General features: G+C 62.0%; 217 protein-coding genes, 1 tRNA gene and 7 pseudogenes (1 of these 225 cut by a window edge). 121 read left to right on the plus strand and 104 right to left on the minus strand.

Translation table 11 applies throughout. The features are described from left to right. Positions 1-586 precede the first annotated feature (586 nt). The 8 genes and pseudogenes from DMO26_RS17440 to DMO26_RS17475 form a co-directional block, all read right to left on the minus strand. On the minus strand, positions 587-1339 hold the full coding sequence (locus DMO26_RS17440) for a DUF6683 family protein (protein WP_117193440.1): 753 nt from the start codon (positions 1337-1339) through the stop codon (positions 587-589). A gap of 97 nt (positions 1340-1436) precedes the next feature. After that, complete coding sequence (locus tag DMO26_RS17445; protein ID WP_117193441.1) at positions 1437-1814, minus strand: hypothetical protein; 378 nt, start codon at positions 1812-1814, stop codon at positions 1437-1439. Between the two features lie 159 nt (positions 1815-1973). Then, positions 1974-2333, minus strand: a complete 360-nt coding sequence (locus DMO26_RS17450) for a hypothetical protein (RefSeq protein ID WP_117193442.1) — start codon at positions 2331-2333, stop codon at positions 1974-1976. A gap of 7 nt (positions 2334-2340) precedes the next feature. Next, positions 2341-3834: a HAMP domain-containing sensor histidine kinase gene (locus DMO26_RS17455; RefSeq protein WP_117193443.1), complete on the minus strand. Its 1494-nt coding sequence runs from the start codon at positions 3832-3834 to the stop codon at positions 2341-2343. Further along, positions 3831-4553: a response regulator gene (locus DMO26_RS17460; RefSeq protein WP_117193741.1), complete on the minus strand. Its 723-nt coding sequence runs from the start codon at positions 4551-4553 to the stop codon at positions 3831-3833. The genes DMO26_RS17455 and DMO26_RS17460 overlap by 4 nt, the downstream gene beginning before the upstream one ends. A gap of 189 nt (positions 4554-4742) precedes the next feature. Further along, on the minus strand, positions 4743-5009 hold the full coding sequence (locus DMO26_RS17465; RefSeq protein WP_117193444.1) for a hypothetical protein: 267 nt from the start codon (positions 5007-5009) through the stop codon (positions 4743-4745). An 82-nt stretch (positions 5010-5091) separates the two neighbouring features. Continuing rightward, on the minus strand, positions 5092-5322 hold the full coding sequence (locus DMO26_RS17470; protein ID WP_117193445.1) for a hypothetical protein: 231 nt from the start codon (positions 5320-5322) through the stop codon (positions 5092-5094). Between the two features lie 157 nt (positions 5323-5479). Continuing rightward, positions 5480-6154 (minus strand): annotated as a pseudogene (locus DMO26_RS17475) (IS256 family transposase); the annotation flags it as partial. Between the two features lie 33 nt (positions 6155-6187). Between DMO26_RS17475 and DMO26_RS34165 the strand changes: the two are divergent. From DMO26_RS34165 to soxA, 9 genes and pseudogenes are all read left to right on the plus strand, one after another. After that, positions 6188-6505 (plus strand): annotated as a pseudogene (locus DMO26_RS34165) (IS701 family transposase); the annotation flags it as partial. A gap of 383 nt (positions 6506-6888) precedes the next feature. Further along, a complete protein-coding gene (locus DMO26_RS17485) occupies positions 6889-7347 on the plus strand; it encodes a (2Fe-2S)-binding protein (RefSeq protein WP_117193447.1) in 459 nt (152 codons plus the stop codon). Between the two features lie 11 nt (positions 7348-7358). Next, positions 7359-9539 carry a xanthine dehydrogenase family protein molybdopterin-binding subunit gene (locus DMO26_RS17490; RefSeq protein ID WP_117193448.1) on the plus strand — a complete coding sequence of 727 codons (2181 nt, stop codon included), beginning with the start codon at positions 7359-7361 and terminating at the stop codon, positions 9537-9539. Between the two features lie 102 nt (positions 9540-9641). Then, positions 9642-9893 (plus strand): c-type cytochrome, encoded by a 252-nt coding sequence (locus DMO26_RS35100; protein WP_404947066.1) that lies wholly within the window; start codon positions 9642-9644, stop codon positions 9891-9893. After that, positions 9890-11158 (plus strand): NAD(P)/FAD-dependent oxidoreductase, encoded by a 1269-nt coding sequence (locus DMO26_RS17500; RefSeq protein ID WP_117193450.1) that lies wholly within the window; start codon positions 9890-9892, stop codon positions 11156-11158. Before DMO26_RS35100 ends, DMO26_RS17500 begins: the two co-directional genes overlap by 4 nt. Next, positions 11142-11594, plus strand: coding sequence for a sulfur oxidation c-type cytochrome SoxX (gene soxX, locus DMO26_RS17505; RefSeq protein ID WP_117193451.1), 453 nt, complete (start codon positions 11142-11144; stop codon positions 11592-11594). The genes DMO26_RS17500 and soxX overlap by 17 nt, the downstream gene beginning before the upstream one ends. Continuing rightward, positions 11591-12049: a SoxY-related AACIE arm protein gene (locus tag DMO26_RS17510; RefSeq protein WP_117193452.1), complete on the plus strand. Its 459-nt coding sequence runs from the start codon at positions 11591-11593 to the stop codon at positions 12047-12049. The genes soxX and DMO26_RS17510 overlap by 4 nt, the downstream gene beginning before the upstream one ends. A gap of 1 nt (position 12050) precedes the next feature. Further along, complete coding sequence (soxZ, locus tag DMO26_RS17515) at positions 12051-12368, plus strand: thiosulfate oxidation carrier complex protein SoxZ (RefSeq protein WP_117193453.1); 318 nt, start codon at positions 12051-12053, stop codon at positions 12366-12368. Next, positions 12365-13147, plus strand: a complete 783-nt coding sequence (soxA, locus tag DMO26_RS17520; RefSeq protein ID WP_319025404.1) for a sulfur oxidation c-type cytochrome SoxA — start codon at positions 12365-12367, stop codon at positions 13145-13147. Before soxZ ends, soxA begins: the two co-directional genes overlap by 4 nt. A 69-nt stretch (positions 13148-13216) precedes the next feature. Here soxA and DMO26_RS17525 read toward each other — a convergent pair whose 3' ends face one another. Both DMO26_RS17525 and DMO26_RS17530 read right to left on the minus strand, forming a co-directional pair. Further along, positions 13217-13738 (minus strand): c-type cytochrome, encoded by a 522-nt coding sequence (locus DMO26_RS17525; RefSeq protein ID WP_117193454.1) that lies wholly within the window; start codon positions 13736-13738, stop codon positions 13217-13219. 291 nt (positions 13739-14029) lie between these two features. Beyond that, a complete protein-coding gene (locus DMO26_RS17530; RefSeq protein WP_117193455.1) occupies positions 14030-14764 on the minus strand; it encodes a GntR family transcriptional regulator in 735 nt (244 codons plus the stop codon). 294 nt (positions 14765-15058) lie between these two features. Here DMO26_RS17530 and DMO26_RS17535 point away from each other — a divergent pair, with 294 nt between their 5' ends. From DMO26_RS17535 to DMO26_RS17575, 9 genes are all read left to right on the plus strand, one after another. Next, a complete protein-coding gene (locus tag DMO26_RS17535) occupies positions 15059-16291 on the plus strand; it encodes a branched-chain amino acid ABC transporter substrate-binding protein (RefSeq protein WP_205421233.1) in 1233 nt (410 codons plus the stop codon). Positions 16292-16365: 74 nt separating this feature from the next. After that, positions 16366-17307, plus strand: a complete 942-nt coding sequence (locus tag DMO26_RS17540) for a branched-chain amino acid ABC transporter permease (RefSeq protein ID WP_117193456.1) — start codon at positions 16366-16368, stop codon at positions 17305-17307. A gap of 1 nt (position 17308) precedes the next feature. Continuing rightward, a complete protein-coding gene (locus DMO26_RS17545) occupies positions 17309-18595 on the plus strand; it encodes a branched-chain amino acid ABC transporter permease (protein ID WP_117193457.1) in 1287 nt (428 codons plus the stop codon). After that, the gene (locus DMO26_RS17550) at positions 18592-19359 is read left to right on the plus strand and encodes an ABC transporter ATP-binding protein (RefSeq protein ID WP_205421241.1); all 768 of its coding nucleotides are present in this window, start codon (positions 18592-18594) and stop codon (positions 19357-19359) included. The genes DMO26_RS17545 and DMO26_RS17550 overlap by 4 nt, the downstream gene beginning before the upstream one ends. Then, positions 19356-20066 (plus strand): ABC transporter ATP-binding protein, encoded by a 711-nt coding sequence (locus tag DMO26_RS17555; RefSeq protein ID WP_117193459.1) that lies wholly within the window; start codon positions 19356-19358, stop codon positions 20064-20066. Before DMO26_RS17550 ends, DMO26_RS17555 begins: the two co-directional genes overlap by 4 nt. Before the next feature lie 37 nt (positions 20067-20103). After that, on the plus strand, positions 20104-20889 hold the full coding sequence (locus tag DMO26_RS17560) for an SDR family oxidoreductase (RefSeq protein ID WP_117193744.1): 786 nt from the start codon (positions 20104-20106) through the stop codon (positions 20887-20889). 18 nt (positions 20890-20907) lie between these two features. Next, positions 20908-21843 carry a BKACE family enzyme gene (locus DMO26_RS17565; protein WP_117193460.1) on the plus strand — a complete coding sequence of 312 codons (936 nt, stop codon included), beginning with the start codon at positions 20908-20910 and terminating at the stop codon, positions 21841-21843. Between the two features lie 178 nt (positions 21844-22021). Beyond that, a complete protein-coding gene (locus tag DMO26_RS17570; protein WP_117193461.1) occupies positions 22022-23467 on the plus strand; it encodes a tannase/feruloyl esterase family alpha/beta hydrolase in 1446 nt (481 codons plus the stop codon). A 40-nt stretch (positions 23468-23507) separates the two neighbouring features. Next, positions 23508-24443 carry a 3-hydroxyacyl-CoA dehydrogenase NAD-binding domain-containing protein gene (locus DMO26_RS17575; protein WP_205421234.1) on the plus strand — a complete coding sequence of 312 codons (936 nt, stop codon included), beginning with the start codon at positions 23508-23510 and terminating at the stop codon, positions 24441-24443. A 94-nt stretch (positions 24444-24537) separates the two neighbouring features. Here the strand turns inward: DMO26_RS17575 and DMO26_RS34415 are convergent, their stop codons facing one another. Beyond that, entirely contained in the window at positions 24538-24984 is a 447-nt protein-coding gene (locus DMO26_RS34415) for a tyrosine-type recombinase/integrase (RefSeq protein ID WP_226951334.1), read from the minus strand. Between the two features lie 306 nt (positions 24985-25290). Then, positions 25291-26193 (minus strand): LysR family transcriptional regulator, encoded by a 903-nt coding sequence (locus DMO26_RS17585; protein WP_117193463.1) that lies wholly within the window; start codon positions 26191-26193, stop codon positions 25291-25293. A gap of 148 nt (positions 26194-26341) precedes the next feature. Here DMO26_RS17585 and DMO26_RS17590 point away from each other — a divergent pair, with 148 nt between their 5' ends. From DMO26_RS17590 to DMO26_RS17625, 8 genes are all read left to right on the plus strand, one after another. Beyond that, the gene (locus tag DMO26_RS17590; RefSeq protein ID WP_117193464.1) at positions 26342-28387 is read left to right on the plus strand and encodes a hydantoinase/oxoprolinase family protein; all 2046 of its coding nucleotides are present in this window, start codon (positions 26342-26344) and stop codon (positions 28385-28387) included. Then, the gene (locus tag DMO26_RS17595; protein WP_117193465.1) at positions 28387-29997 is read left to right on the plus strand and encodes a hydantoinase B/oxoprolinase family protein; all 1611 of its coding nucleotides are present in this window, start codon (positions 28387-28389) and stop codon (positions 29995-29997) included. Before DMO26_RS17590 ends, DMO26_RS17595 begins: the two co-directional genes overlap by 1 nt. Before the next feature lie 14 nt (positions 29998-30011). Then, entirely contained in the window at positions 30012-31067 is a 1056-nt protein-coding gene (locus DMO26_RS17600) for an SIS domain-containing protein (RefSeq protein ID WP_117193466.1), read from the plus strand. A gap of 91 nt (positions 31068-31158) precedes the next feature. Continuing rightward, positions 31159-32085 carry a fructoselysine 6-kinase gene (locus tag DMO26_RS17605; protein ID WP_162894949.1) on the plus strand — a complete coding sequence of 309 codons (927 nt, stop codon included), beginning with the start codon at positions 31159-31161 and terminating at the stop codon, positions 32083-32085. Between the two features lie 10 nt (positions 32086-32095). Beyond that, positions 32096-33799 carry an ABC transporter ATP-binding protein gene (locus DMO26_RS17610; RefSeq protein WP_117193468.1) on the plus strand — a complete coding sequence of 568 codons (1704 nt, stop codon included), beginning with the start codon at positions 32096-32098 and terminating at the stop codon, positions 33797-33799. Then, complete coding sequence (locus DMO26_RS17615; protein WP_117193469.1) at positions 33796-34773, plus strand: ABC transporter permease; 978 nt, start codon at positions 33796-33798, stop codon at positions 34771-34773. The genes DMO26_RS17610 and DMO26_RS17615 overlap by 4 nt, the downstream gene beginning before the upstream one ends. Then, a complete protein-coding gene (locus DMO26_RS17620) occupies positions 34770-35609 on the plus strand; it encodes an ABC transporter permease (protein WP_117193470.1) in 840 nt (279 codons plus the stop codon). The genes DMO26_RS17615 and DMO26_RS17620 overlap by 4 nt, the downstream gene beginning before the upstream one ends. 50 nt (positions 35610-35659) lie before the next feature. Beyond that, positions 35660-37192 (plus strand): ABC transporter substrate-binding protein, encoded by a 1533-nt coding sequence (locus tag DMO26_RS17625; RefSeq protein WP_226951335.1) that lies wholly within the window; start codon positions 35660-35662, stop codon positions 37190-37192. 567 nt (positions 37193-37759) lie between these two features. Here the strand turns inward: DMO26_RS17625 and DMO26_RS17630 are convergent. Further along, a pseudogene (locus DMO26_RS17630) lies at positions 37760-38496 on the minus strand (SDR family oxidoreductase). Between the two features lie 98 nt (positions 38497-38594). Here DMO26_RS17630 and DMO26_RS17635 point away from each other — a divergent pair. The 7 genes from DMO26_RS17635 to DMO26_RS17670 all read left to right on the plus strand — a co-directional run bounded on the left by DMO26_RS17635 (position 38595) and on the right by DMO26_RS17670 (position 46342). After that, positions 38595-39482 carry an AraC family transcriptional regulator gene (locus DMO26_RS17635; protein WP_162894950.1) on the plus strand — a complete coding sequence of 296 codons (888 nt, stop codon included), beginning with the start codon at positions 38595-38597 and terminating at the stop codon, positions 39480-39482. Positions 39483-39871: 389 nt separating this feature from the next. Further along, a complete protein-coding gene (locus tag DMO26_RS17645) occupies positions 39872-40909 on the plus strand; it encodes a LacI family DNA-binding transcriptional regulator (protein WP_117193474.1) in 1038 nt (345 codons plus the stop codon). A gap of 39 nt (positions 40910-40948) precedes the next feature. Then, positions 40949-42217 carry an ABC transporter substrate-binding protein gene (locus DMO26_RS17650; RefSeq protein ID WP_117193475.1) on the plus strand — a complete coding sequence of 423 codons (1269 nt, stop codon included), beginning with the start codon at positions 40949-40951 and terminating at the stop codon, positions 42215-42217. Between the two features lie 79 nt (positions 42218-42296). Next, positions 42297-43145, plus strand: a complete 849-nt coding sequence (locus DMO26_RS17655; protein WP_117193476.1) for a carbohydrate ABC transporter permease — start codon at positions 42297-42299, stop codon at positions 43143-43145. After that, on the plus strand, positions 43142-43996 hold the full coding sequence (locus tag DMO26_RS17660; RefSeq protein WP_117193477.1) for a carbohydrate ABC transporter permease: 855 nt from the start codon (positions 43142-43144) through the stop codon (positions 43994-43996). Before DMO26_RS17655 ends, DMO26_RS17660 begins: the two co-directional genes overlap by 4 nt. A gap of 10 nt (positions 43997-44006) precedes the next feature. After that, positions 44007-45047: an ABC transporter ATP-binding protein gene (locus tag DMO26_RS17665; protein WP_117193478.1), complete on the plus strand. Its 1041-nt coding sequence runs from the start codon at positions 44007-44009 to the stop codon at positions 45045-45047. Between the two features lie 17 nt (positions 45048-45064). Then, the gene (locus DMO26_RS17670; RefSeq protein WP_117193479.1) at positions 45065-46342 is read left to right on the plus strand and encodes an amylo-alpha-1,6-glucosidase; all 1278 of its coding nucleotides are present in this window, start codon (positions 45065-45067) and stop codon (positions 46340-46342) included. A 100-nt stretch (positions 46343-46442) separates the two neighbouring features. On the opposite strand, the gene DMO26_RS17675 is transcribed toward DMO26_RS17670, so the two are convergent. Continuing rightward, on the minus strand, positions 46443-47333 hold the full coding sequence (locus tag DMO26_RS17675; RefSeq protein WP_117193480.1) for a DMT family transporter: 891 nt from the start codon (positions 47331-47333) through the stop codon (positions 46443-46445). 29 nt (positions 47334-47362) lie between these two features. On the opposite strand from DMO26_RS17675, the gene DMO26_RS17680 reads away from it, so the two are divergent. Then, positions 47363-48049, plus strand: coding sequence for a PIG-L deacetylase family protein (locus DMO26_RS17680; protein ID WP_117193481.1), 687 nt, complete (start codon positions 47363-47365; stop codon positions 48047-48049). Between the two features lie 2 nt (positions 48050-48051). On the opposite strand, the gene DMO26_RS17685 is transcribed toward DMO26_RS17680, so the two are convergent. Genes DMO26_RS17685 through DMO26_RS17695 form a run of 3 tightly spaced genes read right to left on the minus strand, consistent with a single transcriptional unit; the run spans position 48052 to position 52018 of the window. Further along, on the minus strand, positions 48052-49992 hold the full coding sequence (locus DMO26_RS17685; protein ID WP_117193482.1) for a glycoside hydrolase family 36 protein: 1941 nt from the start codon (positions 49990-49992) through the stop codon (positions 48052-48054). Beyond that, positions 49989-50972, minus strand: a complete 984-nt coding sequence (locus DMO26_RS17690; protein ID WP_117193483.1) for a Gfo/Idh/MocA family protein — start codon at positions 50970-50972, stop codon at positions 49989-49991. The genes DMO26_RS17685 and DMO26_RS17690 overlap by 4 nt, the downstream gene beginning before the upstream one ends. Next, the gene (locus DMO26_RS17695) at positions 50969-52018 is read right to left on the minus strand and encodes a zinc-dependent alcohol dehydrogenase (protein WP_117193484.1); all 1050 of its coding nucleotides are present in this window, start codon (positions 52016-52018) and stop codon (positions 50969-50971) included. Before DMO26_RS17695 ends, DMO26_RS17690 begins: the two co-directional genes overlap by 4 nt. A 536-nt stretch (positions 52019-52554) precedes the next feature. On the opposite strand from DMO26_RS17695, the pseudogene DMO26_RS34420 reads away from it, so the two are divergent. Beyond that, positions 52555-53906: pseudogene (locus tag DMO26_RS34420) on the plus strand (aldehyde dehydrogenase family protein). Positions 53907-54144: 238 nt separating this feature from the next. On the opposite strand, the gene DMO26_RS17715 reads toward DMO26_RS34420, so the two are convergent. Beyond that, entirely contained in the window at positions 54145-55044 is a 900-nt protein-coding gene (locus DMO26_RS17715; RefSeq protein WP_117193486.1) for an AraC family transcriptional regulator, read from the minus strand. Between the two features lie 96 nt (positions 55045-55140). On the opposite strand from DMO26_RS17715, the pseudogene DMO26_RS17720 reads away from it, so the two are divergent. Both DMO26_RS17720 and DMO26_RS17725 read left to right on the plus strand, forming a co-directional pair. Further along, positions 55141-55894, plus strand: a pseudogene (locus DMO26_RS17720) (SDR family oxidoreductase). Positions 55895-55930: 36 nt separating this feature from the next. Next, a complete protein-coding gene (locus tag DMO26_RS17725) occupies positions 55931-56878 on the plus strand; it encodes an alpha/beta hydrolase family protein (protein WP_117193487.1) in 948 nt (315 codons plus the stop codon). 53 nt (positions 56879-56931) lie between these two features. Here the strand turns inward: DMO26_RS17725 and DMO26_RS17730 are convergent, their stop codons facing one another. The 3 genes from DMO26_RS17730 to DMO26_RS17740 form a co-directional block, all read right to left on the minus strand. Continuing rightward, the gene (locus tag DMO26_RS17730; protein ID WP_117193488.1) at positions 56932-57597 is read right to left on the minus strand and encodes an NAD(P)-dependent oxidoreductase; all 666 of its coding nucleotides are present in this window, start codon (positions 57595-57597) and stop codon (positions 56932-56934) included. A gap of 69 nt (positions 57598-57666) precedes the next feature. After that, positions 57667-58140, minus strand: a complete 474-nt coding sequence (locus DMO26_RS17735) for an AtaL-like protein (RefSeq protein WP_117193489.1) — start codon at positions 58138-58140, stop codon at positions 57667-57669. Positions 58141-58195: 55 nt separating this feature from the next. Continuing rightward, positions 58196-59062 carry an NmrA/HSCARG family protein gene (locus DMO26_RS17740; protein ID WP_117193490.1) on the minus strand — a complete coding sequence of 289 codons (867 nt, stop codon included), beginning with the start codon at positions 59060-59062 and terminating at the stop codon, positions 58196-58198. A gap of 104 nt (positions 59063-59166) precedes the next feature. On the opposite strand from DMO26_RS17740, the gene DMO26_RS17745 reads away from it, so the two are divergent. After that, positions 59167-60057, plus strand: coding sequence for a LysR family transcriptional regulator (locus tag DMO26_RS17745; RefSeq protein WP_117193491.1), 891 nt, complete (start codon positions 59167-59169; stop codon positions 60055-60057). A gap of 601 nt (positions 60058-60658) precedes the next feature. Here DMO26_RS17745 and DMO26_RS17760 read toward each other — a convergent pair. Then, a complete protein-coding gene (locus tag DMO26_RS17760; protein WP_117193494.1) occupies positions 60659-61327 on the minus strand; it encodes a glutathione S-transferase family protein in 669 nt (222 codons plus the stop codon). 38 nt (positions 61328-61365) lie between these two features. Next, positions 61366-62043: a peroxiredoxin-like family protein gene (locus tag DMO26_RS17765; RefSeq protein ID WP_117193745.1), complete on the minus strand. Its 678-nt coding sequence runs from the start codon at positions 62041-62043 to the stop codon at positions 61366-61368. A gap of 104 nt (positions 62044-62147) precedes the next feature. Between DMO26_RS17765 and DMO26_RS17770 the strand changes: the two genes are divergently transcribed. The 4 genes from DMO26_RS17770 (at position 62148) to DMO26_RS17785 (ending at position 66627) form a co-directional block, all read left to right on the plus strand. Then, entirely contained in the window at positions 62148-63044 is an 897-nt protein-coding gene (locus tag DMO26_RS17770; protein WP_162894951.1) for a LysR family transcriptional regulator, read from the plus strand. A 476-nt stretch (positions 63045-63520) separates the two neighbouring features. Beyond that, a complete protein-coding gene (locus DMO26_RS17775) occupies positions 63521-64135 on the plus strand; it encodes a hypothetical protein (RefSeq protein ID WP_117193747.1) in 615 nt (204 codons plus the stop codon). A 41-nt stretch (positions 64136-64176) separates the two neighbouring features. After that, positions 64177-66111: an AAA family ATPase gene (locus DMO26_RS17780; protein ID WP_162894952.1), complete on the plus strand. Its 1935-nt coding sequence runs from the start codon at positions 64177-64179 to the stop codon at positions 66109-66111. Positions 66112-66123: 12 nt separating this feature from the next. Further along, the gene (locus tag DMO26_RS17785) at positions 66124-66627 is read left to right on the plus strand and encodes a hypothetical protein (protein WP_117193496.1); all 504 of its coding nucleotides are present in this window, start codon (positions 66124-66126) and stop codon (positions 66625-66627) included. A gap of 15 nt (positions 66628-66642) precedes the next feature. Here DMO26_RS17785 and DMO26_RS17790 read toward each other — a convergent pair whose 3' ends face one another. After that, entirely contained in the window at positions 66643-68232 is a 1590-nt protein-coding gene (locus tag DMO26_RS17790) for a Fic family protein (RefSeq protein ID WP_117193497.1), read from the minus strand. 265 nt (positions 68233-68497) lie between these two features. Continuing rightward, positions 68498-68659 carry a hypothetical protein gene (locus tag DMO26_RS33735; RefSeq protein WP_162894953.1) on the minus strand — a complete coding sequence of 54 codons (162 nt, stop codon included), beginning with the start codon at positions 68657-68659 and terminating at the stop codon, positions 68498-68500. A 233-nt stretch (positions 68660-68892) separates the two neighbouring features. Here DMO26_RS33735 and DMO26_RS17795 point away from each other — a divergent pair. Beyond that, positions 68893-69846: pseudogene (locus DMO26_RS17795) on the plus strand (integrase core domain-containing protein); the annotation flags it as partial. A 38-nt stretch (positions 69847-69884) separates the two neighbouring features. Here DMO26_RS17795 and DMO26_RS17800 read toward each other — a convergent pair. After that, positions 69885-69961: transfer RNA gene (locus tag DMO26_RS17800), tRNA-Arg, on the minus strand. Positions 69962-70141: 180 nt separating this feature from the next. On the opposite strand from DMO26_RS17800, the gene DMO26_RS17805 reads away from it, so the two are divergent. Next, entirely contained in the window at positions 70142-70924 is a 783-nt protein-coding gene (locus DMO26_RS17805) for a tetratricopeptide repeat protein (protein WP_117193498.1), read from the plus strand. Positions 70925-71033: 109 nt separating this feature from the next. On the opposite strand, the gene DMO26_RS17810 is transcribed toward DMO26_RS17805, so the two are convergent. From DMO26_RS17810 to xylF, 3 genes are all read right to left on the minus strand, one after another. Further along, on the minus strand, positions 71034-71819 hold the full coding sequence (locus DMO26_RS17810) for an ATP-binding cassette domain-containing protein (protein WP_117193499.1): 786 nt from the start codon (positions 71817-71819) through the stop codon (positions 71034-71036). Positions 71820-71846: 27 nt separating this feature from the next. Further along, entirely contained in the window at positions 71847-73172 is a 1326-nt protein-coding gene (locus DMO26_RS17815; protein ID WP_117193500.1) for a sugar ABC transporter permease, read from the minus strand. A 168-nt stretch (positions 73173-73340) separates the two neighbouring features. Continuing rightward, positions 73341-74381, minus strand: coding sequence for a D-xylose ABC transporter substrate-binding protein (xylF, locus tag DMO26_RS17820; protein ID WP_117193501.1), 1041 nt, complete (start codon positions 74379-74381; stop codon positions 73341-73343). Between the two features lie 202 nt (positions 74382-74583). Between xylF and DMO26_RS17825 the strand changes: the two genes are divergently transcribed. After that, entirely contained in the window at positions 74584-75810 is a 1227-nt protein-coding gene (locus DMO26_RS17825; RefSeq protein ID WP_117193502.1) for an ROK family transcriptional regulator, read from the plus strand. 46 nt (positions 75811-75856) lie between these two features. Beyond that, on the plus strand, positions 75857-76069 hold the full coding sequence (locus DMO26_RS17830) for a DUF3329 domain-containing protein (RefSeq protein WP_117193503.1): 213 nt from the start codon (positions 75857-75859) through the stop codon (positions 76067-76069). Between the two features lie 5 nt (positions 76070-76074). Here the strand turns inward: DMO26_RS17830 and DMO26_RS17835 are convergent, their stop codons facing one another. Genes DMO26_RS17835 through DMO26_RS17850 form a run of 4 tightly spaced genes read right to left on the minus strand, consistent with a single transcriptional unit; the run spans position 76075 to position 79845 of the window. Continuing rightward, the gene (locus DMO26_RS17835; RefSeq protein WP_117193504.1) at positions 76075-76554 is read right to left on the minus strand and encodes a hypothetical protein; all 480 of its coding nucleotides are present in this window, start codon (positions 76552-76554) and stop codon (positions 76075-76077) included. Between the two features lie 60 nt (positions 76555-76614). After that, the gene (locus DMO26_RS17840) at positions 76615-77469 is read right to left on the minus strand and encodes a transglutaminase family protein (RefSeq protein WP_117193505.1); all 855 of its coding nucleotides are present in this window, start codon (positions 77467-77469) and stop codon (positions 76615-76617) included. A gap of 16 nt (positions 77470-77485) precedes the next feature. Further along, a complete protein-coding gene (locus tag DMO26_RS17845; protein WP_117193506.1) occupies positions 77486-78427 on the minus strand; it encodes an alpha-E domain-containing protein in 942 nt (313 codons plus the stop codon). A gap of 8 nt (positions 78428-78435) precedes the next feature. Further along, entirely contained in the window at positions 78436-79845 is a 1410-nt protein-coding gene (locus DMO26_RS17850; protein WP_117193507.1) for a circularly permuted type 2 ATP-grasp protein, read from the minus strand. A gap of 332 nt (positions 79846-80177) precedes the next feature. On the opposite strand from DMO26_RS17850, the gene DMO26_RS17855 reads away from it, so the two are divergent. From DMO26_RS17855 to DMO26_RS17865, 3 genes are all read left to right on the plus strand, one after another. Further along, positions 80178-81071 (plus strand): DMT family transporter, encoded by an 894-nt coding sequence (locus DMO26_RS17855; RefSeq protein ID WP_117193748.1) that lies wholly within the window; start codon positions 80178-80180, stop codon positions 81069-81071. A gap of 80 nt (positions 81072-81151) precedes the next feature. Then, positions 81152-81715 carry a nucleotidyltransferase domain-containing protein gene (locus DMO26_RS17860; RefSeq protein ID WP_226951337.1) on the plus strand — a complete coding sequence of 188 codons (564 nt, stop codon included), beginning with the start codon at positions 81152-81154 and terminating at the stop codon, positions 81713-81715. 88 nt (positions 81716-81803) lie between these two features. Continuing rightward, positions 81804-82547, plus strand: coding sequence for an SDR family oxidoreductase (locus tag DMO26_RS17865; protein ID WP_117193509.1), 744 nt, complete (start codon positions 81804-81806; stop codon positions 82545-82547). Positions 82548-82608: 61 nt separating this feature from the next. Here the strand turns inward: DMO26_RS17865 and DMO26_RS17870 are convergent, their stop codons facing one another. From DMO26_RS17870 to DMO26_RS17880, 3 genes are all read right to left on the minus strand, one after another. After that, positions 82609-84465 carry a DEAD/DEAH box helicase gene (locus DMO26_RS17870; protein WP_117193510.1) on the minus strand — a complete coding sequence of 619 codons (1857 nt, stop codon included), beginning with the start codon at positions 84463-84465 and terminating at the stop codon, positions 82609-82611. A 388-nt stretch (positions 84466-84853) separates the two neighbouring features. After that, positions 84854-85177: a hypothetical protein gene (locus DMO26_RS17875; RefSeq protein ID WP_117193511.1), complete on the minus strand. Its 324-nt coding sequence runs from the start codon at positions 85175-85177 to the stop codon at positions 84854-84856. Positions 85178-85376: 199 nt separating this feature from the next. Beyond that, on the minus strand, positions 85377-86960 hold the full coding sequence (locus tag DMO26_RS17880; protein WP_117193512.1) for a trimethylamine methyltransferase family protein: 1584 nt from the start codon (positions 86958-86960) through the stop codon (positions 85377-85379). A gap of 259 nt (positions 86961-87219) precedes the next feature. Here DMO26_RS17880 and DMO26_RS17885 point away from each other — a divergent pair, with 259 nt between their 5' ends. After that, entirely contained in the window at positions 87220-90951 is a 3732-nt protein-coding gene (locus DMO26_RS17885; RefSeq protein WP_117193513.1) for a response regulator, read from the plus strand. A gap of 21 nt (positions 90952-90972) precedes the next feature. After that, on the plus strand, positions 90973-91359 hold the full coding sequence (locus DMO26_RS17890) for a hypothetical protein (RefSeq protein WP_162894955.1): 387 nt from the start codon (positions 90973-90975) through the stop codon (positions 91357-91359). 49 nt (positions 91360-91408) lie between these two features. Here the strand turns inward: DMO26_RS17890 and mnmD are convergent, their stop codons facing one another. After that, on the minus strand, positions 91409-92140 hold the full coding sequence (gene mnmD / locus DMO26_RS17895; protein ID WP_226951350.1) for a tRNA (5-methylaminomethyl-2-thiouridine)(34)-methyltransferase MnmD: 732 nt from the start codon (positions 92138-92140) through the stop codon (positions 91409-91411). A gap of 37 nt (positions 92141-92177) precedes the next feature. Between mnmD and DMO26_RS17900 the strand changes: the two genes are divergently transcribed. From DMO26_RS17900 to DMO26_RS17990, 20 genes are all read left to right on the plus strand, one after another. Then, the gene (locus tag DMO26_RS17900) at positions 92178-93383 is read left to right on the plus strand and encodes an NAD(P)/FAD-dependent oxidoreductase (RefSeq protein WP_117193515.1); all 1206 of its coding nucleotides are present in this window, start codon (positions 92178-92180) and stop codon (positions 93381-93383) included. 119 nt (positions 93384-93502) lie between these two features. Then, the gene (locus DMO26_RS17905) at positions 93503-94210 is read left to right on the plus strand and encodes a DUF1045 domain-containing protein (protein WP_117193516.1); all 708 of its coding nucleotides are present in this window, start codon (positions 93503-93505) and stop codon (positions 94208-94210) included. 66 nt (positions 94211-94276) lie between these two features. Beyond that, on the plus strand, positions 94277-95134 hold the full coding sequence (locus tag DMO26_RS17910; protein WP_117193517.1) for an AraC family transcriptional regulator: 858 nt from the start codon (positions 94277-94279) through the stop codon (positions 95132-95134). Between the two features lie 179 nt (positions 95135-95313). Beyond that, a complete protein-coding gene (locus tag DMO26_RS17915; RefSeq protein WP_117193518.1) occupies positions 95314-96021 on the plus strand; it encodes an AzlC family ABC transporter permease in 708 nt (235 codons plus the stop codon). Next, complete coding sequence (locus DMO26_RS17920) at positions 96018-96320, plus strand: AzlD family protein (protein ID WP_117193519.1); 303 nt, start codon at positions 96018-96020, stop codon at positions 96318-96320. The genes DMO26_RS17915 and DMO26_RS17920 overlap by 4 nt, the downstream gene beginning before the upstream one ends. Before the next feature lie 70 nt (positions 96321-96390). Further along, positions 96391-97317: an allantoinase PuuE gene (puuE, locus tag DMO26_RS17925; protein WP_117193520.1), complete on the plus strand. Its 927-nt coding sequence runs from the start codon at positions 96391-96393 to the stop codon at positions 97315-97317. Continuing rightward, positions 97314-97817, plus strand: coding sequence for a 2-oxo-4-hydroxy-4-carboxy-5-ureidoimidazoline decarboxylase (uraD, locus tag DMO26_RS17930; protein ID WP_117193521.1), 504 nt, complete (start codon positions 97314-97316; stop codon positions 97815-97817). The genes puuE and uraD overlap by 4 nt, the downstream gene beginning before the upstream one ends. After that, positions 97814-98839, plus strand: coding sequence for an allantoicase (gene alc / locus DMO26_RS17935; RefSeq protein WP_117193522.1), 1026 nt, complete (start codon positions 97814-97816; stop codon positions 98837-98839). Before uraD ends, alc begins: the two co-directional genes overlap by 4 nt. A 57-nt stretch (positions 98840-98896) precedes the next feature. Continuing rightward, on the plus strand, positions 98897-99187 hold the full coding sequence (locus tag DMO26_RS17940; RefSeq protein WP_117193523.1) for a nucleotidyltransferase family protein: 291 nt from the start codon (positions 98897-98899) through the stop codon (positions 99185-99187). After that, a complete protein-coding gene (locus DMO26_RS17945) occupies positions 99184-99546 on the plus strand; it encodes a HepT-like ribonuclease domain-containing protein (protein WP_117193524.1) in 363 nt (120 codons plus the stop codon). The genes DMO26_RS17940 and DMO26_RS17945 overlap by 4 nt, the downstream gene beginning before the upstream one ends. Positions 99547-99574: 28 nt before the next feature. Beyond that, entirely contained in the window at positions 99575-100075 is a 501-nt protein-coding gene (locus DMO26_RS17950; RefSeq protein ID WP_117193525.1) for an ureidoglycolate lyase, read from the plus strand. Next, the gene (gene uraH, locus DMO26_RS17955) at positions 100072-100428 is read left to right on the plus strand and encodes a hydroxyisourate hydrolase (RefSeq protein WP_117193526.1); all 357 of its coding nucleotides are present in this window, start codon (positions 100072-100074) and stop codon (positions 100426-100428) included. Before DMO26_RS17950 ends, uraH begins: the two co-directional genes overlap by 4 nt. Further along, the gene (locus tag DMO26_RS17960) at positions 100428-101177 is read left to right on the plus strand and encodes a metallophosphoesterase family protein (protein ID WP_117193527.1); all 750 of its coding nucleotides are present in this window, start codon (positions 100428-100430) and stop codon (positions 101175-101177) included. Before uraH ends, DMO26_RS17960 begins: the two co-directional genes overlap by 1 nt. Positions 101178-101238: 61 nt before the next feature. Next, positions 101239-101526 carry a type II toxin-antitoxin system Phd/YefM family antitoxin gene (locus tag DMO26_RS17965; protein ID WP_117193528.1) on the plus strand — a complete coding sequence of 96 codons (288 nt, stop codon included), beginning with the start codon at positions 101239-101241 and terminating at the stop codon, positions 101524-101526. After that, positions 101526-101810, plus strand: a complete 285-nt coding sequence (locus DMO26_RS17970) for a Txe/YoeB family addiction module toxin (RefSeq protein ID WP_117193529.1) — start codon at positions 101526-101528, stop codon at positions 101808-101810. Before DMO26_RS17965 ends, DMO26_RS17970 begins: the two co-directional genes overlap by 1 nt. Before the next feature lie 72 nt (positions 101811-101882). After that, positions 101883-102638 (plus strand): thermonuclease family protein, encoded by a 756-nt coding sequence (locus DMO26_RS17975; protein ID WP_117193530.1) that lies wholly within the window; start codon positions 101883-101885, stop codon positions 102636-102638. 133 nt (positions 102639-102771) lie between these two features. Beyond that, positions 102772-103812, plus strand: a complete 1041-nt coding sequence (locus tag DMO26_RS17980; RefSeq protein ID WP_117193531.1) for a helix-turn-helix domain-containing protein — start codon at positions 102772-102774, stop codon at positions 103810-103812. Between the two features lie 272 nt (positions 103813-104084). After that, the gene (locus DMO26_RS33740) at positions 104085-104369 is read left to right on the plus strand and encodes a hypothetical protein (protein WP_162894957.1); all 285 of its coding nucleotides are present in this window, start codon (positions 104085-104087) and stop codon (positions 104367-104369) included. 34 nt (positions 104370-104403) lie between these two features. Continuing rightward, a complete protein-coding gene (locus DMO26_RS17985) occupies positions 104404-105510 on the plus strand; it encodes a cache domain-containing protein (RefSeq protein WP_162894958.1) in 1107 nt (368 codons plus the stop codon). After that, positions 105507-106580, plus strand: coding sequence for a ligand-gated ion channel (locus DMO26_RS17990; RefSeq protein WP_117193533.1), 1074 nt, complete (start codon positions 105507-105509; stop codon positions 106578-106580). The genes DMO26_RS17985 and DMO26_RS17990 overlap by 4 nt, the downstream gene beginning before the upstream one ends. Before the next feature lie 41 nt (positions 106581-106621). Here DMO26_RS17990 and DMO26_RS17995 read toward each other — a convergent pair whose 3' ends face one another. The 6 genes from DMO26_RS17995 to puuD all read right to left on the minus strand — a co-directional run bounded on the left by DMO26_RS17995 (position 106622) and on the right by puuD (position 113339). Next, complete coding sequence (locus DMO26_RS17995) at positions 106622-107527, minus strand: lytic transglycosylase domain-containing protein (protein ID WP_226951338.1); 906 nt, start codon at positions 107525-107527, stop codon at positions 106622-106624. A gap of 81 nt (positions 107528-107608) precedes the next feature. Next, positions 107609-108754 carry an alpha-hydroxy acid oxidase gene (locus DMO26_RS18000; protein WP_117193535.1) on the minus strand — a complete coding sequence of 382 codons (1146 nt, stop codon included), beginning with the start codon at positions 108752-108754 and terminating at the stop codon, positions 107609-107611. A 222-nt stretch (positions 108755-108976) separates the two neighbouring features. Beyond that, positions 108977-109927, minus strand: coding sequence for a flagellin N-terminal helical domain-containing protein (locus DMO26_RS18005; protein ID WP_117193536.1), 951 nt, complete (start codon positions 109925-109927; stop codon positions 108977-108979). A gap of 224 nt (positions 109928-110151) precedes the next feature. Further along, positions 110152-110643: an anthrone oxygenase family protein gene (locus tag DMO26_RS18010; RefSeq protein ID WP_226951339.1), complete on the minus strand. Its 492-nt coding sequence runs from the start codon at positions 110641-110643 to the stop codon at positions 110152-110154. 105 nt (positions 110644-110748) lie between these two features. Further along, positions 110749-112116 carry a guanine deaminase gene (gene guaD / locus DMO26_RS18015; protein WP_404947063.1) on the minus strand — a complete coding sequence of 456 codons (1368 nt, stop codon included), beginning with the start codon at positions 112114-112116 and terminating at the stop codon, positions 110749-110751. Beyond that, complete coding sequence (gene puuD, locus DMO26_RS18020; protein WP_117193537.1) at positions 112113-113339, minus strand: urate hydroxylase PuuD; 1227 nt, start codon at positions 113337-113339, stop codon at positions 112113-112115. The genes guaD and puuD overlap by 4 nt, the downstream gene beginning before the upstream one ends. A 314-nt stretch (positions 113340-113653) precedes the next feature. Here puuD and DMO26_RS18025 point away from each other — a divergent pair, with 314 nt between their 5' ends. Continuing rightward, positions 113654-114013 carry a hypothetical protein gene (locus DMO26_RS18025; RefSeq protein WP_117193538.1) on the plus strand — a complete coding sequence of 120 codons (360 nt, stop codon included), beginning with the start codon at positions 113654-113656 and terminating at the stop codon, positions 114011-114013. Positions 114014-114080: 67 nt separating this feature from the next. Here DMO26_RS18025 and DMO26_RS18030 read toward each other — a convergent pair whose 3' ends face one another. Next, entirely contained in the window at positions 114081-114974 is an 894-nt protein-coding gene (locus tag DMO26_RS18030; RefSeq protein ID WP_117193539.1) for a LysR substrate-binding domain-containing protein, read from the minus strand. Positions 114975-115090: 116 nt separating this feature from the next. On the opposite strand from DMO26_RS18030, the gene DMO26_RS18035 reads away from it, so the two are divergent. Further along, the gene (locus tag DMO26_RS18035) at positions 115091-115318 is read left to right on the plus strand and encodes a hypothetical protein (RefSeq protein WP_117193540.1); all 228 of its coding nucleotides are present in this window, start codon (positions 115091-115093) and stop codon (positions 115316-115318) included. Positions 115319-115361: 43 nt separating this feature from the next. Here the strand turns inward: DMO26_RS18035 and DMO26_RS18040 are convergent, their stop codons facing one another. Next, on the minus strand, positions 115362-116192 hold the full coding sequence (locus DMO26_RS18040; RefSeq protein ID WP_319025405.1) for a LysR substrate-binding domain-containing protein: 831 nt from the start codon (positions 116190-116192) through the stop codon (positions 115362-115364). Between DMO26_RS18040 and DMO26_RS34965 the strand changes: the two genes are divergently transcribed. Further along, the gene (locus DMO26_RS34965) at positions 116184-116633 is read left to right on the plus strand and encodes a hypothetical protein (RefSeq protein ID WP_162894948.1); all 450 of its coding nucleotides are present in this window, start codon (positions 116184-116186) and stop codon (positions 116631-116633) included. The two genes, DMO26_RS18040 and DMO26_RS34965, sit on opposite strands and share 9 nt — an antisense overlap. Here the strand turns inward: DMO26_RS34965 and xdhC are convergent. After that, entirely contained in the window at positions 116607-117446 is an 840-nt protein-coding gene (xdhC, locus tag DMO26_RS18050; RefSeq protein WP_117193542.1) for a xanthine dehydrogenase accessory protein XdhC, read from the minus strand. The two genes, DMO26_RS34965 and xdhC, sit on opposite strands and share 27 nt — an antisense overlap. Positions 117447-117785: 339 nt before the next feature. Here xdhC and DMO26_RS18055 point away from each other — a divergent pair, with 339 nt between their 5' ends. After that, positions 117786-118700 (plus strand): DMT family transporter, encoded by a 915-nt coding sequence (locus tag DMO26_RS18055; RefSeq protein ID WP_117193543.1) that lies wholly within the window; start codon positions 117786-117788, stop codon positions 118698-118700. 3 nt (positions 118701-118703) lie between these two features. Here DMO26_RS18055 and DMO26_RS18060 read toward each other — a convergent pair whose 3' ends face one another. The 4 genes from DMO26_RS18060 to DMO26_RS18075 form a co-directional block, all read right to left on the minus strand. Continuing rightward, a complete protein-coding gene (locus DMO26_RS18060) occupies positions 118704-119204 on the minus strand; it encodes a GNAT family N-acetyltransferase (RefSeq protein WP_117193544.1) in 501 nt (166 codons plus the stop codon). A gap of 2 nt (positions 119205-119206) precedes the next feature. Further along, positions 119207-121546 carry a xanthine dehydrogenase molybdopterin binding subunit gene (gene xdhB, locus DMO26_RS18065; protein ID WP_117193545.1) on the minus strand — a complete coding sequence of 780 codons (2340 nt, stop codon included), beginning with the start codon at positions 121544-121546 and terminating at the stop codon, positions 119207-119209. Between the two features lie 229 nt (positions 121547-121775). Continuing rightward, positions 121776-123260, minus strand: a complete 1485-nt coding sequence (xdhA, locus tag DMO26_RS18070; protein WP_117193546.1) for a xanthine dehydrogenase small subunit — start codon at positions 123258-123260, stop codon at positions 121776-121778. 62 nt (positions 123261-123322) lie between these two features. Beyond that, positions 123323-124096, minus strand: a complete 774-nt coding sequence (locus DMO26_RS18075; RefSeq protein WP_117193547.1) for a 3-hydroxybutyrate dehydrogenase — start codon at positions 124094-124096, stop codon at positions 123323-123325. Positions 124097-124292: 196 nt separating this feature from the next. Between DMO26_RS18075 and glpK the strand changes: the two genes are divergently transcribed. After that, positions 124293-125786 (plus strand): glycerol kinase GlpK, encoded by a 1494-nt coding sequence (gene glpK, locus DMO26_RS18080; protein WP_117193548.1) that lies wholly within the window; start codon positions 124293-124295, stop codon positions 125784-125786. Positions 125787-125918: 132 nt separating this feature from the next. Next, positions 125919-127199, plus strand: coding sequence for a D-alanyl-D-alanine carboxypeptidase (locus tag DMO26_RS18085; protein ID WP_117193752.1), 1281 nt, complete (start codon positions 125919-125921; stop codon positions 127197-127199). Positions 127200-127204: 5 nt separating this feature from the next. Here DMO26_RS18085 and DMO26_RS18090 read toward each other — a convergent pair whose 3' ends face one another. The 4 genes from DMO26_RS18090 to DMO26_RS18105 form a co-directional block, all read right to left on the minus strand. Then, entirely contained in the window at positions 127205-127750 is a 546-nt protein-coding gene (locus tag DMO26_RS18090; RefSeq protein ID WP_117193549.1) for an SH3 domain-containing protein, read from the minus strand. Between the two features lie 175 nt (positions 127751-127925). Further along, the gene (locus DMO26_RS18095) at positions 127926-128351 is read right to left on the minus strand and encodes a VOC family protein (protein ID WP_117193550.1); all 426 of its coding nucleotides are present in this window, start codon (positions 128349-128351) and stop codon (positions 127926-127928) included. Between the two features lie 94 nt (positions 128352-128445). Beyond that, positions 128446-128898, minus strand: a complete 453-nt coding sequence (locus tag DMO26_RS18100) for a GFA family protein (RefSeq protein WP_117193551.1) — start codon at positions 128896-128898, stop codon at positions 128446-128448. An 80-nt stretch (positions 128899-128978) separates the two neighbouring features. After that, a complete protein-coding gene (locus DMO26_RS18105; RefSeq protein WP_117193552.1) occupies positions 128979-129686 on the minus strand; it encodes a glutathione S-transferase N-terminal domain-containing protein in 708 nt (235 codons plus the stop codon). Positions 129687-129842: 156 nt separating this feature from the next. Between DMO26_RS18105 and DMO26_RS18110 the strand changes: the two genes are divergently transcribed. Continuing rightward, on the plus strand, positions 129843-130247 hold the full coding sequence (locus DMO26_RS18110) for a YciI family protein (protein WP_117193553.1): 405 nt from the start codon (positions 129843-129845) through the stop codon (positions 130245-130247). After that, positions 130244-131497 carry an RNA polymerase sigma factor gene (locus tag DMO26_RS18115; RefSeq protein ID WP_117193554.1) on the plus strand — a complete coding sequence of 418 codons (1254 nt, stop codon included), beginning with the start codon at positions 130244-130246 and terminating at the stop codon, positions 131495-131497. The genes DMO26_RS18110 and DMO26_RS18115 overlap by 4 nt, the downstream gene beginning before the upstream one ends. Before the next feature lie 8 nt (positions 131498-131505). Here the strand turns inward: DMO26_RS18115 and DMO26_RS18120 are convergent, their stop codons facing one another. Both DMO26_RS18120 and DMO26_RS18125 read right to left on the minus strand, forming a co-directional pair. Beyond that, positions 131506-131817, minus strand: coding sequence for a DUF1905 domain-containing protein (locus tag DMO26_RS18120; protein ID WP_205421237.1), 312 nt, complete (start codon positions 131815-131817; stop codon positions 131506-131508). Positions 131818-132017: 200 nt separating this feature from the next. After that, complete coding sequence (locus tag DMO26_RS18125) at positions 132018-132251, minus strand: tautomerase family protein (protein ID WP_117193555.1); 234 nt, start codon at positions 132249-132251, stop codon at positions 132018-132020. A gap of 132 nt (positions 132252-132383) precedes the next feature. Between DMO26_RS18125 and DMO26_RS18130 the strand changes: the two genes are divergently transcribed. Further along, positions 132384-133322 carry a phosphotransferase family protein gene (locus tag DMO26_RS18130; RefSeq protein ID WP_226951340.1) on the plus strand — a complete coding sequence of 313 codons (939 nt, stop codon included), beginning with the start codon at positions 132384-132386 and terminating at the stop codon, positions 133320-133322. Positions 133323-133473: 151 nt separating this feature from the next. Continuing rightward, positions 133474-133944 (plus strand): SRPBCC family protein, encoded by a 471-nt coding sequence (locus DMO26_RS18135; protein WP_117193557.1) that lies wholly within the window; start codon positions 133474-133476, stop codon positions 133942-133944. Between the two features lie 124 nt (positions 133945-134068). Here the strand turns inward: DMO26_RS18135 and DMO26_RS18140 are convergent, their stop codons facing one another. Further along, the gene (locus DMO26_RS18140) at positions 134069-135394 is read right to left on the minus strand and encodes a GGDEF domain-containing response regulator (protein WP_117193558.1); all 1326 of its coding nucleotides are present in this window, start codon (positions 135392-135394) and stop codon (positions 134069-134071) included. A gap of 152 nt (positions 135395-135546) precedes the next feature. Continuing rightward, positions 135547-136461 carry a LysR family transcriptional regulator gene (locus tag DMO26_RS18145; protein ID WP_117193559.1) on the minus strand — a complete coding sequence of 305 codons (915 nt, stop codon included), beginning with the start codon at positions 136459-136461 and terminating at the stop codon, positions 135547-135549. A gap of 118 nt (positions 136462-136579) precedes the next feature. Between DMO26_RS18145 and DMO26_RS18150 the strand changes: the two genes are divergently transcribed. The 3 genes from DMO26_RS18150 (at position 136580) to map (ending at position 139163) form a co-directional block, all read left to right on the plus strand. Further along, positions 136580-137194: a pyridoxamine 5'-phosphate oxidase family protein gene (locus tag DMO26_RS18150; protein WP_117193560.1), complete on the plus strand. Its 615-nt coding sequence runs from the start codon at positions 136580-136582 to the stop codon at positions 137192-137194. Between the two features lie 109 nt (positions 137195-137303). After that, entirely contained in the window at positions 137304-138392 is a 1089-nt protein-coding gene (locus tag DMO26_RS18155; RefSeq protein ID WP_117193561.1) for an LLM class flavin-dependent oxidoreductase, read from the plus strand. 15 nt (positions 138393-138407) lie between these two features. Then, positions 138408-139163: a type I methionyl aminopeptidase gene (map, locus tag DMO26_RS18160; RefSeq protein ID WP_117193562.1), complete on the plus strand. Its 756-nt coding sequence runs from the start codon at positions 138408-138410 to the stop codon at positions 139161-139163. A 254-nt stretch (positions 139164-139417) separates the two neighbouring features. On the opposite strand, the gene DMO26_RS18165 is transcribed toward map, so the two are convergent. Then, positions 139418-139633 carry a hypothetical protein gene (locus tag DMO26_RS18165; RefSeq protein ID WP_117193563.1) on the minus strand — a complete coding sequence of 72 codons (216 nt, stop codon included), beginning with the start codon at positions 139631-139633 and terminating at the stop codon, positions 139418-139420. Positions 139634-139922: 289 nt separating this feature from the next. Here DMO26_RS18165 and DMO26_RS18170 point away from each other — a divergent pair, with 289 nt between their 5' ends. Beyond that, a complete protein-coding gene (locus DMO26_RS18170; RefSeq protein WP_226951341.1) occupies positions 139923-141101 on the plus strand; it encodes a YbfB/YjiJ family MFS transporter in 1179 nt (392 codons plus the stop codon). 129 nt (positions 141102-141230) lie between these two features. After that, on the plus strand, positions 141231-142511 hold the full coding sequence (sbmA, locus tag DMO26_RS18175) for a peptide antibiotic transporter SbmA (protein ID WP_117193565.1): 1281 nt from the start codon (positions 141231-141233) through the stop codon (positions 142509-142511). 500 nt (positions 142512-143011) lie between these two features. Here sbmA and DMO26_RS18180 read toward each other — a convergent pair whose 3' ends face one another. Continuing rightward, positions 143012-144013 carry a polysaccharide deacetylase family protein gene (locus DMO26_RS18180; protein ID WP_205421238.1) on the minus strand — a complete coding sequence of 334 codons (1002 nt, stop codon included), beginning with the start codon at positions 144011-144013 and terminating at the stop codon, positions 143012-143014. 217 nt (positions 144014-144230) lie between these two features. Here DMO26_RS18180 and DMO26_RS18185 point away from each other — a divergent pair, with 217 nt between their 5' ends. The 3 genes from DMO26_RS18185 (at position 144231) to DMO26_RS33750 (ending at position 146763) form a co-directional block, all read left to right on the plus strand. Beyond that, entirely contained in the window at positions 144231-144902 is a 672-nt protein-coding gene (locus DMO26_RS18185; RefSeq protein ID WP_117193566.1) for a tetratricopeptide repeat protein, read from the plus strand. A gap of 32 nt (positions 144903-144934) precedes the next feature. Continuing rightward, the gene (gene der, locus DMO26_RS18190; protein WP_117193567.1) at positions 144935-146371 is read left to right on the plus strand and encodes a ribosome biogenesis GTPase Der; all 1437 of its coding nucleotides are present in this window, start codon (positions 144935-144937) and stop codon (positions 146369-146371) included. Between the two features lie 242 nt (positions 146372-146613). Further along, positions 146614-146763, plus strand: a complete 150-nt coding sequence (locus tag DMO26_RS33750) for a hypothetical protein (protein ID WP_162894960.1) — start codon at positions 146614-146616, stop codon at positions 146761-146763. 19 nt (positions 146764-146782) lie between these two features. Here the strand turns inward: DMO26_RS33750 and DMO26_RS18195 are convergent, their stop codons facing one another. Further along, positions 146783-147847: a glycosyltransferase family 4 protein gene (locus DMO26_RS18195; RefSeq protein WP_117193568.1), complete on the minus strand. Its 1065-nt coding sequence runs from the start codon at positions 147845-147847 to the stop codon at positions 146783-146785. A 145-nt stretch (positions 147848-147992) separates the two neighbouring features. Continuing rightward, complete coding sequence (locus DMO26_RS18200; RefSeq protein ID WP_162894961.1) at positions 147993-148919, minus strand: sugar kinase; 927 nt, start codon at positions 148917-148919, stop codon at positions 147993-147995. 348 nt (positions 148920-149267) lie between these two features. Here DMO26_RS18200 and bglA point away from each other — a divergent pair, with 348 nt between their 5' ends. Further along, positions 149268-150917 (plus strand): beta-galactosidase BglA, encoded by a 1650-nt coding sequence (gene bglA, locus DMO26_RS18205; RefSeq protein ID WP_117193570.1) that lies wholly within the window; start codon positions 149268-149270, stop codon positions 150915-150917. 20 nt (positions 150918-150937) lie between these two features. Here the strand turns inward: bglA and DMO26_RS18210 are convergent, their stop codons facing one another. The 4 genes from DMO26_RS18210 to DMO26_RS18225 form a co-directional block, all read right to left on the minus strand. Further along, positions 150938-151351, minus strand: coding sequence for a GFA family protein (locus tag DMO26_RS18210; RefSeq protein WP_117193571.1), 414 nt, complete (start codon positions 151349-151351; stop codon positions 150938-150940). 88 nt (positions 151352-151439) lie between these two features. Further along, positions 151440-151976, minus strand: a complete 537-nt coding sequence (locus DMO26_RS18215) for an SRPBCC family protein (protein WP_117193572.1) — start codon at positions 151974-151976, stop codon at positions 151440-151442. Continuing rightward, positions 151973-152389, minus strand: a complete 417-nt coding sequence (locus DMO26_RS18220) for an ArsR/SmtB family transcription factor (RefSeq protein WP_117193573.1) — start codon at positions 152387-152389, stop codon at positions 151973-151975. The genes DMO26_RS18215 and DMO26_RS18220 overlap by 4 nt, the downstream gene beginning before the upstream one ends. Positions 152390-152466: 77 nt before the next feature. Further along, complete coding sequence (locus DMO26_RS18225) at positions 152467-153369, minus strand: AraC family transcriptional regulator (protein ID WP_117193574.1); 903 nt, start codon at positions 153367-153369, stop codon at positions 152467-152469. A 221-nt stretch (positions 153370-153590) separates the two neighbouring features. Between DMO26_RS18225 and DMO26_RS18230 the strand changes: the two genes are divergently transcribed. The 4 genes from DMO26_RS18230 to DMO26_RS18245 all read left to right on the plus strand — a co-directional run bounded on the left by DMO26_RS18230 (position 153591) and on the right by DMO26_RS18245 (position 154861). Then, positions 153591-153764 carry a hypothetical protein gene (locus tag DMO26_RS18230; RefSeq protein ID WP_162894962.1) on the plus strand — a complete coding sequence of 58 codons (174 nt, stop codon included), beginning with the start codon at positions 153591-153593 and terminating at the stop codon, positions 153762-153764. Beyond that, positions 153757-154107: an Atu4866 domain-containing protein gene (locus DMO26_RS18235; protein WP_162894963.1), complete on the plus strand. Its 351-nt coding sequence runs from the start codon at positions 153757-153759 to the stop codon at positions 154105-154107. The genes DMO26_RS18230 and DMO26_RS18235 overlap by 8 nt, the downstream gene beginning before the upstream one ends. Before the next feature lie 71 nt (positions 154108-154178). Next, positions 154179-154592: a putative toxin-antitoxin system toxin component, PIN family gene (locus tag DMO26_RS18240; protein ID WP_264319364.1), complete on the plus strand. Its 414-nt coding sequence runs from the start codon at positions 154179-154181 to the stop codon at positions 154590-154592. Next, positions 154589-154861 carry a toxin-antitoxin system HicB family antitoxin gene (locus DMO26_RS18245; RefSeq protein WP_117193578.1) on the plus strand — a complete coding sequence of 91 codons (273 nt, stop codon included), beginning with the start codon at positions 154589-154591 and terminating at the stop codon, positions 154859-154861. Before DMO26_RS18240 ends, DMO26_RS18245 begins: the two co-directional genes overlap by 4 nt. 19 nt (positions 154862-154880) lie before the next feature. On the opposite strand, the gene ade is transcribed toward DMO26_RS18245, so the two are convergent. Further along, positions 154881-156575, minus strand: coding sequence for an adenine deaminase (ade, locus tag DMO26_RS18250; protein WP_162894964.1), 1695 nt, complete (start codon positions 156573-156575; stop codon positions 154881-154883). Between the two features lie 179 nt (positions 156576-156754). On the opposite strand from ade, the gene DMO26_RS18255 reads away from it, so the two are divergent. Both DMO26_RS18255 and DMO26_RS18260 read left to right on the plus strand, forming a co-directional pair. Continuing rightward, a complete protein-coding gene (locus tag DMO26_RS18255) occupies positions 156755-157351 on the plus strand; it encodes a hypothetical protein (protein WP_117193579.1) in 597 nt (198 codons plus the stop codon). Next, the gene (locus tag DMO26_RS18260) at positions 157348-157761 is read left to right on the plus strand and encodes a hypothetical protein (protein WP_117193580.1); all 414 of its coding nucleotides are present in this window, start codon (positions 157348-157350) and stop codon (positions 157759-157761) included. The genes DMO26_RS18255 and DMO26_RS18260 overlap by 4 nt, the downstream gene beginning before the upstream one ends. 77 nt (positions 157762-157838) lie before the next feature. Here the strand turns inward: DMO26_RS18260 and DMO26_RS18265 are convergent, their stop codons facing one another. Together DMO26_RS18265 and DMO26_RS18270 are read right to left on the minus strand one after the other, a co-directional pair. Then, positions 157839-158945 carry a branched-chain amino acid ABC transporter substrate-binding protein gene (locus DMO26_RS18265; protein ID WP_117193582.1) on the minus strand — a complete coding sequence of 369 codons (1107 nt, stop codon included), beginning with the start codon at positions 158943-158945 and terminating at the stop codon, positions 157839-157841. A gap of 282 nt (positions 158946-159227) precedes the next feature. Beyond that, on the minus strand, positions 159228-159680 hold the full coding sequence (locus tag DMO26_RS18270; protein ID WP_117193583.1) for a MarR family winged helix-turn-helix transcriptional regulator: 453 nt from the start codon (positions 159678-159680) through the stop codon (positions 159228-159230). A 266-nt stretch (positions 159681-159946) separates the two neighbouring features. On the opposite strand from DMO26_RS18270, the gene DMO26_RS18275 reads away from it, so the two are divergent. Next, positions 159947-160786 (plus strand): alpha/beta fold hydrolase, encoded by an 840-nt coding sequence (locus DMO26_RS18275; protein ID WP_117193585.1) that lies wholly within the window; start codon positions 159947-159949, stop codon positions 160784-160786. Positions 160787-160827: 41 nt separating this feature from the next. Here the strand turns inward: DMO26_RS18275 and DMO26_RS18280 are convergent, their stop codons facing one another. After that, positions 160828-161577 carry a sulfite exporter TauE/SafE family protein gene (locus tag DMO26_RS18280; RefSeq protein ID WP_117193586.1) on the minus strand — a complete coding sequence of 250 codons (750 nt, stop codon included), beginning with the start codon at positions 161575-161577 and terminating at the stop codon, positions 160828-160830. A 218-nt stretch (positions 161578-161795) separates the two neighbouring features. Between DMO26_RS18280 and DMO26_RS18285 the strand changes: the two genes are divergently transcribed. Continuing rightward, positions 161796-162770: an energy transducer TonB gene (locus DMO26_RS18285; RefSeq protein ID WP_117193588.1), complete on the plus strand. Its 975-nt coding sequence runs from the start codon at positions 161796-161798 to the stop codon at positions 162768-162770. A gap of 149 nt (positions 162771-162919) precedes the next feature. Here DMO26_RS18285 and DMO26_RS18290 read toward each other — a convergent pair whose 3' ends face one another. The 7 genes from DMO26_RS18290 to DMO26_RS18320 all read right to left on the minus strand — a co-directional run bounded on the left by DMO26_RS18290 (position 162920) and on the right by DMO26_RS18320 (position 171270). Continuing rightward, entirely contained in the window at positions 162920-164641 is a 1722-nt protein-coding gene (locus DMO26_RS18290; RefSeq protein ID WP_117193589.1) for an ABC transporter ATP-binding protein, read from the minus strand. A 315-nt stretch (positions 164642-164956) separates the two neighbouring features. Continuing rightward, positions 164957-166285, minus strand: coding sequence for an aspartate aminotransferase family protein (locus tag DMO26_RS18295; RefSeq protein WP_117193757.1), 1329 nt, complete (start codon positions 166283-166285; stop codon positions 164957-164959). Between the two features lie 487 nt (positions 166286-166772). Continuing rightward, the gene (locus DMO26_RS18300; RefSeq protein WP_117193590.1) at positions 166773-167093 is read right to left on the minus strand and encodes an ArsR/SmtB family transcription factor; all 321 of its coding nucleotides are present in this window, start codon (positions 167091-167093) and stop codon (positions 166773-166775) included. 119 nt (positions 167094-167212) lie between these two features. After that, positions 167213-168010 carry a HugZ family pyridoxamine 5'-phosphate oxidase gene (locus DMO26_RS18305; RefSeq protein WP_404947067.1) on the minus strand — a complete coding sequence of 266 codons (798 nt, stop codon included), beginning with the start codon at positions 168008-168010 and terminating at the stop codon, positions 167213-167215. A gap of 114 nt (positions 168011-168124) precedes the next feature. Further along, positions 168125-169204 carry a choline ABC transporter ATP-binding protein gene (choV, locus tag DMO26_RS18310; protein ID WP_226951352.1) on the minus strand — a complete coding sequence of 360 codons (1080 nt, stop codon included), beginning with the start codon at positions 169202-169204 and terminating at the stop codon, positions 168125-168127. A 2-nt stretch (positions 169205-169206) separates the two neighbouring features. Beyond that, positions 169207-170073, minus strand: a complete 867-nt coding sequence (gene choW / locus DMO26_RS18315) for a choline ABC transporter permease subunit (RefSeq protein WP_117193592.1) — start codon at positions 170071-170073, stop codon at positions 169207-169209. Between the two features lie 243 nt (positions 170074-170316). Continuing rightward, on the minus strand, positions 170317-171270 hold the full coding sequence (locus DMO26_RS18320; protein ID WP_117193594.1) for a choline ABC transporter substrate-binding protein: 954 nt from the start codon (positions 171268-171270) through the stop codon (positions 170317-170319). 191 nt (positions 171271-171461) lie between these two features. Between DMO26_RS18320 and DMO26_RS18325 the strand changes: the two genes are divergently transcribed. The 4 genes from DMO26_RS18325 to DMO26_RS18340 all read left to right on the plus strand — a co-directional run bounded on the left by DMO26_RS18325 (position 171462) and on the right by DMO26_RS18340 (position 175094). Next, positions 171462-172043 (plus strand): thymidine kinase, encoded by a 582-nt coding sequence (locus DMO26_RS18325; RefSeq protein ID WP_117193595.1) that lies wholly within the window; start codon positions 171462-171464, stop codon positions 172041-172043. Between the two features lie 149 nt (positions 172044-172192). Beyond that, entirely contained in the window at positions 172193-172642 is a 450-nt protein-coding gene (locus DMO26_RS18330) for a pseudoazurin (RefSeq protein ID WP_117193596.1), read from the plus strand. A gap of 97 nt (positions 172643-172739) precedes the next feature. Next, a complete protein-coding gene (locus DMO26_RS18335; RefSeq protein WP_117193598.1) occupies positions 172740-173699 on the plus strand; it encodes a hypothetical protein in 960 nt (319 codons plus the stop codon). 231 nt (positions 173700-173930) lie between these two features. Beyond that, positions 173931-175094 carry a DUF2333 family protein gene (locus DMO26_RS18340; RefSeq protein WP_117193599.1) on the plus strand — a complete coding sequence of 388 codons (1164 nt, stop codon included), beginning with the start codon at positions 173931-173933 and terminating at the stop codon, positions 175092-175094. Between the two features lie 43 nt (positions 175095-175137). Here DMO26_RS18340 and DMO26_RS18345 read toward each other — a convergent pair whose 3' ends face one another. The 3 genes from DMO26_RS18345 to DMO26_RS18355 form a co-directional block, all read right to left on the minus strand. After that, positions 175138-175599: a PAS domain-containing protein gene (locus DMO26_RS18345; protein ID WP_117193601.1), complete on the minus strand. Its 462-nt coding sequence runs from the start codon at positions 175597-175599 to the stop codon at positions 175138-175140. 36 nt (positions 175600-175635) lie between these two features. Continuing rightward, positions 175636-176361: a helix-turn-helix transcriptional regulator gene (locus DMO26_RS18350; protein ID WP_404947068.1), complete on the minus strand. Its 726-nt coding sequence runs from the start codon at positions 176359-176361 to the stop codon at positions 175636-175638. 158 nt (positions 176362-176519) lie between these two features. Then, complete coding sequence (locus tag DMO26_RS18355; RefSeq protein ID WP_117193603.1) at positions 176520-176981, minus strand: Lrp/AsnC ligand binding domain-containing protein; 462 nt, start codon at positions 176979-176981, stop codon at positions 176520-176522. Positions 176982-177091: 110 nt separating this feature from the next. Between DMO26_RS18355 and putA the strand changes: the two genes are divergently transcribed. After that, the gene (putA, locus tag DMO26_RS18360) at positions 177092-180220 is read left to right on the plus strand and encodes a bifunctional proline dehydrogenase/L-glutamate gamma-semialdehyde dehydrogenase PutA (RefSeq protein WP_117193604.1); all 3129 of its coding nucleotides are present in this window, start codon (positions 177092-177094) and stop codon (positions 180218-180220) included. A gap of 317 nt (positions 180221-180537) precedes the next feature. Here putA and DMO26_RS18365 read toward each other — a convergent pair whose 3' ends face one another. Together DMO26_RS18365 and DMO26_RS35180 are read right to left on the minus strand one after the other, a co-directional pair. Further along, on the minus strand, positions 180538-181467 hold the full coding sequence (locus DMO26_RS18365) for a hypothetical protein (protein WP_117193605.1): 930 nt from the start codon (positions 181465-181467) through the stop codon (positions 180538-180540). A gap of 102 nt (positions 181468-181569) precedes the next feature. Next, a pseudogene (locus DMO26_RS35180) lies at positions 181570-181743 on the minus strand (TIGR00645 family protein); the annotation flags it as partial. A 219-nt stretch (positions 181744-181962) separates the two neighbouring features. Between DMO26_RS35180 and DMO26_RS18370 the strand changes: the two are divergent. The 4 genes from DMO26_RS18370 to DMO26_RS18385 all read left to right on the plus strand — a co-directional run bounded on the left by DMO26_RS18370 (position 181963) and on the right by DMO26_RS18385 (position 187065). Next, positions 181963-184197 (plus strand): TonB-dependent hemoglobin/transferrin/lactoferrin family receptor, encoded by a 2235-nt coding sequence (locus DMO26_RS18370; protein WP_117193606.1) that lies wholly within the window; start codon positions 181963-181965, stop codon positions 184195-184197. Positions 184198-184396: 199 nt separating this feature from the next. Next, a complete protein-coding gene (locus DMO26_RS18375) occupies positions 184397-186076 on the plus strand; it encodes a formate--tetrahydrofolate ligase (protein ID WP_117193607.1) in 1680 nt (559 codons plus the stop codon). 110 nt (positions 186077-186186) lie between these two features. After that, on the plus strand, positions 186187-186450 hold the full coding sequence (locus tag DMO26_RS18380; protein ID WP_117193608.1) for a hypothetical protein: 264 nt from the start codon (positions 186187-186189) through the stop codon (positions 186448-186450). A gap of 237 nt (positions 186451-186687) precedes the next feature. Further along, complete coding sequence (locus tag DMO26_RS18385; protein WP_117193609.1) at positions 186688-187065, plus strand: VOC family protein; 378 nt, start codon at positions 186688-186690, stop codon at positions 187063-187065. Positions 187066-187213: 148 nt separating this feature from the next. Here DMO26_RS18385 and DMO26_RS18390 read toward each other — a convergent pair whose 3' ends face one another. Beyond that, complete coding sequence (locus DMO26_RS18390) at positions 187214-188479, minus strand: extensin family protein (RefSeq protein WP_162894965.1); 1266 nt, start codon at positions 188477-188479, stop codon at positions 187214-187216. A gap of 294 nt (positions 188480-188773) precedes the next feature. Between DMO26_RS18390 and DMO26_RS18395 the strand changes: the two genes are divergently transcribed. Both DMO26_RS18395 and DMO26_RS18400 read left to right on the plus strand, forming a co-directional pair. Beyond that, complete coding sequence (locus tag DMO26_RS18395) at positions 188774-190963, plus strand: anthranilate synthase (protein ID WP_117193612.1); 2190 nt, start codon at positions 188774-188776, stop codon at positions 190961-190963. 1 nt (position 190964) lies between these two features. Continuing rightward, on the plus strand, positions 190965-191465 hold the full coding sequence (locus tag DMO26_RS18400; protein ID WP_117193613.1) for a GNAT family N-acetyltransferase: 501 nt from the start codon (positions 190965-190967) through the stop codon (positions 191463-191465). Between the two features lie 31 nt (positions 191466-191496). Here the strand turns inward: DMO26_RS18400 and DMO26_RS18405 are convergent, their stop codons facing one another. Next, positions 191497-191805 carry a hypothetical protein gene (locus DMO26_RS18405; protein ID WP_117193614.1) on the minus strand — a complete coding sequence of 103 codons (309 nt, stop codon included), beginning with the start codon at positions 191803-191805 and terminating at the stop codon, positions 191497-191499. Positions 191806-192070: 265 nt separating this feature from the next. Here DMO26_RS18405 and DMO26_RS18410 point away from each other — a divergent pair, with 265 nt between their 5' ends. From DMO26_RS18410 to DMO26_RS18420, 3 genes are all read left to right on the plus strand, one after another. Then, positions 192071-192991, plus strand: coding sequence for a cation diffusion facilitator family transporter (locus DMO26_RS18410; protein ID WP_226951342.1), 921 nt, complete (start codon positions 192071-192073; stop codon positions 192989-192991). Then, positions 192988-193452, plus strand: coding sequence for a preQ(1) synthase (gene queF / locus DMO26_RS18415; protein WP_117193615.1), 465 nt, complete (start codon positions 192988-192990; stop codon positions 193450-193452). The genes DMO26_RS18410 and queF overlap by 4 nt, the downstream gene beginning before the upstream one ends. Positions 193453-193659: 207 nt before the next feature. Then, entirely contained in the window at positions 193660-193860 is a 201-nt protein-coding gene (locus tag DMO26_RS18420; RefSeq protein WP_226951343.1) for a KTSC domain-containing protein, read from the plus strand. A 122-nt stretch (positions 193861-193982) separates the two neighbouring features. On the opposite strand, the gene DMO26_RS18425 is transcribed toward DMO26_RS18420, so the two are convergent. Both DMO26_RS18425 and DMO26_RS18430 read right to left on the minus strand, forming a co-directional pair. Continuing rightward, positions 193983-194798 (minus strand): DUF2076 domain-containing protein, encoded by an 816-nt coding sequence (locus DMO26_RS18425; protein WP_117193617.1) that lies wholly within the window; start codon positions 194796-194798, stop codon positions 193983-193985. Positions 194799-194897: 99 nt separating this feature from the next. Continuing rightward, on the minus strand, positions 194898-195485 hold the full coding sequence (locus tag DMO26_RS18430; RefSeq protein ID WP_117193618.1) for a HupE/UreJ family protein: 588 nt from the start codon (positions 195483-195485) through the stop codon (positions 194898-194900). A 218-nt stretch (positions 195486-195703) separates the two neighbouring features. Here DMO26_RS18430 and DMO26_RS18435 point away from each other — a divergent pair, with 218 nt between their 5' ends. Further along, on the plus strand, positions 195704-196294 hold the full coding sequence (locus DMO26_RS18435) for an ATP-dependent Clp protease proteolytic subunit (RefSeq protein WP_404947064.1): 591 nt from the start codon (positions 195704-195706) through the stop codon (positions 196292-196294). A gap of 188 nt (positions 196295-196482) precedes the next feature. Here the strand turns inward: DMO26_RS18435 and DMO26_RS18445 are convergent, their stop codons facing one another. The 3 genes from DMO26_RS18445 to DMO26_RS18455 form a co-directional block, all read right to left on the minus strand. After that, positions 196483-197517: a MerR family transcriptional regulator gene (locus DMO26_RS18445; RefSeq protein ID WP_117193620.1), complete on the minus strand. Its 1035-nt coding sequence runs from the start codon at positions 197515-197517 to the stop codon at positions 196483-196485. Between the two features lie 120 nt (positions 197518-197637). Next, a complete protein-coding gene (locus tag DMO26_RS18450; RefSeq protein ID WP_162894966.1) occupies positions 197638-200334 on the minus strand; it encodes a bifunctional diguanylate cyclase/phosphodiesterase in 2697 nt (898 codons plus the stop codon). A gap of 107 nt (positions 200335-200441) precedes the next feature. Beyond that, a complete protein-coding gene (locus DMO26_RS18455; RefSeq protein WP_117193623.1) occupies positions 200442-201389 on the minus strand; it encodes a GGDEF domain-containing protein in 948 nt (315 codons plus the stop codon). A gap of 291 nt (positions 201390-201680) precedes the next feature. On the opposite strand from DMO26_RS18455, the gene DMO26_RS18460 reads away from it, so the two are divergent. Continuing rightward, positions 201681-202865, plus strand: coding sequence for a benzoate/H(+) symporter BenE family transporter (locus DMO26_RS18460; protein ID WP_117193625.1), 1185 nt, complete (start codon positions 201681-201683; stop codon positions 202863-202865). A 326-nt stretch (positions 202866-203191) separates the two neighbouring features. After that, entirely contained in the window at positions 203192-204940 is a 1749-nt protein-coding gene (leuA, locus tag DMO26_RS18465; protein ID WP_117193626.1) for a 2-isopropylmalate synthase, read from the plus strand. 102 nt (positions 204941-205042) lie between these two features. Here the strand turns inward: leuA and DMO26_RS18470 are convergent, their stop codons facing one another. From DMO26_RS18470 to DMO26_RS18485, 4 genes are all read right to left on the minus strand, one after another. Further along, positions 205043-206251, minus strand: coding sequence for a hypothetical protein (locus DMO26_RS18470; protein ID WP_117193628.1), 1209 nt, complete (start codon positions 206249-206251; stop codon positions 205043-205045). A gap of 225 nt (positions 206252-206476) precedes the next feature. Then, positions 206477-207322, minus strand: coding sequence for an anti-sigma factor family protein (locus DMO26_RS18475; protein ID WP_117193629.1), 846 nt, complete (start codon positions 207320-207322; stop codon positions 206477-206479). Between the two features lie 2 nt (positions 207323-207324). Continuing rightward, the gene (locus DMO26_RS18480) at positions 207325-207801 is read right to left on the minus strand and encodes an RNA polymerase sigma factor (RefSeq protein WP_117193630.1); all 477 of its coding nucleotides are present in this window, start codon (positions 207799-207801) and stop codon (positions 207325-207327) included. A gap of 93 nt (positions 207802-207894) precedes the next feature. Then, entirely contained in the window at positions 207895-208848 is a 954-nt protein-coding gene (locus DMO26_RS18485) for a metallophosphoesterase family protein (RefSeq protein ID WP_117193762.1), read from the minus strand. 65 nt (positions 208849-208913) lie between these two features. On the opposite strand from DMO26_RS18485, the gene DMO26_RS18490 reads away from it, so the two are divergent. Then, positions 208914-209402 (plus strand): NUDIX domain-containing protein, encoded by a 489-nt coding sequence (locus DMO26_RS18490; protein WP_117193631.1) that lies wholly within the window; start codon positions 208914-208916, stop codon positions 209400-209402. A 44-nt stretch (positions 209403-209446) separates the two neighbouring features. On the opposite strand, the gene DMO26_RS18495 is transcribed toward DMO26_RS18490, so the two are convergent. Continuing rightward, entirely contained in the window at positions 209447-209839 is a 393-nt protein-coding gene (locus DMO26_RS18495; protein WP_117193632.1) for a hypothetical protein, read from the minus strand. A gap of 95 nt (positions 209840-209934) precedes the next feature. Further along, a complete protein-coding gene (locus DMO26_RS18500; protein WP_117193633.1) occupies positions 209935-210924 on the minus strand; it encodes a glutathione S-transferase family protein in 990 nt (329 codons plus the stop codon). Between the two features lie 264 nt (positions 210925-211188). Here DMO26_RS18500 and DMO26_RS18505 point away from each other — a divergent pair, with 264 nt between their 5' ends. Beyond that, entirely contained in the window at positions 211189-211704 is a 516-nt protein-coding gene (locus tag DMO26_RS18505; protein WP_117193634.1) for a GNAT family N-acetyltransferase, read from the plus strand. 73 nt (positions 211705-211777) lie between these two features. Further along, entirely contained in the window at positions 211778-213091 is a 1314-nt protein-coding gene (locus DMO26_RS18510; RefSeq protein WP_117193636.1) for an MFS transporter, read from the plus strand. 61 nt (positions 213092-213152) lie between these two features. Here the strand turns inward: DMO26_RS18510 and DMO26_RS18515 are convergent, their stop codons facing one another. The 6 genes from DMO26_RS18515 to DMO26_RS18540 all read right to left on the minus strand — a co-directional run bounded on the left by DMO26_RS18515 (position 213153) and on the right by DMO26_RS18540 (position 221116). After that, positions 213153-213572: a GNAT family N-acetyltransferase gene (locus DMO26_RS18515; protein ID WP_117193637.1), complete on the minus strand. Its 420-nt coding sequence runs from the start codon at positions 213570-213572 to the stop codon at positions 213153-213155. Between the two features lie 47 nt (positions 213573-213619). Further along, positions 213620-214036, minus strand: a complete 417-nt coding sequence (locus DMO26_RS18520; RefSeq protein WP_117193638.1) for a GNAT family N-acetyltransferase — start codon at positions 214034-214036, stop codon at positions 213620-213622. 4 nt (positions 214037-214040) lie between these two features. Continuing rightward, positions 214041-216119 carry a hypothetical protein gene (locus DMO26_RS18525; RefSeq protein WP_117193639.1) on the minus strand — a complete coding sequence of 693 codons (2079 nt, stop codon included), beginning with the start codon at positions 216117-216119 and terminating at the stop codon, positions 214041-214043. 201 nt (positions 216120-216320) lie between these two features. Continuing rightward, on the minus strand, positions 216321-219161 hold the full coding sequence (locus tag DMO26_RS18530; protein ID WP_117193640.1) for a DUF4159 domain-containing protein: 2841 nt from the start codon (positions 219159-219161) through the stop codon (positions 216321-216323). Further along, positions 219158-220075, minus strand: coding sequence for a DUF58 domain-containing protein (locus DMO26_RS18535; protein ID WP_117193642.1), 918 nt, complete (start codon positions 220073-220075; stop codon positions 219158-219160). Before DMO26_RS18535 ends, DMO26_RS18530 begins: the two co-directional genes overlap by 4 nt. A 27-nt stretch (positions 220076-220102) precedes the next feature. Beyond that, a complete protein-coding gene (locus DMO26_RS18540; protein WP_117193644.1) occupies positions 220103-221116 on the minus strand; it encodes an AAA family ATPase in 1014 nt (337 codons plus the stop codon). Between the two features lie 212 nt (positions 221117-221328). On the opposite strand from DMO26_RS18540, the gene DMO26_RS18545 reads away from it, so the two are divergent. From DMO26_RS18545 to DMO26_RS18555, 3 genes are read left to right on the plus strand one after another with little or no spacing between them, the layout of a single operon-like run. Further along, on the plus strand, positions 221329-221952 hold the full coding sequence (locus DMO26_RS18545) for a DUF1285 domain-containing protein (RefSeq protein WP_117193646.1): 624 nt from the start codon (positions 221329-221331) through the stop codon (positions 221950-221952). Next, positions 221949-222584, plus strand: a complete 636-nt coding sequence (locus tag DMO26_RS18550; RefSeq protein WP_117193647.1) for a CoA pyrophosphatase — start codon at positions 221949-221951, stop codon at positions 222582-222584. The genes DMO26_RS18545 and DMO26_RS18550 overlap by 4 nt, the downstream gene beginning before the upstream one ends. Then, on the plus strand, positions 222581-223843 hold the full coding sequence (locus tag DMO26_RS18555; RefSeq protein ID WP_117193649.1) for a CCA tRNA nucleotidyltransferase: 1263 nt from the start codon (positions 222581-222583) through the stop codon (positions 223841-223843). The genes DMO26_RS18550 and DMO26_RS18555 overlap by 4 nt, the downstream gene beginning before the upstream one ends. Before the next feature lie 106 nt (positions 223844-223949). Here DMO26_RS18555 and DMO26_RS18560 read toward each other — a convergent pair whose 3' ends face one another. The 3 genes from DMO26_RS18560 to hemF all read right to left on the minus strand — a co-directional run. Then, positions 223950-224141, minus strand: coding sequence for a DUF1059 domain-containing protein (locus DMO26_RS18560; protein ID WP_117193650.1), 192 nt, complete (start codon positions 224139-224141; stop codon positions 223950-223952). Between the two features lie 103 nt (positions 224142-224244). Continuing rightward, on the minus strand, positions 224245-224514 hold the full coding sequence (locus tag DMO26_RS18565; protein WP_117193651.1) for a hypothetical protein: 270 nt from the start codon (positions 224512-224514) through the stop codon (positions 224245-224247). Positions 224515-224641: 127 nt separating this feature from the next. Further along, a protein-coding gene (gene hemF, locus DMO26_RS18570) for an oxygen-dependent coproporphyrinogen oxidase (RefSeq protein ID WP_117193653.1) crosses the window boundary here: on the minus strand, positions 224642-225367 show its 3' portion. Its footprint extends 189 nt past the window's final position; only the last 726 of its 915 coding nucleotides appear in the window; its start codon lies off the right edge, out of view; it ends in the stop codon at positions 224642-224644.

The following is a 225367-nucleotide window of genomic DNA, read 5'->3' on the forward strand; positions in this document are numbered from 1 at the left end:
TGACCCAGGAGGTAATGTTCAGTGCCGAAAACTGGCCGGTCTTTGATCGGAACGGTGGCCGGCTTCAAATCGGAATGGTGGCCGGTCTTTGATCGGAATGGCGGCCGGCTTCACGTCGGAATCCGCACGGATGGATCCCGGTAGGCAGCGATGCCATTGCTTTTGATATTCGAACTCACCTTCCTTGCCGAAGCACCATCCCAACTCGCCAAGCTTGCGGGACGACACCGCGTTTTTCGCATGCCGGTGCGCGGATCATCACCAGATCCGCCGCGACAGAGGCGATTAAGCTCTGCTTGCTGTCGCAGGAGGGCCGCCGCCCTATCGTCCTTACCTTGGGCTGCGGTGCTGCACCGTATTATGCCCGCAAGTCAGAAAACAGCGATGAGGAGCTCATGCGCATGGTTCGGACGGATGCCGGACACCGGATCAGCGCGAATGCCGAATGGACGTTGGATGAGCGCGACCTCATTGCCCTGCAAGACGATCGTCCATCGAATGCTGGTCTCGACCTTTACGTGAAAGGTTCGCTAAACGCTCATGCTGTTGGCCAAGGGCAAATCACCCGACCTGAATTCCGACGGGCTTACCGCGCGGGGACAAATCCCTGCTCTGTCAGGGTCATGGTCGCGAGATCCACATTCATTCCGCGAGCTCCCTGCGATACGGCAGCCGCGATTGCGCGCGAAAGAGCAGCATTGCCCTTGCTCTGCTCCATTGCCGCGGCAATCAGGGCCGCCTGGATCAGCAGGCTTTCGGCCATTTCCTGCTTGGCAGCGTCGCTGGCGCCACGCAGCATGCCCGAAGATGCCATTGCTGCGGCTGCCTGATCCCTGACCGCGATTGCCATTTGTCGGCTAACATCTTCATCGCGTCCTCGTCCGGCTTGCCAGGCGTTTATCCACCACGCTGCGTACGCGTCAGCGACATCGTCGATCCTCAAGCCAACTGCGCCTAGAGGAGCCTTCATCCCCTCGACCACGTCCTGAGAGGAAAACAGTTTGGCAAGATTGTTGGCCCCTTGCGGGTCGCTCAGGCGGCTCTTCGCGACGAAGTTCGCGAAATTCGCGATGCGGCGCTCGTGCGACGGCGTGTAACGAAGATCCGCCGCAGCCGTCGGCGGCGTGGTAGCCGCTTCGCTTCCGGTGTCGGCAGATTCGCCAGGAGAATCGTCGTCCTGCAGGCTGTTGCGTAGTGCCAAGCCCAGCGTATCCGTGCCTGTTATCGCCGGAAGCGTGGTGGACCAGAAGCCGTTGCTCCAACCGGTATCCTGTGCGCTCAGTGAGGCTGGCATGATCGCGGCGGCCAGCACAAACATGCCCGCAAGAGTTCGTCTCATTCCTGCCTCCGATGATGCATGAGCGGGTCAAGTATATAATGCGCTTCCTCAGTTTGAGAACCTGCGAGATTTCAAACTTTCCGGCGAACGGGGTGCGCTATGGCCTGAGCTTGTCGATCATCTCGACATGGTTCAACGGCGAGACGTTCCAGTCTTCACTCCCATAGTCGAATTGGATTTTCAGCTCTGGTCCCGGCTGCGTCAGCTGAACAAGGCAGCGCGTCCAGCGCCTGTCCTCCTCGGCCATGACGTCGCTCAGCGTTTCGGCCTTCTCGATGATCTCGAAATCACCAGGCGTCTCCGCTTCCCAATCGCCATCGACGAGATAGACGAAACCATACATGCGCCGACGCGGTGCAACCTCAATCACCAGCGCCACGCCGGTCCAGTCGCGACCGGCATAGCTGGGATCTGCGGCGATCATTTGGCCGACTTCCATGACCAGGGCATCCGCCCGAACTTTGTCGAATGTCATCCTTCCCTCGCCACTTGCTACGCTGTCCGTCAGACTACCGGAAATCGGTGGAATTCTAACAGTGCTGGAGCGGGGCGCTTCGAGCCATGAAGCGCCTTGGCTGTGGGAGGGCCAGCGGCTCGCGTTTCATCTCAAGTTTCTCGCGGTACATATGCCAGCTCACCGTATGCTCAATGCATCGATCTCTGCTATTTTTGTTCTGGTTTCATTGTCGAACATGGCGGCTTTTCCATCGATTTCCGCCATCAGATGCACGCCCATCTCGGTGATAAAGAACCAGGTGATTTGCGTGCTCGTCGGTGACCTTGCGTCGAGTTCTTCCGGCTTGAGCTGCCGCAACGTTTTTCCGTCATAGAAGAGAGTTGGATCGCCGGCCGTCACTCTTTCGAGCGTCTGCCCGCTCTTGTCGCAGAGGGAGGCGATCAACTTCATGTAGCGAGGCTGAGCGTCTAGCGCGGCTTGAATACGCTCGGCGCGATCCGGAATGGCCGCAGAACGGCGATCGATCTCCTTGCGCAACTCCTCCCTACAACGTCCAATGGGCGGCGACTACCTCTGAACGATGCACGATTGAGGCACGATCGGCTTTGGGTAGGCGCACGCATGCCGTCAAGCCCGGATTACCAGATGAAAGCTCTATATCTCCACCATGGTGTCGGACAATCGCCCGGGCGATCGACATTCCAAGGCCGATACCACCGGTTTGGCGATTGCGTGACTTTTCCATCCGGAAGAAGGGTGAGAACACTTTATCCCGCATGTCTTCTGGAATACCTGGACCTCGATCCTTGATGAGGATGTCGAAGGATATCTCCCGTTCGACGATCGACACGCTGGCGCTTCCACCGTATCTGACTGCATTTTCTACGAGGTTGCGTATGGCGCGGCGCAAGGCCCCAGGACGACAGCGGTAATGCGTTTTCTTTCCTTCGATAAATTCGACTTTGTGGCCGAGGTCTCCGAGGTCATGGCAAAGGCTCTCGACCAGCGCGCACAGATCAATCGTGCGCGTTTCCTCAGTAGATGCCTCGCCCTTGGCAAAAGCGATGGTTGCTTCGGCCATTGTCTGAACCTCATCAATGGTGTCGAGCATCCGCTTTTGAACATCTGAATCGGACACCAATTCCGCGCGTAGCCTCAGTGAGGTCAAAGGTGTTCTAAGATCATGGCCGATCGCTGCAAGCATTCTGACCCTGTCTTCGACGTATCGATGCAGCCGCTGCTGCATCCGATTGAACGATACGGCCGTCAAGCGAATGTCGTCGGGGCCGCTCTCGGCAATGGGTGCGATGTTCTCTCCGCGCCCGAGCGCGTCGGCAGCGGCGGCCAGCTGTCGCATTGGCCGGATAATTCGCTCTGTCGCCAGGATAACAATGACAGACAGGATCACGGCGCTAAGTGCGAAGGAATAGAGCGATGGCGAACGCCACCAGGGCGTTCCTACAGACTTGAAGTAGGCAGTATTGAGCCAAAGTCCGCTCTTGAGCTGAACGGCCATGCCCATTCCAGAACCAATACCGTTCGGCGTCACGAGATCAGCGTATCTGGCAGCTTGATCCAACGGCCAGAGTGTGCCGCCCGCCTGAACCCATTCAGACATCCCGGCGGTGGGGCTGATTTTGGCTTCTGCGCTTCGTGCGATGCCCGTTTGCCTTGAAGCGGAGCCGAGCCCCCATTCGGGAGGCAGGGCTACCGCATTGCGGATCGGGCGGACCAGTTGCGACGTCGCGCTACGTCGCCAGCTAACAAGGTCTGTCGGTGGATCAGTTGTCACCCAAAAACGAGAGGTTGATGTCTCGCTCGCTTGCAACACTTCCTCGCGAAGTTCGGCAGGAATAACCTCCATAAGACGGGTAATCGAACCTGTTCGGGTGAAAAACTCACTTTTGGAAGCTGCCTTCAGGGCCTTGTCCTGCTCATCCCATGAGATGAGAAACGAAAGCACCTGTGAGACAACGAGCGCCAACAGAATGAAGCCGATGAGTTGTCTGGCCAGACTTCGTTTCCACCACGAGATCATGACTTCACCACGCTAGCTGAAAAGCTGTAGCCGCCACCCCAATGGGTCTTGATGATAGACGGGTTTTTCGGGTCGGTCTCGACTTTCTTGCGCAAGCGGCTGACCTGATTGTCGATGCTGCGGTCGAAAGCATCGGCCATTCTTCCGGCAGTGAGATCCAGGAGCTGGTCTCGGCTGAGGACCATTCCGGGGTGATCGAGAAACGCCTTGAGCAACCGGAATTCGACCGTGCTCAAGGCTAGCCCAATACCATCTGTGCCGGTGAGTTCCTGTCGGGCGAAATCGAGGGTCCACTGATTGAAACGAACCGTGTTTCCCTTGATTGCATCGCTGTCTCTCGTCGACGCCCCCTGGCCGCGGCGCAAGACCGCGCGCACCCGCGCAAGCAGTTCGCGAGGATTGAAGGGCTTGACGAGATAATCGTCCGCGCCGATCTCGAGACCGACGATGCGGTCTGTGTCCTCCGACATCGCGGTCAGGAAAATAATCGGGGTGGATATGGATGCACGCAGGTGACGGCATATGCTGATGCCATCCTCACCAGGCATCATGATATCAAGCACGATGAGGTCGATGGCCTCGCGCCCTAGAAGGTCACGCAGCATCTGACCGCTTTCGGCCAGACTAACCCTGTAGCCGTGTCTCGTCAGGTACTGGCCAACCAGATCCCGGATGTCATGATGATCATCCACGACAGCAATATGCGGCGAAGTCTCCATTGCCATTCCTACGACACTCCAATTCCACTGCCCGGCAAGCCAGCGTAGCCGAAGAAATGCGATCAGGATTTCCACGACCGCAATCGAGCTTTCTCTATCAAAAACCGTCCCCCACCAGCCCTCTGCAGGGGGTGCGCAGAGCGACTGCTGGGGACGGTTTGCACGACGAGCGCGTCCGAGGTCAATCATTTAGTTTGGACGCGAGACACCCTCATAATAATCGCCGCTATCGCCGATTTTCCTGTTGTCGCGGGAGGTTTTCGATGCGAGCGCGGTGGCATCCGAGCCGGGAAAATAGAAGGTCCTGCTGTGATCGCCAAGAGTGTTTTGCATAGGCGAGACGGCTTCTATCGGCGACTGGCGCTGAACGCCTTCGTAATATTCGCCTTCGGCAAAGGCTGGAGTGGTCAGGACTGCCGATGCGAGCAGCAGAGTGATACTGGTGATCTTGGTCATTGGGTTTCGATCCTTGTGCTTTTGACGATTGCCCTGAGTTTGCGACCTTGCGGCAATCGAAGTCTTGAATGAACTGCAGGGGTTAGTTGGGCCGGAACATACCTTCATAATAGTCACCGCTGTCGAAGATGCGGCGATCGTCGCGGCTGGTGCGAGAGCCAAAAGGCGTTTGCTCGGAGCTGCTGTAGCTGTCGCTTTCGACGCTGGTGCTATTCGTCTGGGTCCGATCCAGCCGCTCCTTGCCGTCTTCCGCAAGCGTTACGCCGGTGAAAGATAGACCTGCGATAAGCGCGATGATGAGATGCTTGAACATGTGGTTCCTTTCTCGTTAGCTGTACCTCTCGGGTACGAGAAAGGGATAACCCGCATTTGTCGCACAGCTATGCCGGCCTGCACTAAAATTGTATCAAAGTGTCGCGGGCGCTAGGATCAGGGAGTGTCAGGAATTCTGTGCCGGGGGCCGGCTTTCATCAGTTGAAGAACCGCTCGCCGAAGATGACGGCGAACTGTGTCTTTGCCTCGACCCATTCCCGCGGCGCGCGCTTCCATTGCTCGGCCGCATTGTTGAGAACCAAATATAACAGCTTCATCGCGTTCGGCGGGAAATCGCGGATCCGTCCACGATTGCTTTCCCGCCTTACCGTCACCAGGGAAATGCCCACGCGACCGCACAGCCCGGCGAAGCTTCGAGTTCAAGGCCTCTATGGCGTTGGGGTAGTATAAATGATGCGGCGAACACCCTCTGGGAAGGCGAAGAAGGGAACGACATGCTCCCAGTTGCGCCGCCAGCTGTGAGAGATGGCAGGGTACTCTGGCCCCAGTATCCGGTCTCGAAGGCCTCCAGCGCCTTCAGGCCCGCCTCGGCATCTCGGGCACGGTAGATGGCTCTCAACGCCGGCACGACCGGCTTGCGATCCTTGTAGGAAACGAACTCCAGGGAGTGCCGGATCAAATGAACAATACAAGTTTGGACGACCGTTTTGGGGAAAGACGGCGGTGATGGCTTCGGGAAAGCCCTTCAAGCCATCGACCACGGCGATCAGGATATCCTGGCAGCCACGGCTTTTCAGCTCGTTCATCACCCGAAGCCAGAACTTTGCCCCTTCAGTCTGCTCGATCCAGAGGCCGAGGATTGCGAACTCGCCGATCTGGATGCCGATGAACAATGAGACGAAATCGGGGCTTGGAGCCGTGGCCTCCTGATCCAACGCAATATCAGCGATGGCGATCTCGCATTCTTCACCACATAGTGCCCTGCCGGGACAGACGTCCAGACGCTCGTTTCCGTCGAAGGCCATCACTGGGCGATCGAAGACAGCTTCGAGACCGCCAAGAACGAGCTCGGACTCGATCACAACGAAACCCGGTCATGGCATGGCTGGCATCGCCACGTCTTCCTCGTCATGCTTGCCTTCGCCATGATGGCGCTGATCCGGTACCACGCCAATGACGCGACGCCCCCAAAGAGACCGCGGATGCCGACCATCAGGACTTGACCCGCTGGTCTCTCCAGGAAGTTCTGCGCATCGCTTTCAGACTCGCTCAGCGTCGCATAAACCCGCCTACGTCACCGCATGGTAGCGCTGGAGACGCGCTCATCAGGCGGCCGCTCGACGAGCTCATCCCAGACTAAAATGCAACTGTAATACTAGAATGGCTGAGTGACCGCATTACGTCGCAAGAACGCTTTACCCACCTTTCCTACTTTGCGCGGCAGGCGGTCCTGGCCCTCTTCCTCCGTCTGCCGCGATACACTTTTATACAAATTGGCACGCTTCTGGCACATCTGTGCGACAAATCTCATGTAGGTCTTTCCGGCGATTATTCTGCCGGCAAAACAACGTGGCGCGGCGAAACAATTCAACCGGGGAGAAGAAGCATGACTCGGCTTTCCATAAACGATGTAGTCTACGACTTGGATGTCGAGCCTGAGACGCCGCTACTTTGGGTGATCCGCGAACAGGTTGGGTTGACCGGTACCAAATACGGGTGTGGTGTTGCGCAATGCGGCGCTTGTACCGTTCATATAGACGGCGTCGCAACGCGCTCCTGTGCCATTCCAGTCTCTACGGTGACGGAGCAGCAGAAGATCGTCACAATCGAAGGGCTTTCGCCTGATCTGGCGCACCCAGTACAAAAGGCATGGCTGGAACTCGACGTGCCGCAATGCGGTTACTGTCAATCCGGCCAGATTATGGCCGCGACAGCCTTGTTGAATGCCAATCCCAGACCAACCGAGCAGCAGATCCGTGAAGAGATGACCAACATCTGTCGCTGCGGCACCTACAATCGGATCAAGGCAGCGATCCAGCTGGCTTCCAACACGATGGCCGGTTGAGGGAGGACGCCATGACCACGCTTACTGTTCCTCGCCGTGGCTTCCTTGCCGGCGGCGCCGCGGCCGCGGCGGGCCTGACACTTGGCTTTCACCTACCCTTTGGCGGTGACGCTTCTGCACAGTCTGTCACACCTGAAGTCAACGCCTGGGTGGTTATCAAGCCCGACGACACCGTGGTCGTGCGCATCGCACGCGCCGAAATGGGCCAGGGTACGTTGACTGGTCTTGCGCAACTCGTTGCCGAAGAACTCGAGTGTGACTGGAACAAGGTGACCTGGGAGTATCCTACTCCAGGCGAGAATGTCAGACGCGGCCGAGTTTGGCAGAATTTTGGCACCGCCGGTAGTCAGGGCATACGCCAGTCCAACGACTACGTACGCAAGGGCGGCGCGGCGGCGCGTATGATGCTGGTTCAGGCCGCGGCTAATGAATGGAAGGTGCCGGTCGGCGAATGCACAGTCGCCAAGGGCGTCATCACCCATGCGGTCACGGGCCGCTCGACCAGTTATGGCAAGGTTGCAGCGGCGGCTTCCTTATTGACGCCGCCCCCGACCGACAGCATCACGTTGAAAGATCCTAAGACCTGGACGATCGCCGGGCAGCCATTAAAGCGTCTGGACACGCCGGAGAAATTGAACGGCCGCCAAATCTACAGCATCGATGTGAAGTTGCCGGGCATGCTAAATGCTGCGTTGAAAATCTGTCCGGTGTTCGGCGGCAAGATCAAGAACTTCGATGTCACCCAAATCGAGAACATGCCTGGCTTCAAAAAAGCCGTAAGGGTGGGCGATACCGGCGTGGCTGTGATCGCCGACACCTGGTGGCGTGCCAAGACGGCGCTCGACGCGCTGCCGATCGAATGGGATGAGGGACCGAACAGCAAGGTGCAGCAAGCGGACATTCTTGCGGCACAAACCGAGGGCCTGACGGCCAGCGAGGCTATACTCGGCAGCAAAAATGGCGACGCGCACGCGGCCCTCGCAAGTGCGCGGCGTACCGTCGAAGCTGTCTATGCTGTACCGCACCAACACCACGTTACTATGGAGCCGATGAACGCGACAGCGCTCTGGACGCCCCAAAAATGTGAGGTTTGGACGGCCACTCAAAACGCTGAGGCAGCTCTCGCAACCGCTACGGAGGTTTCTGGCCTGCCTATCGACAAGAACGAGGTCTATCGGCTGCATTTAGGCGGCGGATTTGGCCGACGTTCATCAAGCCAGGATTTCGTGCGTTACGCGATATTGATCGCAAAAGAGATGCCCGGCACACCGGTCAAGACCATATGGTCGCGCGAAGAAGACATGACCCACGGCTGGTATCATCCCGCCACGCAATGCCGCTTGATCGCGGGATTCGACGACCAGGACAATCTCAACGCGTTGCACATGAGGATCTCCGGTCAATCCATCCTGGCAACCATCAGTCCAGCCCGTCTCCAAAATGGCCGCGATGCAGCTACATTCCAGGGTCTCAACCCGGAAGGACCGGAAAGCCAGTTGGGGTACACTGTTCCGAACCTGCTGATCGAGCATGCGATGCGAAACTCGCACGTACCCGCAGGTTTCTGGCGCGGCGTTAACAATAACCAGAATGCCATCTATCTGGAATGCTTCCTGGATGAACTCGCACATTCGGCGAAACAGGATCCGTTGGAATTTCGCCGCAAACTGATGGCGAACCATCCTAAACATCGCGCGGTGCTCGATGCCGTTGCAGAAAAGGTCGGTTGGGGTACGCCTCCACCTGCCGGGGTCTATCGCGGCCTCGCACAGCAGATGGGCTTTGGCAGTTACGTCGCGGCCTGCGCCGAAGTCTCGGTGAGTGACGCCGGAATTTTGAAGATTCATCGCATTGTCGCGGCAACGGATTGCGGTCATGCCGTCAACCCGCAGCAGATCGCTGCGCAAGTGGAAGGCTCATTCGTCTACGGCCTCACCGCAGCGCTCTATGGAGAGATCACCATCGCCAATGGCCGCGTTGAGCAGGAGAATTTCGACACCTATCAGATGCTGCGTATGGATGAGATGTTCGACGTCGAAACAATAATCATGCCATCAGGCGGCTTTTGGGGCGGTGTGGGTGAGCCGACGATTTTTGTCGCGGCGCCAGCGGTGCTGAACGCCGTCTTTGCTGCAACCGGTATAAGGGTGCGGCAGGTTCCGCTATCGAAAACCAGCTTAAAGAAGGCGTAAGCGCTCCAACCCGTCGCAAAGTGAGTGGCATCGATGAAGTGGGTGCGGCGCATGAGGGAAGTTTGGATCTCAACAGCTCTTCTGGTGGCGTCATCTCCTGCTATGGGGCAGCCGGCGGTTAGCCCGCCGGCGGCGCCTCCGGGCGCATCATCCTGCTCGGGTTGTCATGCGCGGTCAGCCAACGGCCATTCCATCCCTTCGTTACAGGGTCTTTCTGCGCCCGATATCCTTGGTGCTCTGCAAGCTTTCCGCAATGGCGAACGCGAAGCAACGGTCATGGGGCGTATTGCCAAGGGATTTACCGATGGCGAGATGCGGGCAATTGCGGAATGGCTGGCAAGGGGAGACGAATGACACGAGCTTCCTTCAGTCGTCGTGCGGTGCTTCGGACGGGCGTGGTCCTCAGCGCGGCCGCGGCGCTGGCGCGGCCCGCGATTGCGCAGTCGGCTGGCCACGTCGTGGTAATCGGCGGCGGCTTCGCGGGGGCAACCTGCGCACGCGAACTTAACCGCGGTGGCCTCAACGTGACACTGGTGGAGCCAGCGGCAACCTATACGGCGTGCCCGTTCAGCAACGGAGTCCTTGCCGGCTTGCGACCGCTGTCGCGGCAGCAGTTCACCTATGACGCACTCAAGAAGGAGGGTTTGGCGGTTGTCGCGCAGCGTGCCACAAGGATTGACGGGCAGGAGAGGCGCGTCTCGCTCTCGGATGGTACAACGCTAGGGTATGACCGCCTCGTGCTAGCGCCCGGAATCGACCTGCGGTACGACGCACTGCCAGGCTATACGGAAGACGTCGCACAGATCATGCCGCACGCTTGGAAAGCAGGTGAGCAGACTTCGCTGCTGCGCGGCCAGCTCGAAGCGATGCCGGATGGCGGAACGGTGATAATCTCCGTGCCGGCAAATCCCTACCGGTGTCCGCCAGGCCCATACGAGCGAGCGAGCCTGGTTGCCTATTATCTCAAAATCCAAAAGCCGCGCGCAAAGCTTATCGTCCTTGATGCCAAAGACAGCTTCTCAAAGCAGGGACTGTTTCAGGGGGCGTGGAAGGCGCTTTATCCAAACCTCGAGTGGGTTTCGATGTCATCGGGGGGGAAGGTCATCGAGGTTGATGTGAGGCAGAGGATGCTGGTCACCGAGTTCGGCCGCCACAAGGCAGATGTTGCCAATGTCATTCCGCCGCAGCATGCGGGTGAGGTCGCCGTTCTTGCCGGCACTGCCGACCGCACCGGTTGGTGTCCGATCGATCCGGTCACCTTCGAATCGCGACAGCAGCCGGGCATTCATATCATTGGTGATGCCTGCATCGCTGGTAGCATGCCAAAATCGGCGTTCTCAGCAAATGCGCAAGCGAAAGTCTGTGCTGCAGCGATCATAAATCTGCTCAGGGGCCAGGCACCGCAGACGCCGAAATTGATCAATACCTGCTACAGTCTGGTTGCACCCGATTATGGCATAACGGTCGCGGGTGTCTATCAGCCCGTCAACGGCGTATTGACTGACGTGGAAGGGGCAGGGGGTGTCAGCCCCGCAGATGGCTCAGCCTCCCTTCGCTCCTTGGAAGCCTCATACGCCGATGCCTGGTTCAGAACTATTACGGATGAAGTCTTTGGCTAGATCGCTGTTCCTGATCGCCGCCCTCCTCGTCGCCTCGCCCGCGATAGCGCAGCTGCGCGCTTTCATTGTCGTCGGCGACGCCATTCCTCAATCGTTGACAGGAAAAGCCGGCGATGCCGCGCGCGGCCGCACCGTTGTTACCGACCGCCAGAAGGGGCTTTGCCTGCTGTGCCATACAGGGCCGTTCCCGGAACAGCGGTTTCAGGGCGATCTCGCGCCCGATCTTCGCGGCGCCGGCAGCCGGTGGGATGAGGGGCAGTTGCGATTGCGTCTGGTGGACAGCAGCAAAGTCAATCCGTCGACTATCATGCCGGCCTATTATCGTGTCGACGGTCTGAACCGCGTCGCAGGCTCTTGGCAGAATAGGCCTGTGCTGTCCGCTGACGAAGTTGAGGATGTTGTAGCCTTCCTGATGACGTTGAGGGATCCGCCATGACGGGGAGATCATTTCAGCCAAAACTCTCCCGCCGCGCTGTGCTGACGGGCTGCCTTGCACTGATCGCCGCGCGGCCGGCGCGTGCCACGACGGAGGCGATGCGCGATGCCATCCGCCATTTTACCGGCAGTGCCGAGATCAAGGCGGGCCGCGTGAAGATGGACATTCCGCCACTCGTAGAGAACGGCAATTCCGTGCCGCTTGCGATCACCGTCGAAAGCCCAATGGAAAAAGACGACTTCGTCCAGGCGATTGCGGTGTTTAACGAGAAGAACCCCCAGCCGAACATCGGCATATTCCATCTGAGTTCTCGTTCCGGCCGTGCGTTCGTATCAACCCGCATCCGGCTCGGAGATTCCCAAAACATCACAGCGATAGCGCAAATGAGCGATGGCAGTTTTTGGTCCGGCTCGGTTGAGTTGATCGTAACCCTTCCGGCGTGTGCGGAGAATTGACATGGCTCGTATCTTGATCAACCTGCCGAAGGCGAAGCGGGGTGAGATCGTCGAGATCAGGACACTGATTCAGCATCCCATGGAAACGGGCTATCGCCCAAAAGGGGATGGCACGTCATTCCCGCGCGACATCATCAGGAATTTCGTCTGCGAGCTAGATCAGATTGAGATTTTTCGTGCTGATCTTTTTCCGGCAATTGCAGCAAATCCATTCATCGCGTTTACGGTCAAGGCAGAAGAAGGTGGCACCATGACCTTCTCCTGGATCGATGACCTCGGCATGTCACAAACTGAAACCGTCGATTTCATCGTCGAATGATGTCCACCGTCTTCTTCAACTCCATGCTGCTATGGGCGATGGCGGTTTCTACCCTCATCGCAGCGGCCCAGACAACAGACCTCCGACGGTCCGGCTTTGAAGACATGAGCAGGGAGTCGCAGGCGATGCAACGCGACGATACATCTAATCCTGGCATGTTTGCTGTCTTGGAGGGACAAGAATTATGGAGGGCGAAAGTCGGCAGCTCAAGGGCGTCTTGTGCGGATTGCCACCAAAATGCCGAGGTCAGCATGAGAGGCGTGGCCGCGCGCTATCCGTCCTTCAGCACAGCTCGAAATGCGCCGATCGATCTGCAGGGACAGATCAATCTTTGCCGGGAGACCCGTCAGAAGGCGCCGCCGCTTCCGCTTGAAAGTTCGGAACTGCTCGCGCTCGCGGCCTATGTTTCCATACAGTCGCGAGGTATACCCATTACGCAGCCGGACGATGTGCGACTGGAGCCGTCGCGAAGACAAGGCGAGGCGCTCTACTACCTGCGACAGGGACAGCTCAATTTCTCCTGCGCTAACTGTCATGACGATCATGCAGGGCAGCGCCTAGCGGGCTCGCTGATTCCGCAGGGGCATCCGACTGGTTATCCGCTCTATAGATTGGAGTGGCAGCGTATCGGATCGTTGCAACGACGGCTGCGCGGATGCCTTATCGGGATCCGCGCAGAGCCCTACGCCTATGGCGCCGAAGAATATATCGCGCTGGAGTTGTTCCTGATGTCCCGGGCGCGAGGGATGGCCATCGAGACACCCGCGATTAGACCATAGCCGACCAAACAAAGCGTGCTGTCGACACGATAGCCCGTGGTCAGGATAACAATCGCCACACAATAAGGGCTACTGTCTTTTGCCCGACGCCTCGAATTGCTTGAGATAGGCTATCAGGTCTGTGACCTGGTCCGGGTTCTTGATCCCCGCATAGATCATTTTGGTGCCAGGAATTTTGATCCTTGGGTTGGTTACAAATTCACGAAAGCTTTCGTCGGTCCAGACGATGCCGGCGTTTTTATTTGCAGCCGAATAGGCGTAGCCTTCCACCGTACCACTGGTGCGTCCGAAAAGCCCGTTGAGATGGGGGCCCGTCACGTTGCGGGCGGTCTCCCCGACTTGATGACAGCCTCGACACTGGACGAATACTCGCTCACCGGCCTCGGCATTCTGCGCTCGTGTGGTCTCCGATTGTAAAACGAGCGCGCAGAGCGAAACGGCCGCCAACCGCCAAATCCTTTCGCCTATCGCGAAAACTGCTCTACGAAACGAAGTGTTCGGCGACAGTCCATTAAATGGATGTGCGGATTGAGCCTCGAAACGCTGGATAACCGCTGGAACTGAGTTCTCATTCTTTTTTTGCGCTGCCATGTCTGCTCTCTCATTATAAGTCGGGCCATTTGGCGGACGTGTCGCGATGAGTTTCCCGTTCCAGCCAATTTGGGGATGGTACAATGGGATTGTCGCAGAATTGTCCCATCACATGGGGAACTTGTCACAAAATGTAATAAGGTCATGGTTCCCCCGCAGACTGCAACGGAGCCACCGACTAGAGCGTAGGGCAGATTTTGTGAATCCTCCGATTCCATCGGCTTCGAATTTATGATTTCACATCTTGAGCTCCCGCTTCCGTTGCTACTCGCAGCGAGAGGGCGAAGCGCCTCAGACGCTCGGCCTGTCTTCCTGGCCTGAAGTGAGTTTGTAAAAGCGTCTGATCGACAGATGCGAAGAACGAATGTCAAGATTGATCGCCCGCCGCGCAGCAGCGCGGTCTCGCCGCGCGACTGCGTCGATGACGTCGCTGTGGATGCGAACGCCATTGTCGAAAATCCGCCCGAAAAGCGCCTCGTCCCTGCGGGCCGACGCGACGATTGGTCCAGTGCGGAGCCAAAGGGTAGAGATGATGTCGAGCAGCTGCGGATAGCCGCCCGCACGGTAGAGCTCGAAATGAAAGGCCTGGTTGCCGCCAAGCGCCGCATCGAGATCCCGGACCTCCAGCGCCTCTGCGATAGCCTGGTTATGGCGCCTTAGAGCATCGATGAGAACGGAGTTCTTCGGTGCGCTGGCCGCACGTTCGGCCGCGTAGCCTTCGAGCTGCATGCGGACCCGAATGTAATTCTCATGATCCGATGCAACGTATGGGGCAATACGAAGCATCCGCGGTCCCGATTGTTCAATCGCGCGTTCCGCGATCAAGCGCGCCACCGCCTCACGTACCGGCATCGCGCTGGTGCCAAGCACCTCCGCCAGGCCGCGGATCGATATTTGTTCGCCGGGAAGGAACTCACCTTTCAGAAGGCCAAGTCTGAGGCTTTGGTAGACGCGCTCCTGAACAGTTGTCACATCGACCGGCGTAAGCGCGCGCTGGCTCTTGTACTTGGCTTCAACAGTATTCACGTGCTCGGGGCCTCGTTGGGCTGCGTCAAAGGGATGGCTAATGTCCGCCCGGAATCAAAAAGATGATCTGGTGTTGGGGTCACACCTCCAAGCGCTTTTATGTCCTATTCAGCCCCTAGGCAACCAGCGGCCTGAAGCTGAGGTGATATTGGATGTGTGATCACATATCTAATATCTTTACAGCCAGCTCGTGTTATGTTTAGATCCCCATCGTGCCCAGGAGGGCTTTCCGGAAGAGCAGCTCGACCGGTGGCAGTGGCACGCACACAGACATCATCTGGGAGGAGACCGAATATGAGACGTATTGTCATCATCGCGGCCATGTCCGCGACGGCCTTGAGCACGACCGCGCTTCACGCTGAGCCCCTGAAGATCGGGATCATCGAAAGCCTGTCGGGTGCACAGACGTCGACGGGCCGCCTTTACGCGAACGCCGTCAAATACGGTGTCGAGCGTATCAACGAGGCCGGCGGGTTCAATGGCGAGCCAGTTGTCGTCACCGAATACGACAATGCCGGTGGTGCTCCGGATGCCGCCGACAAGTTCCGGAAGGCGGTGGCCGACGGCGTCGACATCATCTTCCAGGGCGCATCCTCGGCGATCGCCGGCCAGCTCACCGAGGATGTTCGCAAACACAACATCCGCAATCCTGGCAAAGAGGTGATTTTCATCAACCTTGGCGGCGACGCGATGGAGCTCACAGGCCAAAAGTGCCAATTCTATCATTTCCGCTACACGGCAACCGCACCGATGCGGGTGAATGCGATGGTCAGCGCGATGAAAGAAGCGGGCGATCTGGGCACAAAGGTCTACTCGATCAACCAGAACTATTCCTGGGGACAGGACATGCAGGCCGCCGTCGCTGCAGGCGCGCAAGCTGGCGGCTATAAGGTCGTAGACGAAGTGCTGCACGACGTGAACAAGATCCAGGACTTCGCGCCCTTTGTCGCGCGGATCAAGTCGGCTGCGCCCGATACCGTTTTCACCGGCAATTGGTCGAACGACCTGCTCCTGCTGATGAAGGCGGTGGGTGATGCGGGCCTCGATGTGACTTTTGCTACCGCCTTCCTCGATCAGCCCGGCAACATCGCCAATGCCGGCAAAACAGCGCTAGGCCACTACATCGCCAATAACTACGACAATGCCGCCACCGACGGCAAATTCGCGGAGACCTATAAGAAGGCGACGGGTCACTATCCGATCTTCGTCGAGGGGCATTCCGCTTTTGCCCTCGGCGCGCTGCAACAGGCGCTGAGTAAGGTCAATTTTGGCGGCGGCGACATTAATGTAACCAAAATCGCGCTGGCGCTTGAGAATACGACCTACGAAACGCCTCTTGGACCGATTTCAGTCCGCAAGGAAGATCACCAGACGATCCGGCCGGTGGTGGTTTCGAAAGTCGTCAAGAATCCGAAATATCCGGCCGACGGAACCGACATGGGCTTCGAGACCGTCAAGATCATTGCCGGCGACAAGGCAATCTACCCTGTGCAGGATAGCTGCCGGATGGAGCGCCCCAAGGAGTGAGCTTGGCGTGCCTGGGCTCCGGCCGGCGTTTGTCGCCGGTCGGACCGTCTTGCTGATATTATCCGGAAGTCCCCATGGAATTTGCGATCATCTCCACGCTGAATGGCGTGACCTACGGCCTGCTGCTGTTTATGGTCTCCGCTGGCCTGACGCTCATCTTCGGCATGATGGGCGTGCTGAACTTCGCTCATGCCTCATTCTACATGCTGGGCGCCTATATCGCCTATGCGGTGTCGTCCATTTTCGGCTTCTGGGTCGGGATCGCGGTCGCACCCATAATCGTCGGCCTGATCGGTATGGCGGTTGAGCGGTTCCTTTTGCCACGCGTGCATGCCCACGGTCATGCCCACGAGCTTCTTCTGACCTTCGGTCTTGCGCTGATCATCGAGGAACTGATCAAACTTTTCTTCGGCGACTTTCCGGTGAACTACCAGATGCCAGGCGGAATGCGATTTTCCGCCTTTTCGATCTTTGGCGCCGACTATCCCTTTTACCGGATATTCATCGGTGGCGTGGCGGCTGTGATGTTCACCGCGCTATGGGTACTCCTGACGCGGACCCGCACTGGGATCGTCGTGCGTGCGGCCGAACGGCTGCCCGCCATGGCCGAGGCGCTTGGACACAATATCCCGATGGTGTTCATGTTCGTGTTCGGCACGGGCGCGGCGCTTGCGGGACTGGCAGGCGCGGTTGCGGGAGCCTTTTATCCAACCAACCCGAACATGGGGATCGAGCTCGGCGTGATCGTGTTCGTGGTCGTCGTGGTCGGCGGGCTCGGATCGCTGAAGGGATCGTTGGTGGCCTCGCTTCTGATCGGGCTCTTCTCGTCGTTTGCGGTAGGCCTCGACTGGTCGCTGGCGAGCCTGATGGGCTTGGTCGGCCTTGGCGACTGGGCGCGATCGCTTGGCGGGCTGATGACACTGAAATTGTCCTCGATCAGCGCCACAATCCCATTCGCGCTGATGCTGATCGTGCTGCTGGTACGCCCGGCAGGTCTCATGGGCGAGCGTAACTAAAATGGCAGCTATTCGTAACACCCTTCTTCTTGCCGCTCTGCTGGCGCTGTTGATTGCCGTCCCGCCTTTTCTGGGCCTGGGCTGGCAGAACGCGCTGGTGAACATACTGATCGCGAGCCTTTTTGCGCTGGCGTTCAATCTGCTCATCGGTCAGGCCGGTTTGCTGTCCTTCGGACATGCCGCCTATTTCGGGATAGGCGCGTTCGCGGCGCTGCATCTGATGATTGCAATCGAGGATGGTTTTCCCTTTCCGACACCGCTTGTGCCGCTGGCCGGCGCGGTGGCGGGCCTGTTGATAGGGCTGATTGCCGGTTATTTCGCAACAATGCGGTCGGGCGTCTACTTCGCCTTGGTGACGCTGGCGATTGCCGAGCTGTTCCACTCGCTGGCGCCGCGGCTGGAGGCAGTCTTTGGTGGCGAATCCGGCATTTCGACGATGCGGATGCCCTGGAGCGGAATCACCTTCGGCTCGATGCTGGAAATCTATTACCTCACCCTGGCCTGGGTACTGATCTGTGGGCTCGGGCTTTGGGCATACACCCGCACGCCGTTCGGCCGGTTGACACTGGCGCTCCGCGACAACGAACAGAGGGTGCGGTTTCTTGGTTACAGCACCCACAGCGTCAAGGTAATCGTCTTCGCCGTGTCCACAATGCTCACCGGCGTGGCGGGGTCGCTGCAGGCGATCTCGAACGAGACGGCGAACTATTCACTGTTTGCCAGCGACGTCTCGGCCCAGGTGGTCCTGCAGACCTTCGTCGGCGGCTCAACAGTTTTCTTCGGCCCAGTGATCGGCGCAGCCATCTTCACGCTTTTTTCGTTCCTGGTCTCGGACCTCACCAGATCATGGGTACTCTACCAAGGCCTGATATTCGTTCTGGTCATGCTCTACGCGCCTAGCGGCATAGGCGGCGTATTGCAGCATCACCTCCGCACCCGCCGACAGCTCGACTGGAGGTCGCTATCAGGCCTCTATCTATTGGCTCTCGTCGGCGGAGTGCTGATAACTGCAGGGGCCGTGTTCCTGACCGAGACGGTGGCGGTGCTGTTCGGTGAGGAATATGCGGTGGCGAGACGAAACGCCGGGGGTGGTCTGCCCGATTATCAACTTTTCGGCGCCAGTTGGAATCCAGCCGGCATTCTCACATGGCTGCTTCCGCTTGTCCTTCTCGCAGGGGGCGGTGCGATCACCGTCAGCACACGTCGGCATATCAGCGCATTTTGGAACAGCAAGGGCCAGAGCCCCGATACGTCGGCAAAGCCTATTTCACTGGGAGGTGCGGCGTGACCGGGACCGTCTTGGATCAGCCGGCACTGCGGCTTGCCGGCGTGAAGAAATCCTTCGGACCAATCGAGGTGATCCGGGGGCTCGATCTTGATATCCGGACTGGCGAACGCCACGCGGTCATCGGCCCGAACGGCGCAGGCAAGTCCACGCTTTTCAATCTGATCTCCGGCATGTTCGCACCCTCGGCGGGAGAGATATTGCTCAACGGCCGCAGCATCGCAGGTCTCTCGCCACACCAGATCAATCGGGCAGGACTGGCGCGGTCGTTCCAGATCACCAACATCTTCCACCGTTTGAGCGTGTTCGAGAACCTGCGTATCGGCGTGCTCGCCCGCCACGGCGTGCGCTACGGCCTGTTCCGGTCCGTGTTGAGCATGAGGCAGGTGAATGATGAGACCGCCGAAGTTCTGGCCCGTGTCGGTCTGGAAGCACGGGGCAACGATCCTGCGGGTGATCTCACCTATTCCGAGCAGAGGGCGCTGGAGATCGGCATGACCCTGACCACAGGCGCCGAGGTGATCCTGCTCGACGAACCCACCGCCGGCATGTCGCGCGAGGAAACTACCAAGGCGATGGATTTGATCCGTACCGTTACCGAGGGCAAGACGCTGCTGATGGTGGAACACGACATGGGCGTCGTGTTCGGCCTTTGCGACCGGGTCTCGGTGCTGGTCTACGGGAGCATTCTTGCGACGGGCACGCCGGAGCGGATCAGCGCAAATCGCGAAGTACAGGAAGCCTATCTGGGCGAGGAGGCGTCATGAGCTTGCTCGAAGTGAAGGGGCTGCATGCCCATTATGGCAAGAGCCACATCTTGCACGGCATCGATATGGATGTACCGGAATCCGCGATCGTCTCACTGCTGGGCCGCAACGGTTCGGGCCGCTCGACGCTCCTGAAGGCAATGATGGGGCTGCTTCCACCCACAGCCGGGACCGTTGCGCTGGACGGGCGTCCGCTGGCACGGCAGCGGCCCTATAACATCTGCAGACAGGGCATCGGCTACGTGCCCGAGGAACGGCTGGTCTTTCCCAATCTGACGGTCGAGGAAAACCTTGTCATGGGCGTGCAGAAAGGCGCCCCTGGCGCGCATCGCTGGTCGATCAACGAGATGTACGACTATTTCCCGCGCCTAAGCGAGCGGCGCGCGATCCGCGCCGGGTATCTGTCGGGTGGCGAACAACAGATGCTGACCATCTGCCGGTCGCTGCTGGGCAATCCCCGTGTGCTGCTGATCGATGAACCGACCGAGGGACTGGCCCCCCGGATCGTCGAAGTGGTGATGGAGGTGATCCTCGATATTGGTCGACGCGGCGTCGCAGTGGTGCTGGTCGAGCAAAAACTGACGATCGCCCTGAAAGTTGCTCAGCAAGTGATGGTCATGGGGCATGGCGAACTGGTCTTCCGCGGAACACCGGCAGAGCTCGATGCCGCACCCGACGTGCGCCGCAACTGGCTTGAGGTAGCCTGACATGGCTCCGGCATCGAAACTCCTGACTGGCCAACACATGAACATGATCGAACGAATGCGCCCGCGTTCGGGCTTGCGAGTCTTGGTGACCGCCGGCGCGTCGGGCATCGGTGCGGCTATTGCCCGTGCCTTCCTCGAAGCCGATGCGCGCGTGCTGATCTGCGACGTCGACACGCAGGCAATGACGGAATTCGGCAAGGCTCACCCACAGGTCGCGGTGTTGCGCGCCGACGTCTCGAACCAGGCAGAAGTCGACGCCCTGCTTGACGCCACTTCCGAGAGACTGGGCGGACTCGACGTGCTGGTCAACAATGCAGGGATAGCCGGACCGACCGGGGCCATCGATGAACTGTCGGTCGAGGAGATCCGCCGGACCCTCGATATCGACCTCATGGGGCAGTTCCTGGTGTTGCGCCGCGCCGCGCCGCTGCTGCGCACCAGCGCCGGAGTGGTTCTGAACATCTCGTCCGTTGCCGGACGCCTGGGTTACGCGCTTCGCACCCCATATTCGGCTTCCAAATGGGGAATTGTCGGCTTGACCCAGAGCCTTGCGAAGGAGATGGGCCCAGACGGGATACGCGTAAATGCAATCCTGCCGGGCGTCGTGAGCGGCCCCCGCATCGAGAGCGTGATCCGCGATCGCGCCACGGCGTCAGGTCTCAGTTACGAGGACATGGAGAAGCAGTATCTCGCCAACATTTCGCTGCGCCGCATGGTCGAACCTGAAGACGTCGCGGCCACCGCGTTGTTCCTGGCTTCGCCGGGCGGTGCCAACATTTCGGGCCAGGCGATCAGCGTGTGTGGCAACGTCGAAAACATCTGAGAGCAAGGAAGTAAGAGCATGGCCAAATCACCAGGCAAGGTCATCGTGACCTGCGCCATCACCGGCGGCATCCACACCCCCAGCATGTCTCCGCATCTTCCGATCACTGCCGATCAGATCGCCGCGCAAGCCATCGAGGCGGCAGAGTCGGGGGCGGCGATCCTGCACCTGCATGCCCGCAACCCCGAAGATGGACGTCCGACCCAGGATCCCGGCGCCTTTGCGGCCTTTCTGTCGCGCATCAAGCAGGCAACCGACGCGGTGTTGAACCTCACCACCGGTGGCAGCCCCACGATGACCGTAGAAGAGCGCCTGCAGCCGGCGTTGAAATTCGCGCCTGAGGTCGCCTCGCTCAACATGGGGTCAATGAATTTCGGTCTCTTTCCGATGCTGAACCGCTACGAAAAGTTCCAATACGACTGGGAGCCGGAATACCTCGAAAAAACGCGCGATACTGTTTTCAAGAATACGTTCAAGGATATTGAGCACATACTGAAGCTCTGTGGCGGCAACGGTACGCGGTTCGAGTTCGAATGCTACGATACCAGCCACCTCTATAACCTCGCCCATTTCCGCGATCGCGGTCTGGTCGAGGAACCGCTCTTCATCCAGACAGTCTTCGGTATCCTGGGCGGTATTGGTACCCATCCCGACGATGTCCTGCACATGAAGCGGACTGCCGACCGGTTGTTTGGCAACGACTACGTCTGGTCGGTTCTCGGTGCCGGGCGCCATCAACTGCCGATTACCACAATGGCAGCCGCGATGGGCGGTAACCTGCGCGTGGGGCTGGAGGATTCGCTTTGGGACGGCCCTGGTGCGCTGGCAGAATCCAACGCTGCACAGGTCCGCAGGATCCGGAAGGTATTGGAAGGGCTGGGGCTGGCGGTTGCGACACCGCACGAAGCTCGCGGCATGCTGGCGCTGAAGGGCGGCGACCGGGTGAACTTCTGATCCGCTGACCAAGGCAGGACCCGCCGGAACCAGCGCCATCAGATCCGCCGGTCACCCGCGCTGTGGGTAATCGAAGGAAATCGACATCGCGCTGAACAACGCGATGGAACATGCAACCCGGAACGCGGGGACGGAGGAGGACCGTCCCGCGGTCTGGTCAACCAGGAGGAGAAGGAACATGCAGCCTCTGATTCTGAAATCCACTATGCTGGCATTGATCGGGGCCGGTGTCCTGATCGGCACACCGATGCTGGCGGAGGATCGACCCGGCGGAAAATGCGCGGCACTTCGGGATGCGGTGTTCGATGCGGGTCACGTTACCTCTGCGCGCGTTATCAGCGCCGCGGGCGATCTGCCGGCCTATTGTGAGGTGCGAGCGATCGCGCTTCCCGCCATTTCGATCGAGGTGCGCCTTCCGATCACGGGCTGGAACGGCCGGTTCTATCAGGTGGGCTGCGGCGGCTTCTGTGGCAATCTCGGCGGTCGCAGCGGCTTCGTCAATGCGATGGGTCCAGGCCTTCAGAAAGGTTATGCCACCGCGACCACCGACAGCGGTCATCATGGACTGACCTCCGTCGATGCGGACTGGGCCGACGGCAACGTCAACGCCGAGCGCGACTGGGGCTGGCGTTCCATCGGGGAAACCAATCGCGTGGCACAGGCGATGATCCAGGCTTTCTACGGAAAGCCCTCGGATCAGGCAGTTTTCCAGGGTTGCTCCACTGGCGGTCGCATGGCCAATATGGCGGCCTTGCGATATCCGAAGATGTTCCAGGGGATCATTTCCGGGGCGCCGGCGCTGAACGAGACCGGACTTGCCGGTCCGGGGCTCGCCTGGCAGGTCAAGGCCAATACCGGCCCCGACGGGAAGCAGATCCTGAAAGCTGACAAGGTCGATCTGATCGGTGCTGAAGTCATGCGCCAGTGCGATGGTGTCGACGGAGCCGAAGACAAGTTGATCGCCGATCCACGCCAATGCTCCGTGGACCTGTCGAAGATCACCTGCAATGCAGGCAGCGAAGTCAAGGCGTGTATCACGCCGAAGGAACGAGAAGTCGTTGAGAAATGGCGCAAATCGCCCGTCGATTCCTCGGGCAAGACGCTTTTCGTGGGCGGTATCCCGGAGGGTTCCGAGCCCTTCTGGCGCACATGGCTGACCGGGAACGAGACCGGGGCGCCCGGGCTGAACCCGCTCTTCGCACAGTCTTTCGGTTCCTACATGGCGTATCCGGAGGATCCTGGTCCGGCTTACAACGCGACTGAGTTCGATTTCGACAAGGATCCCGCCCGTATGGAGGCCGCAGCGGAGATGTACAATGCCGATGATCCCGACATTTCCGCCTTCCGGGCGGCAGGTGGCAAGATGATTGTCTGGCATGGTTGGGCCGACGCAATCGTATCGCCCTACACCACCGTCGCCTGGCATAAGGCGGCCGAAAAGACTGCGGGCGGCGCCGAAGCGCTGGCAAAAAACGTACGCCTTTACATGATTCCGGGCCTTGACCATTGTGGCATCGCGCCCGGCGCCGGCGGGATCAGCCAGGCAAACCTCGATCCGCTCGGTGCGCTGGAAAGCTGGATGCAGAAGGGCGAAGCACCGCAAAGCCTGATGGCGCACAACTGAGCCGGATCCGACACTGACCTCACGCACGGGAGAACTGTATTTGGATGAAATCAAGAAGGTGACCGTAGTTGGAACGGGGATCATCGGGTCCAGTTGGACCTGCCTTTTTCTGGCGCACGGTCTAGACGTGGTCGCAACCGATATCCGCGAGGGTGCCGAAGCCGAGCTTGTCGACGCGGTAGAGTGTTGCTGGCGTTCTCTTCCGCAATGTGTACTTGAAAAAAACCGGCGTGGAACGCTTCGTTTCTCGTCCGACCTGGAGGCCGCGTGCGAGGGCGCGGGGTTCGTCCAGGAAAACGCAATCGAACGTCTGGATGCTAAGATCGAGCTAATGCGGCGCATTGACGCTGCGACAGCTCAGGATGTCATCATCGCGTCGAGTTCCTCGGCGATTTCGGTGACGGATATGCAAAGAGATTGTGCTTATCCCGAACGGGTGGTGCTGGGTCACCCGTTCAATCCGCCCCATCTGGTGCCGCTGATCGAATTGGCGGGCGGCGTGAGGACGGAGGAGGATGCTCTGGTGCGAGCTGAACATTTTTACACGCGCCTCGGCAAGGTTCCCGTCCGGCTGAAAAAGGAGATCTACGGACATATCGCCAACCGTTTGCAGGCGGCGATCTTCCGCGAAGCGATTCACCTGCTCGAAAGCGGCGTGGCCTCAGCCGAGGAGGTCGATCGTGCCGTTACGGAGGGGCCCGGTCTCCGCTGGGCGCTGATGGGACCGTTCCTGACTTACCGGCTCGCCGGAGGGGATAAAGGCATGCAAGGCTTCTGGAATATGTTTGCGCCGATGCAGGAAAAGCTTTGGGGCGATCTCGGATCTCCCGTACCCGATGCTGCCCTGCAGGCACGAGTCACCGATGCCGTCGAACAATCATATGCCAACGTCTCCATTCAGACGCTCGCCGATGGCCGCAATTCTCGTCTGCGCCGGATGCTGGCATTGAAGTCGCGAAGTGAACCGGGATGTTAGGCCTGTACGGGTTCCAGTGCCGATTTACATTTTAATCTGAAACACGGGGAGTTTTTTCAAATTCTGAGACCGTAATTGAGACTTTTTGGGGATTTCAATTGAAGTGTAACTTTTGGACGGCTACGCGAACGTGCCCTCCTTTCCAAAGCAGACTTTGGAATACCCAGCCGTCGCGGTGCATCTCACCCTGCTGCCGACCCACCTCACTGCGCAGCAGGGTGAGCAGGTCCTCTGAGAGGATGGCATTGCGAAAGCGCCCGCCCTCGTCACGCTCGACCCGCAACAGCATCCGCTCGCAGTCGACGTCGGCGACCTTCAGCATGGAAACCTCAGCGACACGGAAGCCCGCGCCATAGGCGACCGACAATGCTGCCTGGTGTTTGAGGCAGGTGGTGGCATTCAGCAACCGGGCAACCTCGTCGCGGCTCAGCACCACAGGCAGATTCCGAGGATGCGCCAGCCGGACAAGCCTGCGCGCCAGGTCCGGGCAGTCGAGGGTCTCGGTGAAGAAGAAGCGAAGCGCCGAGACGATGCTGCTCATCGTCGGAACGGGAACGCCGTCCTCCTGCTACTGGATCTGGAATCCGCGCAGATCGTCCGCGGTCGCTGTGTCTGGTAACCGCCCAAGGTCGCCAGGCGTCTAATGTCGCGAAGATGGTTGCGGCGTTTCGCGTGAGAAACGCCGCATGTTGATGTCGTCGATCAGCCTCTGGCGCAGCTGGCTAATGGGCGCTTCAAGAACTGAATAGGTCAGATCAGGTTCCTTGGTGAAGAAGCCCGTCATGCTCTGCCGTTGCCAGACGGGGCCGTTGGTTCGATCCCTTCAACTGCAGACCATCACTCCTGATTAAGTCGGGTTCTGTTGGAGAACATCTTTGAGCGTGCTCACGAATGTCTGCGCGGCAAGCGATAGAGGCCTTCGTTTCGGTAAGATCATCCCGACAGATACAGGTATCCGGGGCTCGAACTGGCGAACCACTATGTGGTCCAGTTCGTTGGCATCCCATACAGAGAAGTGGTCGACTAATGCCACGCCGCGCCCTCTTTCGACCAAGCGTCGGATAAGTTGGCTCTGGTTGGAGATCAGGGTGTTGGACGGCTTTACACCCTCATCCGAGAGCGACCGGAAGATTGCCGCACCGAAGGGTACCGACCGGGGATACGTGACAAATGGCTGATCGGCAATGTCGCTCGCCAGGATGATACGATGCTGCGCGAGAACGTGGTCGGGCGGCATGATACAGACCATCGAGGAGGTCTTCAGCGTCTGCGTCATCAGGTCGGATTCGTGTTCGGGATGGTGCACCAGCCCGAAGTCGTAGTTGCCGCGGCTGACATAGGAGTGGATTTTGTCGGAATCGAGCAGGTCCACCTGGACCTGAATGCCGGGATAGAGGTTGTTGAAACGCTCGATCGCCATTGGGATGAGGGCTGTGCTGAAGGCCGACAGGATGCCGATATTCAGATAGCCTTGTGCCATGGCGGTGAGGTCGAGCGAAAGGTTTTCGAAAACTGTCAACTCTTCCATCAGGCGCGTGGCATGCGAAAAAAGGAGTTCAGCCTCCGGTGTCGGACGCAGCCTTCCCGCACTCCGCTCGAAGAGCTTGACGCCTGCGAAGTCTTCCAGCTGTTTCAAAGATTTGCTGGCATTCGGCTGGGTGGTGTGGAGCACCAACGCCGCCTCTGTTACGGAGCCTGTCTTCATGAATGCGGCCAGCGTGTCGAGATGTCTGAGCTTGATCCGTCGCATGATCCGCACCTCCGTGAATATTCCATTTTGGAATGGAAAGCTCGAATAATTGAATTTTACAAGATGCGATAGCCGGTTTTAGATCATGCCCATGACAGGCAAGGCGGTGGCGTGAAGCCGCAGCCACAGTGCAGAAGACCAGAGCATCATGGGCAATATCAGGGTCGGCATCGATGTCGGCGGAACCTTCACAGATTTTACGGTCCTCGATGATGAGTCCGGAAACATGCGCCACTTCAAGGTGTCCTCGACGCCTCACGATCCGTCCGAAGCGATCGGGACCGGCATTGCCGGATTTGCCGAACGCGGGCTTCGGACATCCGACGTGGTCCATTTCGGTCATGGTACGACGGTCGCGACCAACATGGTCATTGAACGCCGAGGCGGAAAGACCGGTCTCCTGACCACCGCAGGTTTTCGCGACGTCCTCGAGATCGGCCGTCAGACCCGTCCCGACCTGTTCGACATGAGCGTTCGCAAGCCGGAGCCGCTGGTTGTTCGTCCGCTTCGGCTGGAAGTGGCAGAACGCCTGGGCCCGGCCGGAGAAGTCATCGTGCCGCTCGACGAAGCGGGCGTCAAAGCAGCCGCGGAGCGCTTCAAGCAGGAGGGCGTGGAAGCTGTCGCCATCGGCTTCCTGCATTCCTACCGTAACCCGGCGCATGAGCAGCGCGCTGCGGAGATCATCCGCAGGCATCTGCCGGGCGTCTTCATCTCGCTGTCGAGCGACGTCCTGCCCGAATTCCGGGAATACGAGCGCATCTCCACCACGGTGATGAACGCCTATCTGATGCCGCGTATGGACGGCTATCTCGATCGCTTCATGACACGGTCGCGGAAGGCGGGCGTCGAGGCAAAGCCCTATACGATCCATTCCAACGGTGGCCTTATGTCCACCGAGACGGCGCGCAATTACCCTGTCCGCACCTGCCTCTCCGGTCCTGCGGCCGGTGTTGTCGGAGCGTCTCTGGTGGGCAAGGCCGCTTCTTTCCCCGACATTATCACCTATGACGTCGGCGGCACCTCGACCGACGTTGCACTGATCGCCAACGGCAAGCCTGCCTATTCCACCGACCGCGACGTGGCCGGCTATTCCATTCGCTGCCCAATGGTCGACGTGCATGTGATCGGCGCCGGCGGCGGTTCGATCGCCTGGCTGGACGACGCCGGCGGCCTGAAGGTCGGCCCCCAGAGTGCCGCCGCCGTACCCGGGCCTGCCGCCTATGGCAAGGGCGGCACGGACGCGACGATCTCAGACGCGAATATCGTGCTGCAGCGGCTCAACCCGGTCGCGCTTCTCGATGGAGCCATGCCCGTCGATCGGGATGCGGCTCTCAAGGCCGTCGGCGCCGTGGCGGAGAAGATCGGCCGTTCGGTCGAAGATACGGCATGGGGGATCATCCGCATCGCCGTCGCCAACATGGCGCGCGCTATCCGGGCGGTCTCCATGGACAAAGGGCACGACCTCAAATCTTTCGCGCTGATGGCTTTCGGCGGCGCCGGCCCGCTTCACTCCTCGCTGGTGGCTGTGGAAACCGGCCTGAATACCGTCATTATTCCGGAATCCCCCGGCACGATGTGCGCCCGTGGCGTGCTGCTGTCCGACGTGACCCGCGATTTCGTTTCTACGCAGATCAAGCGGGTCCAGGGCGAAAGCTGGCTCGAGATCCGCTCCGCCCTTAAAGGTCTGGAAGTCCATGCACGGGAATGGCTCGAAGCGGAAACGATTCCCGATGAGAAGCGCGCGCTCCAGCACATCGCGGAAGCCCGTTATGCCGGCCAGAACCATGAAATCCGCGTCGAGGGCATTCTTTCCACCGCGGAAGACTTCGCCGCCCGGTTCGCGGACGCCCATCGTGTCGTCTACGGTTATGCATTGAACGACCATCCGGTCGAGATCGTCAACCTGCGCGTCCAGGCGATCGGTCATGCGGGCCGGCCGCTGCAGACCGTACCGGGCGTCGCCGGCACGATGAAGGAAGCGATCGTTGGCGAACGCGAAGTCTATATCGATCCGCAGACCGGATGGCAGACCGTGCCGGTCTACAAGCGAGTCTCGATGCCGCAGGGCGAGAGGTTCTCCGGTCCCGCAATCATCGAAGAGCTGACCTCGACCAGCTATGTCCTCCCCAGCCAGTCGGGTGTCGTCGACGCCTACGGCAACATCATCCTCAGCTTTGTGAAGGACCGTGCGTGATGCAGCAGCACGTCAGACCGCCGCGCGAATTCGACGCCATCGAGATGGAGGTTTACTCCAACCGGTTCATGTCGATCACCGACGAAATGGGGTTGAGCCTCGTGCGTTCGTCCTTCTCGACCAACATCAAGGAACGCAAGGATTGCTCCGTCGGCCTCTTCGACGGCCGCGGCCGGCTCATCGTGCAGGCATCCCATATCCCGGTCCACCTCGGTTCGCTGCAGGGCGGCGTCGGGGCAGTGCTGGAAAACTACAGGCTTGAGGACATCAGGCCGGGCGACGCGTTCATTTGCAACGATCCCTATCTCGCTGGCGGCTCGCACACGCCGGACATCTCGATCCTGACGCCCGTCTTCTATGAGGGCCGGCTCTGCTTCTTTGCCGCCAATCTCGGCCACCATTCGGATGTGGGCGGCGGTGTTCCGGGCTCCTGCGATCCCAGCCAGACGAGCATCTTTGCGGAAGGTCTGCGCATCCCGGTGCTGAAGATCGCCCGCGAAGGGGTTCTGGACGAGCAGATCGTCAAGCTGATCAGCACCAACAGCCGCGATCCGCTCGAACGTATCCTCGACTTGAAGGTGCAGATCGCCACCAATGAGATCGGCCAGCGGAAACTCGTGGCGCTCGCCGATCAGTTCGGGATCGCCACCGTCGAAAAGGCGATCGATGACCTGATCGCCTATTCGGAAAGCCGCCTGCGCAAGCGCATCGGCGATCTTCCCGATGGCACTTACAGGGGCGAAGCCTTCATCGACGGCGACGGCGTCGGTTACGAGCCCTGCCGCATCGAGGTCGCGATCAAGGTCGAGGGTGATGGGATCACCTTCGATTTCACCGGCACCGATCCCCAGGCGCGAGGTGCGGTCAACATCCCCAAGACCGCCCTCGACGCCACCTGCTACTACACAATCAAGGCGCTGCTCGATCCGGCGCTGCCGCCGAACGAGGGCATGGCGCTTCCCGTGACGATCGTTGCGGAAGAGGGCACGCTGGTGCGTCCGAAATTCCCGGCTGCGGTGGGTATCCGCTCCACTAGCTGCCAGCGTGTCGTCCGCGCCATTTTCCAGGCCTTTGCCGACGTCTTGCCGAGGGAGAAGGTCTTTGCCTCCTCGGCGGACATGAACGCGACGATGATCTTTTTCGGTCCGCACAAGACGCGCGAAGGCAATTTCGTCTACCTCGAAACCGTCGGTGGCGGCGCGGGCGCAAGTCTTGAGCACGACGGTATGAACGGCATTCAGGTGCACATCACCAACACCTCGAACCTGCCGGCCGAAGCGCTTGAAATCGAATATCCGCTGATGGTGCGCCGTTATGCGCTCGCCACCGGCTCGGGTGGCGAAGGCCATACGACTGGCGGCATGGGCATCGTCCGCGAAGTGGTCGCGATGACCGACGGCGTTCGGGCGAACGCCTCCTGCGAGGGCCTCCGGACTCCGGCTGACGGTGTCTTCGGCGGCGGCCAGGGCGAAGTTGCCCGGCTGAAATTCGCGAATGCCGACGGGACAATCAAGGAATACGACATCTCGATCACCAACATCCTGATGAACCGCGGGGACAGCCTGTTCCTGCAAACGCCGGGCGGCGGCGGCTTCGGCCGCGCCTCCTGAATTCCCTTTGGAGAATGAAGAATATGGCTCTCGAAAACCTGACGCCGAGCGACGAACAGATCAAGTCGGCTCCCAACCCGAACTATCTGGAAGGGGACTATCTGAAGGGCGTGCTGGAGACGACCTTCCGCGACGGCAACCCGATTGCCGAAAAGCTGATCGACGACATCTTCTCGTCGCGGCAGATCGAGTCCATCTACCTCGTCGGCGCCGGCGGTTCGAACTCCTATATCGAGCCCGTCAAGTATATTCTCGACAAGCATTGCGATCTTCGGATCGAGCGCATCAATTCGACGGAATTCGAAACCCGCCGCCCCAAGCCGGTCAATGAGAAGGCCGTCGTGCTCCTCACCTCCCATAACGGCGAGACCGAGGACACCGTCGTCGCGGCCCGCTGGGCGAAGACGACCGGTGCCGTCACCGTGGCGCTGACCTCTGGCCACGACAGCGGTCTTGCCAAGATCTGCGATTACCTGCTGCCCTACAGCAAGGAACTGCCGGGCATGCCGAAGACGATGATCGCCTATCTCTTCGTCGCTTATTTCCTGAAGCGCCTCGGCAATCCGGTCGGCGCCCAGCTGATCGCCGATCTGGAAGCCATGCCGGCCAAGCTGCACGACATCAAGAATGCCGAGCGCGAGCGCGGCATGGAACTCGCCCGCCGCTACAAGGACGAGAACATCTACTACGTCCTTTCGAGCGGCATTCTGTCGGCGCTGAACTACCAATACTCGATCTGCATCTTCAACGAGATGCTGTGGCTCGACGCGTCCGACATCCATTCGGGCGAATTCCGCCACGGCCCGTTCGAGGTCGCCGACCCGGACATGGCCTATGTTTTCCTGATGGACAATGGTGAGAACCGCAAGATCGACCAGCGGGCGCTGAAGTTCACCCGCCGCGTGACCGACAAGATCATCACCTTCGATGCCGGCCGCTACGAGGATGTCTCGCCGCTGCTGTCTCCCTTCGTGATCGGCGTCACCTGGTACTGGTTTGCGCATACGCTTTCGGTTCTGCGCGAGCATCCACTCAGCGTGCGCCGCTACATGTGGAAGGTCGACTACTGATGGGTAAGACGTCCGCCGACATCGCCTTCAATCCCGGCGTGAAAGTTTCGGGGCGGGTCGGGCTGCGCGATCGGCGGATGTCCCACCCGTCTTGGCACTGCATGACAGAAAAGGCGGTCGGGAAATGGTGACGCCGGACAGCACATATTCGGGCCTCAAGGTCCTCGGACTGGGTGATAACGTCGTCGATCGTTACCTGCATACGGGGAAGATGTACCCGGGCGGCAATGCACTCAATTTTTCGGCCTACGCCAAGATGCTCGGCGCGGATGCGGCTTTCCTGGGCACGTTCGGCACGGATGCCGCTGGTCGCCATGTGCGCTCCACTCTAGAAGAACTGGCCATTCCGACGCCGCTCTGCCGGGTCGTTGAGGGTGAGAACGGCCATGCGGATGTGCGCGTCGTTGATGGAAACCGCCAGTTCGTGTTTTCCAACAGGGGCGGCGTTGCGCGGGAAAATCCCTTCACGCCGAGCCGATCCGATCTCGACTATATTGCCGGTTTCCGCCTCGTGCACACGAGCTGCTACAGCCATCTCAATCCGCATCTGCCGGCCTTGAGGAACGCAAGCGCACTGATCTCCTACGACTTTTCCTATCGCTGGCAGGTGGACGATCTGATCGGACCCGTAACGCCGCATCTCGATTTCGCAGCGCTTTCGGCGAGCGACGTCGGTCGCGAACGCGGTCTTGCCGCCCTGCGTGAAGCCGTTTCCAACGGCTGCGGCCTGGCCTTGGCGACCTTTGGACCGGAAGGCGCTACCGCCTATAACGGCGAAGATTTCGTTTCGGTCCTGCCGAAGCCCGCCAATGTCGTCGATACGCTCGGCGCCGGCGATGCGTTCATCACGGCGATGCTCCTGTCGCTGCTCGCGGCAGGCTGGACGCGCGGCAACCGGCCTTCCGCGGACGCCATTGCGATCGCCATGGAAAAGGGCAGCCAGTTCGCAGCCGAAATCTGCGGGATCGACGGCGCATTCGGCCATGCGGCTCCCATCGCCGCCAACGAACAGATCTGAGGGAGGCTGGATGCTCGAAGTCAGAAACCTCTCGATCGCCTTCAAGGCCAGCGTCGGGTTGAAGTCCGCAGTGCGCAATATCGATTTCATCATCCGGCCGGGCGAAATCCTCGGGCTCGTCGGTGAAAGCGGCAGCGGTAAGACCATCACCTCGCTCGGTGTGATGGGGCTCCTGCCGCCGAACGCGGTGGTCACCGGCGGAGAGGTTCTGGTTGACGGCGTCGATATCCTGAAGCTGCCGCCGGCGGACCTGCGCAAGCTGCGTGGGCGCCACATCGCCATGATCTTCCAGGATCCGATGGCGTCCCTTGATCCGATCTTCACCTGCGGCGATCAGATCGTCGAGGCGATCCTCCTCCATGAGCCCATCGGCCGCGCGAATGCGCGTCGGAAGGCTCGCGAACTGCTGGAAAAGGTCCTGATCTCCGATCCCGATCGCGCCATGCGCTCCTATCCGCATGAGCTATCCGGCGGCCAGTGCCAGCGGATCATGATCGCCATGGCGGTCGCTTGCCGGCCGCGCATCATCATAGCCGACGAACCGACCACCGCGCTTGACGTCACGGTACAGAAACAGGTGCTCGAACTGCTCCGCGAATTGAACGGGGAGGTCGGCGCCGCGATCCTGCTGATCACCCACGACCTCGGCGTCATCTACGAAGTCGCTGACCGCGTCGTCGTCATGTATGCCGGCGACAAGATGGAAGAGGCGACCACCGCCGATCTTTTTGCCGCCCCCCGAAGCGACTATTCCAGAGCGTTGATCGATTCCATGCCCTCGCTTGGTCGCAATGCCGAACGGCTGCCGGTCATCGAGCGCGATCCATCCGGCAAGGTAAGCAGCGTCCGGCCGGAACCGCGCCCCCGTCCTGCATCCGCGGCGCCAGTCCTGTCGGAAGGTGATCGCCCGCTTCTCGAAATCCGCGATCTCTGCAAATCCTACTGGATAAAACCTTCGCCTCTCGCCGTGCCGGTCGAGATGCGTGCCGTCGATCGCGTCAGTCTGACGGTCGCACCGCGCACGACGCTTGGCCTCGTTGGTGAATCCGGCTGCGGCAAGAGCACGCTCTCCCGTGCTGTCATCCGGCTCTACAAGCCTGATTCCGGCCAAATCCTGTTCAAGGGCAAGGACATTGCCGCGCTTTCGGACAAAGAGATGCGGCCTTTCCGGCGAGAGATCGCCATGGTCTTCCAGAATCCCTACGGTTCGCTCAACCCGCGCCAGACGGTCGCCCAGCTCGTTGAGGCGCCGATGGTGGTCTTCGCCGACGGCGATGCGGCGAAGCGCCAGCGGCGGGTCCGGTCGTTGCTCGAAGCAGTTGGCCTGCCAGCCACCGCGGCCCAGAAATATCCGCATGAATTTTCAGGCGGGCAGCGGCAGAGAATTGCCATCGCCCGGGCGCTTGCCCTCAACCCGTCGCTTGTCATCTGCGATGAAGCCGTCTCCGCACTCGACGTCTCGGTCCAGGCACAGGTGCTGAACCTGCTCAAGGATCTGCAGGCGGAGTTCGACCTAACCTACCTCTTCATCTCCCACGATCTTTCGGTGGTCGAACATGTCAGCGACACGGTCGCGGTCATGCAAAAGGGCAGGATCGTCGAATACGGACCTGTCGCCGAGATCTTCGGCAATCCAAGGGAGCCCTATACCCGCATGTTACTGGATGCCGTGCCGACCGTCGGTTCGATGCGCGGCGGAAAGGCGGCCCCATGAACGCCTCGATCGCAGGGGCTTTGCTCCTTGTCGCGCGAAAGCTCCTGACGGCCATCATCCAGCTTTTCGTCGTCGCCACCCTGATCTTCTCCGTCATGTATATCATGCCGGGCGATCCGGTTCTTTTGCTGCTTGGCGCCGACAGCAATCCGTCGCCGGAGGCGATCGTCTCGATGCGCAGTCAGCTTGGCCTCGACCAGCCAGTCCTGTCGCAATATTTCGTCTGGCTCTGGAACGCCCTGCATCTCGATTTTGGCAAGTCGCTGACCAACGGTTATCCGGTCGCCAACTATGTCATGCAGAACCTGCCGCGTACGCTCGAGCTCGCATTCGCGGCGATCATCATCGCCGCACTCATCGGCGTTCCACTCGGCATCGCCGCCGCACTGAAGCGGGGCAGCACGCGCGATACCGTGCTGACCTCGATCGCGACAATCGGCATATCGGTGCCGGTTTATATCATGGGCACGCTGCTGGTGCTGTTTTTCAGCCTGAAACTCGGCTGGCTTCCGGCAAGCGGCTATACGGATATCTCGCGCAATGTGTTCGAGCATTTCCGCAAGCTGGCCCTGCCGGCGCTCGCTCTCGGCCTGGGGTTGGCGGCCTCCATCGCTCGGATGACGCGCTCCTCCGTGCTCGAAATCCTCGGCCGCGATTTCGTTCGCGCGCTGCGTGCCAAGGGCATGCCCGAACGGAGGATCATCTGGCAGCACGTGCTGCGCAATGCCGCAATCCCGATCGTCACGATCATTGGCCTGCAACTCGGCAACCTCATGGGCGGCACGGTTCTCGTCGAGGCCATGTTCAATTGGCCGGGCCTCAGCACGCTGCTCGTCGGCGCGGTGTCGGCACGCAACTATCCTCTCGTCCAGGGGGCGATGCTGGCCATCGCCGCGGCGTTCATCCTGATCAACCTGGTGGTGGAGCTGCTCTACAGCCTGCTAGACCCGCGCATCCGGAGGAAACGCTCGTGATCCCTGAAGCAATTCTCCGCGCGACACGCAACCAACCATCCTTCCTTGCCAGCATCGTGTTGCTTGCCGCAGTCCTTTTCATCGGCGTCTTCGGCAACTGGCTCGCCCCGCAGGACCCGTTCCTGCTCAATCCGCAGACGGTCAATCAGGGCAGTTCCGCCGCCCATTGGCTTGGTACCGACGAATTCGGTCGCGATCTGCTCAGCCGTCTGCTGATCGGAGTCCAGCCGACCCTGCTGGTGGCGATCGGCGCGACTGCGATCGCCGGGGTTTTCGGAACCATGATCGGCATCGCGGGTGCCTATGGCCGGCCGCTGCTCGCATTCCTCATCATGCGCAGCGTGGATATCATGCTAAGCTTCCCGCCCATCCTTCTCGCACTCCTGGCGGTGGGGTTCTGGGAAAGCGGAATCTTCAGCCTCGCCGTCGTCATCGGTGTTCTCTACATCCCGCATTTCGCCCGCGTCGCGCACGCCGCCACGCTGCAGGTCTCCCGAATGGAGTTCATGGAGGCCGAACATGCGATGGGCGCGTCAGCCCGGCGTGTCGTTTTCACCGCCATCCTGCCGAACATCCTGTCGCCGCTGGTGGTACAGGCGACATTGACGGTCGCCGCGGCCATCCTCCTGGAATCCGGCTTGAGCTTCCTCGGCCTCGGAATCGTGCCGCCGGAGCCCTCCTGGGGCCAGATGATCGGAACCGCGCGCGGCTATCTCGGCCAGAACCCGATGTACGTGATCTGGCCGTCCCTTCTTCTCGCCTTGACGGTGCTTGCCATCAACGTGGTGGGCGACCGGCTGCGCGACATTCTCGATCCACGTCTCAGGGAGGAGTAACGGACATGGAGATTTCGCATCAACAAACACAAACAAACAAGGGGTACAGCATGAAAAGGAAGATCTTTGGGCTCGTCTTGGCCCTGGCATCGAGTGTCTTCGCTCAGCAGGCGCTTGCGGATGGCGGCACACTCTATTTCGGCATTTCCGGTGAGCCGTCGACGCTGGAAAGCACCATCAACGCCGGCACACCGGCGCGCACCATCCGACTTGCGATCCATCGCGGCCTCTTCAACTACGGCGCCGACGGCAAGCTCTCGCTCGAACTCGCCGAGAGCTACAATGTCGCCCCCGATGCACTCAACTATACGTTCAAGCTGCGCGACGCAAAGTTCCATGATGGGTCCCCTGTAACCTCAGCGGACGTCAAGGCGTCTATCGAGCGCATGACCGCCAAAGACAGCAAGGCGACTTATCGGAACGAGCTCGGCGTCATCCAGTCGATTGAGACCCCGGACCCCAAGACCGTGAAGCTGGTGCTTTCCAAGCCGTTCGTGCCGTTGGTGCATTACCTGGCACTCCCGGAATCGGCGATCATCCCGGCGGCCTGGATCAAGGCTCACGGTACCGATCCGAACGCGGCGCCGGTTGGAGCCGGTCCCTTCAGATTCGTCAACTGGGAGCGTGGCCGCGAGCTGACCGTCGAAAAGTTCGACGGTTATTACAAGAAGGGCAAGCCGCATCTCGATGACGTGCACTACGTCTTCTACGGGGACGAAAACACCCGCGTGAACGCGTTGAAGTCCGGCGATGTCGATATTATCGACTACGTCCCGTGGAAGGATGCCGCCTCGATCGAGGGAAGCTCGGACCTGAAGCTGGCGAGCACTACCGGCCCGTTCATGATGCTGCAGTTCAACACCAAGTTCGAACCTTTCTCGAAGCCGGAAGTGCGGCAGGCGATTTCCTACGCGATCGACCGTGCGACCGTGATCAACACTGCCTTCAACGGCCGCGGAACCCCGCTATTCGGCATCGCGATCCCGGAAGGCTACATGGGTTACTCGAAGGATAAGGCGAACTTCTTCAAGTACGACACCGCGAAAGCCAAGGAACTGCTCGCCAAGGCAGGTTATCCGGACGGTTTTGAAGCCCGGCTGCTCTCCACCTCGCAATACGGCTTCCACAATAATACCGCGATCGCCGTCCAGGCCGAGCTTGCCAAGATCGGCATCAAGGCGAAGCTCGATCTTCCCGACTGGTCGGGCCGCATCGCCAAGAACAATGCAGGCGACTACGATTTCCTGGTCGCCGGCACGGCCGGCGACATCGCCGACCCCGACTGGCTCAGCAACTTCTTCTACGGCGGTCAGCAGCTGGTACGACTGAACAACTCCGCCTACTTCAACGATACGGTGATCAACGACCTCCTGGACAAGGGACGCGTCACGCTCGATGCCGGTGAGCGTGAGAGGATTTACGGCCAGTTCGTTGATCGTGCTCTTGAACAGTCGCCGTTCGTCTATCTGATGTGGCGTGACCAGAGCTTTGGTCTTAGTCAGAAGGTCAAGGGCTTCACCAATATCCCGGGCTTCCTGACATTCCAGTCCGGCATCACGGTCGAAGACACGGAGGTGCAATAAGCGCCTGGGATGGACTCGTTGCCCCGACCTTTGAGGTCGGGGCAGTTCCGTATTTTGGCTCACGCAATCAGTGCCTATACTAGGACGTTGGCACTGGGTCAGATGGCGCTTGTGTGGTCTATCATTGTCTAAGATGGTCGTAACCGATGACAATGATTGTCACATGGGTAGTCATGCCTACTTGCCGAGGGTCTTTGATCCATTACCGGTTCATGTCGATCTAAAGGCATAGTGGCCATCGTTTATACCGGTTGTCGCTGCATCGACAGCTCAAAGAACGACTTGCGGTCGGAGGTTAGTGGGCCAGGCAAGTCATTGCCACCGTTTTCGTTGGATATTTACAGGTGGCCAGCGGTTCGAATCTGTTCAAGACTTGAAGAATGTCCTTCTATGAACAGAAGGATGGCGAAGCAATTGCGCTGTATCGGATTCTGCGTGAAGGGAGTATGAAGCCGCCGAACCGAAGGTTTCATTCCTTCTCCAGATCGCGCTGAAAAGAGCATGGCGCCGATGATCACTCCAGCGCCACGCTGCTGGTCCGCAACCTTTTGCGAGGCGAAGAGACACTCAATTCTGCGCGGTTGGACGTACAACGATGTTTCCCACCTCGACATCCAAAGGCTGCTCAATGGCGAACGCAATGGCACGCGCGATCGCGCTTGGCGAAATTGCCAATTGCTCCTTTTGCTTATTGATTGCGGCTCTGACGTCCTGATCGGTAATCGATGGATCGGTGAAGGTCGTGTCGATGAAACCGGGAGACACTTCAGTCACCCGTAAGTTCGGGTCTGCTTCTTGGCGCAACGCTTCGGTGGCGGTGCGAAGCGCGTTTTTGGTCGCAGCATAGACCCCATCGTCGGAACGATCTTCAGGCCGGCGGTCGACAGAACGTTGACCACATGGCCTTGCCCCTGCCGAGTGAACACCGGAAGTGCCGCCGCAATGCCATACAGGGTGCCGCGCAGGTTGACGTCGATCATCGCGTCCCAGTCCTCGACATGTAGCGCATCGAAACGAGAAATCGGACCGATGCCGGCGTTGTTGACGATTACGTCTAACCGCCCGAACCTATCGCAGGCGCGCGACATCAGCGATTCTAGGTCGGACCGCTTCGTCACATCGGTCACGCGAAACGCTGCTTTTCCGCCCGATCTTTCTATCTCGTCCGCTGCCGCCGAAAGCTCGGGCTCGCTTCTTGCGCCGAGCACCACATATGCGCCTCGCGACGCTAGATGAAGCGCGGTGGCGCGCCCTATTCCGCGTCCAGCACCAGTGATGGCAACGACCTTATCGTGAATAGTCATGGATGCTCCTGTCTAATCTGAGATGCATCACGATATGGTGGCAAACCCGGATCATCTGCCTTCTATGTCCCGATCTTTGTCGTGATCGGCCAAACCTCATGAAAGACCCCTTCACTGAAGTACTAGCGGTGCTTGGAACGCGTAGCGTTCGTGGAACCAGCTTGGAAGCAGGCGGCGAGTGGGCACTCAGCTTTGACGGAAGGGAGCGCTTGAAATTCGTCGCCGTCATGAAGGGCCAGTGCTGGCTTGTCCTTCCTGATCGTCCTCCCGAAGTGTTGAAGGAGGGAGATGTGATCCTGCTGAGCGATACATGCTACACCGTGGCAAGTGACCCTGGTCTCAATCCGTCCGATGGCATGACGCTTTATGCGTCTCTTCACCACAATACCGTTTCGGCTGGGAGATCATTGCGACACGATTATGATCGGCGGCGGCAGCGAGTTCGCAATGGTCGGGCTTCTTTTGTGCTGGACGCACTCCCGCGGTTCCTGCGGCTCGATCCTCATTCGTCACGCACCGAAGCTATCGCCCGGACGTTGGTTTCACTGAAGGACGAAGCAGATGCCGGTAGGATCGGCGGAGGCCTGGTCGCCGAAAGGCTCGCGGATATTCTCGTTGTGCAGGCGGTCAGGGCGTATGTTGCAGACCATCCTGCTGGCGATGTTGGCTGGATCACGGCGCTTGCAGATCAGCGTCTCGGCAAAGTCATCACGCTCATGCATAGAGATGTGGCTCGTCGCTGGACGATCGAAGCACTGGCGGGTGAAGTCGGTATGTCGCGCTCAGCACTGACGCTTCGCTTCACTCAGCGTGTCGGCCGCCCTCCGTTGGACCACTTGACGCGTTGGCGCATGATCTTGGCCCAACGTGAACTGGCTCGCGGACGAAGCGTTTCGGAGGTCGCAGAGGCTGTTGGCTATACATCGCAAAGCGCCTTTGGCCATGCCTACAAGCGCACGATGGGACACACGCCCCGGGGACGATGATCACGATCGCTTGTGGCCACCGTGCGCACGCCTGCCTCCGTCGGTTTAGTTCTTGCCGACGACAGGAGAAGGCTTCCACGGCCGCGTACTCAGGAGGCTATCGACACGCCAACCCGGCAGAGCGAGATGTCGCGTATCCACACGTTGGGGATCGCGGAACTGGGTCGCGTGCGCGGGTCATTGCTGATGTATGCTGCGGATAAGATTCAGGGTGATTTGAGCAGAGGCTTTCCGCAGGAAGGTTCAGGTGGAACCATTTGCCTGGCAACCCGGCCGAAGAGGATGTCTGCGGCGCTGGAGGGGCGAACGTCGCCGGCTATCATTGACACGCAGGCAAGTTAGATTTAAAACGTTTGCACAGTTGGTCGGTGGTGCTTTGGGAGGAGCATTTGCGCCCGAAAACGCTCAAAGAGCTCGCATCCCATCTTGATCTGTCGATCGCGACCGTTTCCCGCGCGCTCGCCGGCCATGAAAGGATTGCGCAGGCAACGCGTGATCGCGTGGCGCAGGCGGCGCGGGAGTTCGGCTACGTCCCGAGCATGGCAGGGCGCATGCTGGTGTCGGGCCGTTCCGGCTTCGTCGGAATGACGCTTGCCGTTCGAGGTCCGAGACTGGTTGACTCCTTCCTCGGAGAGTTCGTTACGGGGCTGGGCGAGGGCCTGGCCGAACGCGGCAGCGATCTCATTCTGGCGACGGTGGCTGAAGGCAAGTCCGAGCTTGATGTTCTGCGCCATCTTGTGGATTCCGGTCGTGCCGACGGCGTGGTCATCACCCGCATCGCCGAGAATGACCAGCGCGTCGATTACCTGATCAGTCGCGGCTCGCGTTTTGTCACACACGGGCGCCTACTTGATTCCGAGCGCGCGTATAGCTGGGTCGATACCGACGGCGCGCGAGCTTTCGCCGAAGCCTTCGACATGCTGTATGGGCTGGGTCACCGGCATTTCGGCCTTCTTACCATTTCCGAACCGATGACCTTCCGGCACTTGCGGCAGGACGGCCTGGCGGGTGCGATCGCGCGTAGCGGCGATCCCTCGGTCAGGCTTGATGTGGTGACGACGCCGCGCTTCGACCGAGGCGCCTGCGTGCAGGCCGCCCATCGTCTTATCGAGGGGCCGGACCGTCCGACCGCCATCATCGGGCTTTTTGATGAGCTGGCTCTCACGGTCATGGAAGAGGCTTCCCGTATCGGTCTTTCGATCCCTCGCGACCTCTCCGTTATCGGCTTCGACAATATCACCGCGGCTGCTTATGCGCCGCCGGGCCTGACGACCTTCGACGCTTTGATCCGAGAATGCGCTCGCGAGGCGGCGGCAATGCTCGTGGACGTCATTGAAAATCCCGTCCAGCCACCGCGCACCAAGCTGGTGCAACCGGTGCTGACGGCACGGGCGAGTCACGGCCCGGCACCTAGAAAGCATCGATAACCAGTTTGCAATTTCAAACGTTCATCAGGGAGGAGAACGATGAAGAAGCTGCTTAAACTTATGACCGGCGCAGCGCTCGCTGCAGCGCTGCTATCCGGCGGCGCTTCTGCCCAGGCACTCTTCTGGTCGACCCAGGCCAAGCCGGTCGAGGAAGCCCAGAAGATGCGCGATATCGTGGTGAAGGGTTTTCCCGGCGGTGTCGACTACCAGCCGTCCGACGATGGTCCCTGGCTGACGCGCCTGCAGGCCGAGATCCAGGCCGGCAAGGGCACGATCGCAGTACTTGGCGCGTTGCACGGTTCGTTTTCGTCGATGTCGGGCGATCTGGTTGACCTCTCGGGCGTCAAACTCGGCGACGTGCATGTCAATGACCAATACAGAGAACTCGCCAAGCTTGGCAGCCAGGAGCAAAAGTATCTTCCGTGGATGCAGGCTACCTATATCATGGCCGCGAACAAGAAAGCGCTGGAATTCCTCCCGCAAGGGGCCGACATCAAGGCGCTGACCTACAACCAGCTGGTCGAGTGGGCGAAGAACATGGCCGAAAAGACCGGCTCGCCTAAATTCGGATTTCCCGCCGGCCCGGAAGGCTTGAAGCACCGCTTTTTCCAAGGCTTCCTGCTGCCGTCTTATACCAAGTCGATGGTGACGAAATTCCGTTCGCCTGCAGCCGAAAGCGGTTGGGCCAAGTTCAAGGAGCTCTGGCAGTACACCAATCCGGCGTCGACCACCTATGCCTTCATGCAGCAGCCGCTGCTTTCGGAGGAAGTCTGGGTCGCGTTCGATCACGTTGCGCGTCTTGCGGATGCCTTCAATCAGAGGCCTGCCGACTTCGTCGCCTTCCCGGTTCCGGCGGGTCCTGCCGGTCGCGGTTTCATGCCGGTCATCGCCGGCATCGGCATTCCCAAGACTGCGCCCGATATGGCGAAGGCCAAGGAGCTCGTCGCGTATATGATGAAACCGGAAACGCAGATCGCCACCTTGCGCGCCACCAACTTCTTCCCCGTTGTCGACGTGAAGCTGCCCGACGACATGCCGAATTCGGTCAAGGTTTCCGGTCCGGCAATTGCCGCCCAGACCGGTGCGAAGGACGCGGTGCCCGCGCTGCTGCCGACCGGCCTCGGCAATCTCGGCGGCAAGTTCAACCAGATCTACAACGACACCTTTGAACGGATCATCCTCGGCGGCCAGGATATTCGTCCGGTGCTCGACGAACAGGCCCAAGCGCTGAAGGCCTTGATCAGCCAGGCCAAGGTGCCATGCTGGCAGCCGGATCCGATGTCGCAGGGCCCTTGCCCGGTAGAATAGGGAGACCGTTTGATGGCGTCCGGGCGCTTGAAGCCCGGGCGCCTCGGTCGATCCATGCGGACCTGATGGAGGCGGCGTCGTGCGCTCTACGAAAGCCTTACCCTATTTGCTACTGGCACCGGCCACGATCTTTCTGGTCGTGTTTTTTCTCTATCCGTTCGTGCTCGTCGCTATCGACGCCTTCACCAAGGGCGGAGCGGTGACGCTCGACAATTTCCGGACCATGACGAGCAACTGGAAGTTTTCGGAAACCCTCCGCAACACCATGTTGCTTGCGGCCGTTGTCGTGCCGATCCAACTCGCCATGGCCCTGTCGATGGCCACCATCGTCTCCAAACTCTCGATGGGCCGCAGCGCCATTCTCTACATCTTCGCCATTCCGCTTGGCCTGTCCGATCTCGCGGCCGGCCTGATCTGGCTTACCATCTTCGAGCAGTCCGGCTTTCTGAACAGCTGGCTCGTCAGCCTGGGTCTCATCGACAAGCCGATCATGTTCCTCGGCTACCAGAACAAGTGGGTGATCTTTACCGCTGTCGTGCTGGGGGAGGTCTGGCGTGCCACGGCGATCATGATGGTCATCCTCGTCGCGGGGATGGGCCTCATTCCAAAGGAATATTACGAGGCCGCAGAAGTATTTGGCGCGCCGCCGTGGAAGCGCTTCACGAAGATCACGTTGCCGCTGCTCAGGCCAAGTCTGCAAACCGCGCTCATCCTGCGTGTGATACTTGCCTTCGAGGTATTTGCCGTCGTCGCTGCGCTGTCGGGCACGCAGTTTCCGGTCCTGATGGGAGAGACCTATCACTGGCAGTTCACCTTGCAGGATCGCGGTGTCGCTGCAGCTTTCGCCATGCTGATCCTGGCAATCTCCATCGCATTCACCCTGCTGCTGCTCTACCTGCTGCGCGTTCCCAGGGAGGCCCGTCTATGACAGCCGTGACAAACGACATGCCGATCGCACCGGCCGCCGTGACCGACGCACGTAAGGCCGGAAACTGGCTCCTGATCGCCTGCATAGTGTTGCTGTGTGTCTGGGTGCTGCTGCCGATCTATCTCCTGCTGGTCAACGCGCTTTCCTCGCCCGCCCAGGTGACCGGTTTTCCGAAACGAATAACTCCGTCTTTCGATTTCGGATCGCTATCCTTCTTCCTGAATTTCCAGGGTGTCGGCAAGGCCCTTTGGAACTCGGTCGTGGTGGCTCTTCTGACCATGGTGCTTTCCATCGGAATTGGCGCGCCAGCGGGATATGCACTTTCGCGTTTCGACTTTCCGGGCAAGCAGGCGTTCCGCTTCCTTGTGCTCATGACGCGCGCCTTCCCGTTACCCTTGCTGGCCCTGCCATTGGCGGTGCTTTTCATTCGCACGGGGCTCGACGATACCGCCTTCGGGCTTGCGATCGTGCACACGACGCTGTCGCTACCCTTTGCGGTCCTGATTACCTTTTCGCTGTTTTCGGGTATCCCGGTGGAACTCGAGGAGGCCGCCTGGACGCTTGGCTGCAATCGCTGGCAGGCTTTCCGGAAGGTTGTCCTGCCTCTGGCGCTGCCGGGAATTGCGGCCTCGGCCGTCTTCGCATTCACCATCTCGTGGAACGAGGTGTTTGCAGCAGCGGTACTTACCATTGAAAATCGAACACTCACAGCTTTCCTGCTGCAATCCATCAACGTCTCGCCGCTCTATCTCAAGTTCGCGGGCGGCGCGGCGCTCGTCGTGCCGGCGCTGATCTTCATCTTTGCCGTGCGCAAATATCTGTTCGCCATGTGGGGCATTGCCAACCGCTAGGAGGAAGACAATGGCTGAAATCCAGATCAAAGGCGTCGCCAAACGGTTCGGAGCCTTCACTGCGCTGCACCAGATCGACCTCACTATCGCCGACCAGGAATTCATGGTGCTGCTCGGTGCTTCCGGCTGCGGTAAGACGACGCTGCTGCGTATCATTGCCGGCCTCGAAACTCCGAGCGACGGCGAGGTTTGGATCGGCGGGCGTCGCGTCGATCATCTGCCGCCGCGCGAACGGGGCATTGCGATGGTCTTCCAGAACTACGCGGTATTCCCGCATCTGACCGTCTATGAGAACATCGCCTTCGGCTTACGCATGCAGAAAAAACCGCAGCCGGAAGTCGATCAGCGCGTCAAGCGCACGGCGGAACTGATGCATATCGAACAGCTTTTGCAGCGCTATTCCGGCCAGTTGTCCGGCGGGCAGCGCCAGCGCGTGGCCGTTGCGCGCGCGCTGGCGATGGAACCGGACGTGATCCTGATGGACGAGCCGCTCTCCAACCTCGACGCACTGCTGCGCCTGGAAATGCGCGCCGAACTCAAGGGCGTACTGGCACACTCTCGGACGACGGCAATCTATGTCACGCACGATCAAGTGGAGGCGATGAGCCTCGCAGACCGGATCGCGGTCATGCATCAGGGCCGCATCGTGCAGGCCGCGTCGCCGGTTGAAGTCTACCGAAATCCCGCGGCGCGTTTCGTCGGTTCCTTCATCGGCAACCCGCCAATGAACTTCCTACCGGCAAAGAAGTCGGGGGAGGAGCAGTTCATCGTCGCTGGCAGCACGCTGAAAGGTCCAAAGGCCTCGGGGGATATCGAATTCGCCATTCGGCCGGAAGACATGGATGTTGGCCCGGGGGGCATCCCCGCCACGGTCCGCGTGGTCGAGCCGCTCGGCGCGCACACGCTGATCACCACGGATGTGGACGGCAAGATCTTCCGGGTCGTGCTCGATTCCAATGCCGAGGCCAAGACCGGCGACAGGCTGTCGCTGGTGCCGCGGGCAGACCGCATCCGCTGGTTCGATCCCCAGTCAACCTCCGCCATACAGTGATCTTAGGAGAAGTCACCATGACCACGCTCAAGAAACAGGATTTCATCGACCGCGCCGTGGAGGTACTGAAGGAAAACGATCGCGGCGGATACACGGTGCCCACCAAGGGGCTCTATCCTTTCCAGTGGAACTGGGATTCCTGCCTCACGGCACTCGGACAGCGTCATTTTGACGAAGCCCGCGCCTGGATCGAGATTGAGACACTTTTTCAACATCAGTGGCCGGACGGCATGGTGCCGCACATCGTCTTCCACGTGCATGACGATGGTTATTTTCCCGGCCCCGACGTGTGGCGCTCCGGCCGCCCGACGCCGACTTCCGGCATCACCCAACCGGCGGTCGCCGGTTTTGCCGTGCGCCGCCTTTACGACAATGCGACCGACAAGCAGGCGGCGGCGCGAAGGGCGCGGGCACTGCTGCCCAAGATCGATGCCTGGCACCGATGGTTCTATGAAAACCGCGACCCGCAGAAGGAAGGCCTCGTCGCCATCATCCATCCCTGGGAATCCGGGCGCGACAATTCCATCGACTGGGACGCAGCCTTCGAGCGCGTGCCGACCCATGGCGTGGAGCCCTATGTACGCCGCGATACCCAACACGCCAATCCGAAACATCGGCCGACCAAGGAACAGTATGACCGCTACCTGTGGCTGGTGCAGCATTTCCGCAGCCTTGAGTGGGACAATTCGAAACTCCATGACGCATCGCCGTTTCAGGTGGTCGATCCTGGCTTCAACGCGATCCTGATCCGCTCCTGTGCCGATCTGGCGGTGCTTGCCGCGGATCTGGGCGAGCCCGCGCTGGCGCAGGCGAACCGTGATCGCGCCGAAAAGGGGCAGGCGGCGATGGAGAAACTGTGGAGCGAAGAGCACGGCCAGTATCTTTGCCTCGACCGTGTCATCGGCAGGCTGATCGACAGCGCCTCGATCGGCGGTTTGCTGGCAGCCTTCAGCGCCGTGCCGAAGGCGCGCGCGGAAGTGATTTCCAATACCATTGGCAAGCTGGCGGAAAGGGCGCATTTCCTCGTGCCTTCGCATGATCCTGCCGATCCCCGCTTTGATGCCAAGCGGTATTGGCGTGGACCATGCTGGCTTGTCGTGAACTATATGATCGCCGACGGTCTTTTCGCCGCCGGACAGACCGCGATGGCCGAGCGCATCACGCAGTCGAGCCTCGAGCTGATCGCCGGAAGCGGTTTTGCCGAGTATTACGATCCTCTGGATGGCGAGCCGCTCGGCGGTGGACGCTTCACCTGGACTGCGGCAATGGTGCTGGAGTTCGTCCAGGCGGCATGATGGAGAGGCGCGAAGTTCCCTGCGAAGAGGGCCTCGATGTCATCGAATCTTCATGCCAGAGAAGGTCGATTCACCTCGAGGAGCAGGAGGTAATCGCGCATTATAGCCTGTTTGGATCCCGCGGGTTCCAACGAATTTTACCAAGCCTCATCTGCTCGCGGATGAGCGTGACCAGCCCGGCGAATGCAACGATGACAAGGCCGACCAGGGCCAGCCCATCGGGATATTCGTGGAACAAGACCGCGCCGATCGCTGCTGCCCAGGCTATCTGCGAGTACTGGGTCGGTGCCACGTGATTGGCGGGAGCGAGTTTCATGGCCTGAAGAAGCAGCACCTGGCCGCAGGCGGAGAACGCGCCGGCCGCCACGACAAGGGCGATTTCTCTGAGGGAAGGCATTTGGACTCCGGTCAGCACCATGCCCGCAGCGTTGATGACAAGCGCGTAGGTCATCATGACTCCGAGGATCGTCGTGCGCTTTTCGGTGCGCGACAGCGAGCGCAGGAGGATCACGGTCGTGGCAGTGAGAAAGGCGATGGCGAGGGCCGCGAAGTGCCCGAGCGACAGCTCGCGAAACCCGGGGCGGACAACGAGGAGGACGCCGCAGAAGCCCGCAAGCACTGCGCCCCAGCGCCAGGGGCCGATCTGCTCCTTCAGAACCAGCGTTGAAAGAAGCGTGACGAAAAAGGGAGACAGGAAGATGAGCGAATAGGCCTCCGCCATTGGAATGGTGGTGAAAGCATAGACGCCAAGAATCCCGGCACCTGACCCAGTCACCGCGCGCGCCTGCACCAGCCACGGACGCTTAGCACGCCAGAAGTCGCGCCAGTTCTCCTCCCGGCCGCGCGTGAAAAACAGAAAGAATGCAGCGGCCACCGCCACCAGAAAGCCGATCTGGAACACGGACATTCCGCCACGAGACGCCTTGATACAGGCGTCTCCCCATGAAAATGTCGCATAGGACAAGAGGGCAATCAGGACGCCGTTCTTCATGATCCGCGCGGCAGCAAAGAGGACCGGTAATGAAAGTATTGGCGCTGGGCGCACATCCTGATGATATCGAGATCTTCATGTTCGGTACGCTTGCCGCCTGGAAGGCGATAGGCGCCGAATTGGTCTTCGCCATCGCGACCGACGGCGCCAGGGGCGGGAGCCGCGATCCTGCTGAACTGGCCGACACGCGGCGCAAGGAAGCGCAGAGCGCGGCCTATCTGCTTGGCGCGGATTTGCGGTTCCTCAATTTTCCCGATGGTGCGCTGGTCGCCGACGCCGGGCTTAACGCTGCGCTGAAGGCTCTCATTGACGACGTCCTGCCCGATATCGTCGTCACCCACGCGGCAAACGACTATCACGGCGACCACCGCGCGCTCTCCCAGGCGGTCGCAATCGCCGCGTCTTTTACGGCGCCGGTCATCTACGCCGATACCCTGCAGGGCGTCGGAGCCGAACCCTCGTTGTATGTGGACATCACCAAGCATTTCCCGCTCAAGATCCAGGCAATCCGGTGCCACGTCTCGCAGGACCCCGAGCGCTTTGTCGCTGCGATCAGCACCCAGAACACATTTCGCGCCACTCAATGTAACGCGCCCACGGGCTCTTATGCGGAGGCCTACGGCTTCAGGCAGGTCTATCCTTTCGTGGACATTCGCGCACTCATGCCGCCCGCACCGGAGGTGCGCCCAGTTCGCAACCGCAACACGCTTCGCTGACCTCAACATGCGCCGTCTCGAAACGACAGAACGCGGGATTGGAACGGTCCGAGCCTCAGCAGAACACCGGCTTCATGGACCTCGACGGTTTGGTCGTCCTCGGTGACGGCGCAGGGGCCGCGATGCTCCGCCAGGGTCCATGGAACCAGGCGATCAAGGGCGTGCTCACCGGTATTGAAGACGTTGAGGATTGTCTCTTCCCCGCGCCGCAACCGCTGCACGATCACCGGATCAGCCGTCGTCGTCGTCATCGGCTTGCCGTTCGGCCCGGCATCCAGCCAATGCGTGAGCGGCAAGGTCCCGGCGAGCGGGAAATCGCAGATGAAAGGTTTGCCGTCGGCGAGGAGCCGTGTCAGCAACTCGCGGCGGTGGTCAGGCACCTCGTCGAGCTGATCGCTCGTCATCAGCACACCGCCCGCCAAGCCAGCGAATAGGGCCAGCGAACGCACCTGGACATCCGTCAAATCATGGAACCTGTCGCGCAGCAGGATGCAGTCCGGATCCGTCTGCCACAAGATGTCGTTGCCGAAGTTGCGTGCCGTCTGATCGCGCAGCAGGGATTCTGCCGAATAGTGACCTTTCCACGTGACGCCGATGTCGCGCCCGATGCGCACTGCGTCGGCCAGACCCACCGGAGCCCAGAGAGGCGATCCGCACAGAAGCAGCGAAGCATCGCCGATCTCCTCACGCATCAGGCGAGCCATCACCATCCAGATCTCGATGCGGCTCATATCATCGCGGTGCCACCGCGCGACATCAGGGCCGTAAGTCGAGCCGAGATGCAGGAAGTCGGCCTTGAAATAGCGACAGCCCCAGTCATGTCTCCACGTCCGGAACACATTCCGGATATAGGCCTCCGCGGCGGGATGGGTGACGTCGAGCACGTAGTATTCTTCGCTGCGTTTGTGCCAGCGAAACTCCCCGTAGAAAGTCATGGGCGCAAGCGGTTTGCCGGTCTGCCGGTCTCTCACAACCCAGTCCGGATGCATCGCATAAAGGTTCGACCGGTTGCCCACCATGAAGGGAGCGATCCATAGGCCGGGGATAAAGCCTGCGGCAGAGATCTGCTCGAGAATGGGGGCGATGCCGTCGGCAAACTGGGGCCTGCTTTCCAGCCAATCGCCCATCTCAGGCGTGAAACCGTCATCGATCAGAAATATCTCGAACGGCGCGCCGCTTGAATCACGGAAGCGTTTTGCCGCCTCAAGATGCTCTGTCAGCGCGGACGGGCTGATCGACGCATAGAGATTGTACCACGAACACCAGCCGGTGAGCCGGCGTTCGGGCAAGCGGGGCGGGACCGGTGCCGCGGCTGCGACAGCCCGTGCCCAGGCCCGCATGCCGTCCTCATAAGTAGACGCCGCGAGGATGACGAAGGGTTCGCCTTCGACCATCTCTTGGCGCGGTACCTCGTCGATCAACGTCTCGAGCGTGAACGACAAGGGGCCGTCGGCAAAGTGGAAAGCCAGCCGGCTCTGAAACCGGTCGTTCCTTTCAAAACCTATTACCGCGACGTCGCCTTGCGTCGAAACAAGCGCGGTGGCCGCATATCCCGACAGGATCGCCGGATCCGCCTTTGCGGCCTCGTGTGCATTGGCGGGTTCGACGAAATAGCTGCCGTCCCAGCTCATATATCCATTGCGAAGATAACGCTGCACATTGCGGGCACAGGCAAAGACAAGACCGAGCGATCGCAGGCGTCGTTCGCCGGAGAAGCCGGTGAGGCGAAATCGACCCACCAAGCCGGCAGTGCCGCCGGCCGAAAGCTGAAGTTCAAACCGCGCGCCGTCTTCCAGCAACCACCTGAGCAACCATGTGCCATCCGTCTCTACGATCTGAGGTTCGCTAGGCAGGACAATGCCGTCGATGATCGGTGCGATTCCATCCAGCCTGATCGAACCGGTCTCAATGGCTTTCTGATCGGCTCTGAAGCGTGGTGTCATAATGCAACCTCCCGCCGCTCTTCGGCCGATTGCCGCGCGGCCAGCGCGATCTTCAGCGATGCTGCCCCGTCGGCAAGGGGAACAAGCGGTGCGCGGCGTTCGTAAACAGCCTCCGCCAGATCAGCGAGTTGTGCCACGAAGACGTCGCGCTCATCGCGAATGTTGATCTGGGCGGGCGGCCTGTCCGTGACGAAAAACTCGGCATTGTTCCAGTCGGTGAATTGAGCGGTCATGCGCCCGGCGACTATCTGCCATTGCTTCGCCCACTTGCCCGGAACGGCGGCATTGCTGGCGTGCAGCACTCCGATGCGGCCATCCTCATATCCAAGGATGATGGCGCTGACATCCTCCGTGTCGTAACGCTCGACGTCGCGGTGATAGAGGTTGGCTGCGCGCGCATAGACCGTCTGCGGCATGCCGAGCGTGTGGCGGGCGAGGTCGATCAGATGAATGAGCTGTTCGACCATCTGTCCGCCCGCCTTGCCGCGCTCGCGCCACCATGGCGCATGCAGGGCATTGCAATGGAATTGTGCCGCGAAATGGCCGGGCAGTCCGCTGTCGCCACGTGCGGTTGCCGCATCCCAGGCCCGGGTGGCCGCGCCATGGCGATACATGAACCCACAGGCGGCGACCACACCGCGGGCTGCGGTGACCTGCGCCTCGGCTCGTTCCATCGTCAGCGCGATCGGCTTTTCGACCAGCAGATTGATGCCGGCGCGAGCGGCCTCTTCCACCTGTCCCTGATGGGCAAAGGGCGGCAGGGCGACGATCAACAGGTCCGGTTGAGCTGCATCGAGCATGCGGTGGAAATCTGTGAAGGCCTGCGTACCATAGCGAGCCGAAAAGGCAGCCGTCCTATCGACATCGCGCCCGCAGCAGGCGACAAGATGCATCTTCTCCGGCAGCCTGGTTACCGCATCCGCGTGTCGCGCGCCTATGCCGCCGCAGCCGAGCAGAGCAACCTTCAATGGCGCAGTCATTGGCCGGACCCAAATGTGAGAACCGATTGCAGGATGTGGGGGTCACCTTTGTCGAGCCGATCAAACAGCGCCGGTACCTCGGCGAAAGGCGTCTGGTCGGTGATCAGCGGGATCAGGTCCAGCACGCCCTCGTGCTGCAGCCGGACGGCCGTTTGCCATAGCCGCAACTTCGACCATCGGTGGCTGGCCTCGGGCGCGACGCCGGAGATCTGGCTGCTGATGAGCTCGATGCGATTGTGATGAAACTCGTCGCCCAGATGCAGCCCACGCGCTTCTCCCTGGAAGAACCCCATTGCCACGACCCGGCTCGAATAGGCGACCGTTCGCATCGCTTCCGCCAAGGCGAGGGTCGCTCCTGAGACTTCAATGCAAATGTCCGCGCCGCGCCCGGCGGTCTCGGTCTTGACGATCTCGGCAATCGAACCATCATTCGGATCGAGCACCCGATGCGCGCCGAGCTTGGCCGCCAATGCGCGTCGGCTTTCCACGGGATCGACGCCGATGACGGTTGCGCCTGAGGCGCGCGCAGCCTGGGCTACGATCTGCCCCGGCACGCCAAGGCCAAACACGACGACCAGATCGCCGAGACGAATGCGAGCGTCGTGGACGCCGTTCAACGCCACCGCACCGATATGCGAGAACAGACCGATGCGGGGATCGGCTCCGGCGGGTATCAGTCGCATCGCTGCGTCCGTCTCGCTCATCACGTGAGCGGTGCAATGGTTCCAGGTACCAAAGATATGGTCGCCAGGCTTGACGCGTGTCACCGAGTCCCCGACCAGTTCCACCACGCCGACTTCCTCATATCCAAGATTTCGGACGGGATAAGTCCAGCTGGGCGTGCCGTCCCGAAATATGCGGTTCTCGACGTCCCATTGGCGCTTCATGAAAGGGCTGGTGCCGCGATATTGCGACAACTCGGTTCCGGCGCTCACTCCGGAATACAGCGTGCGGATCAGTACATCTCCGGCCTCCAAGGCCGGAAGGGAAAATGGCTCGAACGCCAGCCGGCGCTCCGTCGCTAGTACAAGACGGCATTCCTCCACGATTTCTCCTCCAAATCGCTCGTCAGACTAGTTAACCGGCATTTCAAACGTTTGCAATTGTAACTTTTGAGTCAATATACAAGGGCGCGTCAGCATCCGTAGCACTGAACCTCCAGCCTCCCAGCAGCACCTGACCAGGATTTTCTCGACACAGTCGGTGGTGACCCGCGAGATGAGCATCTTCTTCTTGCGGTTTTGGGCGAGGGTCCTGATCTGAGCGTGGCCCATGCCGGGTTTGTGGCTTCGAAGCCGGTCGAAGCTCAAGCTCACGATCGAGCGCGCGGCGGGTCAGGCGAGCCGCTATCGGTCCAGATGTCGATGGAATCAAGCCCCGTACTGTCCGGTGCCTTTGCGACATAGAGATCATCCACGAGATGGCGTCTAGGCAGAACCTTGGCGGGATCAATGCAGCCAACCTCCAGAAGACTCACGAGCAACTCGAAAGCAGTTCGACCATCGGTAAGGTCGTGCTCGAAGGGTTTGTCTGATCGGAAGTGGGCGGCGCGCCGCTCGCGTCGCCAGCCGCGGCGACTCCCGTGGATGTAGAGGAAGCCGTAGAGGCGGCACAGAACGCCTATCCGGCCTGGGCGTCGCTGCCGCCGAGCAGACGTCGTCAGTACATGCTGGCAGCAGCCGACGCAGTCGAAGCGCGGGCTCCCGAGATCGTCGAAGCCATCACGTCGGAGATGGGAGGACCGCCCGCGTGGGGGCGATACAACGTCAAGATCCTCGTGGAAAAGCTGCAATTCGCCGCAGACTGCAGCTATCAAGGCCTCACCGGAGAAGTCATCCCGTCCGAGAATCCCTCCCGCACGATGATAGCGGTCCGCAAGCCGGCCGGCGTGGTGGTCAGCATTGTCCCATGGAACGCGCCGGCGCTGCTCGTCGGCGCCTCTGTGTCTGCCGCGCTTGTTCTCGGCAACACGGTCGTCATCAAGGCATCCGAGCAGACGCCTCGCACCCACGGCCTGGTGGCGGCGTGTTTCGTCGACGCGGGCCTGCCCGCAGGCGTGGTCAATCTGGTCACGAACGCCCCCGAGAACGCCGCCGGCCTCGTCGAGGCTCTGATCGCCCACCCCAGCGTGCGCCGCGTCCACTTTACCGGATCGACGCGCATCGGCCGCATCTCGCGGAGAAGGCGGGCACCTACCTCAAGCGGACCGTGCTCGAACTGGGCGGCAAGGCCCCGTGCATCGTGCTGGCCGACGCCGATCTCGATCGTGCGGTCAGCGCTGCGGCCTTCGGATCCTTCGCGAACTCCAGGCAAGGCTGCCTCTCGACCGAACGCATCATCGTCGACAAGTCCATCGCCGACGAATTCTGCCGACGGCTCGCGGCCGTTGCTCATACAGTCGTCTGCGGAGATCCGCGCGACAGCGAGACGGTTTTGGGTCCCCTGATCAACCGATCGGCAGTCCGGCGGCTGGCGGAGCTGGTCGATGACGCGGTGGCTTCCGGTGCCCAACTGCTTGCCGGGGGATCGGCCGTAGGCAACTGCTTCGCTCCCACGGTCCTGAAGGGCGTTACTCCTACCATGCGTCTATATCGGGAAGAATCGTTCGGACCCGTGGCATCCGTCGTCATCGTCGATGGTGTCGAGGAAGCGATCCAGACGGCCAACGACAACGACTATGGCCTCTCTCCCGCAATCTTCAGCCGTGACGTGACGCTGGCCCTCGATCTGGCGAAGCGGCTCGACGCCGGAATGTCCCACATCAACGGCGCGACCCTCGACGACGAGGCGCAGATACCGTTCGGCGGTACGAAGGATAGCGGCTACGGCCGGTCAGGCGGTGCGGCCGGACTCGAGGAATTTACCGAGCTTCAATGGATCACTATCGAGGGTCCGCAGGCGCCGCTTTATCCGATATGCGAACAGCAGCTTTGACTCGTAACCTCCCAGACGCGGAGGAATAGCGCTCCGTCTCACATCGCGTCGCATGTCGCTCAAGCGCTTGTGAGATTCACTGACGTCCCGTCGGACGCCTTAGAACCTGCCTTGCGGCAGAACTCCGACAGGGGCTGCGTTCCTGCCGAACGGCAGCCGTTCGCGCCTGAAGCAGCAGGGCGACCCAGGCCTCGAGGTAGATCGCCTTTCTGGGCGGCCTCATGCGGGTTTCTCGTAGCTACGCGTCGGCCGTTTCGCGCACGTAGGCCCCCGGCGGCATTCCGAAGTGGCGGCTGAACGCGACACTGAAGGCGCTCGTCGATCCGTACCCGACACGCTGCGCTATCTCCGTCGTCGCGACGTCCTTGCGGAGCAGCTCCTTCGCGATCGCCATCCGCCAGCCTGTGGCATACTCCATAGGCGCAACGCCGACCTCTCTGCGGAAGCGATCGAAGAAGGTCGAGCGCGACATGGCGGCGTCCTTCGCCAACGTCTCCACGGTGACGACCCGACCGGGATCCTCATGGATCCGGCGCAGCGTTGGTGCGAGCTGCGGATCGGCCATGCCGCGCAGAAGACCTGGAGACGCGACGGCGCCGCCGCTGGATCGCAAAGCCTCGATCAGAAGAAGCTCCAGCAGATGGCGAAGCACCATCTCCCGCGCGGTCCTGTCGGCCCTCGTCTCGTCGTTGATCATACGGACGAGCAGCGCGAGCCGCTCCTCTCCGCGGACATGGATGACCTCCGGCAGCAGCGTGACAAGAAGTTCCCTCTGGTCCGAATTGAACGAACAGTGCCCAACGATGGCCCTGATCGAGACAGGAGTGTCGGGATCGCCCAGCCGGAAGACGCCGGGGCTCGTCTCTAGCCGCTGTGCAAGGGTTTCGCGGGGCGGCGGTTCCAGGCTGCTCATCGTGAACGAGAAGGCTTCCGGAACCAGGACGAAGTCACCCGCGGTCAACTCCAACGGGTCGCGACCGGCGATAGTCAGCAGGCAGTCGCCTTCCACCACGGCGCAATAGAACGGGCTCCCGAGATCCGTTCGCTCTACAAGCCACTGCCCGCCACCGGTCACCACTTTGGAAACGGACGGCGTCGGCTTCAGCAGAGCGGCGACTTCGGCGACTGGATCGGTCATGGTTCGGACTCCTGCTAAAGAACGGCGGACATTTGAAGGTAGCAAGTCCGACGCATTGAGTCCATCTTTGACAGGCTTCAACCAGGAGACAAGCACTTGCCAAAGATCCTTATCACCGGCTGCTCTTCCGGCTTCGGCCTCGCTATCGCGCAAACGTTCCTTGCGAAGGGCTGGGAGGTCGTCGCGACCATGGGGACACCCCGACACGATCTGCTGCCTGCCCACGACAAGCTTCAAGTCCTGGCGCTGGACGTGACGGACGCGCGAAGCATCGCGGAGGCCGTCGAGGCTGCGGGTCCGATCGACGCCCTCGTCAACAACGCGGGCGTCGGAATGCTGAACGTGCTCGAAGGCGCCGAGATCGACAAGGTGCGCGAGCTGTTCGAGACGAACGTCTTCGGCGCGATCGACGAAGGCGGTTCTTCCGCAGATGCGGCTCCGGGCCTCGGGCGTCATCGTCAACGTCAGCTCGATCGTCACCATCAAGCCGCTGCCGGCCCTGTCCGTCTACAGCGCCAGCAAGGCCGCGCTCAACGCTTTCACCGAGAGCCTTGCGCTGGAGGCGGCACTGTTCGGCGTGCGCGCGCGGCTGGTGCTGCCGGGTTCGGCTCCGACGACAGGATTCGGGAAGAATGCGGTCGCCCGGATGGGGATGAACATCCCCGAGCCATATGGCCCGTTCGTTCACGACTACCTGAACACGCTGCGCTCCGGAACGGAGTTCACGACGCCGGAAGACGTGGCCGAAGCCGTGTGGCGCGCCGTGACGGAGCCGGACGCGCCGATGAAGATACCCGCCGGCGCGGACGCCCGGACGTGGTTCCGCGAGGCTGATCTTCCTGCCGAATAACCAGCTCCTTCAACCAGTTTTTCAAGGATTCAAGCATTGAACCGTCTGATCGATCTCGCACCTCACATACCTACGCCTGACTCCACTCTAACCCTTGCGTACACGCCGATCCGGCTGCCCATGGAGGGCCGGCAGCCGCTCGAACTGCGGCTCACCGCGCCTGCGAGCGGCGGCGCCCTTCCGATCGTGCTGCTGTCCCACGGCTATGGTCCCTCAAACTACATCCCGTCGAAGGACGGATACGCGCCTCTGGCCCAGTTCTGGGCCGAACGTGGCTTCGCCGTCATCCAGCCGACGCACGCAAGCTCGCGGGTCGGGGGACTGCCGAGGGATGCACCGGGAGCGCCGTTCTTCTGGCGTGAGCGCGTGCAGGAGCTGAAGGCGATCCTCAACCAGCTCCCGGAGGTGGAACGTCAGGCGCCTGCCGTGTCCGGACGGCTCGACCATTCTCGGGTGGCAGCGGCAGGGCATTCCTTCGGCGGCCATACCGTCGGACTTCTGCTGGGCGCACAGTTGGAAGGCGAGGACTTTTCCGACGACCGCATCTCGTCGGGCATCCTGCTCGCGGCGCCGGGGCGTGGAGGGAAGGACATGACCGAGGAGAGCGCCGCTCGGTTTCCGTTCTTCGACGTCGACTTTGCGAAGATCTCCAAGCCAGTCCTGGTCGTCTGCGGAGATGCGGACGATCCGCATTTTACGACCCGTGGGCCGGAATGGCATGCCGATCCCTTTCACGACGCGCGGGGCCGGGACGACGCGCTCCTGATGTTGCATGGCGTCGGACATGGACTGGGAGGCATCGCCGGGCTCGACGCCAAGGAAACCGAGATCGAGGCGACCGACGTGCTGGAAGCGACGAAGCGCATGACGCTGGCCTGGCTTCGGACGGAGCTTGCAGTGGACCCCGACGCGTGGACCATGGCCTGCACCGGACTTGCCGGTCGAGCATCGGAACTGGGGCATGTGGTCGTTCGACGAAACTGACGCGCAAGCCCGCTGGACCAGCGGGCTTGTCGTGCGATGAGACGACCGCAGCCTTACCAGGTGATCAGCGGTGACTTGCGCAGCCACTCGTCCGATCCGACCTGATCCAGAAGGAAGCGGGCGACATCCTGCCGGGAAATGCTTCCGCCACGGAAGCCGCTCAGGTCGATCAGGGCGCGGACCGTGTCGCGGGGGGCCTTGTTGGTGTGGACGGAGGGCCGGACGATTGTCCAGTCCAGCCCGCTCTCCCGAATGATGCCTTCCTGACGGTTCTTGTCGGCATAGACCTTGCTGAGAAGAAGCGGGAAGATCAGCTTGTCGAAGACGAGGCCGCCATGTCCCCGGCTGTCGCCGGCCCCTATCCCGGTGACGGCGACGAGGCGCGACACCTGCTCCGCCTTCATCGTATCGACAAGGGCTTTCGTTGCGCTCGAAAGAAGCGTCACTTCCTTGAACGGGCTGGCGGGCGTTCCGAGCGCGCTGATGACGGCGTCGCGGCCTTCGATAGCCCGGCCGAGGGCCTTCTCGTCCCGGACGTCGCCAACGACCAGCTTGACGCCCTTGAGGTCGGCGGCCTTTTCCGGTGCACGCACGAGCGCGGTGACGTCGTAGCCGCGGCTCAAGGCCTGGGTGACGATATGACGTCCGGTCGGGCCGGTGGCTCCAAGGACGGTGATCTTCGGTGTGTCGTCTGATCGGGTGGTAGCAGAGGTAGTCAAGACGGTTCTCCTAACGGGCAGGGCGCCTGTTTCAGGCCGCCCCGCTGGTGTAGTTGATTGTGGCGGTGATCAGAGCTGACCCTCCGCGACGAGCTCGCGGGTCCGCTTCAAGGTCGACAGTAGGGCGGACTTGTAGCCCCTGTCGCTGTCGAACTGGGTCTGCTCCGCCTGCTCTTCGGGTCCGTTCGGCTCCTTGCCGCGCAGACCGAGGTAGCAGTAGAACCGAAGCTGCAGCTCGCCCGCCTCGTCCTCGAACAGCTCGTTGACGATGGCGCCCTCGCGCGGGCCGGTGGCCTGGAAGAAAGTGACTTTCTGTCCCGGCTCCAGCGTGATGATCTCGCGAAGCTCGGAGCCGGCGATGGTGGCTTCGCGCACGAAGTGGGTGGTGCTTTCCTCCACGACGTCGCAGCGGGTGCAGAGGCCGGGCGGCAGAAATAGACGCGCGTCGCGGGCTTTCAGTTCGAGGCCCTTCCACGCCTGTTCGCGGGTCAGCCTGGCTTCGCCTTCTGGGTTTACTGGAACGGTTGCGGTCGAATAGATCATGACGATGGTCCTTGTGGTGGATGTCCGGTTGCTGGTGGTGGTGAAGGTTGCCGCCTCAAGCCGAGGCGGCTTCCGCGGCGAAGTCGCGGTAGGAGCGGAGCGGGCGGCCGAGCAGCGTCGTCAGGCGCTCGACGTCGCCGCCTTCCGGCAGCATGCCGTCGGTAAGGAAGCGCTCGCCCATCAAGCGCATGTCGAAGGCCATCCAGGGCGGCATGAACTGCTTGAGGTTCTGCTCGAAGGCTTCCGTGTCGCCGCCGGCATAGCTGATCTGGCGGCCGAGGACGTCCGACCAGATGTCGGCGATGTCCACGCCCGTGAGCGTTTTGGGGCCAACCAGATTGATGCGGTCGAGCGGCAGCGGCTGCGCGGCCTGTTCGCGACGCAGCAGCTCCAGAGCGGCAATTTCGGCAATGTCGCGCACGTCGATCATCGCCAGGCCCTTGTCGCCTACCGGCATCGGGTAGACGCCGTAGCCGGTGATCGCGTCCCTGATCATCAGATCGTTTTGAATGAAGTAGGCGGGACGGAGGATCGTCGCATTGATCCCCATCTGTTCGATCATCCGCTCGACGCCAAACTTGCCCGCGAAGTGCGGAACGTTGACATAGACGTCAGGATGAATGACCGAGAGGTAGACGATGCGCTCGATGCCGGCCGACCGCGCGACATTGAGTGCGATCAGGGCCTGCGTGAATTCGTCGGGTACCACGGCGTTCAGCAGGAACAGCGTCGAGACGCCGGACATGGCGGCACGTAGGGAGTCGACGTCGAGGAAGTCGCCCTTGGCGACTTCGACGCCGGCGGGGAAGCTAGCCTTCGAGGGATCGCGGACGAGGGCGCGAACGTCGGCGCCGCGGCTGACGAGATGGTGGACGACCTGGCTGCCGATATTGCCGGTGGCGCCGGTTACGAGAATGGTCATTGGAGTATCTCCGGGTTTGTGTTCTTGACGACCCGAATATGACTGGTTCATCTTCAGCCCAATAGATCATCAAAATGGACGCGCCGTCTCGCAGGTGAAACAGTATGGATCTTCTCGCGCTCGCCGACTTCAATCTTGTCGCCCGCCATGGCGGCTTTGGAAAAGCGGCGCGGGCGTCCGGCCGCCCCAAGGCCACGCTGTCTCGGCGTGTCGCGGAACTGGAAGCCTCGCTTGATCTGCGCCTGTTCGAGCGCGGGGCGCGCGACCTCAAGCTCACCGAGGAGGGACGGGCTCTTCACCAGCGGACGGCTGCACTGCTCACGGAGCTCGACGAAACGGCGGCAACCATTGCCTCAGGTGCAGGGAAGCCACGGGGCAGGCTGCGGATCAGCGCCCCGCTTCTCCTTTCCCAAACGGCGATGGGCAAGATCGCTGCAGGATTCGCGCTCCAGTATCCGGAGGTGAGGCTTGAGATCACCACGGAGGATCGCGCGGTCGACATGATCGAGGAGGGCTACGACCTGGTGATCCGCGTCAATCCGGACTCGGACGAGAGCCTTGTCGGCCGCGCCTTCCTTCATGACCGGCTGGTCGTCGTGGCAAGTCCCACTGTTCCTCGCCCGGCTGCCGGCGCGTCGTCGCCGGGCGTGGTCCGCGGGAGCGGCGGTGGGCAGTCGTGGGCCGTCATGACGTCGGAAGGACCAGCGAAGATCGACATCGATCCCGTCCTGTCCATGTCGTCGCTCATCATGGTGCGGGACGTCGTGCGCGCCGGCGTCGGCGCCGCCCGCCTGCCTGTCTCCCTCGTGAGCCGCGATCTGGACGAGGGAACGCTGCTCCATTGGGGAGACGTCGAAGGATCCACAATCTCCCTATGGGCGCTCTACCCCTCGCGACGGCTCCTGAGCGCCCGCGTCTCGGCCTTCCTGGATTTCCTCAAGCAGGCCTTTCCCAACGGGACGCCCGAGGAACTGGCCGCCTATATCGGCAGGTGACGGTCTTCCTGGGCGATATCAGCGGTGCGGCTCCGGTGGCAGCGGCGACGCAGAACAGACATCGTCTTGATCATCGGAAGCCAGTCGGTTCTTGTCGGCTGGCCAGAGGCGCCGACCATCATGCGCACCTCGGGCGAAATCGACGCTATCTTCGAATACTTAAGCGACTTTGACCAGACGCACTGGTTGTACATTTATGAGGCGACGAGGACAGCACTGCTTCCACCGGCTGGCAGAAGAGAGCCGTCTACAAGACCATGAGCGCGTACGGCAAGAAGCTGGAACTCGTCGACCCTTCCATCGAGGACATGACGGTCCGACATCCGGGAGCTCCTGCGTGCGTGGATCGGCATCCATCCGACGGACTTTTCGCCCGCACCGCTGCTCCGTCGAATCCGCTTGCCGAACTATGGCGGGCGGGCGATGAAGTCTGTCTCGCAAAGTAATTCGGAGGCCTGAGAACAAATGGATACCCGCGACGACGCGCCGACCGCCCGCAGAAAGCCTGCCGCATTCGCGCTGAGGTGGTGAGGCGGAGTTCCCAGAATCCAGTTAGCAGCCCGGCGCCGGCCGACCTTCCGCAGGAGCCGGCGCCGGATCCTCAGAGCTTGATCCCAGCCGCTTCGAGCGCGCCGTCGATGCGTTCGTCGACCTCGCGCTTAGTGGCGGCCCACGCGGGCACCGTGTCCAAAAGGCGCTGCTGCCAGGCGACCAAGTTGGGGAACTCGTTGAGCGGGATCTTCGTCCGCTCGTTCTGCGAGAACGGGCCGGCGATGTCGAAATCGGCCAGCGTCAACCGGTCGCCGACGATGTAGCTGTGCGTTGCAAGGTGCGCATCCAAGACCGCCGCGGCCGCCCGGAGCTTGTCTGCCGCCAGCTTCACGACCGGCTGGTCGGCCGGCTGACCCATGAAGCGCTTTGCGAGCACCTCGTCGAAGGTGAGGGTGGCGAAGATGCGCCACTGCTCGCCCGACCAGAACATCCACTGAAGGATTTCGTACTTCTCGCGTGTCGTCCTGCCCGCCATATCGCTGCCCGCCTTCTCAGCGAGGTAGAGGTTGATCGCAGCCGACTCGTAGAGGACGAAGTCGCCGTCGACCATGACGGGCGACAGGCCGTGCGGGTTTAGCTCCAGGAACTCGGGCGTGTGGCTCTCGCCCTTGAAGAGATCGATGTCCACGATCTCGAGGTCGACGCCCATGGCGGCCGCTGCTGCCGTGACACGGCGCCGGCTGCCCGAACCGGGGTCGCCGTAGATCTTGATAGCCATTGTAACTACTCCTTCTCTTGGTTGATCATCTGGGGGGATCAGGCGGAGACGCCCGCGCGCAGTCGGTCGAGCACCGGCAGCAGGTCGGAGGGGTCGGGGCGCCGGGTATAGTCGGGATTGACCTCGGCATAGGCGATCACGCCATCGGTCCCGATCACGTAGCGGGCGGGCATCGGCAGCACCCAGGACGGGTCGTTGTTGATCTTCGCCAGATCGTTGCCGAACTGCTTGTAGACCTCGATCAGGTCGTTCGGCAGCGAGAAGCGCAGGCCGAACTTCTCGGCGACTTCAGCACCGGTGTCGCTGAGGATTGGGAAGCTCAGCTTGTTGTCGCGCTGCGACTTGCGGCTGTTTGTTGCGGTCTGGGGCGAAATGGCGACGAGTCGGGCACCGCGCGCCTCGATCACGCGCCGGACTTCCTCCAGGGCCTGGAGTTCGAAGTTGCAATAGGGGCACCAGACGCCGCGATAGAAGGTCAGGACGAGTGGGCCATGGGAGAGCAGCGAACGCGAACTAACGGTGTTTCCGTCGGTGTCCTGAAGCGTGAATTCGGGCGCGGCGTCGCCCGCCTGAAGAGCCTTGTCGGCCTGCCTGCTGTCGATCAGCGACTGAGTCGCCCGTTGCATCGTGTCGAGCTGGGCCTGGGTGGGCACCAGCGGAAAGCGTCCGTTCTCGAAGTCCTCGCGCACTGCGTCGAGCTTGTCCTGGAGCTTCATGATCATCTCCTTGTCCGCGGCGAGGCTGCCGTGGACAGGAGACTAGGTGATCAGCGAAAAGCCGTGTATCCATCCAAATCAAAGAACATTTATCTGGATTACGAATGAGTGATCGTTGGCAGGAAATGACCGTTTTCGTCCGCGTAGCGGAAACTGGCAGCCTCTCGCGTGCTGCGCGCGAACTAAAACTCTCGCAGCCTTCTGTGTCGCGGATCATCGGCACATTGGAAGGGCGACTGGGCACAACTCTTCTGCTGCGCACCACACGCAGCATCTCTTTGACGGAAGCCGGCGCAGTCTATCTGGAGCGGACGAAGCGCCTGCTTGCGGAGATGGAGGAGGCCGAGCAGGCCACGCGAGGCATTGATTCCCTTCATGGAGTGATCCGTCTCGCGATGCCGCTGATGTACGGCACACGTGCGATCATCCCGGCGCTGACGCCGTTCCTCGTCCGGCATCCCGATCTCAAGGTAGAGCTCGTTATGAGCGACACCCGACAGAACCTCGTCACCGATGGCGTCGACCTGGCAATTCGGATCAATGTCGGGTCCTTGGACGATTCTACATTCGGCGCGCGGAAGCTCGCGCTGGTCGAGCGGCTGGTCGTGGCGGCGCCGTCGTACCTGGCCGCTCGTGGAGTTCCGGCCACGCCGGCCGACCTCGCTCGACACGACTGTATCCTTCAGCACGGTTCCTTCGGCAGCGAGAGCTGGCGCTTCAAGCACAGCAAGACGGTCACTTCCGTCGACGTGCGACCGAGAATTTGGATCAATTCGGCTCCGGGCGTTCTTGCGGCGGCGGTAGCGGGCCTGGGCGTCGCACTGGGGACGCGCGTAATGGCGGGGGAGGAACTGCGCACCGGCCAGCTAACGCAACTGCTCAATTCCTACCGGCTCGATCCGGCCGAGGTATACGCTGTCTTCCCGGCAGGTCCGAGACCGTCGGCTAAAGTGCGGGCGATGGTCGATCATCTGGAAGAGAAGCTTGGTACGGCGGCGTGACGAACGTCGCGCCTTGCGGCAGCTGCTGTTCTCGAGCTTGGGTTCACGTCAGATTTCGTCGCTCGGTTAGAGGCGCCGATCCGGTCAAACAGACTGCTGATGCAAGTTTGATCCGTTAGCTCCGGCAGCGTCCGAAGCGTCGGCCGATGAACGATGTACGCGAGCGCTCGTACCGCGACAAGCACCCTTCCCGCTTGGTGGAAACTGCGACCATATCCTTGTCGATGCTAGGACGGCGGCCGGCTGATCAACACCCGCTGCCTCTTACACCCGGAACCGGCGTCCTCCAGAGCGCCTGCCGCATCGATGATTGTAAGATAAGGGACACGGGATCCTTGACGCCCCAGCGTGCGTTCGCTAAATGTTCTGTCATCATGTTCTATATCGCTCGCTACGCCTCGGCACGAATAGGTTGACCGACTGCCGGACCTGGTTGTCCGGCGTCCGCCCATCCGTATCGTGTTCACGAGGGTGCCATGAAGAGCAGTCCCTTCGAGAGGCCGCCGGGCGATGTCGTCCCGCGGAACGAGCCCCCTCGCTTCTGCTATCCACTTGCCACCGTCAAATGCGTCGGCTCTCCGTTCTTCCGTAGTCAGGAAGCCCGCGACTTCGCATGCCTTCACGACGTCGACCCGGACGTCTCTCGATGGACATGCGATGGAGTCGAGCTTTGCTATGGCGAGGAAACCTACCGCGTTGACTTCGTCGTGACCGGGAATGACGACCGCACCTTCATGGCCGATGTCGGCGAAGACGCACCGAGGCCGCCCGACTGGATCGAGCCTGCCGTCGGCCGGCTGGGTCACGCCTATCGCCCGGTCGCCATGCACGACTTCGTCGACAGCTACCGGCTTGCCAACGCCAAAGACCTCCTTCGATACGGCCTCTACCGATGCCCGCTCGGCGACCGCGTGCGCATCCTCGCCGCGCTCGATGAGATGGGGTCGCTCACAGTGGCCGAAGCGCTTTCTGCCTTCCGGGAGGGTAGGCCGATGGCATGCCTTGCGCTGATCCTGCAAGGATTCCTGGAGATCGATCTGGACGATGCCCTGATCGGCTCCGAAACGGCCGTCCGACGGATACGGGACTGAGACCGCCCATGTCGTCTCAGCTCTTATTCCAGGACAGGTCCATGAAGAACCATATCACTCCGCGGAAGGGCTTCGGTCTTCCCGAACAGCTTGCCTACGCATCTATCAGGAGCGCCATCCGGCCGCTGCTCCGGGCGGACGCGTTTGTCGCCGTCGTCGTCGTCCCGCCGGGCGCCGACGTCGGCCCGTACTTCCGCGCGGCCGACGTCATGATCAGCAGCGCCAACCGCTACAGGAAGACCTCCGCTGTTGCCGACTTCGACCCGAAGAGGCCGCTGAACTCCGCGAAGGATATCGCGCGCGCCCTCGACGAGAAGAAGGTTGTCCTCCTCTTTCCCGACGATGTCTCGATCACGGTAGCGGCCCGGCTCGCGGCCGACATCGTCGTCCGCCTGACGCCGCCGACCATCGACCAGGTGAAGGGCGTCTTTCGTGCCCTCTACGGCGGCCGCCTGACCGACCAGCAGGCGGAAACCTTCCTGCTGCTCGACGAGGAGATGCAGCGTGCGGTCGTTCGTCCGGGCAGAAGCGTCCGCCGCATGCTGGCCCAGCTCGTCATGCGGCCCGAGAAGCCTCGCGAGGTCCGGAAGCCGCCGGTCGGCCGAACCGCAGACGAAGAGGTGGAGCTTCGGCTCGAATCCATGAGCGGCTATGGCGAGGCCCGCGAGTGGGGGCTGCAGGTGAAGCAGGATCTCAAGGATTGGAAGAACGGTCTTATCCCGTGGAGCGACGTCGACCGAGGCCTGCTGCTGTCCGGGCCGCCGGGCGTCGGAAAGACCATCTTCGCGGAGGCGCTTGCAAACACCTGCGGGGCGAAGCTCGTCGTCGGCTCTGCTGCTCGGTGGCAGGCAAAAGGCCATCTGGGCGACATGCATCGGGCCATGTTCAAGGCGTTCGAGGACGTCCGGAAGGCCGCGCCCGCGATCCTGTTCATTGACGAGATCGACGGATTCACCGACCGCGAGAGCGACCACGGCCACAACAGCAGCTACGTCCGGCAGGTGATCAACTCCTTCCTCGAATGCCTAGACGGCACGGTTGATCGGGAAGGCGTCGTGGTCGTCGGCGCCTGCAACAATCCGGCAGTCATCGATCCGGCAATCCTTCGGCCCGGCCGGCTGGACAACCATGTCCGACTGCCGCTGCCTGACGCCGAGGCGCGTGTCGGAATCCTTCGCCACCATCTGCGTGGCGACCTCGCCGACGAGGACCTCTCCCAGTTCGCTGAAGACAGCTTCGGCCTGACCGGCGCGGACATCGCCCGGATCGTCCGGCTGGCCCGCCGCGTCGCCCGGCGCGACCGAAGGCAGGTGAGCGTCGCGGAGGTCATGGGAAGTCTTCCGGGCCGCGTGCTGCTCTCGGAGAAGTTCCGCTGGGCGCTCGCGATCCATGAACTCGGCCATGCGGTCGTCGCGGTCGCCACGGGCGCCCGCAAGGTCTGGGGCGTCTCCATCGAGAGCAGGGCGTCGGCCTCGCTGGAGCGTCAGATCCTCGGCGGTGCCGTGCTCGAGGGCGGAGAGCTCGCCAACAACGGCAAGCAGTTCTACCTAGACAACATCGCGATCCACATGGGCGGCATGGCGGCGGAGCAGGTCTTCGTGGGACATCATGGTGACGGCGTCGCGTCCGACCTCGACGGCGCGACGCGCATCGCGATCATCCTCGACCGGCATCTCGGCATGAACGGCATGCTCGCTTCGTGGCCGGCTGGCGTCGACGAGCGGCTGATCGACAGCGCCCGCCGGGTCGACGGCCCTCTGCTCAAGAGGATCGAACCCGTCCTGCAGGAGCAGCTCGCCCGCGCGAAGACCATCGTCGAATCCTATCGGACTTCGATGGAGGGCCTCTGGCTCGAACTGATCGGGGCAGGGCATCTGACGGGACAGCAGATCGTCGACGGACTGAGACCGGACGACACCAAGGACATGCCGACGCCGAAGACGCGCCGGAAGATCAGACAACGGCTTCACGGATAAAGGAGAGCCAGCATGAGCATCGAATCCACGACGACGGCCGAGCCGCAGAACGTCGCCGGCTGGAAGGGCCTGAGCGACGCCGCCCACTTCGAGCGGCTGAAGACCGCTCTGTTCAGGGCGAGGGGCCGCGCTCGCTTCGACCGGGCGGTTGCCGACCGCATCCTGGACGATCTCCGGCATGTCGCCTACCGGCGCGGTCGCGAGGCCGCCGAGGTCTTCCAGTTTCTCGATCAGGACTTCATCGACGCGGACGAAGACCTGTCGATGGCGCAGGATGACCTGAACCGGATGTCGAGAAATCTGCCGTTCCTGCGGGAGGTTACGGCCACTGTCGAAGAAATCGAATCCATACGGGATGAGATGTCGGATGAAGCGCGGATCTTCTTCGGGTGGCGGCCGTACGCGGAGAAATGGGCGTTCCCCAATCCGGTTTGGATCGAGCTGCGGACGGCGTTTCAGGAGGGCAGGGATGATGCTGAAGAAGAAGCAGCAGGACGCTGCCCTGTCTTTTCTTGACCGAGCAGCCGCCTGTCATCGCCGGCCCGGCGGCGCCGAGGGATCCGACTGTTCCGAATCGTCAACGGGAACATCCATGTCGAACACGTCCCTCACCACCGCTTCCGCCGCTTCGACTTCGATGTCTGTCATCTTTTCGAACTCGCGCCGACGGCGCTTCTTCGACAGGAGGCCCTTGTTCTGCCAGATGAAGTTGATCAGCGAGGAGATCATCTCGTCCGGCATCTCCATGAAGCTCTGTATCCGCCCCTTCGCCTCGTCGAAGCGTGTGAGATATTCGATCTCCCTCGGCAGGTCGTGCTCGATCGTCGTCACGACGCATTCGTAGAGGAACTCCGTGATCTCTGTGTAGTCTCCGAACCGGTAGAGATCGGCGGTGTCGTTGAGCACGCGAACATTCTGCTTTTCCGTGGGCACCCACTCGACGAACGGCAGCAGCGGCCCCGTGAAGGCTCGGAGTTCCTCCCCGTATTCCGCCTGACGTTTCAGGAGTACCGACGAGACCGGGAAGATCATGCCTGTCGGCGTATAGCCGCGTTCTGCAAGAACATGATGGATCATGTACCGATGAAGCCGCCCGTTTCCGTCTTCGAAGGGATGAATGAAAACGAACGCGAACGCCATGACCGAGGCCTGCAGGACGGCATCGACGTCGCTCGTCGCCATCCGCTCGCCGCAGGCGATTATTCCCTGGAGAAGATCGGCAATGTCCTCGTGACGGGCGCTCACGTGTTCCGGGCTGGGATCGTTGTTCCAGTCACGGCCTCCGATGAACCCGCCGGCGTCGCGAAGTCCACGCTTTATGAACCGGTCCTCCTCGATGACGATGTGCTGAAGACGTACCAGTTCGTCGATGGACAGAGGTCTGCGACCCGCCTGTGCGACCGCGCGCATCCACAGTTCCAGACGGTTGCGTGGCGGGCGCTCTCCTTCGATCTGGTACGATGCCTGACTGTCCGCCAGCAGAAGGAAGCTGGCCGCTCGCGCGACGACCTGTCGGTCGATCGTGCCGACCAGTTCCTTCGCCGCATCGCTCCAGCGATGATCGACCGTATCGGACAGGAAGTCGCTCCGGCGCAGCATCGGGCAGAAGGACGGAGTTCCGAGAAGATTGTCGCGGACCCGGTGCCGCGACGAGTTTATGGGACGGGAGGTGAAGTATTCCCTCGGATCCAGGGCTTCGACGTAGTTGCCCTGCTCCGCGTCGGGGACAGGGACGCGTTCTTGCATGAGCCACTCGTAGAAGAACCAGATCCTGCGCGCCGACGCACCGGTCGGCTCCGCCTTGACGATAGACGCGATGTCGTTTGGAGAGACCTTCTGGAACAGCCTCTTCAGAATAAGCAGATCGGTCTGCTCGTGCCTTAGAGCAAATCCAAGCTGGGCCGCCAGCGTCTGTTCGGGCATGAACCGTTTGTCGAAGACCGTCCATCCGTCCTGAAATTTCCGTCCACCCTTCACCGAAGCGTTGGCGACTGCGGACGGCGCCCGGATGGGCGCCTCGATTCCGTACATCTCGATCAGTGCGGCATATCCCACGAGATCAGCGTCCCGAGGTACAATGCGATCCTGGAAGACACGCGGGTTAGCAGTGTTACTCGTCATTTTTCGTTCCCAGTCCACATGTCGCGGAACGATTATATGCGCGGTCCGGCCGCAGTAATCAATTACCGAAGTCGTAAAACGGTTATGATGTATACGTCATGTCGCTAAACGAATAATGCCGTTCTTCGTGAAAGTCGAAAAATGATTACTCAGGTCGTATATTGCTTATAATTCACCCATGAGGTCGCGAGACGATTAATCTCATGCCCTTCTGGTGCGGACGACATTCGGTAGAATTTCTTCAGCTAGCAACCCAACATCCCGACTAGAAGCCGTATTTTGCGCGACGGGTCGTGAACGCACGCTGCCCGCCCTCAAGCAGGTTCTTGACGAGATCCTTGATCTCCGGGACGTCGATGGACCCGCACAGGTTCTGGTCGATGACCGTCCTCTCGACGCCGCCGTCGATGATCGGCCTCAGACCCACGATCTGTTCGGCATCGCCAAGAACCGGGATGTTGGCGTTGTGGCTCGAGAAGATGAACTGTCGCCGGCGCTTCTCCGCTCGTCGCCGACGTCCGCGTCCGCCGACGTGAAGCGGCGGAGGATCTCGGCAAGCTTGTCGGGATGACGCGTCAGTTCCGAAATCTCGTGCTGACTGAACACCTCGACGTCCCCGATGAAGTCGGCGGGCGAGACGTCGGGCAGCCGGTTTCCAGTGCCAAACAGGAGAAGCCGAACTGGGGCGCGCCGAAGATCAGAGAACGGCTGGCGCGGCTTTACCCGGACGTGCAAACGCCGGCGATCTCGACCGTGCATGCGGTCCTCGACCGCAACGGGCTGGTCCAGCACCGCAAGCGACGGCGCAACAGGGCACAGGGAACACCACTCTCCCAACCTCGCCAAGCCAACGACCTGTGGTGCGCCGATTACAAGGGCGAGTTCATGCTCGCCGACGAGCGCTACTGCTATCCATTGACGATCACCGATTTCGCCAGCCGCTATCTCTTAGCTTGTGAAGCGCTGCACACGACGAAGGAGGCCTACGCCTTCACCGTGTTCGAGAGCGTCTTCAAGGAGTTCGGCCTGCCTGGGGCGATCAGAACCGACAATGGCGTACCCTTCGCTAGTCCGAACGGACTGTTCAATCTGTCGCGGTTGGCGGTCTGGTGGCTCAGGCTCGGCATCGAAATCGAGCGCATCAAACCAGGCAATCCGCAGCAGAACGGCCGCCACGAACGCATGCATCTCACACTCAAGCTGGAAACCACCAAGCCGGCTGGCGCCAATTTCCTGCAGCAGCAGGCCCGCTTCGACGACTTCGTCGAAGAATTCAACACAGAGCGCCCCCACCAGGCCCTCGACATGGCTTGCCCGGCAGAGCGCTACCACGCTTCATCACGACCCTATCGCGGCCTGCCGGATCTCGACTATCCGTTCCACGACCAGACCGTTACCGTCACAACATGCGGCCGCATCTGCTACAAGCGAAAGAAGATCAATCTCAGCCTGGTCTTTGCCGGGCAGGCCGTTGGAATCAAACAGGTCGAAGACCATATCTGGCTCGCAAGCTTCATGGAGTACGATCTGGGATACTTCGATGACGAGACATGCAGGCTCGAACCATTGCCGAATCCTTTCGGCGCAAAAGTGTTACCTATGTCTCAGGTATAAACCGTAACCTATGTGTCCAGAACGGACCCCAGAAAGATTGGCGCACCCGACAGGATTCGAACCTGTGACCTTTGGAATCGGAATCCAACACTCTATCCAGCTGAGCTACGGGTGCTAACCGCGAAAGCGATGACTCGCCTCGTCCGATGGCAGGTTCTTAACTCAGTATGCTCCGGGCTTCAATCGCATTTTTTGCGGAATGATTTCCGCCAGGCGACGGTTTGCTCTTTTTCCTCACGTTAATAGAATCTCCCATTATGGCTCCGACTCGGGCCGACATGCATGCGGAGGCGATATGACGATCGAAGAGGTGACGGCTTTGGCGCGTGAAGCGCGCAGCAGAGGGCTTTTGGGAGAGTTTGCCGCCGGTCATGCGTCGCTCGACGATGCGGACGGCCTGGCCGGTGAGGAGGAGGGGGCGCTTGCGATGATCGCCATCGAGCGCGGCCGGCTCTTCCACTCGGCCGGCGCGGCCACTGAGGCGATACCGTTTTTCGAGGCGTCCTGGGACCTGGCGCAAAAGGCCGGCGATCACGATCTTGCCATCGATGCCGCCCATATGCTGGCGGTCGCCGCGCCGTTGCCGGCCGCGGCCGACTGGACGCGCAAGGCGCTTGCCTATCTGGATGCCCATTCCGCGAGCCCTTTCTGGCGCCCCATGCTGCATCACAATCTCGGCTGGACGTATTTCGAGGCTGGCCGCTTCGAGCAGGCGCTGGCATCCTTCCTGCGCGAAGAGCGGCTCAGAAAGCAGGCCGGTTCGCCGCAGGCGCTGAAGATCGCCCGTTATGCGGTGATCCGTTCGCTGAGGGCGCTCGGACGCCTCGACGAGGCGATCGAGATCGGGGAGATGGCGGTCGCCATCGCAGACCAGGCCGATGATCCGGCGCCGTTCATGTATGAGGAACTGGCGGAATGCCATGCGGCAAGCGGTAACAACGAACGGGCGCGGTACTTTGCCGGACGCGCGCACGATGCGCTGTCCGGCGATGCCTCCTTCGCCAGGAAGGAGCCGCTGCGCCTGATCAGGCTTTCCGAACTCGCCGGGCCGGAAACAGGGATGGCTGAAAAAGAATAAGGCGGAACCGGGGGAGAGGCCCGGTTCCGCCGTTGCGCTCCTCGCCGGAGGCGGACCTGCGAGGGCATGCGCAATCGCTTTGCCGGCAATGTTTAGCCTGCTCGCCCGATCAGGCGACCTTCATAGCGCCGGGGCCGGGAGTGGCGCCCGGCGGCACCTTGCCGAGGATGATCATGCCGAGCACCTCGTCCTTGGTCACGTCGTCGGTGCGGGCATGGCCCACCACCTTGCCGTTCTTCATCACGAACACCCGGTCGGCAAGATCGAAGACATCGTGGATGTCGTGGCTGATCAGGAAGATGCCGATCCCTTCGCGCTTCAGCTGCTTGATGAGGTCGCCGACCTGGGCGGTTTCCTGCGGCCCAAGCGCGGCGGTCGGCTCGTCCATGATCAGGATGCGGGCATCGAAGAGGATCGCGCGGGCGATCGCCACCGACTGCCGCTGGCCGCCGGACAGCGCCTTCACCGGCTCCTTGAAACGCTTGAAGTTGGGGTTCAGGCGACCCATCACCTCGCGGGTATTGGCTTCCATGGCGACGTCGTCGAGTGTGCCCCATTTGGTTTGCAGTTCGCGGCCGAGATAGAGGTTGGCGGCGGCATCGACATTGTCGGCGACGGCAAGCGTCTGATAGATCGTCTCGATGCCGTATTTCTTGGCGTCGCGCGGATTGCGGATATCCGCCGTCTCGCCGTTGATCAGGATGTCGCCGCCGTCGCGCCGATACGCTCCGGAGAGGATCTTGATCAAGGTCGACTTGCCGGCGCCGTTGTGGCCGAGCAATGCCACGACCTCGCCCGGAAAGAGATCGACCGAGGCATTCTCGACAGCATGGATCCCGCCGAAGGAGATGGAAATATTCTTCATTTCCACGAGCGGAGTGTTTTGGTCCGTCACGATGAAAACTCCTGTTTACTTGGCCGGTTATTTGGCGCGAGAGCGGTAGACGGTGTCGAGCCAGACGGCCATGACCAGCACGGCCCCGACCACGATGCGCTGGAACGGCGTGTCGATGCCAAGCAGCACCATACCGGATTGCAGCGACTGCATGACAAGCGCGCCAAGCATGGCGCCGGCGATCGACCCCATGCCGCCGGCAAGCGAGGTGCCGCCGATCACAGCTGCGGCGATCGTATAAAGTTCGTCGAGTTCGCCCTGGGCATTGGTCGCGGCATTGAGGCGGGCGGTGGAAATTGCCGCGGCGATGGCGCAGAGAATGCCCATCAACCCGAAGATTTTCACCGTCACCCAGCGGGTCTTGATGCCGGCGAGTTCGGCCGCTTCCGGATTGCCACCGATCGCGAAGACATAACGACCGAAACGAAGCCGGGTGGCGATGAAGGTCATGACGATGCCGACGGCGATCGCCATCAGGACCGGGATCGCGATGCCTTGCGAGATGAACAGCCCGCCTTCCGGCCAGGGAATGTTGTTCGCCTCCGCATAGCGGCGGGCGATGTTGACCGGCCAGTAATAATCATTGGCGATCGAGACGGCGCCGAGCACGATGGCGCAGCCGAGCGCGACGAGCACATATTCGGCCCAGATCGGGCGGCGCGGGAAATGGAAACGCTTGCGCTGGCGGCGCGCGTTGATGATCGCCGCGATGATCGCGAGGCAGGCGAGGACGCCCACGACCCAGCTCCAGGTCGCACCGATCGAGCCTTCGGTACCGCCGCCCATCAGGCGGAAATTGGCGTCCATCGGCGCGACGGTCTGGCCGCTCGTCACGAACCAGGTGGCACCGCGCCAGATGAGCAGGCCGCCGAGCGTGACGATGAAGGAGGGGACGCCGAGGAAAGCGATGATCAGGCCGTGCAGCGTGCCGATCAAGCCGCCAACGACGAGCCCGCAGGCAAGGGCGATGACCCAGATCGCCGGATGATTGAAGCCGAAGATCTCCGGCAGGAAACGCGCCTGCATCACGCCCATGATCATGCCGGTGAAGCCGAGGATCGAGCCGACCGAAAGGTCGATGTTGCGGGTGACGATGACGAGCACCATGCCGGTCGCCATGACCGCGACCGATGCCGTCTGCACCGACAGGTTCCAGAGGTTGCGCGGCGTCAGGAAAAGCCCGCCGGTCAGGATGTGAAAGCCGACCCAGATGATCAGCAGCGCGCCCACCATGCCGAGCATGCGCGTATCGATTTCGGTCGCGCGGAAGAAGTGGGCAATCGGATTGCCGTCCGCCTGTCCCGTTCCTCCCGATGTCTTGGAGTTGGTCGTGGTCTGTACCGTGTCGGCCATGATCTGCCGTTCCCCACCGTTTCTCGAAGCACATGTTCCAGGACTGTAGCCTGGAGTGCTCCTTGACGCTTGCCGCTCGTGTCCTGGCGGCAACGTCATTCTACGCCAAAAACCGACGCCGCGGCAGGAAAGCGGCGGCGTCGGGACAATTCGCCCGTGGACGAAACCTTACTTGCAGGCAGCCACGGAGCCGGCCTTGACGCCTTGGCAAGCTTCGGCCTTGCTGATCCAGCCTGCCTCGATGACGAGGTTCAGGTTGTCCTTGGTGATGGCCTGCGGCTTCAGGAAGACCGACTGCATCTTGGCCTTCTTCGGCCCGCCTTCGAACACCTGGACGCCCTTGATCTCGGTCATCTTCTTGCCGCCGGCGAGAGCCAGCGCGATTTCGGCAGCATTCTTGCCGAGCTCGCGGCTGTCCTTCCAGACGGAGACGGTCTGGGTGCCGAGCGCAACGCGGTTCAGCGCCGCCTTGTCGGCGTCCTGGCCGGAAACCGGAACGGAACCGGCAAGTCCCTGCGCGTCGAGCGCTGCAATCGCGCCGCCGGCGGTGCCGTCGTTGGAAGCCACAACCGCATCGACCTTGTTGTTGTTCTTGGTCAGGAACTGTTCCATGTTCTTTTGGGCGTTCTCAGGCTTCCAGCCGTCCGTATAGGCTTCGCCGACATTCTTGATCTTGCCCGCGTCGACGGCGGCCTTGAGCACTTCCATCTGGCCGGCGAACAGGAAGTCCGCGTTCGGATCGGAGGAGGAACCCTTGATGAACACGTAATTGCCTTCCGGCTTCACCTTGAAGACGCCCTGCGCCTGCAGGCGGCCGACTTCCTTGTTGTCGAAGGTGATGTAGAAAGCGGCCGGGTTTTCGATCAGGCGGTCGTAACCGACGACCGGAATGCCTTCGGCGGCGGCCTTTTCAACAGCGGGGCCGATGGCGCTCGAATCCTGGGCGAGGATGATCAGAGCGTTGGCGCCCTGCGAGATCAGCGACTCGACGTCGGTCAGTTGCTTTGCGGCCGACGACTGGGCATCAGCCGAAATGTACTTGGCACCGGCAGCTCCGAGAGCCTTCTTGATGGCCGCTTCATCGGTCTTCCAGCGCTCTTCCTGGAAGTTCGACCAGGAAACGCCGACGACGAGATCTGCCGCCATGGATGCAGTATGCATGGAAACAAAGATGGCCGCGCCGGCCATCAGCTTTACGAACGACTTCATAATGTCCTCCCGAGTGACGGCGAATGGGCCAGAAGCCTCCGTGCTCTCCCCCCGCCGGATTTCCTGCCCGAGAAAAGCACGAAAGCTTTTTCTCGACAGTCGAGAAATTAGATGTCAGAGATTCAGAAGGCTGTCAATCGGCACTTGTGGAGGACGAGGCCGTGCCGTACGACGGTGCAGACGAGGAGGCGCGGCAGCCAAGATGCTGGCGAAATCGAGCACGGAACTGGTTCGCCAGCAGAACAGCGCCCTGGTGCTTTCTGCGCTGCGCCGCTATGGGCGCATGGCGCATACGGAGATTTCCGATGCGACGGGCCTTGCCTCCGCCACTATTTCGGCCATCACCGCCGAGCTGGAACGGGCGCGCATCATCGAAAAGAGCGAGCAGCAGGCGGCGACCGGCCGCGGGCGGCCGCGCGTTCTGTTCAGCCAGCGGCGCGGCTGCGGTTATCTCATCACCGTCATCATCTCTTCCGATTCGATCCAATATTCGCTGGTCGACTATGCCGGCACGCTTCTCGACCGTTTTACCGAGCCGCGCGGGGAGGGCAGTACGGCAACTTTCATCGCCTCGATCTCCGCAGCCCTGGAGCGCGCCGTCAGCCGTTCGCGCATCGATCCGGGCAGCGTGCTGCTCGTTTCGGTCAGCAGCAAAGGGTTGGCGCATCCGTCGGAGCCGGTGCTCATCTGGTCGCCGGTCTTCGGCTCGCAGCCGGTTGATTTTACCAAGGCGCTGCACGAAGGATGGTCGGCGAGGGTCATCCTGAACAACGAGACGCTGCTGGTCGCCAGCGCGCTGATCGAGCGCGAGGCCAGGAAGCCGGCCGGCGGCGAGCCGGTGCTGGCGGCGCTGTCACTCGGCCATAGCATCGGGCTCGGCATCGGGCGCCGGGGGTCGGCTGGCACGCCGGAAATCCTGGCGCCGAATTTCGGACACATGCTGCACATCCCGAACGGCGGGCTTTGTCGTTGCGGCGCCAAGGGCTGCGTCGAGGCCTATGCGGGTTTCTACGCCATCCTGCGCACCGCTTTCGAAGTGCCAATGGATACGATCCCCGCCAAATTCGTGCCGCTTGCGGAGATCGACAAGATCGCCACCCGGGCGCGGCAGGGCAACCGCATGGCGCAGCTCGCCTTCCGTCAGGCTGGAGTGGCGCTCGGCAACGGCCTGTCGCGGCTCCTGAGCCTGCACGGGCACATGCCCGTCTTCATCACCGGGCCCGGCACGCGGCATCAGGATCTCTTGCAATCGGGCATAGAGGAGGGGCTGGCGCAGACGCAGGTGGTGCGGCTCGGCGGCATGCCGGAACTCACCATCGTACCGGACGAGCCTTCGCTGGTCTTCGAAGGCCATCTCAACCTTGCATTTTCGATCGTGGATCAGGATATCATCCTATCGAGGCCGCACCTGCAGGCCGCCGGAGAATGAGACGGTGCGGATAAAGCGCCAGGGATGACAGGCTGGGAGTAAGGCAATGATCGATCCGGACCACCCGTTTTATCGTCCGCTGTGGCGGCGGTTGCTGATTCCGGTCGTCTGTGCCGCCTGGGCGATCTTCGAACTCGTCGCTGGTGAACCTTTCTGGGCGGTCATTGTCGGTGCGCTCGGCATCTATGCCACCTACAAGCTGTTCATCGAAAAGCGCAAGCCGCCTGTGGATAGGCCGGCGGACGACGAGCAGGAATAGGATGCCTACCGCCAGAAACGGCCTTTGATCGCTGTGTCGATCAAGAGATTGGCGGTCTTCATGCGAATATTGGCATTCTCGCGGAATGCTTCCGGAACGCCGTCCGGATGGTTGGCTCTCGCAAAGCGCCGGCGCTTTTCGCCGAGCATCGCTTCCGTATCGCTGTCGGTGATCGCCAGTTCCTCGGCGATTTCCTGCTGGGTCAGGCGGGTGAGGTGAGGAGGGATCTGAACGATCGGCAGCGGCTCGTCATTGCGGGTTTTCTGAAGCGGTTCCCGCTCGATTTCCAGCAGTTCGGGCAGGAAGGCGAAATAGGCTTCGGTTCCGGTCCCGACGGTCGAGGGACCGTCATCCGAGGCGGCGACGAACCCGGTGCCGAGCCCTCTGACGCGGAAATCCACGCCCGTCTCTTCCGCCTCGTCCTCTTCGCGTTCCCGTTTCAGCCGGGTCAGAACCGACTGGAAGACCGATTGTCCAAACAGCATGCCTCACCTCGCTATGACGGGTGAATTGATCATGCGGACGTGGTGCCGGGCTTGCGGGCTTCAGGATTGGCTCTGGCTTTGACCGTTCTGGCCCTGACTCTGCGTCTGTCCCGCCGAAACCGTCAGGGAAACCTTGAGGTTTTCGCCGACGTTTTCGCCGCTTGGGCCGATGCGCATGCCGGAGACGGGGGCGCAGTCGCGGTAGCAGAGTCCCGACGCGATGCGCACGTAGCGGTCGTCCGGGCAGATCTTGTTGGCCGCGTCGAAACCGACCCAGCCGAGGCCGGGGAGATGCACTTCCGCCCAGGCATGGGTCGCGACCTGATCCGTCGTGCCTTCCATCAGCAGATAGCCGGAGATGTAACGCGCCGGGATATCCATCAGCCGCGCGGCGGAGATGAAGACATGCGCGTGGTCCTGGCAGACGCCTGTCCTAGCTTCCAATGCTTCCTCGGCCGTCGTTTCCGTGCTGGTCGTGCCGGGCGTATAGGCGACGGCTTCGTGGACCGCCTCCATCAGCGCATGCATCTGGGCGAGTTCGCTGTCACCCTTGACGCCCCTCGCCAGTTCGCGCACCAGCTTGCCGGGCTTGGTGCGGGGCGTTTCGCGCAAGAAGAGCCAGAGCGGGCAAAAACCCTGGTGCGGTCCGAAGACACCGGTGCGGTCCTGCGTTTCGACCTCGCCCGAAGCAGTGATGCGGATCATATGCTCGGCGCCTTCGACCGATACCAGCTCGACGCGGTTGCCGAACTGATCCGCATAACCGGCTTCCACCTTGGCGCCGTCGACGGTCACCGCCCAGTTCAAAACTTTCTGGCCCGGTCCATCGACGGGGGTCAGCCTCAGGCGCTGCAGCGAATAGGGCACCGGCTCGTCGTAAAGATATTCGGTCGTATGGGAAATCTTCAGCCGCATGGGCGGTAATCCTGCTCTATTGGTAGAAGCGGTAGCCTTCGGAAATCTCGGCGCTGAGCTGGTTGTTGCGGCTGACGAAATCTTCCAGGAACTCGTGCAGGCCGGATTCCATGATGTCGGCGATCGAACCTCGCTTCAGCGAGGAACGGATCGCCGCTGCCGTCTCGTGCGCCTTGATCCGCTCGCCGTAGGTCTCGGCAAGATAGTCGAGATTGCTGACGATCTTCTCATAGCAATAGGCGAGCGAGCGCGGCATCTGCACCTTCAGAATCAGGAAATCGGCGATGTTGGCGGACTGGTAGTCGCCGTCATACACCCAGCCGTAGGAGCGCTGGGCGGAGACCGAACGCAGGATCGATTCCCATTGGAAATTGTCGAGCGCCGATCCGATCTGGCTGACGGCCGGCAGCAGGACGTAATATTTCACGTCGAGAATGCGGCTCGTATTGTCCGCCCGCTCGATGAAGGTGCCGATGCGGGAGAAGTTGTAGAGGTCGTTTCTGAGCATCGAGCCGTGGAAGGCGCCGCGGATAAGCCCACAGCGGTGCTTGATGACGTCGATCAGTTCCGGCAGATCGGCCGGCTTCAGTTTTCGCGCAAGCCGCGCCTTCAGGTCGATCCAGGCCTCGTTGGTCGCTTCCCAGGTTTCGCGGGTCAAGGCGGTGCGCACCATGCGGGCGTTGTTGCGGCCCCATTCGATGCAGGACATGACGCTCGACGGGTTGGCCTGGTCGCGCAGCAGATAGTCGATCGCATCCGCCGCCGTCAGTTCGGGATGCACTTCCGAATAGGCTTCGCGGACGCCGGCGCTTTCCAGAACGCCGTTCCAGTCCTCGTCGGAGGAGCCGGCGCGGGTGAGCGAGACGCGCAGACCGGCGTCGACAAGGCGGGCGATATTCTCGGCCCTCTCGATGTAGCGGAACATCCAGTAGAGGCCGTTTGCAGTTCTTCCAAGCATTTACGACCTCAATCTTCCAGAACCCAGGTATCCTTGGTGCCGCCGCCCTGGCTGGAATTGACCACCAGCGAGCCCTGTTTCAGCGCCACGCGGGTGAGCCCGCCCGGAATGATCTTCACTTTGTCGGAGACCAGCACATAGGGGCGCAGGTCCACATGCCGCGGGGCGATCCCCTTGTTGACGAAGATTGGCACCGTGGAGAGCGCCAGCGTCGGCTGGGCGATGTAGTTGTTCGGTTTGGCGGCGAGCTTTTCGGCAAATTCGGCCCGTTCCTTCTTGGTCGCCGTCGGGCCGACCAGCATGCCGTAGCCGCCGGAACCGTGGACTTCCTTGATGACCAGTTCCTCGATGTGCTCCAGCACGTATTTGAGGCTGGAAGGCTCCGAACAGCGCCATGTCGGTACGTTTTCGAGCAGCGCCTTGCGGCCAGTATAGAACTCGACGATTTCCGGCATATAGGAATAGATCGCCTTGTCATCGGAAATGCCGGTGCCCGGCGCATTGGCGATGGTGATGTTGCCCGCCCGGTAGACGTCCATGATGCCGGGAATGCCGAGGGCGGAATCCGGCCGGAAGGTGAGCGGATCGAGGAAGTCGTCGTCGACGCGGCGGTAGAGCACGTCGATCGCTTCGTATCCCTGGGTGGTGCGCATCTTCACGCGGCCGTCGATGACCCGGAGGTCGGAGCCTTCCACGAGTTCGACGCCCATCTGGTCGGCGAGGAAGGAGTGTTCGTAATAGGCCGAATTGTAGATGCCCGGCGTCAGGACCGCGACGCGCGGCCGGCCCTTGCAGCCTGGAGGAGCGAGCGAGGCGAGCGACTGGCGCAGGAGCCGCGGATAATCCTCGACGCGCTGGACCTTGTTCAGCGTGAAGAGTTCCGGGAACATCTGCATCATGGTTTCCCGGTTTTCCAGCATGTAGGAAACCCCGGAAGGCGTGCGCGCATTGTCCTCCAGCACGAAGAACTGATCCTCGCCGGTGCGCACGATGTCGGTGCCGACGATATGGGTATAGACGCCGCCCGGCGGCTTGAAACCGATCATCTCGGGCAGAAAGGCGGTGTTCCTCTCGATCAGTTCACGCGGGATGCGGCCCGCCTTGATGATTTCCTGCTTGTGATAGATGTCGTCGAGGAAGGCGTTGAGAGCGAGAACCCGCTGTTCGATGCCCTGGGCGAGCTTGCGCCATTCGCGGGCGGAGATGATCCGGGGAATAATGTCGAAGGGAATGAGTTTTTCGGAACTGTCGGCGTGGCCGTAGACCGCGAAGGTGATGCCGGTTTTTCTGAATATGTTTTCCGCATCCTGGGTCTTGCGGATCAGGTGCGCGGCGTCCTGACTGGCATACCATTCATGGTAGGTCTTGTATGGCGGTCGCGGAAGGTTTTCCGCAGTCAACATTTCATCAAATGCCAATGGCGCGTTCCCTTGTTTTTCTGCCATTTGAGTACAACGCAGATTGCAATGCAAGAACCATGCACAGTTCCGCACGCAGATTTCGTGATGCCAAAAATCGCAGGTCCGCGGCCTCCCTCCCAAGTAGATGTGTCGGTTCCGTCCGTCAGCAAGCTCTCTATTTTAGGAGGGTACGGTGCAGGCGTCTGCCTTGAAAAGCATCAACTGCATAAAGCCTGATCAGGCGGGCATCACGTATGCTCAACGCAACGATCAGATTTTCTGTTTTGACGGGCGGTGAGGCAGGGAATATTGAGGCGCGTTCCTGAAGTTGGCCCGTGCCGGAAGTCCAAATCATGCTCGATCGTCTGGCTCCAGCCCTGTTCGTCCTTCTCTGGTCCACCGGCTGGATTGTCGCGAAATATGCGGCCAAACATGCCGATCCGCTGACCTTTCTCGCGGGGCGCCACACGCTTGCGGCGGTCGCCTTCCTGGCGGTCTGTCTGATCGCGCGCGCCAAATGGCCGAAAAGCAGCACACAGATCGGCCATGCAATCCTTTCGGGCGTCTTCCTGCACGGGCTTTACCTTGCGGGCGTTTGGTATGCGATCGGGCAGGGCGTGCCGGCAGGTTTATCCGGCATCATCGCCGGCCTCCAGCCGCTGCTGACCGCGGTGGTCGCGCCGCTCTTCCTCGGCGAGCGGCTGAAGCCGATCCAGAAGCTCGGCCTGGCGCTCGGTTTTGCGGGCATACTGATCGCGATTTCGCCACAGCTTCTGGACGTCTTCGAGCGCGGGCTGGTGGGGCTCGGGTTCCCGGTCATCATCAATCTCGTCGCGATGACGTCGGTCACCTACGGCACGCTCTACCAGAAGCGTCACCTGCAGGAGGGCGACCTCTTCTCGATCGCCACGCTGCAGTTCGTCGGTGCGCTGATCGTCACGGTTCCGCTGGCGCTGCTGCTCGAAGACCTGCGCTTCGACTGGACGCATGAGGCGGTACTGGCGATGGGCTGGTCGGTCTTCGGTCTTTCCATGGGGGCAGTCGGGCTGCTTCTCTATCTCATCCGCCGCGGACAGGTCTCCCGCGCCGCCTCGCTGATCTACCTCATGCCGCCGGTCGTGGCGATCGAGGCGGCGATCCTGTTCAGCGAGCCGCTGACGTTGCCGATGATCGCCGGTACGGTGATCGTCGTGGCCGGCGTCTATATGGTGAACCGGAAGACACAAACGGAGACGGCCGGCTGAGGTGGCGCGGATAGGCGGAGGAAGGCATGGTACCATATCCGTCGCTCGATCACGGCGCCTGGTCCGCATGGCATCCGAGCATGCTTTCGGAACGGCTGGATGGGATCGGAAAGCCGTGGTGCGTGGTTGGCGGCTGGGCGCTCGATCTGTGGCACGGCCATCAGACCCGTGAGCACGAGGATCTCGAATTCACTGTGCTGCGTGGCGATGTCCCTCTTTTTCGCGAGCGCCTGGGAGACATGCGCTTCCATACGGTCGGTAACGGCGTCGTCCGGTATCTGCCGCCGAATGAGACGCCGCCGGAAGAGATTTTTCAGATATGGTGCGAGGACGTCGCCGCGCGGCGCTGGAGAGTCGACATGATGATCGAGCCCGGGACGCCGGATAGCTGGGTCTACAAACGCGACTGGCGGATATCTGCGCCGCGTACGGAGATGGTGGCGCTGTCGGCGGACGGAATTCCCTATCTGCGGCCGGCGGCGATTCTGCTGTTCAAGGCGAAGTACCGGCGGCCAAAGGATGAACTGGACTTCGACGCTGTGGTCGAAAAGTTGACAGCGCCGGAGCAGGCCTGGCTGAAGGATTGCCTTAACCGGCTTCATCCGGGACACGCATGGTCCGAAAGGCTCGAGCCGAGCGCGTGAAGCTCCGGCAGGTTTCGGGTCATGAAACGGGTGTCGGCGCGCGCCGCAGGGACGTAACCAGCCTGGGCAACCCCTGAAGGAGGTAACCATGTTGAAAGACAAAGTCGCAATCGTCACCGGCGCTTCGAGCGGCATCGGCCGCGCCGCAGCTCTGCTGTTTGCCGAGGAGGGCGCAGCCGTCATCCTCAATGCACGCGGAGAGAAGGCGCTTCATGCATTGGCCGCGGAGATCGGGGGCAAGGGTGGAAAAGCCGCCGTCGTTGCGGGTGATGTCGTGGAAGAGGCGACCCATCGGCAGATGGTCGAGATTGCGCTGAGCCGGTTTGGCGGCCTGGACATCGCCTTTAACAATGCCGGTGCCGTCGGGCCTTACAAGCCCCTGGCCGACGTAACGCTCTTCGAATGGCAGCAGACCGTCGGTACCAACCTGACCAGTGCCTTTCTCGGTGCCGCCGCCCAGATACCGGTCATGCTGGAACGCGGCGGCGGTTCGATCATCTTCACGTCCACCTTCGTCGGAACGAGCGTTGGTATTCCGGGCATGGGTGCCTATGCGGCGTCGAAAGCGGGGCTGATGGGACTGGTCAAGGGCATTACCGCAGATTACGGCGCCCGGGGCATTCGTGCCAACGCACTGCTGCCCGGCGGCACCGATACGCCCGCTGCGGGCGATGTGGCGCAGAAGGAATGGGCCGCCGGCCTGCATGCACTGAAACGCATCGCGGACCCGCAGGAGATCGCCCGCGCAGCCCTTTTCCTGGCGGGCCCGATGGCAAGCTTCGTCGCCGGCTCGGCGCTTTTTGCAGATGGCGGCAATGCGGCGGTGAAGTGAGGGGGGCTGACAAAAAAAGAGGCCGCCGGAAAGCGGCCTCTTCCTTTTTATTTCAAATCGATCAGGCGCGGCTGCGCTTGCGACCCTGGTAACCGCCGCCCCGCTGGTCGTTGCGGTTGTCGTTGCCGAACCTGACCGGGCCGCGGTTTTCAACCTGACCCTGGACCGGGCGGTTGTTTCCGCCATTCGGGCCACCCTGGTGCTGCTTTCGCTGACTGCCGGCCTCATGGGCGCCGTGGCTGGCGTGGTCACGGTTGCCGCCCTGGCCACCTTTGCCGGACTGGCCTTGGACGTGGCTTGGGGCTCGGTTTGGAGTTTGGTTTGGGGCGTGACGATTGACGCCGCTACGGTTCGGGCGATTTTCGCCGTGTTTGGCGCTGTCTTGCGATCCGAACTGCTTCTTGGGGCGGAAATCCGATCCGAAGTCGAGATCGTTGTCACGGTCGACCTGGGGTGCTTCCTCGGTGCGGCGCTGGCTGCGAAAATCCTCGTTGCGGCGGTTGTCGCGCTGCGGGCGGTCGCCCTGGCGACGGCCGCCGCGATACTCCTGGCGCTTCGCGCGCTCGTCGTGTTCCTCGGAGCGCGCACCGCCGTCAACACCCTCGGCCGCCAAGAAGGGCTTGCGGGTCGGGCGTTCGCGGCGCTGCGGACGGCCTTCGCCCTCGGCGCGTTCGCCCTGGTTGCCCGCTTGGCTACGGCCGTTGCCACGAGCCTGGCCGTTGCCGCGATTGCGGTTGGCGCCGCCGCGGTTGTTGTTGCCGCCGCGAATCGGCCGGTTCAGCGCTTCCGGGCGTTCGCCGGACGCCGTGGCGATCTCGATGCCCATCAGCTTCTCGATGTCGCGCAGCAGCAGCGTTTCGTCGGGCGCGCAGAAGGCGATCGCGACGCCGTCGCGGCCGGCGCGTGCGGTACGGCCGATGCGGTGAACATAGGCGTCCGGCACTTCCGGCAGGTCGTAGTTGAAGACGTGGCTGACATCGGGGATGTCGATGCCGCGGGCAGCGACGTCGGTCGCCACCAGCACACGGATGTCGCCGTCGCGGAAGGCCTTCAAGGCCCGTTCGCGCTGGCCCTGGCTCTTGTTGCCGTGGATCGAGGCGACCTTGAATTCCACCTGCTCCAGATGCTTGGCGAGCTTTTCCGCGGTGTGCTTGGTGCGCAGGAAGACGATGGCACGGCCATCCGGATGCTTGGTCAGCGTGTCCTTGAGAAGCGCGGTCTTGTCGTTCTTGCCGGCGACGAAATGGACATACTGCTCGATTTTGTCGGCAGCCTTGCCGGGCGGGGTGACTTCCACCTTCACCGGATCGGCGAGGTATTCAGCGGCGAGCTCGGCGATCGCCTTCGGCATGGTGGCTGAAAACAGCATGGTCTGGCGGCGCTTCGGCACCATCTTGGCGATCTTGCGCAGGTCGTGCACGAAGCCGAGATCGAGCATCTGGTCGGCTTCGTCGAGTACGAGGAAGCGTACCGTTGTCAGCGAAATGGCGCGGCGGTTGACGAGGTCGAGCAGGCGCCCGGGGGTGGCGACGAGAATGTCGGTGCCCTTCTCGAGCTGCAACTGTTGCTTGTTGATCGATACGCCGCCGACGACGAGGTTGATCTTGAGCGGTCGACCCTTGATGAAGTTCTTGAGATTGGCGGCGATCTGGTTGACCAGTTCGCGGGTGGGCGCAAGGATCAGCGAACGGGTGGTGCGGTTGTCGGGGCGGATGCCCTCGGCCAGCAGCCGTTCGATAAGGGGCAGGCCGAAGGCGGCGGTCTTGCCGGTGCCGGTCTGGGCGAGGCCGATCAGGTCGCGGCCTTCGAGCAGGAGCGGGATCGCCTGCGCCTGGATGGGAGTGGGAGTTTCGATGCCAAGCCCTGAGAGCGTGGCGACAATCTGCCTGGACACGCCAAGCGATTCAAAATTCGTCAAGTCGAATACCTTTCGGGGCGCCAAAAAGCAGATAGCCGGGCTGGTACCATGCCGTCCGGTCTGCCTCTGGCGTCAAGAACCCCGCGTGAAGTGGGAACTTGCAAGTTGGAAATACTTTCCAGCGCTTAAACCCTCTGGGTGAGGGCGATCTATCTGTGCGCCTTGTTCCTTCTTCGCGGTTCTAATCTGACGCGGGGCCAACTCACGCGGCGGCCGGAAGGTGAAAGCTGAGCGGCATTTGGTGTGTTTTCGGGCAAAAGTCAAGTGAATGTTTTGCGGCTGCGAAATGACCGAGGGGCAGTTGCGGCCGAATGTTTCGGCTGAGATCAAAAAAGCCCGCATCGACCGGGGCCGATGCGGGCTTGGACAAGGCGCCTGGGAAAGGGCGTCAGTAACGGGCGCAGACCCGGGCGCGATAGGCTTCGCCGTACTCGTTTTCCACCCATTCATAGTGGCAACGCGGCGCATACTGAGCCCGGTAATAGACGCGCGGGGGCGGCGCGTAGTCGTATTCGGGTTCGACGTAAACAGGGCGCTGCGAACCGGCGATGATCGCGCCGCCGATAATGCCGCCGGCGAGGCCTGCGGCAACGCCCGGCCAGACATCGTGATGACGGTCGCGTGCCTCGGCCGCCGGGGCGGTCACCGTCAGGGCACCCGCAACCGACAGAGCGGCAAGACCAGCGGTAATAGTCTTCTTCATCACAGACATGTTCTTTTCCTTTCCCCTGACGTTTTAGGGTACGAGGTTATAACGCTCGAAAAAGGCGGCGGTTTCATGGAAGTAAACCGGGAGTAGTCTGAACGTCCGTTCAGCTACTTTCTTCCCGAAGTTGCGATCTGCAGATCGGCAACCATCTCCGGCGGGAATTGTGCCCCAATCGTGTCGGCAATGCGGCGAATCCTGGCCTTCAGAAATCGGTGGGCACGCCGCCCTCGGCCTTGCGCCTTGAAACGAAAGCGTCGAGCTCTTCTTCGATTGCCGGGTCGAGCGGCGGCCGCTCGTATACTGCAAGCGCTTCCTTGTAGATGCGGTTGGCGTGGTCGTAGGTGGTCGGCCGGCCGGCCTCCATCCATGTCTCGAAATTGCGCCAGTCGGAAAGGATCGGCGAATAGAAGGCGTTTTCGTACCGTGCCAGCGTGTGGGCCGTGCCGAAATAGTGGCCGCCGGGGCCGACGTCGCGCACCGCATCGAGCGCCAGCGCACCAGGGCTCACATCGAGCGGCCGCAGGAATTCGGCGACCATCTGCAGCATGTCGACGTCGAGGATGAATTTTTCGAAGGAGGCCGTCAGCCCGCCCTCGGTCCAGCCGGCCGCGTGCAGCACGAAATTGCCGCCGCCCTGGGTCAGCGCCCAGAGCGACATCATCGATTCATAGGCCGCCTGCGCATCGAGGGTGTTGGCGGCATTGGTGTTGGACGTCCGGTAGGGGATGCCGTAACGGCGGGCAAGCTGGCCACCGCAGATCACCGCCTTCATATATTCCGGCGTGCCGAAGGCGGGCGCCCCGGTCTTCATGTCGACGTTGGAGGTGAAGCCGCCATACATGACCGGCGCACCGCGCCTCACCATCTGGGTAAAGGCGATGCCGCACAGCGCTTCGGCATTCTGCTGCACCAGCGCGCCCGCGATCGTCACCGGGGCCATGGCGCCGGCGAGTGTGAAGGGCGTCATGATCACCACCTGTCCCCGCGAGGACATTTCGATGATCCCCTGCAGCATCGGTCCGTCGAGGCGAAGCGGGGAGGAGGAGTTGATGACGGTAAAGAGCGACGGTTCCCGCTCCATTCTCTCGATCGAAATGCCACGACCGATACGGGCGATCTCCAGCGCGTCGAGATTGCGCTCACGGCCGAGCGAATAGCAGTGAAACACCTTGTCGGTCAGTTTCACGAGGTCCGACAGGCAGTCCAGATGCCGGACCGAGGCGTGGATGTCCATCGGCTCGACGGGATAACCGCCGGTCGTGTGGATCACGTCGTAATGCTGGGCAAGCTTGACGAGCTTGCGGTAGTCTTCCTGGTTACCGGCCCGCCGGCCGCCCTCGCGGTCCGCCACGAAGGGCGCGCTCGCAACTTGCGCGAAGACGAGGTTCCTTCCACCAATTTCGACATTGTGGACCGGATTGCGGGCAAACATGGTGAAGGAGGAGGGGGCGGAGGCAATCATCTCCATGATCAGCCCGCGGTCGAACCGGACCCGCTGTTCGCCGGGTCTCACGTCAGCGCCGGCCGCCTTCATCCGTTCGCGCGCCTCGGGCAGGATGATGTCCATGCCGACCTCTTCGAGCACGGTCAGCGAGGCTTCGTGGATGTCCTCCAGCGCTTCGGGCGAGAGAAGCTCGGTGCGGGCGAGGTTGTTGACGAGTTTTGCATACTTGGCTCCGGATGGGCGGCTCCTCTGCCGGTCTGCACCACGCCGGCCTGAACGCCGATGCCGCTCGCTGCCTGCCGGTTCGCCATCGATCGGGGAAGATGTCGTAATCTCGCTCATGATCGTTCCATATGCGCCATTTCCGGCAATCTGTCAGACTTTCGAGGCGTCCGCCCTCGCCATTTGCGACCATTCTCCGCCTTTCTTGGAACAGCCGGGGCGGGATGTGCGGATCCGTGTGATAGCCGGGTAAAATCGTTAGAATTGTAAACAATGACCTATGAGCAACAAGACGTTGTTAACGTCCGATATGGTCTTATCGATTGCTTGGAGGGCAAAACGAATCGAACGGTTTGGCCGACGCGAGGGAGCGGGGACGGTGGAGACGGAAAGCGAACTGCTGAGAAGGGCGTGCGTGCGGATCAACGATCTCGCCGAGCCCGCCTTCATCAAGGACAGCGCCCTGAACTATGTGGCGGTGAACGCCGCCTATGCCCGCCTTTTCGGCATGCACCCCAGCGAATTCATCGGCAAGACCAGCCGCGGCCTCTCCGGTCTGGTGGAGGATGCCGACCGCAAGGAAAAGGAATGCCGGGTCATCGTCTTCGGCACGGACGAGACTGCGCATTGTTTCGACCGCTCCGGTGCTCTCCGGCACGAAATTCGCATCGAACGGTTTCTCACCGAGGACGACCATACCTATCTTTTCGGCTCGTTCGCGTCGGTCGCCGGCCTTGCCGACGTCGGACCGGTCGAGGATGGCAGGCCCGACGTCGGGTCTATGTCCCGGGCGTCGATCTTCCAGAACGTGCTTTTGGACGATGCGCTCGACATGCTCGAAATGGGCATCGGCATCTACGACAAGAACGATGCGCTGATCTACTGCAACTCGCAGCTCATCAATCATTTCGATTCCATCTCCATCGAGATAAAGCCGGGCGTCACGCTTCCCGAAATCCTCGGCCATGCCTATGACCGGCGGCGACGTGCCTTTCCGGAGAGTTTCGGGGACGTGATCCCGGAGAAGGCGGCCTGGATCGCCGAGCGGATGAAGCCGTTCAAGCTTCCTTATTCCGAGAGCATCAAGCAGATGCTGGATGGCCGCTGGATGCGGAGCATCAACAAACGCTTGGAGAACGGCCTGCTGATCGCCATCCGCCACGACGTGACGGAATTCAAGGAACAGGAAATGCATCTGCGCGCGCATGTCGCGGAGACGGCCCTGTTCCGGGCGGTGCTGGAAGACCTGCCGGTTCCGGTTTTCGTTCGCGACAGCGATCATCGGCTTACCTATGCGAACGCCGCCTACGAGGCCATGCTGGGCAGTCCGCGCGACCGCTTCCTCGGAAAGACCGAAACCGAGATGTTTCCCGAGGCGGCCGAACGTTTTCGAGCCGAGAACGACCGCGTCATGGATGGGGAGACGATCGACAAATCGGAGGACGTGATCTTTCCCGACGGTTCGATCGTGCCGGTCATTTCGCGCCTGCGTCGGATCACCACTGACGACGGCGCCCATCACATGGTCGGTTCGCGCATGGATGTCTCCCTCATCAAGGAGGCGCAGAACAAGGCCGAGAAGCTCGGCAAGGACCTGCAGACCATGCTGCACGCAATCCCGGTCGGGGTGGCGATCCTCGATGCGGAATTCGTCTTCGAATATGCCAACCCGGCCTTCTACGGTTTCTGGGATGCCGGCGAACAGTTCGATTTGCCCGGACGCTCCTACCGGGATTTCCTGAAGGTCAATTTCGATCACGGCATCTATGCCGGTTCCGCGCAGACGTTCGACCAGATCTATCAGGACCGCATCGCGGCCCTGACGGACGGCGTGGAACGTCCGCCGATCGAGGTGAAGAGCCGCAACGGTCGCAGCATCGTCATTTCCGGCACGCAGCTTTCGGGCGGCAAGATCCTGCTGAGCTACATGGACATCACCGCTGTCCGTAAACGCGAGCAGGAGATCCACGAGGCGCGCGCGGCGCTCGAAAAGCATGGTGCGCTGATGCGCGATGCGACGAGCGCGATGTCGCAGGGTCTGCTGATCCTCCACGACGGCGAGATCATCTTCTCCAACGATGCGCTGCCGAGCATGCTCGACATGCCGTCAGACATGGTCATGCCCGGCGGTTTGTGGCGCGAGATCTTCCGCTTCTGCACCGAACGCGGCGATCTCGGGGAACCGGAGGAAGCTGCCGCCACCCTGAAGGCCTGGGAAGAGAATGTCGCGATCGGAAAACCGGTCCAAGCCTCCTTCCGGGTCAGGGGCGAGAAATGGATTCAGGTGGAGGCCAACCTCACCGGCAGCGACCACTGGCTGGCGGTCTTCACCGACGTCACCGAAATGAAGAGCCGCGAGGAGGAGCTGACGCGGCTCCTGCAGCGCGCGGAGGCGGCCGACCGGGCGAAGTCGGAATTCCTCGCCAACATGAGCCACGAGATCCGCACGCCGATGAACGGCGTGCTCGGCATGGCGGAACTGCTGGCGAAATCCAATCTCGATACGCGCCAGAAGACCTTCATCGACATCATCGTCAAGTCGGGCAATGCGCTGCTGACGATCATCAACGACATCCTGGATTTCTCCAAGATCGATGCCGGCCAGATGAAGCTCCGCAAGGCGCCGTTCGATCCCGTCGAGGCGATCGAGGACGTGGCGACGCTGCTCTCTTCTTCTGCCGCCGAAAAGGACATCGAGCTCATCGTGCGCGGCGACGCCTCCGTCCGCGAGACCGTGATGGGCGATGCGGGGCGCTTCCGCCAGATCATCACCAACCTCGTCGGCAACGCGGTGAAATTCACCGAGAAGGGACATGTCTTCATCGATCTCATGTCGGAGCCGCGCGGCGAGGGCGAGATGATGCTGACGGTCCGGATCGAGGACACCGGCCTCGGCATTCCCGAGGAGAAGCTGCGCTCGGTCTTCGAGAAGTTCTCGCAGGTGGACACGTCCTCGACGCGCCGCCACGAAGGCACCGGTCTTGGACTTGCGATCACCGCCGGTCTCACCGAACTTTTCGGCGGCTACATCGAGGTGGCAAGCGAACTTGGCCGAGGCTCCGTCTTCACCGTGCACCTGCCGTTCCAGGTGGTCAGCGAACGCAATCTGCAGGCCGCCCTGCCGATCAATACCAGCGGCGCCCGCATCCTCGTCGTCGACGACAACCCCGTCAACCGCCGCATCCTCACCGAACAGCTGTCGATGTGGGGCTTCGACTGTGTCGCTGCCGAAAGCGGCGCCGAAGGGCTGGCGATCATGCACGAATGCGCCCGGATCGACGTGACGGTCGATACGATCGTGCTCGACTATCACATGCCGGAGATGAACGGGCTCGATTTCGCCAGACAGCTGAGGCGCGACCCGCGTTTCGACGGCACCGGCATCATTTTCCTGACCTCGATGGACATGGCGAGCGACGACAGCATGTTCGCAGCGCTCAACATCCACGCGCATCTGATGAAGCCGGCGCGTGCCAACCTTTTGCGCAGCACGATCATCGACGTCGTCCGTTCGGTCCGTACCAAACGCCGCGCGCGGGAGAACCAGCAGGTTCTGACGCAGCTGAAGTCCACAGCGGCCGTTTCGTCCGCCGCGCAGGTTCCGCCACCTGTCCAAGTGCCGGCACCGGCGGCTGAACCCGCATCCGGCCCTGCGCCGTCCGCGCCGGCTGTTGCCGAGCAACTGGTGTCGACCCCGCCGGTGCGTTCGGCGCCGACGCTCGACGTGCTGGTCGCCGAAGACAACGAGGTCAACCAGATCGTCTTCACCCAGATCCTGCAGACCACCGGCTGGCTGTTCCAGATCGTCAAGAACGGTGCCGAGGCGGTGCACGCCTGGCAGGCACACGACCCGGCGGTGATCATCATGGACGTCTCGATGCCCGTGATGAACGGCCACCAGGCGACCCAGAAGATCCGCGAGATCGAAAAAGAGACGGGCACCCACACGCCGATCATCGGCGTCACGGCCCATGCCCTCGAAAGCGACCGGGAGCTGTGCTTCCAGGTGGGCATGGACGACTATCTTTCGAAGCCGATAAGCCCGGAAGCGCTGGAAACCAAGATCCGCAACTGGATCGGCGGGGCGGTCGTGAGCTCTGCTTCCAACTGAGGCGAAGTCCCGGTCGATCCGGTGCTGTCCAGCCCGGATGGCAAGCGACCGATTATCTTAGAAAGTCCTGCGCAAGGTTTGGCAGCTATTCCGTTGAAGGCAATGTCAGAGGCAGTCCCCAAGGGGCTCGCTGCCGGCATACTGAGGATACGCATGTCACAAGAGCTCGAAAGCCCGTCACAAGCACCGCTTGCGCCCGACGACCTGGAGTTGCTGGAGAGATTTCTTGTTGCCTGGTGCGAGGAAAATGGCGTCGACCGGACCGATCAGGCCGCAGCCGATGTCGCGTCGGCATTGATCGGGTGGTATCGGCTGGACCCGAAATTCGGGAACCGGCTGAAGCCCGGGCCAGATGAGGATATGTCCGATTCTCCGCAGATCCGGATCCTGCTGCGGCAGATGACGTAACGTAGGCCTTGCCGGCAGACAGACCTCGTCGTTCTGGCCTACGGCCTTGTCACGGCCGCGTTCCCTTCATGCCGCACAGCATTTCGCGTTTGCCGGCAAAACCCGGCCGGCGCTCCACCGTGAAGCCAGCGGCTGAGAGATTGCGGCGCACGAAGCCGGCCGCCGCGTACGTTCCGAAGGTGCCGCCCGTTACAGTCTTCTCGTAAAGCGCCCGCATCAGTTGCAGCGACCACATGTCCGGATTGCGCGCCGGCGCAAACCCATCGAGGAACCAGGCGTCGAAATCGGGCTCGGCCGCCGTCACGCCTTCCAGCGCCGGGCCGCAGACGACGGTCAGCCGCGTCCAGCCGTCGACGTCGATCGTCAGATGGCCGGCAGGTTCGTCCGGCCATGCGGCAACGAGAACCCTGCGTTCCTCATCGATCTCCGGCCAGCGGCAGAGCGCCCGGTCGATCTCGTCGTGTTTCATCGGATAAAGTTCGAAGGACATGAAATGCAGCCGCGTGCCGGATTGGCGTGCCGGCTTCCATTGCCGCCAGGTTTCGCAGAAGTTCAGCCCGGTGCCGAAGCCGAGCTCGCCGATCCGGAACGTGCCGTCCGGCGGCACCGACTGCGACCAGCGGGCAGGCAGGCCGTTGCCGGCGAGAAACGTATGGCCGCATTCCAGGCGTCCGTCGGTGCGGCAATAAAAATGATCGCCAAACTCCCGCGAATAGGGCATATCGCCCTCATGCCAGTCCAAGGTCTGGGAAACCGGCATCTGGCCTTCCGCCTCCAGCATATCGGCGTGCGCACCAATTTCGGGATCAGGATCACTCATGGGATATGCGGATAATCCTGCCGGCGCCGGCGGTCAATCGCATGTTCAAGCGGCTGGCGATCTTCCTGCTTCGGCCGATCTCGTCATTCTCGGCGGCGGCATCATGGGCTTGTGGGCGGCCGTCAAGGCGGAACGACTCGGCATCGACACGCTTCTCGCGGATGCGGGGCGCTTGGGGCAGGGAGCAAGCGGCGGGCTTCTCGGCGCGTTGATGCCGCACATGCCCGACAAATGGAACGACAAGAAACAGTTCCAGTTCGATGCCCTCCTGTCGCTCGAAGACGAGATCGCCGAGATCGAAAGCACAACCGGGATCGCCTGCGGCTACCGTCGCTCGGGCCGGTTGATCCCGCTGCCGAAACAGCATTTGAGGACGATCGCGCTGCGTCATTCCAAGGATGCCGGCACCTTTTGGCACCAGCGCGGCCGGCATTTCCACTGGCACGTCCTCGATCGTCCGCCGCAGACCGGCTGGCCGGAGGCATCCTTCGCCGGGGCGGGTCTGGTGCATGATACGCTTGCGGCGCGCGTTTCGCCGCGTGGGCTCGGTTTCGCGCTTGCCGCCTTCCTGCAAACGGCAAGGCACGTGCGGGTGGCGGAGGGGCTCGAAGCGGAGCGGATCGAGCCCGAGACCGGCAGGGTCCGGTTCCGGGACGGCTCCGGCGTCGGGTTCGGCCATTGCATCGTGGCGGCAGGGTACCGGTCCTTCCCGCTCCTGGAAGCTATCTCGGCGCCGCTGCCGCGGCCGGTCGGCCAGCCGGTCAAGGGCCAGGCGGCGTTCCTCAAGGCCGATATCGATCCGGACCTGCCGGTGATCTTCCTGAACGGCCTCTATGTCGTACCCCACGAGGATGGCCACGTGGCGATCGGCAGTACCAGCGAGGACTTCTTCGAGGATGGGTTCTCGACCGATTCCCAGCTTGATGCTCTCGTAACCCAGGCCCGGGCGCTCGTTCCGGCGCTTGGTCAGGCGCCTGTCGTCGAGCGTTGGGCGGGACTGAGGCCCAAGGCGATCGATCGTGATCCGATGGTCGGGCCGCATCCGGATCGCCCAAACGTGATTTCACTCACAGGTGGTTTCAAGGTCAGCTTCGGTCTCGCCCATAGGTTGGCGGACGCGGCGCTTCGTGCCGTAAAATCCGAGAAAATGCGGCTTCCGCCGTCATTCACGCTCGAGAGCCACCTTCTTGCGGCCTCGCGTTAAACGCGAACTTTTCGCCCTGCTCGTCGTTATTCTGTCACGCAAATCACTTAACCCCATCCGCGGGGTTATTGAGCACTACGTGAAATACAGGGCGGGAAAGGAAGACCAGAAGGTGACGCATGCGTTATGCCATTCATTTCACGCCTCCGGCCTATGATCCGTTGACGCTTGCCGCCGCCCAGTGGCTCGGCCGCAACGCCTTCTCGGGCGAAGCGATGGAGCCGCCTGCGATCCGCGGCATGGGGCTCCATGACATCGCCTTCAACACGGCGCTGCCGCGCCGTTATGGGTTCCACGCGACGCTGAAGGCGCCGTTCCGCCTTGCGCCGGATGTCACCGAGCCGACGCTGCTGCGCCACCTGATGCGGTTTGCCGGCACGCATGATCCGTTCGAACTGCCGAAGCTCGAAGTCGTCCGGCTCGGCAATTTCTTCGGGCTTGCTCCCGTGCGCCCCTGCGACAGGATGCATTTCCTCGCGGCTTCGGTGGTGCAGGAATTCGATACGTTCCGTGCGCCGCTCACCGAAGCCGAACTGGAACGCAACGATCCTGGCGACCTCTCGGCGCCGCAATTCGCAAACCTTCACCGCTGGGGCTATCCTTACGTGATGGACGAGTTCCGCTTTCATATGACGCTGACCGGACCGCTCTCGACCGTCGAAATGCCGCGCTTCGAACTGGCGCTCCGCGATTATTTCGACCCCTATCTCAAGAAGCGGGTGGACGTCGCCAATCTGGCGCTTTTCGTGGAGGAGGAGCCGGGAGCTCCCTTCCAGGTGCATTCGCTCCATCCGATGGGCCGGGTTGCGGCACGCAAGATCGCCTGAGCGCAGCGGCAGCCTCACGTCACTTTTGTTCAAGAGTCCGGCCCGGATATCTGCTATATCCGGGCCATGCAGAACATCTCCCAGGAACAGGCCGCCGATTTCATGCCGCTGGCGCCGGCGGAAGCGACGCGCTTCTGGCGCGACAGCCGCTTCGGCGGCATGGAATGCCTGTCGGCGACCTTCCTGACGCATGAATTCGCGCCGCATGCGCATGATACGTTCAGCATCGGTGCGATCGAAGAAGGCGCCCAACTGGCGACCATTCGCGGCACCCGCGAGGCGTCCGGACCGGGCGATCTCTATCTCATCAATCCGGGCGAGACCCATGACGGCGCGCCGATGGCCGGCGGTTACCGCTACCGGATGATCTATCCGGACCTCACGTTGTTTCGCGAGATCCTGGAGGACGTGACCGGAAAGCCTTTCCAGGGTACGCCTGCCTTCGGCCGGCAGATCCTTCGCGACCAGGCCTTGGCGGACGCCTTCCATGCGGCGCACCGCACGCTGGAAGCCGGGGCGGGGGCTCTGGAATCCGGCCAGGCCATGTTCCAGGTGCTGGATGCCATGTTCCGCCGCCACGGCAGCGCCATCGTCGTGCCGGCCGGTACGACAGAGCGCACGGCGGTCCGTCGGGCCCGCGACTATCTGGTCGACAATTTTGCCTCCGATATCGGATTGGAGGAGCTTGCAGCCGTCGCGGGACTCAGCCGGGCTCATCTCATCCGCGCCTTCCGCAAGGAATTCCACATAACGCCGCACTCCTTCCTGACGGATATCCGCATACGGGAAGCCCGCAGGAGGTTGCGGACGGGCGGTCAGCCGGCCGAGATCGCGCTGGAATGCGGCTTCGCCGACCAGGCGCATTTCACCCGCCATTTCAAGGCCCGTACAGGACTGACGCCGGGACAGTACCGGGCGCGATAGTGATCACTTTCGTTCAAGACGGCAGATGCGGGGCGCTTTATGGCTGCCCTTCGCCTTAACCTTTCCGCTTGCGGGGAAGGAGACTTCAGCGGTTGCAGTGCCGTCCCTCCCCGTCAATGGGAGGAGGTGCCGGCAGCCGGATGGATGCATAGCTTCTGCTTGAGAAGGTATTTTTCGACGTGACCAACAATATAAAACTGCAGGATTTCCTCGGCGGTGTCCGCGCGATCTCGCCGCTCATCGCCGCGGTTGTCCCGATCGGCCTCGTCTTCGGTGCGGTGGCGGCCACCAAGGGGCTGACGCCGGCGGAGACCGGGCTGATGAGTGCGCTCGTGTTCGCCGGCGGTTCGCAATTCGTGGCCATGGATATCTGGACCCATCCGGCCTCCTGGGTAGGCGTCGGTTTTGCGGCCCTGTTGGTCAACATCCGCCACGTGCTGATGAGCGCGTCGCTCGGCACCAAAATGGCGGGCTTTTCCCCGCGCTCGCGATATCTCTCCATGCTGTTTCTGGCCGACGAGATCTGGGCCATGGCGGAATTCCGCGCCAAGATGGCGAGGCTGACGCCCGCCTGGTTCGCCGGCCTCGTTGCACCCTTCTATCTCGCCTGGGTCGTCTCCGGCGTTGCCGGCACCGCGCTCGGCGCCTTTCTGGGCGATCCGGTCGTGCTCGGGCTCGATTTCGCCTTTCCGGCAGTCTTCATCGTACTGGTCATGGGATTCTGGAAGGGGGCCGAAACCGGTGCCGTGTTGCTGGCGAGCGCCGCGGCCTCCGTCGCCACGCAGCATTTCGTACCGGGCGTCTGGTATATCGCCGCAGGCGCCGTCGCGGGCCTTTTCGCCGCCGTCGCGACAGGCAGCCGTAAAGCCGAGGAGGCCACACCGTGACGGTCGATTTTGCCACGCTTCTCGCCATCCTTGCCATGGCGGCCGCAACCGTGTTCACCCGGGTGAGCGGGCTCGCGCTCGTCCGGCACGTCTCGCTGGAAGGCAGCCGCCGCCAGGCGATCGAATCAATTCCACCCGCCGTGCTGATGGCGGTGGTCGCACCAACCGCCTTTGCTACCGGCATTGCCGAAACCATCGCCTGCGCAGTGACCGCTTTTGCGGCATTGCGCCTGCCGATGCTCGTTTCCGTGGCACTCGGCGTAGCCTGCGTCGCGATCCTCAGGGCGCTCGGCTTGTAAGCGCATGTTTCGTCTCGACATTGCCGGAAGGGGTGCGCTACCGTCCGGCATCGTTCGTCGAAGGTGATCCATGCAGACAAAAGACTATCCGCGAGATCTTGTCGGTTACGGCCGCAACATCCCCGATCCGAAATGGCCGGGCGGCGCACATGTCGCCGTCCAGTTCGTGATCAATTACGAGGAGGGCGGCGAAAGCACGATCATGGACGGCGATCCGGCATCCGAATCGCTTTTGTCCGAGATCGTCGGTGCGGCGCCCTGGCCCGGCCAGCGCAACCTCAACATGGAATCGATCTACGAATACGGCTCGCGCGCCGGCTTCTGGCGGCTCTGGCGGATGTTCACGGAACTCAAGGTGCAGGCGACGGTCTATGGCGTGACACTCGCCATGGCCCGCAATCCGGAAGCCGTCGCGGCCATGAAGGAGGCCGGCTGGGAAATCGCCAGCCACGGCTACCGCTGGCTGGAATACAAGGATTTTCCGGAGGCCAGGGAGCGGGAACATATCCTCGAAGCCGTGCGGCTCCATACCGAACTCGTCGGCGAGCGGCCCTACGGCATGTATCAGGGCAAGCCCTCGAACAATACGTTGAAACTGGTCATGGAGGAGGGTGGTTTCCTCTATTCCTCCGACAGCTATGCCGACGACCTGCCTTATTGGGTGCCGGGCCTCGACGGAAAGTCTTTCCTCATCATCCCCTATACGCTCGAAACCAACGACATGCGGTTTGCGACGCCGCAGGGCTTCAATGCCGGCGACCAGTTCTTCACCTATCTGAAGGACGCGTTCGACGTGCTTTATGAAGAGGGCAGGCAAGGCAGCCCCAAGATGATGTCGATCGGCCTCCACTGCCGCCTCGTCGGCCGGCCGGGCCGGGCTGCCGCACTCAGGCGGTTCATCGAATACGTGCTTTCGCGCGACAAGGTCTGGATCCCGCAGCGGATCGAGATCGCCAGGCACTGGCACGATAATCATCAGCCGGCGAGTCACCCATGACTGCGCGGGCGGATTTCATAAAACAGTTCGGCGGCGTGTTCGAACATTCGCCCTTCATCGCCGAACGGGCCTATGATGCCGGCTTCATTCTCGTGCCGATGTCCGCGAAGAAGCTGCATGACGCGATGGCATCGATCTTCCGCAAGGCGAGCCACGAAGAGCGGCTCGGCGTGCTTCGCGCCCATCCGGATCTCGCCGGCAAGCTGGCGGTCGCGGGCGAGCTTACCGAAGACAGCCGCAGGGAGCAGGCCGGCGCCGGGCTCGATCGTCTGAGCCCGGAGGAACATGGGCGTTTCACCGCGCTCAACACGGCCTACATGGAAAAATTCGGTTTTCCCTTCATCATCGCCGTCAAGGGGCTTAGCAAGGACGATATCCTTGCCGCCTTCGAGACGCGCATTCATAACAGCGTAGAGGAAGAATTCGCGACTGCCGCCGCGCAGGTGGAAAAGATCGCACTTCTGCGCCTCAATGCCCTGCTTCCGGAGACTTCGAAATGAGCGAGACCAAAGACAACAGCCTGCCGCCGTTTGCGACCGGCGCGATCAACCTCGCTTCCGCCCGTCTCGGCGCCAAGGGCATTTACGCCACCGATGAGTTCTTCGCGCCGCTGGACCGCATGCTTGCTGATGCGCCGGCGAGCTTCGATCCCGATCTCTACGACGACAACGGCAAATACATGGACGGTTGGGAAAGTCGCCGCAAGCGGGTTCCCGGCCATGACTTTGCGATCGTCAGGCTCGCCATGCCCGGCCGTATCTTCGGTTTCGATGTCGATACCAGCTATTTTACCGGCAATTACCCGCCGCATTGCTCGATCGAGGCCGCCTTTATCGAGGACGGCGATCCGACCGATGCCACGGTCGTCTGGACGGAAATCCTCGACAAATCGGCGCTCGGCCCGAGCGCCCACCATTTCTTCGACAATCCGGACAAGGGCAAGGTCTGGACGCATCTGAGGCTGCACATCTATCCGGATGGCGGCATCGCCCGCCTGCGCGTCTATGGCTCGGCGCATTTCGACTGGTCGAAGGTCGGCGCCGACGAGGAAATCGACCTTGCCTATATCTTCCACGGCGCAAAATCGCTTGCCTGGTCGGATGCCCATTACGGCCACCCGGACAAGATGCTCGGCCCGGGCCGCGGCCTCAACATGGGCGACGGCTGGGAGACCAAGCGCCGCCGCGGGCCGGGCCACGACTGGGCGGTGATCCGCCTCGGCCATCCCGGCACGATCGGCCGCATCATCGTCGACACGGCCTTCTTCAAGGGCAATTTCCCGGATACGTGCGAACTGCTCGGGGCCTACCTGCCGGACCTCGGCGACAGCCCGTCGGAAGCGGATATCGCCGCCTCCGAGAGTTGGAGGCCGATCCTCCCGCGGGCCAAGCTGCAGATGGACTACATCCATGAATACGGCGCCGGTGCGATCGCCGATGTCGGTCCGGTAACCCATGTGCGCTATGCCATGCATCCGGACGGGGGCACGATGCGGCTCAGGCTCTACGGGAGGAAGGCGTGAGTTCTTTCCCCGATCCCTTCCGTCGCCTATATTGACGGCATCAGGAGCGATGCCGTCATGAGACCGTCCGAGGTGCTGGAGAAGAACCGTAGTCTCATAAGAGAGATCGTTGCCCGCCGGCAACTTTCCAATCCGCGGGTCTATGGGTCCGTTCTGAGGGGAGAGGATCGGCCGGACAGCGATCTGGATATCTTGGTCGATCCATCGCCGACCACCACGCTTTTTACGCTCGGGGGCGTTCAGTGGGAGCTTGAAGAAGCGCTGGGGGTACCGGTCGATGTCAAGGTGCCCGGCGACTTTCCGCCGAAAGTCCGTGACCGCATCGTCGCGGAAGCTTTGGCGATATGAGCGAGAACAGGCTGCACGTCTATCTGGAACGCATGCGTATGGCCGGCGTGCGCGCGATTGGTTATGTCTCGGAGATGGGCGAGGCCGCCTTTCGCGATGATCTGCGCACCCGGGACGCCGTGACCGCCAACATTGCCGCAATCGGCGAGTGTGTCACCAAGATCATGGATAACTATCCGGATTTCGTTGTCGAGCATCCCGATATTCCCTGGCGGGATATTCGGGCGATGCGCAACCGCGTGGCGCATCAATATTTCGACGTCGATGTCGAGACGGTCTGGTTGACGGTGAAGATCAAAATACCGGAACTGCTGAAAGATCTCGATTCCCTCCACAATTGGCGCGCGCAGGGCGAATAATGAGGCGAAGGCACCCAAGGGGCATAGATTGACCGAATATCTCGATATCCAGCCGCTCACCAAAAAAGCCTTCGCGCCCTATGGCGATGTGATCGAGGCCGATCCCTCCACCATGCGCCTCATCAACGGCGGCACGACGGAGCGTTACCATGCCTTGGCGGAGCCGGTGGTCACGGGAACGCCCGAGCGGCTGATCTTCAACATTTTCCGCAGCCAGCCGAGGCAGTTTCCCTATGTGTTGACGATGATGGAACGGCATCCCTACGGCAGTCAGAGCTTCGTGCCGCTTTCGGGCAGGCCTTTCCTGGTTGCGGTTTCAGACGACGAGGCCGGCCGGCCGGGCAGGCCCAGGGTTTTTCTTGTCGAGGCGCATCAGGGGGTCAACTATTTCCCGAACGTCTGGCACCATCCGTTGATGGCGATCGGCGCTGTCAGCGACTTCCTCGTGGTGGATCGCGACAATCCGCCGGAAAACTACGAGGAATTCTTCTTCGAAAATCCCTTTCTCGTTGCGGAGCCCAGCCGATGACCGGCCTCACCACCCATGTGCTCGACACGGCGAGCGGAAAGCCGGCCGAAGGCCTGAAGATCGATCTTTACCGATTGAGAGGCGAAGCGCGCGAGAAGATCGGGACCGTCATCACCAATTCGGACGGTCGCGTCGACGGCGGGTCGGTCCTGATCGGCGAGACCTTCGTCATCGGAGAGTATGAACTCGTCTTCCATGCGGGCGATTATCTTCGCGCCTGCGGCGTTACCCTGACGCAGCCGGCCTTTCTCGACGTCATCCCGATCCGCTTCGGCATTTCGGATGTGACGGCGCATTACCATGTGCCGCTGCTTCTGTCGCCCTACGGTTATTCCACTTATCGGGGCAGCTGATGCGGTTTGCGGCGATTGCGGACGTTCACGGCAACCATGCCGCCCTGAAGGCGGTGCTCGACGACATCGCGGCGCTCGGGATCCGCGACATCGTCAACCTTGGCGACTGCCTGAGCGGTCCCTTGCAGGCCGACCAGGCTGCCGATCTCCTGGCGCTCCTCGATCCCGATGCCTCGGTGACGGTGAGGGGCAATCATGACCGTTATCTCCTCGACACTCCTTCCGAGGCTTTGGGCGCGTCGGATGCGCAGGCCTATGGGCAGCTGGCGTTCCGGCATTTCGACTGGCTGCGGAAACTGCCGTTCAGCATGGTCTATCGCAAGGAGGTTTTCCTCTGTCACGCAACGCCGAAGGACGACAACACCTATTGGCTGGAGAAGGTCACGCCCGAAGGCCATGTCGTGCTGCGGCCATTGGCCGAGATCGAAGCCATGGCGGAAGGCGTCGATCAGTCGCTCATTCTATGCGCCCACAGCCATGTTCCGCGCGCCGTGCAGCTTTCCGACGGGCGGCTGATCGTCAATCCCGGCAGCGTCGGCTGCCCGGCATATGACGACGACCAACCTGTCTACCACAAGGTCGAAACCGGCCATGCCCTGGCCTCCTATGCGGTGCTGGAGAAGACCGAAAAGGGCTGGGCGCCGCGCTTCCGCAACGTCGCTTACGACCACATGGCGATGTCCCGGCTTGCTGCCGAAAACGGACGTCCCGATTGGGCAAGCGCACTGGCGACGGGACGGATCGCCTAAGGGACAGATTGATTTTTCAAAGGACTTGTACTACTTATTGTACATGTCTTTTGGAGGCGCCATGCGCACGGTCATGTTTTCTCAAGCCCGCCAGGAGCTTGCCAGTCTTCTGGATGAAGTTTCCAATGATCGCGTTCCGGTGGAGATAGTACGCCGCGACAAGCCTTCTGCCATCTTGATCGACAAGGACGAATACGAGGGCATATTGGAGACCTTGCATCTGATGTCGACGCCTGCCAATGCAAAACGTCTTATGGACGCGATCGAAAATGCCAATGACGGCAAAAGCCTGATCGTGCATGATCTCATAGAACCTGAAGATTACGCCCGTTCGAAGAAGAATGGTTGATGTCCTCCAAGGGCTCTTTTCTGCTTGTCTGGGATCCCGAGGCGTGGCGCGACTATATCTATTGGCAGGAAACTGACCCAAAGATCGTTCTTCGGGTCAACGAACTCATCAAGGATACGCTGCGTCACCCGTTTGAAGGCATAGGCAAGCCTGAGCCTCTGCGTAACCAGTTGAAGGGCCACTGGTCGCGCCGAATAACCCAGGAACACCGACTGGTTTACCGGGTGGAAAGCAGCGGCGATCAGCCGAGGCTCGTCATTCTTCAGTGCCGTTTCCACTACTGAGGCCCGCTTCTCGAAACCATTCGGCAATGCTTGCGCTCGATACTTCTCCTCGATTCGACAGGAGAGATTCGGATGGCACAGTCGCGCGGGAAATCCGGTTCAAAACGCAAGGGCAGCAAGCGGTCGCCGGGCGGGGCGGGATCGTCGCTCTGGCCGTGGATTGCGGTGCTCGCCGTCGTTGGCGGTGGGCTGGCGCTCTATGAAAACTCGGCAGCCGCAAAGCGCTTCATCGCCGGATTGAAGAGCGACAAGCCGGTGCAGGTCGCGGCAAGACCGGCGCCCGGCGCGGACAAGCCCGTGCCGCCCAGACCGGTTGCCGCCGGCGCTCTGCGTCAGGTGCCGCCAAGACCGAATACCCCGCCGGACGGCAGTCACACGGCGGCGATCATTCCGCCGGCACCGATCGGCAAGCCCGCGCTGGAGGAGGCCGCCAAGCCGGCCGAACCGCCGAAGACCGACGAGAAGCTCGCAGGCTCCTACGAGGCGAAATTCTATCTTTGCGGCACGGCCAAGCAGGACGACTGCGTGGTCTCGGCGGACCGCTTCGTCTTCCACGGCCAAAAGATCCGCCTGGTCGGAATCGAGGTGCCGGACATCAAGAAACCGCGCTGCGAGGACGAACGCTTCAAGGCGAGTGACGCGGAACTCAGGGTGCGCGCCTTCCTCGATTCCGGCCCGTTCGAACTGGTCACCTGGGACGGCAACGATTCCGAAGTCGACGGCCACAAGCTCCGCGAAGTCAAGCGCAACGGCATGTCGCTCGCCGACATCCTTGTCCGGGAAGGGCTTGCGAAGCGGCCCGGCAGCGGCAAGGGCGGCTGGTGCTGACCTGTGGCCCCATGCCTTCCGGGCCATCGCCTTCTCAGAACCGAATGGGGAGTTTTCGAGATCCGGTTGAACTTCATGGATCCGTAATATAGCCGTTGCACGAGTTCCAGGTGATTGGTGAGATCAAGCCCGCATGAGCGATCTAAGTAACGAGGCCGGATTGCGTCGTTCCCGTTTCGACACCCGCCGTATGCCCCATGCCGCAGGATACGAGGCCTGGAACGAGGCGATCAACGTCCTGTTCGACGCCCGCTCGCGCCGGACCGCGGACGAAGGCTTCTTCGCGAGCGTCGACGCGACCCTGATGGGCGAGGTCGCCTTGGGGCGGCTGGAAGCCACCGCGCAGGATTTCGACCGCTCGCGGTACAAGATCGCCCGCGACGGGATGGACGGCTATGTCCTGCAATTTTACCTCAAAGGTCAGAGCGCTGCGCGCGACAACAGGCTCCCGGTGGCGGGTGTCGGCGATCTCTACATCGTCGATATGGCGCAGCCTCTTGCGACCACGACCTCGGATCACCAGCAGATAAGTCTAGTCGTGCCGAGGCGGCTTCTCGCTCCCCGCGTCGGGAATCCCGACGATCTGCATATGCGGGTGATCCCATCGGCGTCCCCGCTCGTGTCGCTCTTCCGGGACAGCCTGATGAGCTTCGACCGCAACATCGATCGGATGACCCGTCTGCAGGGGGAGGCGGTGATCGAGCCGCTGCTCGGCCTCGCAGCCGCGGCTCTCGACGGACATGTGCGGGAGGACAATGCCGGCGGCGTCAATCTCGCACAATTTTCTGCAATCAGACGGTATGTCGATGCGCATCTTATGGAGCGGGGGCTTTCGATAGACACGGTCGTTTCCGCCTTCGCGCTGTCCCGCCGGACCGTCTACCGATTGTTCGAAGCCGTCGGCGGCTTTTCGAGCTATGTCAACCGGCGCCGCTTGCAGCGAGCCTTTCACATCCTGCGGTCGGGAGAGTGGCGGCATCTTTCCATCTCGGAGATTGCCGAAGGGCATGGCTTCAGCAATCCCGAGCACTTCAGCCGCGCCTTCCGCCGGGAATTCAGTCTTTCACCCCGCGAGGTCAGGCATCTGTCCGGCTCCGCGGAGGCCTTGTCAGTTCTATCCAGCGGCCGGCCGGAAACGGAATGGTCCAATTGGATCAGCATGCTCGGCCGATAGCGCCCAGGCAATGTGACACAAATTGCCGGAAAATTGGCACCGATAGTCCATTCGCGCCTGCATTCTAAATCCGGCATGGAAACCTCTTTGTCCGCGTGCGAAGCGACGGAAATACCGAATGAGGGTGATCCGCCCGACACGCCGACATCGCATGATGCGGCTGTCATTATCTTCCCTCTCGGCCAACCGCGTCTCTGGAGAGGTTTCCCGCAATGTCCGTCCGTTGTTCCACCGCCTGCGGCTTCAGGACGTTAAGGAATCTGCCTTCATCGGTGACGGTCGCTTCTCCGGCGTCGGCTGCGATCGTTCCCGATGTGCCTCTTGAAGACGGCGACGGCGGAACGGTCGCCGTCCGGTCGGACAATTTCATCATCTTCGACGGACTGGCCATTGCACGCGGCACAGGAGCGGGCAATGGCGGCCTCGTCGGGGTGTGGGGCAAGGCCGTGCTTTCCTGCAACGGTCTTGCCCGCCTTTTCACCGAAGGCGGCAATCTCGGCAGCCTGCCGTTCGCTCCCTGCAATGTCGCGACGTCGCCCGGCGGCGCGTTTCGATGAGCCGCGTGCGAGAGAACATGGTGGAGCTTCTTCGATGACGATCGACCGCCTTGTTGCCGCGGTCGCCGCCGCCGCGACCGCATCTACCCTTCTGCTCGGCGGCTGGCTGATGATCTCCGATCAGGCCGCGATGCTCGATCAGGCCAAGCGGCGGGAGATCGACAAGACCGCCGTCGTCCTGACATCGGCGATGGATCAGGCTGCGACGCTTTCCGCCACCCATGCCGAGAGCCTGGCCGTCGATCCGGCGATTCGCCTCGCCCTGAAGGCAAGGAACCGGGACCAGTTGCAGGCCTACGCGAAGCCGATCCTCGGCCGGTTGAATCGCAGTGCGGGCATCGATGTCGTGCATTTCCATGCAGCTGACATGAAGTCGTTCCTCCGCGTTTGGGATCCCGGCAACTTCGGCCAGGACCTTTCGACGTTTCGTCCGATGGTGGTTGCTGCCAATCATGACCGAATGACCCGCAAGGGACTGGAACTCGGCATTCGTGGCCTCAGCCTTCGTGCGGTATCGGCGATTGCCGAGGGCGAAGAGCTGGTGGGCACGATTGAGGTGGGTGTGAGCCTCCAGTCGCTCGCGGATCTGGCAAAGGCATCGACCGGAGGCGATTACGCGCTGGCGCTCGACCCCTCGTTCCTGAAGGATATGCCCAACGGGAACCGGTCTGCACCGGGTGCCCTGGTGCTCGACGCCAATACCAACAAGACGCTGTTCGACCGCGTGCTTGCAAGCGGCAACGTGGTTCTCGCCCGCAGCCGCACGACGTTCGAGTTTTCTGCGGAAGGGCAGGAAATCACCATCCAGAGCAGGCCTCTCATCGACTACAGCGGCAACATGATCGGTGTCCTGCTGACGACCACCGACTTTGCGGATCTCCGCACCCATTACAACCGCTCTCTGGTCACCATCGTGATCGTCGGCATCGGCGGCTTCCTGATCATATTCGCGGCCATCATGGCGATTGTCCGTCTGGCGGTGATCCGACCCATGCGAGCGCTGGAATACATGATCCGGGCGGAAGCGGAGAACCTCGTCGCGGCACAACCCAGGAGCGGGCTGGAAGATTACGGAAATGTCCATCAGGCGGTGGTCGATGCGCTCAAAGGCAGAAGGCCCGCTGAGCCGGAGGGTGAATGATGTCCCGCCTTTCCGTTTCTCCGGTCCGCATCCTGCTGATCTGCCTGCTCTCGGCCTTCGTGGATACTGTCCATGCCTCATCCGGGCAACATGACATGCCGGCCGACATGCCGCGGCCTGCGCAGGTTCACCTGGTCGTTCGGATCCTTGATATCGTCAAGGTGGAAGAGATGAGCGGGGTAGCGAGTGTCGCCCTGGAGGTCCAGCAACGATGGCATGACGCGGCTCAGGCGTTTGAGCCCCGCGATTTCGGCCGCAACCGCCTCGACTATTCAGGCGCCGATGCGCAGACCAGGCTGGATGCGATGTGGTCGCCCGCCGTTGCGATCGAGAACCTGGAGGACGAGGCGAAACGCAAGCTGCTGGCCCTCTCCGTCTACAGCGGCGGCGATATCGTCCTGACTGAGCGTCTCGAAGGGCGCTACCGGTTTTCGTCGGATCTGTCCGCTTTTCCCTTCGACCGCCAGACGCTGCCGTTCCGGTTCGTGTCGCAATACTTTGCCGCCGACGACGTCATCTTCGTGGTGCGGGACCAGGACCGCAAGCTGTCGACGGTTGCGGAAGAACTCAACGCGTCCGACTGGAGGGCAGGGGGAGTTCGCTTCGCGACGGAACAGTTCTACGGCTGGAGCGCGCGCCCCTTTGCCAGGCTGGTTGCCGAAGTCGACATAGACCGCAAGTGGCCCCGTTATTTCCTGCGCATCTTCGTGCCCTTCCTGGCCGTGTTGTCCGTTTCGATATTCATATTGTGGGCGCCCAGTGGATTGATCGGTGACAAGCCGGGCATCACATATTCGGCTCTCCTGGCACTGGCGGCACTCAGCTTCACCTTCGAGGCCAGCTTTCCGGGCAGCATGTCGGTGACCTCGCCGATCGCCTTCATGATCTCGATCGGCTATTTCTATCTCATCCTCGCACTGCTTCTGGACCTGTTTCTCAGAAGCGAGGTTCTGACGGAGCATACCCGCTACGCATACCTTTCGCAGGAGGTCCGCCTCGCGGCGCGATATCTGATGCCGGTGCTTTTTCTGCTCGTGTGCGTCTGCGTCACGCTTCGTTCCCTGGCATAGGCAGGACGTCGGCCGGTGGTCGGGAACGGCTCACTCTCACTTCATCGATTTCGAAAGACGGTGCATGGAACGCCGGAAGATTGTATCGCCGCGCAGAGCTTGGCGGCCTCTTCACGAGTTTCCCGTCCGATCCGGGCGGCGTATCGGGGCCGATTTCCGAAATTTCCGCCCCGTTGTCTCACGACCAGCGCCCGCTCCGCATTCAGCGGGGCGGGAAGGCCGGCGATCGCGCGCGTGAACAGGCGGTCGACGACGGATAGGCGATAGTGGGCGGCCAACTGCACACCCCAGGGCGCCCAGTCGGCGGATCCCGCAAGGACGGGTTCCTCCATCTGGCGGGTCTCGGCGAGTTTCAGGCAGGCATCCTGGAACGACAGGGCATCGTCGAGTTCGGGCGACACAATCTGCGGCGGCTTGTCTCGCCAGGTTTCGACGAGGTTGCCCGTTATCGCGAAGACGTAGTCACGTGTCTCGATCGGCAGCCGCCCTGTCGAAAGAAAATGTGCAAGCCGGTTCTCTCCGGCATTGTACGCCGCTGCGGCGAGGCCGAGATTGCCGAACCGGTCCCGGAGATCGTCGAGATAGGACGCTGAAGCCTCCAGGGCATCGAGGACGTGGAAGCTGTCGGCAAGTCCGCGTCTCCGTGCCGTTGCGGGCATGAACTGCGCGATCCCCTCGGCTCCCTTGGGGCTTACCGCCTCGGGACGAAACAGGCTCTCGCGCCAGATGAGGCGGGCGAAGAACGCGCGTGGCAGCGAGTGCGCATCCGCGAAATGGCCGAGAGCGCGGCAAAGGTCGGTGTTAAAGAAGTCCTTGCGTATGCACATTGCACCGCTGACGTCCGATCGCTGGTAAAGGCACCCGGGAAGCGCTTCATCTGCGATGGCAGGGGAGACGAAGGCCGTGGCCACGGTGAGGGTGACACAGCTCGATACCGTCGCAGACATTCTACGGATGCCGTCCATCTCCCACCAGACCGTTGTCGGCTCTCATGAACCAGCCGTCCTGCTACGCCCCGTTCAATCGGCTCAGAAGCCGACGCTCGCCAGCACGCTGCGGTCGATCGTCTGGATGTCCCGCTTGCCGCAAAGCGCCATGGTGATGTCCATCTCCTTGCGGATGATTTCGAGCGCCGTCGTCACGCCGGGCTTACCCATGGCGCCGAGGCCGTAGAGGAACGGCCGGCCGATATAGGTTCCGCGGGCGCCGAGTGCCACTGCTTTCAGGACATCTTGGCCGGAGCGGATACCGCCATCCACATGCACCTCGATCCGGTCGCCGACCGCTTCGACGATCTTCGGCAGCATGCTGATCGAGGAAGGCGCGCCGTCGAGCTGGCGGCCGCCATGGTTGGAGACGATGATCGCGTCGGCGCCGGTATCTGCGGCGGCGCGGGCGTCCTCTTCGTCCAGAATGCCCTTGATGATCAGCTTGCCACTCCAGAGGTCCTTGATCCAGCGGATATCGTCCCAGGAAAGGCGCGGGTCGAATTGTTCGGCCGTCCAGGCGCTGAGCGACGACAGATCGGAGACATTGGTGGCATGGCCGACGATGTTGCCGAAACCGCGGCGCCTGGTGCCGAGCATTTCCAGGCACCATTGCGGTTTGGTCGCCAATTGCATGAATGTGTTCAGCGTCCATTTCGGCGGGGCCGAAAGGCCGTTGCGCAGGTCCTTGTGGCGCTGGCCGAGGATCTGCAGGTCGGCGGTCACCACCAGGGCCGAGCATTTCGCCGCCTTGGCGCGGTTGATCAGGCGTTCGATGAAACCGCGATCCTTCAGCACGTAGAGCTGGAACCAGAAGGGCCTGCTTGTCACCGACGCGACATCCTCGATCGAGCAGATGCTCATCGTCGACAGGGTGAAGGGAACGCCGAATTCCTCCGCGGCCTTGGCGGCCAGCATCTCGCCGTCGGCATGCTGCATGCCGGTCATGCCGGTTGGGGCAAGTGCGACGGGCATGACGGCCTTCTCGCCGACCATGGTGGTTTCGAGCGACCGGTTGGTCATGTCGACCAGCACGCGCTGGCGCAGCTTGATCTTGGAAAAATCGTCCTCGTTGGCCCGGTAGGTGCCTTCCGTCCATGCGCCGCTGTCCGCATAGTCGAAGAACATGCGCGGCACGCGCCGGCGGGCAAGGTTCTTCAGGTCGTTGATGGTCAGCGGCTTGGACATGTCTTGATCTTCCTCCGGGATTTTCCGGAGAACTATCATATCCAAGGCCGATCGCCAGCGGAATTGTCCATTGTATCCCGCGTTTTTAGGTCTGTGCGGGCTTCGTCGCCGCCTCTTTCACGATGCGTCGTGTGCCGGGCAAAAAGATCGGCCCTCGTCGGTCAAAATAAGAAGCCACCGCTTTCGGGCGGTGGCTTTTGCGGGAGGATCGGCAGATGGAGATCAGCGGAAGAGCACCAGCATGTTCTGCGGCTGGGAATTTGCGATGCTCAGCCCGATGGTCTGGAGCTGTTGCTGGACCTTGGTGGCGCTCAGCTTGACGGCGCTCTCTTCCATATTGGCATCGACGAGGCGGCCGACGCCGCGCTCGATGGAATCCTGCAGCTTGTTCAGGAATTCCATGTTGTCGCTGATCCGGCTCGACGTGGCGCCCAGCTTGGAGCCGGCGGACGTCAGTGCCGAGAGCATGCTGTCGGTCGCCGAGATCATGCCGTCCAGCTCGTCTTCGGTGGTGGCATCGGAAACTTCGATCTCGCGGCCGGTCGGAGAGGATGTCGCGGAAGGAAGCATGTAATACTCGTATGCGCTGCCATTGGTCGTCGTGCCGGAATAGGCCTTGGTCAGAATGCCGTTGTCGGCATCGCCGCTATTCGTCAGCGTGGTCGTGGTGGTGTCGAACTGGATCGTGTTGACGGTCGCGGCGCCATCCGGACCGGTGCCGACCGAAGCCACCAGCGATTTGGTGCCAGGCTTCGCGCCTGCCGCCGCATCCAGCCAGTTCTGGCCGTTGAAGGACGAGGACTGCGAAACCGTGCGCAGCTGTTCCTTGAGTTGGGTGATCTCTTCGCCGATCGCGTTTCTGTCCACGCCGGAGGAATAGGAAAGGATGAGTTTCGACTTGATCTCGGAGACGATCTCGGTCGCCGCCTGCATGCCGAGCGAAGCGGTATCGGTCGTCGCGGCAGCAAGCCCGGCCGCATCGCCTGCGGAAGAAAGCGACAGGCCGGTCGAACGCATGGACGTGGCGATCGACCAATAGGCGGCGTTGTCGGAGGCCTGGTTGACGTCACGGCCGGACGCGACCTTGACCATGTCGCGTTCCAGCGCCTTGGTCGAGCCGGTGAGCAGCAGGAGGGCCGCTGCCGCCGTGGGATTGTAGGGCATGCTTGTCATGAGCTTCTCGCGCTAGGGAGGACACTTGGCAGGCGCGGGCGGCGAAGATGGCATCATGCCGTTGTGCTGCGTCCATCCATGAACGCGAATTCACAACCCTCCGGGACGATGCACGAGAGGAATTTCAAAGTGTTTTCAGCATTCGTTAAGATTTTAACGAAGGCCGGATTTGTTCCAGGGACAGGGTTCGGGAAGAGGTCAAGCCGTTCCGGTCATGCCGGCTTTCAACGAGCGACGGCGACCAGCAGCAGGACCAGAGCCAGAATGGCGGCGATGCAGCGCAAGACATGCGAGCGCTCCCACCGGTCGCGGAGAACCGTCCAGCCGGATGCCGGATCCGTCTCGGTTGCGCCGGTCCTGAAAAAATGCTCCGCCGCATTCGAAATGTCGGTATCCTTCAGCCAGAATTTGTTGACCGGCTGGGTGATCAGCCAGAAGATCGCCTGCATGACGGCCAAGGCGAGCACGGCGCCGGCAACCAACCAGAATTCCGTCGATCCATAGGGCGTCGCCAGCAGCAGAACGAGGACCGCGACGATGCTCGCCAGCTCAGAAATTCCGCCGATCGTGAACCCGGGATAATAGATCGTCTGAACCGTGAAATAGCGCTCCTTGTCGAGCCGCATCTTGCCAGGCAATTCGGCGGCATGGGCGAGAGCGAAGCTCAGGGAAATCGCAGCAAGAAGCGCAGCCAGTACTTCGAAAAATACATGCACGGAGAATTCCTCCCGTGAGCCGATGTGCTTGCAACTTCCCGCCGGAAGCAGGTTCCATCACTTTGCCCCGGCAGGGCGGCGGCGATCCACCGGCGCGGTCCAGCTTCATTCCGCGCTTGCGGAGCGCGATGATGCGTCCGTAATCGACGCGGGCAGTCTACCCTTCATCGCCTTGCCCGCCACGTAGGTCTCCACGACCGCACGGTCGTCGCCCATGGTCTGCAGGAGGAACAGTTCTTCGGGCAGCGTCCTCACGGTCTCCATCCTGAGTTTCATGGCCGGCGTCGGGGCTGCGTTGAGCACGACGAGGTCCGCATCCGTGCCGGCATCCAGGGTGCCGATCGCATCCGTCATCGACAAGGCCTCGGCATTGCCCCTCGTCATCAGGTAAAAGCTTTCGAGCGGGTTCAGCCGCTCGCCGAGCAGCTGCTGGATCTTGTAGGCCTCATCCAGGGTGCGCAGCATCGAATAGCTCGATCCACCGCCGATGTCGGTCGCGACGGCGACGCGGACCGGCTTTTCCCGCCGCATCAGGGCCTTCATCGGAAAAAGGCCTGAGCCGAGAAAGAGATTGGAGGTCGGGCAGTGGACCGCCACCGCGCCCGCTTCCGAAAGGGCGTCGGCTTCGCGCTCGGAAAGGTGGATCGCGTGGCCGAAGAGGGTCTTTTTGCCCAAAAGACCGTAGCGGGCGTAGATGTCCGTATAGTCGGTCGCTTCCGGATAAAGCTCGCAGGTGTAGCGGATTTCCTCGTGATTCTCGGAAAGATGCGTCTGGATGAAGAGGTCGGGAAATTCCTCCGCCAGCGCCTGGGCGGCCTTCATCTGGGCTGGCGTCGAGGTGATCGCGAAACGCGGCGTGATGGCCACATGGCAGCGCGCCTTGCCGTGCCAGTCGGCAATGACCTGGCGCGTCTCGTCGTAACCCATTTCCGGCGTGTCGAGCAGGCCCTGCGGGGCGTTGCGGTCCATCATCACCTTGCCGCCGACCATCAGCATGCCGCGTCTTGTGGCCTCGGCGAAATAGGCGTCGGCCGAGGTCTTGTGCACCGAGCAATAGGCGACCGCCGTCGTGGTGCCGTGGCGCAGAAGTTCATCGTAGAAATGCGTGGCGATGCGTGCCGCATGCTCGCTTTCGACGAACCGGCATTCCTCCGGGAAGGTATATGTGTTCAGCCATTCCAGAAGATCGGCGGCATAGGAGGCGATCACCTGCATCTGCGGAAAGTGCATATGCATGTCGATGAAACCCGGCAGGATGAGATGCGGGCGATGATCGATCTCCTCCACGCCCGCCGGCGCCCTGGCCTTCATCGCCGCATAGCCGCCGGCAGCGGCGATCCTGCCGCCCGCGACGAGCAGCGCGCCATCGCCTTCGTAGGCGTAGCTTTCGGTGTCGGCGAGGGAGAGCGGCGCGCGCCTGAAGGAGAGCAGGCGGCCCCTGATCAGTTTATGGGGGATCGGGTTTTCGGTCATTGCGAAATCGTGCTTTCGTACCAGGCCACCAGAAGCTTGCGCTCCTCCGGTGAAATGGCGGTGACATTGCCGGGCGGCATGGCATGGCTGCGGCCGGCCTGGATGTAGATTTCACGCGCGTGTGCGGCGATCTCGGCATCCGTCTCCAGCTTCACGGATTTCGGGGTGAAACGGATGCCGTCCCAGACCGGCTCCGCCGCATGGCACATGGAGCAGCGGGCCTGCACCACGTCCCGTGCCGCGCCGAAATGGGCGTTGGAGGCGAATTTCCGGCTCATCGGAGACATCGAGGTTTCCGTTTCGCCGGTCAGCACCTTCGGCACGGTCGAGAGCCACATGATGACGATGAAGAGCAGCACGGTGACGAGCCATGTCCAGGTGGGTTTGCCCTTTCTCGCATGCGTCGTGTTGAACCAGTGCCTGATCGTCACGCCCATCAGGAAAACGAGGGCCGCGATCACCCAGTTGAAATGGGTCGCAAAGGCCAGCGGATAATGGTTCGACAGCATGAAGAAGATGACGGGCAACGTCAGGTAGTTGTTGTGGAGCGACCGCTGCTTGGCGATGGCGCCGTATTTCGGGTCCGGCGTGCGGCCGGCGATCAGGTCGGCGACGACGATCTTCTGGTTGGGAATGATGATGAAGAAGACATTGGCGGACATGATCGTCGCGGTGAAGGCGCCGAGATGCAGGAAGGCGGCGCGGCCGGTGAAGACCTGCGTGTAGCCCCAGGCGATTGCGACCAGAGCCAAATAAAGCACTGCCATGAGCCCCCAGGTGTTCCTGCCGACCGGCGACTTGCAGAGCTGGTCGTAGAAGAGCCAGCCGATGCCGAGCGACGCGAGCGAGATGAAAATCGCCTGCCAGGGCGTAAGGTCCATCACCGAGCTGTCGATCAGGAAGAGATCGGCACCGCCGTAATAGACGATACAGAGCATCAGGAAGCCGGAAAGCCAGGTGAAATAGCTTTCGTATTTGAACCAGGTCAGATGTTCGGGCATCTGAGCCGGCGCCACCAGGTATTTCTGGATGTGGTAGAAGCCGCCGCCATGCACTTGCCATTCCTCACCATAGGCGCCGGCCGGCAGATGCGGACGCTTCACCAGCCCGAGATCGAGCGCGATGAAATAGAAGGATGAGCCGATCCAGGCGATTCCTGTGATCACATGGAACCAGCGGGCCGCAAAGCTCAGCCACTCCCAGGCGACGGCATATTCATACATTCAGATCCCCTTCGTTTCCCCTTTTGCCCCCCGACTCGACACTCTGCGAGAAAAACGTGTCCGTGGGAAGGGCGCTTCGTCCACAGCTAAATCGTTCCCGCAATGGAACCGGGAACATTTGCTCCGAGTTCATCCTCGCGCAATCCTCATGATTGACAATTGTCGAATGTACTCATTTGTGCATCGCAATAAATCGGGGTTAGCCGGCTAAGGCGACTCACGTATCGTGACAATTGCAAGTCAACCGGCGAGGTGCCGGGGTTTTGCGTGGCACGCTCGCCGTTGGATGGCATTCATCAACGGAGACTAAGCTCATGCGTGGTATTCTGACAGGTGTTGTGGTTGCGTATGCGTCCTGCGTCTTTGCGGGTTCGGCAAATGCGCACGAAGCGCACAGCCCGAGCGGTGTCACATGGAAGTATGACGGCTTCTGCTGCAACGGCGACAACCATACCGGCGATTGCCAGATGATCTCGACCAAGAACGTCAAGATCACCAAGGACGGTTACGAAATCTCGCTCGGGCCGGGTGATCACCGGCTGATCACGAGGCCGCATCACTTCACGATGCAGCAGAGCCAGGCGCGTCGTTCCAAGGACGAGGAATATCACCTCTGCCTCTATCCGACCGAGGATACGCTGCGTTGCTTCTACGCACCGGACATGAGCTACTAGGCATCGGCTGCAGTCGTTCGAGCAGGCGGTTTTCCGTCCAATAATGCGGCGGATAGAAAACCGACTGTCATTCCGGGGCCGGCATGGTCTTCAGGAGGAAATCGCGAAAGGCGCGGATTTTCTTCGAGTTCCTGCGGGCTTCGGGATAGGCGAGCCAATAGTCGCTGCCGTCATAGCCCAGAATGTCGAACGGCTGGATCAGTCGCCCGAGGGCGACGTCGTCTGCATAAAATTCAGGCTGCAGGATCGCCACGCCCTGGCTGGCGATCGCGGCGGAGGCCTCGAAGGCCTGCGCGCCATACCTGCTCACCGGCCGGCCCGTGAGGTCAACGTCCGGCAGGCCGGCCGCGGCAAACCAGAACGGCCACCATGGATCGCCTGGATCGATGATCCTGAGTTTTAGGATATCCTCCGGCGTCTTTACCCCGCCGATCGTGGCCGCGAGTTCGGGGCTCAGCATCGGCGTGAAATGGTTGCGCATCAGAAAATGCCTGCGCAGGCCCGGCCATTCGTCCTTGCCGCTGCGGATCGCGACGTCCGCAGGCGTGCGTGAAAAGTCGATCATCTCCTGCGATGTCTCCAGCCGAACTGCGATGCCCGGATTTTTGAGCTGGAACGTGCCGAGATGGCGCGCCAGCCATCGTGAGGCGAAGGTCGCCGTCGAATGGATGATCAGGGTGCCTTCCGCGGCATTGCTCAGACTGGCAACGGCGTCGTCCATGATCGCGAAGGCTTCCGTGATTCTCGGCGCCAGCCGTTCGCCCGCTTCGGTGAGCGAGATCTGGCGCGGCCGGCGCAGGAAAAGCTGCTCCTTCAGTGTGTCTTCCAGAAGCTTGATCTGATAGCTGACGGCGGTCTGGGTCAGCCCCAATTCCTGTCCCGCCTTGGTGAAGCTCAATTGCCGCGCGGCGGATTCGAACACGCGCAATGCATTGAGCGGAAACTGTTTCGACATTTTCATGGATGAGTTCTCTTGATCCATGGAGACGGTTATTCGATTGGAAAACCATCTCCCAAGGGCGCACATTACCTCCACAACGATCCAATGAAAGCGGGATATCCCGTTGGAGGTCAAGCATGTTTTCCATACTCAACCTGTCTTTCGAGAAGTTCGTGCCGCGTTTCGGGCTGACAGAGATGCTGCGCCGCAAGCGGTCCATACATCAAAACAGTATCGATCTTGAGGAGATGCCGGAAAGCTGGCAGCGCGATCTTGGCCTGAAGGACGGCCGCGATCGCCGCGGCCGGCCGGACGAGGGCGCCTTCCGGGCTGCGCGGATGATCTATTCGCAGCGGAATTTGTGACGTGCCGATAGCCTTGCCCGCTTATAATTCGGCCGTTCCTTCCTTACGCCGGCTGTGCCGGAAGATCCGGCCGCATGGCAAGATCATGCGCAAGCGCCGCTTCAATCCAGCCTGCGAAGGCTTTGATCTTGGCGGCATTTCTCCGTGCCTGCGGATAACACAGCCAATAGGTCTTGCCGTCGCCGACGCAGAGATCGAAGGGCTGCACGAGGCGTCCGGACGCTAGGTCGTCGCGGAAGAGGAACGGGCTCAGCATCGCCACACCATGGCCTGACATCGCGGCTTTCGCTTCGAGGTCGAGCGCACCGAGCGCGTTGAGGCTGGCGTGCCTGACCTGTCGCTGATCGACGTGAACGGCCTCGAACCATTCGTGCCACCAGTCGCGCGTGTCGGTAATCCAGGGCAGTTTCAGGAGATCGGAAGGCTCCTGTATGCCCCCTATGCTTTCCGCCAGTCGCGGCGATAGCATCGGCGCATAATCGAGCCGGAAAAGAGGATGGCTGACCATGTCGTCAGAAGGCTCGGGACTGATGCAGATCGTGATATCGCTCGAGCTGTGCTGGTGAGCGTTGTTATCCAACTGGCGCAGCAGGCGGACTTCGATCTGCGGGTACAGGGCCTTGAAAATATGGAGGTGCGGCGACAGCCATTGCGAGGCAAATGAGGGCGGCGAGTGGATTTCCAGCGTCTCCTCCACCCTGTGGCGCGCCGTCTGTACGGCTTCCGACAGAAGCGAAAAGGCCTCCGTCACCTTCGGGACCAACTGTTCGCCGGTTTCGGTGAGCTGCAACGCGCGTGGCCTGCGAATGAAGACCGCGTCGCCGAGATAGTCCTCCAGGAGCTTGATCTGGTAGCTCACCGCCGTTTGCGTCATGCCGAGTTCTTCGGCCGCGCGGGTGAATTTTCGAGGCGCGCGACCGTCTCGAACACCCGGAGCGCATTCAGGGGGAAACGGCGGGACAGTTTCATCGATAAGCTCTCTTTATCGTGGTCCACTGTATTTGAATTGGAATTCCCCGGCAATCGGGCGCATTCATCAGCTCATCCAAAGCAAACCCTGTTTATCGATGTGGGGCAATTCATGCCGGCCGCAAATACGCAAGTCATGTCTCTGAAACCTTCGCCGACGGAGGCCGTCCGGCGCCGTTTCGGCCAGTTCTTCCGCGGCCTTCTCAGGCTCAATACCTTGCATGCGCCAAGCCTGCCGGAAGATCTGCACGGCGATGTGGGCCTTGGCGAGGAACTGCCCGCGAACCGGGCGGAGGCTTTCTGGAACAGCAGGCGGCGGTCAGGCGCTCGGGATCTGCCGATTTGACGGCTGCTCCTGACGGACGGCATAAGTATGCAGAAGTTCAGCCGCAACGAGCGCGGCGATCACCGCCGGGCGCTTGTCCTTCACCGAATCGCCGCCGATCGGCAGGATGAGCCGCGACAGCATCGCGGCGTCGCCACCCTCGCGTTGCAGCCAGTTCGAGAATGTGGCGCGCTTCGTCAGCGAACCGATCATCCCGACATAGGCGAGGTCGGTGCGGGCCAGCGCTTCCCTGGCGATCAGGAAATCCAGCGCGTGATCATGGGTGAGGATGATGGCCGCCCCGCCCGGCGGAATTTTTTTCACGAACGCCTCCGGCATCGCCGTCAGGTGTTTCGCCGCATCCTGCGGCAGGTCCTCCAGCGCTTCCGCGCGCGTCTCGATCACCGTCACGGCGAAAGGAAGCGGCGACAGCGCCCTTGCGAGCGCCTGTCCCACATGGCCGGAACCGAAAAGATAGACCGCCGGGCGCTCCTCTTCCTCGTTTCGCAGCTTCCGCTCCAGCCTTTCGGCGATCGCCGGCGTCATCGGCGTGAAGGCAAGCCGTGTCCGGCCGCCGCAGCATTGGCCGATTTCCGGGCCGAGCGGGATATCCATCACCACCTCGCCGCCGCCGGCGAGCATCGCGCGGGCATTGTCGATCGCCATATATTCGAACTGCCCGCCGCCGATCGTACCCCAGATCGCGTCTTCCGCCACCAGCATGAAGGTTCCTTCCTCCCGCGGCGTGGAACCCTTCGCCTGCGTGATCTCGACGAGGACGGATCGCGACGGATGGGCGGCTATGAAGGCGGCGAGGGGAAGGGCTAGCGCCATGCACGACCCTTTTCATTCCGGAAAGCCCCCCTCCGGCCTTCTGGCAAAAGGGGGGGCGGCCCGAGGTGCGCCGGCCAAACCTGCCTGCTTGCACAAAGGCGGCGACGGCCGCAGGGCGGACTGGGGTCTGAAACAGGCGAATGATTGCGCATGCCGTCACATTGCGCACCAAACCGATTTTCGTGCAAGGCCTGCGCATTGTTGGCCCGGCTGCTTGATTTCGCGCCGGCCGGCCGGTAGATCCCGGCCTGTTGGCCTGGGGAGCAAAGGACCTGGGGGAGCAAAGGATATGTCGGGCTCCGGCGTCCAAGCCGCGTGCCTCCCGAATAGAAGACCTTCATGAAGCCTCGCGATCTCGCCATCTACGTCTTCCTCGCCACCGCCTGGGGATTGTCCTTTCTCGTCGTGCTCAAGGTCGTCGCGGCCTTCGGCTGGGTGGCGGCCGTCTCCATCCGCGCCTTCGTCGCCAGCGCGACGCTCTTCCTCATCGCGAAGACTATCCGGCGGCGGCTCGATTTCAGCGCCGGCTGGCGACCCTTCTTCGTGGTTGGCGCCACGACGGTCGCGGGCCAGCTGCTCGGGCTTTCCTATGCGACGCCGCTGATCGGCACGGCGATGGCCGCGATCATCGTCGCCTCCATTCCGCTCTTTTCGATGGTCATCAGCCATGTCTGGGGGCTGGAGCGCATCCGGCCGAGCGGTCTTTTCGGGCTGGCGCTCGGGGTCGTCGGGATCATGCTTCTGGTCGGTTTTCCGGCGGTGCCCGTGACGAGCGAATTCATTCTTGGCTGCGCTGCCGCGCTCGCCGCCTGTTTTTTCGCAGCCTTCGGCAGCAATTATGCAAGCCATCGGCTCAAGCAAGCCGGCTCGTGGGAGGTGACGACCGGCTCCTTCCTGTTCGGTGGGCTGATCGCCATGCCCTTCCTCCTCGTCGTGCCGGTGCCGGGCGTGCCCGGCACGATCGACATCCTCTACCTCCTGATCGCCGGCTGCGTGATGAGCGCCACCACCTACTTGCTCTATTTCACGCTGGTCGGCTCGATCGGCGCCACCAGGGCGATCAGCGTCGAATTCGTGGTGACGGTGGTGGCCGTCCTGGTCGGAGCGGTCATTCTGAAGGAGCCTTTGTCGCCGGTGCAGTTTATCGGTGCGGCGGTGATCATCCTCGGCTGCACGATGGTGCTCGGGCTGTTTCCCTGGCAGCGGACCAAGGTGGCGGACGTGCCGCTGCCGCATCAGGACGGGATACCGTGAGGTTCAGGCCTTGACGTCGAAAGCCGACGAAAATTTCAGGACACCGCGCGGTGCCGCACCGCTGAACGATACCCATTGGACATAGCGGCTATCCACCCCGTCATAGGAGAGCTGCCCATCGTTTTCGAACCCCGAGCTGCGGTAGACATCCGGGTTGCCGATCAGCGCGCACCCTTTGGCGCCCTGTGCCTTTAGCCTTTCCAGCCCGTCGCGGATCAGCGCCTTGCCGATGCCTTGCCTCTGTCTTTCCGGTTGGACGGAGATCGGGCCGAGGCCGAACCATCCGCCAAGCGTGCCCTCGACAGTGACCGGCGAGAAGGCGATATGCCCGATGATGACGCCATCGTCCTCGGCAACCAATGAGAGAGCGAGATCGCCGGACCTCCGCAAAGCCTGAATGATCGGACCTTCCGTGTCCGCGCTATAGGGCATGGGGGCGAACGCGGTCTGCGTCAGCTCGTGGATCGCGTCTTCCTCGCCTGGGCGCTCGGGGCGGATCAGCACGCTTATCCCCTTGCCTTCAACCGCTCCACCGCCATCAGCACCCGCTCGGGCGTCGCAGGCGCATCCAATCTCGGGCAGACCGCATAGTCCGCGACACTCGCCACCGCCATGGAGATCGCCTCCAGCACCGAGATCGCCAGCATGAAGGGCGGTTCGCCGACGGCCTTGGAGCGGCCGATGGTCGGTTCGGCGTTTTCCGCCCATTCGGCGAGCTTGACGTTGAAGATTTTCGGCCGGTCTGAGGCGAGCGGGATCTTGTAGGTGGAGGGGGCGTGGGTGCGGAGCCGTCCGCTGGCGTCCCACCAAAGCTCCTCCGTGGTCAGCCAGCCCATGCCCTGCACGAAGGCGCCTTCTACCTGGCCGATGTCGATCGCCGGGTTCAGCGACTTGCCGACGTCGTGCAGGATGTCGGTGCGGTCCACCATGTATTCGCCGGTCAGCGTGTCGATCGAGACTTCGGAAGCCGCGGCCCCGTAGGCGAAATAATAGAAGGGCCGGCCGCGGCCCGCCTTGCGGTCCCAGTGGATCTTCGGCGTCTTGTAGAAACCGGCGGCGGAAAGCTGCACGCGGTCGTAATAGGCGGCACGGATGAACGTGTCGAACGGCACGATCTCGCCGCCGATCCTCAGCCGATTGGGCAGGAACTCGACCTGAGAGCGGTTCACCTGCCATTGCCGGCAGGCGAAGTCGATCAGCCGTTCCTTGATCTGGCGGGCCGCGTCATAGGCCGCCATGCCGTTCAGGTCCGAACCGGAGGAGGCGGCCGTCGCAGACGTGTTCGGCACCTTGCCGGTGGTGGTCGCGGTGATCTTCACCCGGTCGATATCGACCTGGAACGTGTCGGCCACGACCTGCGCCACCTTCACGTAAAGGCCCTGGCCCATTTCGGTGCCGCCATGGTTCAGGTGGATCGAACCGTCATTGTAGATATGCACCAGCGCGCCCGCCTGGTTATAGGCGGTCATGGTGAAGGAGATGCCGAATTTCACCGGCGTCAGCGCGATGCCCTTGCGGATCACCGGGCTATTGGCGTTGAATTCGAGGATCGCCCGGCGCCGGGACTGGTAGTCGCACGACGCTTCCAGCTCCTCGACGATGCGGGCGACGACATTGTCCTCGACCTCCTGGTGATAAGGCGTCGTCGTCCGTCCCGAACCCGGCTGGCCGTAGAAGTTCAGCTTGCGGATATCGAGCGGGTCCTTACCGACCGCATAGGCGATCTCCTCAATCATCCGCTCGCCGCCGACCATGCCTTGAGGCCCGCCGAAACCGCGGAAGGCGGTGTTGGAGACCGTATGGGTCTTGAGCGGCTGGGAGACGAGGTGCACATGCGGATAGAAATAGCTGGAATCCGCGTGGAAGAGAGCACGGTCGGTGACCGGGCCGGAAAGATCGGCGGAAAAGCCGCAGCGCGCCGCATAGGTCGCATCCACGGCATGGATCCGGCCTTCCTCGTCGAAGGCGACGTCGTAGTCGACGCGGAAGTCGTGCCGTTTGCCGGTAACCGACATGTCCTCGTCGCGGTCGGGGCGGAATTTGACGGCACGCTTCAGCTTCTTGGCGGCGACCGCCGCAAGTGCCGCAAACTGGTTGCCCTGGGTCTCCTTGCCGCCGAAACCACCGCCCATGCGGCGCGTCATCACCGTCACCGCATTGTTGGCGACGCCGAGCACATGCGCCACCATGTGCTGCACCTCGCTCGGGTGCTGGGTGGAGGACCACACGGTCACCTCGTCGTCCTCGCCGGGAATGGCGAAGGCGATGTGGCTTTCCAGATAAAAATGCTCCTGGCCGCCGATATACATATGGCCTTTGACGCGCAGCGGCGCATTTTCGATCTCGGTTTCCGGCTCGCCGCGCTTCAGCACCATCGGCTCGACGACATTCGGCGCGCCGTTTTCCCGGGCGCCGTCGATGTCGGTCCAGTGGGGAAGGTCGTTATATTCGATCTTCGCGAGCTTTGCCGCGCGGCGCGCCTGGTCGCGGGTCTCGGCGATCACGGCGAAAATGATCTGGCCGTGGAACTGCACCTCTCTGGTGGCGAGCAGCGGCTCGTCGTGCTGGCCGGTCGAGGCGACGTCGTTGAAGCCGGGTATGTCCTCCGCCGTCAAGACGCAGACGACGCCGGGAGCTGCTTTCACCGCGGAAAGGTCGATCGAGACGATCTCGGCATGGGCGCGGTCGGAAAGACCAAGGCCGCCATGCAGCGTGCCCGCAGGTTCGGGAATATCGTCGATATATTCGGCGGTTCCGGTGACATGCTTATGCGCCGAATCATGTTTCAGGGACGCATGCATGCGGCCGTTGATGACGGGCTTGGTCTCGAAGGTGGATTTATCCATGGTCAGGCTCTCCATCCGTAGTTGAGCCATCCGTTGTTAAGGATGGAGGCAGCGCTCCAATCTCCGCCGTCATTCCTGTGCTTGTCACAGGAATCCAGCCACGGCGCGTCCGCGCCGTGAATAAGTCTTTTAAATGCAATGAGTCTTCTGCGCCCAAGGACTTGGGCGCGCTGGATTCCTGTGACAAGCACAGGAATGACGGAGATGGAGGAGGTGCCCATGTCCATCATCACGCCTCCTCCACTTCGAACCGCCGCAACTCGTGGCTCTGGCCGGCGGTTTCCAGGAAGAAGCGGGTCAAAAGGTTCCTGGCCGCCAGGGCGCGATATTCGGCCGTCGCGCGCCAATCGGTGAGCGGCTGGTAGTCCTCGTCGAAGAGGTCGCGCACCGCGGAGACCACACCCCAGCTCCACGCCTGGCCGAGAAGCGCCTCCTCGACGCGTTTGGCGCGTTTCGGCGTGCCGGCCATGCCGCCGAAGGCGATGCGGATCTTTTCGACCCGGCCTTCGGCGTCGAGCGCCAGGTTGAAGGCGCCGCAGAGCGCCGAAATATCCTCGTCGCGCCGCTTGGAGATCTTGTAGACGCCGAAATGGCTGCCTTCCGGCGGGCGCGGCACGAAAACCCTCTCGACGAATTCGCCCGCCAGCCGGTCCTGCCTGCCGTAGGCGATGAAATAGTCTTCAAGCGGGATCGTCCGCCGGCCGGCATGGGTGCGCAGCGTCAGTTCGGCGCCGAGCGCGATCAGCGGCGGCGGCGTGTCGCCGATCGGCGAGCCGTTGGCGATATTGCCGCCGATCGTGCCCATGTTGCGCACCTGCTGGCCGCCGATCCGGTCAATGAGGCGCCCCAGGGCTGGAATTTCCTTCGCCAGCGCCCCCAGCGCCTGGGTATAGCTGACGCCGGCGCCGATCGTAATGCCGGCTTCGGTGGCCTCGATCGACTGCAATTCGGTCAAGTGATTGATGAAGATCACCGGATTGAGCAGCCGCATCTGCTTGGTGACCCAGAGTCCCACGTCGGTTGCGCCGGCGACGATCGTCGCATCCGGCTCTTCGGCCAGAAGGTCGGCGAAGGCAGCGACGGACGCCGGCACGATCGACCGGACGACGCCATTCGCTTCGGCCTTCTCCACGACGATCGTGTCGTTGCCGGAATGGATCGCCCAAAGTTTCGCCATGATCTGGATGCGGTCGCGCTCCAGGGGGTCGAACAGCGAGCTCGGACGGTTGGCGGCCACCTGCGCGGCCGCCTTGACGATCGGCTCGTAGCCCGTGCAGCGACAGAGATTGCCTTGCAGCGCGCTTTCGATCTCGGCGGGGCTCGGTGCGCTGTTCGACAGCCACAGGCCGTAGAGTGACATCACGAAGCCTGGCGTGCAGAAACCGCATTGCGAACCGTGGCAATCAACCATCGCCTGCTGCACCGGATGCAGCGCGCCGTCGCGGCCGGCCAGATGCTCGACCGTTACCACGTGGGTGCCGTGGAGCGAGCCCAGGAAGCGGATGCATGCATTGACGCTTTCGTAGCGCAGGCCGTGTTCCGTCAGCCGGCCGACCAGCACCGTGCAGGCGCCGCAATCGCCTTCGGCACAGCCTTCCTTGGTACCCGTCAGCCGCCGCTTCAGGCGCAGATAGTCGAGAAGGGTCTCGGTGGGGCCGAAATCTTTCAGGGTGACCTCTTCTCCGTTCAGGATGAAGCGGATGGCTTCGCTCATTTCTCTCCTTCGTCCGCCGTTTCCGGCTAAAATTCCTAAATTCCCGCGTTCGGGCGCCGATCCTACTGCGCGGTCCAGCCGCCGTCGATCGAGATATGCGTGCCGGTGATGCTCTTGGCGGCATCGCCCGCGAGATAGAGCGCGGCGGCCGCCACCTCGTCGATCGCGACGAATTCCTTGGTGGCCTGCAGCCTCAGCATCACCTCGCTCTTCACCTCGGCTTCCGAAATGCCGCGCTCGCGGGCGGTGTCGGGGATCTGCTTTTCGACCAGCGGGGTGAGCACGTAGCCGGGGCATATCGCATTCACGGTAATCCCGAATTCGGCAAGTTCCAAGGCCGCCGTCTTCGTGAGGCCGAGAATACCATGTTTGGCCGCCACATAGGCGGATTTGAAAGGGGAGGCGACCAGCGCATGGGCCGACGCCACATTGATGATGCGGCCCTTGCCGGTCTTCTTCATGAGAGGGATCGCGTGCCGCATGGTGTGGAAGGCGGAGGAGAGCAGGATGGCGATCAGCTGGTCCCATTTTTCCGGCGGAAAATCCTCGATCTTCGCCACGTGCTGGATGCCGGCATTGTTGACGAGCACGTCGACCGTGCCGAACTTCCTCGCCGCCGTGGCGATCAGGTCCTCGATCTCGGCCGGCCTGGTCATGTCCGCGCCGTGATAAACAACGGCGCCGGAGCCGAGGCCATCGAGTTCCGCGCGCACCGCCTCGATCGCATCGGCCGGCCCGAAGCCGTTGATGACGACGTTGGCCCCCTCGGCCGCGAAGGCTTTCGCAATACCGAGGCCGATGCCCGAGGTGGAGCCTGTGACGACGACGGTTCTCATGCCCGAATCTCCCTGCAAGACGACGTTCTTGTGCGCCGCAACCTCGTTGCAGGTTATGCGCAAATCGCGGGGTATGGCAATCCGACGGGGCGCACATCCTGCATACCCTGTTCGAAACGCCTCCATTTCCATTTGACCCCTTCCGCGGCATCTGCTCAAACCGTCGCAAAACACCGACGGCAACGGGAGGGACGGCATGGCGGGTTATGTTCTGGCGATCGATCAGGGGACGACCTCGACCCGGGCGATCATTTTCGACGGCGAGATGAAGATCGCCGGTATCGGCCAGAAGGAATTCACGCAGATCTTTCCGAAATCCGGCTGGGTGGAGCATGATCCGGAGGAGATCTGGGAAACCGTCCTGTGGACGATCGAGCAGGCGCTGAAGGAAGCCAAGCTCAAGGCTTCCGAGATCGCCGCGATCGGCATCACCAACCAGCGCGAAACGGTGGTCGTCTGGGAGCGCGATACCGGCAGGCCGATCCACAACGCCATCGTCTGGCAGGACCGGCGCACCGCGAGCTATTGCGAGAAGCTGAAGCGCCAGGGCCTCGAAAAGCAGTTCACCCGGAAGACCGGCCTGCTGCTCGACCCCTATTTCTCCGGCACCAAGCTTTCCTGGATGCTCGCCAACGTGAAGGGGGCCCGGGCGAGAGCGGCGAAGGGCGAGCTTTGCTTCGGTACGATCGACGCGTTCCTGATCTGGCGGCTGACGGCTGGCCGGAGCTTCGTCACCGATGCGACCAACGCGTCGCGCACGCTGATCTACAATATCTCGGACAATCAATGGGACGAGGACCTTCTCGAAATCCTGCGCATTCCCGCCGCCATGCTGCCGGAGGTGAAGGACTGCGCCGACGAGTTCGGCATCACCGACGAAAGCCTGTTCGGCGCCGCGATCCCCATCCTCGGGGTTGCCGGCGACCAGCAGGCGGCGACGATCGGCCAGGCCTGTTTCGAACCGGGCATGATGAAATCCACCTACGGCACTGGGTGCTTTGCGGTGCTGAACACGGGCGTCGACCTGGTGCGTTCGAAGAACCGGCTGCTCACCACCATCGCCTATCGCCTGAACGGCGAAACGACCTATGCGCTGGAAGGATCTATCTTCATCGCCGGTGCGGCGGTGCAATGGCTGCGCGACGGGCTCGGCATCATCGAAAAGGCGTCGCAATCCGGCGATCTTGCGGAGGAAGCCGATCCGCAGCAGGAGGTCTATCTCGTGCCCGCCTTCACCGGGCTCGGCGCGCCCTATTGGGATGCCGAGGCACGCGGAGCGATCTTCGGGCTGACGCGGGCGACAGGTCCTGCGGAACTCTCCCGCGCCGCATTGGAGGCCGTCTGTTACCAGACCCGCGACCTGCTCGAGGCGATGCAGAAGGACTGGCGGTCCTTCGACGGCGACATGGTGCTGCGCGTCGACGGCGGCATGGTCGCGTCCGACTGGACGATGCAGCGGCTGTCCGACCTGCTCGACGCGCCGGTGGACCGGCCGACCATCCTCGAAACCACGGCGCTCGGCGCGGCCTGGCTTGCCGGTTCGAAGGCCGGCGTCTGGCCGGATCGGCAGGCATTCGCGAAAAGCTGGGCGCGCCAGCGCCGCTTCGAACCGACAATGGACGAAAAGACCCGCACCGCCCGGATTCGCGGCTGGAAGGATGCGGTCAGGCGGACGCTGACGGCGAGCTGATTCGCCCGTTGACAAGCTGATTCTTTATCGGAAAGTTAACCAGTTGTTGAAAATTCGAATTAAATTCCGGCTGCGTCATTTTCGCACCAGGATCATGCCTTTATGGTCCTTCGACGTTATGAGGGCGGTTTGATGTTTCGATTCTCGCGAGTGATGACTTTCCTGCTGGTGTTGGGCGTCGCCCTGGGGCTCAGCAGAACCGCGGCGGAAGCCGGTTATGCGCATTTCATCTACGATGTGAAGAGCGGCAAGGTGCTGACGTCGGACAATGCCGATACGCTCAACCATCCCGCGTCCCTTACCAAGATGATGACGCTCTACATGACCTTCGAGGCGCTGCGCGACAGGCGCATCACCTGGGACCAGGACATTCTCATCACGGCGAACGCTGCATCGAAGATCCCTTCCAAGCTTGGCGTGCCCGCAGGCCAGACGATCACCGTGCGCGAGGCTGTGCATGGCATGGTGGTGCGCTCGGCCAACGATGCGGCGGCGGCGATGGGCGACTATCTCGGCGGTTCGGAAGAGCGTTTCGGGCAGATGATGACGAAGAGGGCGCGGGCGCTCGGCATGAACCGCACCGTGTTCCGCAATGCGTCCGGCCTGCCGGACGATAGCCAGGTGACGACGGCGCGCGACATGGCCGTGCTGGCTCTGGCGCTGATCCGGGACTTTCCCCGGGAATACCAGCTCTTTTCGATGAAGAACATGGAGTTCCGCGGCAAGCGCCTGCGCGGCCATAACAATCTCATGTATCGCTATCCCGGCATGGACGGCGTCAAGACCGGTTATATCAAGGCCTCCGGGTTCAATATCGCCAGCGCCGTCACCATTGACGGCCGCCGGGTGATCGGCGTCGTTCTCGGCGGCAAGACGGCCCGTCAGCGCGACGACCGGATGGCGGAGCTTCTCGACCAGTATGTACCGGGCAGCCGTGCCCCGGCCGATGGTACTCTCGTCGCTTTCGGGGAGCAGAAGCGTCCGGCCGAAGGCACGGTGCCGCTTGCCTTTGCGACGCCGCGCAGGGAGATCACGCTTGGCACTACGACGGCCGGCCAGCCGGCGAGAGCCTCGATCGCCAATCTCTATTCCGTACCCCAGCAGCCCGTGCCGCCGCAGGCTGTCGCACGGCAGGACGTTCAGCAGCAGGCGGCCTCTCAGCCGGCGGGGTCGCTCTGGCGGGTCCAGATCGCCGCCGCGGGCAGCCGTGACGCTGCCTCCGTCATGCTCGAAAAGGCGCTGCCGCTGCTTTCGGACGGCTTCGGCCGCGTCGCGCCGAGCGTCGAGGGCTATTCCGAAGGCGGCAAGGAATTCTTCCGCGCCCGACTCGTCGGTTTTGCGGACCGCGACGCGGCGACCCGCGCCTGCTCGACGCTCCAGGCGAAATCCATCGAATGCTTCGTGGTGCGCTGAGATATCTAATCGATCGTCTCACCCGGATAGACGCCCCAGAGCGAGCCTTGGTCGATGAAGCCGTTCATGCGTCGGTTCTGCACGGTGGTTTCGCACCACGTTCCGTCGCATTGGACGATATTCAACCGCACTTTCGGGGCGAGCCTGGCAAGGATGCGGGCCTTTGCGGAAGGGCTCGACCGCAGCGCCACCGGCGCGTCGATCCACGGGCCGATAACCGCGGTCCGGCGGCTCGAAAGCAGCGGCGCCAGCATCCAGCCGGTCACGCCGTCCTGATCGCGCACCCGCCGCCAATTGCCGTATTCCTCGGTGATTTCCATGGGCAGCCCGCGCACCGAATAGACCCACTTGGTCGCGTAGTCGGTCGAGGGGCCGACGCGCATGTTCGCCCTCTCGGATCGTAACGAAACGAAACGGGGAATGGGAAAGCCGGTTTGACGGCCTTTCTTCCAGCCTTCGTTGAAAGCGGGTTTCTGCTCCGCGGCATTGACGGCCGAGGGCAGGAAGGCGAGCGCCAGAAGAGCGGAGAGGGCAATGGACAGGGTTTTCATCGATCCGCCGCATTAAGACGAGCCGACGTTCATGCCGGCCGGAAGCGCCGCGTTCTGCCTTCCCGGGGTGCGTGGTGCTTCAGACCATTGGTACAGGTGATGGTTGACGGTCGGTTAATGCCGGCCGGCAAGCCGCACACGAGTGCTCACGATGCGGTTATCCCGCGGGCCCTGCTCAGGCCTTCACCGGTTCGTTCATCGACCAGAGGACGCCGAACGGATCGCGCAGCTGGCCGTAGCGGTCGCCCCAGAACATCACCTGAAGGTCCATGACGACCGTCATGCCGGCATCGACGGCGCGTTTCCACCACATGTCGATATCGGTGACAGGCAGGAGCACGGTAAAGCCGGCCGGCGTTTCGAACGGGTGCCCATAGTCCGGATAGGGGTCGTTGAGCATCACGGATCCGCCGTTGATGTAGAGATGCACATGCATGGTGCGCCCCTTTTCGTCGACAGGATGGAAATCTTCGAGGCTTGCGCCGAAGGCCTTTTGATAGAATTCGGCAGCCTTCATCGCGCCTTCCACCTGAAGATAAGGCACGATCCCGCCGAGAACGGGAGACGGGGTCTTGTTGTCGTTCTTCTGAATAGCATCCATGAAAATTCCCTCCTTCTTCGGTTATCGGTTCGGTTCGAACCGAACCGAGGACGGATGAGGAGGGCGGATGCCGACAAACGGTGCGGGAAAAAATTCACCCGCGCTCGGCGAATTCCTTGAGCAGCACGCCGAAACTCTCCATCGGCGGAAATTCGGGGAAGCTGTGGACTGCGCCGGTTTCGGCCCAGGCGAACTTGCCGGATGTATAGGTTTCGATGAAGGGTGCGAACCAGGAATGGTCGTCGAGCATGGTCGGCCGGACGTTGACGAAGTCGAAGCCGACGGGCCGCGTGAACATCCAGCTCTTGCAGCGCGGGCAGTGGTAGTGGCGGATGTCGTCGCCATGGATGCCGCCGATCACCGGTTCGCCCTGGATTACCTCGAAACCGGCGGCCGGGATCGCCGCAGTGCAAGAAAAGGCGCTGGCGCTCATCTTCTGGCAGCCACGGCAATGGCAGGCGGCGGTAAACAGCGGCTGGGCGCTGATCTTCAGGCGGACTTCGCCGCAGCGGCAGGCGCCTTCGAGCGGCAGCGTGGGTTTCGGCATGGCTATCTCCTTGTTTGCGAACAAGGAGATAGCCTGTCGGTAGACGTTTGTCAGGCCTTGATCGACCGAAGTTCGGTGGATCAGGCCGGGCGCTTGGGGATATCCAGCCCGCGGCTCACAGCCGGGCGGGCGAGGCCGCGTTCCAGCCATTTCGGCACGTTCTTCAACTGGTCGTATTCGACAAGCTCGCCGGCGCCATAGAAGCCGATGAGATTGCGCACCCAGCCGAGCATGGAAATGTCGGCGATCGTGTATTCGTCGCCCATGATCCACTCGCGGCCTTCGAACCGGGTTTCCAGCACACGGATGATGCGATGCGATTCCTTGGCGTAGCGGTCGCGCGGGCGCTTGTCCTCGTAATCCTTGCCGGCGAACTTGTGGAAGAAGCCGAGCTGGCCGAACATCGGCCCAAGGCCGGCCATCTGGAAAAACACCCACTGGATCGTCTCGTAGCGCTTCGCTGGATCGGCCGGCAGAAGCTTGCCGGTCTTTTCGGCGAGGTAGAGGAGGATCGCTCCGGATTCGAAGAGACCGAGCGGCTTGCCGCCCGGGCCGTCCGGATCGATGATCGCCGGGATCTTGCCGTTCGGGTTGAGCGACAGATATTCCGGCCCCCAGGTCTCGTTCTCGCCGATATTGATGAAATGCGGCTCATAAGGGAGGCCGATCTCCTCGAGCATGATCGAAACCTTCACGCCGTTCGGCGTCGGCGTCGAATAGAGTTGCAGGACGCTCGGGTCCTTGGCCGGCCATTTGGAGGTGATGGGGAAGGCGGAGAGATCGGACATTTGCGGTTTCCTTGAGGGAGCTCTAAGGGCGGGGAATGTTCCCGTGAATATAGATATCACCGCTCCCGACGCCAGCCGCGAAGGATGAAGATTTTTTGATGCGCGCTGTCGGCTGAAAGGCTACTCCTTCGTCTTCCAGTCAAGAAGGAGACACGCATGCTCTACGCCATCCTTTGCTACGCCCATGAGGAAACCGTCTTCGCCTGGTCCAAGGAGGAGGAGGAAGCCGTCATGGCAAAGCTCATCGAGGTGCAGACGCCCTATGCGAAGGCCGGCAAGCTCGGCCCGGTGGGGCGGCTGATGCCGACGACGGCCGCGACCACGGTCCGCAAGGGCAAGGACGAACCGCTGGTGCTCGACGGTCCGTTTGCCGAAACCAAGGAAGTCCTGCTCGGCTTCTACACCGTCGACGTCGAAGCGCTCGAAGAGGCGGTCGCCTTTTCCAAGGAACTTTCAGCCGTCAATCCGGGCTCCAGTTCCTATGAAATCCGACCCTTCTACGTCTTCCATCCCGGCGAGATCAAGAATGGCGAGACCCATAACAGAGAGACGGGGACATGACAGACATTGCCTGGATCGAACTGGCGTTGACGGCGGCCCGGCCGCAGGCGCTCGGCGCGCTGCTCAGATACTTCCGCGATCTCGATACCGCGGAAGAGGCCTTCCAGGAGGCGTGCCTGCGGGCCATCCGCACCTGGCCGGACAAGGGGCCGCCGCGCGATCCGACCGCCTGGCTGATCTTCGTCGGCCGCAACAGCGGCATCGACGCGGTCCGCAAGCGGGCGAAGAACGATCCATTGCCGGAAGAAGAGGCCTTTTCGGATCTTTCCGATGCCGAGGACGACATCGCCGACCGGCTCGACAATTCCAACTATCGCGACGACATTCTCAGGCTGATGTTCATCTGCTGCCATCCAGACCTGCCGAACACCCAGCAGATCGCGCTGGCGCTCAGGATCGTTTCGGGCTTGAGTGTCGCGCAGATCGCCAAGGCTTTCCTCGTCGGAGAAAGCGCCATGGAACAGCGGATCACCCGTGCCAAGGCGCGTGTCGCCAAAGCCGGCGTGCCGTTCGAAACGCCGGGTGCTGCCGAACGGAGCGAGCGGCTCGGCCTCGTCTCGGCGATGATCTATCTGGTCTTCAACGAGGGTTATTCCGCCGGCATCACCAATCCGGACAGCGCCGCCTTCTGCGACGAGGCGATCCGGCTTGCCCGGCTGCTGCTGCGCATCTTCCCGGCCGAGCCGGAGATCATGGGGCTTCTGGCGCTGATGCTGCTGCAGCATTCGCGGGTCAGGGCACGTATCGACGGGAACGGCCAGATCGTGCTTCTGGAAGACCAGGACCGGGCGCTTTGGGATCGCAGGCTGATCAACGAGGCCTTAGCGCTGCTCGACAAGGCGATCCGTCACCGGAAGCCCGGCCCCTACCAGGTGCAGGCGGCGATCTCGGCGCTGCATGCCCGGGCGGCAAAGCCCGAGGACACGGATTGGCGGGAGATCGTCATGCTCTATGGCCTGCTCGAACGCCTCCAGCCGTCGCCGGTGGTGACGCTCAACAAGGCGGTTGCGGTGGCGAAGCTCAATGGGCCGGAGGCGGGGCTGGAACTGATCGAGCCGCTCGCCGAAAAGCTCGACGGCTATTTCTATTTCCACGGCGTCAAGGGCGGGCTGATGATGCAGGCCGGCCGCCACGGCCGGGCGCGCGTCGCCTTCGACCGGGCGATCGCGCTCGCCAATTCACCGGCCGAATGCGCCCATATCCGGATGCAGATCGACAAGCTGGGCAGCGTCGCGGCGTCGACGGAATAGGCCGCCGCTCATCGCTTCGGTTGCCGGAAGGTCATCTCGACAGAAATCGTGTCGCCCGCCGTCACGCCGGTCTTCTTCCGCACGGCATCCTTCAACGGCAGGAGATAGGTGTCGTCCTTCGGAAAGAGCGACGTGTAAAACGCGACACCGCCGATCGTTGCGTCCACGGGAATGACGCCCCACCCATAGCTCAGGAGCTTGGACAGCCGCCGGATTTCGTCGGCGCGATCCTTTGGCAGCGGCGCGAAGAAGAAGGGCGAGGGGCCTCGCCAGTGAAGGACCTCCGCTTTGAAGGCGAACCGCTGCATAACTTCCTTCATTCTCCGGGCCTCCGCAATGAGGCTAAAGTACCGGGTTGTCGGCGTCCGGGGAACCTTTTGCGGTACTTGACAGCAATTGCCATGAAATCGGCGGGGCGGGTTTTATGGAAAGCCGACGCTGCGGCGCATCAGATGATGTCAGTCCCATGGCGCCGACAAAGTGTGGGATGCGGTGATCGCGCAGGCACCCGGATGAAAGATCATTTGAAAGGATCGTAGCCGGGCTTCTTGTAAATCAGCTCCGGTCGCTGTTGGATCTCGGGCACATAGACCTTGTCGGTCCAGCCTTCCCTGGGGACATCCTCGATCGCAACGGATACCGAACTCTCGGTACAGCCGAGCGAAGACATAACCGCTTTTGTGAGTTCGACGGTAAGAGCCGCCTTCTGTTCCTCGGAACGCCCCTCGATCATCTTCACTATCACATGGGGCATTCTGATCTCCCTCGGTCTGCAGTTTTCATGTCGCTCGTGGGAGCGTATCCTTTTTTCGTTTCGTAGATCAATTGAGAACTCCCGCAGGTCCGCACAATAGGTCCAGAGATGGTGCCGCAACGAAGAACGACCTTGGAACTGGACACCGATATCGTTCAAAGACTTGTCCGGCGCCTCGATGCCGCTCTGGACGCCAGCGGCTTTGCTCGTCTTGAAGGTGGCAGCACGGAGGTTTACAAAATTGATCTTAAAAAGCCCGACGGCGGGGCGCTGGTGCTCAAGATATATCCCGACGAGCCGGAATGGAGCCTGTCGAAGGAGGCGCTCGTTGCCGGTTGGCTTGAGAATCTGGCGCCGCTCGTTCCGCGATGGCTGCATCTCGACGAGTCGCGTACCCTCCTGCCGCTACGCTACGCCTTGCTGACGCTGCTGCCCGGCCGTTCTCTGCGCCACTGGATGGCCGAGCCTGATATCGAACAGGCCTATCGTCAGATGGGCGCGCTTTTGAGGCGCATTCATGCGATCCCTATGCCCGCCTATGGTTATGTGCGTGCCCACGGGATCGATAAGCCGTTATCCACGAATGCAGAATATATGACGGCGGCGTTTGAGGACGTGTTCCGCCGTTTTCGGGACCTTGGCGGCGATGCCGATCTTGGGAACCGCCTGCAGCAGCTAGCCTCGGGAAGCTTCGTTCTCCTTGATGAAAGCGACGGTCCGGTTCTCTGCCATGACGATTTCCATCAGGGCAATGTCCTTGCGATCCGCGATGACGCAGGAAGGCTTGGATTGAGCGGATGCCTGGATTTCGGAAATGCCCGCGCGGCCGACAACCTCTTCGACCTTGCAAAAGCCCTCTTTTGCTCTGCGCACGAAGACCCGCGCAGCTATCGGCCCATCCTCGATGGTTACGGCGCGGTCGATCACCCGGATCCCGAAAGGGCGCTTTGGCTCTACACTCTTTTCCATCGGACGAGCATGTGGTGCTGGCTGACCAAGCTGGGCCTGAATGCGACGGCCGAGAACGGTCCCGGCGGACTTATCCGCGACCTGCGCCAGATGACCGCCTGAACTCGGGAAGCAGCCTGCCTCCACCGGATTGTTGCACTTCGTCCGGAATTTTTTATCTGCCCTGTCGGTTCCGGATTTCCTCTTGCGTCCTAGGTTCAACATCGGATCTGATGTTTTCAAAACCCTTCAAACGTCCCTGGGAGACAGGAAAATGACCGCACATACCGCCACTTATTCGCTGCAGCTGGTTCGCGAGCTGAATGCTCCGGCCGACAAGCTCTTCAAGGCCTGGACGACACCGGAGCGGATGGGCGAATGGTTCTGCCCGAAGCCGTGGAAGGTGACCGAAGCGAAGGTGGATCTGCGTCCCGGCGGCTCGAGCTATATCCTGATGGAAGGGCCGAATGGCGAGAAGATTCCCAATTACGGGATCTATCTGGAGGTGGTGCCGAACAAGAAGCTCGTCTTCACCGACGCCTATACCAGCGCCTGGGTGCCGTCGGCAAAGCCGTTCATGACGGCGGTCGTCGAATTCGAGGATCTCGGCAACGGCCGCACCAAATACACGGCGACCGCCCATCACTGGACCGAGGAAGACATGGCGGCCCACAAGGAGATGGGCTTCGAGGAGGGCTGGGGCATCGTCGCGACCCAGCTCGAAGAGGTCGCCAAGACGTTCTGACGTCGTTCCGGCGCAGGAGCCATCCGGGCCAGGCTCGGGTGGCTTCCGCCCTCGACGCTTTACGGGCTATTTCAGGATGCTGCCGGAAGCCATTAAAAACCAAGGCGAATCCGGCTTTCTGAAGTCAGTTCGGCTCGGGCAGCAGCGCTTCCGGAAGCGTCAGGCTAGAATAGACGCGGTTGCGGCCGTTCTTTTTCGCCATGTAGAGAAGCTGGTCGGCGGCGTTCAGCTGATTGCCGAAAGTCTCGCGTTCCTCCATCTCCACCACGCCTGCGGAGATCGTCACCGATATGGTCGTGTTCTGCAGCGGGATATCGGTGGCCTGGACGCGGGCGCGGATCTGTTCGCAGAACGAATGAGCCTGGAACGCGTTGGTGTCCTTCATGTAGATCGCGAACTCTTCGCCGCCCAGACGAGCGGCAAGATAACGGTTGGCGGCGCTCATCTCGTTCAATATGCCGCCCAGGGTCTTCAGCACACGGTCGCCGGCCTCGTGGCCGTAGTTGTCGTTGACCGACTTGAAATGGTCGATGTCGAGGATCGCTATCGCATCGTGCGACGATACGGGCCGCAGGAGCGGGTTCTTTTCGAAGAAGAAGCGGCGATTTGCGAGGCCGGTCAGGTGGTCGCGTTCCGCCAGGTAACGCAGCCGTTTCAACTGGGTCAGCGTCTCGACATTGTTGTCGATGCGGCATTGCAGCTCTTCCGGCACGAAGGGCCGATAGATGAAATCCGAGGCGCCTGCCTTCAGGAAGCTCGCCGAAAGGCGGCGGTCGGACGAAGACGAAACGCCGATGATGCGCAGCTCGTCCGAAGACCGCGTCGCGCGGATGCTTCTCGTCAGCTCGTATCCGTCCATGTCGGGCATGTGATAGTCGGTGATCACCAGTTCGATGGCGGCGTTCTCGGCGAGGAGATCGAGAGCCTGCCTGCCGGAAAGCGCTTCGAAGACGCGGAAGTTCTGCCGCTCCAGGATTTCGACCAGGCCTGAGCGGGCCGACCGTGCATCATCCACGACGAGAACGGAAAACGCGCCGTTGGTCAGGATGCGATCGACGGTCCTGACGACCGTGTCGACCGTCCGGTTGTCGCTCTTGACGATATAGTCTATAATTTTACGTTCTGCGTAGCGGGTGCTGGTTTCGTCGTCCAGGGTCGCCGTGAAGACGATCGTCGGGACCTTGTGTTCGGAAAGCAGTTCTAGGATTTCGCCCTGGGGGGCATCGGGCAGGTTGAGGCCTGTCAGGGCCACGGTGAATTTCCGCGTCGTCAACAGAAGGCGCGCTTCGTCGAAGCTCGCACAATGAAAGGTTCTGGCGCCGGTCTCCTGTTCGAGCCGCTGCCGCAGCAACGTCGAAAGGGAGGCGGAATCTTCCACAATGAGAATATCATTGGATGATTCCAGGTTCGGACCGTCCTGATCGGGTAGATTTCCGGTGTCGCCGTTCATTCCAATTGCCTAAAATATTGTTTCCATCATCTGATTATTCTTGAGGAATTACCATTCTCTTAGACGGGGAACCTATATTTTCTGCCGAAATTTTGTAATCAACTACCGGTGGTCAAGCTCGGCGCCGGCATTGGTTCGCCATGGCGAATGGACTAGGGTTCAAGCGCAATATCGTCCAGCCGTCGGCGTAGGCGCGGTGCCGCGAAATCCAGGAAGCTGCGCAGTTTGAAAGGCATGGCGCCCTGTGCCTGATGGACCAGATGCACGGGTGCCGCGGCGGGTTCGAAAGGTTGGAGCGCGATCTGCAGCAGGCCCTTTCCCACAGGCCCTGCGGCCTGGTAGGAAAGCACGCGGGTCAGGCCCACGCCGGCAATGGCGGCATCCAGCGCGGCTTCCGCGGTGTTGACCCAGAGCCGGGAGCAGACTTCCACAGCGCGTTCGCGCCGCTTTCCCGGCTGCGTGAATGTCCATGAGGTCGAGCCCAGGGCGTCGAAGGTAACCACCGGCTTGCCGGCCAGATCTTCCGGGCGGGCGGGTATTCCATGCTGCGCGAAAAAAGCCGTGCTGCCGCAGACGATCCATCTGACGTGGCCCACCCGCATCGCGACCATGGAACTGTCGGCGAGCTTGCCGATGCGCACCGCAAGATCGATGTGATCCTCCAAAAGCTGGGCGTTGCGGTCCGAAAGCAGCAGCCGGATGTTGATTTGCGGATAGAGAGACAGGAATTCGCTGACCAGAGGCAGGACGTGAAGGCGCCCGAACACGATCGGAGCGGTCACCACGAGATCGCCCTTCGGTGCGCTCAATTCGCCTGCGGCAGCGCGTTCCGCCTCCGCGATCTCGTCGAGGATGCGCCTGCAGGACTGGAAATAGATGCCGCCGGCATCCGTCACGGCGAGGCGCCGGGTCGACCGCGCCAGAAGGCGCGTGCCGAGATGCGCTTCCAGTTCCGCCAGTTTGCGGCTGACGGTCGGCAAGGGCATGTTCAGCCGGCGGCTGGCCGCCGTGAGACTGCCGGTCTCGGCCGCCGCGACGAAGGCGGACATGGCTTCCAAACGGTCCATCATTCTCTCGGTAATTGAGACAATATCTTTCAAAGGTAGATGATTATGGCGAAATACGAAAGAAGCTATTGTGCATTTCCAACCTGCATCTGCTGGAACGTTCAGGCCGGAGGACGATATGACCTACACCTTTCTCGACATCGCTTCGACGCCGAGCGTGAAGGCCGCCCAGGAGGCGAACGGCAGTCGCGACTATTTCGAGGTTGCCGGCAAGGAACGGACCTTCGACCGCTTCACCCCGGCGGAGGCCGCCTTCATCGCCGCGCGCGACAGCTTTTACATGGCGACGGTTTCCGAAAGCGGCTGGCCTTATGTGCAGCATCGCGGCGGTCCCACGGGTTTCCTACGCGTTCTGGACGACAGGACATTCGCCTGCGCCGACTTTCGCGGCAATCGCCAGTATATTTCCGTCGGCAATCTGGCGGCGAGCGACCGGGCGTCGCTAATCCTGATGGATTATCCCGGGCGGCAGCGCTTGAAGATCTTCGCGCATGCCGAAACTTCCGTCGATCCGGCGGTCCTTGCGCAGGTTTCCGTCGAAGGCTATCGGGCCAAGGTCGAGCGGGCGCTGGTCTTCCATCTCGACGCCTTCGACTGGAACTGCCCCCAGCACATCACGCCCCGCTTCACGATGGCCGATATCGAAGAGGGCGTGGCGGAGCTGAGGGGACGGATCGCCGAACTCGAAGCGGAAAACCTAGCGCTGAAGGCGAGGATCGCTCCGACGGCGTGACGGTCTGCAATCCATCCATTTTCTCGAACAATTCCTTCGAAAGAATAGCATTTGTGTGAGCGGTGCCCGATATCTATCTGACGGGCATCAACGAACGGATTTTTGAGACATGGAACTCGGACTTCATACCTTTGGCGATGTCGATGCCGCGGCCCTCGACAAGGGTGCCGAGGGCGCGCGCCGCATCAGGAACCTTCTGGAAGAGATAGAGCTTGCTGATCAGGTCGGTCTCGACGTCTTCGGGCTCGGTGAGCATCACCGGCCGGACTACGTGATTTCCTCTCCCGCCACGGTGCTTGCCGCCGCTGCCGCGCGGACGAAGAACATCCGGCTGACGAGCGCCGTGACGGTGCTATCCTCCGACGACCCGGTGCGCGTCTTCCAGGAATTCGCGACCGTCGACCTGATCTCGGACGGCCGGGCGGAGATCATGGCGGGCCGCGGCTCGTTCATCGAATCCTATCCGCTGTTCGGCTACGATCTCGGCGATTACGACCAGCTGTTCACCGAAAAGCTCGACCTGCTGCTCGCCATCCGCGACCAAGAAGTCGTCACCTGGCAGGGTGAGACGCGTGCGCCGATCAACGGCCGTGGCGTCTATCCGCGCCCGCTGCAGCGGGAACTGCCGATCTGGATCGCGGTGGGAGGCACACCGCAGTCGGTGGCGCGGGCCGGCGCCATGGGCCTGCCGCTCGCGGTCGCCATCATCGGCGGCGAATATCCCCGGTTTGCGCCTTTCTTCAACCTCTATCGCGAAGCCGCCCGTCGCGCCGGCCATGATCCGGCGACGCTAAAAACCAGTATCAACGTCCACGGCTTCATCGCCGACACGACCGAGGCCGCCGCCGACCAGTTCTACGGCCCGCAGGCGGAAGTGATGAACCGCATCGGCCGGGAGCGCGGCTGGGGGCCGACCAATCGGGCGCATTTCGACCAGTCGCGCTCGGCCCTCGGCAATCTTTTCCTCGGCGAGCCGGAACTGGTCGCCGAAAAGATCGTCGCCGCCCACAAGGTGTTCGGCATGGACCGGTTCCTGCTGCAGATGGCGATCGGCCCGATGCCGCACGACCAGGTGATGCGCGGCATCGAACTCTACGGCACGAAAGTCGCCCCCATCGTCAGAAAAGAACTGGGGGTGGCCAGAAAAGAATTGACGGACCCGGCCGATGGCGCGAAACCGGCAGCCTTGTCGAATTAGGATGCAGGGCGGGCCATGGTCATCTCCACCGAACACGAACTGGCGAAGCTGAAGGATATCGGCCGCCTCTGCGCCCGGGCGATGGAGACGATGGCGAAGTCGCTCGAGCCGGGGATCACCACCCGCGAGCTCGATGCGATCGGGCGCAAGGTGCTCGAAGACAACGGCGCCCAGTCGGCGCCGGAGACCTGCTACCGGTTTCCCGGCGCGACCTGCATCAGCGTCAACGAAGAAGTGGCGCACGGCATTCCCGGCGACCGGGTGATCAAGGCGGGCGATCTCGTCAACATCGACGTCTCGGCCGTCAAGGACGGCTTTTTCGGGGATACGGGCGCATCCTATGCGGTGCCGCCGATCAAGCGCGAGATCGAAAAGCTCTGCCGCGACGGCCGCCGCGCGCTGTGGACGGGGCTGCAGCAGGTGAAGGCCGGCAAACCGATTGCCGGCATCGGCAATGCGATCGGCACTTTCGCCAAAAAGAACCGTTATACGTTGATCACCAATCTTTCGAGCCATGGCATCGGGCTCACCCTGCATGACGAGCCCAAGGAAGTGCCGACCTGGCCGGATCCGAGCGAAAACCGGATGATGGAAGAGGGGCTGGTGTTCACCGTCGAACCGTTTCTCTCGCTCGGCGCAGAATGGGCCGAGGACGGCGGCAACGGCGATGTCTGGACACTCTACAGCGACCCGCGGGCGCCGACCGTCCAATACGAACACACGATCGTCGCCACCCGCAACGGGCCGGTCATCCTGACGCTGGCGGATTGAGTTTTTTTCCGACAAGGCTTTGGAGCGGGACCAAACCGCCGAAATTTCGATGGACGGGCAGATCCTATGGACAAGCCTCAAGGTAACGACGGAGACCGATTTGCGCGGTATCTGAAGTGATCTCTGCGAGTCGCGAGATTTGCCCGGATCAATTGCGGTTGCCGCACGCTCGTCGTCCTCGGGACTGTCCCGAAAATCCATGCGCGGTCAATCATCGACGGTCTGTCCGTCGTCGTTTCGCTTCAGCGGTTGAATCAGCTCAGCCGGCTCTTCCCGGCCACTGCATCCGCGCTGCGGTAGAAGGCGTCGACGCGTTCTTCGTGCAAATGGGCCAGGAGCTGGCGCGAGTGGACGCGGGCGGCGCTTTCCATGAGCTGGGCAAAGGCCGCGTAACCGACGGAATCGGCGCGGCGCAACTGCGCGATCAACGGATCGACGAGCACTTCCGAAAGGGTCAGGTCCTGTTCCATGAGGCAACCTCCGCCATCCCAACGACGCAATGAAAATGCGCTTCATTCATGTCAGCAACAAGACGAAAGTCGTATTGCGGCGCATCAAATCGTCGCGGCGGTTGCGTGATTTTCGCGTGATCTTACATGCGCTGCAACATAGGGAATTTCTGACAGGGAATCAGAAGGTTCCCGCCCGAGTCCCCCATCCCGTTTTGGCACGGCAGTCATTAACGGTGTTCATTGCAGCAATGACAATTCCTCATTTGTCGCGGACCGGCGCGGCTGCGATAACCGCACGATGCTACAGATGAACACCGGCTATTCCAGCCGCCCGCTGATGATCGGTTTTGCCGGCGCCATGGCCATGGCGGCGGCGATGGGTTTCGGGCGCTTCTTCTACACGCCGATCCTGCCGGGTATGATCGGCGGCATTCCGCTGTCTGCGGCCGACGCCGGCACGATCGCGGCCGGCAATTTCGCCGGTTATCTCGCCGGCGCCATCCTGTCGGCCTATGGCTGGGCGGCCGGCCGCGAGAGGAAGGTCGCGCTCGGCGGCCTTCTGGCGACCGCGATCCTGCTGGCCGCGATGGCCGCGACCACCTCGGTCTTCGCCTTCACCGCGATCCGCTTCCTCGCCGGCGTGGCGAGCGCATTGGCGATGATCTTCACCTCGTCGATCGTGCTGCCCTATGCGGTCGGCCGCGACAATGTCAACGTGCTGCATTTCGGCGGGGTGGGCGCCGGCATCGCGCTTTCTTCGGCGCTGGTCTATGTCGTCAACACGACGGGCGGCGGCAACGATCTCGGCGGGATGCATGGCTGGCAACTGAACTGGATCGCCGGGGCGGCGATCGTGTTCGCCGTATCCGCCGCTGTCGCATGGCTGCTGCCGAGGCAGGTGCTCGGGACGGGTTCGGTGGTCGAGCCGCCGCTTGAATGGCGCCGGCCCCTGGTGCTGCTGACGCTCTCCTACGGCCTGTTCGGCTTCGGCTACGTGATCACCGCGACCTTTCTCGTCACCATCGCGCGAATGGGCGAGGCGGGGCCGGTCGTCGAATTCCTCGCCTGGTTCCTGACAGGTACGGCCGCTGCGGTTTCCCTTCTCCTCTGGCGGCCGTTCGTCAACCGTGTCGGGCTTGCGGTCGCCTATGTCGCAGCCCTCGGCACGGAGGCGGTGGGCGTGCTCGGCTCCGTCCTGCTGCCGCCGACGGCAGGCGCGCTTGCGGGGGGCCTACTGCTCGGCGCGACCTTCATGGTGATCACCGCCTATGGCCTGCAGATCGGCAGAAAGCTTTCGCCCGACAGTCCGCGCCGGGCGCTTGCCGTGATGACGGCCGCCTTCGGCACCGGGCAGATCATCGGCCCGCTGGTGGCCGGGTGGGTGGGGCAGGCGAGCGGCAGCTTTACGCTGCCGACAGTGCTTGCCGCAGCCGCACTTGCCGTCTGCGTTCTTCTCGCGTGGCCGATCGTGCGCCGCACAAGCTAAAAAACCCGTGCTTACAATTGCGTAACAATGGCGTGCGGCCATTGCCGCCCTCTTGGAACTGCCTTAGTTTCGAGTTCAACAGTCGTGCCGCGACTTCAGCACACTCGAACTCAGGAAAGCCAAAGCTCCGTGTTCCACTCCTTCTTTCCCCGACCGAAACTATTCTTTTCGTCCGCGATCATCTGGTCATTGGTCTGTATTATCGTGTGGTACACGGTCGGGCCTCAGTTGGGAGCGGCCGTCGGTCTTCCACCGCTTCCGGACGGGGAAAGGCCGCCGATCGGACTGGCGTTTTTTCTGACATCTGAAAATATCTGGTTCTACATCTATTTCGCGATTTTCGTTTTGCTCTTCGGAGTGGCCTGGAAGGTGATGGACCGCCAGCACCCGTGGTCGAACTGGTCGATCTGGGGTTCGGCCTTCATTATCTTCATTGCCTATTTCAGCGTGCAGCTATCGGTCGCGATCAACAATTGGCGGGGACCGTTCTGGGATCTGGTGCAAAAGGCATTGTCGGGCGACAAGAGTGTGACCGCCGCGTTGCTCTATGAATACCAACTGCGGTTCCTCGAAATCGGCGTTCTCAGCGTTATCCTGAATGTCGTGTCGGCCTTTTTCACCAATCACTATGTGTTCCGTTGGCGCACGGCCATGAACGACTACTACCTGTCCAAGTGGGAGAAGGTGCGGCACATCGAAGGTGCCTCGCAGCGTGTGCAGGAAGACACGATGCGTTTCGCCAATATTCTGGAAGGCCTCGGCGTCGTCTTCGTCAATTCGGTCATGACTCTCGTCGTGTTCCTTCCGCTGCTCTTTTCGCTTTCGGACCATATTTCGGAAATCCCGCTGCTCGGTGCGGTTCCCCATTCCCTGTTCTGGCTTGCCATCGTCTGGTCTCTCTTCGGGACCGTGCTGCTGGCAGTGGCAGGTATCAAACTGCCAGGACTGCAATTCCGCAATCAGCGCGTCGAGGCCGCGTTCCGCAAGGAACTGGTTTATGGGGAAGACCATGCGGATCGAGCCGATCCCGTAACGGTGAAGGAGTTGTTCGAGAACGTTCGCAAAAACTATTTCCGCATGTATTGGCACTATCTCTATTTCAATATCGCGCGCTATACCTACGGCCAGCTCGACGCCATCTTCATCAGCGTCATCCTAATCCCCACCTTCGCAGCCGGCCGCATTACGCTGGGCATTTGGCAGCAGGTATTAACGGCCTTCGGCGAAGTCAGCAATTCCTTCCAGTATCTCGTCAGTTACTGGTCGACGATCATTGAACTCCTGTCCATTCACAAGCGCCTTGTCGCTTTCGAAGCAGCGATCGACGATCAACCGCTGCCGGAGATCGACCAGCACTATCTGCAGCGTGAGGCCGAAGGGGGCGAACTCGCTGCCGACCGGCCGTATTGAGCTTCTATGGAATTCAACGCAGCACGTTTGGCCGCGCCGGATCGTCATTCCGGCGCGGTTTTGCTTTTGGACAGGCATCGCATTGCGATGCCTCGGGAATGGGGCAGGCGGGGTATTTCAGGGTATCGGGTATGTCAGGCTTCCACCTGCCCCGACCGTTTTCGTGGTTTTCAGAGGATTTCCGAGCCCTCTTCGGCCACGTCCACGACCATCACCGGAAACCGAGTTTCAAACCCAGAGGAGGAGGCCGGTTCGCGAACCCGGTTTCCCATCCGATGACGGGTGAAATTGTCGGATGGCTGTGGGGGGCGGGGACGAAAGGGGAAGGTGTGCTGTGATAAGCAGCTGAAAACACGGGATGATTTTTTGCGGATCGATGAAAATCATCCCCGTTTTCGCTCGCAGGATAAGGGGTCGGATCGAAGGGCCGATCCGCCCGCGCGCCGCTGGGTTCGGCGACCACATATTCAACAGGCGGTGTGCTGCCGGCGAGGCAGGGATCAAAGCCCCGACGCCGGTTGCGGCTTCTCCCGCTCCGCGATCATTCCGATCGCCTCGGAATAGCTCACGCAGGCGACGTCCTTGATGCCGCAGACTTCGGTGACCAGGCGTTCCATGGCCCGCCAGTAGGCGCCGCCGTTCATTTCGACGAAATGGAAGCCGAGCTGGAGGGGAATGCGGTCGCCGTCGTACTGCCTGTCGAAGGCGGCCCGGAAGGCGGAATAGGCGCGGCCCTCGAACTCGGCCGAACCGCTCGGATTGTCGAGACCGCCGGAATGGCGGATGAAGAGATTGTAGTCCATGCCGATGATCGGCCGGTTGGACGGGCCTTCCGGGATGAGCGGCAGGCCGAAGCGGATGAGGCCGTTCTTTTCCTCCGGCATCGCCGGTCCCTTGGTGACGAGGCTTGCATCATAACGGATGCCCGCCTTCCTTTCGGCCTCCACCATGCCGGGGCTCACCGAAAAATAGGGCGCACGAAAGCCGCCGATACCGTTCGCGACGAAATTCCTCCAGCCTGCCGGTTCTTCGGATGCGGCGCCATTCGCCTTCCAGGCATCGGCGAGCACGCGGCGGAAGGCCGCAAATTCCGCGCTCCAATCATCCGCCGTCCAGTCCTTGCCGTCGAAATGGCCGCAGGTGTGGCTGGCGATATCGTGTCCTTCGAGATGCGCCTGCCAGACATGGGCAAGCCTTTCCCGCGCTTCGGCGGCATCCCTGGCAAAGCCGATATTGGACCTGCCGGGCTTCTGGCCAGGGGCCTGATAGCTCCTGGCATCGGCTCTTGCGATCACCAGCGTGCAGGAGAGGAAATAGGTGAAGTGGGCATCGACGCGTTTGGCGATGTCGCGGCTGCGCTGCCAGAGATCGTTCGCGCCTGCCCCGTCGAAGGAGATCATCACCAACTGCTTCGGCTTTTCCCTCGCACCATTTTCCCCGGCGCTGGCGGGTGCGGATGCGGCAAGCAGACAAAGGATGAGGGGGAAGGCAAGGGAACGCATCAATGAGACCTGACTCACGCGAAAAGAACCGAGCCGTTGTGATCGGCGAATAAGGCGAAGCTTTGAATGAGCCGCCGGAAAAGCGGATTCCTGCACGAAGGCCGTTAACAAGCTTTCCGAGATTCGTGCCGGGCGCCTTACATCGGGCCTTACATATCAGGGAAAATAGGCTAGAAGGCGCTTTTCCGCATGATGGGCCGAGGGGCCGGAGACTTTGATGGCGAACAACGACGACAGTTTTATCCGCGAGGTGAACGAGGAACTTCGCTCCGACCAGATGAAATATGCCTGGAACCGGTTCCGGCCGCTCGTCATCGCGGTCGTCGTGCTGATCGTCGGCGGCGCGATCGCCCGCGAGGGCTATAAGTACTGGGATACGCATACGTCCTCCCAGTCGGGCGACCGTTTCCTGGCCGCGCTGAAGCTCGCCAACGAGAACAAGCCCGACGAGGCGCTGGCCGCCTTCGAGGCGCTCGAAAAGGACGGGACCGGCGCCTATCCGGTGCTCGCCAAGCTGCGCGCCGGCTCGGTGCAGCAGGCCAGGGGCGATACGACGGCGGCGATCGCCACCTTCTCGGCGGTCGGCAGCGACGCGAAGGCGCCGCAGGCGATGCGCGATCTTGCCAAGATGCGCGCCGCGTGGCTGTTGATCGATACCGGCACCTACGATCAGGTTTCGGCGCAGGTACAGGCCATGGCCAATCCCGGCAATCCGCTTGCGGCCTCCGCCCGCGAGGCGCTGGGACTTGCCGCCTACAAGGCCGGCGACATGAAGAAGGCCAAGGAATGGTTCCAGCAGATCGCCAACGACGCCTCGACGCCGCGCAATATCGCCAATCGCGCCCAGATCATGCTCGACAACATCGCCGCCTCCGGCAAGGCGCCCTAACTACCCGCCTCTTGCGGTTCTAAGGAAAAACAATGAGCTTCACCGTCGCCATCGTCGGACGCCCGAATGTCGGCAAGTCCACGCTTTTCAACCGGCTGGTTGGCAAGAAGCTGGCGCTTGTCGACGACACGCCGGGAGTTACCCGCGACCGCCGACCGGGCGAGGCGAAGCTCGTGGATCTGCGGTTCACCATCATCGACACGGCGGGCCTCGAAGAGGCGGGACCGGATACGCTCGAAGGCCGCATGCGAGCCCAGACGGAAGCCGCCATCGACGACGCCGATCTGACGCTTTTCGTGGTGGACGCGAAATCCGGCCTGACGCCCCTCGACAAGACGTTCGGCGAGCTTCTGCGGCGCAGCGGCAAGCCGGTCGTGCTGGTCGCCAACAAATCCGAGGCGCGCGGTTCTGACGGCGGTTTCTACGATGCCTTCACGCTCGGGCTTGGTGAACCGGTGCCGATCTCGGCCGAACACGGCCAGGGCATGATCGACCTGCGCGACGCGATCGTCGAGGCGATTGGCGAGGAGCGGGCGTTTCCGGAAGACGACGAGGACGAGGCCGAAACGGACGTGGATGTCCGGGATGCGATCAACGGCGCGGACGAGGAGGCCGAAGGAGAGGTCGAGCCGGCCTATGACGAGACGAAGCCGCTGCGCGTGGCGATCGTCGGGCGGCCGAACGCCGGCAAGTCGACGCTGATCAACCGTTTCCTGGGCGAAGACCGGCTTCTGACCGGACCGGAAGCCGGCATCACCCGCGATTCGATCTCGGTCGAATGGGACTGGCGCGGCCGCACGATCAAGATGTTCGACACGGCGGGCATGCGCCGCAAGGCCAGGGTGCAGGAAAAGCTCGAAAAGCTCTCCGTCGCCGATGCGCTGCGCGCCATCCGGTTCGCTGAGACCGTGGTGATTGTTTTCGACGCCACCATTCCCTTCGAGAAGCAGGACCTGCAGATCGTCGATCTCGTTCTGCGCGAAGGCCGCGCTGCGGTGCTCGCCTTCAACAAATGGGATCTCGTGGAGGACGCACAGGCGGTTCTGGCCGATCTTCGCGAAAAGACGGAGCGGCTCCTGCCCCAGGCGCGCGGCATCCGCGCAGTGCCGATCTCAGGCCAGACGGGCTACGGCCTCGACAAGCTGATGCAGAACATCATCGACACCGACCGGGTGTGGAACAAGCGCATCTCCACGGCGCGGCTCAACCGGTGGCTCGAAGGCGTGCAGATCCAGCATCCGCCACCGGCCGTTTCCGGCCGACGCCTGAAGCTCAAGTATATGACGCAGGTAAAAGCCCGCCCGCCGGCCTTCATGGTGTCCTGTACCCGGCCGGAGGCTCTACCGGAAAGCTATGTCCGCTACCTGATCAACGGCTTGCGGAACGATTTCCAGATGCCCGGCGTGCCGATCCGGGTGCACTTCAAGTCGGGGGACAACCCGTTCGAGGGGCGGAAGAAGAAGCGGTAGGAGGCGGGGAGTTTATCCCCGCACTTGCAATTTCCGACACTTAGCTAAGCTAAGACGTTGGAGATTGCTTTCTCTCCCACAAGCAGGGAGATGTCGGTGCGGCATCCTCAATGCTCTCCCTCTCCCCTTGTGGGAGAGGTTACAAAATCAGCACCTTAATTTTAGTTGGATGCCAGATTTTTGTTGGTAAGGGATAACCTTCGGCGCCAGGCTCGCAATCCGCTTGCCATCCCGCTGTATACATGATCTTTTCCCACACGGTTCGCGACGCTGGAGGGCAGCGCGATCATCGGGAGGAGAATTTCATGATCATCGCCGGTCTTGTGGCATCCGTCTGTCTTGGCGTCGCCAGCATCGCATTCTTCGTCTGGCGCGACAGCAAACTCGGCTGAAGGCCGGCAGGCGAGGGCCTCAGACCGTCGAAGGCCGGATGCCCTTGGTCGGGCCCGGAAGCATCGGGCGGCGGCCTTGCGCGATCATCACGTTGTTGAGGAACTGTTTCGACGCCGCTTCCCAGGTGAAGTTGCGGGCGAGCTTTCGCGCGTTGTCGCGGGAGCAGTGGAGTGCCGCAAGGCAGGCTTCGCGCAGGTCCTCGTTGAGAGCTCCGGCCCCCGAACCTTCCTCGATGATATCGACCGGACCGGTGACCGGATAGGCTGCGACCGGCACGCCGCTCGCCAGCGCTTCGAGGATGGTGTTGCCGAACGTATCGGTCTTCGAGGGGAAAACGAAGACGTCGGCCTGGGCATAGGCGCGGGCGAGATCCTCGCCGGTCTTCATGCCGGTGAAGAGCACGTTCGGATAGCGCTTCTCAAGTTCGGCGCGGGCCGGGCCGTCGCCGACGACCACTTTCGAGCCCGGAAGATCGAGATCGAGGAAGGCCGGAAGGTTCTTTTCCACCGCGACACGACCGACCGTCATGAAGACCGGGCGCGGCAGGTCGAACGGGCGTTCGTCTAGCTCCATCGGGTGAAAAACCGTCTGGTCGATGCCGCGGCTCCAGCGCAGCAGGTTCTTCAGGCCGAGTTTCGACAGTTCGCGCTCGAGGCTGGCAGTCGCCACCATGCAGCCGTTGCCGGCATTGTGGAACCAGCGCACGAAGGCATGCAGCCAGCGGACCGGGATCGGGAAACGGGCCGCCACATATTCCGGAAAGCGGGTGTGGTAGCTCGTCGAGAAGGGAACGCGGTTCTTCAGGCACCAGCGGCGTGCGAGCAGGCCGAGCGGCCCTTCGGTGGCGATATGCACGGCGGTCGGCTGCGAGGCCTCGATCGCGGCGGCGACCTTCCAGGAACTGGCGATCGACAGGCGGATTTCCGGATAGGTCGGGCAGGGGACGTTGGCGAAATCCTGCGGCGTCACCATCACCACCTCGACGCCCATGCGGGCGAGTTCACGATTGGTGTTTTCGATGGAGCGGACGACGCCGTTCACCTGAGGATACCAGGCATCCGTGACGATGGTAATTCTGGTCATGCGAAAGGCCCGACCCCGTTGCCGCTCCGCCTGCGACTCGCGCCGGCGTACACGTTTTCAGCTCTCTATCGGAAAAGATTGTAACAGGAAGATGATGGGGATTTCTTGCCCCGCGAACGGCCGGTTGAGCTGCGCCCTCCACGCCTTATCCCGGCAAGAGTGCCGGGCTGATCAGCGCGCCGTGGTGGCCGATGACGACGGAGGCGACGAAGGCGGCGTAGGCGGCGGCTTCGGCGGGCGAGGCGCCGCGCACGAGGCGGGAAAGGAAAGCCCCGTTGAAGCTGTCGCCGGCACTGGTGGTGTCGATCACCTGCGCGGCCATCACGGCCGGAGCGTGGGAGACGGGTGAGCCGCCGAAGCTCAATGTCGCGCCTTCCGCGCCGTTCTTGACGACGACGTTTTCGACCCCGAGCGCATGATAGCGGGCGATCGTGTCGGCGACCGTCCTGTCGCCGAAATGGGTCGCCTCGTCGTCGAAGCTCGGCAGGACGAGGTTGGCGGCGCGGGCGCCGGCCTCGATCGTTCTCAGCATATAGTCCCTGCCGGCTGGACCGGCCGGCCAGAGGCGGGGACGGATGTTCGGGTCGAATGCGACCTGCTTGCCGGCGGCCTTGGCGCGACGCAATTCGGAGAGCAGGGTTTCGACGGCTTCCGGCGCCAGGATGCCCAGCGTGATGCCGGAGAAATAGACGATGTCGGCGGATTCGATCGCGGTGCGCAGATGGTCGGCGTTGTCGGCGAGCTGCTTGGCGGCGGCGGTGTCGCGCCAGTAGCTGAAGGTGCGTTCGCCGTTCTTCAGCGTGATCAGGTAGAGGCCGGGCGTCTTGCCTTCGATGCGGCGGATATGACCGGTGCCGATGCCGGCCTCCTTCATCATCGCCAGCATTTCGGACGAGAGGGGGTCGTCGCCGACGGCGGTGAAATAGTCCACCGACCATTCCGCCGGCAGGCAGGCGCGGGCATACCAGGCGGTGTTGAACGTGTCGCCGGCAAACCCCTTGCGCAGCAGGCCTTCACCCGCCTGCGACAGTTCCACCATGCATTCGCCGATCGAAAGAAGTTTTCCGCCCAATTGTCGTTCCCTCCAGATATCTACGACGAACAGGATCGCGTGCGGGCCTGGACATACTCCTTCTCCCTCCGTCATTCCTGTGCCTGTCAGAGGAATCCAGCCACGCGCAGCCCTTTGCGCGAAAGGACCTTTCCGCGCCGCAGACGCGGGTGCTGCTGGATCCCCCTGACAGGCCCAGGGATGACGGTGGAGGGTTTTGCAGGCTTGCACCGCCACCGTCGCCGTCTTGACAGATCGTCGCATAAAATGAAGCGGCATGCATGGCAAGCGCGCTTTGTTTTCACGTTGTCTTTTGCGGCCGTGGCTCTAGGTTCGGGCTGGAACAAGGCATCAAGGGAGAGTCGAAAGATGGCGACGGAAGCGGCGAAGACGGTCGATGCGGACTGGTGGCGCGGCGCGGTGATCTACCAGATCTACCCGCGCTCCTTCCAGGATACGAGCGGCGACGGCATCGGCGATATCAAGGGCATTACTCAACGCCTGCCGCATGTCGCCTCGCTCGGCGTCGACGCCATCTGGCTGTCGCCGTTCTTCACCTCGCCGATGGCCGACATGGGCTATGACGTCTCGGACTACTGCAATGTCGATCCGATGTTCGGCACGCTCGGCGATTTCGACGAGATGATGGCCGAGGCGCATCGCCTCGGCCTCAAGGTGATCATCGACCAGGTGATCTCGCACACCTCCGACCGGCATCCGTGGTTCGTCGAAAGCCGGTCCAGCCGCACCAACCCCAAGGCCGACTGGTATGTCTGGGCCGATCCCAAACCGGACGGCACGGCCCCGACCAACTGGCTGTCGATCTTCGGCGGGCCGGGCTGGGAATGGGACGGTGTGCGCAAGCAATATTACATGCACAACTTCCTGATCGCCCAGCCGGACCTCAACTTCCACAATCTGGAGGTTCAGGAGGCGATGCTCGATACGGTGCGCTTCTGGCTGGAGCGCGGTGTAGACGGATTCCGGCTCGATACGGTGAACTACTATTTCCACGACAAGCAGCTCCGCAACAATCCGCCGATGGTCTACGATACCGAAGGCGCCGGCATGGAGACGGATACCAATCCCTATTCCATGCAGAACCACCTTTACGACAAGACCCAGCCGGAAAACATCGGCTTCCTGAAGCGGCTGAGAGCATTGCTCGACAGCTACGAGGGTCGGGCGACGGTGGGCGAAGTGGGCGACGGGCCGCGTTCCTTGTCGACGCTGGCGCTCTACACCACCGGCAACGACAAGCTGCACATGTGCTACACCTTCGATTTCCTGGGGCCTGCCTTCGATGCGGCCTATATCCGCAAGGTGATGACGACGGTGGCGGACACGGTTTCCAACGGCTGGGTCTGCTGGGCGTTTTCCAACCACGATGTCGTCCGGCATGTGACGCGCTTCATCGAAACGCCGGAAGAGCAAGACCACGTCGCCAAACTGTCGATCACGCTGCTTTCGGTGCTGCGCGGGTCGATCTGCCTCTATCAGGGCGAGGAACTGGGGCTGACGGAGGCGGAGCTCGCCTTCGAGGATCTGTGCGACCCCTACGGCATCCGCTTCTGGCCTGCCTTCAAGGGCCGCGACGGATGCCGCACGCCGATGGCGTGGGAGGCCGGCGAGCCGCATGCGGGCTTCACGACCGGCTCCAAGACCTGGCTGCCGGTGCCGGGCAATCATGCAAACCGCGCCGTCGATGCACAGGAGGCTCTGGCGGATTCGGTGCTGCATCACTACCGGGCGACGCTCGGCTTCCGCAAGGCGCATCCGCCGCTGATCGACGGCGACATGACCTTCCTCGACACCAACCAGGACCTGCTGGCCTTCGTGCGGGAAAAGGGCGGCGAAAAGCTGCTTTTCGTCTTCAACCTGACGCGTGGAGCGCAGGATTTCACCTTGCCGAAGCGTCTCGGTGACGTCCTGCCGGTCAATCTGCCGGGGTTCGTGTCGAGACTGGAGAAAGGCATCGTCAAGCTCGACGCGCTGGACGTTTTCTGCGCCCGGGTTTGACCTGGACGCGCGGCGGGCGCTCAGCCGGCCGGCGGCATGCGGGCGAATTTCGTCGCGGCCGGATCGACGTGATCCCAGGGCTGGGCAGCGTCCGTCCAAGTGACCATGTGCGGACGGTATCGTTCCGGCTCGTCGAGGCTTGCGGCGCGGATGACGAAAAAGTCGGGCGCGGCGGGAAAGGTCATATAGACCGGCGAGCCGCAGGTGGGGCAGAAGGCGCGGCGCTTGACCGTGCCGCCGTCGCCGGTCGCTTCCCAATGGGTCGGCTGGCCTTCGAGGCTCACCGCCGCATGTGCGAAGGTGAGGGAGGCGTGGCCGGTGCCGCTTTCGCGCTGGCACTGGCGGCATTGGCAGTCCAGCATCGCGATCGGTTCGCCCGAAACTTCATAACGGACAGCGCCGCAGGCGCAGCCGCCGGTAAAAGGCCTGCTCATGAGTGTTTCTCCATGATGATGATCCGTCTTGGACGGTGATCGGTAAAGGAGCCTCCGCCCGGCAATCAGGGGCGGAGGCGACGACCGCTCATTCGGCGGGAATGAGCCGGTCGTATTCTTCCTTCAACCGTTTCCAATCCTGCCAGAAGGACGCCGGCTTGCGTTCGTTGAGGCGGGCGACAAGGATATCGAGATGCGCATGCCAGCCGGCACCGACCATGACCATGTTCTTGCGGTCGGAGATGCGCCTGTGGGTGACAGTCAGCAGGATTTCCGAGCCTGCCTGCTGAAGCTCGAAGGAGACTTCGCCGCGCGGCGGCCAAGAAAAGACGAGGCGATGCGGCGCCTCGAAGGCAATCACCTCGCTCTGCATCGTATGTTCGGCGGGAAAGCCTTCCGGCTTGCCTTCGGAGGAGGAACTCAGTTCGTCATTGCGCCAGGTGAGTTCGAAGGCCTTGCCCGGTTCGGCGGGGATGATACCGGAGGCGAGCCACTGGCGGCGCAGGTCGCTGTCGGCCAGATAGGACCAGACCCGTTCGATCGGGCCGGGCAGGCGGCGCTGAATCGTGAGCGCAAAGGGTTCGCTCACGACGCCGTATTTGATCAAGGATGTCATGTCGTTCATTGGTCTTCTCCCGTTTTCGGTTCAGGTTTGACTTCGGGTTCATGGGGGGCAGGGGATTTCCGGCTTTTTGCCTCGGCATCTTTCCGTGCATCCTCGCGCAGCAGGCGTTCCAGGATGTCGAGCCGGTTGGTCCAGAAGCGTTCGTAAAAGGCGAGCCACTGGTGAGCGGTCGCGAGCGGCGTCGGCTCGAGGCGGCAGAGATGGGTGCGGCCGTGGATCTCGCGGCGGATCAAGCCGGCGCCTTCCAAGACCTTGATGTGTTTCGAGGCGGCGGCGAGCGACATGTCGTGCGGCTCCGCCAGCTGGCTCACGGTGCGCTCGCCATCCGCGAGTTCGCGAAGCATGCGGCGGCGTGTGGCGTCGCTCAGAGCGTGGAAGACAGTGTCGATCTGTTGTGCGTGTAATTCAACCATGTGGTTGAATATGCGCTTCTGCGGTTTTATTGTCAACCGATCGGTTGAATGTTTTTCAGGAAGGGCGCCGGGCCGGTTCAGGCCTCGGCGTAACGGGCCGGTTCGGTTCTGAGCCGTGTGATGTCCTGGATGGGCGGGGCACCGAACAGGCGGCGGTATTCGCGGCTGAACTGCGAGGGGCTGTCATAGCCGACCTGATGGGCGGCGGTGGCGGCGTCCACGGCGTTGGCGAGGATCAACCGGCGAGCTTCCTGCAGGCGAAGCTGCTTCTGGTATTGCAGCGGGCTCATGGCCGTCACTTCGCGAAAATGCTGATGCAGCGACGACGGGCTCATGCGCGCTTCGACGGCGACCTGCTCGATCGAGAAGGGAGCAGAGAAGTTCTGGCGGATCCAGGCGATCGCCCGGTTGACCTGCTGCAGCCGGTTTTCGGGCGCGAGGATCTGACGGATCATTTCCGCCTGTTCGCCGCGCAGCAGGCGGAACATCAGTTCGCGCTCGATGAGCGGGGCGAGATAGGCGATCTCGTCGGGCCGGTCGAGAAGCTGGGTGAAGCGCAGCGCGGCATCGAGGAATTCCGGCGTCGCGTGGCTGAGGCCGATGCACTTGCGGCGCATGGTCGGCTGGCCGAAGGTATCCGGCATCTGCACCAACATTTCGCTCAAGAGTTTCAGGTCGAGATCGAGCCTGATGCAGAGATAGGGCTTTTCCTCGCTTGCCTCGATCACCTGGCCGGTAATCGGTATGTCGACCGAAACCACGAGGTACTGGCCGGGGCTGTAGCGAAAGATCTCGTCGGCGAGCATGACCTGCTTGGCGCCCTGGGCGATAATGCAGATGGCCGGCTGGTGGAGGGCGTGCAGCGGCTCTGTCGGGTTCGACATGCGGATCACCGACAGGCGCGGAATGGCGGTCTCGAACACACCGTCGCCATCGGTGTTTTGTGCAATCAGCCGCGCGAGTTGAACGAGCTTTTCCATCCTTGGCCTCTTCCGGATCGTAAAAATAGGCGAAAACCGGGCTGACTGGATCATATCGCCTTTCTTCGCGTGGCTGATATGGGATGCGATATGGCCAATTCAAACAAGCTTCGGAGGATTGTGCAATCATGCCGGAGGACTGGTCTACCGCCGGGAGGCCGGGTTCACCCATATTCCGCCTCGTCCGATCGATCAAAGCCGGACGGAAAAAGGAGATGGTGATGGCAAGCTTCCAGTATTTGCTCGAAAGCCCCTTTCGGTGGATCGCCCATTGGATTGCCCCTTCGGGTGACCACAGGGCTGCCGGCCCGGCCGGCTCCTTCTTCAGACATTCGGGCGGTGCCGGCCGCAGCCGTCGCGAGCGGGTCCTCAGAAGGGACTACCTGAATGGCTGAGCGCTTCCTTCAAAATTCTATTGCCGTGGCTGCCTTCGCGATGTCCTTCACCTTCATCGCGTGCTTCACGGCGTTCGCACACGATATAAAAGACCAGGAGAAGACGATGAGCAACCACCCCTATGTCGGAATGTGGGTGACGGAAGACAATCACGTCCGTCACGAACTCCTGCCGAACGGCCGTTACGTGGAAGCCCGCGGCACCCGGGAAAAGGCCTATGAGGGGCAATATTGGGTGAACGGCGACCATATCGACTACAAGGACGACACCGGCTTCACCGCCGACGGCGATTTCCGCGGCGGCGTGCTTTATCACGGCGGGATGGTGCTGCGGCGGCGGTGAATTTGAGGATCGCGCCCATGCGTTGAAACATCCCATGGGGTATATTATTGTGCCCTTCCATGAAGCGCGTAGTGCTCGATACGAATGTTCTTGCGGCGGCGTTTCGAAGCCGAAACGGCGCCTCTTTTATTATTTTACAAAAGGTAGCCGCGCGGCAGATCAAGCTTCTGGTAACGACTGCGTTGCTGCTTGAATATGAAGCTGTCCTCAAGCGACCGGAGCAGATCGCAGCTCATGGTCTGCCGTTGTCGCGGATCGATGACGCGATACGGGAGTTTGCGGCGTTGTCCGAGCCTATCGATCTACATTATCAATGGAGGCCGCAGCTTTCGGATCCCAAGGATGAACTGGTCATGGAGGCAGCAATTAATGGGCGGGCGGATGCCTTGGTAACCTATAATGTTCGCGACTTTCAGCATGCTGCTGGACGTTTTGGAATTCGGTTATTGCGGCCGAGCGAATTTTTGGAGCAACTAAAACCATGAGCAAGAACACCTATCCTCTGAAGCTCCCTGCTTCCATCAAAGCGGCGGCGGCACGTCTTGCCAAGGAAGACGGCGTGTCACTCAATCAATGGATTGCTTCGGCCGTTGCGCAGAAGATTGGCGTTGTCGAAACTGCCGCCGAGTTTTTGAAAAAGCGCGCCAGTGGTGCGACCGGTGACGATCTTATAAAGATATTGGACGAAGTTCCCGACAATCCGCCCATGGAGGGCGACGAGCTTCCTGAAGGATGGATGAAGGGGTATCGCTGAGCGGGATCGCAAAGCCCTCTCAAATCAGCGTGAACCTGTCGACATCCACCATGCCCTTGTCCGATATCTTCAGGTGCGGGATGACGGGGAGCGGCAGGAAGGCGACCTGTAGGAACGGTTCTTCGAGCGTCGTTCCAAGCGCATAAGCGGCTTTCCTCAGGTGATGCAGCGTGTCGCGGACCGTTTCATAGGGTTCGAGGCTCATCAGGCCGGCGACGGGCAGGGCGATTTCGCCGGTGACCTTGCCGTCTTCCACGACCACGAAGCCGCCGTGGATTTCGCCCAAGCGGTTGGCGGCCATTGCCATGTCGTCCTCGCTGACGCCGACGACACAGATATTGTGGCTGTCATGGCCGACGGTCGAGGCGATGGCACCTTTCTTCAAGCCGAAACCCTGGACGAAACCATTGGCATGGTTGCCGTTCTTGCCGTGCCGCTCGATGACCGCGACCTTGATGATGTCGCGGGCAAGATCGAGGCCGGTCTGGTTGCCGGAGGTCGGCAGGTGGTAACGGCGGTGTTCTGTGATGATCTTTCCGGGCATCACGCCGATCACCGGCGTTTCTCCTTCCGTGACCGGCACGCCGAAATGCATCGCCTGCACGGGCCGCGCCTTGACGCTGTCGAGGCCGACGGGGGCGACGGGTTTGCGGGTGGCGAAAAGCTCGGCGGTGACCTTGCGGCCGGCGGAGAAAACGATCTCGGCCTTGCAGTTCTCGAGGCTGTCGATGACGACGAGATCGGCGCGCCAGCCGGGGGCGACGAGGCCGCGGTCGCGCAGGCCGAAGGCTTTGGCGGCTGAGATCGAGGCGGCGCGGTAGACGGCCAGCGGCTCGACGCCGTGTCCGATCGCAGTGCGGATCATGTAGTCGAGATGGCCCTGTTCGGCGATGTCGAGCGGGTTGCGGTCGTCGGTGCAGAGCGCGAGATAGGGGGACAGGCGCTCGGTGATGATCGGCATCAGGGCATGGAGGTCCTTCGAGACGGAACCCTCGCGCACCAGGATGTGCATGCCCTTGCGGATTTTTTCGAGCGCTTCATCGGCGGTGGTGCATTCGTGCTCGGTTCGGATGCCGGCGGCGAGATAGCCGTTCAGGTCGTTGCCTCTCAAAAGCGGCGCATGGCCGTCGATATGATCGCCGTAGAAGGCGTCGAGCTTGGCGAGGCAGATCGGGTCCTTGTGGATGACGCCCGGGAAATTCATGAATTCCGCAAGCCCGATGACCTTGGGATGATGGCGGAAAGGCAGGAGCTTCTCGATGGGCAGATCGGCGCCCGCCGTCTCCAGATGTGTGGCCGGCACGCAGGAGGAGAGCTGGACGCGGATGTCCATGACGGTTTCCAGCGCGGAAGCCAGGAAGAATTCGATGCCTTCAGCGCCGATGACATTGGCGATCTCGTGCGGGTCGCAGATCGCCGTGGTGACGCCATAGGGCAGCACGCAGCGGTCGAATTCATGCGGCGTCACCAATGAGCTTTCGATATGCAGATGCGTGTCGATGAAGCCCGGTACGACAATCCTTCCGGAAATGTCGAACTCGGTCCTGCCGGAATAGCTGCCGCAGGTGCCGACGATGCGATCGCCGCAGATGGCGATGTCGGAGGCCACGAGCTCCCCCGTCACGAGGTCGAAGAACCTGCCGCCCTTCAGCACGATATCGGCCGGCTCGCGGCCGGTGCCCTGGTCGATCAAGCTTTCGAGGCGGGTGGTCATGGCTGTCTCCGATTCCATCTGGCGCATTCTAGCCAAGGTGCGCAAGGATACTATGGCAGGATGGGATTTTCGTGCTAAGGTTGCGTTCGGGGGATTGTCAAATACACGTCACAAGTGAAGCAGAAATCGTTCGATAGCCTTCGGCGGGTGCCATTTCTCTAAACGGCAGAGGAGACGGAATGGCTGACGATCATCTCGACGAGTTGCTAGGGAAAGCGCTTGCTTCGCTTTCCGTCGATGCCTCGGCGCAGGCGAGGCAGGATCTCGAAAAGAAGCTGCGGGATCTGGCTGCCGAACTGTTTCTCGAATGGCTGACCGGCGAGCGGCGTTTTGAAAGACAGCCGCAGCAGACCGAATACTGGATCTCCCGTTTCTACGAGGAGATTTTCCCGGACGAGCAGCCGGACGGCACGGTCATCTACGAACGCTTCGGCCTTGCCCTCCCGCGGGCCAATTATATCGCACGGCTGTTGCGGACGCGGCGGGCCGCGTGGTGGCGGGATGCCGCCCGCCGGGAATTGGTGGCGGTTCTCGAAGCAAAACGCGCCGCAGCGCAGGAGGCGCCCGACATCGAGGAGATCGATATCAGCCTCTCGGCCGGCGCCGCAGACGAATTGCGGGTGCAGTTCGATCGCTACTGTGCGTCGGTGACGCCGGACAAGCGGCCGCGGCCGCCGAAGTCCAGGCAGTCGCTCGGCATGACGCGTTGGTACGGGGTTCCTGCTGCAACGCTGAAAGTGCTGCTGGACTTTCTGAAACAAGGGAGCGGAAAATGAATCTCATCGGATTGATGCTCAGTCTCGCCGGCCTGGTCGGCACGTTCTTCAACATTCAGTTGAGCCAGTGGCTGCGCGATCTCGTGGCGCTGGAGCAGAAGGTGGAGCTCAACAAGCGGCACGCCAACGAGAGCCAGCAGAAGGCGATCGTCGAATGCCGCATCGAGTTTCGCAAGCTTTCGAACGGCGACAGCTATCGGATCAACATCGCCGTGTTGATTTTCGTGATCTTCGTGCTTTGCGACGGGATACTCATGGCTTCGACCGCGTCCGGCGATGCGCTCTTCCCGCATGTCATGACGGCTCTGGTGGTGTTCCTGATCTTTTTCGTGGGCATGTCGCTGTGGCTGTTCCGACGCGGCTCAGCCACGACCAATTCGATCAAGACGATGCTCGACAGCATCAAGTAATCCCTTGAAGTTAGGGGATAATGGGCGCCGAAAACGATCGTCCGGCACCCGTCCCGATCACGTCCGAGACCCTGTTGTCACTCGGCGGCGACGATCTTGCCGTCCTGCCACTTGAAGAGCGAGAAGCTCTGCGACGTCAGGTCGCCCGTTTCGCCATAGGTGAGCTTGCCGATGGCGGTGGCGACCGGCTCGCCTGTCTTCAGCGCCTTGGCGACGGCTTCCGCGTCCTCGGCGCTCTTTGCCTTTTCGATGCCGGCCTTGATGACCTCGACGGCGGCATAGGCATTCAGCGTGAAGGCTTCGGCCGGGATGTTGCGGGCGGCGAGAGCTTCGGCCGCCGCCTTGGAATCCGGGTTCTTGGTCGCGTCGGACGCATTGGTGAAGAGCGTGCCGGCTGCCGCCGTGGTGCCGATATTCCAGAATTCGCTGTTCGACAGGCCGTCGCCGCCGATGATCGTCGCCTTGACGCCGAGATCGGCGAGCTGGCGGGCGAGCAGGCCGCCTTCCGGATGATAGCCGCCGAAATAGATGACTTCGACACCGGCGGACTTCAGGCGGGTGGTGAGCGCGCTGAAGTCCTTGTCGCCTGCGGTCACCGCGTCGTTGACGACTTCCTTGACGCCGCCGGCATTGAGCGCGGCCTTGAAGGCATCGGCGAGGCCTTTGCCATAGGCGCCCTTGTCGTTGATGATGGCGACCTTCTTGTCCTTGAGGCTCTTCAGGACGTAATCGGCGGCGACCACGGCCTGCTGGTCGTCGCGGCCGCAGGTGCGCAGCACGTTTGTGAGGCCGCGGGTGGTGAGCGCCGGCGTGGTCGCCGTCGGCGTGACCATCAGCACGCCGTTTTCGGCAAGCACGTCGGAAGCAGGCATCGCAACACCGGAGGTGACCGGGCCGACGACGAAGCGAATGCCCTGACCGACGATCTGGTTGGCGGCGGAAACGCCCTGCTTGGGCTCGGCGGCATCGTCGGCGGCCTTCAGGACGACCTTCTCGCCGAGAATGCCGCCCTTCTTGTTGATCTCCGCAATGGCGGTTTCGGCGCCGTTCCTGACCTGGTCGCCATAGGCGGCGACCGGACCGGTCAGCGGCGCGATGAGGCCGATGACGATCTCGGCATGGGCGAGCTGCGCCGACAAAAGGGAAGCGAGGGCGGTTGCCCCCAGAAGCATCTTGAGGTTCATCTTGGTCTCCTTGGGTGGGGCCGTGAGAGGCCCGCGGTCAACGCCGCAGCTCGCGCCTGCCGTCTCCGATGCTTTTCAAGCATCGCGCCAAATGACGGAAGGCGGTGCGGTCGATGCCGTGCCGAGCCATGTTTGGCTTTCGGCGTGCGGCGGCACAATCTGTAAAAATTTGGCCGGGATTCCGCAAGATGATATCAAACCGGCCGCAGTTTTTATCGATTTCACGAAAATCTGGCTGGAAATCGGCGCGGAAGACACGGCCGTACGCATATCAGGCAGAGCTTATGCAGTATGTCTCAGCGTGCCGAGAAACGCCTGGACCTGACGGTTGAAGGCCTGGAACGCGTCCGGCTTCATGCCGGAACGCTGTATTAGCGTATCGCCGAGGCACCTGCTTTGCACGACCAGCGCGCGGCCTGCATCGGTCAGGTGGACATGAACCTGGCGTTCGTCTTCCTTGCTGCGGTGCCGCTCCAGGAGGCCGGCCTGTTCAAGCCGCTTCACCGGAGGGGTGATGGTGCTCGATTCCAGCGAAAGCCTCTCGGCGATGGCTCCGACCGTCATGCCGTCCTGCTCTGCCAAGGCGCTCAGCACGAGATATTGAGGATAGGTTATGCCCATCTCGTCGAGCATCGGTTTGTAGAGGCGGTTGATGGCGATATTCGCTTCGTAAAGGGAGAAGCAAAGCTGATCGCTCAGCGGGTAAGGGGTATGGGCGGGTTTTGCTTCGCGCATGGCTCGATCCGATGACTTGGGTATGGCAAATTTATATCACAAAAAAATATATCGCGATAAATATTTTTATGGACAGGTGCCGCAAAATGTATTAGCGAATGATTATCGCGATAATTAATATCGAGATATCAAAATCGCGAAAGTCCTTCCGATGCGTCACGGTGGCGACATCAAGGGGCCATAGGAACATCGAGCCGGGTCGCCGCCTGCGGTCCGTCTTGCAGTCACGTCCAATCATCAGAGATCATTTTCGAAGGGATAAGACCATGAGCAGCAATTTCATCACCACCAAGGATGGCACTGAGATCTTCTACAAGGACTGGGGTCCGAAGGATGCCCAACCGGTCGTCTTCCATCACGGCTGGCCGCTTTCCTCCGACGATTGGGACGCCCAGATGCTGTTCTTCCTGCACCAGGGTTTTCGCGTGATTGCCCATGACCGGCGCGGCCATGGCCGTTCGAGCCAGACCGAGACCGGCAACGAAATGAATACCTACGCGGCCGATGTCGCCGAACTCGTCGCCCATCTCGACCTGAAAAACGCCATTCATGTCGGCCATTCGACCGGCGGCGGCGAAGTCGCCCGATATGTGGCGCAACATGGCGGTGGCGGCCGCGTCGCAAAGGCCGTGCTAATGGGCGCCGTGCCGCCGATCATGGTCAAGACCGAAAACAACCCCGGCGGCCTGCCGATCGAAGTGTTCGACGGTTTTCGCGCGGCCCTTGCCACCAACCGGGCGCAGTTCTTCCGCGACGTTCCGGCCGGCCCGTTCTATGGCTTCAACCGCGAAGGCGCCCAGGTTTCCGAAGGCGTCATCCAGAACTGGTGGCGGCAGGGCATGATGGGCGGCACCAAGGCCCATTACGATTGCATCAAGGCCTTTTCCGAAACCGATTTCACCGAAGACCTGAAGGCGATCGACGTGCCGGTTCTCGTCATGCATGGCGACGACGATCAGATCGTGCCGATCGCCGACTCCGCACATCTGGCGATCAAGCTTCTGAAGAACGGCACGCTGAAGGTCTATGAAGGCCTGCCGCACGGCATGGCGACGACCCATGCCGATATCGTCAACGCCGATCTCCTGGCTTTCTTCAAGGCCTGAACCGGACGCGCCACGGAGGCTCGCCGCATTGCGGCGGGCCTCTACAATATCGGGCGGAGCAACATTTCCGTGCCGAGGATCAGAAGCGCCACCAGGAACCAGCGCCGGAAGGCCGGAGGGCTGATCCGGTTGCGGGCAAGCTGGCCGATCCACATGCCGATGAGCGCGGGCACCAGGGCCAGCGCGGAAAGCCAGAGGTTTCCCTGCTCATAGGCGCCGCGCAAAGCAAGCCCGGCGGCAAGCGCGATCGTCGAGACGGTGAAGGAGAGGCCGAGCGACTGGATGAGGTCGTCCTTTTCCAGCCCGAGTGCCTGGAGATAAGGCACGGCCGGAATGACGAAGACGCCCGTTCCGCCGGTGACGACGCCGGTCACGAGACCGACGGTCGGCGAGAGCCAGGGTTCCATATGCGCCGGCACCCGGAGCTGGCGGGCAAACAGCGTATGGCAGGCATAGGCCACGAGCGCCGCGCCAAGGGCTGCGGTGGTGACGGCCGTGTTGCCCTCGGTCAGCAGCGACGAGCCGGCAATCGTGCCGACCAGGATGGCGAGCATCATCGGCCAGAGGCGTTTCAGCACTGCGCCGGTGCGGGGGCCGGCAAGCAACTGCCAGACATTGGTGACGAAGGAGGGGACGATCAGCAGGCCGGCGGCCGTCAGCGGTGAGATCAGAGCGCCGAGCGCGCCCATGGCGACCGTCGGCAGGCCCATGCCGGTGACGCCCTTGACGAAGCCGGCGACGATGAAGGTCGCGGCGACCGCCGACAGAAGAACGATCTGATTTTCCACCATGTCTCCTCAAGCGCCGCCGGCAGACCGGCCTCCGTGTCTATTTCCAGAAATCGACTGGCTTCGGTGCAAGGCGCGGCGCGACGATTCGCGTTCATGACACCCCGAGCCGGTGCTTGAAGCGGAGCACGTCGCCGCTATGTCATCGGACAGGTTGCAGGATGGATATTTTTGGCCATCTGGCAACCGGTTTGAGTAGACATATTGCGGGGACGATTTCGATGCGGCGTTTTTCATGGATCCTGGGTGCGGTCCTTTCTCTGCTGCCGGTCCAGGAGGTGGCGGCGCAGGAGGCCACCGGGACGGACAATGACGACCTGCCTTTCGAGGCGCAGATCCAGCCCTGCTGGTCCACGCCGGCCGGCGCCAATACGCCGGCCGTCATCACTTTCAAGCTCAAGCCCGACGGCAATCTTGACGGAACGCCGGTGATCAAGAGCCGGGGGAAGGGGGCTTTGAACGAGGCTTTTGCCCGATCGGCTCTGAGGGCGATCATGAAATGCAGCCCATACAGGGTGGGCAACAAGCTGGAATATGAGACGACATTCATTCCAGATCCCACGGGGGCGCAGCCGGAGACGGCCGAGATGCCGCGACAGGTGCCGGCCGCGGATTTGCAGGATGGCGATCCGCGCACCCGCATTATCGATTTCGGTGACGTGAAGATCGGTTTCAAAGTCCCGGAGGGGTTTTGCGCCATCGATCCCAAGCGCGGCGGTTATCATCGAAAGCTCTGGCAGGCGCTGGCCCCGCCGCCGGAACGGAAATCGGAACTCAAGTCGCTGGATATCGATTGCGAGTCGCTGAAGAAAGCCGAGGCCGGTCACAATATACGGCCGAAATACGGGTTCACGGTGACGCGTTTCCTTGAAGGCAAAAGACCCGTCCCGGCGAACCTCAACGACTTTCTCGACGAGGTGGAGAAGGATAAGGAACCGTTGACCCCGCGATATTGGGAGTATCCGCCGGTCGCCGGTTCACCGTTTCTTGGCCGCGATGACCGCGCCATCTATGCCGCGCAGCGTGTTCTGGAGGACGGGAAGATGGTCATGTCCGGTGTGAGTGCTTTTACGCTGGCGGGAGGGATGCCGATCCTGCTCAACCATTTCGCGGTCGAGGGACCTGATCTTGCCCGGGAGCGGGAGGCGCGTATCGCGGAGATCGTTGCGGGGATGCGGGTGGGGAAGGAAGACTGAGGCACGCCGGCGTGCGGTTTCTCCCCTTGCAGGGGAGATGCCGGCAGGCAGAGGAAGGTCGCATACTCTTCCGTCGAATTTGCTGCCCCCTCTGTCACCGCCGGTGACATCTCCCCCTTCGACGGGGGAGATGGGCAAACGGCGAAGCCTCAAGCCACCGCGCCGAACTGGGCTTCGTGGAGGCGGGCATAGGCACCGTTAGCGTTCAGCAGTTCGGCATGGGTGCCTTCCTCGACGATGCCTTCAGGCCCCATGACGACGATGCGGTCGGCATTGCGGATGGTGGCGAGCCGATGGGCGACGACGAGGGTGGTGCGGCCCTTCGACAGTTCGAGCAGGGCCTGCTGGATCGCCAGTTCGGTGGCCGAATCCAGCGCGGATGTCGCTTCGTCGAGGATGAGGATCGGCGGATTTTTCAGGAAGATGCGGGCGATCGCGAGGCGCTGCTTCTGGCCACCCGACAGCTTCACCCCGCGCTCTCCCGTCGGCGTGTCGAGGCCGAGCGGCAGCGACAGCACGAACCGGTCGAGGGCGGCCCGCCGCAGCGCTTCCATGATCTCCTCGTCGCTGGCACCGAGCCGGCCATAGGCGATGTTTTCGCGGATCGTCGAGCCGAACATGAAGACGTCCTGCTGGACGATGCCGATCTGGCTGCGCAGCGAGGCCTGCGTCATGTCGCGGATATCGATGCCGTCGATGGTGATCGCGCCGGCGGTGACGTCGTAGAAGCGCGGCAGCAGCGAGCAGACCGTCGTTTTGCCGGCGCCGGAAGGGCCGACGAAGGCGACCGTTTCTCCGGCCGCGATCCTGAGATCCAGATGTTCGAAGACTCTTGCGCCATCCGAATAACCGAAGCTCACGTCGCGATAGGCGATATCGCCCTTGAGCGCGGTTACAGCGATTGCATCCGGCCGGTCGGCGAGATCGGGCTGGGTATCGATCAGATCGGTGAAGCGGCGGAAACCGGCAAAACCCTTCGGATACATTTCCAGGACCGAAGTGATCTTGTCGATCGGGTGGAAGAAGACGTTGACGAGCAGCAGGAAGCTGACGAAACCGCCGTAGCTCAGTTCACCCTGCACCACGAACCAGGTGCCGGCGATCATTACCGACAGTTGGACCAGCCGCGTGCCGAGATAGCTCAGCGCCACGCTTGCCGTCATATAGGCGTAGGCGTTGAGCTTGGTCGCCTTGTAGCCCTCGTTGTTGCGGGCGAAAAGCTGGCTTTCATAGGCCTCGTTGCCGAAGGCCTTGACGACGCGGATGCCGCCGACGCTTTCCTGCACCCGCGTGTTGAAATCGCCGACCTTGCCGAACAGCGTGCGCCAGTTGATGGTCATGCGGGCGCCGTAGCGGCTGACGAGCCAGGTCATGAACGGCACGATGACGGTGGTCAGTAGCGCCAGCTTCCAGTGCACCGTGAACATCAGGATGAAGGCGCCGATGAAGGTCATGATCGCGATGAACAGATCTTCCGGGCCGTGGTGGGCGATCTCTCCGACCTCTTCCAGGTCCTTGGTGACATGGGTGATGAGGTGGCCGGTGCGGGTGTTGTCGAAATACCGGAAGGAGAGTTTCTGGATATGGTCGAAGGCCTGCCGGCGCATGTCCGACTCGATCGAGATGCCGAGCGCATGGCCCCAGTAGTTGACGATCGCCATCAGGCCGGTATTGAGGGCGTAGACAGCAAGCAGCGCCAAGGCGACGCCAACGATCAGCGTCCAGTTCTGGCCGGGAAGCAACTCGTCGACGAAGAGCTTGACGGCGATCGGGAAGCCGAGTTCGAGCAGGCCGGCAAGCACCGCACAACCGAAATCAAGCAGAAACAGCGTCTTGTAGGGCGCGTAATAGGAGAAGAAACGACGAAGCATGAAGGCCCCCTCCAGGGGCGAAAAGGCTCACATTGTCGATGAGGGTGGACTGAGTGGTCAGCCCGATACCGGCGCCGCCATTCAGCGTTGGGAAATACCGGCCGTTCTCATCGAATGAGCCTCCTTCACAGGTCGTTGCGAGGTTTATAGTGCGATCCAGGGGCGATGTCTACCGGGGCGGGTGGAGAAATGTTCCTGTTGCGGTGGAGGGCGCTGTCTTGTGTTCGGATGCTTCGATGCGCTCCGCATCCTTCGTCATCCCTGTGACAAGTACAGGGATGACGGTGGCTTGGTCAGCGACCGCAACGCGCGATCTCAAATACCGTTCTTCAGGATCTCGCGCAGCTTCCCGAAGATCTCGTCGATGTGATGCTTTTCGACGATCAGCGGCGGCGACATGGCGATCGTGTCGCCGGTCGTGCGGATCAGGAGGCCGTCCTCGTAAGCCTTCAGGAAAGCGGTGAAGGCGCGTTTGGTGGGTTCGCCGGCAATCGGATCGAGTTCGATCGCACCGATCAGGCCGAGGTTGCGGATGTCGATGACGTTCGGCAGGTCCTTCAGCGAATGCAGGCCTTCCTCCCAATAGGGAGAAATGTCGCGGGCGCGTTCGAACAGGCCTTCCTCCCTATAGGTTTCGAGGGTCGCCAGGCCGGCGGCGGAGGCGATCGGATTGCCCGAATAGGTGTAGCCGTGCATGAATTCGATCATGTGCTCCGGGCCGTTCATGAAGGCGTCGTGGATTTCCGAGGTGACGAACACCGCACCCATCGGGATGACGCCGTTGGTGAGGCCCTTGGCGGTGGTGATGATGTCCGGCCTGACGTCAAAATATTGAGCTGCAAACGGTGCGCCAAGCCGGCCGAAACCGGTGATGACTTCGTCGAAGATCAACAGGATGCCGTGCTTGGTGCAGATCTCGCGCAGCTTCTGCAGGTAACCCTTCGGCGGGATGAGCACGCCGGTGGAGCCCGCGACCGGTTCGACGATGACGGCGGCGACGGTGGAGGCGTCATGCAGCGTGACGATGCGTTCCAGCTCTGCCGCCAGATCGCCGCCATGTTCCGGTTCGCCCCGCGTGAAGGCGTTCTTGCCGGGCAGGTGGGTGTGCGGCAGATGATCCACACCGGTCAGAAGCGTGCCGAACATCTTGCGGTTGGCGACGATGCCACCGACGGAAATGCCGCCGAAATTGACGCCGTGATAACCGCGCTCGCGGCCGATCAGGCGGAAGCGCGAGCCGTTGCCCTTCACGCGGTGATAGGCGAGCGCCACCTTCAGCGCCGTCTCGACCGATTCGGAGCCGGAATTGGTGTAGAGGACATGGTTCATGCCCTCCGGCGCGATATCGACCAGGCGGTTCGCCAGTTCGAAGGCCTTGGGGTGGCCGAGCTGGAAGGCGGGAGCATAATCCAGTTCGCCGGCCTGTTCGCGGATCGCCTCGGTGATCTTCGGGCGGCAGTGGCCGGCATTGACGCACCAGAGGCCGGCGGTGGCATCGAGCACCTGACGGCCGTCATGGGTCGTGTAGTGCATATCCTTCGCACCGACGAAAAGACGGGGTTCCTTCTTGAACTGGCGGTTGGCGGTAAACGGCATCCAGAACGCCCGAAGGTCGTTGGGCGTGGTGTTCAGGCGATTGGACATGAGATTCTCCATGGCCATTCGGTTTCTTCGGGTGGCCATTTCCCCGTCGGCGGCTTTGCGCCAAGTTTTGACTGCCTGGTCAAATTATCAGGGGGAACGGGGGCGTCAATCGGCTTGATGCTGCGCGGACACGGGGGAGCGAGGTCACGCGAAGGAGAGAGCGATGCTTTCACCTAAAGATGTGGATGCATTGGATTTCAATCTTGACTAGAAATCGTTCCAATGCGACGTTCGCTCAATTCAGGCTGTCAGGCCTTTGTGGTCCTGCCGTCCGGTCGAACGGAAAGCTTGGCAGGGCGGCGGTGGAGATATGAAGACGTACGGGGAGATATGCAGGCAGGGGATGCGCAGGACCCATAACGTTGAAAGCCTCGCCCACGGCAATCGGGACGAGGACAGGTCGAGTCCGAGCAAAAACTTATCGCCGGCAGTCCGCACGCATGGCTTGGCCGATCGGCTGCGGACATCGCCGTTGCTGTAGCCGTTCTCAGGCGGCGACGGATTTCTTCTGAGCCGGGGCGCAGTAGATCTCTTCCAAGGTCTCGAGCACCTTCAGGACCGATTCCGATGAGCTGGAGTAATAGATGGTCTGGGCATCGCGCCGGGTCTTGACCAGTTTTTGCGCACGCAGCTTGGAAAGATGCTGCGAGAGAGCCGACTGGCTGAGGCCGACCTGCGAAGCGAGGGCGCCGACCGCGACCTCACCTCTGACCAGGCAGCAGAGGATCATCAGCCGCTTGGGGTTGGCCATCGCAGACAACAGGCCTGCTGCTGCGTTGGAGTGCTCGGATAGTGCCATCGTGTCCATCAGCTACAATTCCCCTCGTATTCCAAAGCGGCCCCGCTTAAAAATCACCCTTTGTCCTAAGATCGAAAATTAACAAGGAGCAAAAGGGATTGTATATCCCTAAATTTCAGGTAACCCAATCAACGTATTTTAGTGATGGCAAAAATATAATCAAGTACGGCCGCTGGTGACCCGGCCAGTTGATCGAATTCGTGCCTGAGTTGAAAGTCGCCGCCGATTAAGTCGATTCCGGCCCGGTCAACGCCGCCGAAGCGCCAGTTCTTCCCGTTTTCCGTGCGGATATTCGCGGCAAAGGCTTCCGCCGCTGCTGTCATATTTTTTAAATTCTCCTGCAGCTCGAACCAGTCGGACGTGATTCCCGGCTCGGGAATTATCAGGTCAGCCCCGTTCAACATGTATGCACGGCCGAATCCCCCGTTCAGGGAGGCTGCCTGCGGAGTGATTCGAAAGAAGCGGAAATCGCCGAAGTCGGCATAGAGGGCGGCCTTCGGATGCCGGTCGAGGAAGCGGCTGCGGATGCGGGCGTGTTCAGGCGTGTCACGCGCGACGCTTTCCGCAAGGCATTGCAGGGTGATGCGAGGATGGGCGAGCGGATCGCCCTTTCCGGGTTCGCCGGCAAGAAGCGAGCACCGTGGATCGGCGACGAGGCCTTTGGTGTGGCCGGAAAGGCCGGAGACGAGGATGACCGGCACGCCGTCGATGTCCGTCCCGGTCAGCGTGCGGCTGACGGAGGGAAAACCGGTCTCCGGATCGATCACCGCGAGCGCCATGTACCGGGCGCCGCGGACCAGCGTGCGGGCGAGGCGGCGTGCCTCGTCATCCGTATCGCGAAGCACTTTGGGTTTGTCGGCATCGGTCGGCTTGTCGACAATCGCCTCGGTTTCAGGCCTCTCTGTATTCGCTTCCTCAGCCGGCAATTGCTCAGCCATGTCGTCACCTCGTCGCGACCGGACGGCTGCGCGGCCGGCCCGGGCACGACATAACATCTGTGATGTCCAAGTGAAAGCCGACTTGGCGTCTCAAGTTTGAATTCAGCCGTCGCGGCGGCGGTGACGCGTCAGCCCGGCGATCACGTCGTCGGCGGATATCGTGCCGACGATCGCGCCGTTGTCGACGACGCCGATGGCGCCCGGCTGGCGGGAGAGGGCATCGAGGATATCGATGAGCGGCGTCGTTGTCAGCGCCGTTCCCGATACGGCGGAGGCGCCGGCGGCCCCGCTGACACCCGGCCGCATCACGTCGCTTGCCGTCAGCATGGTGATCGGGTTCATGTGTTGCACGAAATCGGCGACATATTGATCCGCCGGGGCGCGGACGATCTCCTGCGGCGTGCCGCACTGGATGATGCGGCCGCCTTCCATGATGGCGATGCGGTTGCCGATGCGGAAGGCCTCGTCGAGATCGTGGCTGACGAAGAGGATGGTCTTCTTCAGCCGCCGCTGGAACTCGAGAAGCTCATCCTGCAGACGCGTGCGGATCAGCGGATCCAGCGCGGAAAACGGCTCGTCCATCAAAAGGATCGGCGCGCCAGTCGCAAAGGCGCGGGCAAGGCCGACGCGCTGCTGCATCCCGCCTGACAGTTCGCCCACCTTGCGGCCGGCCCATTTCGTCAGGTTCACCAGTTCGAGCTGTTCTCCGACGCGGCTCTTGCGCTCGGCCTCGGAAACGCCGGCAAGCTCTAGGCCGAAACCGACGTTTTCGGCGACGGTGCGCCAGGGCAGCAGGCCGAACTGCTGGAAGACCATGGAAACCGTGTGCATGCGCAGGTCGCGCAGCAGCTTGGGGCTCGCCTTATAGGGATCGACGGGGCCGGAAGGGGTGGCGACGCGGACGGCGCCGCGCACGACCGGCGCCAGGCCGTTGACGGCACGCAGCAGGGTCGACTTGCCGGAGCCGGAAAGGCCCATGAGAACCAGGATCTCGCCCTCGTGGATGGTGAGCGCGGCATTGGCGACACCGAGCACGATGCCGGTGGCCGCGCTGATCTCGTCGCGTGTCCTGCCTTGATCAACGAGCGGGAGAGCGCGTTCCGGATGATCGCCGAAGATGATATCGACGCGGTCGAAAACCACGCAGTCCGTCTTCTGTTCCGTCTGTTCTGTCATTGTCATGCTCATGCGCCGTCTCCCGTCGAGGTGCGGAACATCCGGTCGAGAATGATCGCCAGGATGACGATGCAGAGGCCGGCCTCGAAGCCGCGGGCGATATTGACGGTGTTCAGCGCCCGCACGACCGGCACACCGAGGCCGTTGGCGCCGACGAGGGCTGCGATCACGACCATCGACAGGGACAGCATGATCGTCTGGGTGAGGCCGGCCATGATCTGCGGCATGGCGAAGGGCAGCTCGACCTTGCGCAGCACCTGCGCTGGCGTCGCGCCGAAGGCGACGGCGGCTTCGACAAGCGCGCCGGGCGTCGAGATGATGCCGAGGCGCGTCAACCGGATCGGCGCGGGAATGGCGAAGATGACCGTGGCGATCAGGCCCGGCACCATGCCGAGCCCGAAGAGGATCAACGCCGGGATGAGATAGACGAAGGTGGGGATGGTCTGCATGAGGTCGAGGATCGGCCGCATGATCTCGTAGATCCAGGCGCGGCGCGCGGCGAGGATGCCGAGCGGCACGCCGACCGCCATGCTGACGGCGGTGGACGCCAGCACAAGCGCCAGCGTCTCGGTCGTCTCCTTCCAGTAGCCCTGGTTGTAGATGACGAGCAGTCCAAGACAGGTGAAGAGCGCGATGCCGATCGACCGGCGAAGCCAGAAGGCGAGTGCGGTGAAGAGTGCAATCAGGACATAGGCGTTCGGCCATTGCAGCACGAAGAGCATCGCGTTGATGACCGCCGAGAGGATGGCGGCCAGGCGATCGAAGAACCAGTCGGCATTGGCGGTCAGCCAGTCGACGCATGTTTTCGCCCAAAAGCCGAGGCGCAACTTGCCATCGGGATCAATGAGCCATTCGGGAAACCAGTTCACGTCCATGTCTGCCTGATCTGGAGGAAGTTATCGCGCCGGGGACAACGCATGAATTCCAGGTACTTGCTGGCTGCCGCCATCTCCTCCCCGCAGACGGGGAGGAGGGGTGTGCCGCATGGCCTCCTGTCCCTCTCTCCCCAAATACGGCAGCCGGACGGGGCGGGACACGGCGGCTTTCCCGCAGTCGGTTACCGAGCGAAGCGAGTACGGGATTGGGAGCCGGAAGCCCGCTGCCCATCCGATCGGTTCTTACAGCCCGAGCTTGGACTTGACGGCGGCAAGGCCGGGCTTGCCGTCCTTGGTGGTGACGCCGGCGAGCCAGGGGTCGATCGCCGCGCCGTTCTTCTTCAGCCACTTGGTGGCGGCGGTCTCCGGCTCGTCCCCGTCGTTCAGGATGCCGCCCATGACCTGGTTCTCCATCGAGAGCGAGAACTTCAGGTTCTTGATGAAGGCGCCGACATTGGGGCATTCCTGGGTGAAGCCGGCGCGCACATTGGTATAGACTTCGGCGCCGCCGAAATTCGGGCCGAAGATATCGTCGCCGCCGGAGAGATAGGTCAGCTTGAAGTTGCTGTTCATCGGATGCGGTTCCCAGCCGAGGAAGACGACCGGCTCGCCGGCCTTGTCGGCGCGGGCCACCTGGGCGAGCATGCCCTGTTCGGAGGATTCCACCACTTCGAAGCCCTTGAGGCCGAAGGTATTCTTCTCGACCATGCCGAGGATCAAGCGGTTGCCGTCATTGCCGGGCTCGATGCCGTAGATCTTGCCGGCGAGCTTGTCCTTCTTCGCGGCGATATCCTTGAAATCCTTGATGCCGAGTTCAGCGCCCTTGGCGTTGGTGGCGAGCGTGTATTTGGCGCCGACGAGGTTCGGGCCGAAGGATTCGACCGATTTGTCGGTCAGATAAGGGCGCACGTCCGCTTCCTGGGTCGGCATCCAGTTGCCGAGGAATATGTCGATATCCTTGTTCTTGAGCGAACTGTAGGTGACCGGAACCGAGAGGACCTTGACGTCGGTCTGGTAACCGAGCGCCTTCAGGATGACACTTGCGGTGGCGGTGGTGGCGGTGATGTCCGTCCAGCCGACATCGGAGAAGCGGACCGTTCCGCAGGCCTCGGGTTCGGCGGCGGAGGCGCCGGTCGCCAGCACCAGCACGGAGGCTGCGGCGGCAAGCATTGTCTTCAGCGAGGTGGTGATGCGCATGAGTTGCTCCCGTTTTTATGTTCCCGCCATTATCAATATATGCTGAAGCGAGGCAAGCATGCGCATTCGCGGCGGAAACTTGGGTGCATTTGCGACATTTGTGACACGGCCGGAAACCGACACGTGCAGTTTCCTGTGATTTCCGGCGATGCCCGCTTTTCTCGAATCCCGATTCTGACCAGAAGCAGGACATGGCCAAGCTTTACTTTCATTATGCGACGATGAATGCCGGCAAGTCGACCATGCTCTTGCAGGCCTCCTACAACTATCGGGAACGGGGCATGCGCACCGCGATCTTCATCGCGGCGCTGGACGACCGGGCAGGGCAGGGACGCGTCGCCTCGCGCATCGGGCTCTCCTCGGATGCGATTCCCTTCGGGCCGGAAGACGATCTCTTCTCGGCGATCGAAGAGATGCACGGGCAGGAACCGATCGCCTGCGTCTTCGTCGACGAGGCGCAGTTCCTGACGCCCGAACAGGTCTGGCAGCTCGCCCGCGTCTGCGACCGGGTGGGCATTCCGGTAATGACCTACGGGCTCAGAACCGATTTCCAGGGCAAGCTCTTTCCCGGTTCGCTGGAACTGCTGGCGATCGCCGACGAGCTGCGCGAGGTGCGTACCATCTGTTTCTGCGGCCGCAAGGCGACGATGGTCGTCCGGCTGGATGCCGGAGGCGAACTGGTGCGGCAGGGCGCCCAGGTGGAAGTGGGCGGCAACGAGAAATACGTCTCGCTCTGCCGGCGGCACTGGGAGGACCGGATGCGCTGCGACTGAAGGATCCGTCAATCCTTCGTTGACCATGTGAGACGGAAAGCCGCGGCGCCCGCCCAAAATTGACACTGGTCAAAGCTGGCGGGGAGGATGATATCTAAACAGGAGCCGAAACGCCCCGACGGGGCGTCGCTTCCTTGAGGGACTCCCGCATGCGCAAGACCGCCAAACGGACTTTCTGCCTCGCCGCCAGCCTGGCCCTTTTTGCCCTGCCGGCATTGGGGGCCGAGATCGAAGTGAAGATGCTCAACAAAGGCAGCGATGGCCAGGCAATGGTCTTCGAGCCGGCGGCCGTCAAGGTGCAGCCCGGCGACACCATCAGGTTCGTGCCCACCGACAAGGGGCATGACGTCGTGTCGATGCCGGGGCTGCTGCCGGAAGGCGTCGCGGAGATCAAGGGCAAGATCAGCCAGGAGGTTACCTTCACCGCGGACAAGCCGGGTGCCTATGTCTTCAAATGCACGCCGCATTTCGGCATGGGGATGGTGGCGCTGGTCGTGGTCGGCGATGCGCCGGCCAATCTTGCCGCGGTCAAGGACGCCAAGATGCCGAAGATGGCCAAGGATCGCCTGACGGCGGAACTCGCCAAGCTGGGCCTATAAGTTTCCGGCCGCACGGCTTGCATTACCATGGCATAAATCCGCAGCGGCGTTATGCTTGTCTCGACGCGAAAGCGGGTGACGGGAAACCAGGTGGCGGATGTCCCAGGCATTCGACAATGAGATGGAGCGGATCGGCGGAGCGCTGAAGGCGATGCGCGAGGCATGTTCCGCAGCCGCCGCCATGCTTCACAACGTTGCACGCGAGCTTGACCTTCCGCAGGAGGCGCTGCTCGACGCTGAGGAAAAACGGCTGCAGGCGGAGATGCCCGAACGGCAGGCGATCGAGGCGGCGATGGCGCGGCTCGTTGAGGGCGTGGCCGCGGAGACCGGCACCCGCAAGGCGCAATTCGATAATCGAGAACTGCCGACACGCGGCGAGAGGCTGATCGGCTTCATCTCGAAGACCGCGATGCGCCGCCGCCAGCAGGCGCGCTGGCGGGACGGGGCGGCGCTCCGGAAGATCGAGGAACTGTTGCGGCGGGCTGACCGCCTCATCGGGCTCGCCAGCGAGGAACGGGCGCTTCTGGTGGTTGAGCGCAAGGAAAGCGAGAACGATCTCGTGGCCTTCATCGACCATAGGCCTGAGGTCGTCCAAAAGCTGTGCGGCGAGAATGGCGAGGCGATGAAGGGCGTCGAGGCGACGCGCCGCATGGGACGGGCTGTGGCGATTTTCCAGACGTTCGTCGATGCCTTGAACGTGCGCGTCGCGACCTGCAACATTCTCCTTCACAAGCTGACGGCGGATGCAGAAGACCTGCTCATCCTCTATCAGGTCGTCGCAGAGGCGGGACGGCATGATAGAAGTCTGAAAGCGGATGATTTTCCGAACCTTTCTTCGGAAATAACGCGTTTTGCGAACGGCATGCTGACGATCCATGGCCTCGACCGGCGCAGGCAGCGGGCCGACCAGGCCTTCGCAGAAAGGTTCCCTGCCGAGGTGGCAACGGGCTCGACCGTCGAGGTGGAACCGATCAAGGGCCGTTTTCGGTTGCCGCCGGGCTCCGGCTTCGGGGTTCGTACGGTCCTGAAGGAGGCTTCCGACCGGCTGGGTCTGTGAGGAGATCTTCGCGATCCGGCGGCTGCATGCGGCATTCCCTCCAAGGCGGTCGGCGTCGGCGCGGCGCGGAGATGTGCGGCCGGCAGGTGGCCGTTGCCGATCCCTCGTGAGCGGCGTATTGCGATTCTTTTTCCGATGGTTGCGGCGAAACGCTGCGGCCGGTTGTGATCGGCGCGCCGAACACATATGTGTGAGGCGGACCAATCCGATGCCGCCCACAAGGAGACAGCGATGCTCGACCGAATTACCGCCTTCTTCCAGATGATCGGCAATGCCGTCGGGAGAGGGATGGGCCTGCTTATCGCCTGGCTCGTCTGGCCCTTCATGGCGGCGCATGGCTGGTACGGCCGGCGTCACTGGATGGTGAAGGGGCCGATCCTCGCGTTGCTCGTGCTGCTTCTGGCGCTTTACGGCTACTTCTTCGTCCAGACCCAGGTCTGGACCGGCTTCAATCCGAACTTCGTCGACAGCTATCGCTGGTCGCAACGCACCGTGCCGGCCGGCCAGGAACTGTCGGGCATAGCGGCGCCGGCCGGTGGCAATGCCCCGCCTGCGACGGCTGGAACGAACGCCGGCGCACGGCAATGCCAGTCTTCGGCCATCGTCGATGCCGCCGCCGATCTCACCGACATGAACGTCAACCAGAATGCCTGGATCTCGTCGATGCTGCTCTACCGGCTCGGTTTCTTCGGCATCGACTGGGACCACACGCCGTTTCTCGACAACAAGGCCTCGTTCCAGCGCGGCGTCAACCAGGCCGTCAGGCGGACGGCGACCGAACTGGTGGATTCACTCGGCCGCGTACGCGGTACGTCGGGCATCAACAACAATCTGCAGGACGCGCGCGGAAATCTGCAGTTCGATGAGTATTCCTGGTATTTCGGCCTCGATCCGTTCGGCTTCAAGACGCCGACGCCGGCCTATTACCGCACTGCGATCGAGAAGCTCAGAGCCTTCAACGCCGATCTTTCAACCTGCGCCGCGACCTTCGACAGCCGTGCCGACAACCTGATCCAGTTCGTCGACCGGATCGCCAACGATCTTGGCGGGACGGCGGCGATCCTGCGCGAGCGTTCGGAAAACAACAGCGCCGGCTGGTTCGATACGCGCGCCGACGACCGCTTCTGGTTCGCCTATGGCCAGCTCTACGGCTACTACGCGGTGCTTTCCGGCGCCGGCGCCGACTTTTCCCAGGTGATCCGCGAGCGCAATCTCGGTCAGATCTGGAACGAGACGCTTGCCCGGTTCAAGGCGGCGCTGAACGTCCAGCCGGCGATCGTTTCCAACGGCCGCGAAGACGGCCTCATCATGCCGAGCCACCTGGCGGTGATGGGTTTCCACACGCTGATGGTGCGTTCGAACCTGGTAGAAGTGCGCTCGGTGCTGGACCGGTAGAACGGTTTCGTCCAGGCCGGAAACGCTCCGGGCGCCGGGCCGATCAGATGTCCTTCTCGTCGATGAAGAAGGTCACCACAGGGTTCTGGGCGAAAAACTCGTAGGTAATGCCGACGACTTCGCCGCCGGTACCCGGCTTGTCGCGAAATTTTCCCACGGAGCGGACATACTTGTAGTCTTCGTCATCGGCCCTGACGCGGTAGATGCTGTGATAGGTCAGGCGCTGCTGGCTGGCGCGCTCATAGATCTGCATGAGGACCGGCATGTCTTCCGGATGAATGCGCGAGGTGATGGCTACCAGATCCAGCGGGCCTTTCTTCGGTTGTAGGCCGAAGATGTGGCAGACGTCCTCGGTCGCGAAAAAGTGCCCGGTATCCAGGTCGATCCGCCAAAAACCGTAGAACTGGAAGGCCGCGGCAAGGTCTACCACCTCGTCCGCGGAGAGCGGAATTTCGTTATACTGCGTGTTGGAGGGTTTCTCGGTGTATTGAACCCAAGGCGGCAATCTTTTTCTCCCGCGGGCCGGGAGAATCGCCCGACCTTAGATTATGAGTCTCAGCCTTAATGCCTTAGCTACCAACTGGGTGCGGTTGACGCAATCCAGTTTCTTTATCGCGTTGGTCATATAGGCATTCACGGTGTGATCGGAGAGAGACAGGATGCGGCCTATTTCAGCCGAGGTCTTGCCCTGCGCCGTCCAGCGGACGACTTCGAGCTCGCGGCTCGACAGCGGACCTGCGGCGACCGTTTTGACGCTGCGGCGGATCTTGTCGAACACATCGAAAGCATGCAGCGCGATCATGCCGATCTCATTGATCTCGACCTGGCTGAGCCGCGGCCGGATACCATCGAAGCGCAGCATGAAGCGATCGCCGTCAATGGAGTTGAGGGACATGGCAACGCTGGTGATGAGTTCGTAGCGACGTTGCAACTCCTCCATGGCGGCGGGGACTGCGAAACCACGCACGTTCTCCGGGTCGTCGAGCGACCAGCAATAGGGCAGAACCGACCGCGAAGTGACCGGGGCGACGGGGCAGAGCCGCAGCAGGCGCCGTCGATCGAATTCCTGAACATAGGCCGCGGGCAGGGTGGTGTCGACGATCATCCGCGATATCAGCACCTCGTCGGGCGTGGTCGCGGCGAAAAGCGTGACATGGCGGAAGCCGAACTCATGGGCGACGCGCCGCATCGCAGCAAAAATTTCCACCTGCGAATCCGCGGCGGAAATCTCGCTGTTGAGAATCGATTGCCGTTCCAAGGTTATCATGCGGATCAAAAGCTGAGAGAGGTTTATGTTAACGTTAACAAATATACAAATCCGTTTGAATAGCCAGCGAAATTTCGGCCGGCCCTCCGGAAATCCACGGAATATATGACAATCGATCATCTTTATTCCATTAATTCAGAGGGTTAACAAAAGGTAAATTAGACGGGGATATATCCGGTTCCCTTAATTTCCTCCATCACCGCGTAGGTGTGAGTCTCGCGAACGCCCGGAAGAGGGAGAATCACCTGCGAAAGGAACTGCCGGTAGGCTTCCATTCCGGCGACCCTTGCCTTCACCAGATAATCGAAGCCGCCCGCCACCATGTGGCATTCCATGACGTCATCGCTGCGTTTGACGGCGTCCGCGAATGCATCGAAAACGTCGGGCGTCGTCCGGTCCAATTTCACCTGCACGAAGACGAGCAGGTTGCGGCCGAGTTTTTCCGGCGAAAGCTGCGCGCCATATCCGATAATGTATCCTTCGCGGGTCAGCCGCTTGACGCGCTCGGCGGTCGCGGTCGGCGAGAGGCTGACACGGTCGGCGAGTTCGAGGTTGCTCAGGCGCCCTTCTTTCTGGAGGGCGCGGAGGATCTTGCGGTCGAGGCGGTCGATTTCTTTCATGTTTCACGGCTGATTGTTGAAAGTGTAATCTTATATCCGGAGAATACCGCAAAAATCCGTGAAAATCACCAGAGAATTCCCGCTATGTGGGGAATGAAACGGAGACGCCCATGAACCAGAACCAGACGATCCTCGCCGAGCCCCTCATCGCTTTCAACGCACCCTATGCCGGCGACGACGACCGGTTGATCCGGCAGTTCGCCGCGCGGACCAGCTTCACGCCTGCCCAGGATGCGGCGATCGACCAGCGGGCACGCCGGATGATCAATGCGATCCGCGACGGGGCTGGCAAGGTCGGTGGCGTCGAGGATTTCTTGCGCGAATACGGCCTTTCGACGCGGGAAGGGCTGGCGCTGATGGTGCTTGCCGAGGCGCTCTTGCGCGTGCCGGACTCGCTGACCCAGGACCGGCTGATCGAAGACAAGCTGCGCGAAGGCGGCTGGAGCACCCATGAGGCTTCCGGCGAAAGCTGGTTCGTCTCGGCTTCCGCATGGGCACTCGCCGTCTCAGCCCGGGTCATCGGCCCCGGCGAGACGCCGGAAGGAATCCTCCGCGGCCTCGTCAAGCGCGTCGGCCTGCCGACCGTGCGCAGCGCCACAAAGCAGGCGATGCGTTTCCTCGGCCATCATTTCGTGCTCGGCGAAACGATGAAGGATGCCCTGTCGCGGGCCGCCAAGAGCGAGGAGAAGGGCTATCGCCATTCCTTCGACATGCTGGGCGAGGGCGCCCGCACGAGGGAAGACGCCAAGCGTTATTTCCGCTCCTACGCGGATGCGATCCAGTCGATCGGCGCCTTCATGGCGAAGAACGGCAAGGGCAAACAACTGCCCGACCGGATGGGCATCTCCGTCAAATTGTCGGCGTTGCATCCGCGCTATCTCGCCACCCACCGCGATCGGGTGATGCGGGAACTGGTGCCCGATCTTCTCGACCTGGCGCGGATGGCCAAGGAACATCAGCTCAACTTCACCGTCGATGCGGAAGAGGCCGACCGGCTGGAACTGTCGCTCGACGTGATCGCAGCCGTCTTCTCCGACCCGTCGCTCGCCGGCTGGGACGGGTTCGGGTTGGCGATCCAGGCCTACCAGAAGCGAGCGCCGGCGGTGATCGATTACATCGACCAACTCTGCACGACGCTCGGCCGGCGGATGATGGTGCGCCTCGTCAAGGGCGCCTATTGGGATACGGAAGTGAAGCGGACGCAGGAGCGGGGGCTTGAGGATTATCCGGTCTGGACCCGCAAGCCGGCGACGGACCTTTCCTATCTCGCCTGCGCCCAGCAGCTCCTTTCCAAGCGAGCCCGCATCTTTCCGCAGTTCGCGACGCACAATGCCCTTACCGTCTCGACCATCCTGGAGCTTGCCGGACCTGATCGCACCGGTTTCGAATTCCAGCGCCTGCACGGCATGGGAGAGGCACTTTATGACGACCTTCTGGAAAGCAACGACCGGATCGCCTGCCGCATCTATGCGCCGGTCGGCGGCTATCGCGACCTGCTCGCCTATCTCGTCCGCCGCCTTCTGGAAAACGGCGCCAACTCCTCCTTCGTGGCGGTTGCCGGAGACAAGAACGTCGCCGTCGAAAAGCTCCTGGAGCGGCCGGCGAAGCGACTCGGGCTCGATGACGGCATCAGCGCCCGGCACAAGCAGATCCCGCTGCCTTCGGAACTCTACGGCCGCCGCAAGAACAGCGCCGGTTTCGAATTCGGCCACCGCGAAAACCTCGAGCGGCTGATGGCGACGCTCGCAAAGCCGCTGCCGGAGGTGGCTGCCGGTCCGCTGGTCGCGGGCGTGGTTTCAAAGGCCGAGGCGAGGCCGGTCAAGTCGCCGTCGGATCGTTCGAAGGTTGTCGGTACCGTGAAGGACGCGACGCCGGCGGATGTCGATACAGCTTTTGCCGCTGCGGCCAGGGCTTTCAAGGCCTGGTCGCGCCAGCCGGTGGATCTACGCGCCGCCTGCCTGGAACGGGCGGCGGGGCTTCTCGAAGACAATCGCGACCGGCTGCTGGCGCTGCTTGCCGCCGAGGCGGGCAAGACGCTTGACGACGGGATCGCGGAAATCCGCGAGGCGGTGGATTTCTGCCGCTATTACGCCGACAAGGGCCGCGAACTTTTCGGCGTGCCGACGCCGATGCCGGGACCGACCGGCGAGGACAACCGGCATCTGTGGCGCGGCCGCGGCGTGTTCGGCTGCATCTCGCCCTGGAACTTCCCGCTCGCCATCTTCTTCGGACAGATTTCCGCGGCACTGGTCGCGGGTAACGCGGTCGTCGCCAAGCCGGCGCCGCAGACGCCGCTGATCGCGTTCGAGGCCATAAGATTGTTCCATCAGGCCGGCGTGCCGGCCGAGGTTCTGGCGCTGGTGCCCGGTGGCCCCGAGGTCGGGGCGGCAATCACCGCCCACCCGAAACTCGCCGGCGTGGCCTTTACCGGCTCGACGAGGACGGCTCATGCGATCAACCGGGCGCTCGCCGCCAAGGACGGGCCGATCGTGCCGCTGATCGCCGAAACCGGCGGCATCAATGCGATGATCGTCGATGCGACGGCGCTTTCGGAACAGGTGGCGGATGACGTCGTCATGTCGGCCTTCCGCTCGGCCGGCCAGCGCTGCTCGGCACTGCGCCTGCTCTTCCTGCAGGAGGATGTGGCGGACGGCATGCTGAAAATGATCGAAGGTGCTGCGGCCGAGCTCAATCTCGGCGATCCCATCCGGCAGAATACCGATGTCGGGCCGATCATCGACGAGGCCCAGCGCCGGATGCTCGCCGACCACGTGACGGATATGCGGGCGAAGCAGAAGGTACGTTATGCCGGCAAGGTGCCGGAGACCGGCAATTTCTTCGCGCCCCACGTCATCGAACTCGACAATGCTGCGGCGCTGAGCAAGGAAGTCTTCGGCCCGGTTCTGCATGTCGTGCGCTTCAAGGCCAGGGATCTCGACAAGGTGCTCGCCGCGGTCGATGCCACCGGATACGGCCTGACGCTCGGCATCCACAGCCGCATCGAGGCGACCATCCGCAAGGTGACCGAGACGCTGGATGTCGGCAATGTCTACGTTAACCGCAACATGATCGGGGCGGTGGTCGGCACCCAGCCCTTCGGCGGATCGGGCCTTTCCGGCACGGGCTTCAAGGCGGGCGGCCCGGCCTATCTGATGCGGTTTGCCGAGGAGCAGGTGATCTCGGTCAACACCGCGGCGGCCGGCGGCAATGCCAGCCTGATCGCGATCGGGGAGGGGTGAGGACCGGATGGGCAAAGCCCGAGCAATCGCTCCAGCGAACGATTGTAGGGGCAGACGCCCTGAACCCGGCGAAGGGCCGGGAGTCGATGCGGCCGGCAAAACGCTCCGGCGGAGCGTTTTGGGGAGCCGAGCGCGTCGCGGCAAAGTGAGGCGCCGGCAACCGGTGCCTCTGCGCCGCCTTGAGCGTCCAACGCAGGCCGAAGCGCCTCATGCGTCCGCCCGAGGTTCGAACGCCTTCTCCAGCAAGTTCCGTACCCCGGGGAACGACAAGATCGGATTGTTCCGGCCTTCACCACAAATCTCCCGATCGGCGGAATTCACCGCTGATCGCTCAGCGCCGCCAGCAGGTTCGCATAGGTCGGCGCAAGCATGCGAAGTGCATTTGCGGCCGTTGCATCATCCCCGACGACCAGGGGATATTGAAGCGAGCCGACGAGCCTCGCCTGGCGATCCATGATGCCCGCAGCTTCTCGAAGGCCAATCCGAGCCAGGCAGGCGGCTGCATCGGCAGCACGCCGAGCGCCGACCCGAACGGCGAAATGGATCAGGTGCCCTCGCAGGTCTGGATCGGCTCCAGCGTCGATCAATTCGGCAAGACGTTCGGCGGCCTGGCCGTTGCCAAGTGCCGTTGTTGCTGCGTGGGACCCCGCGACCATGGATAGCCATCGTCTGGCGGAGGAGAGGGACCTGCGGATGCTCTCCTCTTCCGGAACGTTCTCCACCTGATGAAAACCGGTTCTCAAGGTGAAAGGGGAGCCGTAGCCAAGGGTTTCAGCCCTCCATGCCTGCATAAAATTACCGAGCGGCAGGGAAGCATAGGGATAGCCCTGCGGGTCGTGCATGATGACGCTGTCTTCTTCCAATCCCATGACGACCACGTAATGATCGGCGCCAATCGGCCCCGTCATGCCTGGCTGATGATGGAGATGGCCCATTTCCACAGGCCCAACCCAGGCGGGGCCGAATGAGAGCGCATCCTTGAGGGTTGCGAATGCAGCTTCGGCGGTCGGACTGCGGATTGTCTGCGAGGTCCAACCGAGGGCGGCGAGAGCGTCTTCGAAGCCTGCTTCCGGTGTCCAGCCGTAGGGATCGAAGAAGGGCAGTGTTCCATTCACCAGCTGCATGCCGAAAGGGCTGCCGGTCGCAAACTCGATGACGGCGACCGACGGCGCCTTCGCGCCGAACATCATGGCGAAGGAATTCGCGTAGCAATAGGGACCTGATCCGATATAGGGAAAATGCGTCATGCGGCTCGTCTCCAGTCAGGTGAAAGAGACACGACAAGAGCGGCAAATTTCCAAAAATTGTCAACGGCTTCGGCGTGCTCCGAAAAGCGTCTTCGAAGCCGCCTACGTCTCCTCGTATTTCTTTGCTTTCGTCCTGGGCATGATGCTTTCCAGCCAGCCGAGCATGACGGCCGAGACGACAAATGCGAGGGGGATGATCGTGTACCACATCAGCTTGCCATCTTCGCACTGATTGGCATTGAGAAAGATCTGCAGGAAGTGGGTCGACGAGATCGCCTCGGGACGTGGCTTTCAGGTCACGGGAAATCACATCGTTAAATTTGAAGAGAAAACTCATGTTTTAATAATTGACAATCAAAGTCATGTTTTCTAATGGCATGAATAAGGCAAATTTTTGCCTCCCGCCACAGTTTCGCCAGATTTGAAGAAGGGTCGCCGCCCTACGGCGCGTGTTCACGCGTCGATGGTTGCGTGCGGCCGCGTGAAAGGACAGTCATGGCCAGCCGCCACTCGCGATCCAGCCTGCTTACCTGCACCGCGCTCGCGGTGCTTTCCCTTGCCTCAGGTGCGGTTGCGCAAGAGGCTGCCTCCCAGCGGGATACGACCCTCCAGCCGATCGTGCTGAAGGGGAAAAGGGTGAACGCGGGCAACGTCGTGGCGGATACGCCACTCGCCAGCCAGACCACGGCGGACGAGATCGCCAAGAAGGAGATCGGCAACGTCAGGGATCTCGGGAATACGACCGAGCCCGGCATCGATTTCGTCGAGAGCCGCCCCGGCGTTGCAGGCGGGATGTTCATCCGCGGCCTTGGCGGTCCCCGCGTGGTGACGCTTGTCGACAATATTCCGATACCGTTCATGAGCAACGATGCGCGTACCGGATCTCAATCGCCGACAACCGGGATCAGCGACGGAAACGACAGCTTCGATTTCTCGTCGCTTTCCACGGTGGACGTGGTTCGCGGCGCCGATTCCAGCCGTATCGGCAACGGTGCCCTCGGCGGCGCCCTTGTTCTTCGCACCTTGGAGCCGGAGGACCTCATCGGCGAAGGTCGTGACTGGGGTGGCGTCGCCAAGCTGACCTATGACGGCGAGAACGACAGCGTCGGCGGTTCCGTTGCCGTCGCCAAGAAGATCCAGAATACGTCCATCCTCTTCCAGGGTGGCCTGAAGAAGGGGCATGAGCGCAAGAACAAGGGTGATGTCGGCGGAGTCTTCACCAGCCGCACCGAGCCGAATCCGGCGGATTTCGACCAGAACAACCTGCTGTTCAAACTGCGGCAGGATATCGAGGGCGGGCACCGCATCGGCTTCACTGCGGAACGTTTCGACAAGCAGATCGACAGCGAACTCAAGACGCTGGCAAACACCGCGCCGGCAACGGCGTTCAACCCCAATGACTATGACGGCTTCGACAACACGCGCCGCGAACGGGTGTCCGTCGATTACGAATATGAAGCTCCGGCCGCAGGCGGTCCTATCGATGCGGCATCGCTGACGCTCTACTGGCAGAAGCTGACCAAGGAAGCGGGGTCGGAAGGTACGCGCAACAGCGGGGCGAGCTATCTGCGCGACAACGACATGGAGGAAAGCTCCTTCGGCATCACCGGAGGCCTGATCTCCCGTTTCGAGACGGGCGACGTCGATCACGAACTGCGTTTCGGCGGGCTTGCATCGATCTCCGACACGACCGGCTTCCTGACGGTAAGCCCGGCAAGCGCCGTCACGTTCTCGCAAGCGGATATGCCGGATGTGGACGGCAGCAAGGTCGGGCTTTACATCGAAGACGAGCTGACGTTCGGCCAGACCGGCTTCACGCTGACGCCCGGTGTCCGTTTCGACTGGTACAAGTACGATCCGAAAACGTCTTCGGGCTTCAACAACAACGCGGGTGTCGGTGTTTTCGGCATGCCTGACGGGCAGGACGGCATGCGGCTTTCGCCGAAGCTGCTTGCCACCTACGACCTGACCCCGGAGGTGCAGCTTTTCGGCCAGTGGTCGATGGGCTTCCGGGCACCGACGGTGAACGAACTCTACGTCAATTTCACCAACCTGCTCGCGGGCAACTATGCCCACATCGGCAACCCGGACCTCAAGCCGGAAACCTCGAACGGTTTCGAAGTCGGCGCGAGCTACAACAGCAACGACCTGACCGCAAAGCTGACGCTCTTCCACAATCGCTACAAGAACTTCATCGACGTGGAAACGATCGTACCGGGTCTTGCCGGCACCACCTTCACGGAGAGGTTCCGCAACCGCGCCCGGGTCAGTATTTCCGGCGTTGAAGTCAGCGCACGCAAGGAACTGGCCAACGGCTTCCATGTGAGCGGCTCGCTCGCCTATGCCTATGGCGAAGACCAGGACAACAACGAACTGATCCGCACCGTAGCGCCGCTCAAGGCGATCGTCGGACTGGGTTACGAAGAGGAGAGCTGGGGCGCGGACCTGACAGGCATTTTCGCAGCCGGCATGGCCGATGACGGGGACGCGGATACTTTCGACGCCCCCGGCTATGGCATCGCGAACCTGACCGGCTGGTGGGAGCCGGAACAGGTCAAGGGGCTGCGCATCCAGGCCGGCATCTACAACATCTTCGACAAGACCTACTACAATGCCCTGTCGGTCCGGAACGTCGATTTCACGCCCACGCCTCCGGGCACGGTTCAGCCGCGGGACTACTATTCGGAGCCGGGCCGGACGTTCAAGATTTCGCTGACACAGCGGTTCTGACCAACACAACCAAACACAAGGGGCGGGGGACGCCTCCGAGGCGGCGCGAGCGATCGCGCCGCCTCTTTTTATTGCGCAAGCTCCTTATTGTGCGAGCTCCGTGTACAGCCGATGTTCCCGCTATTCCCACGTTGCTTTTCCTTCGTTATTCATAACCGCGCGGACATATCACGGGATCCGTGAAGGTGGGGGGCGGAGCATGGCAATCGTGAAATCGGACATCGAGATCGCACGTGCGGCAAAAAAGAAGCCGATCGCGGAGATAGGCGCGCGGCTCGGCATACCGGCGGATGCGCTGGCTCCCTATGGCCACGACAAGGCGAAGATCGGCGCGGATTTCATCTCCTCGCTCGCCTCCCGTCCCGACGGCAAGCTGATCCTCGTCACGGCGATCAATCCGACGCCGGCCGGCGAGGGCAAGACGACCACGACGGTCGGCCTGGGCGACGGGTTGAACCGCGTCGGCAAACGCGCCGTGATCTGCATTCGCGAGCCCTCTCTCGGTCCCTGCTTCGGCGTCAAGGGCGGAGCCGCCGGCGGCGGTTATGCGCAGGTGATCCCGATGGAGGATATCAACCTGCATTTTACCGGCGATTTCCACGCCATCACCTCGGCGCACAACCTGCTGTCGACGATGATCGACAACCATATCTATTGGGGCAATGCCGAGAACATCGACACGCGGCGGATCAGCTGGCGGCGGGTGATGGACATGAACGACCGGGCGCTCAGGCATACGGTCGTCTCGCTCGGCGGCGTCGCCAACGGTTTTCCGCGCGAAAGCGGCTTCGACATCACCGTTGCTTCCGAAGTGATGGCGATCCTCTGCCTCGCGGCCGACCTTGAGGATCTCGAAAGGCGGCTCGGCGAGATCGTCATCGGCTACCGGTTCGACCGGTCTCCGGTATTCGCCCGAGACCTCAAGGCGCACAAGGCGATGACGGTCCTGCTCAAGGACGCGATGCAGCCGAACCTCGTCCAGACGCTGGAAAACAACCCGGCCTTCGTGCATGGCGGGCCTTTCGCCAATATCGCGCATGGCTGCAATTCGGTGATCGCCACCAAAACGGCGCTGAAGCTTGGCGAGTATGTCGTGACGGAAGCCGGGTTCGGCGCCGATCTCGGGGCGGAAAAATTCTTCGACATCAAATGCCGCAAGGCGGGGCTGAAACCGGATGCGGCGGTGATCGTCGCCACCGTGCGGGCGCTGAAGATGAACGGCGGGGTGAAGAAGGACGAGCTTTCGGCGGAGAATGTCGAGGCGGCGAAACGCGGCTCGTCCAATCTCGGCCGCCACATCGCCAATGTCCGGAAATTCGGGGTGCCTGTGGTGGTCGCCATCAACCATTTCACCTCGGATACGGAAGGCGAGATCGCGGCGGTCAAGGAATTCGTGGCGCGGCACGGGGCGGAGGCGATCGTCTGCCGGCATTGGGCCGATGGTTCTGCGGGCATCGAGGAACTGGCCTACAAGGTGATCGAGCTTGCCGAAGGCGGCCAGGCGCAATTCCAGCCGCTTTACCCGGAGAAACTGCCGCTGATGGAAAAGATCGAGATCGTCGCATCGAAGATCTATCACGCCGGCGAGGTGACGGCCGACCGCGGCGTGCGCGACCAGCTGAAGGCCTGGGAGGAGCAGGGTTACGGCGATCTGCCGGTCTGCATGGCGAAGACGCAATATTCGTTCTCCACCGATCCCAATCTACGCGGCGCGCCGGAGGGGCATGTGGTGCATGTGCGGGAAGTGAGGCTTTCGGCCGGCGCCGGTTTCGTCGTCGCCATCACCGGCGAAATCATGACCATGCCCGGCCTGCCGCGGGTGCCGTCCGCCGAGCGGATTTTCCTCAATGAGGACGGTTTCGTGGAGGGGCTGTTCTGAGGGCTTGGAGGCAAGCTCTTACATCGGCTGGAACCGAAACCCGCCCGCCGAATTGATGCTGCGCAGGAATGGCACGAAGCCGTTCATTTCATGTGCGTGGAGAGAGCCCGATGTCGATCGTATCCCTGAAAATGCCCCTGATTGCATTCCTGGCAACGGCTGCCGCGCTGTCGGGCCAGTCCGTGGCCCGGGCCGCCGATCTCATGGAGGGATACCATTCCCAGCGCGCCGCGATTTATCGCGAGCGTCCGCGGGTCGTCCGCACCACCTATATCCGGCGTGAAGTTCAGGAATGCCAGACCCTGAAGATCCGGGAATACGGCTACAAGAAGTTCGTCGATGTCTGCTTCCGGCCGTTCAGCCTTGCGCCGTAACGTAAGACCGGCGGGCTTGAAGCCGTCGCGTCCCGCATGTTAGGGATCGGCCGTCGAAAAAGGCAGGGCCGGATATGGTAAGCACGGCCCCTTCCGCAAGGAAGCTCTGATCCGCATCCACGTTTCAGTGCATGTGAGAACCCGCGACGAGAAACGGCGCATCCCGCGCCGCTCTCGGCGGATTCCGTGCGCCTTTTCGCAACGTTCCGCCGGGGATTACTCCGAAGGACGAATATCATGCGAATGAACCATCTCGATCTCCATGTGCCTGACGTCGCGGCAACCAGCGCTTTTCTCGTCCGGCATTTCGGCCTCGCTCTGTACGAGATGCGCGGTGCGAACGGGCTCGCCATCCTCGCGGACGATGCCGGGCTCGAAATCGTCATCAGCCGCCCCGTCGAAAAATTCGGCGGCGGCGAGCAACAGGCGCTCGGGCTCGTTACCTACCATATCGGCTTCATCCAGGCGGAAAGAGCGGATGTCGATCGGCTGTACCGGGAACTTCAGGGCAGCGAGGCTGAACTCGTCGGCGAACCGCGCGAGATGCGCGGCGGTTATCTCTTTTATTGCCTGGCGCCGGGTCGAGTGATGATCGAAGTGGGGTGGCGCCCGTGAAAGTGCGTTACCCCGAGTTTCCTGAATTATCCGGCCATCCCATCTCTGCGGTCGGGTCGCCGCATATGTCCTTCTCCTCGCCCGCGGGGAGAAGGTGCCGGCAGGTGAATGAGGGAAGTTCGCCGATGCCGAGGGATGGAACGATTTCCTACCGGCAATACCGATATCCACCCTTCCGCTCCAGCACGTCCAAATGCAGATGGGTCTCATGGGCCGCATCGCTGCCCGGCGACAGGACGGTGGTGAAGTGCAGGCAGGCGCCGGCGGTGGCAGTGCGCTGGAAGGCGCCTTCCAGCGTCGAATCCTCCGTTCGCGGCTTCATCTCCATCTTCTCGCCATTGTCGAGCCTGAAGGCCGCGACATCGAAGGCGTTGCCGCGAGCGTGTTCGGAAATCTTGCCGGTCGAGGCGCTGTTGCGGAGCCGGCAGGAGTAGGTGGAGCCCGGCACGAGGCCGACGATCCGGCGGCCCGGCATGGCGATGTTCAGTGCCGGCTGAACGGTGTCCTTCAGCCAGTGGGCCATGGTCAGCGCCGTCTTGCAGCGCATCGTCGCGCCGCCGAGCTCGACGCCGGGCAGCACTTCGGCCACGTCGATCGGGTGTTCGATGCCGCAGCCGTCGCCGTCGTCGATCGGGTCGGTCGGCTCGAACTTGGCGCCGAGCGCCGTGAGGCCGGCAAGGCAGGCCTTCAGTTCCTCCGGATCCTCCTTGACGAGGGGAGGCGGGGGTGGAGGAGGCGGTGTCCCGGCGGTCTCTTCCTCCTTTTCCTTGCCGTCGGGTTTGGGGCCGTCATCCGTCGCGGCGGTTGCCGGCTGGCCGGGAGCGGGATTTTCCTCCGGCTTCCGTTGAGGGGTCGGGACTTCGGAGATGGCTGGCGGATTGGCCTGAACGTCCGAAGCTCTTGAGGCGGGCGCTTGTGCATCCTGTTTGGGATCTTCCCCGCCCTTCGAGGCCGGCTGCGGGGACTCATGGGGCTGCTGCCGTTCGGCCTGTGCAGCGCGTGTTCCTGCCGGCTTTTCGCCACTCGGCTTCTCCGCGGCTGCACCGCCGGCGATGCCCTGATCTTTTGCAAGATCGCCATTTGCCTGATCGTCTCTGGCCATTTCGTGATGCGGCTGTCCCAAGGGCGCGGTTTCGCCTGCCGGTACCGGTCCGGCCGGCTTCGGCAAGGGTATGGGAACGTTCGCCACTGCCGGTGGTTGGGGTGTCGCATCGCGTCCCTGCGGTGGCCGGGATGCGCGGCGGTGGGCGGTTGAACGTTTCTGCCCCCCAGACCCATCGAGGAGCCGGGTTAGGAAGTTCGCTTCCACGACATCGGCCGGCTGCGCGCGCGGCACCGGCCTCGCGGGCGGCGGCGTCGCACCGAGCAGAAGGGGCGCGCTCATCGCGATCAGGCAAAGGGCCCGTTTCATCATCCTGGCCTCCTTGATGCCCCATGCCGGATGTCCCAGGGGGGGTGCGCAGAGGCAACGCATTTGCCCCGGTTTTGGTCGCACGACGCCGCAAGAAATTCGCTTGCGCGGATTTCAATCCCACGCTAACAATTCGGCCCATGACGAACTTGATGAACATCGCTAACTGGTGGCCGGCACGCATCACGCGGCCTTGACCAGTCATGTCCATCGACTAGACGCAAAGCCGCCCGAAAACCGAGGCGGCTTTTTTGTTGGTCGCGCAAGGAACCCGGGCAAACCAGATCGGAGAGGGTAATGGTAACGATCATTCGGGATGACGGTTCGGAGACCTACGAGACGAGGGGCGGGATCACCGTCAGCCGGCAACGGCGGGCGGCGGATTACGCGACCGCCATCTCTTCCTATGTCGATCGCCTCGACGAACGGCGCGGCGCGGTGTTTTCCTCGAATTACGAGTATCCGGGCCGTTATACCCGCTGGGATACGGCGATCGCCGATCCGCCGCTCGGTATCTCCTCGCATGGTCGCAAGGTGTGGATCGAGGCCTATAACGAACGCGGCGAAGTGCTGCTGGGTTTCGTCGCCGAGAGGCTGAAGACGGCGGCGGACCTGACGCTCGGCGACCTGACCAAGCGGCGCCTGGACCTCACCGTCAACGAGCCGACCCGGGTTTTCACCGAGGAAGAGCGCTCCAAGATGCCGACGGTGTTTACCGTGCTGCGCGCCGTGGTCGATCTCTTCCACTCGGACGCGGATTCGGCGATCGGCCTGTTCGGCGCTTTCGGTTACGATCTGGCCTTCCAGTTCGACGCGATCAAGCTCTCCATGGAGCGTCCGGAAGACCAGCGCGACATGGTGCTGTACTTGCCGGACGAAATCCTGGTCGTGGACCACCATGCGGCCAAGGCCTGGATCGATCGGTACGACTTTTCGAGAGACGGCGTGACGACCGAAGGCAAGTCGGCCGAGATCGCGTCCGATCCGTTCAGGCGCACCGACACGATCCCGCCGAAGGGCGACCACAAGCCCGGCGAATATGCGCAACTCGTCACGAAGGCGAAGGAAAGTTTTCGGCGCGGCGACCTTTTCGAAGTGGTGCCCGGCCAGAAGTTCATGGAACGCTGCGACTCGAGGCCTTCCGAGATCTCCAACCGGCTGAAGGCGATCAATCCGTCGCCCTATTCCTTCTTCATCAATCTCGGCGATCAGGAATATTTGGTCGGCGCTTCGCCCGAAATGTTCGTGCGGGTCTCCGGCCGGCGCATCGAGACCTGCCCGATTTCCGGGACGATCAAACGCGGCGAGGACGCGATCTCCGATTCCGAGCAGATCCTGAAGCTCCTGAATTCCAAGAAGGACGAGTCCGAACTCACTATGTGCTCGGATGTCGACCGCAACGATAAGTCGCGCGTCTGCGAACCGGGCTCGGTCAAGGTGATCGGCCGCCGGCAGATCGAGATGTATTCGCGGCTCATCCACACCGTCGACCATATCGAAGGCCGCCTGCGGCCGGACATGGACGCCTTCGACGGCTTCCTGAGCCACGCCTGGGCGGTGACGGTCACGGGCGCGCCGAAACTCTGGGCGATGCGCTTCATCGAGAACCACGAGAAGAGCCCGCGCGCCTGGTATGGCGGGGCGATCGGCATGGTGGGCTTCAACGGCGACATGAACACGGGCTTGACGCTGCGCACCATCCGGATCAAGGACGGCATTGCAGAGGTGAGGGCAGGAGCAACGCTTTTGAACGACAGCGATCCCCATGAGGAAGAGGCCGAGACCGAACTCAAGGCATCGGCGATGATTGCCGCCATTCGCGACGCGCGTTCCGGCAATACAGGCAAGGTCGGCCGCGACGTGGCCCGCGTCGGGCTCGGCGTCAAGATCCTGCTGGTCGACCACGAGGACAGTTTCGTCCACACGCTCGCCAACTATTTCCGCCAGACGGGGGCCACGGTTTCGACCGTACGCAGCCCGGTGCCGGAGGAGGTTTTCGACCGCTTCGATCCGGATCTCGTGGTGCTCTCGCCCGGTCCCGGCAATCCCAAGGACTTCGACTGCAAGGCGACGATCAAGACGGCGCGGGCGAAAAACCTGCCGATCTTCGGCGTTTGCCTCGGCCTGCAGGCTCTCGCGGAAGCCTATGGCGGCGAGCTTCGCCACCTGGCGCTGCCGATGCACGGCAAGCCGTCGCGCATCCGCGTGCTAGAGCCGGGCATCGTCTTCTCGGGCCTTGCCAAGGAAGTGACTGTCGGCCGCTACCATTCGATCTTCGCCGATCCGAAGACGCTGCATCCGGATTTCATCATCACGGCGGAAAGCGAGGACGGCACGATCATGGGCATCGAGCATGCCAGGGAACCGATTGCGGCGGTGCAGTTCCATCCGGAATCGATCATGACGCTCGGCGGCGACGCCGGCATGCGGATGATCGAGAACGTCGTGGCGCATCTTTCAAAGAAACGCGAAACGAAGGCGGCATAGAATGCTCGAAAAAATTGCGATCGTGCCCATCCGCGAGGAGCATATCGAGAGTTTTCGCAAGGCGCTCGACACGGTGTCGCGCGAACGAAAATACCTGAGCTTTCTGGAGGCGCCGCCGATCGACGACGTGCGGCCCTTCGTGCAGGACATGATCGCGAACGGCCATCCGCAGGTCGTGGCGATGGTGGACGCCAAGGTGGTCGGCTGGTGCGACATCCGCCGCAATTCGCGGCCGGTCCATGCCCATTGCGGTACGCTCGGCATGGGCATCGTTCCCGGCTATCGCGACAAGGGGCTCGGCACCCGATTGATCACGGCGACTCTGGAAGCCGCACGAAAGCTCGGCCTCCATCGCGTCGAACTGCATGTGCATGCGGACAACCCGAGAGCGATCGCGCTTTATGAAAAAGTCGGCTTCGTGCGCGAAGGCGTGGCGCGCGATGCGGTGAAGATCGACGGTCGCTTCATCGACAGCATCGGCATGGCGGTTGTCTTCGGATAGGCCGTCGGTAAGATGAAGCCGGCCATGCGGCCTAGAAGATCATCATGACCGCTCCGCCGAGTATGGCGGAGCCGGCAAACGATGCCGCGGGAAGGAACCACGCAGGCCAATGCCAGCGGGGCTCGACGCCGAAGGTCGCCTCTATGGCGTCGCGGGCGACACCGGCCTGCGCAAGCGCGCGGCGCAGTGCCGGCGTTCCCTCGATCTCGGCATCTGCCACCTTTACCTCCAGTCCCCGATCGAGGCAGAGGCTCGTCTTGACGCGGAAACGATTTGCGCCGAGCCTCCGAACGATCACGCGCTGGATGGTTTCCGGATCCACATCGACGAAAAAGGTCATCGCGGCAAATTCCTCCCTTACGCTTTTAGTTTTCTCTAATTTATATCGTTTGGCGGGTGTTGTCTGCATTTCGGAGATCAGCCTTAAAGAGAGGTTGGCTTCATCCGAACGGCTGCGACGGGACGGGCACGGCCTTTGACAAATGGGCGCATCTGAGGCATATACCCCGGCGAACCGAAACCGCCGGAGCGAGACGATCTCGCTCCGGCGGTTTCGCCGTTTTGGGACTTGGGTTCTGCAAATCATTCGCACGCGCAAAAAGGAAATGGTCGTGGCGAGAGATGAGAAGATGGTCGAACGGCTGGCCTTCTGGGGCATTCCGGTATCGATCGGGGTGATCGCGCTGAAGTTGCTGGCCTGGTGGGTGACGGGCTCGGTCGCGCTGCTTTCCGACGGGCTGGAATCGCTCGTCAACGTGGCGGCCGCCATGATCGCCTATTTCGTCATCCGTTATGCGCAGCGGCCCGCCGACCACGATCACCAGTTCGGCCACCACAAGGCGGAATATATCTCGGCCGTGCTTGAGGGCATGCTGATCGTCGCCGCGGCAATGCTGATCATCAACGAGGCCTGGCAGGGACTCGTGTCGCCGAAACTGCCGGAGGTGCCGGTTCTCGGCCTCGGCATCAACGCCGTCGCCACCGCCGTCAATTTCGTCTGGGCGCGCAAGCTCATCAAGGAAGGCGGAAGACATCGGTCGCCGGCCATGCAGGCGGACGGCCAGCACATCATGTCGGATGTTGTGACTTCGGCGGGCGTTTTCGTCGGCCTCATCCTGGCAATCTGGACGGGCAACCCGATCCTCGACCCGGTACTTGCCATCCTGGTGGCCGGCAACATCATCTGGCAGGGTTACAAGGTCATCTCCCATTCGCTCGGCGGGCTGATGGACCGGGCGCTGGAGCCCGACGAGGAGGCGGCGGTACGCGAGGCGATCGCCGCCCATTCCGGTGGCGCACTCGGCGTGCACGACCTCAAATCGCGCCGGGCGGGGGCAGTGGCCTTCATCGATTTCCACCTCGTCGTGCCGGCGGCGATGAGTGTCGAAGAGGCGCACGGCATCTGTGACCGCTTGGAAGATGCGATCAAAGAGATTATTCCCGGCGCCACGTTGGCGATCCATGTGGAGCCGGAGAGCGAAAATCCGCATGGCCAGAAGGTAGACGTCGAAGGAACAGGCAAATGACGATGACGGATGTCAGCGGGCTCTCGCAGCTCGGATCCCAGGTTGAATCTCCGAAAAGCCCCGAGGAGGCCGTGCTGGAAAAGGTGCCGAACGGCAACCAGGGCACGGATTACGTGGTGCGCTTCACCGCACCTGAATTCACCTCGCTCTGCCCGATGACCGGCCAGCCGGATTTCGCGCATATCGTGATCGATTACATTCCGGACGGCTTTCTGGTGGAATCGAAGTCGCTGAAGCTCTTCCTGCATTCGTTCCGCAACCATGGCGCCTTCCACGAGGACTGCTCGATCTACATCGCCAAGCGGATCGTCGACCTGCTCGATCCGAAATGGCTCCGGATCGGCGCCTATTGGTATCCGCGCGGCGGCATTCCGATCGACGTCTTCTGGCAAACGGGCGAGGCACCGGCCGGCGTATGGCTGCCCGAACAGGGGGTGGCGACGTATAGGGGACGTGGGTGAGGCGGCGGGCTCGAGCCGGAGAAAAAGAGCGTCTTCTCAGCCCCGACCTCGCGCAGCGATACCGTCCCGGACGACCTGGCCTCGGGTCAATCGTCTTTGTGCGTTGCACTTTGCTGTCTTCGGTAATACATTAACCGCGCGGAAACTATAAAATTGCAGGCATAGTCGTACGATATTTTGAAGTGATTGCACCTTCGGGAAACTGTCATGCGTGCTGAAATTCGCTCCAAGCTGATCGAATCCGCCTCTTACGATGAAGAGGGGAAGTTCCTTTGCCTTTACATGACCAATGGCGAACGCCGAGAATTCGGCCAGGTGCCCAAGGTCATATTCGAAGCGCTGATCACGGCGAAGTCGCCGGGCCAGTACTATTTCAACGAAATCCGTCATCACTTTCCGATGCGGTGACCTGGATATCGGAAAGCGGTTGGCTGAAGCCGGTTGTCTAGCCGATCGTGAAGAAAATCGACAGCGCACAGCGTGCCACACTCTAAGGCGAGGCGCACCCGCAAGCCGACGCTCAACTGCGGCTATACATCCATCGAATTGTCGTTGTCGAAATCGCTGTTGTCGAAGTCCGGCTGGTCGTCTGCATCGTCGCCGTCATAGTCGGCCTGCTGCCAGCCGCCGTTGTCGTCCGAACCGCGATCGCCGGCATTGTCCTTGTCCGCCGCCTCGCGTATTGCGTCATCGCCGAAATAGTTGTTGTTGATGATCGTTTCCTCGGCCGGTGCGGCGGGATTGCCGAACGGGTTTGCGCCGGCAAAGGGGGAGCCCCAGCCGAGCGAATTGGCGTGGCTGCTGAAAATGCCGGAGAGCGAGTTGGCGAGCAGCATGCCGCCGGCGACGCCCGCTGCCGTGCCGAGCGCGCCGCGCAGGAAACTGCCGCCGGCCGATGGCATGGCTTGGCTGCTCCAGGGACCGGACGGCGAGGGTGGCGCGCGATAGCCGTCGTCATAGTCGCTGCCGGTGCGATAGCTCTGGCGGGGGGCACTACTCCAGGGACCGGAGGATGGGGCGGGAGCGGCCTGCCGGGCAGGCTGCTGCGATTGGCTGGTGCCGAAGATCGAGCTCAGGAAACCACCGCCCTGTTCGGCGCGGTGATGCTCGTTGTCCTCGGATTCGAGCTGCCGGACGCGCTCCTCCAGTTCCTTGATTCGGTTGGACGCGGCCTCCAGCCCCTTTTCCTGCACGATAACGGCCTGGGCGAGGTAATAGGCCGCATAGGGCTGTTCGCGGGTCGCCCGATCGATCAGGGTTTCGGCGTCGCGGTCCCTGGGTGTTGAGGATGCGGTGCGCACGCGATCGAAAAGAGCGGTCAGGATCTGGCGTTCTTCCGGTGACATTGTTGCCTCCTTGGGGGCTGTTGCCATCACCAAGGAGGTAGGAACGGAATTCGGCTTTTCAAAGCCGAACTCCCTTACATTTCGGTAATGCGGCCGGGATCAGCCGAAAACCAAAGACAGGCCGAGCAGAGCGGTGGCGGCGCCGAGGACGCGGGTGACATATGGGCTGACGCGGGCGATGCCGAGGCCGAGTGCGATGCCGGCGATATGCAGCAGCGCCGTGGCGATCATGAAGCCGATGCCGAACTGGAGGGCGCCCGCCGAGCCCAGTTCTTCCCCATGCGCATGGCCGTGGAAGAGCGCGAAGACGCCGACGGTCGCGGCACAGGCAGCGGTGGGCAGGCGGACCGCCATGGCGACCAGCAGGCCAAGAGCGATGACCGAGGCGAGGATGGCCGGTTCGACGAAAGGAAGCCCTATGCCGGAGACCGCCAGGAAAAAGCCGATCGCCATGGTGCCGACGAAAGCCGACGGCACGATCCACAGCGCCTTGCCGCTGCTTTCGCTCTGGGCGACCTGAGCCGCCCAAAGGCCGACCGCCACCATGACCAGGATGTGATCCATGCCGAACAGCGGGTGCGAGACGCCGGCCATGAACGACCCGTGTTCCTCCGGGTTGAGATGGGCGAGGGCAGGCGCCGCCGCGGCGGCGAAAACGGCGGTGGCGAGTGAAAGGCGTTTCAACATCTTGTTCCCCTGAAAATCATTAGGATGCGGAATGACGGCAAGGAGGATAGGCCAGCGGCATTCCGCCTGTCCACCGGCAATCTCGGCGGAGGGCGGGGCGGAGCTACGTCATTCACCTTAGTCGCCGGAAGGTGGTGTTCTTAGACTTCGCCTCCATTGTTTTACGGCCGCGAACACATTATGTCCCGTATATGAATCTGATGCAGGAGACTCTGACTGTGCTCGACGACGAAGACGACAAGGACGACAAGACCAAGGAACTGCCGCTCGGCAAGGAAACGGAGGCGAACCTTTTCAAGTCGCGTTCGATCTTCATCTACGGCCCTATCACCCAGGAACTGGCGCAGAAGGTCAATACGCAGCTGGTCGCGCTTGCCGCCGCCAGCGACGAGGATATCCGCGTCTACGTCAATTCCCCCGGCGGCCACGTGGAATCGGGCGATTCGATCCATGACATGGTCAAGTTCATCAAGCCGAAGGTCTGGATGATCGGTACCGGCTGGGTCGCTTCCGCCGGCGCGCTGATCTACGTTTCGGCCGCAAAGGAGCGCCGCATCGCGCTGCCGAATACCCGCTTCCTCCTGCACCAACCGTCCGGCGGCACTCGCGGCATGGCGTCCGACATCGAGATCCAGGCCCGCGAGATCATCAAGATGAACGAGCGCCTGATTAAGATCTTCTCCAAGGCTACCGGCCAGTCGGAAGAAAAGATCGCCAAGGACATCGATCGCGACTACTGGCTCTCCGCCGATGAGGCCAAGGATTATGGCCTGGTGTCGAAGATCGTCACCTCGCAGAGCGAAATCTGATTGCAACGAGCTCTGAAAAGCCCCGCCGGTGGAAAATCGGCGGGGCTTTTTCGTTTCGGAGCCAAGGACTGCGCGCGGCGATCCGGATTTCGCGGAAGCCTGTGTCGTTCCGCCTTTCGGGCAGGTTGGAAACGTGCCGCAGACGGTCGGTCAGCTGCGGCTTTTCAAGCGTAACCGTTGCAGCGGCCTCACGCCACCTGCGGCCTGAAGGCGATGACACCTTCGGTGCGGGCGCGGACCTCCGGCGTGGCCAGGCAGGTGGCGACGGCCTCGTAGCCCGGTGCGCCGGGATAGGGCAGGACGCGGGTCGGCGGGCTGTGGTTCGCCGGGCAGAGGATGATCGCTTCGTCCGGATCGACTGCGCCGAGTTCGAGGATCGCGGAGGAACGGGTCAGCATGAAGATCGGCCGGGCACCGGGGCCGCGCCGGCGCAGATGGGCGATGACGGCCTCCTGCGTCGCCTGATCAAGACCCTGCTCGATCATGTCGATCACTGACGGTCCTGACGGATCCTCTTCTATGGCGACGAGGAGGGCGGTGAGGGCCGGGGAGGGCGAGGCGCCGTCTTCCACGAGCCATGCCATCGCCTGCGCGACGCGTGCCTTCAGGGCCGGATCGGCCTCCATGCGGGTACGGGCGCCGGCGGCATCGTCAGCGCTGCGGTCGAGGCCGACAAAGGTGGCGCCGGGCAGATTTTCGGCGATCGCCCGCGCAAGCCGTGTCTTGCCGCTGCCGAGCGGACCGATGATGTAGGTGAGCGGCCGCATGTCGCGAAGCTCGAAACGCTCGCCGCCCCAGGGCCACGGAAGATCGAAGGCGGCGATCACTTCGCCCGCCGGCCGGACAAGCCGCCGCAGCTCCCGCATCTTCGGCGGATACCCCTCGGCGAGGCCGGCGCGCAGGTCGCGGACGGTCTCGATGGTCGCGGAGAGCTGGCGGACCCCCTCTTCGAGCCGTTTCTGATGATCGGCAAGTGCGGGTGCCAAGCCCTGCGGATCGCCTTTCAGGACACGTGCGACCTGGCCGAGGCTCAAACCAAGCGCACGGAGCGCCGCGATCTCGGTGGCACAGTCCATCTCTGTGGGCCCGTAGGTCCGCCAGCCGGCGGCGGTGCGCACGGGGATGAGAAGCCCGCGCTGTTCGTAGAGGCGCAGCGCCTTCTGGGAAATGCCGAGCCGTTCGGCGGCTTCGGAGGCGTTGATGTAGGGTGCGGAAGAAGTCAAGGAATCACCTCGCTGGTTGTTGACCGCCTCTCTATCGGGGCAGCCCCAGGGGCCGGGTCAATGGGTGATTGGAAGATGCGGCATTTTAGGACCGGCGCCTTCAGTGGCGCGCCCGCCGGGTCAGGCGAGACGCGCCACGGAGGAGATGCCGGCGGGTTGGTAACCGTTCTGCCAGTCTTTCGCAAAAGTGGCGAAATCGGAGGCCGACATCGGCTTTGCGAAGGCATATCCTTGCAGGACCTGGCATCCGAGGTTGCGCAGGATCTCCACATGGGCGGCCGTCTCGACGCCTTCCGCGACGATCTCGATGCCCTGCGAGCGGCCGATCTCGATGATCGAGGCGACCAGCCGGCGCTGCGAACCCGAGGCGTCGAGCGGCGCGATGAGCTTGCGATCGATCTTCAGCCTTTTCGGCCCGAGTTCCAGAAGGCTGACGATCGAGGCGTGGCCGGTGCCGAAATCATCGATCTCGATATCGATGCCAAGCGCCTTCAGCTTCCGGATGGCGGCGGTGAGTTCCTGATCCTGACCTTCGAAGGAAATGGATTCCAGAAGCTCCACCGAAAGCGTTCCCGGCTGGAACGACAGTTCGGAAAGCCGCTTGAACAGCCGCTCCTCCGTCAGCCGCTGGGCGGATATGTTGACCGACAGGTGCGGGATTTCTAGGTCGAGCGCCCGCCAGCGCATCGCTTCGAACAGCGCCTTTTCGAGAATGACGGCGTCGATGTCAGACGCCCGGTGCAGGCTTTCGGCGATCGTCAAGAACCGGTCCGGGGTCAGCACGCCGTGCTCGGGGTGGTCCCATCGGGCGAGCGCCTCGACGCCGGTTATCTTCAGCGATTGCGCATCGAACTGCGGCTGGAAATAGGGGATGATCTGGTCGCGTTCCAGCGCCGTCAACAGTTCGTCCGAGATGCGCTTGGTGAGGACAGCCGCCGAACGCAGTTCCTCCGTGAAGATCTCGACGCGGTTGCGGCCGCGCTTCTTGGCCTGATAGAGGGCTATGTCGGCATTGATCAGCAACTCGCTCAGTTCTTCGCCGGCAGATGTCTGGCAGGCAATGCCGGCGCTGCAACCGACACGACACTGGTGCCCGTCGACATCAATGGGTTTTGAAAGCGCCCTGACGATCGACTGTGCGAGCTGCTCGGCGCGCTTCAGGGGCTCGGCGCCGCCCGCCACCACCACGAACTCGTCGCCGCCGATGCGTGAGACGAATTCTTCCGGTCCAAGCTGTTCCAGAAGCCGGGATGTGCAGGCCTTGAGCACTGCATCGCCCGCCGCATGTCCCAAAGTATCGTTGACTTCCTTGAACCGATCGAGATCAATGTGGATGAACGCCAGGCGGTGATCGGATGCCGTCGCTTGCGAGGCCGTCATGAACTGATCGAGGAACCGGCGGTTGGCGAGCCCCGTCAACGCGTCATGCAGCGATTGATGTTCGAGCGTCTTCCTTGCCGACCGAAGCTCGTCGTTCTGGCGCTCCGCCCTAGCGCGGGCATCGCGAAGCTGCATTTGGAGCGTCACGTCCCCGGTTACGTCCCAATTCGCGCCGACGACCCGCTTGGTGCCGTTCGCCGTCCGGTAGGTGGCGCCATGAGCGCGGATATAACGGATTTCTCCATTGCTCGAAACGACGCGGAACTCTGTGCGGTAGCTCGACTCATCCCGAAGCGCTTTCAGGAACAGCGTTTCCGCAGTCTCGATATCGTTGGAATGCACGGCGCTTCGCCAATCATTGTATTCGCAGATCGTTTTTTCCGGCGGCGCATCGTAGAGCTCGCGCATCCGCCGGTCCCAGATCAACATGTCTGTCGACGGCTCGTATTCCCACACGCCGACGCCGGAGGCTTCGAGGGCCATTTCCAGCCGCTGGGAAAGCGTTTCGAGCTGCTCCTCGCGCTGCTGAAGGATGCGGATGTTGCGGGAGCGCTGTTTCATCAGCAGGCCGGCCCAGATCAGCGGGGCGACGATGCAGAAGGTGATCAGCAATGCCCATATGCGGAAGCTGGCGATGTCGGGCGGCGAGGTCTGCCATCCATCCCTCGGGACAGCGGCAAGATACCAGGTGTCGTAGCCGAGCTCGATTCTCGTCTTGACAGGATCCCGGGAGAACACCTCCAGGCTTCCGAGGAATATGTCCTTTTCGCCGGGAACAGGCCGTTGGGCTATCGCGATGTCCAGGCTCTGACGCGAGGTGTTGACGTCGCTGTCGGTATAGAGTCGGTTGAGATCGATGACCGCGGAAACGATGCCCCAGAACCGCCCGCTCGATAGCGAGAAGACCGGATAGCGGGCAATCAGTCCCTGACCTCCCTGGACCAGATTGACCGGTCCGGTGATCACCAGCGCGCGCCGTTCGACGGCCTTCATCACCGCATCCCTCTGCTGTTCGTTGGCGCGGTAGTCTAGTCCGATGCTCTTTTTATTGGCCTCCTCGGGATAAACGAGGTTGATGACCAGGTCCTGCGCCCCGGCGATGTTGCGCAGTTGCGAGGGAACGCCGAGAATCCGCTCCGACAGTGCCGAAAACTGCGGCTGTGTCATGTTGGGGTTTGCAGCGAGCGCCGCGACAAGCCCGTAGATCAGGTTGACGTTGCCGTGGATGTTGGTTTCGAGATTGGACGCCACCCTGGCCAGTTGTTCTGCCGCCTTGACCTGCTGGGCGATCCGGAACTGGTTGCGCTGCTCCAGATCCGCGCGCACCACGCCTATGAGCACGGCGGTGACCGCCAGGATCGCAGGCAGGAAATAACCGAGACCCAGCAACTGCGGACGGGACAATTTTGATTTCAAGACAAAGGCAGGCGAGATCATCAGGGCTTCCGCTATCTCACCCACCATCGCCGACAAACTTTAATATTGTCTAATTTAATCTGACGACACGAACGGCGCATGCCGTTCGCGACCGATCGCAAGCACGTCTATGCGATGCTCATCTGGTCCCTGCCAGCGCGCTTGGAGCGGTAGAGCCCTTCATCGGCGCGCTTCAGGACGTCCTCGAAGGACGTGTCGGCTTCCTGGAATTCGCCCAGGCCGCCGCTGATGGTGACATGATATCCGAGGGTTTCCCTAAGATCCGAAGGTATCCGCTGGCGCAACCGGTTAGCGATGACGATGCCGTGCTCCCGCCGGGTGGCGGGCATCACGACCACGAACTCGTCGCCACCGAGCCGGGCGAGGAAATCGGTCTTACGCAATTGCTGGCGACAGATGCCGGCGATCGCCTGGAGAACGGCGTCGCCCACCGCGTGGCCGAGTTCGTCGTTGACGGTCTTGAAGTTGTCTACATCGAACATCAGCACCGATGTCGGAATATGCTCGTCGCGAAAGAGTTCGAATTTCAGGCCGAGCACGTCCATCAGCTTGCGCCGGTTGAAGAAGCCGGTCAGCGCGTCGGTCTCGCTCTGATGGCGAAGCTGGTTCTCGACAGCGTTTTTTTCGGTGATGTTGCTCGCCACCCAAATGACCGCGTCTTCGCCTTCGACCTGGAAGCCGAGCGCCTGGACGCGGCCCTCGAACCAGATGGGGTGGTCCGGGCCGGCACTTTCGAGGCCTTTGATATCGCTGCCGGAAAGACTGTATTCGACGACGTGGAGAGCCCGAGAGGCGAGCGCCTTCTCGATCTCCCGCACGAAGCGGTGCGCCTTCTCGAACTGCAGCACCTCATAGACGTTGCGGCCGACGAGGCCGCTGCCGTCGTGATAGTAGCGCGTGTCCTTGCCGCCGAAGATCGCCGCGTAACGGCCGCTTCGGGTCAGGATGAAGCACGGGTCGGGCAGGGTGGAAAGAATGAAAAAAAGCTGCTCGCCGGAAAAGATGGTTTCTCTTCCGACGTCGTTTTCTGCGAGGCGCTCTGGCGATGCCGTCATGGCTTTTCCCTGGGCGGTTTTCCTGGCACGGCGTCTGCCATGGCGAAGCAGGCGGGCGGGTGTCACAAGCCGGCCAAGGCTAACTGCAACTTCCTTCGAAATTATCAACGAATGCGAATATTCTAACAGACGGTTGTCCGCCGGCATCGGGAGGCGGCATCACGCCCAGCGAACCGTCGCCGGCGCCCGGAATTTCGCCTGAGACCGTACCCGTTTGCCGGCGGCGTGCCTTGCCTTCCTTGCCGGGCTTATGCTCGATAGCGGACTTTCGCATTCACGGACCTCGCCACAATGCTCAAGGATTTTTCCGTCTCTGCCCTGATGATGGGCCTGCTCACGGCCTTCGTCGGCTTCATCAGTTCGTTTGCGGTGATCATGCAGGGACTGCAGGCCATGGGCGCGACGGCACCGGAGATCGCCTCGGCACTTTTGGCGCAGTCGGTCTCGATGGGCTTGCTGGCGATGGTCTTTTCCGCCCGGTACCGCATGCCGATCAGCATCGCCTGGTCGACGCCCGGTGCGGCGCTGCTGTCCGGCATCAGTGCAATAGAGGGCGGTTTTCCGGCGACCGTCGGCGCCTTCGTCGTCTGCGGCGTGCTGATCATCCTGTCCGGCCTGTTCCGGCCACTCGGACGGGCGATCCGGATGATCCCGGCGCCGCTCGCCAATGCCATGCTCGCCGGCATTCTGCTCAGCCTCTGCCTCGCGCCGGTGAAGGCGGTCGCCTTCAATGCCGCGTTCGGCCTGCCGATCGTCATCACCTGGATGGTCGTCGTTTCCCGTTGGCGGCTCTGGGCGGTGCCTGCCTCGCTCGGCGCGCTGATCCTGGTGCTGATCTTCGGCGTCGACCTGCCGCCGGACATCATGGCGCAGATCGGCGCGGCGATCCAGCCGGACCTGACCTTCATAACACCGGTCTTCACGCTGCACGGCGCGATCTCGGTGGCGATTCCGCTTTTCATCGTCACCATGGCCTCCCAGAACATTCCGGGCATCGCCATCCTCAAGGTGCATCACTACGAGCCGCCGCCGGGAGTGCTTTTTGCCGGCACCGGCCTCTTCTCCATCCTCGGCGGCCTCGTGGGGGGCGTGCCGGTCAACATGGCGGCGATCACCGCGGCGATGTGCGCCAGCGACGACGCCCATCCCGATCCGGCAAAACGCTACTGGGCGGCGATCGTCGGCGGCTCCGGGTATATCGTGCTCGGGCTCGTCGCCGGCGGCATCATCGCCTTCGTCTCGCTGGCGCCGCCGGTTCTCCTCCAGGCGGTGGCGGGTCTCGGCCTGATCGCGGCGTTTTCGAGCGCGGCCTTCGCCGCCTATCGCGAGCCGGAAACGCGGGAGGCAGCGGCGATCACCTTCCTCGTCACCGCTTCCGGCACCTCGTTCGCCGGCATTTCCGGCGCCTTCTGGGGGCTTGTGGCGGGCGGCGTGATGATGGGACTGCAGCGCTTCATGCGGTCGCCAAAAAAGTAAACGGGGACTTGCCTCGATTTTCAGCCGCAGTTATACATCCTGCCCATGACCATGACAGGCGCAATCATGTCCGACCGTTCGTCTACCCGTCGCTTCGCGGCCGGGACGCCGGTTCTTGCGCTTTCCTCGCTTCTTAGCCTCGACCTTACGCGCGGTTGCCGGGTCCGTTGAGGAGCGCCCGGCGGCCGAAAGCCCGCCCGGCATAAGAGCTCCTCTCACGAACATTCAATACCTGAGCCACTTGAGACCTGTAAGGTCCGCATCTGCGACGGCTATGAGCCCGATGGCGCCGGAGCGATGCGTTTAGCGAGAAGAGACCTGAAGCCATGGACGCCACGACCAATTCCTCCGACAAACAGCCGGTCAAGACCGGCCAGAAGGCAGGCATGCCGGAAGCCGCGATGAAATACCGCGCTTACCCGACGATCAGCATTCCCGACCGTACCTGGCCGTCGAAGACCATCACCAAGGCACCGATCTGGTGCTCCGTGGATCTGCGCGACGGCAACCAGTCGCTGGTCAACCCGATGGGCCACGACCGCAAGGCCCGCATGTTCAAGCTCCTGCTCGACATGGGCTTCAAGGAAATCGAGATCGGTTTCCCGTCCGCCTCGCAGACAGATTTCGACTTCGCCCGCTGGTGCGTGGAAGAGGGAGGCGTGCCTGAGGACGTTTCCCTGCAGGTTCTGGTTCAGTGCCGGCCGGAGCTGATCACCCGCACGTTCGAATCGCTCGAAGGTGCGGTGAAGCCGATCATCCATTTCTACAACTCGACCTCCGAACTGCAGCGCCGCGTGGTCTTCGCCAAGGACGTCGCCGGCATCAAGCAGATCGCCGTCGATGCCGCCAAGATGATCACCGACATGGCGGCGAAGGCCGCCAATGGGGCAAATGGCGGCTACCGCTTCCAGTATTCGCCTGAAAGCTTTACCGGCACGGAACTCGAAGTGGCATTGGAAATCTGCAATGCCGTCATCGCCGAAGTGAAGCCGACGGCCGACAACAAGCTGATCATCAACTTGCCGTCCACGGTCGAAATGGCAACGCCGAACATCTATGCCGACCAGATCGAATGGATGTGCCGGCAGATCGACAACCGCGAGAACGTCATCATCTCGCTGCATCCGCACAACGACCGCGGCACCGGCATCGCGGCCACCGAGCTCGGTCTGATGGCGGGCGCCGACCGCGTCGAAGGCACGCTGTTCGGCAACGGCGAGCGCACCGGCAATGTGGACGTCGTGACGCTGGCGCTCAACATGTACACGCAAGGGATCGATCCGGAACTCGACTGCTCCGATATCGAGCGGATCAAGGCCGTCTACGAATATTCCAACGAGATGGTCATTCCCGAACGCCATCCCTATGTCGGCGAACTGGTCTACACGGCCTTTTCCGGCTCGCACCAGGATGCGATCAACAAGGGCATGAAAGCGATCAGGCAGGCCAATGATCCGCATTGGGAAGTGCCTTACCTGCCGATCGACCCACGCGACGTCGGCCGCTCCTACGAGGCGATCATCCGTATCAACTCGCAGTCCGGCAAAGGCGGCATCGCCTATATCCTGCAGGAGGATTACGGCCTGAACCTGCCGCGCAACCTGCAGGTCGAGTTCCGCGAGGACATCCAGCGGATCACCGACGAAGAGGGTAAGGAGCTTCCCTCGAGGCGCATCCACGAACGCTTCATGGAGCGTTATGTCGAACAACCCGGCGCTCGCCTGAAATTCGTCGACCACCACACCTATCCGGCCGGCGTCGACCACAAAGGCGTGCGCGTCGTGGCCGCCGAGATTACCGACCGGGGCGAGGTGAAGCGGATCGAAGGCAAGGGCACGGGCCCGATCGACGGTTTCATCAACGCGCTCTCGACCTATCTCGGCATCGAGCTGTCGGTGAACGACTATTCCGAACATTCGCTGCAGCACGGCTCGAACGCCTCCGCCATCGCCTATGTGGAGATGGAGCATCCGGGTGGAAAACTCTTCGGCGCCGGCATCAACCAGAACATCGTCGCTGCGTCCCTGGAAGCGATTATTTCGGCGGCGAACCGGGTGATTGAGGCGAGAGGCTGATCAGCCCGTTCAGAGTTTTCGCGGAATGCAGTCGCGGGGTCTCCGCGACTGGCTGGGTTGTGTGGCACCTGTAAATAGGCCTATGATAATGTGCCTTTGCCGTTACTCGAGAGGGAGCGAGTAGTCGTTTGCTGCTGCCCATGATCTTAAATTAAGGTCGGCCAAAAGCCATTTTCGGGTCCAATCATCGGCGAGACCAGTTTCTATATCTTCGATTATGGCTTCTCTATTCTCACTGCTACTTTTTAGATCGGGTTTGTCGCAGGCTTCAAGCGCAATGCGAGCCAGTCCACGATTTGCCTCGTAGCTATGCCAGCCTTGTTTCGCCGCATCGCCGCGAATACGAATAGCTTCGTCAAGAAGTTCAATCGCCCGTTTGTTATCCGGCGGGAGCTTATCTTTGTAGCAATAACCGAGTGATGCTGTGTGTCTGTAGAACCTCTTGGCAGTATCTGTATTCATTAATGACTCAAATATGACCATCGAGCGCTCCATTTGAGGCTTGTCTCGAAACCAGTTATTGGATCGATTTTCTTCGGCCATATAGAAAATTTGCCGCAAAGTGTCGCCTGAAGCACCCTTGAAGAGAGCTTCTGCCTCTGTCGTCGTCGATGTTGGCGGAGTGGCGCGATTAAGCTGTCGAATGGAAAATGCGATTGCGTTTGTGTCCGATTGAATTTGTTGTTTTATGCTGTCAATTTCGACAGCAGCTTCTTGTGCTTTAACCGTAGCTTCCTCGGCTTTAACCGTCGCTTCTTGAGCTTTTTGCTCCAGTTTTTCAAATACTTCGGCATCGCTGAGGGCCCGACCCAAATATAGCCTCGTCCAAAGGTAGCCAAACAGAAACCCTGCTATGAAAAAGAAAATTATGATGCCGACGGCAAATGCGTCATCGCCGCCTCGAGCGGTGGCATTGTTAACGTATTTTCCAAACGACCCTAGTTCCTCGGCAATGCTTGTGAATTCGACTAAGGTCACGCCAACGATGAGTTTAGTTAGCCAATCGGATATCTGCTCCAGATTGGTATTACCTTCATAGATGGGACGCTGTCCGTCTTGGGCAACTGCGGTAACTCCCTCCCTTTGCAGTCGACGTGGAATTCCGAATAAGAAACCGACCAAGGCTCCAAACATCAAAGCCGCTCCGGCAGTCGACAGCATAATTGTCAGCTGCTTTATTGCGGCGGGTATGCTTTCTGCTTGAAGTGACTGTGCAGCAACGACCGCGAATGCTGCCAAAATAATCCATAGTATAAATTTCAGAGCTTTTTTCGCGCTTAAATCTTTCGTATTTTTAGGAAAATCCGCCATATTCCCTCCTGCTTGAGGTCGACGTGTCTTTCTTCGTCAACTGCAACTTAGGATGGCTCTTTGCGCAGATGCAAGAGATCTTTCCAAGAAAATGCGACCAATAATCAAATGCGGCGCTGTCGCTTATTATTAAGACGGCAGCAATTAGTCGCAAGCGACACAGCATCGTACTGGCGAAGATGCTTAGTTTATCAGCCAGATCGATGGGCGTCTTTTCGCAGAAGCTTAAATCAACCCTGCCGCCTTGGCCGCGATGTCATCGAGGTCCGCCGCCGAAGACGGACCTATGACCATGTAGGTGGCGAGCGGCGTCACCCAGGAAACAAGGCCGGTGTCGTTGCGGATTTCCTCGATCGAGCGGTTGCCTTCCGGCCGTGTCTTGGTGAAGGCGATGACGATCACGTCGCCGTCTCCATCGCCGTCGGTGCGCCGGTAGAGAAGCTGGCCGACCGGCACGCCGCCGGCGGCAAACAGCCGGGCGCCCTGGAAGGTCAGCCCGCTTTGCTCCAGTTCGGGGATGCGAAAATTGACCCCAGTATTTGTCGTCAGCCATTCGAGAATGTCGGCCGGGCGGTTCGCGGGAATCTCGGCCAGATGGTTCGTCTGGCGCGCGTAAAGCCGATAGTGGGCGACGATGTCGTCCAGCCAATCGCGGCCGTTGGCGGTGGGCGTGGAGAGGGAGGCGAGCTGCGGCATCGCAGGATTGCCGCCGAGCATGTAACCGAGGCCGCCGCCCAGGACGAGCAGTAGAAGACCGCAGCCGAGCGCCTGCGGGCCGGACGGCTTGAATGAGAATGTCGGGCGCGGCGGCTGTGGCAGGCGGATGGCTTTGCGGGGCAGGGGCGCGTTCTTGATGTCACGAACCAGATCCAGCGGCACGGGTTCCTTGAGGATATCGTCGAAGGCGCGCCGGCCAATGTCGGCGCCGCGCTTCAGGCCGTCGTGCAAAGCTCTCGCCTGGGGATCGTTGACGAGAAGTTCATCGAGATCATGCCTCTCATGTTCGTCGGCCCGGCCATCGACGAAGGCGGAAAGGCGCAGTTCGAGCGGCGACGGCTGCAAAGCGTTCACGATCAGGCTCTCCGCTCGCTGGTTGCGCTGCCGGTCGCGGCAAAGGTCAGGCGGGCCGCACAGAGCCGGCTGCCGAGAAGATCGACATTGATGCCGAGAATGGCGGCGGCTTCCGGATAGGTGAAGCCCTCGACATCGACAAGCAGGAAGGCGCTCGCAAGCCCATCGGGCAAAGCAAGCACGGCGCCTCGTGCTCTGCCCGCCTCAGCGGCGGAAATATCCGCGCCGCCCGGCTCCATGCGCCGACGCTTTTTCATTTCGTCGGCGTAGGTGCTCCGCATCATGCTGAAGAGCCAGTTTTCCAGCCGGCCTTCACCTTTCCAGTGATGGCTTTTCTGGATCGCCTTGCCGGCCACGTCCCGCGTCAGTTCATCCGCCTCCGGCACGCTGCCGGTCAGCGTCAGTGCGAAACGGCGCAGGCGCGGCAGAAGGGCGACAAGATCGCGCCGGATATCGGTTGATGGGGTCGGTTGTTTCATGAACGGAAGACAGTTTTATTCGTGATGACAGCGGAAGCGGGTCGGTAGCTATGACCGGATTGCGGCAGCATCGCAACAATCACCTCTTCCATTCTACAACATTCTGGCGGCTTCGGGAATCGATACTGTGGCGGGAAATTCTCCGTAAAGAAGCCTGCTGTTGTCGAGCGTCACGCCGTCGCCCGTTTCCGTCAGGCTATGGCGCTCGCAAAGCAGGTTCCAAGCGCCGGGCTCGCCCGAGAGCGTGAAGAGGTTGTAGGCGGCGCGCGGCTTGTGGCCGCCCGGGCCCTGGCTCGCAGATGCGATGCCAAGTACCGGCACCTGGCCATGTGGGCTGCGCAGCCAGTAGATGGTGTTCAGATGGGTGTGCCCGTGCAGCACGAGTTCGGCGCCGCCGGTGGAGATCGCCGCGGCGAAACGGCGGATGCCGAGCATCCGCTTGTGCGACGACGTCGCGCCCCTGATCGGCGGATGGTGGATCAGCACGACGCGGAAAAGACCTTCGTCGCCGGCCCTTTTCAGCAGGTTCACCATCTCGCGCGCCTGCCGCGGGCTGAAATAACCGGAGGCCGAAAAGGGCGGGGTTGCGTTGGAGGTCGAGCAGCCGATGATGGCGAGCGGGCCGCGGCGGCGATAGGTTGGGAAGATATGGTCGTCCTCCGGCCATTGGTGGGGATCGTCGTCGCTTTTGATGAACGGATACCAGGCTTCCACCGACTTGTCGTGGGCACCCGGCACGTAGGCATCGTGATTGCCGGGCACGATGGTGGTCTCGACAGGATCGCCGATCGTTTCCAGCCATTCGCTGGCCAGCCGGATCTCGATGCCGGTCGCAAGATTGACAAGGTCGCCGGTGACGACCAGATGATCCGGTGCCTTAGTCTTCAAATCGCTCAAAAGTAGGTCGAGCGTGTTGACGAAAAGGTGCTTGCGCCGGTTTCGGTGCCAGTTCACAAAGCCGGTAATCCGCTTCGAGAAAAGCTCGCGCATGGTGAGTTTCGGAAGCGGCCCCAGATGGATGTCGGAAATATGCGCGAATTTGAACATGGCGCAGACATAACGCATGAGCCGGTAAATCGTTATCGATTTTCTTGGCGTTCAAGGAGTTATGAATGAGCGGGGAAGGTATCCCGGAAATTCGCGGATTTCGCGCCCGAATGATGGTCTGGCTCATCCACCGGCTCTTCATCATGACGCGCGGCATGACGCTCGGCGTGCGCGCCGCCTGTTTCGACGCACAGGGTCGGGTCTTCCTCGTCCGCCACACCTATGTGCCCGGCTGGTATATGCCGGGTGGCGGCATGGAGCGGCACGAGACGGCGCTCGACGCGCTCCGGAAGGAATTGCGGGAGGAGGGCAATCTGGAGATCCGCGGCGAGCCGGAGCTCTTTAACGTCTACTACAATCGCAATGCCAGCAAACGCGATCATGTGCTGTTCTATCGGGTGACGGTAGAGCAGACCGCGCCTCGCGATCCGGACATGGAGATTGCCGAAAGCGGGTTCTTCTCGCTGGACGCCTTGCCGGACAAGGCCACCTCGGCGACATTGCGGCGGTTGAAGGAACTGAGCGGCGAAGTGGAGAAGGCGGATTACTGGTGAGGGGCGGCGCCCGCTTGCCGTGGTTCTGTTTATCCGGTCGGGAACTATCCCATGGGCAAGCCGGACAAAAGAACCCAGCAGAATACGAGAAACATGCTAATCAGGCTCGTCGTCGGTATCCATGGAACGATCCGTTTCGGCTCATGATATTTCCGTCGACGCGATTTAGGTCGAGGTGGGCCATAGGGGCCTTCACCCTTTGCCGAAAAATAGAATTTTCCGATGGCCATATGGATCAGGACCGAGATCGCCGGTGTTGTGGCGAGCATGTATAGTCTTTCGCCGATGGTGATCGGCAGCCCCCCATTCATATGGGATGCGATGGAATAAGGCGTGAAAGGGAGCGCCATCAGGCTTGCAATCGCCACCGAAACTATTCCCACCAAAATACCAAATGACAGGAAGAGAAACAGTCGCAGCTGCTCAATTCCAATCATCGCAACGTGCCTTTCCCCGTGCTCACCGGATGTCAGTCGCAGGCTTTATCACAGTTTCTGAGCCGGCAACCGGGAATAACAGGCAAGATCGGGCGTCAGGCCGCTTTCCGGAGCGCCTCCCGGCCGTGCGGCGCGTCGAGATCGACCATCGGCCCGACGGGGACGATTCCGGTCGGGTTGATGGTCCTGTGGCTTTCATAATAGTGGTGCTTGATATGGAAGAGGTTGCAGGTCTCCGCAATGCCCGGCTGCTGGTAAAGATCGCGCAGGTAGCCGGAGAGGTTGGGATAGTCGGCAATGCGGCGGATGTTGCACTTGAAGTGGCCGACATAGACTGGATCGAAGCGCAGCAGCGTGGTGAAAAGCCGCCAGTCGGCTTCCGTCGTGCGATCGCCGAAGAGATAACGAGTGCCGGAGAGCCGTTTTTCCAGCATGTCCAGCGTTTCGAAAAGGCGGGTTACCGCTCCTTCATAGGCTTCCTGCGTGGTGGCGAATCCGGCCTTGTAGACCCCGTTGTTCACCGTGTCGTAGATCACGGTGTTCAACTCATCGATCTCGCCACGCAGGGCTTGCGGATAGAAATCCGCCGCCGAACCGGTCAGGCCGTCGAAGACGTCGTTCATCATGCGGATGATTTCCGAACTCTCGTTCGAGACGATGGTGTTCTGCTGCCTGTCCCAGAGGACCGGCACGGTGACGCGGCCGGTATAGCCCGGATCGGCCTTCAGGTAGACCTGGTAGAGATAGTTGGAGCCGAAGAGGTGGTCGCCGGGGGCGCCGTTGCGCTGTTTGAATTCCCAGCCGTTTTCCAGCATCAGGTAATCGACGACCGAAACCGAGATCAGGTCTTCGAGCTGTTTCAGCTTGCGGAAGATCAGCGTCCGGTGCGCCCAGGGACATGCATAGGAGACGTAGAGGTGATAGCGCCCGGCCTCGGCCTTGAAGCCGCCTTTGCCGGAAGGACCGGCGGAACCGTCTGCCGTCAACCAGTTGCGGAACTGCGATTCGGCGCGCCTGAAATGCCCCTTGTTCGACTTCGTGTCGTACCAGACGTCTTGCCATTTTCCATCGACGAGCATGCCCATGGCGGTCTCCTTGGTGTTTCCCTGCGGCATAGATACGGCAGGCAAACAGGAATGCGAGCCACGATTTTATGAACGCTGCGTTTTTGCATTGGACGTCATGAAATTTTCCTGCTACCTCGCTTGTCACATTTTTCGGGGCATTCTCATTCCATGACTGAAGCACGGGCACTGCGACGACGCTGATCTTCGAAGAAGACGCCGGATAAGGCGTCAACGAGATCGCTTGTCCTGTCCGCTCCTTATTTCCACGGCTTCAGTATGTCCATGTCTTCGCAGCTTCTTCTCAAGCACAACCTTGTCTACCTCACCGAGGACGCATCGCATGATGACGTCATCGAACTGATCAACGCGGAGGCCTTCGGCCCCGGCCGGCATACGCGCGCCGCCGCCCGCATCCGGGAACAGGGAGCGCATGACCGGTCACTCTCCTTCGTCTGCACCGATGACGGCGAAACGATTGCCTCGGTCCGGATGACGCCGGTTCTTGCCGGCGGCGTGAAAGGCCATCTGCTCGGCCCGCTCGCGGTCCGGCCGTCCCACAAGAACCGGGGTATCGGCCGGGAACTGGTGCGGATCGCGGTCGAGGCGGCGAAACGCAAGGGGTCCGAAGCAGTGATCCTGGTCGGCGATCCGCCCTATTACATGCCGCTCGGCTTCGAAAAGGTTGCCTACGGCGCCCTGCAGTTTCCCGGTCCCGTCGATCCGGGCCGGGTCCTTGTGGTGCCGATCGCAGCCGACGTCCACGCGCGGCTCAAGGGCGTCATCGGCTGGCGCGAATAGGGCAATTCCGTTAAGACCCGATGCGAGACCGGCGAAAGGCCCGGTCGGATTCACGCAAATCGGGGGACGGTGCATGACGGCAATCACCATGGACGAGGCGCTGGATCGCGCCGGGGCAGGGACCTACCAACGGCGGCTGATGGGCATTTTCGGCCTGGTCTGGGCTGCGGATGCGATGCAGGTTCTGGCGGTCGGGTTCACCGCTGCATCGATCGCTGCGACGTTCGGGCTGACCGTGCCGCAGGCGCTGCAGACCGGCACGGCCTTCTTTCTCGGCATGCTTCTCGGCGCGATCGGTTTCGGCAAGCTCGCCGACCGGATCGGCCGGCGCAGGGTGCTGATCGTCACCGTTGCCTGCGATGCGCTGTTCGGGGCGCTGTCCGTCTTCGCGCCGGACTTCACCATCCTGCTCCTGCTGCGTTTCCTTACAGGGGCGGCGGTCGGCGGCACGCTGCCTGTCGATTATGCGATGATGGCGGAGTTCCTGCCGGCCAGAAACCGGGGCCGCTGGCTGGTCATGCTCGAAGGTTTCTGGGCGGTCGGCACGCTGATCGTCGCGCTCGCCGCCTGGGCCGCCAGCCTTGCGGGCGTGGCGGATGCCTGGCGTTACATTTTCGCGGTGACGGCGCTGCCGGCCCTGGCGGGCATCGGCCTGCGTTTCCTGGTGCCGGAATCACCGCTCTACCTGATGCGCACCGGCCGCAATGAAGAGGCGCGGGCGATCGTCGACCGGATGCTGACCGTCAACGGCCATCCGCAGCTCGGAGCCGGCGCCAGTCTCATATCTCCGCCGCCGCCCAAGGCGACGGGCATCTTTTCAGGCGAGCTCCGCCGGCGCAGCCTGATGATCCTGGCGATCTGGTTCCTGGTTTCCGTTTCCTATTACGGTGTCTTCACCTGGATGCCGGCGAAGCTTGCCGGCGACGGGTTCGGTTTCGTGCGCGGTTACGGGTTCCTCGTGCTGGTGGCGCTGGCGCAGCTTCCGGGTTATGCGCTGGCGGCCTTCGGTGTCGAAAAATGGGGCCGCAAGCCGACGCTGATCGGCTTCTGCCTGCTGTCGGCCTTGGGCTGCATGCTCTTCGTGCTGGCGCCGAGCGCAACACTGATCGGTGCGGCCCTGCTTCTCATGAGCTTCGCGCTGCTCGGCACCTGGGGGGCGCTCTACGCCTATACGCCGGAACTCTACCCGACGACGTCGCGGGCGACCGGCATGGGTGCGGCCGGCGCCATGGCCCGGCTCGGCGGCCTCATCGCGCCGTCGCTGGTGGGGTATGTGGTGGCACAGGGGTTGGGGCTGACGATCGGCATATTCGCCGGCCTGCTGGTGGTCGCGGCATTGGCGGCCCTGCTGATCAACGCGGAAACCCGTGAGGTGTCGCTCGCCTGACGAAATTCATCCGTGCATGTCACCATCCAAATCCCGCCGGCGTTTGGGGGTGCACTTGTCGTCAAAACCGCTTTTTGAGCCAGGTCACCGAATGGCCGCCTGCAAGACCCTCCAGGGTGCCGATTTCGGTATAACCTTGCCTGAGATAAAGCTTGAGGGCGGCCGGGTTCATCGTGTCGATATAGGCGCCGATGCAGCCGCGGGCACGGGCTTCCGCCTCCGCCATCTCCAGCATGCGGCCGGCAAGGCCGCGGCCGCGCAATTCTTCCGGTACATAAAGCATGGATGTATAAAGCCAGCCGCGGCCGGTATACCCTGTCAGGCCGCCGATGAGGTTGCCGGCCTCGTCATGGATAGGTACGGCGAGCGCGCGACGATCGCTCTTCCCGAAGGTTGCGAGGTTATAGGCCCTGAGGCGTTCGAGGATGATATTCTCCTCGTCGGGGCCTATGTCTTCGATGAGCTTCAGTTCGATATCCATGCTTCAAGGCCCGCAGAGTCGCCTTCTGGTCGGCGGTAAGGGATAGCTCAGAGAGCTTTCCTGAGGAAGGTGCGGGTGCGGCCCCTGGGGAATTCCGGCAATTCTCCGAAAATCTCATAGCCCTGACGCATGTAGGCCTTGCGGGCAACCGGGCTGAACGTATCGATCCAGGCGCCGTGGCAGCCACGGGCGCGGGCTTCAGCCTCGGCTTCGGTGAGCAGCCTGCCAGCAATGCCGGTGCCTCGCAGCGCATCCGGAACGAACAGCCATTGGGTGAACAGCCAGCCCCAGGCGGTATAACCGTTCAGGCCGCCGATCACCTTTCCGTCAATATCGCGAATCAGGACAGCTAGCGGCCTGCGCTCCGACGGGCCGACATCGGCATCGTTGAAGGCAGAAAGGCCGTCGCCGATTGCGGCCAGTTCATGGGCCTCCGGGGAGGCCGTCACTTCGAGCTCGGACATCCCGTCAGCGACCCTCGCGCCACCACATGGCCGCGACCGCGAAGAGCAGGGCGGAGAGGCCGGCAAAGCCGGCGAACAGCGGCAGCGTGTTGATGCCGCGCAGCACCGATTCGTCGGTCAGGCGGATCACCATCCGGTCCGGATCGTTGACGCGCACTTCGCCGCGCACCGGCAGGATATCCGGCAACGATATGCCGTCGCCCGAGGCGACGCGGGTGACGAGGCCACGGGTCTTGTCGGCAAAGGGCTTCAGCGTGTTCAGCGTGGAGATCATCGCCTTGAATTCCGGCGCATCGACCGCGCCGACATGCACGAGAGTGGAGAACTGGCCGCTCGACACCTCGAAGAGGCCCGTCTCCTCCATGCGGCGCTCCAGCCGGTACTGGCCGGGTCCGGCCGCCGTCATCGGCACGGTTTCGGTGCGGCCGGACGGATATCTGATCGTCGCCGGGCCGGGATCGTCGCCGATCGTCTGGCGGGTCGCCTCGAGTGTGCGGCCGACGGCGCGGGCGGTCAGCGCCTCTTCCTCAAGTTCCGGTTCCTTCATCAGCCAGTGGGCGATGCGGCGATAGAGCGAGACATGCGGTCCGCCGCCTTCGTAACCGCGGGCCCAGAGCCAGCCTTGATCGGAGAGCAGCATGGCGACACGGCCCTGACCCTGGCGGTTCAGCACGAGGAGGGGACGGTTGCCGTCGCCTTCCATCACCGTCTGCCCCTGCGGCGTATCGACGTCGATGGTGCGGAACCAACGGCCCCAGGCCGGCGGCGTCGCGTTCGAGCCGTCAAGGCCGCGGGTCACCGGATGCTTCTGGCCCGCCTCGGAAAGATGCGGGAAAAAGGCAGCATTATGCACCTGACCGGTCGGGGCGGCGGGCAGGACCTGTTCGAGCGGCGTCGAGGCGATCGAGTCCTCGCCCGCATGTTCGGGGCCGGCAGCGATCAGCAGCGCGCCGCCATTGTTCACGTACTGGGCGATGTAATCGTAATAGAGGATCGGCAGCACGCCGCGATGCTTGTAGCGGTCGAAGATGATCAGGTCGAAATCCTTGATCTTTTCGACGAAGAGTTCGCGGGTCGGGAAGGCGATCAGCGACAGTTCGTTGATCGGTGTGCCGTCCTGCTTTTCCGGCGGACGCAGAATGGTGAAGTGCACCAGATCGACGGAGGCATCCGACTTCAACAGGTTGCGCCAGGCGCGCTCGCCGGCATGCGGCTCGCCGGAGACGAGCAGGACACGCAGGTTCTGGCGGATGCCGTCGATCACATGGACGGCGCGGTTGTTGGCGGTCGTCACTTCGCCGGGAAGCTCTGCGACGGAAAATTCCATGACATTGTTGCCGCCGCGCGGCACGGTGAAGGAGAAGGGCGTCTCGACGCCGGGGCGCACCTGCAGCGTGGAAATCTGCTGGCCGTTCATGCGCACCGTCACCTGCGCGTTGCCGCTGCCCGCTGTCCCCCCTTGGCGACCGTCGTCGAAGACGCGCAAGGTCAGTTCCTGCTCCTCGCCGACGATGCCGAAGCGGGGTGCGCGCACCACTTCGATACGGCGGTCGAACTCGTTCGGCTGGCCGGTGATCAGGCCGTGAACCGGGGCGTTGAAGCCTAGGTTCTGGTTGATGTTCGGAAGATCGTGGATCTGACCGTCGGTCAGGAAGACGGCACCGCCGATGCGCGCCGACGGCACGTCGGAGATCGCCGAACGCAGCGCGGTGAACAGTTTGGTGGAGGGCGTATCGGACTCCCCGTCGTCGGCGACTTCGACGACACGTGTCTCGATTCGTGGATAGCGGGAGAAACGGTCGTTGAGGCTTGCGAGCGCCACGTCGGTCTGCTGTTTGCGCTGCGCCGTATCCTGGCTCTGCGACCGGTCGACGATGACGGGCACGATCGTCGAAAGCTGCTCGCGGTCTTCCTGCATCAGCGTCGGATTGGCGAGCGCCAGCAGGAGGGCGGCGAGCGCCAGGGTGCGGAGCGTCGCCCCACGCACGCCGCGCCAGAAGGCGAGGCCGGCGAGGATGAGGGCGAACACGCCGAGCACGGCAATGATCGGCCAGGAGAAGAACGGGGCGAATTCGATGGTCATGAGGTTTTCCCTCCATGGGCCGGGTCGATGGTATGGAGGCTGCCCTTCACCCTAACCCTCTCCCCCGACGCGCGGAGAGGGGACCTGCCTTGCAAGCCCTTCAAGTTTGTCGGAAGCGGCGCCGCATATCCCTTCCCGTATGCATTGAGAAGGTGGCGATCGCCGGATGAGGGGCTGGAGATTTTCAACGGTCGGCCTCCCTCACTGCCCAAGCCGTTCAAGCAGTGCCGGCACATGCACCTGATCGGCTTTGTAATTGCCGGTGAGCATGTACATCATGATGTTGACGCCGGCGCGGTAGGCGTATTCGCGCTGCATCTCGTCCGGCGGCACGGTCGGCAGGATAGGCGAACCCTGGCCGTCGATCGCCCAGGCGCCGGCGAAGTCGTTGCCGGTGATGAGCAGCGGCGTCACGCCATCTCCCGAGGAGGAGAGCTGTGCGCCGGATGCCCTGGCATCCTGCCGGGCCTCCACCCAGAGTGGGCTGCCGGTATAACGGCCCGGAAAATTGGTCAGCAGATAGAAGGAGCGCGTCAGCACGTGGTCTTCCGGCGTCGGCTCCAGGGGCGGAATGTCGATATTGGCGAGGATCGCCTGGAGACGTTGGCCGTTCGGGCTGGTGCCGCCGCCGTCGAGGGCGGAATACTGGTCGCGGGTATCGAAGAGAACCGTGCCGCCGTTGCGCATGTAGGCGTCGATGCGGGAGATCGCGGCCGCCGAAGGCATCGGCGCCGTCGCGGAGATCGGCCAGTAGATGATCGAATAGAAGGAAAGCTCGTCCTTGGTGATATCGAGGCCGACCGGCGCGCCGGGTTCCAGTGTCGTGCGATACGTCAGAAACTGGCTGAGGCCTTCGAGACCCTGTTCGGAAATGCGGTCGACATCGCCCTCGCCGGTGACGACATAGGCGAGGTGGGTCGTGTCGAGCCTTTCGAGAATCTGCTCGTCGCCGGGTTTGCCGCCGGCTCCCGGCGCCATCTCCTGCGTGAGGCCATGGTCGGGCATCGTCGCAAGGAGGCCGAGGGCCAGGATTGCGACCGTGGCGGCGGCGCTGCCGGCCGCCCGGCGCGGGCGGGGCACACGTGAGAAGGCGCCGTTCATGAACAGGACCACCAGACTGTCGAGGATCAGCAGGGTGAAGGCTGCAGCAAAGAGGGCGGGGCGCAGCGACACGGCCTCGCCGCCCGCAAGGCCTTCGCGGGCCACCGGCCGGCCGGCGGCTGCCGCATCGAAAGGCGCGAGAACGGTTTTCGGCGCCAGCAGGTTGACGGCGGTAAACCCGTCCTCCGTGCCGTAGAGACCGGGCGGATGTTCGAAGCTTGAGGCCGGCGTTTCATTGGCGGCGATCGAGATCGGCCGAGCGGCGCCGGTTTCGGTAGTCAGGATACCGTCGGCCGTCAGCAGGCGGTAGGGCGCCAGCGTCGCCGCGGCAGCTTGCGTGCCCGAGCCGGACGACGAGGCACCGCCGGCGCGGGCGAGCTGGACGAGACGGCGCAGCATTTCGACGAAATTGCCGGAGAGCGGCAGGTTGGACCAGGTTGCTTCGGCACTCGTATGGAAAAGCACGATGCGGCCGGCCTCGACTTCCTTTTCGGTGACGAGCGGCGTGCCGTCGGCAAGGCTTGCCCAGGTGCGTTCGGCAAGGTCCGGCGTCGGCTCGGCAAGCACCTGGCGGATGACGGTGATGTCTTCCGCGCGGCCCATGCCGGCAAAGGGGCCGAAAGCCGGGAAATCGGCAAGCGGCTGCGGCTCGGACCAGGACATGGCGCCGCCGAGCGCACGTTCGCCCTGGCGCAGGATGACCGGCACGAGCGGATCGTCGGCGGGAGCCGCGGCAAGCCGCGGGCCGGCGAAACGGATCAGCGTACCGCCGCGGGAAATCCACTGCTGCAGCGGTGCATAGGTCTCGGCCGGCAGTCGACCGACATCGGCCATGATGATGGCCGACGGGTTGTTTTCGAGGATCTGCGGGATCGAGATGGAGAGATTTGCCGTATTCGGCTGGATGATATCCGCATAGGGCGAGAGCGCGCGGCTGATATAATAGAGCGGCTGCAGGAGCGGCTGGAAGTCGCTGCCGCTCTCGCCGGCGATCAATGCGATCCGGCGGCGCTTGAAACCGTCGTCCAGAAGGTGCGCAGCCCCCGCCGTCGCGCGGCCTTCAATGCCCAGCCGGGCAAAATCGTTGCGCAGTTCGAAGGGCGAGGTGATCTCGGCGGTGGCGGTCGCCGAACCCGCCTGGAATTCCAGCGCGCCGGAGGCGAGCGCGCGGCCCTGTCCATCCATGGCATTGACGCTCAGCTGCTGCGGCGCGGCGGTCGAAAGCCGGCTTGCCGTCACCGTCATGGCACCGGCATTGTTCACCGCGTCGGTGATCGCCACGGCGCTTGCCCCGTCACCTTCGATGAGGCGCATCTCGGCCGGCGAGAGAGCGGCAAACGCCGACATGGCCTGACCGTCGTCCGGGGCGGCGATGCCGTCGGAGAGAATGGCGAGCGTTCCGGGACGGCTGCCGTTCATCGCCTCGGTCACGGCTGCCGCGGTGCGAGCCCGGTCCGGGACGAGCGGCTTCGGCCGTGCGGCGGTCAGCTTGTCGCGGGCAGCAAGCGCGGTGCCGGGTACGGCTTCGTGGCTCGGATCGGCGGTGAAGGTGATCGAGACGGGTACGTCGGCGCTTTCGGCATCATCGATGAGAAGACCGGCGGTCCGGACGCGGCGCTCCCAGTCGGCGGCGGTCGCCCAGCCGTTGTCGACGACGAGCACCAGCGGGCCGCCGGAATTCAGCGAATTGGCGCGCGGATTCATCACCGGATCGGCAATCGCCAGGATCACCGCGGCGGCGAGCAGCATGCGCAACAGCGTCAGCCACCAGGGGCTTTTCGAAGGGGTTTCCTCGCGCTTCAGCACGGTCGCGAGGATCTTGAGCGGCGGGAAGACCTCCATCTTCGGGCGCGGCGGCGTCAGCCGCAACAGCCACCAGATGATCGGCAGCGCGATGAGCCCGAAAAGGATGGCCGGATTTGCGAAAGCGAGCGCGCTCATGTCCCGCCTCCCGTTTTTCTGGCCGGCATGCCCGACAGGTAACCATGCACGGCGGCGAGTGCCTCGGAGGCAAGATGGTCGGTGCGGTGGAAGACGAAGGTCCAGCCGAGCCGGCGCAACGCCTCGCCAAGCGACTCGCGGCGGGCGAGATAGGCGCGCTGGTAGTCCTCGCGAATCGTCTCGGCGCGGCCCGACACCAGTTTCTGGCCGGTTTCCGGATCGGTGAATTCGGTACGGCCCGTATAGGGGAAGGTCTCTTCGGCCGGGTCGGCGATCTCGACCACGTGACCCCGCAGGCCGCGGCGGCCCAGCGGCGAGATGCGCTCCATCACCTTGTCGGCGTCGTCGAGGAAGTCGCCGATCAGCACGATATCGCTGTGGCCGCGGATCATGGCGGTGTCCGGCAGTCCGGTAGTCAGCGGCGCGTGCATGATGGCGGCGGCAAGCCGCTCGGCGGCGTTGCGTGCCGAAACCGGCTCCATGATGCCCGGGCAGCCGATGCGTTCGCCGGAGCGCGCAAGAATTTCGGCGAGCGCCAGCATCAGCACGAGCGCCCGGCTTTCCTTGGAAACGATGCCGAACGTCGACTTGAACATCATCGACGGCGACAGGTCGGCCCACAGCCAGACGGTATGGGCGGCCTCCCATTCGCGGTCGCGCACATAGGTGTGGTCGTCGCGGGCGGAGCGGCGCCAGTCGATCCGCGACAGGCTCTCGCCCTCCGCATAGGGACGGAACTGCCAGAAATTCTCGCCCATGCCGCGCTTGCGGCGTCCGTGCCAACCGGCGATGACAGTGTTGGCGATGCGTTTTGCCTCCACCATGCAGTCCGGTACGAGCGCTGCGCGTGCCTGGGCGCGGGAGAGGACTTCGCTACTGGGTGTCTGCTCGACGATCTGGCCGATGGATGCCACGCATTGTCCTTTCTAAGCCGCGCGACGTCAGCCGCGGGCTTGCTTCACCAGTCCGGCGATGACGTCGCGGACCGACATGCCTTCGGCACGGGCTGCGAAAGTGAGCGCCATGCGGTGTTCGAGAACCGGTTCGGCGAGCGCATAGACATCGTCCAGCGACGGGGCGAGACGGCCTTCGTAAAGCGCGCGGGCACGCGCCGTCAGCATCAGCGACTGGCCGGCGCGCGGACCTGGACCCCATGCGACATTCTTGTCGGTCGTCGCATTGCCATGGCCTGGGCGGGCGGAGCGGACCAGCGACAGGATCGCGTCGACTACCTTGTCGCTGACCGGCATCTGGCGGATCAGCACCTGGATTTCCTGAAGGCGGGCGGCGTCGATCACACCGCGCGGCTTTGCTTCCGAAAGGCCGGTGGTCTCGAGCAGGATCTGCCGCTCGGCAGCGAGTTCCGGATAAAGCACGTCGACCTGCAGCAGGAAGCGGTCGAGCTGGGCTTCCGGCAGCGGATAGGTGCCTTCCTGTTCCAGCGGGTTCTGGGTCGCCAGCACGTGGAAGGGGGCGGGCAGGTCGTAGCGCTGGCCGGCGACGGTGATATGGTATTCCTGCATGGATTGCAGCAGCGCCGACTGGGTGCGCGGCGAGGCGCGATTGATCTCGTCGGCCATCAGGAGCTGGGCGAAAACGGGGCCTTTGACGAAACGGAAGGAGCGGCGGCCGGCGTCGTCCGTGTCCATCACTTCGGAGCCGAGGATATCCGACGGCATGAGGTCGGGCGTGAACTGGATGCGGTTCGAGCCGAGGCCGAGGACCGCGCCGAGCGTCGTCACCAGTTTGGTTTTGGCAAGGCCGGGTACGCCGACCAGCAGTGCATGACCGCCGGAGAGCACTGCGAGAAGCGTGTTCTCGACCACGGTCTCCTGACCGAAGATGACCTTGGCGATTTCGGTGCGGATGGCCGCGATATCGGCGAGCGCCTTTTCGGCGGAGGCGATGATGGCTTTCTCATCGAGGACGGTGTCGGTGGAATTCATCATGCCCATGTCGCTCTCTCCATCATCCCGTTGGCATCCAGAACCGGCAGGCTTCCAATGTTCGGGCTGTCATATCCCGGCGGCGAATCGCTGCATCGCAGCGCATGCCCTGTCCGATCAAACTTATTCCCCGAAATATGGCTGACAAGCACGATCTGAATGACTATCTCGTGAGGAACAATTGCTTCGGTAACTGCTTACGGTCGAACCGGGACTGAAAAATGGCAGCGCAGACGATAAATACGGCCTCCGATGCCGCAGGGCTTGCGGCCCTGATTGCGCGCGCTTCCGAGCAGACCGGCGCGGGAAAGCGCGGTCTGCCGCCGGTCGACAGGTGGAATCCGCCCTTCTGCGGCGATATCGACATGGAAATCCGCGCCGACGGCACCTGGTTCTACATGGGCACCCCGATCGGCCGGGCGCCGCTCGTCAGGCTGTTTTCCACGGTACTGCGCAAGGACGGGGACGGCCGCACCTATCTCGTAACACCTGTGGAAAAAGTGGGCATAAGGGTCGCCGACGCCCCGTTCCTGGCTGTCGAGATGCAGGGCACGCAACGTGAGGGCGCTTCCGTCCTCACGTTCAGGACAAATGTCGGTGACGTGGTCGAGGCAGGTGCGGAACACCCTTTGCGTTTTGAGATATCCGGCGAGAACCGAGAGCTGAAACCTTATCTTCTTGTCCGCGGCCGGCTGGAGGCGCTCGTCTCGCGCGCCGTGATGTACGATCTCGTGGAACTCGGCGAGACGATCATGGTAGACGGTGTACCGATGTTTTCCGTGCGTTCGGGGGAGGAGGTCTTCCCGGTCATGCCTGAAGCAGAACTGGAAGCCCTGTCCCGATGAGCGATTTTCCCCTTTATTCGGCGCGCGACTTCCGCCGCCGGGCGCTGAACCAGAACGGCGGGCCGATCGACCATGCCTGGCGCGACCATGGCGACCACCTGCTCAACCCGACGCTGGTCGATCTCGCCGCAGGGCTGAAGCTCAAGGATGCGGCCGTGCTGGTGCCGGTCGTCGACGACGGCGACGAGGCAACGATCATCCTCACGCAGCGGACGTCGACTCTACGGAAGCATTCCGGCCAGATCGCCTTTCCGGGCGGTGCGATCGACCCGGAGGACGTCTCCCCGGAACAGGCGGCGCTGCGCGAGGCGGAGGAGGAGATCGGGCTCGACCGTTCCTTCGTCGAGCCGCTGTCCCGCCTGCCGACCTATTATGCGGCGACGGGCTTCCGCATTACGCCGGTGCTGTCGGTGGTGACGCGCGGTTTCGATCTGAAGCCCAATCCGACGGAGGTCGACGACGTCTTCGAGGTGCCGCTCTCCTTCCTGATGAACGAGGCGAACCATCAGCGCGGCAGCCGCGAATTCAATGGCACGGAGCGGCATTTCTATCTGATGCCATATGAGGAGCGGAATATCTGGGGCATCACCGCCGGCATTCTCCGCACGCTTTACGAAAGGCTTTATGCATGACCTCGGTCGCCAACGAGGCCTGGTTCCGCGACGCCGCGCTGCAACGCGTCCTGACGCTCCTCAATGCCGACGGCGGCGAGGCGCGGGTGGCGGGCGGCGCGGTACGCAATGCGCTGATGGGACTTCCCGTCGCCGACATCGACGTGGCCACCACGCTTCTGCCGGAAAAGGTGGTGGAGCGGGCGAGGGAGGCCGGCATCAAGCCCGTGCCGACGGGCATCGAACACGGCACGGTGACGCTGGTGGTCGATGGCCACCCATTCGAGGTGACGACGCTCCGCCGCGACGTCGAGACCGATGGGCGGCGTGCCAAGGTGGCCTTCGGCACGGACTGGCAGGCGGATGCGGAACGGCGTGACCTGACGATCAATGCACTTTATGCCGACCAGTCGGGCGAGGTGATCGACCTCGTCGACGGCCTGCCCGACATTGAGACGCGCACCATTCGTTTCATCGGCGAGGCGGCGGAGCGGATCGCCGAGGATTACCTGCGCATCCTGCGCTTCTTCCGCTTCTTTGCCCATTACGGGTCCGGCCGCCCCGACGCGGAGGGCCTGCGTGCCTCGGCACGCGCCAGAGACAAGCTTTCGACATTGTCGGCCGAACGTATCTGGGCGGAAACCAAAAAGCTTCTGTCGGCGGACGATCCCTCCCGGGCACTGCTGTGGATGCGGCAGGCGGGCGTGCTTACTGAAATTCTGCCGGAGACCGAAAAATGGGGGATCGACGGCATCCACGGCCTCGTGGCGGCCGAACAGGCGCTCGGCTGGAAACCGGATCCGATGCTGCGGCTTGCGGCGATCGTTCCTCCGGATCCGGAGCGGCTGGCGGCGCTCGCGAAACGGCTGAAGATGTCGAATGCGGAAGCCGCGCGACTGGCGGCCTGGGCCGCCGCGCCCGTGCCGCCGGACGAGGTGACGGATGTCGGCTTCGACAGGTTGCTCTATCGGCATGGGGCGGACGGATTGGTGATGCGGTTGAAGCTGGCGCTGGCGACGGCCAGAAGCGGCGTCGAAACGGATCCCGCCTCGATGCGCAAGGCGGCACGGCTTTCGGTTCTCCTGAAACGAGCCGAAGGTTATGCCAAACCCGTATTTCCCCTGAGCGGCGCCGATATCGTCGCGGCCGGCGTTCCGGCGGGCAAGCGCGTAGGGGAAATCGTGAAGACGCTGGAGGATTTCTGGGTCGAACGCAACTTCTCCCCCGACCGGGCGGCACTGACCGCCCGGCTCGATGCCATGATCCGCGATTCGCTCTGACTCCGGCGCCTGATTGCAGACGGTATGCGGACCTGGTCGAGAAGCGGCAAGGTTCCCGCCATTCAACAGTCTGCCAGCGTGACCGCGGATATCGACAACATCGCCCTCACGCGGCTTCGGCGCTGCCTTCGTCGCGAATGCGCGCCTTGATGTTCTCGACCATGTTCTCGCGGATGATTTCCTCGCCGTGGGCGGTGCGCATGTGTTCGACCGCGCGGCGGACGACTTCGGCATCTTCCTCGGCGCGGGTATGCCACTGGCAGCCGGGCACGAGCGTGCCGCATTCGAACAGTCGCATGGCATTTCCTCCTGTCATCGTTGAACCGGAAGCCGGCAGGCATCTCCTCCTGCCGCCGGCCTCAGGCCGATAACTCGGAACCGTCCGTTCCCGTTCCCGCGTGCTATTCGGAAAGCGCCCAGGCGTGGAAGACGGATGGCTGTTCCACAACTCGCATCCGGGCAGGCTCGTCATTGGCAGCCGATGTGTGCACCTGCTTGCCGGCGAGCTGCCGCTTTACCTGCTCGACATAGAAGGAATGCGGAAGTTCACCCGCCGTTCGCGCACGCATTTCCGTCGCGAGCCGGTCGAGCATTTCAGGGGTATCGAGAGAGCGGAGCGTGTCCCTGGTTGTGGGCACGTCCGGCTTTGGCACGCTGTTCGACGCAATCATGGCGACTCTCCTCCAGTGCAACCGGAGGGAGACTATCACCAGAGCGCTGATTCCGATACCGCATTTGTTAATGGCGAGATCTTATGGCCTCTTGCGTATCCATATTAATATTCCTGAATTTGCTAATCTAAGGCCACCTTACAACCGGAGGCAGCGAAGACAGGATGGATTCGACATTCCCGCCGGTCTTCAGTCCGAAGATCGTGCCGCGATCATAGAGCAGGTTGAATTCGACGTAACGCCCCCGGCGGATCAGCTGCTCGTCGCGGTCTTCCTCCGTCCAGGGTTTGTTGAAATTGGATCTGACGATCTTAGGATAGACGAGATTGAAGGCACGGCCGACATCTTGAACGAAGGCGAAATCCGCATCCCATCCGCCTTTGTTTTCTTCCGAATGAAGCCAGTCGAAGAAGATGCCGCCGATGCCGCGCGGCTCGTTGCGGTGTTTCAGGAAGAAGTAGTCGTCGCACCAGGCTTTGTAACGACCGTAATCCGCTACGGTCTCGTGGCGCTTGCAGGTGATTTCCATGACCCGATGGAAAAGGGTGCTGTCGGCATCGGTCTGGTTGCGGCGGCTGTCAAGCACGGGCGTAAGGTCGGCGCCGCCGCCGAACCAGTTGCTCGACGTCACGACCATGCGCGTGTTCATGTGGACGGCGGGCACGTTGGGATTGACCGGATGAGCAATCAGCGAGATGCCGGATGCCCAGAAGCTCGGGTCCTCCTCGGCGCCCGGTATCTGGCTGCGGAAGTCGGGAGAGAATTCGCCGTGGACGGTGGACGTGTGGACGCCGACCTTTTCGAAGACCCGGCCGTCCATCATCGACATCCTGCCGCCGCCGCCCGCGCCGCC

The organism is Rhizobium terrae (genome assembly GCF_003425685.1).
Classification (GTDB): domain Bacteria; phylum Pseudomonadota; class Alphaproteobacteria; order Rhizobiales; family Rhizobiaceae; genus Neorhizobium; species Neorhizobium terrae.

Excerpts from the sequence above, each read along its gene's own strand:
- DMO26_RS18340 (WP_117193599.1), top strand. The coding sequence starts at position 173,931 with ATGCTCGACCGAATTACCGCCTTCTTCCAGATGATCGGCAATGCCGTC.
- DMO26_RS17860 (WP_226951337.1), top strand. The coding sequence starts at position 81,152 with ATGCTTTCGGAACGGCTGGATGGGATCGGAAAGCCGTGGTGCGTGGTT.
- DMO26_RS35100 (WP_404947066.1), top strand. The coding sequence starts at position 9,642 with ATGGGGCAGCCGGCGGTTAGCCCGCCGGCGGCGCCTCCGGGCGCATCA.
- soxZ (WP_117193453.1), top strand. The coding sequence starts at position 12,051 with ATGGCTCGTATCTTGATCAACCTGCCGAAGGCGAAGCGGGGTGAGATC.
- putA (WP_117193604.1), top strand. The coding sequence starts at position 177,092 with ATGAACCAGAACCAGACGATCCTCGCCGAGCCCCTCATCGCTTTCAAC.
- DMO26_RS18105 (WP_117193552.1), bottom strand. The coding sequence starts at position 129,686 with ATGTCCGATCTCTCCGCCTTCCCCATCACCTCCAAATGGCCGGCCAAG.
- DMO26_RS17900 (WP_117193515.1), top strand. The coding sequence starts at position 92,178 with ATGGGATATGCGGATAATCCTGCCGGCGCCGGCGGTCAATCGCATGTT.
- DMO26_RS17960 (WP_117193527.1), top strand. The coding sequence starts at position 100,428 with ATGCGGTTTGCGGCGATTGCGGACGTTCACGGCAACCATGCCGCCCTG.
- DMO26_RS17805 (WP_117193498.1), top strand. The coding sequence starts at position 70,142 with ATGACGATCGAAGAGGTGACGGCTTTGGCGCGTGAAGCGCGCAGCAGA.
- DMO26_RS18375 (WP_117193607.1), top strand. The coding sequence starts at position 184,397 with ATGGCAATCGTGAAATCGGACATCGAGATCGCACGTGCGGCAAAAAAG.
- DMO26_RS17590 (WP_117193464.1), top strand. The coding sequence starts at position 26,342 with ATGGGCAATATCAGGGTCGGCATCGATGTCGGCGGAACCTTCACAGAT.
- DMO26_RS17745 (WP_117193491.1), top strand. The coding sequence starts at position 59,167 with ATGGATCTTCTCGCGCTCGCCGACTTCAATCTTGTCGCCCGCCATGGC.
- DMO26_RS18140 (WP_117193558.1), bottom strand. The coding sequence starts at position 135,394 with ATGAACGGCGACACCGGAAATCTACCCGATCAGGACGGTCCGAACCTG.
- DMO26_RS18000 (WP_117193535.1), bottom strand. The coding sequence starts at position 108,754 with ATGTCCAAGCCGCTGACCATCAACGACCTGAAGAACCTTGCCCGCCGG.
- DMO26_RS17840 (WP_117193505.1), bottom strand. The coding sequence starts at position 77,469 with ATGCGGCTGAAGATTTCCCATACGACCGAATATCTTTACGACGAGCCG.
- DMO26_RS17975 (WP_117193530.1), top strand. The coding sequence starts at position 101,883 with ATGGCACAGTCGCGCGGGAAATCCGGTTCAAAACGCAAGGGCAGCAAG.
- DMO26_RS17980 (WP_117193531.1), top strand. The coding sequence starts at position 102,772 with ATGAGCGATCTAAGTAACGAGGCCGGATTGCGTCGTTCCCGTTTCGAC.
- DMO26_RS17540 (WP_117193456.1), top strand. The coding sequence starts at position 16,366 with ATGGAATTTGCGATCATCTCCACGCTGAATGGCGTGACCTACGGCCTG.
- DMO26_RS18500 (WP_117193633.1), bottom strand. The coding sequence starts at position 210,924 with ATGGGCATGCTCGTCGATGGAAAATGGCAAGACGTCTGGTACGACACG.
- DMO26_RS18370 (WP_117193606.1), top strand. The coding sequence starts at position 181,963 with ATGGCCAGCCGCCACTCGCGATCCAGCCTGCTTACCTGCACCGCGCTC.
- xylF (WP_117193501.1), bottom strand. The coding sequence starts at position 74,381 with ATGAAGTCGTTCGTAAAGCTGATGGCCGGCGCGGCCATCTTTGTTTCC.
- DMO26_RS17545 (WP_117193457.1), top strand. The coding sequence starts at position 17,309 with ATGGCAGCTATTCGTAACACCCTTCTTCTTGCCGCTCTGCTGGCGCTG.
- DMO26_RS18075 (WP_117193547.1), bottom strand. The coding sequence starts at position 124,096 with ATGAGAACCGTCGTCGTCACAGGCTCCACCTCGGGCATCGGCCTCGGT.
- DMO26_RS17610 (WP_117193468.1), top strand. The coding sequence starts at position 32,096 with ATGCTCGAAGTCAGAAACCTCTCGATCGCCTTCAAGGCCAGCGTCGGG.
- DMO26_RS18550 (WP_117193647.1), top strand. The coding sequence starts at position 221,949 with ATGAGCGATTTTCCCCTTTATTCGGCGCGCGACTTCCGCCGCCGGGCG.
- DMO26_RS18320 (WP_117193594.1), bottom strand. The coding sequence starts at position 171,270 with ATGCGCATCACCACCTCGCTGAAGACAATGCTTGCCGCCGCAGCCTCC.
- DMO26_RS17615 (WP_117193469.1), top strand. The coding sequence starts at position 33,796 with ATGAACGCCTCGATCGCAGGGGCTTTGCTCCTTGTCGCGCGAAAGCTC.
- DMO26_RS17945 (WP_117193524.1), top strand. The coding sequence starts at position 99,184 with ATGAGCGAGAACAGGCTGCACGTCTATCTGGAACGCATGCGTATGGCC.
- DMO26_RS17715 (WP_117193486.1), bottom strand. The coding sequence starts at position 55,044 with ATGACCGATCCAGTCGCCGAAGTCGCCGCTCTGCTGAAGCCGACGCCG.
- DMO26_RS18110 (WP_117193553.1), top strand. The coding sequence starts at position 129,843 with ATGCTCTACGCCATCCTTTGCTACGCCCATGAGGAAACCGTCTTCGCC.
- DMO26_RS18395 (WP_117193612.1), top strand. The coding sequence starts at position 188,774 with ATGGTAACGATCATTCGGGATGACGGTTCGGAGACCTACGAGACGAGG.
- DMO26_RS18495 (WP_117193632.1), bottom strand. The coding sequence starts at position 209,839 with ATGATTGGAATTGAGCAGCTGCGACTGTTTCTCTTCCTGTCATTTGGT.
- soxA (WP_319025404.1), top strand. The coding sequence starts at position 12,365 with ATGATGTCCACCGTCTTCTTCAACTCCATGCTGCTATGGGCGATGGCG.
- DMO26_RS33750 (WP_162894960.1), top strand. The coding sequence starts at position 146,614 with ATGATCTTTTCCCACACGGTTCGCGACGCTGGAGGGCAGCGCGATCAT.
- DMO26_RS18270 (WP_117193583.1), bottom strand. The coding sequence starts at position 159,680 with ATGCGCGAAGCAAAACCCGCCCATACCCCTTACCCGCTGAGCGATCAG.
- DMO26_RS18420 (WP_226951343.1), top strand. The coding sequence starts at position 193,660 with ATGCGTGCTGAAATTCGCTCCAAGCTGATCGAATCCGCCTCTTACGAT.
- DMO26_RS18165 (WP_117193563.1), bottom strand. The coding sequence starts at position 139,633 with ATGGAACAGGACCTGACCCTTTCGGAAGTGCTCGTCGATCCGTTGATC.
- DMO26_RS17770 (WP_162894951.1), top strand. The coding sequence starts at position 62,148 with ATGAGTGATCGTTGGCAGGAAATGACCGTTTTCGTCCGCGTAGCGGAA.
- DMO26_RS17635 (WP_162894950.1), top strand. The coding sequence starts at position 38,595 with ATGAAAGACCCCTTCACTGAAGTACTAGCGGTGCTTGGAACGCGTAGC.
- DMO26_RS18235 (WP_162894963.1), top strand. The coding sequence starts at position 153,757 with ATGGCTGAGCGCTTCCTTCAAAATTCTATTGCCGTGGCTGCCTTCGCG.
- DMO26_RS17660 (WP_117193477.1), top strand. The coding sequence starts at position 43,142 with ATGACAGCCGTGACAAACGACATGCCGATCGCACCGGCCGCCGTGACC.
- DMO26_RS18170 (WP_226951341.1), top strand. The coding sequence starts at position 139,923 with ATGAACACCGGCTATTCCAGCCGCCCGCTGATGATCGGTTTTGCCGGC.
- DMO26_RS18485 (WP_117193762.1), bottom strand. The coding sequence starts at position 208,848 with ATGTTCAAATTCGCGCATATTTCCGACATCCATCTGGGGCCGCTTCCG.
- DMO26_RS18410 (WP_226951342.1), top strand. The coding sequence starts at position 192,071 with ATGGTCGTGGCGAGAGATGAGAAGATGGTCGAACGGCTGGCCTTCTGG.
- DMO26_RS18120 (WP_205421237.1), bottom strand. The coding sequence starts at position 131,817 with ATGAAGGAAGTTATGCAGCGGTTCGCCTTCAAAGCGGAGGTCCTTCAC.
- DMO26_RS18195 (WP_117193568.1), bottom strand. The coding sequence starts at position 147,847 with ATGACCAGAATTACCATCGTCACGGATGCCTGGTATCCTCAGGTGAAC.
- DMO26_RS18220 (WP_117193573.1), bottom strand. The coding sequence starts at position 152,389 with ATGGTTGAATTACACGCACAACAGATCGACACTGTCTTCCACGCTCTG.
- ade (WP_162894964.1), bottom strand. The coding sequence starts at position 156,575 with ATGACCACCCGCCTCGAAAGCTTGATCGACCAGGGCACCGGCCGCGAG.
- DMO26_RS17940 (WP_117193523.1), top strand. The coding sequence starts at position 98,897 with ATGAGACCGTCCGAGGTGCTGGAGAAGAACCGTAGTCTCATAAGAGAG.
- uraD (WP_117193521.1), top strand. The coding sequence starts at position 97,314 with ATGACTGCGCGGGCGGATTTCATAAAACAGTTCGGCGGCGTGTTCGAA.
- mnmD (WP_226951350.1), bottom strand. The coding sequence starts at position 92,140 with ATGCTGGAGGCGGAAGGCCAGATGCCGGTTTCCCAGACCTTGGACTGG.
- DMO26_RS18215 (WP_117193572.1), bottom strand. The coding sequence starts at position 151,976 with ATGAACGACATGACATCCTTGATCAAATACGGCGTCGTGAGCGAACCC.
- DMO26_RS18265 (WP_117193582.1), bottom strand. The coding sequence starts at position 158,945 with ATGAACCTCAAGATGCTTCTGGGGGCAACCGCCCTCGCTTCCCTTTTG.
- DMO26_RS18285 (WP_117193588.1), top strand. The coding sequence starts at position 161,796 with ATGCGGCGTTTTTCATGGATCCTGGGTGCGGTCCTTTCTCTGCTGCCG.
- DMO26_RS17685 (WP_117193482.1), bottom strand. The coding sequence starts at position 49,992 with ATGACACCACGCTTCAGAGCCGATCAGAAAGCCATTGAGACCGGTTCG.
- DMO26_RS18230 (WP_162894962.1), top strand. The coding sequence starts at position 153,591 with ATGGCAAGCTTCCAGTATTTGCTCGAAAGCCCCTTTCGGTGGATCGCC.
- DMO26_RS18245 (WP_117193578.1), top strand. The coding sequence starts at position 154,589 with ATGAGCAAGAACACCTATCCTCTGAAGCTCCCTGCTTCCATCAAAGCG.
- xdhC (WP_117193542.1), bottom strand. The coding sequence starts at position 117,446 with ATGGCGCTAGCCCTTCCCCTCGCCGCCTTCATAGCCGCCCATCCGTCG.
- DMO26_RS17880 (WP_117193512.1), bottom strand. The coding sequence starts at position 86,960 with ATGAGCGAGATTACGACATCTTCCCCGATCGATGGCGAACCGGCAGGC.
- queF (WP_117193615.1), top strand. The coding sequence starts at position 192,988 with ATGACGATGACGGATGTCAGCGGGCTCTCGCAGCTCGGATCCCAGGTT.
- DMO26_RS17535 (WP_205421233.1), top strand. The coding sequence starts at position 15,059 with ATGAGACGTATTGTCATCATCGCGGCCATGTCCGCGACGGCCTTGAGC.
- DMO26_RS18455 (WP_117193623.1), bottom strand. The coding sequence starts at position 201,389 with ATGACGGCATCGCCAGAGCGCCTCGCAGAAAACGACGTCGGAAGAGAA.
- DMO26_RS34415 (WP_226951334.1), bottom strand. The coding sequence starts at position 24,984 with ATGAGCAGCATCGTCTCGGCGCTTCGCTTCTTCTTCACCGAGACCCTC.
- DMO26_RS17760 (WP_117193494.1), bottom strand. The coding sequence starts at position 61,327 with ATGGCTATCAAGATCTACGGCGACCCCGGTTCGGGCAGCCGGCGCCGT.
- DMO26_RS17585 (WP_117193463.1), bottom strand. The coding sequence starts at position 26,193 with ATGCGACGGATCAAGCTCAGACATCTCGACACGCTGGCCGCATTCATG.
- DMO26_RS18255 (WP_117193579.1), top strand. The coding sequence starts at position 156,755 with ATGGCTGACGATCATCTCGACGAGTTGCTAGGGAAAGCGCTTGCTTCG.
- DMO26_RS18405 (WP_117193614.1), bottom strand. The coding sequence starts at position 191,805 with ATGACCTTTTTCGTCGATGTGGATCCGGAAACCATCCAGCGCGTGATC.
- DMO26_RS18425 (WP_117193617.1), bottom strand. The coding sequence starts at position 194,798 with ATGTCACCGGAAGAACGCCAGATCCTGACCGCTCTTTTCGATCGCGTG.
- glpK (WP_117193548.1), top strand. The coding sequence starts at position 124,293 with ATGGCGGGTTATGTTCTGGCGATCGATCAGGGGACGACCTCGACCCGG.
- DMO26_RS18380 (WP_117193608.1), top strand. The coding sequence starts at position 186,187 with ATGTCGATCGTATCCCTGAAAATGCCCCTGATTGCATTCCTGGCAACG.
- DMO26_RS17835 (WP_117193504.1), bottom strand. The coding sequence starts at position 76,554 with ATGCTGTTTGGACAATCGGTCTTCCAGTCGGTTCTGACCCGGCTGAAA.
- alc (WP_117193522.1), top strand. The coding sequence starts at position 97,814 with ATGAGCGAGACCAAAGACAACAGCCTGCCGCCGTTTGCGACCGGCGCG.
- DMO26_RS17865 (WP_117193509.1), top strand. The coding sequence starts at position 81,804 with ATGTTGAAAGACAAAGTCGCAATCGTCACCGGCGCTTCGAGCGGCATC.
- DMO26_RS17765 (WP_117193745.1), bottom strand. The coding sequence starts at position 62,043 with ATGAAGCTCCAGGACAAGCTCGACGCAGTGCGCGAGGACTTCGAGAAC.
- DMO26_RS18145 (WP_117193559.1), bottom strand. The coding sequence starts at position 136,461 with ATGGACCGTTTGGAAGCCATGTCCGCCTTCGTCGCGGCGGCCGAGACC.
- DMO26_RS18035 (WP_117193540.1), top strand. The coding sequence starts at position 115,091 with ATGTTTTCCATACTCAACCTGTCTTTCGAGAAGTTCGTGCCGCGTTTC.
- DMO26_RS17490 (WP_117193448.1), top strand. The coding sequence starts at position 7,359 with ATGACCACGCTTACTGTTCCTCGCCGTGGCTTCCTTGCCGGCGGCGCC.
- DMO26_RS18530 (WP_117193640.1), bottom strand. The coding sequence starts at position 219,161 with ATGAGCGCGCTCGCTTTCGCAAATCCGGCCATCCTTTTCGGGCTCATC.
- DMO26_RS18555 (WP_117193649.1), top strand. The coding sequence starts at position 222,581 with ATGACCTCGGTCGCCAACGAGGCCTGGTTCCGCGACGCCGCGCTGCAA.
- DMO26_RS17595 (WP_117193465.1), top strand. The coding sequence starts at position 28,387 with ATGCAGCAGCACGTCAGACCGCCGCGCGAATTCGACGCCATCGAGATG.
- puuD (WP_117193537.1), bottom strand. The coding sequence starts at position 113,339 with ATGTATGAATATGCCGTCGCCTGGGAGTGGCTGAGCTTTGCGGCCCGC.
- DMO26_RS18515 (WP_117193637.1), bottom strand. The coding sequence starts at position 213,572 with ATGGATATCGAACTGAAGCTCATCGAAGACATAGGCCCCGACGAGGAG.
- DMO26_RS18430 (WP_117193618.1), bottom strand. The coding sequence starts at position 195,485 with ATGTTGAAACGCCTTTCACTCGCCACCGCCGTTTTCGCCGCCGCGGCG.
- DMO26_RS18025 (WP_117193538.1), top strand. The coding sequence starts at position 113,654 with ATGCGTGGTATTCTGACAGGTGTTGTGGTTGCGTATGCGTCCTGCGTC.
- DMO26_RS17675 (WP_117193480.1), bottom strand. The coding sequence starts at position 47,333 with ATGAAGAACGGCGTCCTGATTGCCCTCTTGTCCTATGCGACATTTTCA.
- xdhA (WP_117193546.1), bottom strand. The coding sequence starts at position 123,260 with ATGAGCGAAGCCATCCGCTTCATCCTGAACGGAGAAGAGGTCACCCTG.
- DMO26_RS17990 (WP_117193533.1), top strand. The coding sequence starts at position 105,507 with ATGATGTCCCGCCTTTCCGTTTCTCCGGTCCGCATCCTGCTGATCTGC.
- DMO26_RS17460 (WP_117193741.1), bottom strand. The coding sequence starts at position 4,553 with ATGGAGACTTCGCCGCATATTGCTGTCGTGGATGATCATCATGACATC.
- DMO26_RS18460 (WP_117193625.1), top strand. The coding sequence starts at position 201,681 with ATGCTCAAGGATTTTTCCGTCTCTGCCCTGATGATGGGCCTGCTCACG.
- DMO26_RS17815 (WP_117193500.1), bottom strand. The coding sequence starts at position 73,172 with ATGGCCGACACGGTACAGACCACGACCAACTCCAAGACATCGGGAGGA.
- DMO26_RS18055 (WP_117193543.1), top strand. The coding sequence starts at position 117,786 with ATGAAGCCTCGCGATCTCGCCATCTACGTCTTCCTCGCCACCGCCTGG.
- DMO26_RS18450 (WP_162894966.1), bottom strand. The coding sequence starts at position 200,334 with ATGATCTCGCCTGCCTTTGTCTTGAAATCAAAATTGTCCCGTCCGCAG.
- DMO26_RS18335 (WP_117193598.1), top strand. The coding sequence starts at position 172,740 with ATGTCCCAGGCATTCGACAATGAGATGGAGCGGATCGGCGGAGCGCTG.
- DMO26_RS17445 (WP_117193441.1), bottom strand. The coding sequence starts at position 1,814 with ATGACATTCGACAAAGTTCGGGCGGATGCCCTGGTCATGGAAGTCGGC.
- DMO26_RS18155 (WP_117193561.1), top strand. The coding sequence starts at position 137,304 with ATGGAACTCGGACTTCATACCTTTGGCGATGTCGATGCCGCGGCCCTC.
- DMO26_RS17440 (WP_117193440.1), bottom strand. The coding sequence starts at position 1,339 with ATGAGACGAACTCTTGCGGGCATGTTTGTGCTGGCCGCCGCGATCATG.
- DMO26_RS18030 (WP_117193539.1), bottom strand. The coding sequence starts at position 114,974 with ATGAAAATGTCGAAACAGTTTCCGCTCAATGCATTGCGCGTGTTCGAA.
- DMO26_RS18355 (WP_117193603.1), bottom strand. The coding sequence starts at position 176,981 with ATGAAAGAAATCGACCGCCTCGACCGCAAGATCCTCCGCGCCCTCCAG.
- DMO26_RS18390 (WP_162894965.1), bottom strand. The coding sequence starts at position 188,479 with ATGATGAAACGGGCCCTTTGCCTGATCGCGATGAGCGCGCCCCTTCTG.
- DMO26_RS17875 (WP_117193511.1), bottom strand. The coding sequence starts at position 85,177 with ATGTCTGTGATGAAGAAGACTATTACCGCTGGTCTTGCCGCTCTGTCG.
- DMO26_RS18295 (WP_117193757.1), bottom strand. The coding sequence starts at position 166,285 with ATGTCCAATCGCCTGAACACCACGCCCAACGACCTTCGGGCGTTCTGG.
- DMO26_RS17995 (WP_226951338.1), bottom strand. The coding sequence starts at position 107,527 with ATGTCTGCGACGGTATCGAGCTGTGTCACCCTCACCGTGGCCACGGCC.
- DMO26_RS17845 (WP_117193506.1), bottom strand. The coding sequence starts at position 78,427 with ATGCTTGGAAGAACTGCAAACGGCCTCTACTGGATGTTCCGCTACATC.
- DMO26_RS17565 (WP_117193460.1), top strand. The coding sequence starts at position 20,908 with ATGGCCAAATCACCAGGCAAGGTCATCGTGACCTGCGCCATCACCGGC.
- leuA (WP_117193626.1), top strand. The coding sequence starts at position 203,192 with ATGGACGCCACGACCAATTCCTCCGACAAACAGCCGGTCAAGACCGGC.
- DMO26_RS18525 (WP_117193639.1), bottom strand. The coding sequence starts at position 216,119 with ATGACCATCGAATTCGCCCCGTTCTTCTCCTGGCCGATCATTGCCGTG.
- DMO26_RS17790 (WP_117193497.1), bottom strand. The coding sequence starts at position 68,232 with ATGACGAGTAACACTGCTAACCCGCGTGTCTTCCAGGATCGCATTGTA.
- DMO26_RS17470 (WP_117193445.1), bottom strand. The coding sequence starts at position 5,322 with ATGTTCAAGCATCTCATCATCGCGCTTATCGCAGGTCTATCTTTCACC.
- DMO26_RS17570 (WP_117193461.1), top strand. The coding sequence starts at position 22,022 with ATGCAGCCTCTGATTCTGAAATCCACTATGCTGGCATTGATCGGGGCC.
- DMO26_RS18560 (WP_117193650.1), bottom strand. The coding sequence starts at position 224,141 with ATGCGACTGTTCGAATGCGGCACGCTCGTGCCCGGCTGCCAGTGGCAT.
- xdhB (WP_117193545.1), bottom strand. The coding sequence starts at position 121,546 with ATGGATAAATCCACCTTCGAGACCAAGCCCGTCATCAACGGCCGCATG.
- puuE (WP_117193520.1), top strand. The coding sequence starts at position 96,391 with ATGCAGACAAAAGACTATCCGCGAGATCTTGTCGGTTACGGCCGCAAC.
- DMO26_RS18290 (WP_117193589.1), bottom strand. The coding sequence starts at position 164,641 with ATGCTTCGTCGTTTCTTCTCCTATTACGCGCCCTACAAGACGCTGTTT.
- DMO26_RS18325 (WP_117193595.1), top strand. The coding sequence starts at position 171,462 with ATGGCCAAGCTTTACTTTCATTATGCGACGATGAATGCCGGCAAGTCG.
- DMO26_RS18115 (WP_117193554.1), top strand. The coding sequence starts at position 130,244 with ATGACAGACATTGCCTGGATCGAACTGGCGTTGACGGCGGCCCGGCCG.
- DMO26_RS18565 (WP_117193651.1), bottom strand. The coding sequence starts at position 224,514 with ATGATTGCGTCGAACAGCGTGCCAAAGCCGGACGTGCCCACAACCAGG.
- DMO26_RS18135 (WP_117193557.1), top strand. The coding sequence starts at position 133,474 with ATGACCGCACATACCGCCACTTATTCGCTGCAGCTGGTTCGCGAGCTG.
- DMO26_RS17740 (WP_117193490.1), bottom strand. The coding sequence starts at position 59,062 with ATGACCATTCTCGTAACCGGCGCCACCGGCAATATCGGCAGCCAGGTC.
- DMO26_RS17970 (WP_117193529.1), top strand. The coding sequence starts at position 101,526 with ATGTCCTCCAAGGGCTCTTTTCTGCTTGTCTGGGATCCCGAGGCGTGG.
- DMO26_RS18090 (WP_117193549.1), bottom strand. The coding sequence starts at position 127,750 with ATGAAAACCCTGTCCATTGCCCTCTCCGCTCTTCTGGCGCTCGCCTTC.
- DMO26_RS18300 (WP_117193590.1), bottom strand. The coding sequence starts at position 167,093 with ATGGACACGATGGCACTATCCGAGCACTCCAACGCAGCAGCAGGCCTG.
- DMO26_RS18545 (WP_117193646.1), top strand. The coding sequence starts at position 221,329 with ATGGCAGCGCAGACGATAAATACGGCCTCCGATGCCGCAGGGCTTGCG.
- der (WP_117193567.1), top strand. The coding sequence starts at position 144,935 with ATGAGCTTCACCGTCGCCATCGTCGGACGCCCGAATGTCGGCAAGTCC.
- DMO26_RS17680 (WP_117193481.1), top strand. The coding sequence starts at position 47,363 with ATGAAAGTATTGGCGCTGGGCGCACATCCTGATGATATCGAGATCTTC.
- DMO26_RS17465 (WP_117193444.1), bottom strand. The coding sequence starts at position 5,009 with ATGACCAAGATCACCAGTATCACTCTGCTGCTCGCATCGGCAGTCCTG.
- DMO26_RS18275 (WP_117193585.1), top strand. The coding sequence starts at position 159,947 with ATGAGCAGCAATTTCATCACCACCAAGGATGGCACTGAGATCTTCTAC.
- DMO26_RS17905 (WP_117193516.1), top strand. The coding sequence starts at position 93,503 with ATGCGTTATGCCATTCATTTCACGCCTCCGGCCTATGATCCGTTGACG.
- DMO26_RS17485 (WP_117193447.1), top strand. The coding sequence starts at position 6,889 with ATGACTCGGCTTTCCATAAACGATGTAGTCTACGACTTGGATGTCGAG.
- DMO26_RS18150 (WP_117193560.1), top strand. The coding sequence starts at position 136,580 with ATGACCTACACCTTTCTCGACATCGCTTCGACGCCGAGCGTGAAGGCC.
- DMO26_RS17500 (WP_117193450.1), top strand. The coding sequence starts at position 9,890 with ATGACACGAGCTTCCTTCAGTCGTCGTGCGGTGCTTCGGACGGGCGTG.
- DMO26_RS18085 (WP_117193752.1), top strand. The coding sequence starts at position 125,919 with ATGTTTCGATTCTCGCGAGTGATGACTTTCCTGCTGGTGTTGGGCGTC.
- DMO26_RS17985 (WP_162894958.1), top strand. The coding sequence starts at position 104,404 with ATGACGATCGACCGCCTTGTTGCCGCGGTCGCCGCCGCCGCGACCGCA.
- DMO26_RS18185 (WP_117193566.1), top strand. The coding sequence starts at position 144,231 with ATGGCGAACAACGACGACAGTTTTATCCGCGAGGTGAACGAGGAACTT.
- DMO26_RS17775 (WP_117193747.1), top strand. The coding sequence starts at position 63,521 with ATGAAGAGCAGTCCCTTCGAGAGGCCGCCGGGCGATGTCGTCCCGCGG.
- DMO26_RS18350 (WP_404947068.1), bottom strand. The coding sequence starts at position 176,361 with ATGATAACCTTGGAACGGCAATCGATTCTCAACAGCGAGATTTCCGCC.
- DMO26_RS18480 (WP_117193630.1), bottom strand. The coding sequence starts at position 207,801 with ATGAAACAACCGACCCCATCAACCGATATCCGGCGCGATCTTGTCGCC.
- soxX (WP_117193451.1), top strand. The coding sequence starts at position 11,142 with ATGAAGTCTTTGGCTAGATCGCTGTTCCTGATCGCCGCCCTCCTCGTC.
- DMO26_RS17555 (WP_117193459.1), top strand. The coding sequence starts at position 19,356 with ATGAGCTTGCTCGAAGTGAAGGGGCTGCATGCCCATTATGGCAAGAGC.
- DMO26_RS18540 (WP_117193644.1), bottom strand. The coding sequence starts at position 221,116 with ATGGGCATGATGAATTCCACCGACACCGTCCTCGATGAGAAAGCCATC.
- DMO26_RS17735 (WP_117193489.1), bottom strand. The coding sequence starts at position 58,140 with ATGATCTATTCGACCGCAACCGTTCCAGTAAACCCAGAAGGCGAAGCC.
- DMO26_RS18510 (WP_117193636.1), top strand. The coding sequence starts at position 211,778 with ATGACGGCAATCACCATGGACGAGGCGCTGGATCGCGCCGGGGCAGGG.
- guaD (WP_404947063.1), bottom strand. The coding sequence starts at position 112,116 with ATGACCGAAAACCCGATCCCCCATAAACTGATCAGGGGCCGCCTGCTC.
- bglA (WP_117193570.1), top strand. The coding sequence starts at position 149,268 with ATGGCGACGGAAGCGGCGAAGACGGTCGATGCGGACTGGTGGCGCGGC.
- DMO26_RS18095 (WP_117193550.1), bottom strand. The coding sequence starts at position 128,351 with ATGGATGCTATTCAGAAGAACGACAACAAGACCCCGTCTCCCGTTCTC.
- DMO26_RS17910 (WP_117193517.1), top strand. The coding sequence starts at position 94,277 with ATGCAGAACATCTCCCAGGAACAGGCCGCCGATTTCATGCCGCTGGCG.
- DMO26_RS18520 (WP_117193638.1), bottom strand. The coding sequence starts at position 214,036 with ATGTCCGAGCTCGAAGTGACGGCCTCCCCGGAGGCCCATGAACTGGCC.
- DMO26_RS17965 (WP_117193528.1), top strand. The coding sequence starts at position 101,239 with ATGCGCACGGTCATGTTTTCTCAAGCCCGCCAGGAGCTTGCCAGTCTT.
- DMO26_RS18005 (WP_117193536.1), bottom strand. The coding sequence starts at position 109,927 with ATGACAAGCATGCCCTACAATCCCACGGCGGCAGCGGCCCTCCTGCTG.
- DMO26_RS17690 (WP_117193483.1), bottom strand. The coding sequence starts at position 50,972 with ATGACTGCGCCATTGAAGGTTGCTCTGCTCGGCTGCGGCGGCATAGGC.
- DMO26_RS17780 (WP_162894952.1), top strand. The coding sequence starts at position 64,177 with ATGAAGAACCATATCACTCCGCGGAAGGGCTTCGGTCTTCCCGAACAG.
- DMO26_RS17785 (WP_117193496.1), top strand. The coding sequence starts at position 66,124 with ATGAGCATCGAATCCACGACGACGGCCGAGCCGCAGAACGTCGCCGGC.
- DMO26_RS18280 (WP_117193586.1), bottom strand. The coding sequence starts at position 161,577 with ATGGTGGAAAATCAGATCGTTCTTCTGTCGGCGGTCGCCGCGACCTTC.
- DMO26_RS18365 (WP_117193605.1), bottom strand. The coding sequence starts at position 181,467 with ATGACGCATTTTCCCTATATCGGATCAGGTCCCTATTGCTACGCGAAT.
- DMO26_RS17665 (WP_117193478.1), top strand. The coding sequence starts at position 44,007 with ATGGCTGAAATCCAGATCAAAGGCGTCGCCAAACGGTTCGGAGCCTTC.
- DMO26_RS17825 (WP_117193502.1), top strand. The coding sequence starts at position 74,584 with ATGCTGGCGAAATCGAGCACGGAACTGGTTCGCCAGCAGAACAGCGCC.
- DMO26_RS17625 (WP_226951335.1), top strand. The coding sequence starts at position 35,660 with ATGAAAAGGAAGATCTTTGGGCTCGTCTTGGCCCTGGCATCGAGTGTC.
- DMO26_RS17510 (WP_117193452.1), top strand. The coding sequence starts at position 11,591 with ATGACGGGGAGATCATTTCAGCCAAAACTCTCCCGCCGCGCTGTGCTG.
- DMO26_RS17670 (WP_117193479.1), top strand. The coding sequence starts at position 45,065 with ATGACCACGCTCAAGAAACAGGATTTCATCGACCGCGCCGTGGAGGTA.
- DMO26_RS18385 (WP_117193609.1), top strand. The coding sequence starts at position 186,688 with ATGCGAATGAACCATCTCGATCTCCATGTGCCTGACGTCGCGGCAACC.
- DMO26_RS17650 (WP_117193475.1), top strand. The coding sequence starts at position 40,949 with ATGAAGAAGCTGCTTAAACTTATGACCGGCGCAGCGCTCGCTGCAGCG.
- DMO26_RS18400 (WP_117193613.1), top strand. The coding sequence starts at position 190,965 with ATGCTCGAAAAAATTGCGATCGTGCCCATCCGCGAGGAGCATATCGAG.
- DMO26_RS18225 (WP_117193574.1), bottom strand. The coding sequence starts at position 153,369 with ATGGAAAAGCTCGTTCAACTCGCGCGGCTGATTGCACAAAACACCGAT.
- DMO26_RS18260 (WP_117193580.1), top strand. The coding sequence starts at position 157,348 with ATGAATCTCATCGGATTGATGCTCAGTCTCGCCGGCCTGGTCGGCACG.
- DMO26_RS17455 (WP_117193443.1), bottom strand. The coding sequence starts at position 3,834 with ATGATCTCGTGGTGGAAACGAAGTCTGGCCAGACAACTCATCGGCTTC.
- DMO26_RS17560 (WP_117193744.1), top strand. The coding sequence starts at position 20,104 with ATGAACATGATCGAACGAATGCGCCCGCGTTCGGGCTTGCGAGTCTTG.
- DMO26_RS17525 (WP_117193454.1), bottom strand. The coding sequence starts at position 13,738 with ATGGCAGCGCAAAAAAAGAATGAGAACTCAGTTCCAGCGGTTATCCAG.
- DMO26_RS18100 (WP_117193551.1), bottom strand. The coding sequence starts at position 128,898 with ATGCCGAAACCCACGCTGCCGCTCGAAGGCGCCTGCCGCTGCGGCGAA.
- DMO26_RS18210 (WP_117193571.1), bottom strand. The coding sequence starts at position 151,351 with ATGAGCAGGCCTTTTACCGGCGGCTGCGCCTGCGGCGCTGTCCGTTAT.
- DMO26_RS17830 (WP_117193503.1), top strand. The coding sequence starts at position 75,857 with ATGATCGATCCGGACCACCCGTTTTATCGTCCGCTGTGGCGGCGGTTG.
- DMO26_RS18330 (WP_117193596.1), top strand. The coding sequence starts at position 172,193 with ATGCGCAAGACCGCCAAACGGACTTTCTGCCTCGCCGCCAGCCTGGCC.
- DMO26_RS17600 (WP_117193466.1), top strand. The coding sequence starts at position 30,012 with ATGAAGAATATGGCTCTCGAAAACCTGACGCCGAGCGACGAACAGATC.
- DMO26_RS18040 (WP_319025405.1), bottom strand. The coding sequence starts at position 116,192 with ATGACGCAAACGGCGGTGAGCTACCAGATCAAGCTCCTGGAGGACTAT.
- DMO26_RS18180 (WP_205421238.1), bottom strand. The coding sequence starts at position 144,013 with ATGCGTTCCCTTGCCTTCCCCCTCATCCTTTGTCTGCTTGCCGCATCC.
- DMO26_RS18490 (WP_117193631.1), top strand. The coding sequence starts at position 208,914 with ATGAGCGGGGAAGGTATCCCGGAAATTCGCGGATTTCGCGCCCGAATG.
- choW (WP_117193592.1), bottom strand. The coding sequence starts at position 170,073 with ATGGACGTGAACTGGTTTCCCGAATGGCTCATTGATCCCGATGGCAAG.
- DMO26_RS18470 (WP_117193628.1), bottom strand. The coding sequence starts at position 206,251 with ATGGCGGATTTTCCTAAAAATACGAAAGATTTAAGCGCGAAAAAAGCT.
- DMO26_RS18125 (WP_117193555.1), bottom strand. The coding sequence starts at position 132,251 with ATGCCCCATGTGATAGTGAAGATGATCGAGGGGCGTTCCGAGGAACAG.
- choV (WP_226951352.1), bottom strand. The coding sequence starts at position 169,204 with ATGACAATGACAGAACAGACGGAACAGAAGACGGACTGCGTGGTTTTC.
- DMO26_RS18505 (WP_117193634.1), top strand. The coding sequence starts at position 211,189 with ATGTCTTCGCAGCTTCTTCTCAAGCACAACCTTGTCTACCTCACCGAG.
- uraH (WP_117193526.1), top strand. The coding sequence starts at position 100,072 with ATGACCGGCCTCACCACCCATGTGCTCGACACGGCGAGCGGAAAGCCG.
- map (WP_117193562.1), top strand. The coding sequence starts at position 138,408 with ATGGTCATCTCCACCGAACACGAACTGGCGAAGCTGAAGGATATCGGC.